The organism is Caballeronia eucalypticola (genome assembly GCF_047608185.1).
Lineage (GTDB): Bacteria > Pseudomonadota > Gammaproteobacteria > Burkholderiales > Burkholderiaceae > Caballeronia.
The window spans coordinates 56,939-287,624 of sequence record NZ_JBLKRU010000002.1; the positions used below are offsets into that span (position 1 = coordinate 56,939).

Genomic DNA, 230,686 nt, shown 5'->3' on the forward strand with positions numbered 1-230,686 from the left:
ACAAATACGGACTAAATAAATTTTGTAGATTTACTGCCAAATTTTGATATTTCGTCATTTTTTTCGGGAAATAGGGAAAAAATTCCCTTAAAAACAGGATGATAAGGTAACTATTTCCATATCTCACAGAAAGTTACAAGATGGATCGAGTCATCAATGATTAAAAACGTTTCTTTAATGTAACATTCCGCTCAGCATCGAGATTGCAGGTGCGAGCGCAAAAACCTTTTATTCAAGTAAGAAGTACTGACTAATTTGTCTGGTAAATAAAAGGACGAGCGCTCTGGTCCGCGCACGGCGAACTCCGTTCGTCTTGGCGAATTATCGCCGGCAGATCTGTAAGGCCGCGTGATCGATATGTAGCAGTCGTCCCGTTGTTCGCCTTCGTCGCACGCGACGTTCTGCGCAGGCTCCTTTGTGCATAAATCCCCGTCCGTCAGCCCGGTCACGGCACCCACGGACTATTCGACAACCGGATTTGTGTACGCCGTACTGGGCGCGTGACGCAAACCTCCGGGGTAAGGAAATTGAAATGATTTCCGCAACGGGGAGATTTGGTAGTACCCCTAATTAGATGGATTCGAAGCCGTATCGCATCGGCTGTGACCAAGATCCATGGCTGAGGGATGGAAGGGCTCGTGTTGGTCCGACCGCTAAGTAGTCGATCCGAGTGCTTTTTCACAAACATTTTCGTCGAGGTCCCTCGGCGATGGAGAAACTTGCGATGTTAGTACAACGAAAATTTAGAGCCGCATCCATCCTTTACCGTCGAGCAAACGATGAAGATGCCGGCCGTCTGACCTTCCAGGCGAGCACGAAGCTCGCTACTTCACTGCAGGCGCACAAAACCAGCCAGAACGGATAACGACCTGGCCGTTGAGGTGTCTCGTCTTTTTGATAAATTCTAAGGATTCCAAATGAACGATTTTAATGCGCGCCGCAAGGTTCTAGGTTGTCTTATCGCTGGCTGCATTGCGCCGCTCGTCAGTGCATGTGGCGGCGGTGGTACTGATAGCAGCGGCGCTGCTGTCGACGGCGCCGAAGCCAATGCTCAGAAGGCTGCAACGGGCAGTACGACTGCCTTCGCGGTCACATCGCCCGCGCAGAATGCCAGTGCAACGTCCACGTTCACCGTGAGCGGCACCGCAGGCACGCAATGGGTCAACGTCGCGGTCTATAGCGGCAGCACCAAGCTCAGCTCCGACGTGACGCCTTCTGGCGGGAAGTGGAGCGCGAGTGTCAAGATGGGCACGCTCACGGGCGCCCAGACGCTGACCGTGATGGCCTTCAGCGTCGCGGCAGGGAAATCAGGCGGTACGTCCACATCGGCCTCTTTGAGCGTGACGATCGGCGCTGCAGCGCCGGCGACTCCCGCTGCGGGCGTCTTGCCGTTCTACGGTATCAATGCCCATTACATCCAGGGCGGCCTGTATCAGTCAACTTCGCTGGCTCAGCAGGTTGCGTTGATGACGGCAAACGGGATGAAGACGTGCCGGCAGGACTGCTATGACCAGGCGGGCATGACCACGCTGGCCAACACGGTGATCCCGGGCATGAAGGGCATCACGGTGCTGCCGGTGGTCGCTGCGACGCCAACGGGTTCCTCGGTCTCCAGCGCCTATACCCAAGGCTACCAGTTGGGCGTTGCGGCCGCGAACACCTTTGCTGGCCTGGTGCCCGTGATCGAGATGGGCAATGAGATGGATATTGCCTGCGTGAACAACAACGTCGATGGCAATCTTCCGTCGCACTACAATTCCACCGCTCCGTTGTACATCGCCTTCCAGGCCGGCCTCTGCAATGGTTTCCGCAGTGTCGACACCACCGGCAAGACCAAGGTAATGCTGGGCGGCATCGCTTATATCCATTTCGGTTTCCTGCAAATGATCGTGAGCAACACCCAGCCGAATGGTTCGGCGATGTCCACGGCACCGGCAAACTTCGACATGATCGCGTGGCACTACTACTACACCGGCGGCAACATGGAATCGGTGTATGGAATTAGCGGCACGTACAACGTCTTCACGTCCATCGCGAAGATCAGCACGAAGCCTCTTTACTTCTCCGAGTGCGGTATCGGCCAGTCGTCGACTTCGGTTTCGGCAAGTACCGGCGTGGCATACGTCAATCAGGCAATGGCACAGATGGTCGCGCAGCCGCAAGTGGTCGGCTTTAACTTTTACGAGATGTACGACTTCACGGATGGCTACGGCCTCTACAACAACAGCGGCAAAGCCTATGGCTGGCAGTCGGCGCTGGCTTCGTTCATCGCAGCGAACCCCAAGGGTTAATCATCCAACCGCCTTCGGGCGGTTTTTTGTATTGAAGCGCTTTTCGCCCAGGCGACGCCATGGAGCTTCCATCCACGACCGGTCTGATCGGTGTGCTGGAAGCTCCGCCGGGCGGAGTGCGTGTGCTTTTGAATTCCCTGACCTGGCTTTGAGGCGACGGGAGACAGCCGATTCTCGGGGAATCGCGCTATGCCAATGGCTTGTAGCCGTCCTGAGACGTGCTGAGAATCCGCTCCACGTACCGCGCGATCAAATCGATCTCCAGATTGACCTTCGCGCCGGCCAACAAATGCCGCAACGTCGTGACTTCCACCGTATGCGGAATCAGGTTGATCGAAAACTCGCAGCCGTCGGGCCGATCGTTCACGGTGTTGACCGTCAGGCTCACGCCATTCACGGTCACAGAACCCTTATAAGCCAGATATTTACCGATATCGCGCGACGCGAGAATCCTCAGCTCATGTGACTCGCCAACCGGCGCGAAATGCGTCACTTCGCCAAGACCATCAACGTGCCCCGATACCAGATGCCCGCCCAGCCGGTCATGCGTACGCAGTGCCTTCTCCAGGTTCACATCGCCGGGTTCGGAAAGTCCTGCCGTCTTGTTGAGGCTCTCGCGCGATACATCGACGGCAAACGACGCCGCCGACTTCTCGATCACGGTCATGCACGCGCCTTGTATCGAGATGCTGTCGCCAAGCTGCACATCCGCGAGATCCAGCCCGCCGGAAGCGACTGTGAGACGCACGCCGGTATCGGCATCGGTAGCTGAACCCAACGGCGTAACTGCTTCGATGCGGCCGACCGCCGCGACAATTCCTGTGAACATCGTCGTGCTTCCTTAAATTGTGTGAGTTTTGCTGCGCGTCAGATGACCGGTTTTGCGTCCGTGGGCGCATCGGTTTTTACCACCGCGAAGCGCGCCAGAATCCGCAGGTCATCACCCAACCGGTCGATCCGATGAAACCGCAAATGCGGCCGGGCGTTGAGTGTATCGGGCGGGGCGAAATCGAACATGCCCGGCGCGTTGCCCAGCAAACTGGGCGCGAGATAGACCAGCAATTCGTCGACGCAGCCCTCTCGCAACAGCGAACCGTTGAGCTTGTGGCCCGCTTCCACATGCAATTCGTTAATCCCGCGATCCGCGAGAATACCCAGCATGGCGGGCAAATCGACCTTGCCGTGCTCGTTCGTCAACGACGTGAATTCGATACCCCGTTCACGCAGCGCATCGGCTTTCGCCGGGTCGGGCTCAGCGCCGCAAAACACCCACGGCGGCGTGCCTTCCAGAATCCGGGCGGTGAGCGGCACGTCCAGGCGGCTATCGATCAATACGCGTTGCGGCTGGCGCGGCGTTTCCACTGCCCGCACGGTCAGTTGCGGATCGTCCTCGCGCACCGTGCCAATGCCCGTCAGGATCGCGCACGCGCGAGCACGCCATGCGTGACCATCGGCACGCGCCGCTTCGCCTGTGATCCACTGGCTTTCGCCAGTCGGCAAACCCGTGCGGCCATCGAGGGTGGCCGCGACCTTCATGCGTACCCACGGACGGCGGCGCGTCATGCGCGACACAAAGCCGATGTTCATCTCGTACGCTTCATTGGCCAGCAGACCGCAGCGCACATCGATACCCGCATCGCGAAGAATCGCCAGTCCGCGTCCGGACACCGCCGGATTCGGATCTTCCATGGCGGCGATCACCTTCACGACCCGCGCGTCGATCAACGCATGCACGCACGGCGGCGTGCGGCCGAAATGGCTGCATGGTTCGAGCGTGACGTAAGCCGTTGCGCCGCGCGGATCGTAGCCCCGCGCCCGCGCGTCTTTCAACGCGCGAACTTCGGCATGATCTTGACCGGCGGGTTGCGTGAAACCTTCGCCGATCACATCGCCGTCTTTCACCAGCACGCAGCCGACGCGCGGATTCGGCGTCGTCGTGTACATGCCGCGCGCGGCCAGCGCCAGCGCGCGCTCCATGTGCGAGAAATCGGTCTGCGAGAACATGGCGGCGGCGCTTAGACGGCGACGCGGGCGAAGGCGCCGCGGGCGGCGTCGAGCGTCGCATCGATCACGGCGTCGTCATGGGCAATCGACACAAAACCCGCCTCATACGCCGATGGCGCGAAGTACACGCCGGCGTCGAGCATCTCGTGGAAAAACGCGTTGAAGCGCTTCGTGTCGCCCTGCGTGACTTCAGCGAAACTTCCCGGGATGGTTTCCGCGAAATACAAGCCGAACATGCCGCCGATAGCATCCGCCGAGAACGGAACCTTGGCTTTCTCGGCGACGGTAGCGAGGCCGTCGGCGAGACGGCGCGTTTGCTTTGTCAGCGTCTCGTAGAACCCCGGCGCCTGGATCAGTTGCAGCGTTTTCAAGCCGGCCGCGACCGCGATTGGATTCCCCGACAACGTGCCCGCCTGATACACGCCGCCGAGCGGCGCGAGATGCGCCATGATGTCCCGGCGTCCGCCGAACGCCGCCGCCGGCATGCCGCCGCCGATCACCTTGCCAAGACAGGTCAGGTCCGGCTTGATGCCATAGACTTCCTGCGCACCGCCGAGCGCCACGCGAAAACCGCACATGACTTCATCGAAAATCAGCACGGAGCCGTACTCGTCGCAACGCGCGCGCAGTGCTTGCAGGAACTCGGGCGTGGCTTTCACCAGATTCATGTTGCCGGCTACCGGCTCCACGATAATCGACGCGATTTCCGCGCCGAACGCGGCAAACGCTTCGTCAAGCTGTTCGACATTGTTGTATTCGAGCACGGTGGTGTGCTTGGCGATATCGGCGGGAACGCCTGCCGACGTCGGGTTACCGAACGTCAGCAAACCCGATCCCGCTTTCACGAGCAGACTGTCCGCGTGACCGTGATAGCACCCTTCAAACTTGATGATCCGGTCGCGCTTCGTGAAGCCGCGCGCGAGACGCAGCGCGCTCATGGTCGCCTCGGTGCCGCTCGACACCATGCGAACCTGTTCGATGGATGGCACCAGTTTGCAGATTTCTTCCGCGATCTCGATCTCGGATTCGGTCGGCGCGCCAAACGAAAACCCGTTCGCGAGCACGCGCTGCACGGCGTCGAGTACTTCGGGATGAACGTGACCGAGGATCATCGGTCCCCATGAACCAATGTAGTCGATGTACTGCTTGCCGTCGGCGTCCCAGAAATACGGACCTTGCGCGCGTTCGATGAACCGCGGCGTGCCGCCGACCGAGCGAAACGCGCGCACTGGCGAGTTCACACCGCCGGGAATGGTTTTTTGGGCGCGTTCGAAGAGAGCTTCATTTCTGGACATGACGGGGCCTGCGCTGAATGACGGGTTCGGCTGAAGAGGGCTGCGGCCGCTGGCTTCGTTTTCAAACCTGGATCAGCGCCGAAATCGCATTCGGCGGGGTCCGGCTGCGTTCGACGCCCGGCTCGCGGCAGCAGGAAATCAAGCTGAAATTGTACCGGAGTCGACTGCTTCGAGCCCGCGACGGTCCGCCCCGGCGCCGCATTCAAAAGAACAACCGTGAGGCCAACGAAAGCGGGGCGCGTACAATGCACTGTGTTTTAAGGCTTTGTTTAAGCTGTTCGACGGTACGCCGGACATGGCCTTTGCGAGGTTTTCGCACTCGTTTCGCCAGTCGTTGCTCATTGCTCGCCGGTTTCGAAAACCGCGCCTTTTCCTCAAGCTTCCTTTCGCCTCTCATGCCCGAAATCATTAAGCGCCGTTCCGACCGCCGATTGATCCTGTTGCTCGGCGCGCTGGCGGCGTGCGGACCGCTTTCCATCGATATGTATCTGCCGAGCCTGCCCGCGCTCGCCGCCTCGTTCGGTACGACCGCCGCCGCCGCGCAGATCACGCTGACCAGTTTCATGCTCGGCTTTTCGCTCGGCATGCTCGTGTACGGTCCGCTCTCCGATGCCTATGGCCGCCGGCCGGTGCTGCTCGGCGGCATCGTGCTGTACACGCTCGCGAGCGTCGGATGCGCGCTGTCGTTTTCCATCGATTCGCTGGTTTTCCTGCGCTTTCTGCAAGCGCTCGGTGCAGGTTCGGCCTCAGTCCTGGCGCGCGCGATTGCACGCGATGCACACGCGCCGTCGGATGCGGCCCGCGTGCTCTCGATGCTTGCCATCGTCACGTCGATTGGGCCGCTGCTTGCGCCGCTGATAGGCGGCCAGTTGCTGCTGCTGGGCGGATGGCGCGCGGTGTTCATCACATTGACGGTGTTCGGTACGCTGTGCGCGGTGACCACGTATTTGCGCGTGCCGGAAACGTGGCCGCGCGAGAAACGCGCGACGTCGGCGCTTGGCCGATCGTTCGCCGCTTACGGCCGTCTTCTCACCGATCCCGTCACGTGGGGCCACACGCTATGCGGCGGCATGGCGTTCGCGTCGATGTTCGCGTACATCACCGCCACGCCGTTTGTGTATATCGACTACTTTCATGTGAAGCCGCAGCACTACGGGTTTTTCTTCGGGCTGAACATCATTGGGATCATCAGCTGGAACGTGGTGAACACGCGGCTGGTCGGGCCGCTGGGATCGCTGAAACTGATTTCGATAGCGTCGTTTGTCAGCGTGATCGCAGCGCTCGCAACGGCGTTTGTTTGCATCACCGGTTTTGGGGGCCTGTGGTCGATCGTCATCTGTCTGTTCTTCGTGGTCGGCGTCGTCGGTTTGTTATCGGCTAACTGCACGACTGACCTGATGCATCGATACCCGCACAACGCGGGCGCCGCGGCCGCAGTATTTGGCGCGGTGCAATTGGCGCTGGGCGCGCTGGCGAGCGTCGCGGTCGGGATGTTCCACGACGGCACGCCGCAAGGAATGGGAATCGTTATCGGCGTGACGGGCGTGCTGACGTTCGTCGGCCGGACGCTGGTGTTGCGCTGGCACGGCACGCCGGTGAGGGCGAGCGGGGCGGGGTGATGAAACAGCCGCGCCCCCCTTGCTTCACGTTAGCGGTTGCCCACCATCTGCTGCAGGAACGTGAACGCGGTCGCTTCCACGCGGGCGATGCTTTCGGCCTCCACGCCCGCACCGTGACCGCCGTCGCGGTTCTCCAGATACCACACGCGGTCGTGCCCTTGCGCCTGCATCCTTGCCGCCATCTTGCGAGCGTGGCCGGGATGCACGCGGTCATCGGTCGCCGATGACGTGAACAACGCCGGCGGATAAACCGCATCGGCTTTTACGTTTTGATACGGCGAATAGGTCATCAGGAAGCGCAGATCGTCTGCTTCCTCAGGGTCGCCGTATTCATCTATCCACGATGCGCCTTGCAGCAGCAAATGAAACCGCGCCATGTCGAGCAAGGGCACTTCGGACAACACCGCGCCGAACAAATCCGGCCGCTGGACCAGCATGACGCCGGTGAGCAAGCCGCCATTGCTGCCGCCGCGAATGGCAAGTTGTTTCGATGTCGTCACGCCGGATGCCACCAGCGCTTCGGCAACTGCGATGAAGTCATCGAACGCGACCTGGCGCTTTTCACGCTGCGCCGCCTGATGCCATTCCGGCCCGAACTCGCCGCCGCCACGAATGTTCGCGACGGCGTACAGCCCACCGCTTTCGAGCCACGCAATGCCCGTGGTCGCGTCGTAATGCGGGTCGAGCGCGACTTCGAAACCGCCGTATCCGTAGAGCAGGCAGGGTGCCGACTGATCACCTTTCACGTTCGCTTCACGGCCGATCAGCCAATAGGGAATAGCGACGCCATCGGTTGATATCGCGTGACGACGCTTGGCAACCAGACCACTCGAGTCGAATTGAGCGGGAAGGCGGGCAAGCAATTGCCATTCGCTTTCCGGTTGCGCGAAATCGGCGAAGTACAGCGACGGCGGCGCGAGGAAATGTTCGACGTGAACGAGCACGGTGTCGTCGCGTTCGCTGTCGATGGAATCAACGTACGACTGGCTGGCGGCCGGCAACGCGAAATCGCGGCGCGTCCATTCGCCTTCGAGATCGGCCGGCGCCCCGAGTAATTCCACGCGCGGCGAACCATCGTCCATTAGCGACATCACCAGCCAGTGCTTCGTGAAGTCGATATCGGCGAGAACGTTGCGGCCCGAGGGCGCGAACAGCACGGTGAAATTGCGTGCGCCTTTCAGGAAGGCATCGCGGCGAATGACGAGCAGCGAACCGCTTGCGTAGGTCGTGGCGCCCGATGTTGTATCCGCTTCGTAGGACTCGCGCGGCGTGACGAACAACCAGCCGTTCCAATGCTCAAGTTCTGCGTGCAGCGGGACATCGTATTGCTCCCACTCGCCCGTGGTTTCATCGAGCCAGTATTGCAGCGTCTCGAAGAACGACGTCGCGCGCGAAGCCAGATGCAGCTTTTCGAGTTGATCGTAATCGACGCCTGCCGATACATCGCGACGCTTGCCTTCGAAGACGATGGGAGCATCGGCCAGCTTCGTGCCGCGCTTCCACTTGCGTGCCTGGCGCGGGAAACCGGAGGTGGTCAGCGCGGGTTTTTTGTTATGCGCGCTGTCGTCCCAGCCGACATACACCGTGTCGCGATCGATCCACGAGATGCCATGCTTGCCGACATCGGGAAGCGTGAAACCGTCTTCAACGAAGCGTTGTGTTTCGATGTCGAATTCACGGACCATGCACGCGTCTGAACCGCCGGGCGACAAGCTCACCAACGCCCGGTCCCAGGTCGGGTAGAGCATGTCGAAGTCGTGTAGCGCCCAACGGATGCCGTCTTTGGCGGCGCTCGTATTCAAGTCGATCTGGTCGACATCCAGAATGGTTTGCCATTCGGGCGTGCCTGCGAGCCATTTTTGCCAGGGTGTGCGCCTGACGATCCCGAGCGGATGAGTCTCGTCCTGCCACGTGTTGTAGCCCCAATCGTTGTAACGCGAGCACGACACGATCCGCTCCTGCGACGTGTACGCGGTTTTCAGGCGAGCGGTCAGTGCATCTGTTTGCGGCGTTTTACCGAACGCGGTTGTCGTGCGGGCGTTTTGCGCGTTGACCCAGGTGTCGACGTGGGCGTTATCGAGTGCTTCGAGTTCAATGAACGGATCCTCGGGGCTGGACTGTTTCTGCGTAGAGGTCCACGCAAGGTCGAGATGGCTGTCGAGGAAGCTTTGGGTCATGTCGGGAGAGTCTGCTGAACGGCAAAGCGCAGCATGGCGGCGCCGCCGATATTGTCGGTAAACAGCGATTGTGCCTGTTCGACGCATGGGCCGTGCGGCGATGTCGGTGAACCACGGCCGCAACCTGAACCTTGGCCGACGTCGAGCGCGCAGTTTTTCGAGATGATTTATTCGGCTAGGATGCCGTTCCGCTCTTTCCGTCAGGTATCAAAACGGATCGGGATCGGGCGCATGAAGGCCCGGCACGCAGGACCATGGATTTCACCGTTTCCGGAGCAACCTTGACTACCGATGTAAAAATCCCCGCCATGTATTTGTGGCCACACCCAGTTACGGTGGCGTAGTGACCACGAGCTACGTCCAGGGGCTGCTCGATCTGTACGACACATCTGACCGGCACGAATTCGGTCTTAGGATAAATTTCAACAGCTTCGACAGCCTGATCACACGTGCTCGCAACACGATGGTGGCGGAATATCTCGCGGACGAACGATTCACGCATCTGATGTGGATCGACGGCGATATCGGTTTCAAGGGTTCGGATGTCGTTCGCCTGCTTCTGGCGGATCGTCCATTGGTGGCGGGCGTCTATCCGTTGAAAACTGACGGCTGGCCGTCGGAGGGCTTACCTGAGGCCTTGCCAGCCGGCACGACGAAGGGCGATTTTCAAGCGCGCTTCGCCCGTTATCCAGCCTCCGCGATCGCGGGTGAACTGGAGCCGGATGAGAACGGTTTTCTCGATGTCATCGACGCACCAACGGGATTCATGCTTATCAAGCGCGAGGTGTTTTTGAAGCTCGCGAGCAGCTTTCCCGAGCTTCGCTACCACCCTGGCCTGGTCGGCCGGCCGGAACACAACGCCGGGAAAATGGCTGGGCTCCATTACGCGTTTTTCGACACCATGATCGACCCGCAATCCGGGCGCTATCTCTCGGAGGACTATGCGTTCTGCCGGCGGTGTGCGGCGATTGGCATTCCGCCTGCAATCGATACGAAGTCGAATTTGAGCCATCAAGGTTCGGCCATGTTCGAGGGTGATCTGGGCCGGAGTCTGGAGCGCCAGCGCGCTGAGCATCACGCACGCGAGGCAGGGCGGTAAGCAAGCAGTGGCAATAAGCAAGCAGTGGCAATAAGCAAGCGTGCCCGCTGAGCGCCCAAAACAAAAAGCCGCGCACTCCTTCGGGTGCGCGGCTTTCTAGTTCAGAACGCGTGACCTCAAGCCAACCGTTCTTCCGTCTTCGAATCGAACAACACTGCCTTCGATACATCGAACAACAGCGTCATGTTCGTCAGCGGTTGCGGATTGCTCGCCGGGTGCACGCGGCTCACCACGCGCTTGCCGTTCACTTGCGTGAACACCAGCGTATCCGGACCCGTCGGTTCGATCACATCGATCTTCACTTCAATCGGCTGCAGCCGTGCATCTTCAACGTTATGCGCACTGCGTGCGTCGGTGATCCGCTCCGGACGCAACCCAAGAATCACGTTCTGACCGATCTTGCCGCGGACCGCTGTTGCATCGAACGGCAGGTTCAACACGTTACGCGCCACGCCCGTGTCAATTTCCAGCCCGATGCCCGACCCGGCCTCGACCAGCTTGCCATCGATAAAATTCATCGGCGGCGCGCCAATGAAACCCGCCACGAACAAATTCGCCGGCGAATCATAGATGTCCTGCGGTGCGCCGAACTGCTGCACCACGCCGTCCTTCATCACGGCAATCCGGTCGCCCAGCGTCATGGCTTCGATCTGATCGTGCGTCACGTACACAATCGTCGTCCCAAGGCGCTGATGCAGCAGCTTGATTTCCGAGCGCATTTCGATCCGCAGCTTCGCGTCCAGATTCGACAACGGTTCGTCGAACAGGAACATGACCGGATCGCGCGCGAGCGCACGGCCCATGGCCACACGCTGACGCTGACCGCCCGACAACTGGCCGGGCTTGCGATCCAGCAAATGCTGGATCTGCAATGTGTCCGACACCCGCGTGACAATCGCCTTCTGCTCGTCCTTCGGGACCTTACGAATGTTCAGGCCGAACGAAATGTTCTCGCGCACGGTCATGGACGGATACAGCGCGTACGACTGGAACACCATCGCAATGTCGCGATCCTTCGGCGAGAGGTTGTTGACCGTCTTGCCGTCGATCATGATGTCGCCCTTGGTGACTGTTTCCAGCCCGGCGATCATATTGAGCAACGTCGATTTGCCGCAGCCCGAACCGCCCACGAGGATCAGGAACTGACCATCCTCGATGTCGATGTTCACGCCCTTCAGAACGGGGACGCCGTTCGCATAAGTCTTGTATACGTCGCGGATTGAAAGGCTTGCCATGCTATGAATCCTTTAATGTCTCTCGCGCTGAGACTCTTCGTCCGCGCTTCAGTTGATCTTCTGTCGCGAGCGCCGTTCAGCAACTGAAGGCACCCCGCGCAAATCAGCCTTTCACCGCGCCCGCTGTCAGGCCGCGCACGAAGAACCGGCCGGCGACCATGTAGACGAGCAGGGTAGGCAGGGCAGCAATGATCGCAGCAGCCATGTCGACGTTGTATTCCTTCACGCCCGTCGATGTATTGACCAGGTTGTTCAGGGCCACCGTGATCGGCATTGAATCGACGCCGGAGAACACGATACCGAACAGGAAGTCGTTCCAGATCTGCGTGAATTGCCAGATCAGGCACACCATGAAAATAGGCAGCGATACCGGCAGCAGGATCTTCGTGAAAATGGTGAAGAAACCCGCACCGTCAATCCGTGCCGCCTTCACCAGCTCCGCCGGAATGCTCACGTAGAAGTTGCGGAAGAACATGGTGGTGAACGCAATCCCGTAGACCACGTGCACGAGCACAAGACCGGTCGTGGTGTTAGCCAGTCCCAACATGCCTTGCAAACGCGCCATCGGCAAAAGGATGGCCTGGAAGGGGATGAAGCAACCCACCAGCAGCATGGTGAACACGGCGTCAGCACCACGGAAACGCCAGTGCGTGAGCACGTAACCGTTGAACGCGCCGACTATCGACGAGATCAGCACGGCCGGGATCACCATGCGCACGGAGTTCATGAAGAACGGTTCCATGCCGTCGCAACGCACGCCGGTACACGATTGCGACCAGGCCTTGACCCAGGGTGCGAACGTGAACGAGGTCGGCGGCGTGAGCAGGTTGCCGGTGCGCAACTGGTCGAGGTCCTTGAAGGACGTCGAGAGCATCACGTAGATCGGGAACAGGAAATACAGGGCAAACAGAATCAGCGCCGCATAGATGACGGCGCGGCTGATCGTCATCTTAGATTCCATTGCGCGTGCTCCTCGATTCCAGATACATGAGCGGCACCAGCACGGCGACGACGGTGGCGAGCATCATCATCGACGAAGCGGCGCCCAGGCCCAGTTGCCCGCGATTGAACGAAAACGTGTACATGAACATGGCTGGCAGCGACGACGACGTGCCCGGACCGCCCGCGGTCAACGCAACCACGAGGTCGAAGGTCTTGATGGTGATGTGGCAGAGAATCAGCAGCACGGAGAAGAACACCGGCCGCATGCTCGGGATCACGATACTGCGATAGATCCGCGGCAACGACGCGCCGTCCATCTGAGCGGCCTTGAAGATTTCCGCATCCACGCCGCGCAAACCGGCAAGGAACAACGCCATGACAAACCCCGTGGATTGCCACACGGCGGCGATCACCACGCAGAAGATCGCCTTGTCGGGGTTGCCGAGCCAGTCGAACGAAAAGCTCGTCCAGCCCCAGTCGTGGAAAATCTTTTCCAGCCCGAGGCCGGGATTCAAGATCCATTGCCACGCGGTGCCCGTCACGATGAACGACAGCGCCATCGGATAGAGAAAAATCGCGCGCAATGCACCTTCGTTGCGAATCTTCTGATCGAGCAGGATGGCCAGGAACAGCCCGAGCCCGACGCAGATCCCGATGAACGGAATGCCGAACCAGCCCAAGTTTGCGGCGGACGTCCACCAGACGTCGTTTGAGAACAACTCCGTATAGCGCTGGAAGCCGGTGAATTCGTAACGCGGCATCAATCGCGAATTCGTCAGCGAAAGCCAGCCGGTAATGAGGATAAAGCCGTACACGAACACCAGCGCGATCAGCACGCTCGGCGCGAGTACCAGCTTCGGAATATATGTGTCGGCAAGCGCCGCCAAAGGCGACGTGCGGCGGGGCGGGGTGCGCGATGTCTTGCTCGCGATACCGCTAGGGGAGGCAGCCACTTCTCGACTCCTGAAAATTTGCCGGCAAGAGTCTCAGGCCGGAACAGGGATACTGCCGTTTTTTACGCCAACTCATGCTTGGGATTAACCCGGGCGCGCGGCCGTTTGAAAGCCGCGCGCCCGGTGTTACTGAACCGAATGCTTACTTCGGCTTACTTCGTCTTCGCTGCATTCGCGAGAGCGGCAACTGCGCTCTTCGAATCCTGCGTCGAGTTCATGAACTTCGTCACGACGTCGGTGATCGCGCCTGCTGTTGCGTCACCTTGAGCCATGCCGTGAGCCAGCGACGGAACATATCCGCCTGCCTTGATGGCTGTTTGTTCATCAGCGTACGACTGCTTGCCGCAAGCATCAAACTTGGCCATCGAGACACCCAGACGAACCGGGATCGAGCCCTTGTACAAGCTGAACTGTTCCTGGAACGCCGGCGACATGATGGTCTTCGCGAGCGCCAGTTGACCCGGCGTTGCTTCCTTCGAGCCCTTCTGCTGGAAGAACACGAACGAGTCGACGTTGAACGTGTACTGCTTGGCGGTGCCCGGCACCGGTGCGCAGACATAGTCCGTACCGGCGGTCTTGTTCGCGCCTGCGAATTCGCCCTTGGCCCAGTCGCCCATGAACTGCATGCCGGCCTTACCGTTGATGACCATGGCGGTTGCCAGGTTCCAGTCGCGGCCGGTGCGGCCGTTATCGAAGTACGTTTCGATCTTGCGCACCGTGTCGAACACGCCAACCATCTGGTCCGACGTCAGCGTCTTCTGGTCCAGGTCGACAATCGCCTTCTTGTAGAAATCCGCGCCTTGCGACAGCACGACGTCTTCCCACAACGTCAGGTCTTGCCACGGCTGGCCGCCTGCTGCCACCGGAACGATGCCTTGTGCCTTCATCTTGTCAGCCAGTTCGAAGAATTCCGGCCACGTGGTCGGAACCTTGCCCCCTGCCTTGTCCAGTGCGGCCTTGTTGATCCACAGCCAGTTCACGCGGTGCACGGAGAACGGCGCGGCAACATAGTGACCGTCGGCGTGGATGACCTTGTCGATTTCCGGCGGCAGGTTCTTCTTCCAGTCACCCGCCACTGAATCGATCGGCACGAGCACGCCCTGTTCAGCCCATTCCTGGATCAGCGGACCCTTGATCTGTGCTGCCGACGGAGCGTTGCCCGAGATGACCTGGGTCTTGAGCGCCGTCATGGCCGCTGCACCCGCGCCGCCTGCAACGGCGAAGTCCTTCCAGGTGTAGCCTTGCTTGGTCATGTCGTCTTTCAACACGCCAACGGCCTTCGACTCACCACCGGAAGTCCACCAGTGCAGTACCGACAAGGATTCAGCTGCCTGAACCGCTTGCGCCGACACGCCGCACAACAGACCTGCGGCGCCGAGCGCGCCGATGAGCTTGCGAAATTTCATTGTTTATCTCCTCCGAACACCTGAACAAAAAACGATTGGCCCCTGATGCCGCCAGGAAGCGATGGCTGGAACATGAACAAACTGAAGTGGCCGGTTATCGGCGGTGTCGGCGGGAAAAGCCAAGCATTGTCCAGGGTAAGGAACCTTGGGCACGCCAGCCTGGCCGGCAGACCGAACCACGGCCGCACGGCTCTCAAGAGATGAGTGTGTCGAATCGCAACTGTGTCTCCTCTTTTGATTTTTGCCCGTTCACACTGGCGTTCGGCCAGCGCGGCGAGCGTCCGGGGTTTTGCATCAACGTGGTTTTTGCCCCTTGTCGTGCCGTTGCCTATCTGGCAAAAGCGTCATCGGCTCAGGTCTATTACCATGCAACTAGACATGAATCTCCGGGAAAACACGCATGTTCTGATTGACTAAGTGTTTTTTTCCGGGATCACGTTACCCCTTGATTTGAATTGTAGTTAAACTACAATTCAGTGTCAAAAAAAATTTTATCGGACTACGGTCCTCCAGAACCCCAGCGGAGACACATGCAAAACGACTCGAATTTCACCTTTGTTCTGTTTGGCGGAACTGGCGATCTTTCGATGCGCAAGATCCTGCCGGCGTTGTTCGAAGCGCACCGGGGCGGGATGCTCGCTGAAGGCGGCAAGATTGTCGCGGTGGCGCGCGCCGCCGAAGATCGCGAGGCGTATTTGAAGTGGGTCGACGAACACGTCAAGCCGCACGTGTCGAAGAATGGTGTCGACGAAACCGTGTGGAAGAGTTTTCTCGCGCGCTTCGTCTACGTTCGGCTCGACCTCGGCAAGCCGGAAGATTTCAAGCTGCTGCGCGATGCGGTGAACGAACACGACGGCACACGCGTGTTCTACCTGGCCACCGGCCCGTCGCTGTTCGTGCCGATCTGCCGAGCGCTCGCCGACGTCGGCCTGAACGAAAATGCGCGGATCGTGCTGGAAAAGCCGCTGGGCTACGACCTGAAGTCATCGCAGGCAATTAACGACGCGGTCGGCGAGATTTTTGCGGAAGAGCAGATCTACCGGATCGACCACTACCTCGGCAAGGAGCCGGTGCAGAACCTGCTCGCGCTGCGCTTCGGCAATGCGCTGTTCGAACCGTTGTGGCGCCGCGAGTGGGTGGAAAGCATCCAGATCACGATTGCGGAAGAACTGGGCGTAGAAGCGCGCGGCGATTTCTACGACAACACCGGCGCGTTGCGCGACATGGTGCAGAACCACTTGCTGCAACTGCTTTCCATCGTGACGATGGAACCGCCGCATTCCATGGATTCCGATTCCGTACGGGACGAAAAGCTGCGCGTCCTGCGCGCGCTTAAACCCGTCGATCCGCGCGACATCAGCAAGGTCGCTGTACGCGGCCAATATCATGCGGGCGTGATCAAGGGAACGTCGGTGCCGGGGTACGCTACTGAAAAGGGCGTGCGGCCGGACAGCAGTACCGAGACATTTGTTGCGTTGAAGGTGGAAATCGAAAACTGGCGCTGGGCCGGCGTGCCGTTTTTCCTGCGCACCGGCAAGCGGCTGGCGGATCGCACGGCTGAGATTGTCGTGAACTTCCGCCCGGTGCCGCATTCGGCTCTCGGTGCAAACGCGTTACGCGCGGGTGCGAACCGGTTGGTGATTCGCTTGCAGCCGAACGAAACCATTCGTCTGTACTGCCTTGCAAAGCAGCCTGGCGAGGGCATGAATCTCGCAAGCGTTCACCTGGATCTCGCGTTCGACAAGTTCTTCAAGGAAGGGCAGATGGAGGCATATCAGCGCCTGCTGCTCGACGTGATCAACGGACGTCTCGCGTTGTTCGTGCGGCGTGACGAGCAGGAAGCGGCGTGGCGTTACGTGGAGCCGATCCTGGACGAATGGGCGGCATCGACGAAACCGCCGAAGCCTTACGCTTCTGGCACCTGGGGCCCGGCGGCAGCAAGCGCGATGCTCGCGCAACATGGCACGTGCTGGCTGGAAGAAGAGAATTAAGATTGGTATTGAGACCGTAGTAATGGGTCGGTGGAACGTGTTCTAAGACGTACGTGCTGTAGACATGTTGCAATTAAAGCCGAGACAAATCCCGTCGCGCGACGCTGAAAGTGGTTCCAGCAATTGGTTTAGGCGTTACGCAACGGGCGAAATGAAACCAAAACAAGGCAGCATGGAGGAGCAGTGATCGAGCTTCATACTTTTGATGAGCCAGGCGCCCAATCCGACGCATTGGCAGAAGCGGTAGGCGACGCGCTTACTGCAACGCTCGCGGCTCGCGGAGCGGCATCGGCTGATGCTGCTGTGGCTGGAAATCCCACCCAACACGCAACGCTTGCCGTATCCGGCGGCACGAGCCCGAAGCCGTTCTTGCAAACGCTTTCGACGCGTGCGCTCGACTGGGCGCATATCGATGTCACCCTGGTCGATGACCGCTGGGTCCCGGAGACGGACGGCGCAAGCAATGCGCGCCTTGCGCGTGAAACGCTGCTGCAGAACGCAGCGAGCGGCGCGCATTTCCTGCCGCTGGTCGACACGAACCGGCCGCTGGATGCGCACATTGCGGATTTGAATGGCGATCCGCAGCGCCGGGTCCCTGACGTTGCAGTGCTGGGCATGGGCGAGGACGGCCATACGGCGTCCATTTTCGCCGATGCCCCCGAGTGGGCGTTTGCGATATCGACGACGGACCGGTTTGTCTCGGTCCATCCGGGCAGTGCGCCGCACGCGCGGGTGTCGTTGTCCATGTCGGCGCTCAAGGACGTCAAGCAGCTTTATCTGTTCATTAGTGGCCAGAAGAAGCTAGATGTACTAAACGCTGCGCTTGCCGCACCGCAAAAGAACGCCATCTCCACGTTGGCAAATGCTCAGGGAGTCAGGCTCGATGTCTACTGGTGTGCAAAGTAAGGCCGTAACGGTAGCGGCCGGAAGTCAGCACGCCGACGGACCCAGGCTTTTGGCCGATGTTGGCGGCACGAACGCGCGGTTTGCGCTCGAAAGCGCGCCGGGCGTGATTGGCGAAATACGTGTTTATCCCGGCCGCGACTATCCGGGTATTGCTGAGGCCATGCAGCAGTATCTGAAGGACATCAAGGTGAGCCGCGTCAACCACGCGGCCGTGGCGATTGCGAATCCGGTAGATGGCGATCACGTCTCCATGACGAATCACGACTGGAGCTTTTCGATCGAGGCTACGCGCCGCGCATTGGGCTTCGACACGTTGCTGGTCGTGAACGACTTCACCGCTCTAGCCATGGCGTTGCCGGGCTTGACCGATGCCCAGCGAGTGCAAGTGGGCGGCGGTTCGCGTCGGCAGAACAGTGTGATTGGCTTGCTTGGGCCGGGTACGGGCCTGGGCGTGTCCGGCCTGATTCCTGCCGATGACCGATGGATTGCGCTTGGCAGCGAAGGCGGCCATGCGACCTTTGCGCCGTCGAATGAAACTGAAGATCTGGTCATGCGTTTTGCGCGCACGAAATTCTCGCATGTGTCGTTTGAGCGCGTGGCGGCAGGACCGGGTTTGTTGCTGATTTATCAGGCACTTGCTGAACGTGATGGCGTGATTGTGCCGGACGATCTCGAGTCGGCGAGCATTACGCAGCGCGCACACGATGGCGAGGCGCTTGCGCTTGAAACCGTGAACTGTTTCTGCGGCATTCTTGGCACGTTCGCCGGGAATATTGCGGTGACGTTGGGTGCGCTGGGCGGGATTTTTATCGGCGGCGGGGTGGTGTTGAAGTTGGGCGAACTGTTCACGAAGTCGCCGTTTCGCGAGCGGTTCGAAGCGAAGGGGCGGTTTCAGCAGTATTTGTCGAGCGTGCCTACGTTCATCATCACCGCGGAATATCCGGCGTTTCTGGGGGTATCGGCGATCTTGTCGGAGCAACTGTCGAATCGTGCGAACGGCGGCTCGTCTGCGGTATTCGAGCGGATTCGCCAGATGCGCGATGCGTTGACGCCTGCAGAGCGCCGCGTGGCGGACCTTGCGCTGAACCATCCGCGTTCGATCATTAATGATCCGATCATTGATATTGCGCGCAAGGCTGACGTGAGCCAGCCTACCGTGATTCGCTTTTGCCGTTCGCTGGGATGTCAGGGCTTGTCCGATTTCAAGTTGAAGCTGGCGACGGGGTTGACCGGTACGATTCCGGTGAGTCACAGCCAGGTTCATCTGGGCGACACCGCTACTGATTTTGGTGCGAAGGTTCTGGACAACACCGTATCCGCGATCTTGCAGTTGCGTGAGCATTTGAATTTCGATCATGTGGAGCGCGCGATTGATATTTTGAATGGTGCGCGGCGGATTGAGTTTTACGGGCTGGGCAATTCGAACATCGTGGCGCAGGATGCGCACTATAAGTTTTTCCGTTTCGGCATCCCGACCATTGCTTATGGCGATTTGTACATGCAGGCTGCGTCGGCGGCGTTGTTGGGGAAGGGCGATGTGATTGTGGCGGTATCGAAGTCGGGGCGTGCGCCTGAGTTGTTGCGTGTGCTTGAGATAGCGATGCAGCAGGGCGCGACGGTGGTGGCGATCACGTCGAGCAACACGCCGTTGGCCAAGCGCGCGACGGTGGCGTTGGAGACGGATCACATTGAGATTCGTGAGTCGCAGATGTCGATGATCTCGCGCATTTTGCATCTCGTGATGATCGACATTTTAGCGGTAGGCGTGGCGATCCGCCGAGCGGTGCCGGCGAGTGCTGATGTGAGTGATGCGATGGCGAAGGTGCGGGAAGCTGGCGATGACGACACGGGCGCGGTGCTTGACTGGCTGAGCCACGGCGCGGCGGGCATAGCCCGCGACTAGGCGGGGCAGTACCCCTGGCGACGTGACGCGCCAGATTGAGTGCAGAAGTAAGAAGTAAAGAGTAAGAAATACAGAAGCCGCTGATGCGAGGTTTGCATTGGCGGCTTTTGCGTATGGGGGGAAGGAAATACGACGAGGGTGAGGGCGGTGCGGGTAGGTAGGGAATGTGTGCTTGCGCGAGAGCGTACGGGGCGAAGCGTGTTCGTGTCGGGATTCGCGAGAAGGAGGGGTTCAAACATCCGAAGCTCTGGCGAGCGCCGTGCTTTTGGGGCACCCATGAAATGGAACTGCACGCTGTGGACACTTAGGGTAGAGAGGTGAAAGCGTTTTCTTTGCTTCGTTTCTTTGTCGCTTTGGACAAAGAAATGACGCGCCGCCACGCGCAGTGGCTAATAGTGATAAAGAAAACATTGAACACCAAACGCGCGAAGACCTAAAAAGCAGCAACCCGGCATTGACTCAGACCGCTACCGCAGGAACCTAACGACACGGCCTAAAGACCTCAACCTTGAAACATCGAGAACAAAACCGAACCTACGCCAAAAACATCGCCAAATGACAAGCGATCCTAAACAAGAACCCAAAAGCATCAAACCCGAAAACCCGTCCACCGGTGCCAACAAAAATAAAAAACGGTGCGATGCCCTTCCGGACACCGCACCGATACGCGCCTCTCGCAGCAGCGTGAAAACCTTATGACTCTCTCTCTGTCGTCCTTGCTCCGGCTGATTCGTTCGGCTTAGAACGAGTGCTGGATGCCTGCATACACGCCGGTCTGGTTATGACCCGGCAGCGGGTTATCGGTCGAAACCGTGTTACCTGCGGCGTTCGCATTCAAACCAAAGTTAGCGTTCTTGCTGTTACGTGCCGATGCGACCTGGATGTCCAGCAACGTACGCTTCGACAGGTTGTACGAACCGCCGATCGTGTAGATGTTGGCGTTGCCCGCACCGTTGTTCGCATTGACGTGATATACCGCCGCGATCAAAGCTGCAGCCGGCGTAGCTTGCCACGTCACACCGCCCCATTCCTGATCAGTCGTCGTCGGCGTTCCGATAGGTACATTGGTTTCACCCGACGTACGCGACGCTTGATACACGGCCTGAATCTTGAACTGGCCGAGGAACACGTTGATGCCGGCGAAGTATTCGCGGCCGTAGTTGAACGGACCGTTCGGCGAACCTGCGGCCGTATCGCCCAGACCACCGTTCACGTTGTTGCGGATCTCGTCGTACAAGCCACGGATCTGGAACAGCGAGTTCGTGTAAGTCACTTGCAGACCGCCTTCACGACCTGTTCCCGGTGTTGCCGGGTTGCCGCCGCTACCGTTGAAGCCCGTCGTGTTCGAGAACGCGTACTGGCCGTAGACGTCAAAGCCAGCGATCTTCGGCGACTGGTACGACACGTTGTTGCTCGATTGCGGCCAGTTGCGGCCACGCACCAGCGACGCCGACGACCAGTTCGACTGACCGAACGGATCGAAGTCCCACACGCCGTTCGAGATGAACAGTTCACGACCCAGCAAGAAGGTACCGAACTGGTCGTTGGCGATACCCACTGTCGCCCAACGATTGAAGAGACCATTGTTGCCCGGGCCCTGGCCCGTCATGGTGTTGAAGCTGCCTTCCAACTGGAACACGGCCTTGTTGCCGCCACCCAGATCTTCAACGCCCTTCAAGCCCCACAGGCTGGTACCCCAGTCACCGCTTTCTGCACGGAAACGATTTGAGCTGCCAGTAGTAACGCCAGGACCAGCGGTACCATTACTTGTAGGCGCGCCCGACATGTATTCGAGACCGGCATCGAGCCGGCCGTAGAGCGTCACGCTACTTTGAGCGTGAGCCGCAACGCCGACCGTCAGCAGCGAAGCCGCGAGCAAAGCTTTCTTCATCATCTCCTCCAACCCTGTCAAAAATAGAAGCCCAAAAGCGGCGGTGTTGGTTCGGCGCCAGCGCACCGAACCGGAAACTATTTAGAGGGATGACACGCGAAGGACCGGTGTCCGTGACGTCCGGTGTGCCCGTTGATTGGCCCCTTGCGTCACAACCGATCCTTGGGATCGGTGTCTCCTCAGTTCTTTTTGAAGTAAAACTACTTTTAATGAACTTCGTTTCCGTACTTTGATTACTAATTTAGCAAATTACCTTTGTGCCGCCAAGAAAATTGTTATCAACCCATTTTCTGTCTCGAAAATGCAATGATTGGTGTGTTGCGCATTTGCGAAACGCGCTCAATATCGGACGTAAAGCTTTGATGGATAAGGCTGTAAGCGATATCGACCTGCAACGCTATGGATTGCCTCTATTGACGGGCGATGCATGTGGGGTTAATGCACCGGTGGCTTAAAAACGTCCATGTGTTTAGATTCGCCAACTAAAAAAGCGCCCCTCGGGGCGCTTTCAGATTTGTAGCGGGGAGCGTCTGTAGTTTTACTTCAGGCTGCCCGACAGAAATTGCCGGAGCCGCTCGCTGCGAGCGTTGCCGAAAACGTCGTCGGGATGTCCTTCTTCTTCTATCCGTCCCTGATGAAGGAATACGACGTGATTCGACACATTGCGTGCGAATGCCATTTCGTGCGTCACCACGATCATCGTGCGGCCTTCCTCGGCTAGCGTCTGCATCACCTTCAGTACTTCGCCGACCAGTTCGGGGTCGAGCGCCGAGGTGGGTTCATCGAAGAGCATGACGTCGGGGTGCATGGCCAGCGCCCGCGCGATCGCCACGCGCTGCTGCTGGCCGCCCGACAGATGCGACGGATATTGCTGTTCCAGCCGCGGCGCGAGCCCCACTTTCTCGAGATAAGTACGCGCACGCTCGAGCGCTTCCTGTTTCGATAACCCCAGCACCTTCAGCGGCGCCTCCATCACGTTTTCCAGCACGCTCAGGTGCGACCAGAGGTTGAAGTGCTGGAAGACCATGGAAAGGCGCGTGCGCATGCGCTGCAATTGTTTCGGTTCCGCCGACTTCAGTGCACCGAACTTGTCCTTGAGCGTGCGGATTTCCTCGCCATCGACAAAAATCCGGCCCTGATTCGGCTGCTCCAGGAAGTTGATGCAGCGGAGCATCGTGCTCTTGCCCGACCCTGACGAGCCGATGACGCTGATCACATCGCCGGCTTTCGCCCTTAGCGAGACGCCCTTGAGGACTTCGTTGTCGCCGTACTGCTTGTGCAGGTTATCGACGAAAAGCTTGCTTGCCGGTGTGTTCATGATGTGCCGTTCCCTGTTACTTATTTACCCTGCGGCCGCAAGTACGCAAGCCAGCGGTACTCGGCACGGCGAAACAACCACACGAGCGCGAACGAAATACACAGATAAAGCACGGCGGCAATGCCGAACGCCTGGAACGACTGATAAGTAGCGGAATTTACGTCGCGGGCAATCTTAAGGATGTCCGGCACGGTGGCGGTGAACGCGACGGTGGTCGCATGCAGCATCAGGATCACTTCGTTGCTGTAGTAGGGGAGCGCCCGGCGCAGCGCCGACGGCAGGATCACGCGCCGATAGAGCGTGAACGACGACATCCCGTAGGCGCGCGCGGCTTCAATCTCACCGTAAGGCGTCGCCCGGATCGCGCCGGCGAAAATTTCGGTGGTGTACGCGCAGGTATTCAAGGTGAACGCGAGCAGCGTGCAGTGCATGCCGTCGCGGAAAAACTGGTTGAGCAGGACGTGGTCGCGGACCACTTGCAGGCTGTAGAGCCCGGTGTAGCAAAGCAGCAATTGCACGTAGAGCGGCGTGCCGCGAAAGATGTAGGTGTAGACCCAGACGCCGCGCGACAAGAACTTGTTCTTCGATACCCGCGCGACCGACAACGGGATCGACAGACAGAAGCCGAGCACGATCGACACAACCAGCAGCCACATGGTGATGGCCAGGCCGGTGATGCGATAACCGTCGGTGAACAAATAGTTGCGCCAGTATTCCTGGATGATTTCGAGCATGGATTCCGCCGCGTGGGGTGACCTGGGTTGCCTGAGGTTGCCGGGTAGTGTCTGGGTTCGCCGTGATTGTCTTCAGGCGAGGGCGCTTGGCGCACGAATGTCGCGTGTTGCTTGCGACCGCTTTCGGCTTCTCATGTTCATCGTGGTGTCGATGGTTTTCATGGCTTAGAGATCGGCCTTGCGCACGCCCGACGAGTAACGCCGTTCAAGCCACAACAGCACGAGATTCGACACGGTCGTGATCACGAGATACACCGCGCCCGCGAGCAGCGTGAAGAAGAAAAAACGCAGTGTGCCCTTGCCGGCGTCCTGGGCGGCCTTGACGACGTCGGCCAGACCGATGATCGATACCAGCGCGGTCGCTTTCACCATCACCTGCCAGTTGTTGCCGATGCCCGGCAGCGCGAAACGCATCATTTGCGGAAACATGATTCGCGAGAAGGTCTGCCACGGCGTCATGCCGTATGCCGCGCCCGCCTCGAGCTGGCCGCGCGGCACGGAGAGGAAAGCGCCGCGGAAGGTCTCGGTGAAATACGCGCCATAGATGAACCCGAGCACGATGACACCCGCCACGAACGGATCGATATCGATCTGGTCCCAGCCGAGGAAATCCGTGAGGTGATTCAGCCAGATCTGGATGCTGTAGAACAGGAGCAGCATGAGCACGAGGTCGGGAACGCCGCGCACGAGCGTGGTGTAGACCGTGCCGACACCCGAAGAAATCCGGTTCCTCGACAGTTTCGCCGCCGCCCCGAGTAGGCCGATCACGAAGGCGAACACGAGCGACAAGACCGCCAGCTTGACGGTTTGCCATGTGCCCGAGAGGATAAGCGGCCCGTAGCCTTGCAGAAACATGGTGATTCCTTGATGACGTGCGCGCGTGCCGTGGCTTTCGCTTTTGTCGCTGTGGCCGGGTTAGCCGCGCTTTTTTTGCCTGAATTCGCATAACCGCTGTCTGGCGGCCTGCTTCGGGTGTTCGGTGAACCTGGCCTCTCGCGTTGCTTGGTTCGTGGCTTATCTACACCTTCTCTACACCCACCGTCAGTAGTCTCGCTGCCGGTTTGCTTCTATCCGTCTGTGTAGCTGAATGTGTTTCTCTTCATCGGCAAATCGCCGGTCGCGCGCTGCAATCGTGCCCCGACGCACCTCCCCAAACTTGGCCCCAGCCCCTCCAAAGCCCGTTAACCTATCGTCTCCGGCGGTGCTTATTCTAGGTGTCCAAAATTGGTGCGATTTGTCGACAAACGCCTTTCACCGAAAAATCGTGACCTGGGTTGAAATCCACCGAAACCTCATGCGGCTTTCCCGGTACGGCTTCCCCGGCGGGACGTAGATGCCTCCGGCGCCCGTTGACCCTTGAAAAGGCGGGTATTCTACCCGAAGCCGGCCTATGCGCCCGGGGTAGCGCCGGGGCTTTCCTTGCACCGATACATCGGGCAGAGCCCACCGGCCAAACCCCCGCATTGTCTCGATCGCATGCATTTTCAGAACGGTGTGGTGTTTGCGCGGGCGATTGTTTAGGGCGGCCTGCGCCCTTACATTCTCTCCATCGCAATATCACCGGGAGTTCGATATGTTTGAAATTCGACGCGCCAATGAACGTGGCCACGCTAACCATGGCTGGCTTGATTCGTATCACAGCTTTTCCTTCGCCGGCTACAACGACCCCAAGCATGTGCACTTTGGCGCGCTGCGGGTCATCAATGAGGACCGCGTGGCGGGTGGCCAGGGCTTCGGGACTCACGGCCATCGCGACATGGAAATCATCAGCTATGTGCTCGAAGGCGCGCTGTCGCATAAGGACAGTATGGGCAACGGCTCGACCATCCGTCCCGGCGATGTCCAGCGCATGAGCGCCGGCACCGGCGTGCGCCATAGCGAGTTCAATGGCTCGGACAGCGAAACCGCGCATTTCCTGCAGATCTGGATCATCCCGGACGCTGAGGGCAATGCGCCGGGCTACGAGGAAAAGCGTTTCGACGACGCTGAAAAGCGTGGCCGGCTGCGGGTGATCGCATCGCCGGAAGGACGCGACGGCGCGGTGAAGCTGGGCGCCGACGCCGAAGTCTACGCAGGTCTGTTCGACGGCGATGAACGCGCCGAATTCGACGTGCCGGCCGGGCGCCGCGTATATGTTCATGTGGCGCGGGGCGCGATTTCGGTGAACGGTGAAACGCTTGTAGCCGGCGACGCCGCAAAGCTGGAAGGGATGTCGAAGGTCACGCTGGAACAAGGCGCCGGCGCTGAAGTGATCCTGTTCGACTTGGCGTGAACGGCGGTAAAACCGTTATGAGCTGATCTTCCGGCTACGGCTGGAAGAACGATCGAGGCTCGACAAAAGGCCGCGGAAGCAATTTCCGCGGCCTTTTTCTTTGTTTGTGTGCCTTGGATTCCCGGTAGGCCTTTGATGACGCCGCGTGATATGTCCGCCGGACCGTCACAAAACCGGCGTGTATCGATCAATTGTGTCGGCCGCCGTTTCCGCGCTGACCGAAAACCCCCATTTCCCCAAACAAAAAAGCCGTTCCAGCGTCGACTGGAACGGCTTGTCCGGCAAGGGCGATTGAATCGGCGGCTACGCCACCTCAATCAACGCCCGGTTTCCGAGCTTAAGCAATGCTCACGGATTGACGGCAGACGCGCCGGCCGGCGCGCCGTGCGTTCCGCGATGCTGACTCCAGCGCTCATGCATCTTTTCGCGCATGGCTTCCATTCTTGCGAAGCGCTGCTTGAGCGCCGTGCTGACCGTGGTCTTCTGCTGGTCGTTCAGCGTGTTATAGAAGTTCAGCCACGCGGCGCTCGTCTGGTCGCGCAACTGGGCATTCTGCTGCTCGATCTTCTGATGCGTCGCGTACATGGCGTTCAGGTCGAGAATGGGCTGCTGCTTCATCGATGCCATTTGTGCGCGCAACTGCTTGTGGCTTTCGCGCATTGCCTCATGATTCTGCTTCATGGTGCTGAGCGCGGCTTGCCACGATTTTTCCTGGTCCGCGTTGAGATTGAGCTGGCCATGCAACTTATCCAGTTCTTTCTTCATCCGCATTCCGCCACGATGGCCGCCCGGGCCGCCATGACCGTCCATCATGGCCGGCCCGCCGGGCGGCGGCGCGTCGGGTGTGACAGCGCTGGCGGCATTGACCGCGCCGATCGACAGGGCGAGCGCGGCGGCGGTGATGGCGAGGAATCGGGACTGCTTCAACATGGTCTACTCCTTTTTGATTTCCAGAGCCGATCTGGCTGCGCCTTTCAGGTGGTCGCGCCTTCGGTAAGACACAGCGTAGACAGTCGCCGGGAAGCGCGTGTTACGAGCGGTGGCCGCGTTATTACGCGGGTTTACTTTCGCCTTTCGCGGTAACACCCAGTAAACGTTTCCGCTGTCTTCGCAACATGGAGGCCCCGCGCAGGCGTTAAACTGCGTCGCATGGCTACTCAAATACTTGTCGTCGACGACGACTCCGAACTGCGCGACCTGTTGCGCGACTATCTGGTCCGGCAAGGCATCGAGGTATCGGTGCTGCATGATGCAGGCACACTCGAACGGCGCCTCGAACGCGAGCGCCCGGACCTGATCGTGCTCGACCTGATGATGCCGGGTGTAGACGGACTGACCGCGTTGCGCAAGCTCCGCGCGTCGGGCGACGACATCCCGGTGATCATGCTGACGGCGCGAGCGGACGACGTGGATCGCATCGTCGGACTGGAACTCGGTGCTGATGACTATCTCGGCAAGCCGTTCAATCCGCGCGAGTTGCTGGCGCGTGTGCAGGCGGTGTTGCGCCGCCGCCGCACGATTCCGTCGGCGGCGCCCGAGCAGCGTGAACCGTTTTCATTCGGGCGTTTCCGGCTCGACTTCCAGTCGCGCACGCTGCATCAGGACGAAACGCCGCTCACGCTGTCGGGCAGCGAGTTCGCATTGCTGAAGATTTTCGTCAATCACCCCATGCGCACGCTGACGCGCGAGCGCTTGCTCGAACTGCTGCACGGCCCGGAATACGACGGCACCGACCGGGGTATCGACGTCCAGGTGTGGCGTCTGCGCCGGATTCTCGAAACCGATCCGTCCACGCCGCGCTTTATCCAGACTGTGCGCGGACGCGGTTATGTGTTCGTGCCGGACGGCGAGCAAAATGCGTCGGCCCATTGATTCACTGTTCGGCCGGCTGGTTGTCCTGGTCATTGGCGTGCTCGTGTTGTCGCACGTCGCCTGGTTCGCGGTCATCCGGCTCGAGCGGGATCAGACACAAACGCGCTATGCGGTAGAAGAGGCCGCGTTCCTGGTTGACGCCGTGCGCCAGCACATCGCGAATTCGCCCGATCAGCCGCTGCCATCGAGCGTGCGGGTGGTCGAGCCGAACAGTTCTGACGTTCCCCCACCTTTTACCGACGCCGATTCCAGCCGCGTGCCGCCGCCGTTCAGCCGGTTTATCGACGATTTGCGGGATCGGCTGCCGGATGGCACCGACGTTCGCATTGGTGAGCCGGGCGGTCCGCCGCGCCTCTGGGTGCGGGGCGCGAAAGACGCCAGCTGGATTGTCGTGCCGGTGCAGCCTTTGCGTCCGCCGCGTTCGCGCGACCGCATGTTGCTTTGGCTCGCGATTATTTTCTCCACCGCCGTGATGGCCGCGCTCTTTGCCGCGTGGCAATTGCAGACGCCGTTGCGCTCGCTGGCGCAGGCGGTCGGCCGCTTCGGCCGCGGTGAACCCACTCCACCCGTTCCGGAGCGCGGTCCGCGCGAATTGCGGCAGTTGACCCATGGGTTCAACCAGATGGTGCGCGAAGTGGAGCAGACGGAAAGCGATCGCGCGGTCATGCTGGCGGGAGTCGCTCACGATCTCAAGACGCCGCTGGCGCGTTTGCGCCTGCGCGCTGAAATGATGGATGAAGCCAAAGTGCGCGACGGCGTGGTGCGCGACGTGGATTCCATGGCGCATATCGTCGACCAGTTTCTTGTGTTCGCCCACGACGGCGCCGATCGAAGCGAGCCCGCTGAAGTCGATCAGCAGGCCGAGCGCATTGCACGCAGTTATCGCGCGGTGACCGTGGGGGCGCCGTCAGTGCAGACGCGTCTGATGGCGGGGCGGGATTTCGCTTTGCCTGCTGCAACACTTGACCGCTTGTTGTCGAACCTGCTCGATAACGCTCACGCGTACGGCGCACCGCCCGTTGTGATCGAAACGTCGCGTGGAACGAATGGCTGGATTTTGCGTGTCATGGACAGCGGTAACGGCATCGCGGCACACGATCTGGTTAAGGCAAGCCGGCCGTTCGTCAGGCTTGATCCGGCGCGCGGCGGTAGTGGCCACAGCGGGTTGGGGCTGGCAATCGTTGAGCGGCTGGTGCGGCGGGCGGGCGGCGAATGTGAAATTGGCAATCGCCCCGAAGGCGGCCTGCAGGTCGTGATGACCTTTCCTTTTGATGTAGTGGCGCGCTCGGCCGAGATGTTACATGGCGACGCGATGCATGAAGCCCGCGTGATGTGATTGTGTTTCTCCATCCCGAGGCTTAGCGTCCTCGGGTGGGGTGGTTCAAGGGCTTGGGCAAACTCCCGCAGCGCCAGCAAACCCAAGGCTGACGCCCAAGCGAAACCGCTAATCGAACAGGGTATTGAGCGCAGAAGCCGCTTCGCTGTCCACCGTGTTGTAGGTCACGGTCGCGGCTTCGAAAATATAGTGCGTGGTGTATTTGCCAAACCGCGTCAGGATTTCCTCCTGGATCACTTCAGGCGCGACATCGAGGCGCAAATACCAGGCAGTCGAAGAGAGTCGCGTCTGGAACGCGCCATACTCGGCCAGCAAGTGATCGAATGCTTCAGCGTCCTGATCGCGGCAGACAATGACCAGATTTCCCTTCATTCACCCCTCCTGATTCTTGATAACGGCAGATATCGAACTCGAAGATCGATAATACCTGCTGTCGTGCCGCCGCCGCACCCCGCCTTTCAGCCAACGTCGCGCCAAATTGCCGTTTTATCCATTGTTCAGTACGTGTCACGCCGTTTCAGACTGCCGTGGCATGGGCGGGCGCGTATCGGCCGGACGCACTTCGCTGCGGTCGCGTCCTCCCGATTTCGCCGCGTACAACGCCAGATCCGCGCGCTTGAGGAGATTTTCGGCGGTGTCGCCGTCGCTTAGTTCCGTGATGCCAATGCTGACGCTCAGCATGGTGTCGTCGGGGAGATAGGCGCAATGTTCCTGGTTGAAGCGCTTGCGCAGGCGTTCGAGAACCGTGTGGGCATCGGCGAGCGAGGTATGCGGAAGCAGCAGCCCAAATTCCTCACCGCCCAAGCGCCCGACGCCATCGCTCGCGCGCAATTGCTCCTCGCACATCCGCACGAAATGTTCGAGCGCACGGTCGCCGGTCGCGTGGCCGAAGCGGTCGTTCACCTGCTTGAAGTGGTCGAGATCGGCGATAGCAACCGACAGCGGCACGCCGCCCGAGCGGGCCAGACCGACTTCGCGGCGCAACGTATCGAGGAAATAACGTCGTGACAGCGCGCCGGTCAACGCGTCGTGGCGAGCTTCGGCCGACAGCAGCTCATTGGCCGACTGCAACTGGTTGGCCAGATGGCGCGTGGCCCGGTGCAAGCGCCGTTCGCGCAGATACGACACGGTGATCACGATCGCCAGCAGGCTCACGCCGAGCGCCGTCAGGAACACCAGCAGCCTGTCGCGACGCTGATTGCTCACGATTTCCGCCCAGTTCGGCAGCGGATGGACAATATGAGCGGCAAGCCCCGAGTTCAGGCCGGTGCGTTCATCGTAGAGAGAGGGTGAGCTGCTGTCCCCTGCGGAGAAAAACGAGCGCGCGAGCGAAGGCGGCAGCCAGGGCGCGTCTGCCCGCACGCGTTCTCCAATGTTCGTCAGCTGCAGCGTCCGGAAATCGACCCGCCGATACGCATCCAGCCGTTGCGCCCGCGACATCCGCAGCACGGGCGAATCCGGCAGTACGCGGTTTTCGAGCTGGCTTTCGTGAGCCATGACAATGACGCCGTTGCTGTCGGTGACGAACGTGCCCGGGCGCGATACCCAGTGGCGCAAGCGGTCCACACTGACTTTCGCGATCACCGCGCCCACCAGGAAGCCGTCGCGATACACCGGCGTGGCGATGAAAATGCCCGGATCGCCGCTCATTCTGCCGACCCCGTAAGTTTCGTTGAACGCGCCGAGCAGCGCTTTCTGGATATAGCCGCGCATGCGCATGTCGGTGCCAACGAAGCTGTTCGAGTCGAGGCCATTGCTCGACGCCACGCAAAACCCGTCGCTATTGACGACCCACACGTAGTCGAGACCCGTGAAGCCGCGGGCGTTGCGCAGGAAGTTGTCGAGTCTGGCGAGCGCCGGCGTGGCGAGCCACTTTGCTCGCCGCTCCGGTTCGGTTTGCTGGATTTCTTCGGCGGAACTGTGCGATTCGGCGAGCGCCAACTGGATCATGTCCATTTCGGCGATAGTGGCCGGAATCGCCCGGGACATGGCGAGGTCGCTGGCAATGATCTGCGCGGTATTGTCGACGATAGACGCTGCCATTTGCTGTTCCACGCGTACCGACGTGGTCACTTCTTGCTGTACCATTCGCTCCGACACCATCCCGGCGGCAACCCAGCACACGCATGCGAGCAACGCGAAGGCGAGCGTCGCGATGGCGCGGTGATAGGTTGTCTTGTTCATCGATCCTCTGGCCTGTCTGACTGTGGCGCGAGCCGGTGGCACAACCCGCGCAACGTGCATGTTATGAGTGTTTTACCGGCATGTGAGCATCTTACCGGGCGCAGCCGCGCGCACATCGGTAGTTCGCCCAAGTGTCGTGGCTGATGGCCGGGACCGGCATCAGCCGCACCTCATGCTTTTGTTCGTCCGTTCGTTGGTCCGGCGAGCATCCGCAGTCCCTTTTTTGGCCAGGTTCACGCCGGTTCTCTCATTCGGTCTGCGCCTCTGCGCCTCCAGGCCTCGATTGGACGACGTTTTCTCTCGGCCATCAAGTTGTTATCGGCGGGAGCGGGCGATTCTGAACAGCGTGTTTACCTCCGCCCTGGGGTCAGCCGTTTAGCTTATGCGCGGTGTTGAGGCCCGGGGCTTCAGAAACCACGCAACAGACCCGTCAACTGAGGTTGTGCGTGAAACAAAGGTTGGTGTAGTGTCGTGCGTTTCTGAAATGGTCAAGTTGTGTGTCGACGCGACGGTGGATGGGGCCGCAACCACGTCCGGTGGATGAGGGTAGGGTGGAGTATCCGCCCGGGAAATAACAACACAAGCAAGAACACAGGCAAGGACACAGCCGCCGGACGTTTGCCTCACGTGACGAAAAGCCTGCTGCAACGAGCCTCAACGGGAAAGGGCGTGGAATGGATTTTGGCTTTAACCTGACTCGAACGGCGAACGCATCGGCGTTGCGCCTGTTGCCTAATCGATGGGACTTCGTCGCGTTCCCGTTGATTATCTGCGTGCTCGCGCTCACCGTGGTCGGCTTCCACGAGACGATGGCGCCCATGTCGACGCTGCAAACCCAGGCCATCTCGCTCGACCCGGCGAACCTGCCCGAATACGCGCTTCGAACGACCTTGCGCATGCTGGCGGCCATGGTGGCGTCGCTGGTCTTCACGCTGATCTACGGCACGCTCGCGGCGAAGAGCCGGCGCGCGTCTGTCGTGCTCGTGCCGATACTGGACATTCTCCAGTCGGTGCCGGTGCTCGGTTATATCTCGTTCACGGTCACGTTTTTTCTCGCGTTGTTTCCGGGCCGCGTGTTCGGCGCCGAGCTGGCGGCAATCTTCGCCATTTTTACGAGTCAGGCGTGGAACATGACGTTCAGCTTCTATCAGTCGCTGCGCACCGTGCCGCGCGATCTCGATGAAGTCTCGCGCGGCTTTCACCTGACCAACTGGCAGCGCTTCTGGAAGCTCGAAGTACCGTTTTCGATGCCCGGCCTCATCTGGAACATGATGATGTCGATGTCGGGCGGCTGGTTCTTCGTGGTCGCGTCCGAAGCGATCGTGGTGGGTAACCGGACCATCGTGCTGCCGGGTATCGGCGCGTATCTGGCCACTGCCATTGGCGAGCGCAATCTCGGCGCGATCGGCTGGGTGATCCTGGCCATGACGGTCGTGATCCTGGCCTACGATCAGCTCATGTTCCGGCCGCTCGTTGCCTGGGCCGACAAATTTCGCATGGAAAACACGAGTTCGGGCAACGTGCCGGAGTCGTGGCTGCTCGACCTGATTCGCCGTACGCGCCTGATTCACCAGTTGCTGGTGCCGGCGGGCTGGATCATCGGCAAGATGGCGCGGGTGCCGCTGAAGCTGCCGTCGCTGCAAGGCCGCCTGCCGAAATTCCCGATGGGCGCGTTGGGCGGCTCAGCACCCGGCGCGCGCAGCAAGTCCCGCAATCCGTCCCGTGCCGGCGATATCGTGTGGGCGGTCATCGTCCTCGCGCTGACCGTGTTCCTGGTATGGAAGGTGACGCTGTTCGTGAGCAAGGGCGTCACGTGGGGCGAAGTCTGGCACGTCTTCTGGCTGGGCTTGATCACGTTGTTTCGCGTGATGGTGCTGATCGCGATTGCATCGGTGATCTGGGTTCCGGTTGGCGTCCTGATCGGCTTGCGGCCTGCCTTGGCCAGCAAGATCCAACCGCTCGCGCAGTTCCTGGCCGCGTTCCCGGCCAACCTGCTGTTCCCGGTGTTTGTCGTGGTGATCGTCAAGTTCAACCTGAACCCGGATATCTGGCTCTCGCCGCTGATCGTGCTCGGCACGCAGTGGTATATCCTTTTCAACGTGATTGCCGGAGCGACGTCGTATCCGAACGATTATCGTGAAGCGGCCACCAATTTCCAGATCAAAGGCTGGCAGTGGTGGCGCCAGGCCATCCTGCCGGGCATTTTCCCGTACTACGTGACGGGCGCGATCACCGCGTCGGGCGGGGCGTGGAATGCGAGCATCGTGGCGGAAGCGGTGTCGTGGGGAAATACGAAAATCGTGGCGCACGGGCTTGGCGCGTATATCGCGCAAAGCACGGCCGACGGCGATTATCCGAAAATCATTCTCGGTATTGCCGTGATGTCGCTGTTCGTCACACTCTTTAACCGGCTCTTGTGGCGGCCATTGTTCGCTTATTCCGAAGCGCGTTTGCGGCTGGACTGAAGCTGACGGCCGCACCATTAAATTCTTGTAATCAGCAACGCGCGAGCGCCTATGTCAACGCAGACGAATACGACACCCCAAACGCCGCCGATCCCGCCGCGCCGCGGCGAGGAAATCCTGCACGTCGAGAACGTGAGCCGCGGCTTCAACAAGACGCAGGGCGAACTGCTCGTGCTCGAAGATGTGAACCTGACGCTCAACGCAGGCGAGATCGTCGGATTGCTGGGCCGTTCGGGTTCCGGCAAGTCGACGCTGCTGCGGATCATCGCCGGATTGATCGAGCCAACCGGCGGCCAGGTCACCTATATGAACGAGCCGTTGCACGGCCCGGCAAAAGGCGTGGCCATGGTCTTCCAGACTTTCGCGCTGTTTCCGTGGCTAACGGTGTTGCAGAACGTGGAAGCGGGACTGGAGGCGCAAGGCGTGCCGGCGAAGGTGCGGCGTGAGCGCGCGCTGGCGGCAATCGACCTGATCGGCCTGGACGGTTTCGAGAACGCGTATCCGCGTGAGTTGTCGGGCGGCATGCGCCAGCGTGTGGGTTTTGCGCGCGCTTTGGTCGTCGACCCAACGTTGCTGCTCATGGACGAACCGTTCTCCGCACTCGACGTGCTGACCGCCGAAAACTTGCGTACCGACCTGCTAGACCTCTGGACGCAGGGGAAGATGCCGATCAAGTCGGTGCTGATCGTCACGCATAACATCGAGGAAGCGGTGTTCATGTGTGACCGGATCCTGGTGTTGTCGTCGAATCCGGGGCGCGTGATGGCCGAAATCCGCGTGCCGTTCAAACATCCTCGCAATCGGCTGGATCCGGCGTTCCGCCGCCTGGTCGACGATATCTACGCCAAGATGACCGCGCGTCAACTCGGCGAAGAGAAGAAGAAGGGCCTGGAACTGAGCAGTTGGCTGCCGCAGGTTTCGACCAACCTGATGGCGGGTTTGATCGAAACGCTTGCCGCCGATCCGTACCACGGCCGCGCCGACATGCCGGAAATCGCACGGTCGCTGCACCTGGAGGTCGACGATTTGTTTCCGGTGGCCGAAGTGCTGCAGCATCTGGGTTTCGCTGACGTGCGTGAAGGCGACATTTTCCTCACACCGCCGGCGCGCGTATTCGCCGAATTTGGAACGCAGGAACGCAAGATGATGTTCGCGGAGCATTTGCTGCGGCACGTGCCGCTCGCCGCGCGAATCAAGAAAGTGCTGAACGAGCGGCCGGGGCATCGTGCGCCACGCGTGCGCTTCGAACAGGAACTGGAAGATTTTCTCTCCGATAAAGCCGCCGAGGAAACGCTGGACGCGGTCATCAACTGGGGCCGTTACGGCGAGATTTTTTCGTACAACGACCAGACCGAGATTTTCAGCCTGGAAGACGTCGAGTCTTGATGCTCAGAGCATGAAGACAACTTGAAGCGCTGACTGGCGCAAAAAAACACGCAAAAAAAACGCGGCTGATCCGGAAACGGACACCGCGTTTTTTGCGTTCTGCGGGGCGTGTTTTAGTCATCGACGGGCGACTTCATTTTGCTTATCGGGCGTTTTCGCGGCGGCAAGAGCCGGATTGCCGACGGCCGTTAAAATGCTGGGCGCCGTTATTTCAAGCCACGCTGAAAGCCAGGCCCATTAAGGATCTTATCGATTCAATAAGGCCTTTTTGGAGCGTTTTCCGAAAGATTGCTTCAGCGTAAATCGTGCATTGCCCTTCGAGTCCCCTGCCTGGCCGTTCGCAAGCAGGCCGTCCCGCATGCGCTAAGCGCGAGCGGGCCAACGCTTCAGCCAACCTGAAACGTGGAGACAAGAAGATGCGCCGAACGCGCCTGTCGTTGCCGTCCTTACTGGCGTGCCGAACGCTCGGGCTATCTCGTTTGTCGATTGGCGTGGCGTGCCTGTTGCGCGCTCCGTCCGCGCTCGCCGTTTGCGACAACCTCGCGCCTGCGAGCGGGCAAACCGCCACGTGCAATGCCAATGCGCCGAATCCATCCACACAGCCCGTCGTGGCCGCCGGCGGCAGTACCGGTGTCACCGTTGTCGTGCTTCCGGGCGCGGGCATCAGCGTGAACAACAGCAGCGGTATCTCCATTCAGGATTCGAGCACCGTCCAGAACTTGGGCACGATTCAAACCACCGCCGACTCGTTCGATGGCATCACCTCCGAAGGAAGCGTATCCGGTTTCGGGCATAACTCAGTGACCAATGCCGGCTCGATTCATACATCTGGCGCGGCGTCGGAAGGCATCTATAACGGCTCGGCGGCGGTCACGATGGTGAATGCGGCGGGCGGGGTTATTGGCACGAGCGGGACGGGTTCGGCAGCCATGCTGGACTTCTCTGCAGCGGGCGGCGGCACGCTGACCAACCACGGCACGCTCACGACTTCCGGCGACGGTTCCTACGGCATGGCCGCCGAAACCTCCGGGGATGCGCTCGTCAACAACGGCACGATTACGACGTCCGGAGCAAGTTCTTATGGCCTTTTCGCGAACGGGAGCGGCGTTGGAACGACGGTGACCAACAACGGGTCCGTCGAGACATCCGGACCGAACGGGCACGGCATCGTCTCCCTTGATGCCACGCCAGGACTCATCACGAACAATGGTTCGATCGTGACGCATGGGCCGAGCGCGCTCGGCGCATATTTCGCGCATACGGTCAGCTTCGTCAACGCAGCCGGTGCGCGTATCGCCAGCGATCAAGACAACGGTATCGACGCCAACGGCGGTGGCACGTTCACCAACGCCGGGACGATCTCGGGCGGCAACGTGGGGATGTCGGCGGTTGGCGGCAACGCGCTGATCGTGAACAGCGGGGTGATCGAGGGCGGCGCGAATCCCGGCATCTCGACCACCGGCCCGTACGTCGTCACCATCACGAATACCGGCCAGATATCCGGCGGCGGCGTTGCTGTATGGACCGATACCGGCGTGAACACGTTCAACATGAACGGCGGCACGGTCACCGGACTGATCCGGCAAGGCACCGGCGTCAACACGTTTGTGATGCAGGCGGGGCAGGTCGATTCCGTCGATCAGGGCGGCCCGCAGCCGCGGTTTACGCTGAACGGCGGCCGCGTCACGGGCGGCCTGACGAACGGCGGCGCTGCCACGATTACCGGCGGGCGCATTGGCAGCGTGGCGCTGACGGCCGTCACCAATACCTTCACGATGTCCGGGGGGCAGGTCGATGCAAACGTGACGGCAGGCACCGGCGATACGGCGTTGACGCTATCGGGCGGGGCGATCGGCGGCGCGGTCACGCTCGGCAACGGCACGAACGCCATCACGGTCACGGGGGGATCGATTGCGCAGGGTCTTGCATCGGGCGACGGGGCCGCGACCTTCGGATGGCTGGGCGGCGGTGTAATCGGCGGGACGGTGTCATTCGGAGCGGGCGGCGTGGTGGCCACGTTGTCGAATTTGACCGACGCCAACCTCGCGGGGTTATCGGCGCTCGACGGGGGCACCGGGCAGAATTCCCTCACGTTCGACCATACTCAAATTAGCGGCCTAGGCCGTTTTACGAGTTGGGAAAGCATCGGCTTGACGAACGGCAGCCGGCTCTCACTCGATAATCGCGGCGTGTCGATGGGTGACGCGACCACGCAAACGGGCCTGTTCAATATCGATACGACCAGCACGCTGGGCTGGAACGGCGGAGGGCAATCTGCAATTGCGATGACTTTGCCGGGCGGTCTCGTGACCTTGAACAATGCGGGCACGATCGACCTGACCGGTGGCGCGGGTCCGGGCAACTCGCTGATGGTCAGCGGCAACTATGCCGGTCATGGAGGCCGATTGCTGCTGCAGAGCGTGCTCGGATCGGACAACTCGCCGAGCGGAAAACTGGTGATTTCGCAAGGTGCGGCGACGGGCAATACCGCGATCGGGATAACGAACGCGGGCGGCGCGGGCGCGCTGACGGTCGGCGCCGGGATCACGGTCGTTCAGACGGTTCAGGGCGGGACAACGGCGCCGACCGCGTTTTCACTGGCGAATCCGGTCAAGGCGGGAGCGTATTCGTACTTCCTGTTTCGAGGTGGAGTGGCGGCGGGGACGGAGGATAACTGGTATTTGCGGTCGAGCATCACGCCGCCGCCCGTCACGCCGCCGCCGGTGACGCCGCCGCCTGTTACGCCACCGCCTGTTACGCCACTGCCTGTTACGCCGCCGCCTGTTACGCCGCCACCCGTCACGCCACCGCCCGTGACGCCACCGCCCGTGACGCCGCCGCTTCTGGCCACCCCGACGCCGCTCTATCGAATCGAAGTACCGATCTATGCAGAAATTTCATCGCTTACGCGTGAACTTGGCGTGCAGCAGATCGGTACGTTCCACGACCGCGCGGGCGATCAATCGCAGTTGAACGAGACGGGCGCGCTGCCTGCAGCGTGGAGCCGTGTCTGGGGCAACCGGACGATTACCAGCAGCGGCACGGGCGTCGATCCGCATTTCAATGGTGCGATCGGGGGCATGCAAATCGGTCAGGATCTCTACGCCGATACCGCCGCGGACGGGCATCGGGACCACTATGGATTTCTGCTCGGCATGGCGCGTGCATCAGGCGATGTGAGCGGCTTCGCGCTCGGCGTGCCGGCCGTGCAGGCGGGCAGCCTGAGTATCGATGCCGGGAGCATCGGCGCTTACTGGACGCATATTGGCGCGGGAGGCTGGTACACCGATACCATCGTAATCGGCAGCGCGTTGACGATCAAGCCGTCGTCGAACGATGGCATCAGCCCGACCACGCATGGCCGGTCGATAGCGGGCTCCATCGAGGCCGGCTTGCCGTTTCCCTTGACCGCTGGCTTAAGTCTCGAACCGCAGGTGCAGGTGATCTGGCAACACGTGGCCATCGATGATCTCAACGACGGCATTTCGAACGTTACCTTCGCTGACCCCAACACCGTCGCGGCCCGCCTCGGCGTGCGGCTGACGGGGCGGATGCAAGCATTGGGCGCGACCTGGCAGCCGTATGCAGGCGTGAATCTCTGGCGCTACTTCAATGCCACGAGTCAGGTAACCTTCGACGGTACGACCGGCATCCCGGCGCAATCATCGTCGACGATTGCCGACATTGCAGCGGGGTTCGCCGTGAATCTGAGCGCACGCGGCAGCGTCTTCGTGAGCATGCATTACGCGATGAACGCCGGTGGCGCGCGCCGCGAGGCGGTAGGCGGGAACGCGGCCGTGCGCTGGCGCTGGTGAGCAACGGTGCGGAAATCGACCCGCCCCCCCGGCGGCTAACGACCTACTGCAGATTGCCCCAGCGCGCGACAGCCGGTTCCGCCGATGCCCACTTCCAGCCGCCGGTATCGTCATTACCCTTGCAGGCCTGCGCCAGGAACCAGTCCTCATGCGCGTCCGGCTTGTCGCCGTCCGCCACCGAGAACGCGAACTCGCGGCAGGTCGCCAGCGCGCTGGTGAACTCGCGCAACACGCGCACGTCGCCGTGGCCGTTCTCCACCGGCAGCGTGTGTTTCACTCGCCACGGTTTTGTATCGCCGATAGGAAGATCGCCCGCGGTCGTTGCAATGGCGATCTGCTGGTCACTGTGCAGGCGCTTCATCAGACGCTGGATGGCTTCGTCGGTGGCGGCCTGGACCGCAATACCCACGCCGAAACCGATGGCCGGATTGCTGGTCACCACGCCCGTGGACACGCCCGCCGCCGCGCCGGCTGCCGCACCGATCGACCCGCAGCCGCTGAGGAAGACGCAGCTCGCCGCCGCGCCGGCCGCAAGCATCAAACTGAGGCCGGGCTTCATTGCAGCGCACCCCAGCGCGGCGTAGCGGGTTCCGCCGACGCCCACTTCCAGATCTGACCATCACGACAGATCGACGCTACATAGAAACCGCTATCCGCCGGATGATCCTTGGTGGCATCGGTATCGACGGAGAATACGATTTCCTTGCAGTCGAGCGTCCCGGTACTGATGGTCCGGCTCACTGTCACGCGGCCTTTCTCGTCCGGCTCGATAGGCACGCTATGCACCGCGAACCACGGCGCCACGGCGCCAACGGCAAGCGGGCCGGCGGCCCCGGCGATCCTGTCTTGCGTATAGGTGTGCATCACGCGCTCGCTGTATTGCACGCCGGCTTTGGCGGCAGCAACGGCGCCAAGGCCAATGCCGGTTGCTACCGCTGCGTTGCGGGTCACGCTGCCCGCGATCGCGGCGCCTGCGACACCGGCGCCTGCGACGGCGCCTTCTCCGTACAGCGAGCTACAACCTGAAAGCGCGGAGCATGCGAGCGCTCCGACCAGAAGCGTTGCCAGTGCGACGACGTTGGGGGGACGCCGGTGAATCGATTTCTGCATGATGCTGTACCTTCCTCGCCTTTCTTTATTCTTTCGATAACGGCCACCGGCTTGCTTGTGCGGGCACTGAAGGAACACTAAGCAATCGGAGCGCCCGCGCATTTTGAAGTACGCAGCGAAATGAAGGGCAAAGAAATTTGCAAGAAATTGCAAATGCGGGGAACGTGGTGCAGTAAATGAAACTAACGCGTGACAATCGCAAGCTCGGATGGGGGGATGAAGGTTCGATGAAGTCGACGAGCTGCATGAGAGCTCATCGACTTACTCATCGACTTATTGAGGTAGGCAGAGCTAGCTGTCCGCGCCTGTGGAAGTTGACGAGTCGCCGTCGCCGCCTTCGTTCTCATACGTGCCGAGGCGGTTGTACAGCGTCTTGAGGCTCACGCCGAGCGCCTTGGCGGCGCGACGTTTATCGCCGCCACAATGCTTCAACGTACCGAGGATGATTTGCTTCTGGGCATCGGCGAGCGGCGTGCCGACCCACACGTTCATTGCATCACCTTGCGTGACTGGTTTTTTAACCCGCGATGCAAGATGCGGATGCGCGATCTCCACGGTCTTCTCAGCCAGGATGAACGCGCGATACACGGTGTTCTTCAACTCGCGTACATTGCCCGGCCACGAGTACGTGCGCAGCATGTCGAGCGCGCGCTTGCTGAAGGACTTGTTCGTCCCTTCTTGCGCATTCATCTCGGCGAGGAAGTGCTGCGCGAGAAATTCACGGTCGGTATCGCGTTCACGCAGAGGCGGCGCGCGCAGCGGAAACACAGCAAGCCGATACATCAAGTCCTCGCGCAAGCCGTTCTCCTTCACCGCCACGATCGGATCGCGATTGGTCGCTGCAATCACGCGGACATCGGAGTGAATCAGGTCATTGCCACCCACGCGAAAGAACGTGCCCGTCTCCAGCGCGCGGAGCAACTTGACTTGGCGAACCGGTGACATCTCGGTCACTTCATCGAGGAACAGCGTGCCGCCGTTGGCGTGCTCGAAGTATCCGAGGCGTCCCTGCACGGCACCCGTGAAGCTGCCTTTTTCGTGGCCGAAGAGTTCGGGTTCGATAAGGTTATCGGGGATCGCGCCGCAATTCACGGCGACGAACGGGGCTTCGCGGCGGGCGCTCTGATCGTGGATCGTGCGGGCAATCAGCTCCTTGCCCGTACCCGATTCGCCGATGATCAACGCGGTGGCATCGGTTGCGGCCACGCGTTCGATCTGCGAATAGAGTTCCATCATCACCGGCGATGAACCGTACAGAAGTCCGTACGATTTCAGCCCGGCAATTTCACCTGCGTTGCGTTTTTTCTGCGATGGCGTGTCGCCGGAGGCGACAGCCGGCGAGTCCAGATCGATTGACGCCATGAGTCTTTTGTCCTGCAAATGTTGTTCGGGCGACAGCACAGCCGCTGGGGAAAGACGAGGCGGCGCCGCAGGCCGGAGCGGTCACCGCCGATCGGTTGGCAGGCCCGTTGTGACTGCCGCTCAGGTGGGCGAAGCATCGTCGACAGGCATCTGTCCCGTCGTTTCGGCGCCAGCGCTTGCATGCGGGTTTATCTCATAAACCGTATTTAACCATCCGTGACGGCTTAGCGCCAATGTGCTTTGCATGGGCTTTGTCGTTTCGTGGTCCTTTATCCCGCAATCGGATGCGTGAATCTCCATATCAATTGGAAGCGCCACGGAAATAGCGCACCGTGAGCCGGAAAGCTTCACCGATAACGCTCAAATTACTGATGCCAACGTAATTGTTACGCGTTCGAATCGGGTCGAGGAATGGCGTGCTGACACGCTGTTCATGATCCTTGCCCCGACGCGATGCGCGTTGAGCGAGGTGGCATGAAATCTGCACATGGGGTGGCATCTGCAACACGAAAGGCCGGTTTCCGGCACGAAGCCATGGAAGATTCCCTTCATTTCGACATCCCAGTGCAATCGCGCGTGCGCCCTGTCCGGCGGGTTCGCGCGCCGCAGCGCGTGCCCGAGCGTCCGGAACTACTGGCGGCCGAACCAATCAACCTTTATCACTGGGCCGCCGTCGGACTGGTGACTGCGTTGATGTGCGTAGTCATGGCGTGTGCTGCCGGCACGCCGGCGCTTACGCGGGCCGCAAGTGTCACGAGTGTCGTGTTTGCCGCACTCAGTGGCGCACTTGTACTTGGCGCCATGCTTCGCGCGTTGCGGTTGCGACGTTTGGAGCATCTCGCGTCACTCACTTCGCGGGCTTCGTGATGGGGGCGCAAATGGAAACGGCAACGCAGATGCCAGGCCAGGCGGCTCATTTATCAGATGGTTCTGTCGTATCAGAGATCAATGGCACTAATGGCAAGGGGTTTCATAACATGAGTCAAACCACGGTCCAGATGTCCCTGGGCAAGCAAAAGATTATTGAAGACATCAAGGTCTTGCTGAACGATTCCGAAGAACTCGTGCGGCTCAGCGCATCATTGCCCGCAGAAGGTGTGGATGCGCTGCGTACGCGCTTGCGCGATCACGTCGATGCAGCGCGCAATGCGCTTGAATCAGCGCAATCCAGTGCGCAGGAGCGGTATCGCGCGAGTCTCGACGGCACAGTGCAATACACGCGCGACAACCCATGGCAGGCGCTGGGCATTGCTGCGGGCATCGGCTTTCTGGCAGGCATTCTGGTTTCGCGTTAATCGGCCAATCGGCCGAACATCGTCGACCGATTATCGCGATCAATTCATCGATAACCGCACATACCGCGAACTACCGCGGCAAACGGAGGAATCACAATGGCACGACCCAAACTCGGCCTGTTCAGTGCGTTATTCGCCTTAGGCGGCGTCCTCGCCTGGCGCTGGGCGCAAGCGCAACGCAATGCTTCAAGACGTGGTGCGCGTGAACTTCACCGCTGGGAAGGTGAGGGCGGCAAGGTCATCACGCCCGCAAGCGCCTCAACCGCTGCCCCTACGGCGCCGGTCAAGCCGTCGAACGGCGCGGGGAACGGCGTGCTCGGCGGCACCCCTGAAGCATGGCATTTTCCGCATAGCTGATTTTTTAGGCGCATCGGGACGGATTAGGTAGTTCATTGATCTATGTCAACGAGTGTGAACGCGTGACTGGAACATCAGGTCCCGGGCGCCTGAAACGGACTATTCGAAACGCACGCCCAGGCGTGCGTTTCATCTTGATAAAGCCTTATAATCGACTGAGCACAGTGATAAGTTCGCTATATGGCAATAATTGCGCGATGCAGTCAGGCGCCATTCGCGAAACCGGAAAGACTTTCATCTTTCGGCGTACTTGAGTTTCTCTCGGTGCCCATTCGGCCTGGCGGCGACTTGCTCTCATGCATCGTCCCAGAGACCCCCCGCGACGCTTTCTGCGCCGTGTGACCTTCAACGCTTTGGATAAATTCAAGACGCATGCCACATGTATTGATTGTCGATGACGATCCCAGTACCCGCGAGGCACTAGCCGCGATCATCGGCGAAGACGGACTGACAACAGCGACTGCGGGCGATTTGCGCGAAGCGCGGATTCAGCTTGTGCGCCAGACGCCGGACGTCGTATTCACTGACCTCAAGTTGCCCGATGGTTCGGGGGTCGACCTGTTCGAGGATCTCGATCCCCGATCCGGCGTGGAAATCATCGTCATCACCGGCCACGCGACGGTCGAGTCGGCCGTCAGCGCGCTCAAGATGGGCGCGACGGATTACCTCGTCAAGCCAATCAACATGCAGCGCGTCAAGGCGATCCTGAGCCGCCTGCCGCGTCCTGGCGATCTCAAGGCTGAGATTGGTACCTTGCGTGGCGAACTGCGCCGCATGGGCCGCTTTGGCCTGATGCTGGGCAATTCCCCCGCGATGCAAACTGTCTACGATCAGGTCGGCCGCGTGGCGCCTACGGCGGCGTCGGTATTGCTGATCGGTGAATCGGGTACGGGCAAGGAAGTCGCCGCGCAGACGCTTCACGAGTTGAGCCTGCGCCGCAAACATTCGTTTATTGCCGTGAACTGCGGGGCGATCTCGCCGAACCTGATCGAATCCGAAATGTTCGGACATGAACGTGGATCATTTACCGGGGCGGATCGTCAGCACAAGGGTTACTTCGAACGCGCGAACGGCGGCACGCTGTTCCTCGATGAAATCACCGAGATGCCGATCGAATTGCAGGTGAAACTCCTGCGCGTGCTCGAGACCGGCATGTTCATGCGGGTCGGCACAACGAAAGAACTCGAAACCGACGTGCGCCTGATTGCGGCGACCAATCGTGATCCGGAGCAGGCCGTGCTCGAAGGCAAGTTGCGGCTTGACCTGTATCACCGGCTCAACGTGTTCCCGATCAACCTGCCGCCCTTGCGCGACCGTGGCACGGACGTGGAGCTGCTCGGTCAGGCGTTCCTCGACGAACTCAATTTGCGCTACAACACGAAGAAGACGTTTCCGGCTGCCGTGCGCGACATGCTGGCGTCGTATCCGTGGCCGGGTAATGTGCGGGAGTTGAAAAACTACGTGCAGCGCGCGTACATCATGTCGGGCGCCGAGTCGGATAGCACGGCGACCGTGCCGCTGCAGATATCGCTGGCGAAGCCATCGGCGGGAACGGCTGTCACGATTCCATTCGGCACCTCGCTGGCCGAAGCGGACCGCCAGTTGATCCTCGCCACGCTCGAGCAATGCGGTGGGGTGAAGACGCGCGCAGCGGAGATTCTTGGCATCAGCCTGAAGACGCTTTACAACCGGCTGGTTGAATATGGCGATGACGCCGCGAGCAAAGCGGCGATCAGCGAAGCCAGCGAAGTAGGGGATGCCGACGCCGGCCGTCGCTAGGTTTTAGCGGTATTGCCGACGTAACTGCTCTTAGTGGCGACGTTACGCGCGCTGACCGAGTCAAACGCCCGTCTCATTGGGGCATCGAAAGATGTCCGCTTTGGACGGGCGATTTTCGTTGGAGCGCGCGAACTCAGCGCCGATAATGTCAGAAGGCCCGTAGGTTGGATGTGAAGGCGGTAAGCCCGGGGCATGGCCCTTGCTGCGACTGAATGGCTTGGCTCGTGGGCAGTTTGTTTCTTCGCCTGCGTTCAAGTTCGAGAGTCCTTGGCCGGATCGGCCGCTGCGCGCCATCCGAACGAGTGTCATCATGAAAAGATCCAGGGAGCCCGCCATGACCGATCTCGCCTCGCTTCAACGCCAATCCCGAAACCTGTTGCACGTGTGGCAAGTGTTGCGCGTTTCACGAACGCCGGGGTTGATGCCGGCGGATTCGATGCCGATTCAAGCTCAGACTCCGCAGCCGCCTGACCCGCCTTTTAATCCCGACACACCGAAGCCGCCGTCGCCGCAAGAACCCCCGGATACGATTCCCGATCCGACGCGCGAGCCGCCGTCCCCGCCGAGTCAACCAATCGGCGATCCGCCTCCGGGACCGAACGAGACGCCGCATGTCTCGGGCACGCTGCATTGAGCGCGCTGGTTTAGCTGGTTCACCAGGACAAGAGCGGGCTTTGAAGATATTTCATCGTCGCTGTAGGCATTACAACGCATTAGGCAAAAATGACCGGATTTGGCGCGTAACGTCTGGTCGTTCTTGCTGGATTTAGTTGGTAATCCGCCGCCGAACACTTCGCCGACGGCCTTCTTTCTGGAGGCACCCATGAGGCATCCCGCACTCCGCCGCTCAGCACGCCATTCATCGAAGCGTGAAGGGCGGCCTGATCCAGCCAAATTGATTCCACCCGAGGCCGCTGCCGTTCCCGCCGATCCGGCGAGTCCAGAAGCTGTGCAGTCTTCGCATGATCCTGCCTCGCAGAACCGTCCGGCGCCGGACGCTCCGCCGGACGGCGACCATAACCAGGGTGGAATTCGTAAAGAAGGGCTCGATTACCAGCGGGATCTCGGGTCGGAACAAGACGCCTGAATCTGGGCCGTGAGCGGCAGAAAAGCGGCCGAAAACCAGGCAGCAAGCCGTCGCATTGTGTTGCGCGCCAGCATGAAAATTTTCTGCACAGTGCATGCTGGCCGCGCGTTTTCGTTCGTCTGTCACATTTATACACAATTTTTATTTTCCAAATTGTAAAAAAGGCACGTGTCTTGCATTGCTATTCCGATCAATTCGAACGAGCAACGACAACTGATGAGGTGAAGCAGTAATGAGCAGATTGATCGTGGTATCGAATCGTGTCGCGCCGATCCAGGAAGGCAAACCCGCTGCGGGCGGTTTGGCCATCGGCGTTTTGGACGCGCTGAAGGAGACAGGCGGTGTGTGGTTTGGCTGGAGCGGAGAGATTGTGGGTGAGGCATCGGCGCCGGTCATCGAGAAGCGTGGCAACGTGACGTACGCAACCGTTGGGCTGACTCGCCGCGATTACGACCAGTACTATCGCGGCTTTTCCAACGCGACGCTGTGGCCGACATTTCACTACCGCAACGACCTGTCGCGATTTGACCGTGAGGAATATGCCGGTTACGCGCGGGTGAACGAGGCAATGGCTAAACAACTCAAGCCGCTGCTCGAACCCGACGACATCATCTGGGTGCATGACTATCACTTGCTGCCGTTCGCCCAGGAATGCCGGGCGGCGGGTATCAAGAATCCCATCGGGTTCTTCCTGCATATCCCGTTTCCCGTGCCCGAGATTTTGCGGACGGTGCCGCCGCACGAAGAGCTGATCAAGGCGATGTGCGCTTATGACATCGTCGGTTTCCAGACGGAGTCGGACAAGCAGTCGTTTGTCGATTACATCGAGCGTGGAAACCTGGGTCATCTCAGCGAAGACGGGATGCTGCAAGCGCACGGACGCATGCTGAAGGTCGGGGCTTATCCGATCGGCATTTATCCGGACGCCATTGCCAAGGTTGCCGAGCAATTTTCGAATCGAAAGCCGGTGAAAAGCCTGCGCGACAGCCTGCGCGGGCGCAAGCTGATCATGAGCGTTGACCGGCTCGATTATTCGAAAGGGCTTGCCGAACGCTTCCAGGCATTCGAACGTTTGTTGTTGCACGCGCCGGGATGGCATGGGCGGGTATCGATGGTGCAGATTGCCCCGCCAACGCGGTCGGACGTGCAGACATATCAGCGCATCCGCCAGAATCTCGAAGGCGAAGCGGGGCGCATCAACGGCCGTTTTGCGCAGCTCGACTGGACGCCGATCCAGTATCTCAATCGCAAATACGATCGCAGTTTGTTGATGGCGTTGTTCCGTTTGTCGCAGGTTGGGTACGTCACGCCATTGCGCGACGGGATGAATCTGGTGGCGAAGGAGTATGTGGCGTCGCAAGATCCGGCCGATCCGGGCGCGCTCGTGCTGTCGCAATTTGCCGGCGCAGCGGATCAGATGCCGGGCGCCCTGGTCGTCAATCCGTTCGACCTGTCGCAGATGTCCGAAGCGTTGGAGCGGGCGTTGTCGATGCCCCTCGCTGAGCGGCAGGCGCGTCATGCGGACATGATGGCGCCGTTGCGCGAGAACAATCTATCGGTGTGGCGCGATTCGTTCCTGAGCGATCTGCGCAGCGTGGCAACGGCTGCATCGGTCACGAAGAAGGCAGTGCGGCAAGTGAGCGAAGCGAAACGTCCGGCGCGCGTGGCGACATCGAGCTAAGACCGGTCAAAACCTTCAGATGAATCCAGCCCCGCGCCGAGACATTGGCGCGGGGTTTTTTTCTTTATCGGGTCAATGCAAGCGGAACAGGATTTGCGTGTTAGCACTCACGATCATCAGGAGGTAATCATGAGTGGAAGCACATTGGACCCGGATGAAGAAGGTGGTGTAGAAGTTGGCAAGGGGCATGGGACCGGCGCATTGGGTCCAAGCGATTCTTCGGATAGCGGCTCGGACGTGCAGGGTGAGAAGCGTTATCCAGGCGATATCGAAGACGAACTGGACGCGCACGCCGTCGGTCAGTCCGCAGCCGAACTGAATAGCGACACGGACCGGTATGGAACGGGCGAGATGGCGTCCGCCGATGGCGACAACAATCTGCAGGCCGACTCGGACATCTTGCCGGACGGGGTGGAAGACGAGACAAGGGCGATAGACGACGAAACCGCCGACCCGGCGAGCGACGAAGAGCCCGGCGACGAGGAGCTGTAGCCGTAGTATGTCCAGGCGCTGCAAAACGGCGCGCCCGTCAGGGCGCGCCGTTTTGCATTCAACGAGAATAATAAGAAATGCTAAGCAAGCAGGCGTCTAATACAGCGCCAATGCGCTTACCACGGCCAAACCTCAAATCCGCGCTACCATCGCAAAAAGCAAAACTTGCGGGAGCGCCCAGCCTTGAACACAGCAGCAAAGGACCAAAGACTGAAGTCTTTCTGGTCATGGATCCAGGACCCCATCGTCCGATGGTCGCAGGACCATGGACTGATGTTTTCGGCTGCGATCGCGTTTTTTGCGGCGTTCTCGCTGGCGCCGACACTGGTCATCATCATCGCGGTGGCGAGCGTCTTCTTCGGCGCGGATGCGGTCCAGGGGCGCCTGTTCGGCGAAATCGCCGGGATAGTGGGTGCCGACGCCGCGCACGGTCTTGAAGCCATTGTCGCCAACGCCTGGCATGCGGACATTGCGACGCGCACGGCGATCTTGTCAGGGGTGGGGGTGCTGGTTGGCGCGTCAGCAACTTTTTCGTCGCTATACACTGCGCTCAACGTGATCTGGCCCGCGCCCGTTGCAGGCACTCGGGCCAGCATCATTGCCATTCTGCGGGTCCGCGCGATTTCCTTTGCGTTCGTCCTAGGCGCGGCCTTGCTGATCGTTGCGTTGCTCGTACTCGATGCCCTCGTGGTCCTGGTCGGTCAATGGGTCTTGGGCACGAGCGGGCCGTCCTTCCTGATCGCGGCGCTGACGCAGCGAGCCATTTCCTTGCTCATGATGGTGCTCGCGTTTGCGGTGTTGCTCAAATTCTTGCCGAGCGCACGCATGCAATGGCGCGATGCCGCACTCGGTGCATTGACCGCCGCGGTGTTGTTCGAAGCAGGAAAACGGCTCTTTGCGTTCTATCTGCAGCACGCAGGCACAGCGAATACGTTCGGTGCGGCCGGGTCGCTCGCGATCATCCTGATGTGGCTGTACTACTCGGCGGCGGTGTTCCTGCTGGGCGCGGAAGTATCGGCAATGGTCGCGCGCAGACGTACGCAACGAGCCTCTGGCTGGCGATAAAAAACGCCCCCTGGAATATATCCAGGGGGCATTCTTCCAGCTTGTTTTCAGCCCGCAAGCCGAGCCGTTTGCTTTAACCGCGACGCAGCTCCGCCGGCGGCACCTTCATCAGATGGCGATATTTCGCCACCGTCCGGCGCGCGACGATCACACCTTGATCCGCTAGCATCTTGGCGAGGCTTACATCGGACAGCGGTTCGCTGCTGCTTTCCTTCGCGATCATTTCCTTTAGCAAGGCGCGCACTGCAGCAGCCGAGCACGTACCGCCGCTTTCAGTGCTGAGTTCGCGCGGGAAGAAGTGCTTGAACTCGAAGATGCCTCGCGGCGTTGACATGTACTTGTTGCCCGTCGCACGGGAGATGGTGGACTCGTGGAGTTCGAGTTCATCGGCGACGTCACGCAGCACCAGCGGCTTCAAGGCGATTTCCCCATAGTCGAAGAACGCCTTCTGGTGCGAGACGATGCATTCCGCCACGCGCTGGATCGTCGTGAAGCGTTGCTGTGCGTTGCGGATCAGCCAGCGCGCTTCCTGTAGTTGCTGAGCGAGCGGCGAGCGGCTTGCACCCGCGGACTGCGCGAACAGCTCGGCGTACATGCGATGAATACGCGCGCGAGGCAGCACGGCAGGGTTGATTGTTACTACCCAATTCTTCTTGACCTGACGCACGATGACGTCGGGCACGACATAGTTATCTTCCGCCGCGCCATAGTTCGCGCCCGGCTTGGGATCGAGCTTGCGCACGAGTGCGCATGCAACGCGCAGTTCGTCGGCGTTGCAGCCAATCTTCTTCTGCAGCTCCGCTTGCTCACGGCGCGCCAGGCGCTCCAGGTGATGCGTGACGATTTCAAGTGCGACTGCACGTCCTGGTGTGTCCGCATCGAGCGCATCGAGTTGCAAGGACAAACATTCGGACAAGTTACGCGCGCCCACGCCCGGCTTGTCGAGCGACTGCACGAGCTTCAAGGCAATATTGAGTTCATCTTCAGACAATGCCGGCTCGATATCGACAAGCTCCGACAGTTCTTGCAGATCCTGACGCAGATACCCGTCATCATCGAGCGCTTCAATGATCAATTGCGCCACCGCCCGGTCGCGATCGTTGATCGGATAGAGCCGGAGCGTGTCGTGCAGCGTCTCATGCAACGAAGGTTCGATGCGAACCCAGTCGGCGGGATCGGAGCCTTCACCATCGCCATTATTGCGCGTCGATGTCCGGCCAAACGGATCGGACGAGTACTCGCTCATCGAGTCGTCGTGCGACTGCGAGTCGTTGCTGTCCGATGTGTCGGAGCTACTCTCGGCGTTCATCGGCGTATCGACGGGCGTGTTCTGATCAACGGGCGCGGGCGTGTCGGCCATCGAGTTGCCGTTGTCGGTGGACAGCGCGTTGTCTTCGGCCTGCGTCTCGTCGTACTCCAGGAAGGGGTTCGTATCCAGCGCGTTGCGCAACTCCTGCTGAAACTCAAGCGATGAAAGTTGCAGCAAACGAACCGATTGCTGAAGGCGCGGCGTGAGCGCAAGACTTTGCTTGGTGCGTAGTTCGAGAGACGGCGGCATTGCGTGTTGTTCCTTAACGTTAGGACTTTCGTGCGTCGTTACGAGCAACAGTCGTGCCATGCGCGCTGCAGGGCGCGTCAGCGCTAGATTTCAAACCGGTTTTCACATGCTGCCAGTGGCTCCAGCAGTTCGATCAGATGGCAAATACGCGCACTTTTTACACGCGCCCGGGCAAAAGCACTCCGGGTACGAAGGGGCGCTTAACGTCTCATGGCGCGGCTAAACATCGCATGGACAAAACCGTGGGTGGGCATTGCCGCGCGCGGTCTCAAGACCCTTTTCGAGGATACATTTTCCGACTGCAGGGACGGTCCGGCACGCTCCTTGCGTCTGACGTATTACTACTCGTGGCGTCTTGATGCCGCTGGGTATGAAAACGAGCGGGGCTTTGCAGCAAAAAAGCTGCGGCCGTACGAGGCGGCCTGGCTCAAATAAGACAGCGGTAACGCCGCAGTTTTTTAAATCAACTAGAAGGAGCGTAAAGATGAAATCGACCCAAATCCTGAAGGCAGCCGGAAGTATCGCGTGTGTCGTGTTTGCGCTTAACGTCAGTGCACAAGCGGCCACGACGGCAACAGGCGCCTCCACGTCGATTGGTACAAAGGTCGATGACTCGGCAATCACGACGAAGGTCAAGGCCGAACTGCTGGGCGCAACGAATGTGAAGTCCACGCATATCCACGTGAAGACGCGTGCTGGCGTGGTGTCGCTGACGGGTACGGTGCCGACGGCTGAAGACAAGAGCGGCGCGGAAGACGTGGTTTCGAAGGTGGATGGCGTAGCATCGGTGCGCAACCATCTGAAGATCGTAGAGTAAGCATGAGTTAGTTGGTCCAGAATGGGCAGCGTGCTCGCTGTCCATTTTGTTTTTATCTCGTCGGTCGCGGTGTGGTTGTTTGGGGTATTTAATAAGAAGTCCGAATATATGCAGGTTGGTTGTAGTCCATTTTGTAGCCATCACTCAATAAGGACCTGGTCTTCGCTCGATTGTTGAACCAGGTCCCCCGGAAAGGAGATTTTAATGAATCAAACGAAAAAGTTCGCGTTGCTCGGTGCGCTGTCTCTGGTGCTCTCAGGTCCGGTACTGGCTCAGTCGGCCGGAGGTTCATCGGGCGGCCCGACGGCTGGCGCAGGTGCGAGTGAAGTGGGCGGACATGCTGGTGCTACCGCCGGGCCCACGGAAGGCGGCATGGCCGCTTCCGGAAGCATGGGTATGAGCAAGGGCGCGCACGGTACGACCCTGCACAAGCAGAACAAGGCGGCGCATCTTCGAGGCGCGTCGGCGGCGGCGGCGGCATCGGCACTGGGCACTAACGATAAAGGCTCGCCGCAATAAGACTGCGATGCCGTTTTTATAAAACGTGACAGGAACCCGCCGGCTGCGGCAGCAGCCGGCGGGTTTTTTCTTGCGTTTGTTGCAGGTTGACTGAAGACAAAAGCGTAGGATGCCGAAGGGTTGTAAACGCGAGTAAAAAAAGCCGGCGCGCTTTTCAGCGCGCCGGCTTGACTTCATCATGCAACCAGTAATGACAGTAATTACGACTTGGCAGCAGCGTACTGGTCCCGCAGATCGCGAATACGATCGTGGTTTTCGATTACGCCCTGATACTGGCGCTCAACCACGGCGCGCACGTCCGCTGGCAGTTCCTTATCCAACGCATCGCGATAGTTCTTCTTCGCAACATCTTCGCCACGCTCGCATTCCTCGAGGATCGCGTGATCGCTGCGATGGGTCACGGCTGACTTGAGATCCACCCAGCCGCGATGCAACGCGCCACCGACGGTTCCGCCAGTTTCCGGTTTGCCGCCCAGTCGCTGGACCACATCCTGCAGCTCGTGAGCACCGCGTGCGCAGTCTTCGGCGCGGCCCGTGAACAGTTGCTTCAGGGTTGCATCCTTCGTGTCTTCGGCGGCCTTGCGGAAGCCCTTTTCGCCGTCCTTCGACGTTTCAACCAGATCGTTCAGTACCGATACGACGTTTGTGCTCATATGAACCTCCTGTGAGTAATCGAAGATGGCCTGCGGTCCTTTGATCCCCGGATCGCAGTCTAATGATGAGTTGCAATGGCCGTGCCCGATACTCTGAAATTCGATGCTGAGGAGCCGTTGTTTTGCGATTTAAGAAACCGCGGAATAGCACCGGGAAATAGCGCCAATGCGTGGCACGTGCATTGCTCTGAGAACCGCCAAAAGTGAATCTCGGAGAAGCAATGACTGTTAGTACCTGCGAATGTCTTGTGTTCGTTGCGATCGTCACATCCGCAATCGTATTGCAGGTGCGTCAACATAGTCTGGACGAGAGCCTCGCAGACACGCCTGCGCGATCGACGCATGAAGGCCTCTGCAATCCGGCGCTGTCAGCAATGAGAACCGCTCCTTTGCGCGCGAGTTGCGAACCGGCGAACGATGTGCAAGGCAAAAGCGTTCCGCCAAGAACGAGTGTTCAACTGTGGGCGTAATTCGTAGTTTTCCGAAACATACAAAGTACATAAGGCCGGTCGATGAGCGGCCTTATGTACTCCAACCTTATCTTAAGCACGCGGTTCCGCAAATTCACGAACTGGTTCCGGCGGCTTGACCGGATCGAAATCGGCCCAACGGCCATTGCGCCACTGACCCGTTGCGCGTTCGACTTCCTTTCCGCCCGCGTCACGAAGAATCGACGCTGCTTGCGCCTGCATTTCCGGGCCGACGTGAACCGCGACGACGACGCCGGAATGCCTCGCATCAAGGGCGTTGGACGAACCGTGATTCTCCGCCGTGGTCGCATCGGCGGCGGGGCGCTTGCCGGATTTCGCATGCCCCATTGCACCGGCCAGCGATCCGACGTAAGCACCTGCGCCGGCGGCTAGCACCGCAGCCAGCCAGGGTGTCTTGAACAACACAAAAATGCCTGCACCGACGATCGCGCCGATCACCGCGCCGATCGTGGCACCTTTGCCCGCTCCCTTGCCTGCGTCTTTCGCACCTGCGTCGGCGTAGTGATCGCCGCCCGTCTCAAGCCGTGCGTGCTGGCCGCTCGGGGCGACATAAAAGAGCGTGACATCTTCTTCGAGAAAGCCGGCCGCGAACAGACGTTGCGCTGCGGCTTCGGCATTCGGAAAGGTTTGAAACCGTCCTGCAATGATCAGAGACATGAGGACCTCCGGGAAGCGTTTGTTTCAATCAATCGCGTTAATAAAACCGATGACGGTCGAAGCGTGCGATCACTCCGGTTCCATGCCCGCCACGCGGAACAATCCGCTACGTAATACGACGCTCTCTCCACCATTGCTGTCAAGCGCTTCGGCGCACACCGAGCGGATTCTCGCGCGGCCCCGTTCGAATGCCTGAAGCAAGTCGTCTTCCCGTGCGGAAGCGGCGTCGAAATGATCCTCGAGCGCTTCAGCGGAGATGGAACATACGACCGGCTCTGCATCGATCAGCGCGGTGAAATGGAGCGCGTAGTCGTCACCGTCGTAGGTAGGCGCGGCATCGGAAAACTGGATATGCATGGTCGAGTCCTCATAGGCCGGCCGTGGTTGCGGAAAGGATGAAAGCGCGTGCGAAGCCGAGGTGGCCGTCATAACGTTACGCCCTTGAGCTTGGCGAGCTGCTGCGCCATTGCATAGTGATGCTTGATGATTGGCAGCGCTTTAGCGGCCACATTTTTCAGGCGCGCATCGCCGCCGGACTCGCCGGACTGACGCTCCGCGCCGGCGCTAGCGTTGCGCCGAAATGATCGCGATTCAAATCACTCACACCGTGGCGAGCATTCGTCAGCATCGATTTCGTCATTGGGTTCTCCGTTGCCAATCAGAAACAATCGGGACGCCCGTAGCGGCACTCAAGCCGCTTTCTTCCGCTCGCTGAGCGCTTCGATGATGACTTTGTTGAACGCCGGCAGATCGTCGGGCTTGCGGCTGGAGATGAGATTGCGATCGCGATGCACTTCTTCATCGACCCAGGTGCCGCCCGCGTTGCGGATATCGTCTTGCAGTGTCGGCCAGCTCGTCATCGTTCGGCCGGAAACGATGCCCGCAGAGATCGGCAACCAGCCGCCATGGCAGATCACGGCGATGGGTTTGCCGTCTTTATCGAACTGCTTCACGATGGCTTGCGCTTTTGCATCGACGCGGATTGCATCGCCGTTGACCACGCCGCCCGGCAATACGACCGCGTCGTAATCGGAGACACGCGTCTGGTCGAAGGTGGCGTCGACGTTGACCTTGTCGCCCTTGTCGACGTGCTTGAAACCCTGGATCTGTCCCGGCTTTTGCGAGATCACAAGAACTTGCGCGCCGGCGGCCTTCAGCGCCTTTTGCGGTTCGATTAATTCGGCTTGTTCGAAGCCATCGACCGCGAGGATGGCGACCTTGTAACCCGTGAGTGAATCAGCCATGGAATAAGCTCCTTAGTGCATTGAACGAACCGGCTCCAGACTACAGAGCCACGTTCGTTCATTTCAGCAAAGGGTGTGCCTACAAAGCTTTAATACAGGGCGATATGACGAGAAGAAAGGCGCGGAGATCACGCCGCCGCGGGCGTTTTGCTGCGCGAAATGCGCATCAGGCTGACCATGGAGGCCGTGGCTGCAAAGCCCGCCGCGACGATCAGCGTAATGATCGTGCCGTGCTGCGGCGCAATGCCAAAGATTAGCGCGACGAGTGCCGCGCCGAGCGTCTGTCCGGACAGCCGCGCGGTGCCGAGCATGCCGCTGGCGCCGCCGCTTCTATGACGAGGCGCCGATGACAACATCTGGCGATTATTAGGCGACTGGAATAAACCGAAGCCCAGGCCGCACACCGCCATGCGCCACGCGATATCGACCGGCGCGGGGTGTGCTCCGGTCGTTGCGAGCAACAGCAAGCCGGCCGTCATGATGGCCAGCCCGATGCCGCCGAGTATGCCCGCCGAATACCGGTCGGACAGCATGCCGGCGATTGGCGCGATGAATACGATCACCAGCGGCCATGGCGTCATCAGGAAACCCGTCAAGACCTGGCTCATGCCGAACGTGTTCTGCAGCAGGAACGGCAGCGAAACGAAGGTCAACATCTGCGCGGTGAATGAGCAGAAAGACGTGATGATCGACAGTGCGAACACAGGGATCCGGAGCAAATCGATAGGCAAGAGCGGCGCCGCTTGTGTCAGTTGCCGCCGCACGAAAAAGTATCCAACGATACCGGCCACAAGGAACTCGGCCAGCACATACGAACGATGTTCGCCGTGACCGAGCCCGTCGATCGCCGTGATCGCGAGCCCGAACACCGCTGCGTTCATCAGCGCGCTGAGATAGTCGTAGGGTTGGCGGTGCCCGGGCGTGCGCGGCAGCGCTTTCCTGCCGAGCGCGTACGCGGCGATGCCGATCGGCACGTTGATCGCGAAGAGCCACGGCCACGTGGCGATGGCCAGAACGCCGGAAGCAATCGTGGGCCCTATGACCGACGAGATCGCCACCACGGAGGCGTTGATGCTGACGCCGCGGCCCAGATGCTCACTGGGATAGATCATGCGCACGAGGGCCGTGTTGACGCTCATGATGCCCGCCGCGCCGAATCCTTGAATCACCCGGGCAATGGCAAGCGAGGTCAGCGATCCGGACAGCGCGCAGCCGAAGGACGCGATGGTGAACAGCGCGAGCCCGGACATATACACGCGCCGGTAACCAATCCTGTCGCCGAGCGAGGCGAGCGGCAGCAGGGAGACCGTAATGGCGAGCTGATACGCGTTGACCACCCAGATCGAGTCGGCGGGACTGGCGTTCAGGTTGCGGGCGATGGTAGGAAGGGCGACGTTGGCGATGGCGCCGTCGAGCACTGCGAGGGTAATACCGAGGGCCACGACCAGAATGGCCCAATAGCGCTGAGGAAGAGGAAGACCTTGGTCTGCGTCCATCGATAGGGAAGAAGGGAAGCGGGGAGGGGAGCGCCGAAGTGTAAGGCCGGCGCCTTTCAGACGGGTTACTTGAACACGGGTAAACATCGCTGGAAGCGGCGCGGCGCCTGGCAAGCCAGGGCGCGCCGCGCCTTGATCCGGCGCGATTTCATCTCGCTTATTTCAACTGGTACAAGCCGGTATAAGTCGCCGAATCGATTTCATTCAGATGAAGCATGAAACGCGCGACGGCATTGGTCGCGGAGACGTCGAGCGACAGATGATCCGCCTTCAGCGCATGGATCCGGAAAATATATCGATGCGGTTTGTCGCCGCGCGGCGGCGCGGTGCCGCCGAAGCCGACCGTGCCGTAGTCGTTGCGCATTTGCAGCGCGCCGGCGGGCAGCAGGCTGCCGTCGGCCTTGCCGGCGTTCTGCGGCAGCGAGCGGGTGTCCACCGGAATGTTCACCACGACCCAATGCCAGAAGCCGCTGCCGGTGGGCGCGTCGGGGTCGTAGACGGTCAGCGCGAGGCTCTTGGCGTCAGGCGGCACGCCGTCCCATTGCAGCGCGGGCGAGAGATTTTCGCCGTCTACGCCGAATGCTTGCTGATCGAACTCATGATTTTTAGAGAGATATCCGTTGGCCGCGAATTCATCGGACCAAATGCGAAAGTCAGCCATGGCAACGTGTCTCCTTTGAGGGTTTAACAGGTTTTAATATCCCGGCAACAACTGACACTAGCCGGCGTTCAGCCATTTGTGCGGGCGGGTGATGGCCGCAACGCATGCGGCCGTTCATCGCCTTGGTGCAGCAACCATGCCTGAAGTCCTTCATTGTTGCTCAACGCCGCAGCGTTTTGCAGCCCATGGTTTTTTCCTTTCAGCTTTTTTCCGCCACGACTGCGCATAAAATGGCGGGACCGGATCATATCAAGCTCGATTAGCGGAAAAGGATGGACATGCCGAATAACCAGGGGCGCGTTGTTTTGCAGAGCGTGGCGACGACGGAAGCGACGACCGAAGCGACGACGGCACCCGCTGCGCTGGCGGACGATGCCGATATGTTCGACCTCGCGCCCGTCTCGCTATGGCTCGAGGATTTCAGCGCCGTGCGTGAGGTGTTTGAAAGCTGGCGCGCGCAGGGCGTTGTCGACCTGCGCGCTTTTCTGCTTGAAGACCTGGCGCGGATTGCCGAATGCTCGTCGCGCATCCGGGTGATCAAGGTCAACCGGCGCACGCTCACGCTGTTTGGCGCGAAGGATATTGACCATCTGGTCCTTAATCTGAGCGCTGTTTTCCGCGACGACATGTTGCTCACCCACGCCGACGAACTCGAACAACTGTGGTCCGGCAAGTCGATGTTCGTCAGCAAGACGGTGAACTACACGCTCGACGGCAAGCGGCTCGATGTCTTGCTGAAAGCGGTGATCCTGCCCGGCCACGAAGCGACCTGGGACCGCGTGCTGGTGACCGTGGAAGACATTACGGAACTGGAGAATGTGCGCCGCAAAGCCGCGCTGAGCGAGCTTTATGCGCGCGGCCTGTTCGAGCATTCGCCTGTTTCGCTGTGGGTCGAGGACTTCAGCAGCGTGAAGGCGCTGCTGGACGATATACGTGAACGCGGCATTGTCGACTTCCGGACATTTACGAATGTTCATCCGGAATTCATCGAGCGCTGCATGCAGGAAATTCATGTGCTCGATGTGAATCAGCACACGCTGACCATGTTCGGCGCAACCGATAAAGCGGAGTTGCTCGGGCGTCTGGGCGATGTTTTCCGCGACGAGATGGTGAGCCATTTCCAGGAGCAGCTCATCGATCTATGGGAAAACCGCCTGTTCCATCAGCGCGAGGTGGTCAACTATTCGCTGGAAGGGCAGCAGTTGCATGTGCATCTGCAGTTCTCGGTATTCCCTGGGCATGAAGTCAATTGGGACCTCGTCCTCGTCGCGCTCACCGACATCACCGCGCGCAAGAAAGCGGAAGCGTACCTGGAGTTCCTCGGCAAGCACGACGCGCTGACGAAGCTGAAGAACCGCTCGTTTTACATCGATGAAATGAACCGCCTGGAGCGCAAGGGCCCGTTCCCGGTGACCGCTGTGGCCGTCGACGTGAACGGTCTTAAAGCGGTCAACGATCAACTCGGTCACGCGGCCGGCGACGCGCTACTCCGGCGCGCGGGCGAAGTGCTCGGCAAGGCGGTGGAGAAGCCGAGCCACGCCGCGCGCATTGGCGGCGACGAGTTCGTGCTGCTCCTGCCGGGCATGGACGAGCGCGGTGGCGCTGCAGTGATCGACAGCATCCGGCAACTGCTCGAGGTCAACAACCAGTTTTACTCAGGCATGCCCTTGAGTTTCGCGATGGGCGCAGCCACCGCGCAGGACGGTGAGCGGCTTGAAGTCATGCTGCAACGTGCCGATGCCGCCATGTACGCCGAAAAGCGCGCCCACTACGGCGAGCCCGGTTAAGGGCATTTCAAACGGCTCTTCACTTCGTCACTTCATCTATACCTTGGGTTAGCGCCGGGCAAGCCTCGCCGGTCTCCTTCGCGTACTCGGTTGGGTTGTTCGTTTTCATCGCCGCGAAGCGATCGACGGTCGCTTGCGCTTCCTTGTAGCCGAGATTCCACTCGCCGTCGAAATCGGGCGCGGCGGGAAAACTCTTGCGCGTCATGACCTTGAACTTGTCGATTCTCACGCGATCGATGTGGCATATATCCGCGGCGCCGCGCGCAATGTTGGCGCTTGTGCGCACGCCTTCGGCCGCGAGACTTTGCGGTGAGGGTGCTTGCACCGCGGGATGGCCTGGCGGCAATGTTTGAGCGGGAAACGGCTGCGGGTCCGGCGCATTTTGTGCGTTGGCATTCAACGGCAGGACACATGCTCCGCCTGCAATAGCGCCCGCGATCAGGGTCGGCTTGAGCATTGAATTGAAGGCCGACGCAACGCGGGCCAGGGCTTGCTTGTGAGTCATTCGGTTCCTTGTGGGGGCGCGCAGCCGGGGTCTGCAAAATCTTGCGGAAGTATAGCGAAACCCGGACGAAACCCCTTGAAACAAGGGTTTTCGTGAGGAAGCTTCTTGCGATGAACGCCTGCTAAACTATTTGCTCACCTAAGGCGCGCTGCACGATAAACGATGAAAACGGCAAGCAAAGTCGGGGCGCCAGTTCGGTCGGTGAAGACAGCCAATATCAAGCGAAAATACGACCCGGAACAAACCCGACGCAATATTATCGACATCGCCACCGAGGAATTCGCGGCGATGGGTTTAAGCGGCGCACGGGTCGACGCCATCGCGGAGCGCACCAATACAACGAAGCGCATGTTGTATTACTACTTCGGCAGCAAGGAAGGTTTGTACGAGGCGGTTATCGAGGAGGCGTACGGCAAGATCCGAGCGCTTGAACAGTCGCTCCATCTCGATACCATGGACCCGCGTGAAGGCTTGCGCGAACTCGTTGAATTCACGTTCGACTTCCACGATAAACATCGTGATTTCGTGCGCCTTGTGACCATCGAAAATATTCATGGCGCGAAGCACGTCAGCCAGCTGAAAAACTTCCGGGCGCGTAATGCGAGTGCGGTGAAAACCATTGCGGACCTGATCACGCGCGGCGTGAAAGCGCGGCAGTTTCGCGACGATGTAGACCCCGTGGATCTGCATCTGTTTATCAGTTCATTGTGTTTTCATCGCATCGCGAACCGGCATACGTTCGCCGTTGCTTTCGGTCGCGATCCATCCGGCGCGAGATCGCGGGTTCGGCATCGCCAGATGATTGTCGACGCTGTCATGCGGTTCATGCAGCGGTAGTGCATCGCTTGAGTCGAGTACGGGAAACAAGCGGATTAAATCCACTGCGCATGCCCAATTCCGGGCGTTTGAACTATGCTTGAATCATGGCAGTCGACCGGAATGGAGGGCGCCATGGAGGGTTTAGCGAATATCCTCGTTGGGCTCGCAGCGCTTGCGGCGCTCGCGATAGCGGTGCTTGCGCACGACTGGCGTGACGAATTCCGCGGTCGCATGCTGCATCGCCGAAGTCCCGCCGGTTATGGCAGCTTGCGCGAATGGTGGCTTCGACATCGCCACTGAGCAACCGCGCGCCCGCTTTGACGTGCTTTGACGTGCTTTGACGTGTTTACGAGCGGTCTTTTCGGAACGGATTCGTCGGGGTCAGGTGCGGGACCATGCGGGGCATTGGATGTATCGACGACGTTCGGTCGGGCGTGAGTTCGGGCGCTGTGTCGAGCGTCCGGTTGCCGGCCTCGTAGGCGTCGATCTGCGCATACAGCCGATGAACCGTCTGAAGCTGCGTGTGCGAAAGATGCGAGCTTCGCGCGACGACCGCGAGCCGTTCGCGCCAGTAGGTGGGCGGCATGATGGGGCACAACGCGTCGTCGATCAGTGAACGCCGTAGCACCAGTTCGAGGTGCGTCAGTTCCTGGTCTGCCAACAGCGCGGAGGGCGCGCCCTGCTGTTTCACGTCAATGATTGAGTCCATCAATGCGTAACGGCATTAGCGAAACAATCTTTAGCGTATTTAGATCAGGATAAACCCTTATCTGTTTAATTAGCCCTTCAAGCAGTCCATTCGGTTTATTCGGCTCACTGAACCGGTCTCATCACTGCACGGTCCAGATCCGCGCGCGCCCGGTTCACCTTGCGTTCCCAAGCCGCTATATTCAATTGATCCGTGCCCTTTTTCCTGGCGCGGGCCAATTCCGCTTCCCAATCACGCAATCGATTTTTGGCCTCGGCGACAGCATTCTCGTGTCTTTTCAACGCATCCGCGCGTTTTTGCGCGATTGCGTCGGGCGTGCATTCGGCATTTGTCTTGTCGAGTTCCGCTTGCAGCGTGTCGAGTTGCGCCGCGTTGTCCTGGTTCAGCGCGGTAGCCATTTGCCTTTCGAGAGCCTGGCGATGGGCATCGCAAGCATCGGTTTCCTGCGAGGCGTGAGCAGTCGACAAACACAGGCTTAAGGTGAAAGCGGCGAGCAATTTCATAGCGGAATCCGTGACTGACGAGATTGGGCAGGGCAAACGGTATTAACTTGTACGAGATGCGCTCTCGTTTGGGCGGGACGGGGCGGAGTATTAAAGCGGTTGGCCTTCGCTTGCCTATTCGTTTGTCCGTTCGTCCGTCCAGGGTCGGCGTATTTTAACGAGTTTGTAGGGACCGATGGGGCCAATGCGACGGCCATTAATGCCTCGTTACGCGCTTATGCGGAACGCGTCTTGCGCGATCCTGCTTGAACCAGCCAACCGTTCAACTATTTGCGAGGAATAAGCCGATGCGTTTCGATTACAAGGGTTTTCACATCGACTGCCGCTCACGACACGATCAAGATGGCTTGTACTACGCGCAGGCTCGCATGATCCGCGTGCCGACAGCGGGCGATGCGCATTCGGAAAAGCACGAGTCAGGCGACATCGACGCGTTCGATAACGACGGCGATGCCATCGCATGCGCGCGAGCATGGGCGCTCGACTGGTGCGACGAGCACGAAGCCGCGGGGCGAGCCTGACGGCAAGCTTGGCAGCGAACCTCGGTGCGCCATCATGCTAGGATCGCGTCCTGCCAACGGGAGAAGCCATGCGTTATATGCACAATGAACATGTCATCGATGTGTTCGTCGAACAACGCGGCACCCGCTGGGACTGGTCCGTGCAGGCGGGCAGTTTGCCCCTGAAGACGAATGCGGGCGAGATGGCGCCGACCAGCAATGTCGCCGAAAACGAAGCGCTGCACTGGGCGAAACGTGAATTGAACCGACGCTTTCCGGTTGAGCCGGAGTGACAGTTGTGGGCTTGGGCTTGTTCACGCGCGTTGCCTGATATTGCCGTTCAACGCACGGATGATGCGGGCATAAAGTTCCTTGCATCGGCGCCGTTAGTGTTGGCATGGATACCAAAGAACCCACCCCCGAAGCCGCCCGCGACCTCATCCGTGCTGCGGGCGAAACGCTTGAACTTATCTGCCGCCTGCGCGGGGTCGATATAGAAGATCTCTCCGATGAAGAGCTCGGCGAGTATTTCTCCAATGCCCTCGGCGATAAGATCATCGGCCCTTGGTGATTGATTGTGCGGGCTGTGTTGTGGATTTTCCTCGGCGTTTTCTGATCCGGCTTGATCCGGTTTGATCCAGCGTGAGGCGGCTGGTCGAAAAAAATCGTGCAATCGGGCCTAAAGTTTCGTCAATAGAGGCCGCTAGGCGATACATGGACACGACCAACCCCACCGCCACCGCGTTTAGAAATCTCGTCATTGCTGCCGATGAGACGCTCCACGTGCTTTGCCGCCTGCGCGGTATTACGATCGACGATTTGTCCGAGGAAGCACTGGAAGCGTTTTTCTTCCAGGCACTCGATGACGAATTCTGGGTCGGCACGCGGTAAATCGCGGAGCATTGCCGTTTATCGCGGTAAGTAGCAGAGCGCATTGAAATCCGCCGGCATCGTACGGCGGCTTTTCCGTTTCCTTTCTCTGCCTTTTCCTTTTCTACGCCAGCAAGTCCGGCCGTCGTGTGAAACGCGGATCGGCTAGCCACGCCACGAAGTCGTCATGCCACTGCTCGAACGCGTTCTCGTCCAGGTCGAATACTTCATCGACACGGCCGGCGTCGCGCAAGTACGCGCCCACCACTTGACGCCCGTCCCAGTAAGCCACTGCAAAATCGGTCAAGTCCGCGGTCACGCCGCGCGGCTGATCGGTGAGCAGCATCTTGAGTTGTGCCCTGAAAACGGTGTAGGTCGTAGCCATGGTCGGATCCCGGAAAAAAATCGACACCCTGCGAGGCAAAACAGGGCTCGCTAAGAGTAGCGCTTTCCAGGGTGTTCGTGCACGGGGAAGAGTGGTGCAGGCCGCTTATGGGCGCGGGTTAGGGACGGCGGCGGCAGAGAAAAGCCCCGCAGCGCAAAGCTTACGGGGCTCGGAAATTCGGTAAGACGATGTGAGATAAACCGATGGTCCCCCCGGCAGGAATCGAACCTGCATCTAGCGCTTAGGAGGCACTTGTTCTATCCATTGAACTACGGGGAGATGGATATTTCAGCGGGCGCCAAGCCTCGTGGATACCGGCTGTGAACTTGCCCAAAGTACGTTTTCGGCTGGTTTGCTTCTTCCTAAACGAAGCGCCGTGACGCACTGCAAACCTAGGTATTTCTCGATCTTGCGGCTGCACTTTTGCAATGAGCCGCATATTTTTGGCAACTTACATCAATGCGTAGCAGCGCCAGATCTCGCTGCACAACGGTTTCCGATTCTAAGGCTTCGATTTTATCCGACGCCAAACGACGGCGAGATGGATCCGGTGCAGCGGGCAGAGTATATCAAAGACGTTTAAGGCAGACGGCGCGGCCTGGCGCCATGTGCGCGTGAAAAAAAGCGCTTTCGACGAGCGCCGGAATGTCGTCGACGTGGAAATAGTCGCCATTGGTCCGCTGGCAGAAATGCTGAGAAGTGTACGAAGAGCGAGGCAGCCGGTCCAGAAGACATGTAACGAGGCCTGCGTTCTGGGGCGGCTGCACACGCTTCCATCGCGTTCATTCAACATTGGTGATGTCGCCGATTCGCCCGGTCAATTCCGGAGTGGCAACAGTTCGTTGAGCATTCCATCATGTAAGGACAATTCCGAAGGGGAGAGGCCGGGAAAGTCTAGCGGCGCCGAAAATGACCAAACTGATCTGAAAGACCACAACCTTTCTTTGATTCGACACCATGCCGAAGAAGCCGCCCGTCGCTATAAATCCTTAATAAAAAACAGCCACATTGTGCAGACCGCAAAGGAGGACCCACAAATGAAGCGCACATGGACGATTATCGGAGTAGGCGATGTAGCAGCCAGCTTCAATTGGTACCAATCGCTCTTCGGCCAGCCTGCATCATCTCCCGCGCACAATTACTTCGGGCAAATCCTCGACTCGGACGGCACGGTCTTGCTTTGCCTTCATGAGTGGGGCGCCAACGAGCATCCTTCCTTGGCTGGTCCTGATCACGCGACGCCGGGCAACGGGCTCCTCTTGTTTTCCGTGTGGACGATCTCGCCATGGCTTTGACAAAGGCACGTGCGCTCGTCACTGGGCTCGAAGAGGAACCTCACCTCACCTCACCTCACCTCACCTCAATCCAAGCACTGGAATTATGGAGTTCTCGCTCCGAGACCTGGACGGTTACTACTTGACGATCAGCGCGCTTTAGCGGGCGAATGCATCGCTACGGACTACGGAGAAATCCACGCGGACGCTTGCGCAATAGATCGAACCGGCTTTACCTCACAATTGCCACAGAACGATGGTGTGCGTAGCTTTCCCCAACCGCAGCACGCCATCCCATCCCTGAACCAATCGACCGATTCAAGTCGATTGACGCTTTCAATTTCATCTGACGAGTCGAAATCACCAAAACCCCATCAAAACAACGCGAGTATTAATCTCTACAAGCCACATACGAGCGCTATAACTCAATAGATGTTCGACAAAAACCCGACGCGGCACGCAAGGTGCGTCGTTGTCTCTATCCCGGAGACCTTATGCCATCAAATGTGATCAAAGCAGCAGCTCATCCATGGATCAGGCGCAGTTTCAACCTCGACGGAATGCCGTTACGCCTCTTAGTGGTCGATGACAACCAGAATGCAGCCGCAGCAATGGCGAGCTACCTGTCGTTCGAGAGCATGGACTGTCGGGTCGCATTCGGCGGACTGGACGCCATCGAGATCGGCACAAATTGGGCACCCCACGTCATCCTCATGGACATCTCCATGCCCGAGTGCAACGGCTACGAGGCTACCTTTGCCTTGCGGCAGGATCGACGTACGAGTGGAACGGTCATCGTGGCTTTCACAGCGTTAAACGATGACGGTGACGTGCGCAAACATCTCGTTGATCACTCGTTTGACGGCTATAGCCAGAAAGGACAGCCGCCAAGCAAGTTGGTCGCTCTGGTCATGAGTTTCCTTCATTGACCGAGCCCAGGAGCGTCATGCTTGCGCCGCGGCAGACGCACAGTAAACACGGTTTCCGTCTCATCGGAACTCGCTGCAATCTCACCGCCGTGAGCCTTGGCAATCTCACGCGCAATGTACAAACCCAGCCCGAGGTTACCGTCGGTGTCGTACGTTTTTATTTGATTCAATCCACGGTGGAGAGGGTCAAAGATCCGGTCCAGACTCGATTCTTCAATAGCCGGCCCTCGGTTCCTGACTTCGAAACTAACATCCGTCTCTCCGCACGTCATCACCACTCGCACCGGTGCGTCCGGTGCTCCGTACTTGATCGCATTGGTCACCAGATTGCCGAGTAGCTGTTGCAATCGCCGGCCGTCCCAAACACCTCGGGCGTCGCCCACCACCTCCAGTTCTACCCGGCGTTCCGGATGGGCTGCTCGCAACTGGTCGAGTTCATCGGCTAATAGATTTGCAAGGTCTACATCGGTTGCAACGATATTGATGCCCAAACCCAAATTCGTCCGATTGAAATCCAGCATATCGCCCAGAAGCGCCTGCATGCGAGCGCCGCTTCTGATCAAACGCGAAGCAGCTCCCGATACCTTGTCCCCGGCATTCAAGTTCGCCAGATACATGGCTGTCATTTGAATGGTCTGAAGCGGACTGCGCAGGTCATGCCCAAGCATTCCAAGCAAAAGATTGCGAGCCTGGTCCACCTGGACACTGAAAAAGCTGATCGATTCCGCGAGCGCCTGATCAATGGCCTCGTTAAACCGGATGATGTCATCGGCATGAGGAGACTCAGGCTGACATGCATGTATCTACAGGCGAAGAACACTGGCACGAAGCGCACGATACTCGGCGGCGAGCTGGTTGATATCGAAGCCGCCTCGCGCTCGCAAAACGGCGCGCGTTTGCGCGGCTGTTTCCGGAACGCCAATCAGTCGAGGGGCTCGCCCCATCGATTTTTCGAGTTGGGCTTCCTTGGTCTGGGAAGTCGACAAATCCTTCGCGACAGCCTCCAGAATCTGCTGCGCGTGATCTCGCAACGCCAACGATTTCATGTCGGTTGCAAAGGGCAACAGGGTAATGGCGAACGCTTCCCACTGCCCGAGAATTGTTTCCATGTCACGCAAGATGAAGTCGGCCAATCGCATGTTGCCCCCGAGTATCGGAAAAAATCTTATAAGGTATTTTGTTGAGTCCGATGCCGCGCCTGGATCGTTGCGTATTCTACTGGCACCTTAAATGGCTACGCATTAAGGCAAGCGGCAGGCAATCGAACTATCTTCGCGAAACCGGAGTGCCAGTTCATCGAAAGAAGGGCGCTTGTGTGATTCCTCGAATGCCTTCTGCTGCGAAATGGCTATAGCGTGTGGCCAACCGGGTCGCATGAAGTCAACCTGCTTAGTTCGCAGCCCTGAGCGCCTTGGCTAGTTCAGCCAAGGAGTACGGCTTGACGACGAAGGCGAAATCATCAATGCGCCCGTACTGCTCGCGTAAAGCGGGAAGCGGAAACCCCGACGCCAGTATTACCTTGAGATCGGGACGAACGTCGCGTGCCTGGCGCGCCAATTGGATACCGGTCATGCCCTTTGGCATGACTACATCAGTGAACAGAATATCGATATCGAAACGGCGCTCAAGGATCGTCATTGCCTCAACGCCGTTAGTCGCTGTGACAACCTCGTAGCCTATGCTGCGGAAAAGCTGCGCCGCCGCGTCCAGCACATCGGGCTCATCTTCCACGATAAGAACCGTATCCACACGTTCGTCGGCCGTAGCACTCCGTTCATCCGGTTCGCCTTCAACCACGGGCAAGTACATGCTGATGGTCGTACCCGCGCCTTCTTCGCTATCTATCACGACGTCGCCGCCAGACTGCGCGATGAATCCATAGACCTGACTCAGCCCCAGCCCCGTGCCCTTGCCAATTTCCTTGGTCGTAAAGAACGGCTCGAACGCGCGGGCCACGACCGCCGGCGGCATACCGGCGCCCGTATCCGCGACTGAAACGCGGACGTAAGACCCGGCGCTCAGATTTCCGACTTGCCCTGCACCCAGATGAACGTTCTCGACCGCGACCTCCAGCTTTCCGCCCTCGGGCATTGCATCGCGAGCGTTGACAACCAGGTTCAGCAGCGCAGCTTCGAAGCGAGCGGCATCCAGCAAAACGGTTGCGGAGTCCGGTGCTGAGCGTATCTCCATCTCGATACTGGAATGTGCCGCGCGGCGCAGCACAGGTTCGAAACCGCTGATCACCGCATTCAGGTCGTAATTTTCCACCATGAGCGGTTGCTGACGGGCGAACGAAAGTAGTTGCTGAGTCATGAGCGCACCGCGCTCGACGGCGCGCCGCACGGCGTCGAGCACCTTCTTGTCGGCGTAATTCTGTATTCGCGTGGCCAGCACATCCACGCTGCTTGAGATGACCGACAGCAGGTTATTGAAGTCGTGGGCAACGCCTCCCGTGAGCTGGCCGATCGCTTCCATCTTCTGCGATTGGAACAGCGCCGCATTCGCACGTTCAAGGGCTTCCGCTGCCTGCTTACGCTCCGTTATATCCCGCGTGACCTTGGCGAACCCCAGCAGTGTGCCCGTCTCGTCGCGGATCGCATCGACCACGACATGCGCCCAAAAGCGCTTTCCGCCGCGGCGCACGCGCCAGCTCTCCTGTTCAAAACGGCCTTCGGCGGCGGCCGTCGCCAGCGTCTTGGCGGGCAGGCCTTTCGCCTGGTCTTCCTCGGTGTAAAAGACGGCGAAATTCGAACCGACAATTTCGTCTCGCTTGTAGCCCTTGATGCGTTCGGCGCCGGCGTTCCAGTTTGTAATCACGCCCGTCGGGGAGATCATGTAGATCGCGTAATCGGTCACGCTCTGAACGAGCAGGCGAAACCTGTCCTCGCTGTCACGCAACGCGTCCTCGGCCGCTTTGCGCTCGGTAATATCGCGCGTGATCTTGGCGAAGCCGATCAGTTCGCCCGAAGGGCCCCAGATCGGATCGACCACGACGCTCGCCCAGAACCGGGTGCCATCCCTTCGCACTCGCCAGCCTTCGTCTTCGAATTTTCCCTGTTCGCGGGCGGTTTGTAATGCCCTTGCAGGCTTGCCTGAGCGCCGGTCTTCTTCGCTGTAGAACATGGAAAAATGCTGGCCGATGATTTCATGCGCGGCATACCCCTTGAACCGTTCCGCGCCGGCGTTCCAGCTGCTGACATACCCGTCGGGGTCCAGCATGTAGATGGCGTAATCGGTGATACCCGAAACAAGCAATTGGAAGCGCTGTTCCTCGCTCAGATCCCGGATGTTTCTGCACTCTTCAGATTTCATTTTTTTAGATCCACGTGTGTTAGTGGAACTGTAATCAAAGGGTGCTGCGTCGCAAAAACGGCGCACGCTATCAGCCTTGAAGTCGGGGCAAGGCGACCGAATGCTTGATAGTAACCTTAAAGGCCCCGGTAGCTGCGCTGCTGCGAAACGTCTTGCTTCGTGAGCGTCCGATTTGCAACAATCTGCATGGCCGTCAAGTCGGTTCCGGTGCGTCCTTCGTGGCCCCGGCTGTTTCGTCACCGAAAGAGACCGCGGAGACGACGCGATTTCGTCCCATGGCCTTGGCTGAGTAGAGCGCTGCGTCGGCTCGTGCCATCAGGTTTGCGAGCATTTCATCCGCTTGATATTCATCCACACCGGCACTGAAGGTGCAGCTCAGTTCTCCCTGAGGCACGGGTACCGTGGACGCGGCCAGATGCAGACGCAAACTGTTCACCAGCGTCAGGGTGTCCGCCTTGGGCGTTTCAGGGAACAGGATGGCGAACTCTTCGCCGCCAAGCCGCCCAAAAATGTCTCCGCGCCGGATTCCCTGCGACACAATCGATGAAAAATGAGCAAGCGCGCGATCTCCGGCTGCGTGGCCGTGAGCCTCGTTGACTGCCTTGAAGTTATCGATGTCGAGGATCGCAACCGTGAGCCGGATTTTCGTGCGGTTGGCACGCTCCAACTGCGACTCAGCCTGGGCCATGAACTCGCGCCGCACGAGCGCACCGGTCAATTCATCGATAGCCGCCAGGCGTTCCATGCGCTCCGCCATGCGGTCATAGGCGAGCATGAGCGCGCCGATCGACAGACAGGGCAGGGTGACAATGCCGAGCGCGAGAAACGCAATGGTCATGGGCGTCGGCTCGAGAAACCGCGTGTGATGTTCCCAGCCGAGGCCGGCGGCAAGCCCGCGAGCAATATGGACGAAGCCGCCGAGCGCGGCGATTATCGCGACGAACTGGTAGCTGTATCCCGGTCGATGCGGCGGCCTCTTGGTATAGGTGATCCAGGCCACCATCAGGCGCACATAGGCGAGAAAGCCGGACATCACGACAATCCGGGCACCCGCATTCGGCGAAAAATAGGTCCAATGGACAATGCCGACCGCGAGCAGCACGAATGCCACAACCTCATAATGCCGCGAAGGTTGAAGGCCGAAGAACAATCGGCAACCTTGCAGCACAAGGAATGCGGAACCGGCGAACAGGGAACTTGCGGCTACGACTACGAGCGGTGGCGGTGAACTGTCGCTGAAAGCCAGTGCAACGAGCGCGGCCACGATCAGGAGGTTTGCACCTATCCAGCGAAACAATCCGGGTATCCGGGAGCGCAGGAGCGAGCCGAATACGACCGCGCTGATCACGCCGGACATGATTCCGACAACGTAAAGAGCGACAGGACTGAACATAGGTTTTCAGTGAGAAATGTGACTGAAAAGATTCGCGCGAGTCGAACAACTCGAATAGGCCGAATAGGTTGAGCGCCTGACCTCTCGTTTTCACGTTGCACGAAGGTGCTGAACGACGACGCCCGCGGCAGAGATAATACGCTCTGGCACTCAATCTTTATATAAATGTGTAGCGGTCCCGGACGTGCCCGAACAAGGCGGGGATGGCGTGCTTGACGTTAAGGGCCGTGAGCGGTAGAGCGCCAACCTGAAGCGGCAGCCTAAAGCGCCGACTTGTCGCCGCACACGCGAGTCGCGGTCACGGGATTGCTGCTGTGCGCAAAACCCGAGATCAACGTCACTGCCGTTCGCAATATGTCGTCCGACATCGTGCTGTCTTTTGGCCACGCGAAGGGGTTGATCGTCTTGTTCGTGCACTCGTTGCCCATGATGGGCTCACTTGGCGGCGCTGCGCTGCGGATGACGTTGTCGGCCGCGACGTTTGCGAACGTGCCCCCGCTGGCTGCCAAAGCAAAAGCAGCAGCCCAGTATTTCTTCTGTGTCATGTTTTAGCTCGGCGGCCAATTGACAAGCACAACTGCCGATCATGGTTGCCACTTCATGACACGGTCAACCTCGCGACGCCATATTCAGCCGCAATAACCCGCCTTAACCCATTCATCTGGAATAACCCGCCACTTCCTCCGATAATACGAACGTCTTCCGACCCTCGCCATGACCGAACTCGAAACCTCAGTCGTCGTGTTCTTTTGCCTGCTCGCGGCCTCGGGACTTGGCGCGTTCGTGGGCCCGTTGCTGCCCGAGGAGCACAAGGCGCATGAAACGGTGCAATTGCTCAAGCTGGTCGCCGGCATGCTGGTTACGTTTGCGGCGCTCGTGCTGGGTCTGCTGACGGCATCGTCGAAAACCGTATTCGACACCACCACTACCGACATTCGTACCTACGCCGCCGCGCTAATCCAGCTCGACGACAGCTTGCGCGAGTACGGCCCGGATGCCGACGCGGTCCGCCAGATCCTGCGTGCCTACACGGCGGCCGCGATCGCGTCGACCTGGGCACACGAAGCGCCGCCGCCCGGCGACTATTATCAAAAATGGTTAGCGCCGGGTTCCGGTACCGACAATCTCGATAGCCGCACGCTGGGCGCCATGCTTGAACAGGCGCAACAAGACGCCCGCGCGTTGAAGCCAGTCGATCAGTTTCACCAAGAGCTTGCCGATCAAGCGCTTGGCCAGTTCGACCGGCTGATCCAGCAACGCTGGAAGATCGTGGAGGAAGCGCGCGGTTCGGCTTCATCGCCGTTCGACAAGATTCTCGTCTTCTGGCTGCTCGTCATCTTTCTTTGCTTCGGACTGATCGCGCCACGTAACGCTTTGGCGCTGGTTTTGATCATGCTCGGGGCGTTATCGATAGCGTCCACGGTGCTCGTGATCCTTGATCTCGACACGCCGTTTACTGGCACCATCCTAGTGCCGAGCCAGTCCATGCGCGATGCGCTTGCTTACCTCAACCACTGAAGGCCTCAGGCTTAACCAAACCCGCCCAACATCTTCGATGCCATCCACCCTCTACACTGACCCGCGCCTCGTCGCGCTGTACGACACCCTGAACCCCTTCGCCGCCGATACCGACTTCTACCTCGCGCTGGCCGCGGGCAAGCAGCGCGTCATCGATCTCGGTTGCGGAACGGGTTTGCTTGCGTGTGAACTGGCGTCACGGGGGCATCGCGTGATTGCCATCGATCCCGCGCCCGAGATGCTGCGCGTAGCGCGGCATAGACCGAACGGTGACCAGGTTCAGTGGATTGAAGGCGATGCCCGGGCGTTCGCCTTGTTACCGCCCGCTGACCTGCTGGTGATGACGGGCCACGTCGCACAGGTTTTCCTCGACGACACCGCGTTCCTCAATACCCTCAAAGCAGCCCGCTATGCGCTGCGCGACGGCGGCACCCTGGCCTTCGAGAGCCGCAATCCGGCCACGCGGCCGTGGGAATCCTGGACGCCCGCGCAGCCGCACCGGCTGATCGACGCGGATGGAGTCGGCGAGGTGGAGGTGTGGCAGGACGATGTGAGCGTCAGCCCGGAGCCGGGCATTCGCTTCAGCACGGTTTATCGATTCAAGGCGACAGGCGAGACGTTGACGTCCGCGAGTGAACTGCGCTTTCGCACTCAGGACGAACTCGCCGCGCAGCTCGGGGCCGCGGGGTTCAGCGATCTCGCCTGGCAGGGCGACTGGGATGGGTCGGCGGTATCGGCCGAAAGTCGCGAACTGATTCTGGTCGCGCGCTGAAACAACTGAATGCAACCGACGAATGCAACCGGCCATTCGCCGCCGGATCAGAATTCCACAGCTACGAAATCGTCTTTGCCGACATCACACAACGGGCAGCGCCACGTGTCCGGGATCTCGGCGAAACGGGTTCCGGCGGCAATGCCTTCTTCCGGCAAACCGTCTTCTTCGTTGTATATCCAGCCACAAATCAGGCAAACCCAGCTTTTATATTCTAAAACTTCACTCACGACAGACTCTTTTTTCTCGTTCGACAAAACATCATTAAATATTCGACCCGGCGCTCAATGCCCAAAAGTTCGTCCTTCGGGCGGAGCCGCACACGGCCGCCAAAATAGTCGGCGACCCGAATAGTACCGGAATGTCAGAATGGGTTCATCGATGCCAGGCGGCCTCCGGGGCGGGCGCAAGCACGGATCTGAGTGAATTCTTATGCTCGGTGTATCCTCTCCCCGGCGGTTTTTGAGTCCCTTGCGTATTGGCTGGTATTGGCTGGTATAGGCCAGCCAGTCGCTGTGTCTATTCGGCATGGTTATCGGACGAGCGCACGAAAGCACGAAACCGTTTTGGCCTGTCCGGATAGTTGATCCGGCAGCCGCATTTCTCTGGGAGCAAAAAAAATGATGTTCAAGAAACTGTTGTCGGGAGCGGTGTTGTCGAGCGTTTTCCTTGTGGCCGTTGCGGTGCACGCGCAATCGGCCAAGGTATTTTTCATCGAGCCGAAAGATGGTGCAACCGTCACAAGCCCGGTGCATATGGTCTTCGGCCTGGAAGGCATGGGGCTCGCGCCGGCCGGCGATACCGATCCGCAGAAAGGCCACCACCATGTGCTGATCGACGCAGGCCCGATGCAAAAGGGCCTCGTGATCCCAATGAACGATAAATCGCTGCATTTCGGCAAGGCGCAGACGGAAGCGGACGTGAAGCTGCCGCCGGGCGATCACACGCTGACCCTGCAGTTCGGCGACGGCGCGCACCAGTCGTTTGGCCCGGAAATAAGTCAGACAATCAAGATCCACGTGAAATAACGGATTTCATCGTTCCACTGATTGGCGCCGGGCCGCTCTGGGCTTGGCGCTCATCTCAAAAGACGCGGCGTGGCCGCGTTTTTTTGGGTGCCTTTTTTGACGCCTTATCGGGCGCCTCGCCTTGTCCTGATGGCATAGGTCCTGTAAGTGGCGTCCAGGCGCGCCGGTCAAGACCGGTACAATGGCCGCTTCCAGTATTTGCACATTTCCGGCTGCCTCCCCATGTCGCTTTATTCCATTTCGAACGCGCAACTCGCGTTCGGCCACGTTGCGTTGCTCGATCACGCTGACTTTTCACTCGAAGCGGGGGAACGCGTCGGCCTGATCGGCCGTAACGGCGCGGGCAAGTCGTCGCTGCTGAAGATCATCGCCGGGCTGACCAAGCCGGACGATGGCCTTATCACGCGGCAAAACGAACTCACGATCGTCTACGTGCCGCAGGAACCCGAGTTTGACCTGGAGGCGTCGGTGTTTGACGTCGTCGCGTCCGGCTTGTCCCACGAGCGGGAGCTGCTCGACCAATATGACGTCGTGGCGCACAAACTCGCCGATACCCCCGAAGGTCCCGAGCACGACGAGCTGCTGCACAACATGAACGCGCTGCAATCCTCGCTCGACCTGCACGACGCCTGGAGTTGGCAAACCCGCGTGGCGACCACGCTGCAACAGATTGGGCTGGACGGCGACATCCGTTCGGGCGCGCTCTCGGGCGGCATGAAAAAGCGCGTGGCGCTGGCGCGCGCGCTGGTGGTGCAACCGGACGTGCTGCTGCTGGACGAACCGACCAACCACCTCGACTTCGACGGCATTCGCTGGCTGGAAGAAATGCTGGTCACGCTGCGCACCGGTTTGCTGTTCATCACCCATGACCGGGCTTTCCTTGACAAGGTCGCTACCCGCATCGTGGATCTGGATCGTGGGCGCTTGCTGTCCTATCCGGGCAACTACACTGCGTACCAGACCCGCAAGGCGCAGCAGCTTGAGATCGAACAGGTCGAAGCGGCCAAGTTCGACAAACTGCTGGCGCAGGAAGAAGTGTGGATTCGCAAGGGCGTGGAGGCGCGGCGTACGCGCAGCGTCGGGCGTATCGCGCGGCTGGTGGAAATGCGTAACGAGCGCGCCGAACGCCGCAACGTGCAAGGCAACGTGAAGCTTGATGTGGGCCAAGGCGAGCGCTCGGGCAAGATCGTTTCGGAACTGACCGACGTGACGAAGAAATACGGCGATCGAACGATTGTCGATAACTTCAGCGCCACCGTCATGCGCGGCGACAAGTTTGGCTTCATCGGTCCGAACGGCGCGGGCAAGACCACGCTGCTCAAGATGATCCTGGGCGAACTCGCGCCGGACGAAGGCACGGTGCGCACTGGCACGAACACGCAGGTAGCGTATTTCGACCAGATGCGCGCGCAGCTTGATCTGGACAAGACACTCGCCGACACCATCAGCCCGGGTAGCGAATGGGTCGAAGTGAACGGCGTGAAGAAACACGTCATGAGTTATCTCGGCGACTTCCTGTTCGCACCGGAGCGCGCGCGTTCGCCGGTGCGCTCATTGTCGGGCGGGGAACGCAACCGGCTGCTGCTCGCACGCCTGTTCGCGCGGCCCGCGAACGTGCTGGTGCTGGATGAGCCGACCAACGACCTGGATATCCAGACGCTCGAATTGCTCGAAGAACTGCTGACTGACTACGACGGCACCGTGCTGCTGGTGAGCCACGACCGTCAGTTCCTGGACAACGTCGTGACGTCGGTGTTTGCGTCGGAAGGTGAAGGCAAGTGGCGCGAGTACGTCGGCGGCTTCACCGACTGGCAGATCCAGCGCGAACGTTCGGAGAGAATGGCTCTGGATGCCGCCCGTGACACGGCCAAGCAGGCGAAGAAGGAAGACGGCCCGAAAGACAGCGGCGCCGGTCGAAATGCGCAGCGCTCGACCAAACTGCCCTACAAGGAAGTGCGCGAGCTGGAAGCGCTGCCTGCGCAAATCGCCGCGCTTGAAGCCGAGCAAAAGTCGATTGCGGCCAAGCTCGAAGACGGTTCGGTGTACGCGACAGATCCGAAAGAAGGCGCGCGGCTGAGCGCCCGGCATGCGGCTATCGACGAGGAATTGCTGGTCGCGCTCGAACGCTGGGAAGAGCTGGAAGCGAAGCGCAAATAAGGCGCAAACAGGTCGCGAGTAAGCGGCCTTTGGGCCCGGCGTCTTGTCCATATCGAAAAATTTGTCGGAAACAGTAAAATACGTCGCGTTTTCGGGCGCACGGCCGAGCGAGCAAGGTGTCATCGCGGTTACACGGGGGTGACACCGTGTAGTGGAACGCTATAGTCAGGCGAGAGGCCGTCGCGGTTTCGAGTTAGTAACGCGCAATCCGGCGCGGCCGGGTTGGCCCGCTATGTTCACGCATTCGCCGGTTGTCCGGCGTGGCCGCTTGCTGAATTCCGCTATCGAATTCAAGCTTGGGCCACCCGGACCGCCGGACCCACGTCCAGACATGTCCACGAAAAAACCCAGCGCCGACAGCGGCAAGAACAGCGGATACAGCGAAGCATCGATCAAGGTGCTTAAGGGTCTCGAGCCGGTCAAGCAACGGCCCGGCATGTACACCCGCACTGAAAATCCGCTGCACATCATTCAGGAAGTCATCGACAACGCCTCCGACGAGGCGCTCGGCGGCTACGGCAAGCAGATCACGGTCACGCTGCATGCCGATCATTCGGTGTCTGTCGAAGACGATGGACGCGGCATTCCGTTCGGCATGCATCCGGAAGAAGGCGTGCCGGTCGTCGAGATCGTGTTCACGCGCCTGCACGCGGGCGGCAAGTTCGATAAAGCCGCCGGCGGCGCGTACACGTTTTCGGGCGGCCTGCACGGCGTGGGTGTGTCGGTGACGAACGCGTTATCCACGCGCATGGACGTGACCGTGTGGCGCGACGGCAGGGTCGCCGATCTCGGTTTTTCGAATGGCGACGTAGTGAAGCCGCTCGAAACCCGTGCCATGAATCGCGGCGAGAAAAAGTCAGGCACGCGTGTCACCGCCTGGGCCAATCCGAAATATTTCGATTCGCCCAACTTGCCGGTTGGCGAGTTGCAGCGGCTCTTGCGCTCGAAGGCAGTCTTGCTGCCGGGCGTGGAAGTTGTGCTCATCAACGAAAAAACCGGCGAACGCCAAACCTGGAAATACGAAGATGGGTTACGCGGTTACCTGCTCGAAGGCATGGGCGGCAGCGACTTGCTGATCCCGTTGTTCGAAGGCGAGCGGTTCGCGGGCAATGCGAAGTTGAGTGAAGAAACCTTCGCCGAAGGCGAGGGCGCAACGTGGGTTGTTGCGTGGAGCGAAGAAGGTCCGTTGTTGCGCGAGTCGTACGTCAACCTGATCCCAACGCCCGCTGGCGGCACGCATGAATCGGGCTTGCGCGACGGACTGTTCCAGGCGGTCAAGAGCTTTGTCGAATTGCATAACCTGCAGCCCAAGGGCGTGAAACTGCTCGCGGAAGACGTGTTCGCCCGCGTGTCGTTTGTGTTGTCCGCGAAGGTGCTGGATCCGCAGTTTCAAGGGCAGATCAAGGAGCGCCTCAATAGCCGCGACGCGGTGAAACTCGTGTCGTCGTTTACACGTCCCGCGCTCGAACTGTGGTTGAACCAGCACGTGGAATACGGCAAGAAACTCGCGGAACTGGTGATCCGGCAAGCCCAGGCGCGTACGCGCGCCGGGCAGAAGATCGAAAAGCGCAAGAGCTCGGGCGTGGCTGTGCTGCCTGGCAAGCTGACCGATTGCGAATCGACGGATGTCTCGCGTAACGAACTCTTCCTGGTCGAGGGCGATTCGGCCGGCGGCTCGGCAAAGATGGGCCGCGACAAGGAGTTCCAGGCCATTTTGCCGTTGCGCGGCAAGGTGTTGAACACGTGGGAAACCGAGCGCGACCGGCTGTTCGCGAACAACGAAGTGCACGACATCGCAGTGGCGATCGGCGTGGATCCGCATGGTCCGGACAGCCTCGACCAGAAGGCCGATCTCTCGAATCTGCGTTACGGCAAGATCTGCATCCTGTCGGACGCGGACGTGGACGGCTCGCACATCCAGGTCCTGCTGCTCACGCTGTTCTTCAAGCACTTCCCGCAACTGATCGAGCAGGGCAATGTATGTATCGCGCGGCCGCCGCTGTTTCGTGTCGATGCCCCCGCGCGCGGCAAGAAGCCGGCGCAAAAGCTCTACGCACTCGACGAAGGTGAGCTCGAGGCGATTCTGGACAAGCTGAGGAAGGATGGCGTGCGCGAGACGCAATGGTCGATCAGCCGTTTCAAAGGGCTGGGCGAAATGAGCGCGGAGCAGTTGTGGGACACCACGATGAACCCGGACACGCGCCGCCTGCTGCCGGTTCAAGTCGGCGATCTCGGGTTTGACGACACGGTCACACGCATGACGATGCTGATGGGCAAGGGCGAAGCGGCGTCACGGCGCAGCTGGCTTGAGGAGAAGGGCAACGAAGTCGAAGCCGACATTTGATGGCATTTGACGACACTCGACGCCGCATGCACCCCTTGAACTTCGTCAACGCATAACACTGGAAATCTGATGGACGATCTCTTCGCGGACCAAGAAGCCGCGCCCGAAGGCGAAAAACTGACCCTTGGCGATTACGCCGAGCGCGCGTATCTCGACTATGCGGTGAGCGTGGTCAAAGGCCGGGCGCTGCCCGACGTTTCCGACGGCCAGAAACCCGTGCAACGACGCATCCTGTTCGCGATGAACGAGATGGGCCTGGCCAACACCGCGAAGCCGGTCAAGTCGGCGCGCGTGGTGGGTGACGTGCTGGGTAAATATCATCCGCATGGCGACCAGTCGGCCTACGACGCACTCGTGCGTCTCGCGCAGGCGTTTTCGATGCGCTATCCGTTGATCGACGGACAGGGCAACTTCGGCTCGCGCGACGGCGACGGCGCGGCGGCCATGCGGTACACGGAAGCGCGCCTCACCCCGATCGCGAAATTGCTGCTGGATGAAATCGACATGGGCACCGTCGATTTCATGCCGAACTACGACGGTTCGTTCCAGGAGCCGAAGCTTTTACCCGCGCGCCTGCCGTTCGTGCTGCTGAACGGCGCGTCGGGCATTGCCGTGGGGATGGCGACCGAGGTTCCTTCGCACAATCTGCGCGAAGTCGCGGCGGCCGCGGTTGCAATGATCCGCGATCCTAAGATCGATCACGCGCGGCTGGTCGAGCTGATTCCCGGTCCGGATTTCCCGGGCGGCGGGCAGATCATTTCGAGCCAGGCTGAGATCGCGGCGGCTTATGAAACCGGTCGCGGCAGCCTGAAAGTGCGGGCGCGCTGGAAGATCGAAGAAATGGCGCGCGGTCAGTGGCAACTGGTCATCACGGAATTGCCGCCGAGCACGTCGGGCCAGAGGGTGCTCGAGGAAATCGAGGAACTGACGAACCCGAAGATCAAACTCGGCAAGAAGGCGCTCAGTCCCGATCAGTTGCAGACGAAGCAGACACTGCTTGCCTTGCTCGACACGGTCCGCGACGAATCCGGCCGCGACGCGCCGGTGCGGCTGGTGTTCGAGCCGAAGTCTAGCCGTATCGACCAGACTGAGTTCGTGAATTCGTTGCTCGCGCACACCAGCCTGGAGTCGAACGCATCGATCAACCTGGTGATGATCGGCGCGGACGGCCGGCCGTGTCAGAAAAGTATCGGCGAGATCCTGCACGAGTGGGTCGGCTTCCGGTTCACGACGGTCACGCGCCGCACGCAGCATCGGTTGGGGAAAGTGAACGACCGGATTCATATTCTTGAAGGGCGGATGATCGTCTTCCTGAATATCGATGAAGTGATCCGTGTTATCCGCGAAGCCGATGATCCGAAGCAGGCGCTAATGGACAGGTTCAGCCTCAGCGAGCGTCAGGCCGACGACATTCTTGAAATCCGTTTGCGGCAACTGGCGCGGCTTGAAGCAATCAAGATCGAGCAGGAACTGAAGGAATTGCGCGGCGAAAAGGAAAAGCTCGAAGAGTTGCTCAACAGCGATGCCGCCATGAAACGGCTGCTGATCAAGGAGATCGAAGCCGACGCCAAGCAATATGGCGACGACCGCCGCACGTTGATCCAGCCGGAAAAGCGGGCGACGTTCGAGGCGCGCGTGGTCGACGATCCGGTGACGGTGGTGGTGTCGCAGAAGGGCTGGGTGCGGGCGTTGAAGGGGCACGGCCTCGATCCGGCCAGCTTCCAGTTCAAGGCCGGTGACGGCATCTACGCGGCGTTCCAGGCACGCACGCCGGACATGCTGATCGCGTGGGGCAGCAACGGCCGCGTGTATTCCGTGCCCGTTGCAATCCTACCGGGCGGCCGGGGCGACGGTGTGCCGGTCACGTCGCTGATCGAGCTCGAGTCGGGGTCGCATCTGTTGCATTATTTTGCTGCTTCGGTTGACCAGCCGTTGCTGCTGGCATCGAGTAACGGCTTTGGTTTCATGGCCAAGCTCGGCGACATGGTAAGCCGCGTGAAGGCGGGCAAGTCGTTCATGACCATCGACGAAGGCGCGGCACCGCTTACGCCCATGCCGGTCCTGCCGGGCGCCACGCGAGTTGTGTGCTTGTCGAGTAACGGGCGCTTGCTGGTATTTGATGTCGACGAAATGAAGACCCTGTCGGGTGGCGGCCGCGGTGTCATCTTGATGGCGCTCGATCCGAAGGAGACGTTGCGGCAAGCGCTGGCTATCGACGCACGTGGTCTGGTGCTGATCGGCACGGGCCGCGGCGGCAAGGTGCGTGACGAGAAGCTCGCGGGTGCAGCCCTGGAAGCGCACGTAGGCAAGCGGGCGCGCAAGGGCCGCGCGCCGGAGTCCACAATCAAGGTGACAGAGTTGCGGCCCGTGTTCGAAGGCTGATAACCGAAGCGCACTCACGTGTGCTTATGCGGTATTAACGCGCCCCGGGCCGGCTTCGCCGGCCCGGGGCGTTTGTTTATCTCGAAAATACTTGAACTGGTTTCGTCCGCATGAGTCGAACGCCCGAACTATGTACAAATTTGAAACGAAGGTGGCGGATAAGTGCTGGGGTGAGTAAGTGCTTGGCTCGGCAGTGGAAACCGGTGATTCACGCGCATTTAGGGACGTTAATGAATAAAGCGATTGAAGTGGCGCTGTTCCTGCATTTGTTGGGCGTAGCGGTCTGGATTGGCGGGATGATTTTTGCTCACTTCTGTCTGCGGCCAGCCATAGCGGATTTATCGCCGCAATTGAGGTTGCCGTTATGGGAGTCGGTATTCACTCGATTTTTCAACTGGGTGGCCGCATCAGTGCTGGTGATATTGCTGACTGGCGGCTTCTTGCTGACGCAATTCGGCGGCGCTCGCGCGGCATTGCCGTTACATGCCATGGCGGGTCTCGGCATTGTGATGATGCTGATTTTCGGTCATATCCGCTTTGGCGTATTCCCGAAAATCCGCCGCGCTGTCCAATCGCAAAACTGGCCCGATGGCGCGAGAGCGGTGGGTACGATCAGACGGCTCGTGCTGGTCAATATCGTGCTGGGTGTGGTGACGGTGGGCGCAGCGGTTTTGTCGCGGGGAATGTAGCGCGTTATTGCACAATCCGTCGCCGAAACGAATGACGGGTTGCAGCGGTCAGTCCCAGCGTTTCATTCCATGTTTGAAGGTATTCCGGTCATGGTCAATACCTTTCCGACGGTCTAGAGTGCTGGGATTTAATCGTCTGGGATACAGGCAATGCGTGCTTCGATCGTGTCAGCAAAGGGATGCCCCGGTTCTTCTTCATTGGGGTCCAACGCGTGGCACGGCTGGCTGCGCATTCCAATCCTTCGAATAAGCATTTCGATCCTTGTCAGTTGCATTGCCGGGAAAGCGCAGGCAACCGATCTCGACAGTTCTCAGACCGGCTATATATTGACTCCGGCGGGTATCCGTACACCGTCATAGCCGGTGCGGACATCGATACAACTGCGCAGGGCAGCGTCGGGATTGAAGGGGAAACCAATAAGTCAGCCACATGGGCGCTGACCAATAACGGGGCTGTTAACGGTGGTTATTTTGCGGTCCAGTTCAATAGCCCTGTTGTTATCGTTAATAACGGATCATCAATCAGCCAAGCGACAACCGCCGTAGCCTTGTATGACGGCGGTAACGTGACTAATTCCGCTGGCGCCTTGATCGTGGGCCGGTTAGACGGTGTGTTTGCCGATAGCGCAAGCAGTTCGGTCACTAATGCAGGCGATATCGGCGGCTCGGCACCGGATCTGACTAAAGCTCAATCAGGGATTCATTTGCCGTATGGCGGGACTGTCACGAATCTTTCCAGCGGAAAAATTGCTGCCTACGGTCCCGGCGTGATAGGCGACTCGGCCACTATCGTTCAGAACGCCGGGCTCATTATTTCGATCAACGGGACGGCAATCGATCTGACTGCGGGAACAACGGGCGTAGGCAGCGTGGTTTCCAACAGCGGCACCATCACAGGACAAGGGGGCACGGCGATACTCTTCGGCCCGGAGGACAACACCTTGTTTCTGGCGGGGACCTCGTCGATTGCCGGAATTGTCGATGCGAGTGCGCATGGCGTATCCACAACCAATACGCTGATTCTTGGCGGGACCAGTGCGGGAACATTCGATGTGTCGAGCCTTGGCGCGGCCGGACAATATCGCGGCTTCGACATCCTGCAAAAGAGCGATCCGGGCATCTGGACTTTCACCGGCACCAATGGCGCCCCGCAGACATGGCTCGTGAGCGGCGGCGGCATTACGATGGCGGGACGCTTGAGCGGCAGTCTCATGGCAATGCCGGGAGCAACGGGGATTGATATCGACGTATTGTCCGGCGGCGCGATTGTCGCTTCGTCGGGAAGCGCCGTGTCGGTGAATGATTCAAGCCGTATAGTGAATAGCGGATTAATAAGCAGCACTGCAGATGGCGTCGCCACGGTGATTGCGACCGGTGCAGGGACAAGCGTCGTCAACACGGGGTCTATTACAGCGACCGGTGGACATGCAGCCGGGATTACGATCGATGCGCCAACGGGCGCGGCGAGCTTGACGAATGCGCAAGGCGGATCCATTTCGAGCGCGGCGGGCGTTGCCATTCAGGCTGGGTCGAACGTATCGATTATCAACGCAGGGTCAATTGCGGCGACGGGCGGAAACGGAGCCGGGTTGACGATCAATGCGGCCACGGGCTTTACCACGCTTCTGAACGAACAAGGCGGATCGATCACAAGCGCAGGCGCCGCCGCGGTACAGGCGGGTTCGAACGTCTCGATCACAAACGCGGGTTCCATCGCAACGACGGCATTGAACGCAGCCGGGATTGCTATCGATGCGCCCACGCTGCCCACGACCCTTCTGAACAAACAAAGTGGTTCGATCAAGAGCGCGGCGGGCGATGCCGTACAGGTTGGATCGAATGTCTCGATCACCAACGCGGGGTCGATCGCGGCACAAGGACAAAACGGGATTGGTGTTGTGATCGACGCGTCATCCGGTGCCGCGAGCTTGACGAACGAGCAGGGCGCATCCATTTCGAGCGCGGCGGGCGTGGCCGTTCGGGGTAGCTCAAATGTCTCAATAGTCAACGCAGGGACAATTGTAGCGACGGGCGGGATCGGAGCCGGCATGACGTTGGATGCACCAACGGGCCTTACGACGCTGTCGAACAACCAAGGCGGTTCGATCAAGAGCGTGGCGGGCGATGCCGTGCAGGCTGGATCGAATGTCTCGATCACCAACGCGGGGTCGATCGCGGCGGGAGGTGCAAACGGAATGGGCGTCGAGATTGATGCGTTAGCAGGCTCAGCCAGTCTGACGAATGCGCAAGGCGGATCGATTTTAAGCGCAGGAGATGCAGCCATACAAGCCGGATCGAACGTCTCGATCTACAACGCCGGAACCTTGATCGGAAATGGCGCCGCGGTTCGTTTTACAGGGTCGGGTAATCGCCTGACGCTCGACACCGGCAGTCAGGTATCTGGCGACCTTGATGGCGGAACCGGTTCGGCGAATGCATTGGTCTTGCAAGGATCCGGAACACTGTCCAGCCGCACCTACGGTTTTTCCACGCTCGCGATGCGGGGCATTGACTGGACCCTGTCCAGTTCCATCCAGGTCGCTTCTTCCAGCGCAATTGAAAGTGGCACGTTGAGGCTGACAGGCACAGGCATCTTGACCAGCCCGCTGATTACTGTCGCTCCGGGCGCCACCTTGACCGGAACAGGAAACTTGAACGGTGCGCTCACGTTGCAAGGCGTCATTGCACCGGGCGTGACGAGTACCGCAGCAACATCGGGTCCTCAACCTTTGGCGATCGGCACGCTGTCAGTCGCCGGTTCATACACGCAAACGGCCGGCAGCCGCTACGAGGCTAACGTCTCGCCGCAAGGAATCGACCTCATCAGCGTCGACGGCACCGCAACGCTGCAAGGCGGCACAGTACAAGCGCGAATGCGCACCGGATTGTTCACGCCAAGCGACACGTACAAGATAGTTAGTACAACTTCTGGCCTAAACGGGGAATTCTCGGGTGTCACGGCGTCCAACCCATTCGTCTTGCCGACGTTAGTCTACGACGCGAACAATGCATACATCCACGTACAACGCGGCTTCCAGTTCGCCGGCGGTACACCGAACCAGATAGCGGTCGAGGCGGCGCTCGATCACGGCGTTGCAGGCATGGGCGCGGACGCTCTGCCTACTCGCGATTTCCTGTCCGTCGCAGGCGACCTGCTCAACCTCGAAGGTGCATCGGCTTACGCGGCACTCGACCAACTGAGTGCGGAAGCCTATACGGCTTTCCCGAACGCGCATGTCGAAGCTGCACGGCTGGGCATGGACGCAATCGATTCAAGATTGACCGTGGCGCGTACCACGGGCGCATGTGCTGCAGGCGAGGCGGCAGCGTTGTCTGCCAGTGGAGCGCGGGCCTGTTCGTGGATCAGCGTGCTCGGCAGCACTGGCAGGACAGCGGGATACGACACGTGGCTTGGCCAGCAAACAAGTCTTGCTGGCGTGATATCCGGTGTCGATTATCGTATCGCGCCGCAGTTTACAGTGGGCGCTGCCTTGGTTGCTCTCCACGGTAATACGTCAACGGACACGCTGCCTGTTCACGGCCAATTCGATAGCTACCAAGCCGCGCTTTACGGCAGTTACGTGCCGGGTGCGTATTGGCTTCAGGCCACGATTGGCTACGCACGCAATGACGATAAAATGCAACGCTCGCTCTTTTTCACCGATGCCCCGCGCACGGCAATTGGAAGCGTCGATGGAAACCAATACTTCGCATCGTTACGTAACGGCGTGGATCTGCCAATAGCGAAACTCGGCGTTCTTACACCGTTTGTGGCGCTTGAAATGCAGAGCGTGGAGAGTCCGGGATTCACTGAAACCGGAGCAGATTCTGTGAATCTTGCAGTCTCCGGCAATACGACGACTTCAATGCGGTCGCTGCTGGGTGCGCAATGGCGTAAAGAGGTCGACTGGCTCGGCCGCGCCTTTAGCTTGAATGGGCAGTTGGCCTGGGCTCATCAATATGGCACGCAGACTCAAGCCGCTAACGCGCGCTTCGAAGGCGCAGCAGAAAGTGATTTTACGGTGCACGGCAGCGGACCAGCACGAGATATGGCGCAAGTCGGTGTTGGCGCCCGAGTGGAATTAGGCCGTCAAACCCACGCGTTTTTGCGCTACGACGGTGAATTCGGCGGTGGTGGTCACACGCATACGGGAAGCGCCGGTGTCGATTACCGGTGGTGACGGCGGGAATCTGATTCAACGCGCTCGAGCGCGCTTTGCGCCGCGCACACTTGAAATGATTTCGACTCCAAACGCGGCCCGGCCCATCTTTGCGAGCTAACTAATCGACCTGCGGGATCAGTCAACGGCATTGGACGGCGCTTCCCCTAGCGGCAGCGCCGCTACGTCAGCCATGAGCGCCAGGCCGCACACCCCAAAGCGGTCGAGTAACGCCTGCACACCGTCCGCCGGAACCGCACGAGAAAAGAGAAACCCCTGCGCCTCGACCGGTCCAAGCCGCGATAACCATGCCACTTGCTCCTCGGTTTCGGTTCCTTCAACCACGACGGTCAAACCCAGCGACCGGGCGAGATTAACAATGGCGGAGACCATCACGCAGACGCTGCGATCGTGTGGAATAGCCTGGATAAATGATCGGTCGACCTTGAGGGTATCGACGGCAAAGCGGTTCAGATAAGACAGTGACGAATATCCGGTGCCGAAATCGTCCAGCGCGATCCTGACGCCAAGCCGCTTCAACGCAGAAATTTTCTCCGCGACAATGTCCGGAAACTCCATCATCACGGTTTCAGTAATTTCGAGTTCGAGTTTCCCCGGCGCAATACCGCTTTCACGAATGGCAGCCGCTACGGTCTCAAGCAAATCCCCGCGCCAGAACTGCACCGCCGAGATATTGACCGCTAGCGATAACCCGTCATACCCGTGACGTTGCCATACGGCTAATTGCCGGCACGCCGTATGAATCACGAAGTCGCCAATAGGCACGATCAGTCCAGTCGATTCCGCAACCGGAATGAACTCATTAGCCGGAATCAGACCGTGCTGAGGATGATTCCATCGCGCCAACGCTTCAAAGCCGGTGATACATCGCCGAGTCAGATCGATCTTCGGCTGATAAGCGAGGAACAATTGATCCTGGGCCAGCGCGACCCGTAATTGCTGTTCCCATTTCATCAAATGATCGGCGCGATGGGACAACTGCGGCGAATAAAACTGATAGCAGTTCTTGCCCGCGTCCTTCGCGCTGTACATGGCGAGATCGGCCTTCTTCAGCAAGTCGATTTCGCTTTCGCTCGACACGGAATACAACGCAATGCCAATGCTCGCGTGCAACACGAAGGCGCTGCCGCGCACATCGAAAGGCGTCGCGAACATATGCGAAACCGCTTCCGCCAGTTCAACCGCTTGCCGTTCGACGTCGGCGCCCTTGACCACCACCACGAATTCATCGCCACCAATGCGCGACAGCATGCCGTTGTCGCTGATCGTTTCCGCCAGCCGCGACGCCGTCATTTGCAGCACGATGTCGCCGGCGTTGTGGCCGAGGGTATCGTTCACGGTCTTGAAGTTGTCGAGATCGATGAACAGCAGCGCAAGATGGCCTACGTTCTCCGGTTTGGCAACATCGTGACGAAGCATTTGCAGCGTGGAATAGCGGTTTCGCAAACCGGTCAGCAAATCGTATTCAACCAGATGCGTCATCTCGCGCTCACGCCCGAGCAGTTTGCCGATCAGCCCGGTCGCTACCGCGAAGAAGCCGAGCATGGCGAGCGAGATGAACGTCGCCATCAGCAGATAAACCCGCCGCGTGTGATTGAAGTCGGTGAATTCCTCCGCCTGCGACAGGCCGACGAGCACGCCGAGCGGATAACCATCTATGTGCCGATACGAAACTATGCGCGTGACGTTGTCGATGGGATCGACATAGATGCCGGATGCGTGCTCGGAGGTTGGGTACACACCGCTCGCTGTGAACCCACCGCGCGCGTCGCCGTTACCGGTACCGTCCACCTTTTTCGTCAAGCGGCCGTCCGGATGGACGGATGTCGTGCCTGCGCCTACACCGGTGCTGCGGGCGAGCACTGAACCGTTGTCGGAAATCACGGCGACCACGCCGTCGCGTCCGATCGACGCCACGTTGTAGAAGTCGCTCGTGAAGTAGCTGGGATCCTCCGATACCACCACGACGCCCGCGAACGAACCGTCGGGATGATTCAGGCGGCGCGTGATCTGCAGCGTCCATTGCCGGGATACCCGGCCGAGGACCGGCTTACTGATATAGAGCAGGTCGTCGTTGGAAAGCTGGTGAATCCGGAAATGTTCCCGGTCGGAAAGATCGACAGGTTTGGGGATGGCGCCGGAGGTGGACCCGATCAGCATGCCGTGTTCATCGATCAGCGAGACTTGCACCAGCGTGTCGCTCTGGACCACGCCTTTTTCAACCGTGCTGGCAAGGTTGAACTGCCCCGGTGTTTTCTCGAACTCGTATTTGACGAACCGGGTGATCTGGTCGACCTGATGGATTGCCTTGATCGTGTGCTGCTCGAGCGCGGACGAGAGAATGGCCGCTGAGGCCATTGACGCGTGCGTGGCGGCATCGCGTTCGACCGACAGGCGTGCAAAGATCACCGTCCACAGCAGGACGAGCACGAGCCCGCCTAGCGCCGGAATGGCGAACAATGCGCGGCGCCGTCGCGGAAAATCCGCTTGTTTCATGTCGCGTGGCGCTTTGGGCCGTGATCGATTCATGGGTTTGGTCAGTCCATGGACCCTGTGACGGGTTGCGCCGATACTGCGTCCGGAACAACAAAAATGAATGTCGGCATTGCTGCAGCGCGTCCAATGCCGGTGAGTCGGGTGTTATTGCCGTTTTTCCGATGAATCCGGACCTTTTATGCGAATCTTCTCGACGAGGACCCGCGTGCGCGTTAAGCGCGCTTGCATTTTGCTTACGATGATTTTGGCAATACTGTATTTTAGAACTCCGTCCAACGTTGACGTGGGTTGACCGATAGCCGCTGGTTATCCGGTCTCTCCCGCGTGAGACTGATTTCCCTAAAGGCAGCTAAGTCGAATAATACCAATGACAACAGGCTTAGATATTACTGAAGGCAACTCATTTAAGGAAGCGCGGCGGCGAAGCGAAGTATCGAGGTATACACGGATAGGCTGAAACGCTTATCTGAAAGGGCTTTGAGTGAGGCGATGCGCGTTTCGCCAATGTGAATTTAAGCAAACGAAGTGCGGTAATTTGAATCCCGATGCCGGGCGGCATCGGGATTAAGAACAATACTAAAATTCGTTGCAGCGATTTATGCTTCTTAAGCGTTTAAAGCAGGGCTTTCAGCCGACTTCGGCAATCAATTCGATTTCGACGCACGCGCCCAGCGGAATCTGCGCTACGCCAAATGCCGAGCGCGCATGTTTGCCGGCCTCGCCGAAGATATCGGCGATCAATTCGGACGCGCCGTTGGTCACCAGATGCTGCTCGGTGAACTCGAACGTGGAGTTGACGAGGCTCATCACCTTTACGATCCGCGTTACCTTGTTCAGGTCGCCGACGTGCGCGTGCAGCGTGGCGATCAGGTCGATGGCGATGGAGCGCGCAGCCGCACGGCCTTCCTCGGTTGTGAGCGTAGCGCCCAGCTTGCCCGCCCATACCTTGCCGTCCTTCTTCGCAATGTGCCCGGACAGATAAACCAGGTTGCCGCTTTGTGCGCTCATCACGTAGGCGGCGGCGGGGGCGCCGGCCGTCGGCAGCTCGATGCCGAGTTCCTTCAGCTTGTCGTATACGTTCAGTTGGGCCATGGGGTACTCCCTGAAAATGGAAAGGATGAAGCGGGAGCGTGCCCAGGCGGTCGTCCCGCCGCGGCACGCTTGAAATGCAATGCAATGCAATGCAATGCGATCAGACCAGCGCGCGAATCAGTGCACCGAGTTTGGCGACACCTTCGTCGATCTTCGCCGGGGGCACGGTCACGAACGACAGCCGTAGCGTGTTGTGCTCTGCTTCGTTCGCGAAGAACGGGCCACCGGGCACGAACGCGACGTGCTGCTCGATTGCCTGCTCGAGCAGTTTCATTGTATCGATGTGCTTACCGCCGTGTTTCGGCAGCGTCACCCACACGAACATGCCGCCTTCCGGACGATTCCATTCAACGCCTGGCGGCATGTGCTGTTCGAGCGACGCCAGCATCGCCGCGCATTGGTCGCGATACAAGGCGCGGATCTTCGGGATATGCGTCTCGAGGAAACCGTCCTTCACGACTTCATGCACGATGCGCTGCGTGAGGCTCGGTGTATGCAAGTCGGTTGCCTGCTTCGCTTGCACCAGCTTGAAGTGCAATTCTTCCGGCGCAATGATGTACCCCACGCGCATGCCGGGCGACAGGACCTTCGAGAACGAACCCAGATGCACGATGTGATCGGGCGCCATCGACAGCATGGTCGGAAGCGGCGCGCCCGCGTAGTCGAGTGCACCGTACGGATCGTCCTCGATCACCGGAAAGCCGGCGCGTTGCGCAAACGCAGCCAGCGCGGTGCGGCGTTCCAGCGACAGGCGGCGGCCGGTCGGGTTCTGGAAATTCGGCTGCGCGTACAGGAGGCGCGCACCCGCCGTCAGCGTGGCGTCGAGCGAGGACGGGATCAAGCCGTGTTCGTCGGTCGGGACTTGCACGTATTTCGGCTCATACATGGAAAACGACTGCAGCGCGCCGAGATACGTCGGTGTTTCGACGAGTACGCGGCTGGCGGGGTCGATCAACACCTTGCCGAGCAGGTCGAGCGCTTGTTGCGAGCCAGTTGTGATCAGCACTTGCGAAGGACGGATCGACGCGCCGTTCACCGAGTAGCGTTGCGCGACCCATTCGCGCAGCGGCAGATAGCCTTCGGTGGCGCTGTATTGCAGCGCGGCGGCGGGGCTGTCGCTCAGGATGCGGTCGCACGCCACGCGCATTTCCTCGACCGGAAACGTAGCCGGCGACGGCAATCCGCCCGCGAATGAAATTACCTCAGGCCGCTCAGTGACCTTCAGGATTTCGCGAATCGCCGAACTGGTGAGCTTTCTCGCACGTTCGGAAAGTTGCCACGGCTGGGCTTGAAGGTCGGCTTGATTCATGGGGTCCTCAGTTGGTCTCGGTGAGCGGTTCTAATGCGCATGCGGGTTAGTGGAATGCTGCACGGTGCTTCGAATAAGGTCTTGCGTACTGCATTCAGCGCGGTCGGCTAACGACGGTGGACGCTCATTATGGCGTGCCCGGTGCGCGGACGGTCGGGGTTGATATTCATCAAAACCCAATACGACTACGAACCGCGCCGGCGTTCTATTGTTCGTCTTCCTGCACCGGATCTGCCGTGTCTTCGGGCGTGTCCGCGTCGTTAACCTCTTCTGCGTCCTCGGTCTTCCTGCTCTTGGCACGCTTGCGGACCGTCTTGGCCGGCGCGGCCTCTGCCCGCTTTGCCGCTTCAATCGATTCGGCCGATTCCCCCAGCGTAACGATAGAGCCATCCACCAACTCGAATTCCGCGACGAGTACAGGCGTACCTGCTGTCACCTCGACCTGCAGTAACTGCGATACGCCAAGCCATGCCAGTTGCTCGGAGATCAGATGCGCCCGTGGATGGAAACCCGTCAGCGACTTCAATGCAATCCCCGTTTCCGGCAGCGTTTCGCTCGGATGCTGCGGCGTGTCCCACTGGATCAGCGACGGCAGGAGCCCGTCGCCGGCGCCTTGCCACGCTGGGAAAGTGCCATCGGAGGGAACGGTCAGATCCCAAGCGTTCCCGCCGCGAGTCAGCGGTACCACAGCCGGGATACGCTCCGGGTATTGCGCTTGCCAACGCGTCAGCCGCTTCGGCCGGTTCACCCGCGCGACCCAATGCACCAGTTGCGGGCCGGCCTCAAGGCGCTTGATCTGCGCCGGGTCGTCGAGTGCGAAGAGGCGAGGGCGCGGTGTTTGGACGGGCTCCGCGTTCGGGTCAACCGCGATCACTTCCAGATATGTACCGCCCCACAGGTTCAGCAGGCGGTTATGCGTGCGCATCAGCGGATGTGCACCGCCTCCGGTCATCTCGACGCCCAGTTTCGCGGCGATAAAGTCCGCGCCTTCTTCCAGCGTGCGGGCAGCGATAACGAGGTGGTCGAGTTGCAGCGGATGAGCGGTCATAGTGCGCGAATAGCTTGAAGGAAAATTGCCCGGACAACGCCGGCTGAACTCGTCAGCATACCCGTTCCGCCCGGCTGTGCCGCTGCAGCAATTCTGCGTTAGCCATCTGGCCGAGTGTTTGGCGCAACGCTCGAAGTAACTGAAAAGCGCACCAAATGCGTACAGAAACCGCCAAGTTTACCTATCGTCCCTGACTTAAATGTATCGGCAACGACCGTAACAGTAACGGTACAATCGATCCGATACTCTACGGTACAGTCATCGAACGCATTTAATCTCCGATGGAACCTGACATGTCAGTCCCGCTCGACCAGATTCCCGCGCCACACGGCGCGCCGCAGCTGACGCTCGTCGACCAGTTGGTCCAATGGGGCCGGCGCCGGATTGACGAGCGGGTGTTCCGTCCGGGCATGCGCATGCCGTCCATCCGCAAACTTGCCATCGACAAAGGCGTGTCGCGTTTCACGGTGGTCGAGGCATATGAACGGCTGGTCGCGCACGGTTATCTCGACTCGCGGCGCGGCTCCGGGTTTTTCGTGCGCGACCGGACCAGTTCCAACGATTCCCACGTCCACCCAACGCTGGCCACCGAGCGCGCGCCGGTGCCCAGCTCTATCGACGTGGTCTGGCTGCTGCGCAACATGCTGCACACGTCGAGTCCGGCGAAAGGGCCGGGCATCGGTTATCTGCCGTCCAGTTGGCTGAACGGCGAATTGCTGACCGGCGCGCTGCGCTCCATGAGCCGGCAAAGCGGCGCGCAAATGCTCGGTTTTGGCACGCCGCAAGGTTTCCTGCCGCTGCGCCAGCAAATCCAGACGCGGCTGGAAGAGCTGGAGATTGGCGCGTCGACGGAGCAGATCGTGATGGTGTCCGGCGTGACGCAGGCCATCGACTTGATCGCGCGGGTGTTCGTCAAACCTGGCGATACGGTCATAGTCGGCGACCCCGCCTGGTTCCAGATGTTCGGCCGCTTCGTCGCACAGGGCGCGCGGCTGGTCGGCATGCCGTACACCCCGGACGGGCCCGATCTCGACGCGCTCGAAGCCATGGTCCAGACCTGGCGCCCGAAGATGCTCGTGATCAATTCCGTGCTGCAAAATCCGACCGGCACGTCGTTGACCGCGGCGCATGCGTTTCGCATTTTGCAACTCGCGCAGACCTACGATTTCATCGTCGTGGAAGACGATATCTACGGCGACCTCTGCCCGACCAATTTCCCCGCAACGCGGCTTGCGAGCCTTGACCAGCTAAAGCGGGTGATTTTCCTCAACAGTTATTCGAAGACGCTCGCGCCGAACTTGCGGGTGGGGTATATCGCCGCGGCGCCTGAAGTGGCGAACGCTATTGCCGATCAGAAAATGCTGGTTGGCATGACGAGCCCCGAACTGAATGAGCGCGTGCTGTACAAAGTGCTCACCGACGGCCACTACCGGCGTCACGTCGAACGGCTGCGTGCAAAGCTGGACGGAGTCCGGGAGAAAACCGTCCGGATGTTCGAAAAAGTCGGCTACAAGCCGTATCTGGTGCCATCGGCGGGTATGTTTTTATGGGCCGATACCGGCGTGGATTCCGAGGGGCTCGCTGCGGCCGGACACGAAGCTGGCTTTTTGCTGACGCCCGGCAGCTTGTTTTCCCCGCATCAGCTGCCCAGCACGTGGATGCGCTTCAACATCGCGAATTGCGGCGATCCGGGCCTGCCCGCGATGCTTTCCGCCTATTCGGACCGTGTGGGATAAGGCCACTGAAGTTTCGGCTTGAGCCAGATCACGCGCCCACGACTTGCCCCTTGAAATTATCGCGGGGCGACCTCATTTGTCGCAGAATTCGCGCGATGCTTTTCCGGCAATGCGCCAAGGCATTTACCGTTATGTCCGGTATGCCCGGTCGCACTCAGCCAGCCGCTTCGCTTTTCGCTTTGAAAATCCGTCAACACCAGACACAACCAGAGGAGCCGACCATGGCACAAGAAACCATGAGCTTTCAGGCAGAAGTTAAACAACTTCTGCACCTGATGATCCATTCGCTTTACAGCAACAAGGAAATTTTCCTGCGCGAGCTGATTTCGAACGCATCGGACGCGGCGGACAAGCTGCGTTTTGAAGGTATCGAAAATAGTGCGCTGTATGAGAACGATCCGGATCTGCGCATCCGCATCTCGTACGACAAGGCTGCGCGGACCGTGACTATCGACGATAACGGCATTGGCATGAGCCGCGACGAAGCGATCTCGAATCTCGGTACGATCGCGCGCTCGGGTACGAAGGAGTTCTTCTCGAAACTCTCCGGCGATCAACAAAAGGATGCTGCGCTGATCGGCCAGTTTGGCGTGGGCTTTTACTCGGGTTTTATCGTCGCGGACAAGATCACGGTTGAAACGCGTCGCGCCGGATTGCCGGCAAGCGAAGGCGTGCGCTGGGAAAGCGCGGGCGAAGGCGATTTCGTCGTTGAGCAGATCGAGCGCGCGCAACGCGGTTCGAGCATCACGTTGCATCTGCGTCCGGAAGAAGACGAATTTCTCTCCACGCACAAGCTGAAGTCGATTATCCAGAAGTACTCGGATCACGTCGCATTGCCCATCCTGATGAAGAAGGAAGAGTGGGATGCAGAGAAGTCCGAGATGGTCACCAAGGACGAAGACGAGACGGTGAATCAGGCGAGTGCGCTCTGGACGCGTCCGAAGAGCGATATCACCGACGAGCAATACAAGCTGTTCTATCAGCATCTTTCCCACGATCACGACGATCCGCTCGCCTGGACTCACAACCGCGTTGAAGGCCGGAGCGAATACACGCAGTTGCTGTATGTGCCGAAGCACGCGCCGTTCGATATGTGGAACCGCGACCACAAAGGCGGATTGAAGCTGTATGTAAAGCGCGTGTTCATCATGGACGACGCGGAACAACTCGTTCCCACGTATTTGCGCTTCGTGAAGGGCGTGGTCGATTCGGCTGATTTGCCGCTGAATGTATCGCGTGAAATCCTGCAGGAAAGCCGCGATGTAAAGGCGATCCGTGAAGGCGTGACGAAGCGCGTTTTATCGATGCTGGAGGAAGTGGCATCGTCGTCGGCAGAAGCCACGGATGACGTCGAGAAAGCCAAGTACAACACCTTCTGGAAAGAGTTCGGACAGGTGTTCAAGGAAGGTATTGGCGAGGACTACGGCAATCGCGAACGTATTGCGAAGCTTGTTCGGTTTGCATCGACGCATACGGATTCGTCGGAGCAGACCGTGGCGCTCGCCGACTACGTGTCGCGCATGAAGCCCGAGCAGACGAAGATCTATTACGTCACGGCTGACACGTGGCAGGCCGCGAAGAACAGCCCGCATCTGGAAGTGTTCCGCAAGAAGGGCGTGGAAGTGCTGTTGCTGACGGATCGTGTCGATGAATGGATGCTGTCGTTCTTCAATGAATTCGATGGCAAGCCGCTGCAAAGCGTGGCGCGCGGCGACCTGGATCTCGGCGCGCTGAACGACGAGGAAAAGCAGGCGCAGGAGAAGGTCGGCGAAGAGTTGAAGCCGTTGGTCGAAAGCATGAAGGCTGCACTGGAAGGCAAGGCGAAGGACGTGCGCCTGACATTCCGCCTGACCGATTCGCCGACATGTCTGGTCGCCGATGACGGCGACATGAGCGGGTACTTGCAACGCATGTTGAAGCAGGCGGGTCAGGAAGCGCCGCAGATGCAGCCGATTCTTGAAGTGAATCCCGAGCATCCGCTGGTGAAGCAGCTTCACGCCGATGACGCTAACTTCAGCGACTGGTGTCATTTGCTTTTCGACCAGGCGATGCTGGCCGAAGGTGGATCGCTGGAAGATCCGGCAAGCTTTGTGAAGCGGACTAACGCGTTATTGCTGGCGCGTTGATTTAGCGCTCGCAAGGAGCGAGGAAAACGCGCTGCCGGGAAACTGGCAGCGCGTTTTTTCATGGCGGCGTGAGGGCTTACTTCGCCTTGCGTTCCTTGTTGGCCTGCGCGACGACCGACGCCGCGAGCGTCTTGGTGTCCTTCGAATATTTGTTGCTGTGAAGAACCTGCCCGGCTTTGTGTTCCATCTCAGCTCCCGTTTGATTCTTCGTATGCGATTGCGATAACGCTGAAGCCGCGAGGCTCTTGGCAATCACCGACGTCTTCGGGTCATGCAACGTATGCGACGCCAGCGTGGCAACGACCTTCGACGTTTGTTTTGTGTTGACCGACATGTCTTTCCTCTCATGCTTTATAGATGGATCGCAACACGATTGCCGCGAGCGCCGGACATCTCCCGACCGGTTCGCCAGTCTCCCGTGAGCGATCACCGACATCTATACGAATCCTCCTATATACGTGTCTGGTTTTATAATCTCGCGCATGCCAAAAGCTCCTCTTGCCGGTACTCATGCCTGGCGCGACCGTCCCCTTCCCACTTTCACCGCCGATCAGAAGGACTGGCTCACGCGCGGCGGTTCGCTGACCGCGCATTTGCGCAAACTGGGCGATGTCACCGTCGAGGTCACGCGTGAGACGGTCGGGCAGCCATGGCGGGACGAAGCCGCGGCGCTGGACATCGCGCCGCGCACGCCTGTATGGATCCGCGAAGTCGTGCTGCGCGTGAACCGCGTGCCGTTCGTCGCGGCGCATAGCGTTGTGCCGCTCTATGCCAGTTCGGGCGTGTGGCAAGCCATCCGTCGATTGAGGACGCGCCCGCTTGCAGAGTTGCTATATAGCGATAGCAGCGTGTGGCGCTCGCCGCTGACGAGCAAGCGGATCAATGCACGCGATCCGCTCTATAAGCTCGCCGCGAGACAAACGGCTCATGAAACACCGCATGCGTTCGTTGCCCGCCGTTCGGTATTTCTGCGCAAAGACGCGCCGTTGATGGTCACGGAATGCTTGCTGCCGGCGCTCTGGTCCTTCCTTGAGCATCGCGAAAAATGCTGAAAGGCTTCCCCCCCATCGCCGATGAAAACACGCATACGCTGATTCTCGGCAGCTTTCCCGGCGTGGCGTCGCTGGTGGCGACGCAGTATTACGCGCATCCGCGTAACCAGTTTTGGCGGCTGGTGGGAACAGTGATCGACGAGCCTTTGCACGAGCTTCCCTACGGTGAACGCGTGCTCAGGCTACTGAATCACGGCATCGGTTTATGGGATGTGCTTGCCGCCTGCGAGCGCGAAGGCAGTCTGGACACCGCGATCCGCAACGCCAACCCCAACGATTTCGCCTCATTCCGCGTTCACGCGCCGCAGCTGAAAAAGCTTTGCTTCAACGGTAAAACCTCCGGCCGTTTCGAGCCTGTGATCCGCGCGGCTGGCTTTGAAACCCTCGTCCTGCCTTCGTCGAGTCCGGCGAATGCTATTCTCTCGTTCGATCAAAAATTGCGCATCTGGCGCGACATCCTTAAATGACCCAATTAATCAAACGCGCGTCGGCGGAAGCTCGTGCGTTCGGCAGCAAGCGTCAAGACAAACTCGACAAGAAGCAGAACAAGCGCTCGAAGCGCGAGCGCGACGAGGATCTTGACGACGCGCCTCGCATCGATGTCCCGCGCAAACCGCGTTTCGCGCCCGTGACGTTCTCGGAAGAGGACGGTGTGCGTTTCCTGCATTTCGGCACCGAATGGGTGCAGGGCGCAATGCGCCTGAAGAAGCCGAATCACATCGAGCTTGAATACGCACAGCAGATGATGGCGTGGCTGTTGTTCATCGAAACGCCGAAGCGCATCGTGCAATTGGGACTTGGCTCGGCCGCGCTGACGAAGTTCGCGCATGCGTTCCTCAAGCGCGCGAAGGTGGAAGCGGTCGAGTTGAACCCGTCCGTCGTGATAGCAGCGCGCACGATGTTCGAACTGCCGAACGACGACGCACGCCTGACCGTCCACGAGCAGGACGCGTGGGACTTCGTCAATGACCGTGAGAATCACGGGACCATCGGCGCATTGCAGATCGATGTCTACGATGCCACCGCGCGCGGCCCCGTGCTCGACAGCACGTCGTTCTATCGTGCGTGCCGGGCTTGCCTGACGGCGCCGGCGGGCGTGGTCACGGTCAATTTGTTCGGCGATCATCCGAGCTTCGTGCGCAACATGAAGCGCCTGAACGAAGCTTTCGATGGCCGCGTGATCGCGCTGCCTGAAGTCCACGACGGCAATCGCATTGCGATTGCGTTTGCGGGCCCGGAAATCGATGTGCCGTACGCGCAGCTTGAAAAACGCGCGAAGCTCATCGAAAAGAAATTGAAGCTCCCGGCCCGTCAATGGGTAAAGGGGCTGGCGATCAGCGCCAGCGCGGACGACGCAACCCGCTTCTCCATCTGATCGCTTAGGTGCCCAGCTAAGGGACCCAAGCACCCAAGGCGCGACCCGCCGACGAACCCGCTACCTGAAAAAAATGAAGACAGCCAGACATTACAACTGGCTGTTCTTCGTTATTACGGTTCGGGTTCGCCCTGCTTGACCCGCTTTTCTGCGTCCATATACTCCACGTGTTATTTCGGGGCGCTATAAGACTGAAGGTTGACCGCGAGACCCGCGCAAAGCCTGCGGAAGACCCAGTCAAGCAGCATATTTCAAAAGAAAGAGGAGAGCGTCATGGCTCAAGAGGCGGTGACCGCCAGTGGTCAAGTCCGCAACAAGAAGTGGCTCTGGCTGCTGGTTCTTCCGTGGATCGGCGTGGTATGGGTGCCGTTCTACAACAAGATTGAGCCCGTGCTCATGGGCTTTCCATTTTTCTACTGGTACCAGTTGCTCTGGGTGCTGATCAGCGCGGTGATTACGGCATTGGTCTATGTGAAGACCAAGCCTATCCACGATGTTCCCAAGCTCACGCCGGGGAGCCCGCGATGATGAATTCCACCGCAACCTTCGTCTTCGTCCTGTTTTTTATCGGCGTGACGATCCTGGGTTTTGTCGCTGCTCACTGGCGCAAGGCCGATCTCGGACAACTCGATGAATGGGGCCTCGGCGGCCGTCGCTTCGGCACGATCGTCACGTGGTTCCTGCTTGGCGGCGACCTTTATACGGCGTACACGTTTGTCGCGGTTCCGGCGCTCGTGTTCGGCGCGGGCGCGACTGGCTTCTTCGCGTTGCCGTACACCATCCTGATCTATCCGTTCGCTTTCGTCGTGTTTCCGAAGCTCTGGGCGATCTCGAAGAAGTTCGGCTACGTCACCGCTGCCGACTTCGTGCACGCCCGCTACAACAGCCGGATGCTCGCGTTGGCCATTGCCGTGACGGGGATTATCGCGACGATGCCGTACATCGCGCTGCAGCTCGTGGGTATTGAAGTGGTGATCGGCGCGCTCGGTTTCGATACAACGGGCTTCGTCGGCGACCTGCCGCTGATCATCGCGTTCGCAATTTTGGCAGCCTACACGTACACGTCAGGCCTGCGCGCGCCGGCCATGATCGCGGTCGTGAAGGACGTGCTGATCTACATCACGATCATCGCGGCCATGATCATTATCCCGGCGCAACTAGGTGGTTTCGGCGCAATCTTCAGCCATGTCGATCCGGCGAAGATCCTGTTGAAGGCACCGGACGCGTCGAGCCTGAATGGTTATAGCGCGTATGCCACGCTGGCGGTCGGGTCGGCGCTTGCGCTGTTCCTGTATCCGCACTCGGTGACGGCGGTGTTGTCGTCGAAATCGGGCAACACGATCCGCCGCAACATGGCGCTGCTGCCGGCATACTCGCTGGTGCTCGGTTTGCTCGCGTTGCTGGGTTACATGGCGCTGGCGTCGGGCGTGAAGGACATGCCGGAATTCGCTCCGTACTTCAAGGCGTACGGTTCGAACTTCGCCGTCCCGGCACTGTTCCTGCACTTCTTCCCGTCGTGGTTCGTGGGCGTGGCGTTTGCAGCCATCGGTATTGGCGCGCTGGTTCCGGCGGCCATCATGTCGATCGCAGCGGCCAACCTGTACACGCGCAACGTGCATAAGGAGTTCGTGAACACCAACATGACGCCGGAGCAGGAGACGAATGTCGCCAAGCTGGTGTCGCTGCTGGTGAAGGTCGGCGCGGTCGTGTTTATTCTTGCGCTGCCGCTGACCTATGCCATCCAGTTGCAACTGCTCGGCGGGATCTGGATCATCCAGACGCTGCCGGCGCTGGTGCTCGGGCTGTACACGCGCGTCCTGGATCACCGTGGCCTGCTGCTCGGCTGGGCTGCCGGTATTGCAACGGGTACGTGGATGGCGATATCGCTGAAACTGGCGGGCTCGATCTTCACGATCCACCTGTTCGGTTATGCGATTCCTGGCTACGCCGCGGTGTGGGCGCTGGTCGTGAACCTGGTGGTATCGATCGTGGTGAGCATCGCGGTGCGCGTGATCGGCCTCAAGCGCTCGGATGACCGCACGAGTCCCGAGGATTATTACGACGTCGCGGAAACTTGATCCGTTTGAAGATGAGAAAAACGGGCTTCCAACCCCGTTCTGACTCGAAAGCTGGTAAAACGCCCGTAACGGATGTTGCGGGCGTTTTGTCTTGTGCGCCCGGTTTCATCAGCCTTTTGCCCCGCTCAATTCATCGGGAACCGCATGTCCTCGTCCGATACGACCAGGCCTCATCGCAGCCAGGCACGGCGTTTATTGCATGTGCTGGGTTCGCCGTATTTTCGTTATCGATACGCCAAATACCTGCATGCGGCGCGCGTGGCGCTGGCGCTGCTTGCATCGATTGCACTGACTTCAGGTATTGATATCCCGCACGGCGAATGGTCGTCGGTGACCTTGCTGGTGGTGATTGGCGGCTTGCAGCATCACGGCAATATCCGCAAGAAGGCCGCGGAACGCGCGCTGGGGACGTTGCTGGGCGCGTCGCTAGGATTGGGGCTGATCCTGCTGCAATCGGCCACCCACTCGACCATGATCACGTATGTACTGCTGGCAGCGATCTCCGGGGTCTGCGCGTATCACGCCATCGGCAAGCCGGGATACATCGCGTTGCTGACGGCGATTACGACGATCATCGTCGCGGGACACGGCGATTTGTCCATCGAAGTGGGGCTGTGGCGCACCCTGACGGTGCTGATCGGGATTGTGATCGCGCTCGCGTTTTCGTTCGTGCTGCCGCAATACGCGACGTATTCATGGCGCTACCGGCTCGCCGATAACATGCGCGAAAGCGCGCGGATCTACGGCGCAATCATGGAAGGCCAGCCGATGCCCGCCGACGTCCTGACCATGCATTTCCTCACGATGAATTCACGGCTGGTCACGTCGCGCTCCTTGCTGCCGTCGGTGGCGAAGGAGATCGGCGTGCCGGCCGCCGTGCTCGACGATATCCAGCGCCAGCATCGATCAATTCTCAGCGCGCTTGAAATGATGGCGACGGCGATGCCGGTTGCGTCGGCTGGTAAGCCGGGATTTGCCGAGAGCCCATATACGGACGAGCGCGCGGTGCGGCACACGTTGCTGCTGTTAGCCCGCGCGTTGCGCTTTGGGCGCGTGGGGTTGCTGCACGCCGCAACCGGGTCTGCCGCAGCGGCGGCGCGGCTGGAACAGACAGCAAATGTTGCTGCGTGCCTCGCGCCCGAATTGCAGGGACCGTACTGGCTCTCACAACGGCTGGCGGAACAGGTCGACCGGCTGCGCTTGCGGCTGATCGAGATCGAGCGGCAGTGGAACATCGAGGGAGCGCAGCCGTTTCATCGATGAAAACTGAAGAAGCGACGCAGACGACCCGCAGCGTCAGCCCTCCATGTCTTCCATCACGTTCACCATCCACGGCATGCCGAATTTATCGGAGACCATGCCAAAACCGCTGCTCCAGAAGGTGGGTTGCCAGGCCATCCGTACATCGCCGCCAACGCTCAATGCGTCAAACATTTTTTGGCCCGAAGCGGCGTCGTCGGCAACGATCGAGATACTGAAGCCCGAGAAAACCTGCGGAGCAGGGTTCACGCCATCCGACGCCATGATGACGCTTTGCCCTATCCTGAAAGTGGCATGCATGACCTTGTCCAGCCATTCGGGCGTGGCGGTCACGCCTTCGGGGGAATCCTTGAAATGCAGGACGGACAAGGTTTCGGCGCCGATCGCCTTTTGATAGAACTTAAGCGCTTCTTCCGTGCGGCCGTTGAAGAACAAGTAGGGTTCGAGACGCATTGGCAACTCCTGGATTTATCGGGCAGCCTCGCCGCCCGTGCCAAAAGTCTAGCCCACGCCCAAGGGCTAAAAACGCACTCCACAGGCTCGATACGCATAAAAAAAGGCGTCGGCGTAATAGCGCCGACGCCCGTTTTCAGACGCGAAATACAGCTGTTGCAACCGCGAAATTATTTCAGCGCTTCGATCAGTTTTTCGAGCTTGACTGCGTCAGCCGCGAACGCGCGGATGCCTTCGGCGAGCTTTTCAGTTGCCATGGCGTCGTCGTTGACGAGGAAGCGGAAGCTCGATTCATCGACTTCAATCTTGCTCACCACATCATTCGCGACCGCTTCCGGCGACAGCTTGCGTTCGACCTTTTCGGTGCTGTCGGCGAGCTTTTGCAGCAGGTCCGGGCTGATGGTCAGCAGGTCGCAGCCGGCCAGTTCGGTGATCTGGCTGACGGTACGGAAGCTCGCGCCCATCACTTCAGTCTTGTAGCCGAACTTCTTGTAGTACGCGTAAATCTTGCGCACCGACTGCACGCCCGGATCGTTTGCGCCGCCCATCTTGACCGGATCCCAATCCGCGCCTGCCGACTTCTTGTACCAGTCGTAGATACGGCCAACAAACGGCGAGATCAGTTGCGCGCCGGCGTCCGCCGCAGCCGCGGCTTGCGCGGTCGAGAAAAGCAGGGTCATGTTGCAGTGGATGCCATCCTTCTGCAGCGTTTCCATCGCGCGGATGCCTTCCCAAGTGGACGCCAGCTTGATCAGGATGCGCTTGCGGTCGATGCCCGAATCTTCGTACAGCTTGATGAGCTCGTGACCCTTGGCGATGGACCTCTTGATGTCGAACGACAGGCGGGCGTCGACTTCTGTCGACACACGGCCCGGGACGATCTTCAGAATTTCCTTGCCGAAAGCAATCAGCAACTGGTCGATGATCTGGCCCATCGGCTTGCTGGCGTGGTCCTTGACGGTCTTCTCGAGCAGCGGCTTGTAAGCGTCGTTCTGGACGGCCTTGAGGATCAGCGACGGGTTCGTGGTCGCGTCTTGCGGCTTGAATTCGCCGAGTTGCTGGAAGTTGCCGGTATCGGCGACAACGGTGGTGTATTGCTTAAGCTGATCGAGAGCGGTGGTCATGTCTGGTCTTCGGCGCGTTGTGCCGTTGTCAAAGATGCGGAATGCCCGCGGGTGAAAGGGTTTTGCGAGGCCGCTGGTGCTGATGTACTGCGCCACAAGCTGTTGGCGAGCGGCTCGCCCCAAATTGCTATTCAAATGCCATTCTATTCCTGCTGCGCCGTTTGGCGCAGAGAACACGGTAGTTGGCGGCCGTGCTTCCTGACTTGGGCCGCTGAGCTACGGAATTGCTTGCGATGCCCCACTCTTTTTTCGACGGCAGGTGGCTTCGAGAGTTCACGCGCTGAGATTGCTGACTGCGAGTCCGATTCGCGTTTTACGACGGGCACTTCAATGTGCTGCGCAATCGCGATGCCAGCGCTCCGCATCTGGGTCTCCACGCCCCATTACACGTGGTTCGCGTGAACATTTCGCGTCGAAACGATCAATCTACGCCCGCCGCGCGCTGAGCACAATCTGCGTGACGACACCCGCCACCAGGCCCCAGAACGCCGACCCGATCGACAGCAGCGTCAGTCCCGACGCGGTGACCATGAACGTGACGAGCGCGGCTTCGCGCTGGCGCGGGTCGCTCATCGCGTTGGTGAGGCCGCTCATGATCGAGCCGAACAGGGCCAGCGCGGCGACTGACACCACCAGCGCTTTGGGCATCGATGCGAATAACGCAGAAATGGTCGCGCCAAAAATGCCGGCCAGAAGGTAGAAAATCCCGCACCAGACGGCGGCCATGTAGCGCTTCGCCGGGTCCTGGTTAGCTTCGGGTCCGGTGCAGATGGCGGCGGTGATGGCGGCCAGGTTGATGCCGTGGGAGCCGAACGGCGCGAGAACGAGCGATGCCAGGCCGGTAGTCGCGATCAGCGGCGCGGACGGCGTGTCGTAGCCGTCCGCCCGCAGCACGGCGATGCCGGGCACGTTCTGGGAGGCCACCGCGACCACGAACAGCGGGATGCCGATACTGATGACCGACGCGAGCGAGAAGTGAGGCAAGGTGAAAACGGGGTGCGCGAGCGCGACGTGGAACTGGCTGAAGTCGAGCAGACCGAGCGACCCTGCGACGACGATGCCGACCACGAGCGTCGTGAGGATGGCGTAGCGGGGAGCGAGGCGTTTCACGACCAGATAGGTGAAGAACATCGCCAGGACGAGGGCGGTCTGGAACTGGGCGGCCTTGAATATCTCGATGCCGATCTCGAACAGGATGCCGGCCAGCAGCGCGGCGGCGATGCTGACGGGGATTTTCCGCATGAGCGTATCAAACCAGCCCGTGAGGCCCACGATAACGAGCAAAACTGCGCAGACGACGAAAGCGCCGATCGCGTCCGGATACGCCACGTTCGGAAGCGATGTCACGAGGAGCGCCGCGCCCGGCGTCGACCAGGCGATAACGATGGGCGCGCGGAACTTGAGCGAAAGGCCGATCGTGCATAGCGCCATGCCAATGGAGAGGGCCCAGATCCAGGAGGAAATCTGTGCGTCGGAGAGATGGGCGGCGCGTCCTGCCTGGAACATGAGGACGAGCGCGCTGGTATAGCCCGTCATCATCGCGACGAATCCCGCGACGAGCGCAGAAATGGAGGAATCGGCGAAAGGGCTGAAGGTCGTGGCGGGCGGATTCATGCGAAGCCTTGGGGAGACGATCGCAGATCGTACCGGCCAGAAGGGATTAAGGGCAGTGACAGTCCGGAAAAATTTTGCCGTGCCACTTTAAAAAGCGGCTTGCCGAACGCGGTTTATTTAGAAAGCGCGCGCATTGCGCTTTCAAGTCCGCCAAGCGTCAGGCCATACATTCGGCCGCCTAATATTTGCCGAATAATCGATACCGACTGCCGATATTCCCAAAGTCTTTCCGGCTCCGGATTGAGCCACGCAAAACGCGGGAATTGATCGGCAAGGCGTCTTAACCAGACTGCGCCGGCTTCGGCATTGTTGTACTCGACCGAACCGCCGGGTTGAACGACTTCATACGGGCTCATGGTTGCATCGCCGACAAAAATCAGCTTGGTGTCGGGCGAAAACTTGTGCAGTACATCAAACGTCGCGGTGCGCTCACCATGCCGTCTCCGGTTATTTTTCCAGAGATAGTCATACACGCAGTTGTGGAAGTAATAAAACTCCAGATGTTTAAACTCCGACTTCGCCGCCGAAAAGAGTTCTTCAACGCGCTTGATATGGTCGTCCATCGATCCGCCGACATCCAGCAGCATCAGGACTTTCACATTATTGTGGCGCTCCGGCACCATCTTCAGGTCGAGCCAGCCGGCATTCGCGGCAGTACTGCGAATGGTGTCGGGGAGATCGAGTTCATCGGCGGCGCCTTCGCGCGCGAACCGCCGCAAGCGCCGCAATGCCACCTTGATATTGCGCGTCCCGATTTCGACCTGATCGTCGTAATCCTTGTACGCGCGTTCATCCCAGACCTTGATGGCCGTTCGATTCCCTGCGGAATCCCCGCCAATCCGAATCCCTTCAGGGTTATATCCACCATTGCCGAATGGCGACGTCCCGCCCGAACCAATCCACTTGCTGCCGCCTTCGTGCCGTTCGTTCTGCTCTTCGAGAAGTTCTTTCAACCGTTCCATCAACTTGTCGATACCGCCAAGCGCTTCTATCTGGCGTTTTTCCTCGGGCGTGAAATCCCGTTCCAGGCGCTTCTTGAGCCAGTCGAGCGGGACATCGAATGCGTCTTCATCGAGTGCGGCAATACCCTTGAAATAGGTGCCGAACGCCTGGTCGAATTTATCGAAGTATTTCTCGTCCTTGATCAGCGTCATGCGCGCGAGAAAGTAAAACTCATCGATAGAAGGGCCAATGACCTGAGCCTTCAACGCTTCAAGCAAAGTCAGGTATTCCTTCACCGAAACCGGTAGCTTGGCGCCGCGCAGAGTATAGAAAAAGTCGATCAGCATGCCGGGCTCCTTGCCCCAATCTATCGCAGTACGGCTATGAATCGAGCTGCAAGTCGAGCCGCGTTTCCAGTTTGGCGCGCAGGTTTGCACGCACGGCCGGCCACTCGGACTCGATTATCGAAAATACCACCGTATCGCGGTAAATGCCGTCCCGGCCGATCTGGTGATTGCGCAGGATTCCGTCTTCCTTCGCACCCAACCGCGCAATTGCCGTGCGCGACTGACGGTTCATGAAATGCGTCCGGAACTCGACGGCGATCGTCTTCAGCGTATCGAACGCGTGCGAGAGCAGGAGCAGCTTGACTTCGGTGTTGATCGCCGTGCGCTGCACGCGTTTTGCGTACCACGTGCTGCCAATCTCAAGCCGCCGATGCGCCGCCTCAACGTTCATATACCGCGTGCTGCCCACTACGTCGCCTGTCCTCGCGTCGATCACGGTGAATGGTTGCGCGCCGTCCGAATCGCGCTGGGCGAGTGCCGCGTCCATCCACGTGGTGATTGTGCCGGGCGAGGGGACGCTCGTGTACCAGAGCTTCCACAACTCGCCGTCCGCCGTGGCGCTGGCGAGCGCGTCCTGATGCTCGCGCTCAAGCGGCACGAGTCTCACGAACTTGCCTTCCAGCGTAACCGGATCGATCCAGCGGCTCATGCGCGCAGCCCTTCAACGATTGTTGCGGTTCATGAACAACAGGCGCTCGAACAGGCTCAGGTCCTGTTCGTTCTTGAGCAATGCGCCATGCAACGGCGGGATGATCTGTTTCTGGTCGGTCGAGCGCAGCGCTTCCGGGCCAATGTCTTCAGCCAGCAGCAGCTTCAGCCAGTCGAGCAATTCCGATGTCGACGGTTTCTTCTTCAACCCGGATACATTGCGCAACTCGAAGAAACTTTGCATCGCGGCGGCGAGCAGTTCCTGCTTGATGCCGGGGAAATGTACCTCGACGATCTCTTTCATCGTCGTCGGTTCGGGGAACTTGATGTAGTGGAAAAAGCAGCGGCGCAGGAACGCGTCGGGCAGCTCTTTTTCGTTGTTCGACGTAATGATCACCAGCGGCCGGTGTTTCGCTTTCACCAGCTCGTGAGTCTCGTATACATAGAATTCCATCCGGTCGAGTTCGCGCAGCAGGTCGTTCGGGAATTCGATGTCCGCTTTATCGATTTCATCGATCAGCAGCACGCCGGGTTCGTCGGCATCGAATGCCTGCCACAGCACACCCTTGACGATGTAATTGCGGATGTCCTTCACGCGTTCGTCGCCAAGCTGAGAATCGCGCAGGCGCGACACCGCGTCGTACTCGTAAAGGCCTTGCTGGGCTTTGGTGGTCGACTTGATGTGCCATTGAAGGAGCGGCATGCCGAGCGCGGCGGCGACTTCCTCGGCCAGCATCGTCTTGCCGGTGCCGGGCTCGCCCTTGATCAAAAGCGGGCGCTGCAGGGTGATGGCGGCGTTGACGGCGAGCTTGAGATCGTCGGTGGCGACGTATTGCGATGAACCTTCAAAACGCATGACGCGTCCCTCGGAGAAGGAAAAATTGCAGTATAAGTCAGAAGGGTTTTGGGGGCGCCGCGCCCGGGACGTCCGGCCGGGCGCAGCCGGCGCCTGAAACGGGTCTCAAACGCCGCGTGACTTCCGAGCGAGAAGCAAATGTCCATCGGACAGATTGTCGCAGTCTCCCCGGACCCCAATCCCCACGGGCTTGCGCGACGGGGACGACCCCGCTGCGGCCGGTGGACGCAGGGTAGGTCGCGCGGTACAATTAGCGCGATTTTTTTGGCCCGCGTGGCTGGAAAAACGGAAATGCGCGGAAATTCGTGGAAATGCGCTTCAAGGCGCGATTGAATGCGGCCATTCAATGCCATCATTGCCGCGCGCGACCGTTTGACCAGTCCCGAGAAAGTCCCGGAACGCCAGGCGTCCAAGGTGCCGGATTTCCCCTCATGCCAGGTTAGAAGCTATGAATAAATTCGTCGGCAAATGTGCCGTGATCGCAGCGCTGTCGGGGCTTGCCGGCTTCGCGACACAGGCATCCGCCGATGTCGTGGGCAACGCGAAAGCAGCCCAGGGCAAAGTTGCGATGTGTATCGGGTGCCACGGCATTCCCGGTTATCGCACCGCGTATCCCGAGGTGTACCGGGTCCCCATGCTCGGCGGCCAGAGCGCCCGCTACATTGAGAACGCGCTGCATGCCTACAAGAAGGGCGATCGCCATTTTGAAACGATGCATGGCATAGCAACCACGCTCTCCGATCAGGATATAGCCGACATCGCTGCGTATTACGCCGCGCAAACCCCCTCTTCGAAGAACAATCCCGACAAGTGATCCGCGTTGCGTCCCTATCTGAAACGTCAGATCCAGGGCGCCCGTCACCCGGTAATCACTAATCGCGGACAGGAGAATTCATGAAGGCACTCGACACAGTGTTGAAAACAACATGCACGGCAGCCGCGCTGATCGGCGCGCTCGGCGCTCTTGCCATGCAGCCGGCGCATGCAGCCGATGCAAGCAATGGCAAGGTGCTCACCGAGGCCCACAATTGCGCGGCCTGCCACGGCCCGAACCTGAACAAGCCGGTGAGCGCGGAGTATCCGAAGCTCGCAGGTCAGCACGCCGACTATCTCTACTGGGCGCTGCGCCAGTACCAGATGGGCAACGGCAATCCGAACTTCGGGCGTAACAACCCGATCATGTCGGCGCAGGTTCAGAGCTTGTCGCAAAGCGATCTGAAAGACATCTCGGCGTATATCGAATCGCTGGATGGCGATCTGGTCGTGAAGAAGTAAGCGTCGCACGCGCGCTGTTGTTGTTCGCTGTTGTTGTTTTATCGGACGCAAAAAAACACCCCGCCGGTCAGTGACCCGCGGGGTGTTTTCGTTTTTGGTCCAGCGCTCGATTCTTCAGTCTCAGTCAGTCTCGCGACGCGCGCTGTTCGATCAGCGCAAGATACGCGTCGGTGTCCGGCGGCGTGTTGTTGCGCTGTGATTCCCAGATGATCTGCCCGAGGCATTCCATGATTGCGTGCTGAGCGTCGTGCGTCGAGCCCATCCGGCTGACGAGCCGCTCATGCGCGCGCCGGATGCCGGGCGGCTGATCGATCGACAGTTGCTCGGTGATCGCAAGGTGCATCGATAAATGCAGGAACGGGTTGCTCTTGCCCTGATCCGGAGAGTAGTCGGCGTGGGCCACGTCGGGATCGGCGAGTTCTTGCTGATATTCAGGATGTTCACCGATCCAGTCCGCAGCAATGCTCTCAAGCGGTGTCAGGACGCCACCTTCGCGCTGCTTGCGCCAGGTGTCGGTGAAAAATTGGCGAACTTCGTCGCGGCTGGGGTTGAACATGGTTGTGGGGCTGCTTGCGGGTATCGTTTTCAGAGGGTCATTTTAATCTGCATCACCGCCTTTCGCCCGCTTCGGGCCGCCGCGCTTATTCTGCTAACTTTGCTTACTCGACAGGCGCCGGCGTCTTCGGCCGGTATTCGCACAGCGGCTCGATCGCGCAATGCCAGCATTCCGGCACGCGCGCCCGGCATACATAACGACCGTGCAGGATAAGCCAGTGGTGGGCGTCCTGCTTGAATTCATCGGGGACGAATTTCTCAAGCGCCGCTTCGACCGCTTTCACGTCTTTGCCCGGCGCGAGCCCGGTCCGATTCGATACCCGGAAGATATGCGTATCAACCGCGATAGTCGGATGGCCGAACGCCGTGTTCAGGATCACGTTGGCCGTCTTGCGTCCGACACCCGGCAGTGCTTCGAGCGCCTCGCGATTATCCGGCACCTCGCCGCCGTATTGCTCGATCAGTATCTTGCACGTGGCGATCACGTTCTTCGCCTTCGTCCGATACAAGCCGATGGTCTTGATGTACTCCGTCACGCCTTCTTCGCCGAGCGCCAGCACCTTGGCCGGCGTGTTGGCGACCGGATACATGCGTCGCATTGCCTTGTTCACGGAGACGTCGGTGGCCTGCGCCGACAGCATCACCGAGATCAGCAATTCGAACGGCGACTCGTGCTCAAGTTCGGTGGTCGGATGCGGATTCAGGCTTTGCAGCGTTTCAAAGATCGCACGGCGTTTTGTGGGGTTCATCGCGTTCAGGTTTTATTGTCGCTGCTTGGGCTACCAGAATTGTCAGCGTCGATGGCGGGTGTCGAACTTTTGTCGTCGTCTGCGCGAATCATACCGAGCCGGCGACGCCGGGCTTCCGCTGCATCGATCTGCGCCTGAACCTCCGGGCTGACCGCATCGGTATTCTTCGGTCCCGCGCCGAGCCTGGCCATTTCTTCTTTCTTCTGGCGCGCACGGTCCATCGCCGCCTGGATGATGGCGCGCTTTTTCGCCTGCGCGTCATCGTCGGCAGTGGCGGTGGATTGCGCCTTTGTTGAATCGAGCGATGCATCCTGCTGGACATCGGATTGACCGTGTAACTCAACGTTCGGCTCGCTATGCGGTGCGATACCCGCTGCCCCGGCCATGCGTGCCGCCTTGCGCGCTTCGGCCGCGTCGCGTTCACGGGCGAGGCGTGCGAGCCGCTGATCGTGCCGCTCGCGTGCCGCGTCGGCTTCCTGCTGGCTCCATGCGTCCCAGCCAGTCTTCTCACCCGTGACCGGGACCATGGCGATGCAATCGACCGGGCAGGGCGGTACGCACAAGTCGCAACCCGTGCAGAGCTCGGGGATGATCGTGTGCATCTGCTTGGCAGCGCCGATGATTGCATCTACTGGACATGCCTGGAGGCATAGCGTGCATCCGATGCAAAGATTTTCATCGATGATCGCAAGCGGCCTTGGCCGTTCAATGCCGTTATCCAGATTCAACGCAATGACGGGCAGGCCGAGCAGGCTCGCGAGGCGGGCCACGCCTTCCTCGCCGCCCGGCGGGCACTGGTTGTATTTTGCTTCGCCAGCGGCAATCGCTTCAGCATACGGGCGGCACGCGGGATAACCGCATTTAGTGCATTGCGTCTGGGGCAGCCGGTCTTCGATCTGGTCGGCGAGGGTCTTGGAAGAGGTTGCAGTCACTACGGTCACATTAACGGCTTGCTACAGCGTGGGGAGGGCGGTGCGAACGGGCATGCTTTACGGCTTTCACCGGGCCTGTGGATCCGGCGAAACAGATGTTTGGCCATTCGCTCGACCTAACCAATCCGCAATCGGCGAGCTTCGGTAAAAAGGCGCGCTGGATATGACGACGGCTCGTCGACGGCTCAGGTCCGCGTTCATCCTTGACGTCACGGTCGAGCGTTTCCGGCCGTTGCATGGGAAGCCGCATTATCGCTGAATTTCAAGCGGTTCCCAATCATTCCCAATTGCCAACATGCCAACGATGTGCACATAATCAAATTGCTTTCGATTGACTGCAGGACGGTATTCCCCACTCACGTTGGCGTAGCCGATCCATCGCATGCTTCTTGTGGACACGGGAAGCGTAACGATATCCCGATAACGCGGTTTGTCGATCACAAAGCCACCATGAACCAGCCAAAAATCAAAAGAGATCCCGAGGGTACACGCCGTCGCATCCTGCTCGCCGCCGCAGAGGAATTCGCGGCCGGTGGCTTGTTCGGCGCGCGTGTCGACCAGATTGCACGCCGTGCCGAAACCAACGAGCGAATGCTCTACTACTATTTCGGCAGCAAGGAGCAGTTGTTCACGGCCGTGCTCGAACATGCATTCGCCGCACTCACCGACGCTGAAAAGACGCTGGATCTGGATGGAATCGCACCGGTCGAAGCCATCACGCAACTGGCGCATTTCATCTGGAATTATTATCGTGAGCATCCCGAACTCTTGCGGCTCATCAATAACGAAAATCTGCACGAAGCCCGCTATATAAAGGGCTCTACCCGGATTCGAGAATTGATATCGCCGGTGGTCGCCACGCTTGCGAAAATTCTCGAACGCGGTCAGCACGCGGGACTATTCCGCAATAACGTCGACCCTCTGCGCTTTTACGTGACCTTGTCGGGTCTGGGCTATTACATCGTATCGAATCGATTCACGCTCGAAGCCACGTTCGGACTCGACTTCAGCCGCGACGCCGAACGCGATGAAATCATCAAAATGAACACGGAGTTGTTGCTCGCGTATTTGCTGCGACGCTGACACATCGGCCTCATTGCCGCCTTCTCACCGAAGAGAGGCCGCAAAACAAAACACGCCGCGTAAAACGCAGCGTGTTTTGACATGCCAATTAATTTCAGACTGCTATCTGCATCGGACGTCGATCAAGCCGGGACAGCTTCCTTTTTCGGCGCCTTGTCGTGCGCGAGAATAAATTCGCGCAGTTGCGGATACACCATCGTGCGCCAGCGGCGTCCAGAGAAAATACCGTAATGGCCGGCTTTCTCTGCCATGTAATGGCGTTTGTTCTTCGCCGGAATGCCGGTGCACAAATCATGTGCCGCACGGGTCTGGCCGCTGCCGGAAATGTCGTCGAGTTCACCTTCGATGGTCAGCAATGCCGTGTTCTTGATGTCCTCCGGACGTACCAGCTCGCCATTGACATCCCACGTGCCTTCAGCGAGTCGATACTCCTGGAACACAATACGAATGGTGTCGAGATAGTAGTCGGCGTCCATGTCGAGCACGGCGTTGTATTCATCGTAGAAACGGCGATGTTGCTCCGCATCTTCGTCGTCACCACGCATCAGGTTCTGATAGAAATCCCAATGCGCCGTCACGTGCCGCTCCGGGTTCATCGCGACAAAACCGGCATGCTGCAGAAAGCCCGGATACACCTTGCGGCCCACACCCGGATAGTTCGCCGGCACCGTGTAGATCACGTTGTTCTCAAACCATTCGTATGAATGTTCGCTCGCCAGCGAGTTGACCGACGTGGGGCTGCGACGCGCGTCAATCGGGCCTCCCATCATGGTCATGGTGCGCGGCGTGTCTTCGCCGCGGCTGGCCATCAGCGAGATCGCGGCGAGCACCGGCACGGTCGGCTGACATACCGAAATCACATGCAGATCTTTCGCGCCAATGTGGCGGATGAATTCCTGGATGTATTCCACGTAGTCGTCGAGATGGAACGCGCCGTCTTCGAGTGGCACCATGCGGGCATCGAGCCAGTCGGTCAGGTAGACCTTATGATCCTGCAGCAGGGTCTTCACGGTGTCGCGCAACAGCGTGGAGTGGTGACCTGACAACGGAGCGCAGACCAGCACGATGGGCTCGGTCTTGAGTTCGGTGACGGTCGCGCTGTCGTCCGAGAAACGCTTGAAGCGGATCAGCCGGCAGAAGGGCTTTTCCATCACGATCTGCTCGACGATAGGAATGGCATGACCGTTCTTCTCGATCTGATGCAATTCGAACTCTGGCTTTTCGTAGTCCTTGCCCAGGCGATACAACAATTCGTAGCCGGCTGCGAGGCGCGTGGAACCGGGCACGTACGCGAGCGGGCTGGAAGGATTAGTGAACGACTTCGATGCCGCTTCCGCCCATGCCGTGAGGGGACTCAACATGGCCCGCTGAAATTCGTGCAATTGATAGAGCATGTCTGACCTGTAAAAAACCGGTTATGCCCGTGTTCGGGCGCATGTCCGGCGGTTGGCCTCTATCGGCGGTAGCGTCATGCCGGTCAGGTTTTCGCTGGTTCCGGCCCGGCGTGCAGTTCGCCGATTGCACCGTATTGCTGGCGCTGGCAGTTATTCAATGCTTCGTGGGTTGCTTCGTTTATTGCTTGTTTGCTCAACGAGGGATCGTGGGGGAAACGGGGCAGGGATCGGGGTAAGCCGGCGTTGCGCCTCTTCTGGGCTGAACTTGAAACAGCACACGAAACACATGCGGCTAAGCCGTCGAAAAGACCGCAATGGGACCCCAATAAACCTTTTCATTCGCCGAACGACCGGTCGGAAAGCCTCTTGGATAATAGCTAAGAACAGGCTTTTGTGCAATGCAACATACGTGCTCTTTACTGCTATTCAGCAGGAGTTTTGCGTCGAAGTCGTCAAATTTCGTCAATCATTCGAATAACATTACGATTCACTTTCTTTCTCGAGTGCTGCGTCCGAGGGTTTGTCCGGACGCGACGCAGGTTGGCCCGTCGCCTTCGCCATACCTTGCTCATAACGCATCAGGTTCATGCCGGTATGCACGAGCGCAACATGCGAAAACGCCTGTGGGAAGTTACCCACCTGACGTTTCGCGACCGTGTCGTATTCCTCGGCCAGAAGGCCAACGTCGTTGGTGAGACCAAGCAATCGCTCGAACATTGCGTACGCTTCATCGTGGCGGCCCTGCAGCGCCAGGTTGTCGACCAGCCAGAAACTACACGCCAGAAACGTGCCTTCCCCCGGCGGCAGGCCATCCTCCACTTCCGTGGTGTGATAGCGCTTGACCAGCCCGTCGTGGGTGAGATCGCGCTCGATGGCGTGGAGCGTGCCAATCACGCGAGGATCTTCCGGCGGGAGGAAACCGAGCAGCGGAATCAATAGCAAGCTGGCATCGAGCGTATCGCCGCCGTATGTCTGCACGAACGAGTTCATCGACGGATTCCAGCTTTTCTCGCACACGTCCGCGTGAATGGTGGCGCGCAGGTTGCGCCAATGGTCGAGCGGACCTTCCAGGCCGAACTGTTCCGCCGATTTGATCGCGCGGTCGTAAGCCACCCACGCCATGACCTTCGACAAGGTGAATTGCTGACGCCCGCCGCGCGTCTCCCAAATGCCTTCGTCGGGTTCCTGCCAAACCGTGTCGAGATGATTGAGCATTGCGCGCTGGATTGACCAGACGGTGTCATCGGCCTGCAGGCCGCCCACGCGCGCGAGATGCAGCGCGTTCATGACTTCGCCGTAGACATCGAGTTGCAACTGGTTGACCGCGCCGTTGCCAATGCGCACCGGCTTTGAGTTCTCATAACCCGGCAGCCAGTCGACCTCCCACTCAGGCAAGCGCCGCTCGCCCGCAATGCCGTACATGATCTGCACCTGATCCGGCGATCCGGCCATCACGCGGCCCAGCCATGCGCGCCAGGCGCGGGCTTCGTCGTAGTACCCGCTGCGCATCATCGCGAGGAGGGTGATGGTGGCGTCGCGTAGCCAGCAGTATCGATAATCCCAGTTGCGCGTGCCGCCCAGTTGCTCCGGCAACGACGTGGTCGGCGCCGCGACAATCCCGCCAGTCGGTTCGTAGGCCAGCGCCTTGAGCGTGATCAGCGAGCGGCGGATGGCAGGACCCCAGCGGCCATCGAGATTGCTGCGCCCGGACCATTCCAGCCAGAAATTTTCGGTGCGCGCGAACTGCGTATGGGGATCGAGCGCGCGCGGCAGGCGCAAGTGCGATTGCGAATAAACGAGCGAGAAGGGGACGCGCTCACCCTCGCTCACGGTGAATTCGCCGATCGTGCGCATGTTTTCGCCGCTGAGTTCGATGGGCGTGCGCAACACGCAGAGATCAGGGCCGGCGATCGCGCGAATGCCGCTTTCATCGGGGAGCTTGCTGACCCAGGGAATGGAGGAACCGTAATCGAAGCGCAGCACCAGTTCCATCTTCATCTTCACCGTGCCGCGCCGTCCCACGACGATGCGCACAAGGTCGGACGCGCCATCGCGGACCGGCATGAAGTCGATAAGCGAAACTTTCCCGTCAGACGTTTCGAAGTCGGTTTCCAGGATCAGCGTGTCGCCGCGATATCGGCGCGTGATGACTGGTGGCGGAGCGCCATCGGGCAGGTCGGGCGTGATCAGCCAGCGGCCGTTTTCCGGCGTGCCCAGCAGGGCTGCAAAGCACGCGCCGGAATCGAAGCGCGGCCAGCACAGCCAGTCGATGGAGCCTTCTTTTGAAATCAGGGCGGCGGTGTGACCGTCGCCGACCAGGGCGTAGTCCTCGATCAATGCGGGCATAGGCTAGGAGAATGAAGTCGATGCGGCCGCAGTTCAGGCGCCGCGTGGTTGGGGGAGGCAAGCTTCCAGCCTTTCGAGCGTTCGATTATGAAGCGCATGCGGATTTCGCGTCTTTCGTGCTTGCTTGTCTAAAGTCGTGCGTGAAGTCGTGCGTCAAGTGTCTCAGGCATTTGCTGCAAGTTTCGGTCCGCCGCTTCGCGTTCAATCGGCCTTGCAATGGCCTTGCAAAAACGCAAGCGCAGGAAGGTTGAAAAAACTTGTGACAAATGCCTAGAATGAATCTTTGCGTCTGACGGATCGGCCAAGATAGCCATGCAGGTCTGCAATACAGGACCTGTTGATGCACGTCACGCGCGTCCTGCTTGCTTAACGTTTCGAGGACATCGAAAGTGAAAGCCATGCTGAATCCGTCGAGAGCTGATTGCATCGCCATCCTGTCGGCTGCGAGCCGTATCGCCGATCAAAACACGCTCCTGGATCTCAATTACAAGAATCTCGGCCTGTCCCGCAACGGGATGGAAACCGCTGCGTCGTTCCTGATCGAACGCGCTTGCTTCACGAGGTATCGCGAGATCGACGGGCATACCGCGGTAGGCGGCTTGTCGCTGCAGGGCCGCATGCGGCTCGATCAGCTTGCCAACAACTAAACCCGATTGCGCTGCGATTGCCCTGTATTAAGCAGCGCTGGGGTTTGATTCCAGACCATTTTTCGGCGCGCGGGATCGCGAATTGCGACCCCGCGTTCAGCGTTTGCACGTCGCCAGGAACCACGTTTGGAACCTCGCTCCCATAACAGCGTCTTAAGGAGCGCGTCGCGGGTGGCATCGCTACGGCGATGTTCGGGATGCCGGCGTCAGAAGTGGGTCGCGCTTAGTCCGAACACGCCGATCAGTCCGATGATGATGAGGTAGATCGCGACGATGAAGTTAAGCAGGCGCGGCACGATCAAGATCAGAATGCCTGCGATCAGTGCAACCAGCGGTCCGAGGCTCAGATGGATATCCATGGTGACTCCTTGTTGATATTTTGATGGGAATGGGTGTGCATCAGGTCTACGTCAGGTCTGCATCATGCGCCGAAGCGATGACCGGTGACAATTGGGACAATCGGGCGCATTCCTTGGCTCGCGTACCTTGCAGCAAGCTTGATGCAAGTTTGAACAACCTGAAAACAAGCCGTAATAACGAACGATCAGGAGGCGGTATGCAATTGGCAGATTTCACTCACTTCACTTCTCATTTCAGCTACTTCAACTATTTCGCTCGTTTGACGGGTTTTAGCTTTCGGTTTCCTCATTTACCTTCCGCGTTCCATGTCCGGGGCTTCGCTTCCACGCAAAGTTCGTGCCGCAGCGTTGGGTCGACCGCTGTGTCCAAGTCTGAACGTCCGGCTGCGCGACTGCACTTGATGTCGAAAGGCGTCGCGGCGGGCGTGGCCGCTGTGTTGTCGGTTGCCGGGCCTCAAGCGTTTGCGCAAGGGGCGGGGACGACCGCCGGCACGTCGACAACTGCGTCCGGTACGTCCGGTATGTCGAGCAACGGCGTATTCGACCTGCTCGTGGGCACCTATACCGGCAGCGGCAAGAGCGAGGGTATCTATGTGTATCGCTTCGATACGGGCACCGGCGAGATCACGCGGCTCTCATCCGCGCAGGCGGTGAATCCGTCTTACCTTGTGGTGAGCAAGGATCGACAGCATGTCTACGCCGTGAATGAACTTCCTGGCGACAACGGACCCGCTTCGCAACGCGGCGGCATCAGCGCTTTCCGTTTCGATCCGCCGAGCGGGCAGCTCACCTTCGTGAACCGCGTCTCCTCCGATGGCAACGATCCCGCGTATCTCGCTTTATCGCCGGATGGCCGTTATTTGCTCACGGCCAACTACTCGGTGGCATCGAATCCGGGCGGCAGCTTTGCCGTGTTTCCGCTGCAAGGTGACCAGGTGGGTCCGTCCGTGCTGACCGTGCATCACGACGGCAGCGGTCCCGTGAAAGGGCGTCAGGACAATTCGCATGTGCATTCCACGGTGTTTTCGCCCGACGGCCGTTATCTGTTCGCGCAGGATTTGGGCGCCGACCAGGTCTATTCGTATCGATACACACCCGACGGCAGCCGCGGCTTGTTCGGCCCGACCGAGTCACGCTATACGCTTGTGAAACCAGGCTCCGGACCGCGGCACCTGATCTTCGATCAAGCCGGCAAACACGCGTACCTCACGACCGAAATGAATGCGTCGGTAATGGTGTACGACTATGACGACGGCAAGCTCACGTTGAAACAAACCTTGCCGATGACGCAGCCCGGCTTCAAGGGCAAGGTGGGCGGTGGCGCGATCCATATGTCGCCGGATGGCCGTTTTCTGTATGCCACCAATCGCGGCGATGCCAACGAAATACTGACCTACGCCGTGAATCCGTCCGATGGTCATCTCAAGCTGCTTGGCCGCAATTCGTCGCTCGGCAAAACGCCGCGCGAATTTGCTATCGATCCGACCGGACGCTGGTTGATCGTCGGTAATCAGGACAGCGACAGCGCGTACTTTTTCCGGCGCAATCCAGACACAGGCGAACTCGCGTCCGATCCGAAGCGCCTGGAGATTGGTTCGCCGGTCGATTTCAAGTTTGTTTCGCCATCCTGAAGATTGTTTTTTCATCTGTGCGGGTCGTCGTGCATTGTCCGTGCGTTGATACACGAACACGACTCGCGCAGTTTCTTGATTCTCAAGTAACAAGGTTTCGTTTAACCGGTAAGGCCGGGATTGTCCTGGTATTGAAGGAAGTCAACGTTGAATATTACGTCAGCAGTTAGCACCCAGTCTGGTTCCACCACCGGCGGCGCTTCACAAAACGCGCCGCCGGGTTTCATCTGCGCGTTCCGCTTTGCCGGCGCGGAGGCTTTGCGGCTGTCCTGGGACGAGGCGCGTCGCGAGATCGTGGGCGATGGCCCCACGTGGCTGCATTTGAGCGCGAACGACGACACCGTCGAAAGCTGGTTGACCGGCGTGACCGCGATGCCCGATGTCGCGCGTGAATTCCTGAACGGTGAAGACAAGCGCCCGCGCGTGCATATGGGCGGGACGTTCATGTACGGCGTGGTGGCTGATCTGGAGCGCGTCGCCGAAACGCCCGACGCCGATCCGAACGCGCAGGCCACGCGCCGGGCAACCGGCGCGCTGCGCTTTTACGTCGATAAGAACCGCATGATTACCGTGCGCGCACAGCCGTTGCAATCGACTGACCGGCTGCGTCATGCCGTGCTCGAAGGCGCCGTGTTCCGCGATACCGTCGATCTTTTCGCCGGGTTAATCCGGGCGTTGAACGAGACGTTCGCGGATCGTATCGATGAAATCGGCGACCGGCTCGACGACGTCGAGGAGGGCGTGTTAGATGGTCGTCACTCGAACTGGCGTGCGGAGCTGGGCTCGGTGCGCAGGCGGCTGGTGGAGGTGAAGCGGTTCGTGGATCCTGAGCGCAATGCATTGACGCAACTTGTTCTGCGCCGGCTCGAATGGGCGGAGCCCCGATCGATGGAAACGCTGATCCAGGCAATTCAGGTGCTTAACGGGCTGGCCGCCGGGCTCGAGGCGCAATACGAACGGGCAAAGCTTCTGCAGGATGAGATTGCTGCGTTGCTCTCGGAAGATATCAACCGCAAGCTGCTGTGGCTCGCGGTCATGTCTGCGTTGCTGATGCCTGCAACGCTTGTGTCCGGCATCTTCGGCATGAACGTGGCCGGGCTGCCCGGCACGCATGACCGTTATTCGTTCTTGATCGTGATGGGCGTGATGGCTGTCTGCGCCGCTTTCACGCTGTATTTGTTGCGGCGCTTGCGATTGTGGTGACCTGATTGTGTGTGGGCGGTGCCGGGCGCTAAAGCCGCTTGAGCACCGCCAGCCGCTAACCAGCAGCCGCTTATTCCGATGGTCCCGGTGCGAGCACTTCGCGGTTCCCGTTCGTGCCCATCGGCGATACCAGGCCCGCTGTTTCCATCTGTTCGACCAGCCGCGCTGCGCGGTTATAGCCAATGCGCAATTGCCGCTGCACCGAGGAAATCGATGCACGGCGCGTGCGCAATACGAACGATACGGCTTCGTCGTAGAGCGGATCGGCCTCGGCATCCGGTGTGTCGCCGAACAGGTCCGGCGTGCCGCCTTCGGGCGTCGGACCCGACAAGATCCCTTCCTCGTACTCCGGTTCGCCGAACTGCTTCAGGTACTCCACCACGCTATGCACTTCCTCGTCCGCGACAAACGCACCATGCACGCGCTGCGGATAACCGGTGCCGGGCGGCAGGAACAACATGTCGCCGGCGCCGAGCAGGGACTCCGCGCCCATCTGGTCAAGGATGGTCCGCGAGTCGATCTTCGATGACACCTGGAACGCCACCCGCGTCGGAATGTTCGCCTTGATCAGCCCGGTAATCACATCCACCGACGGCCGCTGCGTCGCCAAAATCAGGTGAATGCCGGCGGCGCGCGCCTTCTGCGCGAGTCGCGCGATCAACTGCTCGATCTGCTTGCCCGCGACCATCATCAAGTCCGCGAGCTCGTCGATGACGACCACGATCATCGGCAATTTGGCGAGCGGTTCGGGTGCGTCGGGCGTGAGTGAAAACGGGTTCGTCAGCTTCTTGCCCGCCGCTTCGGCATTGCGGATTTTCTGGTTGAAACCCTGCAGATTACGCACGCCCACCGCCGACATCAGCTTGTAGCGCTTCTCCATTTCCCCGACACACCAGTTCAGTGCGTTCGCGGCCAGCTTCATGTCGGTGACGACCGGCGCGAGCAGATGCGGAATGCCCTCGTAGACGGACAGTTCGAGCATCTTCGGGTCGATCATGATCAGGCGCACGTCTTCCGGTTTCGCCTTGTACAGCAGCGAGAGGATCATCGCGTTGATGGCGACCGACTTGCCCGAACCCGTTGTGCCCGCGACCAGCATGTGCGGCGCGCGCGCGAGATCGGTGACGACCGGATTGCCGACGATGTCCTTGCCCATCGCAATCGTGAGGAACGACTTCGAGTCGCGGTAGACATCGGCTTCCAGGATTTCGGAGAGCCGGATCATCTGCCGTTTGGCGTTCGGCAATTCGAGCCCCATGCATGTCTTGCCGGGAATGGTTTCGACCACGCGGATCGATGTCAGTCCGAGCCCGCGAGACAGGTCCTTCATCAGGCCGACAATCTGGCTGCCGCGTACGCCGAGCGCCGGTTCGACTTCGAAGCGCGTGATGACCGGTCCCGCCGATGCACCGACCACGGTCACCGGCACCTTGAATTCCTGCAGGCGCTGCTCGATCAGCTGGCCCGTTTCGGCGAGATGTTGCTCGGAGACGGGTTCGACTTCGTCGGATGCCGGTTCGAGGAGATCCAGGCCGGGGAGATCGACAGCCGATGCAGCCGGCGCGTGGAACTCGAATTCGGTGGCGATGAAACCGCGGACGGGCGGCCGGGATTCGGGTTGAGGCACGGCGATATCAGGCGATGGAGCCGGGGGCGTATTCGTGTTCGCTCGCGGGAAGTGGACGACGTTCGACGCGGGGTCCGTGTTCGGGTGTGTTTGTGCTTGTGTTTCGGACGCGCGTTGCCATTCTGTTTCGCTCGTGCGGTCGGTTGGCGTTTGCGTCGTGTAGCCGTTCGAGGTGAGATGCGCGGACGTAGCGTCCGTTTCGTCTGGCGCGGCGTGCGACGACTCGACGACGCTGAGCGGTGCGCGCGTTTCTACTTGCCACGGCGGTGTGTTGACTTGATCGGACCGCGCAGTTGCTGAGGTTTCCGATACCGGCGATATCGGTGTCGCCGGGACGATGTCACGCGTCGTCTGCACGGGATGCGTTTGCCCGGCGCGGACGGCCCACGGCGGGAGATCGGCGAGATGAGCCGGCGTGTATGCTGGCGTGGTCTTCGGCGCTGAAGGTTCCGGGCGCGGAAATGAACCCGAATCGTTCGGTGAATTGGGCGCGGAGTTGCCTGCAATACTGGATGAGATTGGGCGCGCGGTTGTATCGATATTGGCCGGCGCTGTCTGATTCAACGTCCGATGCGTGGTCTCGTCGATTTCAGTCCGATGCACGGGCGGGTTCGACAACGGATTCGAATGCGCGTCGATCGATTGCGTCGTGACCGGGGCGGTTGCCTGTGTCTGTTGGACACCGATGTCACGGGCTGTCGGCGATTCGGGATAGGGCAGGGCGCCGTTGGTATGGATTGCCCCGGCGTTCGTGCTGGTATCGGGCTGTGTCGGCTCGCGCACGATCGTCTGGGCGCCCGGAGTAAAGGTGTAGCCATCGCGTGGCGATGCGCTCGACGAATACGTGCCCGCTACATTCGATGCAACCATCGACGCAACGCCCTCCGCCATTGCTGGCTGGCTAGGCGTCATCGGTGTTGTCGGCGATGGAATATTCGTGCCTGACACCGGAGGCGAATCGGAAGCGATTGAGGCCTTCGCGAGATCCGTCGCATTCGGTGTCGGTGTGCTGGGCGTTGAGTGACCTGCACTTAGCGGCAATGCAGAAACGGCCGAGGGCATCGAAGGAACCGAACCCTCAGAACTAGCCGAAGCGGTCGGCGCATCGGGCGAACCCAAAGCGTGCAAAGCCGCGGCATCGCGTCCTTCATCTGCACGGCTCGCATCGGGCAACGCTTCCGCGTCCCGCGCGGCATCGGCGCTACCTGGGCGCGTCCATTGCGCCGTGCTTTGCTCGATAGAGCGCAGCGTTTCCTTGATACGTTCAGGCGCCGGCGGCGGCCCGGCGGGTCTGACGGGAGCGCCTGCGGATGCTGTTGTCGCAGCAAAAAAAGATTCGCTCGATACGACCGGAGGCATCGATTTGCCGCGCGCCGGGTTTATCGATGTATTGCGTGAAGCGGCGTGCGAAACGCTGGAGGAACCCGGCACGCTCCGATTCAGCGATGAACGCGAAACGTCCGCACGAGAAGGGTCGATTGCACGCGTTGTCGATGTCTGGGCGACCCTCGGCGGCACGGCACCCGGCGTTCCCCCCGAGGTCCTCACATCACCTGCCGCATTCGCGACCCGCGTGGCGCCAGCCGATGCCGCGCCTGTCGCCGCCGCGCTCGCGACGGCTCCCGTTGCCCGCGTCCCAGACGACGAACCCGACGACGTTCCCGCCGGCGCGTCCGTCTTCAACCAACCAGCCGGCGCGACAGGTTCGAGCGGCTCCCGCGCTCCCGCTCCACGACCGCTGTGCGCAGCGGCGGGGCGTGCATCGGGAAATCGGTCCGAATAGGCGTTGCTGTCCGTACCCGGCTCACGATGATTCGGCGACAACGGTTCGCTTGGACGCGCGGCTTCGGGTCCACGCAGCGGCCGCTCTGCGTCGCTACGCCGGGCCGGCTGCGGGCGCCAGACGGTTGGTCGCTGATAACGGCTGTTTGGACGTTGCGTCGCTGTCGGCAAGCCGAGGGCCGGCGCATCGTGTGAGGTTCTGCCCGACGTCGTGACGCCGCTTCCAACCGTGCCTCCGGCCTTGAAACTGCCGAGGCCCGGGCCCGTGCCCCGCGTTTCCGACTTGTCGCGCGATGCCCGCCCACGCGCCGGTCTCTCGCGGACTGTCCGTTCGCGCGGCGAGAACCACTCGGGTTTGAGCCCCAGGCCGAATGCGCCGTTTGCCCAGCCAAAAGTGTCGCGCCACTGGAATCCGCAGAGCCACGGCAAACTGATGAAAAACACGACGGCCGCACCGGCCCCCACGCTCAGCGCAGCCGGCGTGCTGACGACGCCGGCATGTCCGCCCAGGCCGAATAACAGCGCGTGGCCGAGATGGTTGACATCGGCGGCGAATGTGAACGAATGGAACAGCGCGGCTTCGAGCGCGCAGCTCGCGAGGAGCACGCAGAAGAAACCGAGCCAAAGCCGGATCGTGCCCGGACCGCGCAGACCGCCGCCGTTGGGCAGAACGGACTTGACGATGCGCCAGAGAAGGGGGATGAACCAGACGGCCGAAGCACCGAACCAGCCGAAAACTACCGTGTGCATGCAAGGAACCAGGAATGATGTAAGCGATGTGAGCAGCGAACCCAGGCTCGGACAAAGATGAATCGATACCGCCGAGTTTAACCGCCATGAACGCGGCGAGCGCGGGCGGTAGTCAAGCAATCAAGCAATCAAGCTTTCGGCCGCTCGTGACGATTGATGCATCGAAACGATGTTGGCCGGGTCGGAGGGGCGTTTATCGAGCGTTCAGAGATGAGCAGCCCAGGCGAAATCAAAACGTTCATCGCGGTCAAACGTCTGGACGCCGGTTGCCTTAAACCCCCACCTTCAAAAACCTTAACCCTGCAACCCGGCCTTCATCGACCTTGATTAAGGCTTTGCGACGCGTGTGAACGTCATCACGTCGCCGTTCTTGAGCGTGATCTGCAACTGTTGTGGCGGCTGCATTTGCACACCGGTCTTTTCGATATCCGCCAGGCCCCGGAGGAACGGTTGTTCGAGCGCGCTGCCGGGTCCCGACGCGCAGGCCATACGCGTGCTCGCAAGGGGCCCGAACGAAAGCGCGCCGCCGGCCAGATTGTAGGTGCCGGTGAAACTGTTGCATCCGGAAAAGCCGTTCGCTTTGCGTTGGCCGCTTAGCGTCGAAAAATTCAGGGTGATCGGTGCTGCGCCAGCGCTACTACTACCGCTAGCGGCATCGGCCGGAGCGGTCGGAACCGGGCGCGTTTTGCCGTCGGCATTGGCCCAACTGGTGAGTTGCCATTGGGTATCGTCGAGAAGCTGGGTCGCGGCCGGGTTGTAAGGATCGGTCGGCGGCGCGGCGCTGTCTGGATGCGTCGGCATCGTGCAGCCCGCCAGCGCGGCGCCGAAAACCACCGCGGCAATAGACGCCATGGCGGCAAATGATTGCCTGGAACGCGGGAACGCAGCATGGACCCGGCTGCGCGCCGAAACACGCGCAGGTTGCGAACGGGAAGGCTGCATCGACATGGAATTTCCTTGGGGCTGGCAAAACCGTAAGGGTATCGCACTCGTCCTAAGATTGACCAAGGCAGATTGCGGCAAAGTCATTGCAACATGTAAAGAAAAGTGAGCCGAAGCCTCTGTTCGATGAAGCGAAAGCCTTCACCCGGGCGGTTGCCGGCAAAGCTAATCGCCGTCCTGGATCTGACAAGTCCCGGCTGCAAACACAACACCGGTCGCGTGTGGAAAAGGGTCCGCGTGTTAACATCGCGGACTTAACAGGCCTCTTTTTCTGGAGCATCCATGCAGAGCGCGAAGTCCGCTGCGTCCGCCGTTTCTTCCCCTCAATCCGGCGTGCAGCCGACGAAAATCGGTACGCCGCTCACGCCCGGCGCGACGCGCGTGATGCTGCTCGGCGCGGGCGAACTCGGCAAGGAAGTGATCATCGCGTTGCAGCGGCTCGGCGTGGAGACGATCGCGGTCGACCGTTACGCCGATGCCCCCGGCCATCAGGTCGCGCATCGCTCGCACGTGATCGACATGACCGACGGCGCGGCGTTGCGGGCGTTGATCGAAGCCGAACGGCCGCATCTGATCGTGCCGGAGATCGAGGCCATAGCAACCGATACCCTCGCTGAAATCGAAGCTGAGCAACTCGCCGTCGTGATCCCGACGGCGCGCGCGACCCAGCTCACCATGAATCGCGAAGGCATCCGCCGACTCGCCGCTGAAACGCTCGGCCTGCCCACTTCTCCGTATGCGTTCGCCGAGTCGCTGGACGAGATGACGGCGGCTATCGGCAAGATCGGCTTTCCGTGCGTGGTGAAGCCGGTGATGTCGTCGTCGGGCAAGGGGCAGTCGGTGCTCAAGAGCGCGGCGGATATCGAACCCGCCTGGCAGCACGCGATGGCCGGCGGCCGCGTCAATCATGGGCGCGTGATCGTGGAAGGGTTTATCGATTTCGAGTACGAGATTACGCAGCTCACCGTGCGCGCAGTCAATCCGGAAACGGGCGATCTCCAGACGTATTTTTGCGAGCCGATCGGCCATGTCCAGGTGGCGGGCGACTACGTGGAATCGTGGCAACCGCAGGCAATGAGCGCCGTGGCGCTCGAAAAGTCACGCAATGTTGCCGCGAAGGTCACCACGGCGCTGGGCGGCCGTGGATTGTTCGGCGTCGAATTGTTCGTGCGCGGCGACGACGTCTGGTTCTCCGAAGTCAGTCCGCGACCGCATGACACGGGCCTGGTCACGCTCGCCACGCAGCGCTTCTCCGAATTCGACCTGCACGCGCGCGCGATCCTCGGTCTTCCCGTCGATACAACGTTGCGCGCGCCGGGTGCATCGGCGGTCATTTATGGCGGGCTGGACGAAGCAGGTGTCGCGTTCGAAGGCGTCGCCGAGGCGCTCGCGGTGCCGGATTCGGACCTGCGATTGTTCGGCAAACCGGAAAGTTTTGCGAAGCGCCGCATGGGCGTCGCGCTCGCCACCGGACGCGATACCGACGAAGCGCGGGAACGCGCGAAGCTGGCCGCGTCTAAGGTAAGACCCGTCTCCACTCGATGACGGCAACACGCCGCTCGTGGCGAGTTTTTCGCGAGCGGCACGGAGGTTTCAAGTGAAATGGTGTGCAATGGTCGCGCTGTGCGCGACGTTGGTGGGTTTGGCCGGGTGCGGCGTTGCGGCAGCGCCGTGCCGGGTGGCATCGGCGGGATTGAAGATGGTGCCGCTGGTCGGCCATGTCGCGGCGGCGCCGACCGACGCGTGCGCGGGCGTTATCGATCCGTGAGGAGCAGTGGCTTAGGGCATGCACGGCTGATTCACCGGGAAAGAAGTGACGAAAGGATGGAAAGATGAAGGATGGAATGAAGGGAATGAAGGGAATGTTGGTGGAAAGGATCGGACGAATCATCAGATCGACGGCAATGACCGCCGGTGCGCTGTGTCTGATTGTCGTGAGCCATTCGGCGACCGCGATGCCGCTGACCGTGCCGCAGATCCAGACGGCGACGGCCAACACGCTGCGTTACGCGTGCCGCGGTGGCAGCACGCTGACCGTGCAATACATGAACACGAAGAACAAGCAGAGTTTTGCGCTGCTGACCGTCGATGGCCGCAAGATGTTGTTTGTGAATGTCCTGTCGGGATCAGGGGCGAAATACGTTGCCGATCACTACACGTGGTGGACAAAAGGCCCTGAAGGCACGCTCACCGACGACACCGCCGATCCGAAATCCGCACCCATGCTTTCTGAGTGCAAGACACAAAGCTAGCGACTCGTTCGACCGCAAGATGAAAACAGAGCCCGTTCCGATTCGCGTCGGAACGGGCTCTTTGCATCCGATGCCCCCGCCGCCGTCCGCGACACCAAATGGCGATCCGGAGTAAGGTTGTATTCGCACGCGCAAACCGCGTGCGGTCGACTGACCATAAACGGACGGGCGGGTGCCGCGCGGCCTACGTGTAGCCTGCTTCAGTAGCACCCGGTCCATTGCATTCCCGTCTTTTGCACGGCATTCACCGTGCACGCCGTCCCCTAGCGAGACTCTCCATGAAAGCATCGGATCTGTTCGTCAAAGCGCTGGAAGCAGAAAGAGTCGAATACGTGTTTGGCATCCCCGGCGAGGAAAATCTCGATCTCCTCGAGTCGCTGCGCCGCTCCAAAATCAAGCTCGTCCTGACTCGCCACGAACAAGCGGCGGGTTTCATGGCCGCCACCTACGGCCGGCTGACGGGCAAGACCGGCGTGTGCCTGGCCACGCTCGGGCCCGGCGCGACCAATTTCGTGACCGCCGCCGCCTACGCGCAACTCGGCGGCATGCCCATGCTGATGGTCACCGGTCAGAAACCGATCAAATCGAGCAAGCAGGGCAGCTTCCAGATCGTCGATGTCGTGCGGATGATGGAACCGCTCACCAAATACACGCGTTCGATGGTGTCTATCGGCAATATTCCGGCGTCGGTGCGCGAGGCGTTCCGGCGCGCGGAAGAAGAGCGTCCGGGCGCGGTGCACCTCGAACTGCCGGAAGACGTCGCGCACGAAGAGGGCGACGGCGCGCCGATCCCGAAGAGTTACAGCCGTCGTCCGATCGCGGAGGACCGGGCGGTGGAGCATGCCGTCGAGGCGATCCGAGCGGCCAAATATCCGCTCTTGATGATTGGCGCCGGCGCCAATCGCAAGACCACGACGAAGATGCTGCGCGAATTCGTCGACCAGATCGGGATTCCGTTCTTCACCACGCAAATGGGCAAGGGTGTGATTGATGAATCGCATCCCATGTGGCTAGGCAACGCCACGTTGTCAGATGGCGATTTCGTGCATCGGGCGATCGATCACGCCGATTGCATCATCAACATTGGCCATGACGTGATCGAAAAGCCGCCGTTTTTCATGCGCAGCGGCGACGGCGACGAAAAGACGGTGATACACGTGAATTTCCTTGGCGCACAGGTCGACCCGGTGTATTTCCCGCAGATTGAAGTGGTTGGGGATATCGCGAACGCGGTCTGGCAGATGAAGGAATTGTTGAAGAAGAGCGAGCAGCATTGGGATTTTTCGCGCTTCAAGATGATCAAGGAACATTTCGACGCGCAACTGGCAAAGGGCCAGCGCGACGACCGGTTCCCGCTGTATCCGGTGCGGATCGTCAAGGACGTGTACGACACCATGCCGAAGGACGGCATCATTTGCCTCGATAACGGCATGTACAAGATCTGGTTCGCCCGCTATTACCGAGCCCACGAGCCGAATTCTATTCTGCTGGACAACGCGCTGGCATCGATGGGAGCAGGTCTGCCGTCTGCTATTGCAAGCAAGATCGTGCATCCCGACCGCAACGTGATGGCGGTCTGCGGGGACGGCGGTTTCATGATGAATTCGCAGGAAGTGGAGACGGCCGTGCGCCTGAAACTGGATCTGGTGATCCTCCTTCTGCGTGATGACGCGTTCGGCATGATCCGCTGGAAGCAGGAAAACATGAATTTCCCGGATTATGGGATGACGCTGCAGAACCCCGACTTTGTCGCGTATGCACAAAGTTACGGAGCGATCGGGCATCGGGTGGATTCCGCGGCGGCGCTCGCGCCTTTGCTACGCGAGTGTTTCACGACGCCGGGCGTGCATCTGATCGATGTGCCTATCGACTATTCGGACAACGAGCGCGTGTTGAACCGCGAAATCAAACGGCTGAGCGCGCAACTTTGAGCCTACTCGGAGAGTGAGATGCTGAAGAAAACGTACCCGTATTACTTGGCAAACGAACCCGTAGCGGCAAACACGGACCTGGAAGTCACCGATAAATTCAGCGGCGAAGTGGCGACCCGTGTGGCAATGGCGGACGCGAAGGCTATCGATGCCGCTATCGGCCACGCTGTTGCTGCGCAGCGCGCGATGCGTGAATTCAAGCCGTATCAGCGGCAAGCAGTGCTCGATCACTGTGTGAAGCGGTTCCGCGAGCGTTTCGACGAACTCGCCGAGGCGCTGTGCATCGAAGCAGGAAAGCCGATCAACGATTCGAAAGGTGAGGTCACCCGGCTTATCGATACCTTCCGGGTCGCGGCCGAGGAGTCGGTGCGTATCGATGGCGGCATGATCAACCTGGAGATTGCGCCGCGCGCGGCTGGTTACCACGGCTATTACAAACGCGTGCCCATTGGCCCGTGTTCGTTCATCTCGCCGTTCAATTTCCCGCTGAACCTGACCGCGCACAAGGTCGCGCCGGCGATTGCGGCCGGTTGCCCGTTCGTGCTGAAACCTGCGAGCCGCACGCCGGTCGGTGCACTGATCATGGGCGAAATTCTCGCCGAAACCGATCTGCCGAAAGGCGCGTTTTCGATTCTTCCGGCGCATCGCGATGGCGCGGATCTTTTCACCACCGACGAGCGTTTCCGGCTGCTGTCGTTCACGGGATCACCGGCGGTCGGTTGGGAACTGAAGAAAAAAGCGGGCAAGAAGAAGGTGATCCTGGAACTGGGCGGCAATGCGGCGGCGATAGTCGATCGCGATCAGGCAGACCGGCTGGATTACGTTGTCGACCGTTTGGCGTTTGGCGCCTTTTATCAGTCGGGGCAGAGTTGCATCGGCGTGCAGCGGATCCTGATTCACGCCGATATCTACGACGCCCTGCGCGAAAAACTCATCGCGAAAACGAAGTCGCTGAAAATGGGCGATCCGAAGGATGAAAAGACCTTCGTCGGCCCGATGATCTCGGAATCCGAGTCGAAGCGGCTGGCCGGATGGATGGAAAGCGCGGTGGCGAGCGGCGCGAAAATCATCGCGGGCGGCAAGGTCGAGGGCGCCATGTTCGAAGCAACATTGCTGGAAGGTGTGAAGCGCGACCAGGATTTGTATCGGAAGGAAGCATTCGGGCCGGTCGCGATCCTCGAAAAGTTCACGGACTTCGGCCAGGCGCTCGAAACGGTCAACGACAGCGACTTTGGCCTTCAGGCCGGCGTGTTCACGGACAGCCTCACGAACGTGAATCTGGCGTGGGACGAACTGGAAGTAGGCGGCGTGGTGGTCAACGACGTACCGTCATTTCGCGTTGATAACATGCCGTATGGCGGTGTCAAGGATTCCGGGCTGGGCCGGGAAGGCGTCAAATACGCGATCGAGGACATGACGGAGTTGCGTCTGATGGTCGTCAGGGATGCACCAAAACCGGCGCAGAAACCGAAATAGGCTGTTATGGCAATCGATGTCGCGGCATCGAGGCCCGTCTGGCCGGGTTTTCCGGCCGCGGCGGTGCCTGAAGGCGCGTCGCTGAACAACGTGTTGGCGGGCGGGGGAGTGCTACAATAGCGGGCTTTTCCCAAGTCCGAACGCCTCGCCCGGCTTGCTGTTGCGAGTAGGGCTGGAGGCCGGATTAAACGCTGGACTGGATGCGGGTCGTTGGATTGGCAAGTTGGCGTCATTTCTTGTTGATTGCCGGCTGACTGTCGGCCGATTGCCACCGACTTCGAATATTTTCCAGCCCGTGGCGGTTGCCGCCATGGTCACGTAGCACCAGCACTTGCACCAGCACTTGCACCAGCACTTGCCACTCGTAACTCGTACTTAGCCTTGTGCACTCGCTTTGTACCGTACTACGCCATCCGGTTGCGCCAGACCGGACCCAAGTGAAGATTCGCAGCGAACAAAACCCTGCGGATCCGAAGTCCGCGCGTTGATTGTCGTTTGCCGGTTGCATCGACGAAACACGCGGTTCTTCTTCATCCGATGTCCATGAGCGGTGGAATGACCGCTCGCGCGCCGCTCCGGCGCATTTTTAGCGAAAGCGAAAGCCACTAAAGTCACCATGTCCGATTCCGTCGCCACGAACCCGTCCGCCGCTTCACCCGACGCTGCTCCCGGGGCTGATTCCAGCGCCGCAGTTCAAGCGAATCCTGTCACGCCTGAGATACAGGCGAGTCCCGCCACGGCGGCGCCCGGTCCCGTGCTCGAGTTGGGCGCCACTGAATCTGCCGTGCCCGGCCCCGTGCCTACGTTCGACCAGTTCGGCCTGTCCGCTGACATCCTGCGAGCCGTGGTGGATTCCGGCTACACGATCCCCACGCCGATCCAGGCGCAAGCGATCCCCGTGGTGCTGGCCGGCCGCGACATGATGGGCGCCGCGCAAACGGGCACGGGCAAGACGGCGAGCTTTTCGCTGCCGATCATCCAGCGTTTGCTGCCGATGGCCAGCACGAGCGCATCGCCCGCACGCCACCCGGTTCGCGCGCTGATCCTCACGCCAACGCGTGAACTCGCCGACCAGGTCGCGGCCAACGTCCAGGCGTATTCCAAGCACACGCCATTGCGCAGCACGGTCGTGTTTGGTGGTGTCGACATGAATCCGCAGTCGGAAGCTTTGCGGCGCGGCGTCGAAATCCTGATCGCCACGCCCGGACGCTTGCTCGATCACGTTCAGCAAAAGACGCTGAATCTTGGTCAAGTGCAGATTCTCGTTCTCGACGAAGCCGACCGGATGCTCGACATGGGCTTCCTGCCGGACCTGCAGCGCATCTTGAATCTGCTGCCGAAGGAACGCCAGACGCTGCTGTTTTCGGCCACCTTCTCGGGCGAGATCAAGAAACTGGCAGCAACGTATCTGCGCAATCCGCAAACCATCGAAGTTGCTCGCAGCAATTCCACGAACGCGAATGTGCGTCAGATTGTTTTCGAAGTCGCGGAAAGCGATAAATCCGGCGCAGTGACGCAACTGATTCGTGAGCGCGGCCTGAAGCAGGTGCTGGTGTTTTGTAATAGCAAGATTGGCGCGAGCCGGCTGTCGCGCGTGCTGGAGAAGGACGGGATTATTGCGACGGCGATTCACGGCGATCGTACGCAGGGCGAGCGGATGCAGGCGCTTGAAGCATTCAAGAAGGGCGAGATCGAAGCACTGGTTGCAACCGATGTGGCCGCCCGCGGTCTCGACATCACCGACCTGCCTGCAGTGATCAACTTCGACCTGCCGTTCAGCGCGGAAGATTACGTTCACCGGATTGGTCGTACGGGCCGCGCGGGCGCGTCGGGGGATGCGTTGTCGTTGTGCAGCCCCAACGAGCGCAAGCAACTCGCCGATATCGAAAAGCTGATCAAGCGGCCGCTCGAAGTGATGGTGCTGAAGGTCGACGTGCCGGTGCGGCGCGAATCAGCTTCTGCTCCGCGTCGCGAAGAGCGCTCGGGCCGGCCGGAGCGTGGTGAACATCGCCATGCGCGTAGCGAGGAGCCGCGTCGCCGTTCGACGTCGTTCGAACGTTCGCGTACGCGCCAGCAACCAATTGACGATTTCTTCCTGAAACCGTACGAGCCGTCGGCGGCATCGACGAGAAAGACCCAGGACGATGCGGCGGCTGAAGCCGAACGCAAGAACACGCCGCGCCAGCCGCTGGCTGCATTGCTAGGTGGGCTGGGTATGCCGCGGAGAACGCCTTCGGGGTCTTGAGGTTATCTTGTCGTTATTGGAGCGGGGCCCAGTGAACAAACGATGAAGCGGCAGCGATGCCGCTTTTTTGTTTTTAACGGTCCGTTCGCAACGTTCTGGAATCAACGCCCTGCAACCAGGTCTTAAATCCCGAACCGTTTTGCCCACTGCGCGGTGACATCGGAGAAAAACGCTTCGAGTGACGCGGCCGGGGACGGGTGCAGACCAAGATGTTTTGCCGCTTGCGTCAACTCAACCAGCGGGCCTCCTGTATCGAGCGCCGTTGCACCCGTTTGCTTGCTGAGTTTCTCGCCGAGGTCATTCACTATGACGGGCACGTGCAAATACACGGGCGTTGCAACACCCAGACAACGCTGCAAATAAATCTGGCGTGCGGTCGAGTCCAACAGATCGGCGCCGCGCACGATATGCGTAATGCCAGCATCCGCGTCGTCGACGACCACCGCCAGTTGATACGCCCACTCGCCGTCGGCACGCTTGAGCACGAAGTCACCGACTTCGCTTGCCAGATCCTGCGTCTTCGTTCCTTGCCAGCGATCCTCGAAGCTCAAAATGGCGGCATCGCCATCTGGAACACGCATCCGCCACGCACGCGCTGGTTTGCCATGCAGCCCCTTGCGACATGTACCCGGATAAGCCAGCGTGGTGTGCCGAGTGTGATTGTGAGCGAGGGAATCGGCTATCTCGCGACGCGTGCAACCACACGGAAACACTAAGCCGGCGGCTAGCAATTGCTCAAAGGCCTGCTGGTATGCAGCTTCCCGCTGACTTTGCCAGACCGGCTGCTCGGCGGAAAACATGCCGAACTTGCCCAGCGTGCCCAGGATCTCCGCAGCCGCACCCGGCACGGTGCGTGGGCCATCGACATCTTCAATCCTGACCAGCCACGTTCCACCATGCGCCCGAGCATCGAGAAAACTCGCCAACGCGCTCACCAAAGAGCCGAAGTGCAACGGCCCCGTGGGTGAGGGCGCAAAACGGCCCCGATAGCCCGGTTCAGGGTTCATCCGACCCGCCGATCCGTCAACGCAAGCTGCAACGCGGCCATCCGATCAGCGCGCGGCGCGCGACGAAAGGTCGTGCGCCGCTGATGTTGACGTGCCGGGGGCTTCTGCCTGCGACGCGTGCTGGCCATGGCTCGGACCGGGGAACGACGCTTGGCCGTCTGCCGTAATCGCTGCGTGCGCCTCGTCGTTATCGGCTGCATCGTCTTCCGCGCCTGATGTGACAGCCGACGCTCGCTCCCCGCCGTTCTGCGCAATTGGCGCCGGCTCGAGCGCGGCGTTCAACGCCGTCCGGTGATCGAATACAAAACACTCGCCGTGGTAATGCGCGCCGCCCACTTCCTCGAAGTATTTGAGAATGCCGCCCTCGAGTTGATAGACATGGTCAATGCCCACTTCCTTCATGTGGATTGCCGCTTTCTCGCAGCGAATCCCGCCCGTGCAAAACGACACCACCGTTTTGCCTTCGAGATCCGCGCGATGCTCCTCGATCACACCCGGAAACTCGCTGAATTTCGCGATGCGGTAATCCAGCGCCTGATCGAACGTGCCGACATCGACTTCGAACGCATTGCGCGTGTCCAGCATGACGACGGGACGACCCTCGTCGTCATGTCCCCGATCCAGCCACGACTTCAGCGTGGCCGCGCCCACAGACGGCGCGCGGCCCAGTTCAGGCCGGATTGCCGGCTTTTTCATGGTGATGATTTCGCGCTTCAGCTTGACGAGCATCTTGCCGAACGGCTGGGTGGCCGACACGCTTTCCTTGAACTCGAGATCGGCGAATTTGCCTTCGAAAAGCGGATCCGTACGAAGGTATTCCATGAACGTGCCAATCCGCTCTGGCTCCCCCGCGACAAACAGGTTGATGCCCTCGGGTGCGAGAAGGATCGTGCCACGCAGGCCGAGTGCGGTACACCGGTCGACAATCAGCGGACGCCAGTCGGCGCCCCTCTCGATAGTCACAAACTTATAAGCAGAAAGGTTGACGATGCTCATGACGCAAATGCTCTTAAAGTGCTGGAAAACGGGCGTTGCCGGAGGAAAAAGCGGTTTCGACGAGTACTTGGGGCGTTCATCGGATCCGTATTATCCCGCAAACGGCGCGCGCTTCCGACTCGACTGATCGGCCGATGAGCCCGCGCCGATTCGGCACTTTTTTCGTCCCGCTTTTCATCCAGCTTATTGGTCGAATTAATTACCCCTGGCCGAACGGCTAACGCTGTCTTCGGGGCGAATTTCGCGAATAGGCGCATGTACAATATCGTTCATGTCAGATCCCCGCTTTGTCCATCTTCGTGTTCACTCCGAATTCTCGATTGCCGACGGCATCGTGCGCCTTGACGACGTCGTTAAAGCCGCTGCCAAGGACGGTCAGGGCGCGCTCGCGCTGACCGATCTCGGCAACGCTTTCGGCCTCGTCCGTTTCTACAAGGAAGCGCGCAGCAAGGGTGTCAAACCCATTGCCGGCTGCGACGTCTGGATCACCAATCCCGCAGATCGCGACAAACCCGCGCGTTTGCTGTTGCTGGTGAAGAACCAGCGCGGTTATTTGAATTTGTGCGAGCTGCTGTCGAAAGCCTGGCTGACCAATCAATATCGCGGTCGCGCCGAAGTCGAATACGAGTGGCTGGAGGGCGGATTGTCTGAAGGCTTGCTCGCCCTGTCGGGCGCGCAATATGGTGACATTGGCATGGCGTTCGCCGCCGGCAATGATCAGGCAGCCGTTCGTCACGCGGAACGCTGGGCCAAGCTCTTTCCGGGCGCGTTTTACATCGAATTGCAGCGTGCTGCGTTGCCCGGCGGCGAGACCTATATTCAGCAAGCCGTCGCGCTCGCCGCGAAGCTCCAGCTGCCGGTAGTCGCTACGCATCCCATGCAGTTCATGACCCCGGACGATTTCACGGCGCACGAAGCGCGCGTGTGTATTTCCGAGGGCGATATCCTCGCGAATCCGCGTCGTCAAAAGCGCTTCACGACCGAGCAATATTTCCGCACGCAAGAGGAAATGTGCGCGTTGTTCGCGGACATTCCGTCGGCGCTCGCCAATACGGTGGAGATTGCGAAACGCTGTAACCTGAAGCTCGAACTCGGCAAGCCGAAACTGCCGCTGTTCCCGACACCTGATGGCATGTCGCTCGACGACTACCTTGTGCATTTGTCGAAGGAAGGTCTCGAGAAACGGCTGATCCAGCTTTATCCTGACGAAGCCGCGCGCGAAGCGCAGCGCGAGACGTATTACGCGCGCCTGGAATTCGAGTGCAAGACCATTATTGGCATGGGCTTCCCGGGTTACTTCCTGATCGTCGCCGACTTCATCATGTGGGCGAAGAACAATGGCGTGCCGGTCGGTCCGGGCCGCGGCTCGGGTGCCGGTTCGCTGGTCGCGTACGCGCTGTTCATTACCGACCTCGACCCGCTCAAGTACAACCTGCTGTTCGAACGTTTCCTGAACCCGGACCGTGTGTCCATGCCTGACTTCGACATCGATTTCTGTCAGGAAGGGCGGGACCGCGTCATTCAGTACGTGAAGCAGAAGTACGGCGCGGACGCTGTATCGCAGATCGCGACCTTCGGCACGATGGCGGCGAAGGCGGCCGTGCGGGACATTGGCCGGGTGCTCGATCTTGGCTACATGTTCACCGATGGCATCGCGAAGCTGATCCCGTTCAAGCCGGGCAAGCACGTGACCATCGCGGACGCGCTAAAGGAAGAGCCTACGCTGCAGGAACGCTTCGACAACGAAGACGAAGTGCATCAGCTGATCGAACTTGCGCAGCGCGTGGAAGGGCTGACGCGTAACGTCGGCATGCACGCGGGCGGCGTGTTGATCGCGCCGGGCAAGCTGACGGATTTCTGCCCGCTTTATACGCAGGGCGAAGACGGCGGTGTGGTCAGCCAGTACGACAAGGACGACGTGGAAGCGGTCGGGCTGGTCAAGTTCGACTTCTTGGGTTTGACGACGCTTACCATTCTCGATTGGGCTGAACGGTATATCCGCAGGTTGGATCCATCGAAGGAAAGCTGGAACTTGTCGCAGGTTCCGCTCGACGACCCCGCCTCGTTTCAGATCCTCAAGAAAGCCAATACGGTGGCTGTGTTCCAGCTGGAAAGCCGCGGCATGCAGGGCATGCTGAAGGACGCACAGCCTGACCGCTTCGAAGACATCATCGCGCTGGTGGCGCTATACCGACCGGGTCCAATGGACCTGATCCCGAGCTTCTGCGCGCGTAAGCACGGCCGCGAGATCGTCGAGTATCCCGATCCGCGTGTGGAGTCTGTCCTGAAAGAGACCTACGGCATCATGGTCTATCAGGAGCAGGTGATGCAGATGGCGCAGATTATCGGCGGATACTCGCTCGGTGGCGCAGACTTGCTGCGCCGTGCAATGGGTAAGAAGAAGGCCGAGGAAATGGCCGAGCATCGCGAACTGTTCCGGCAGGGCGCAGCGAAGAATGGACTGACCGCAGCAAAAGCCGACGAAATCTTCGACTTGATGGAGAAGTTCGCGGGCTACGGTTTCAACAAGTCACACGCGGCCGCTTATGCGTTGCTCGCGTATTTCACAGCATGGCTCAAGGCGCATCATCCAGCCGAATTCATGGCGGCGAATATGTCGCTCGCCATGGACGACACGGACAAGGTCAAGATCCTGTTCGAGGATTGCATCGTCAACAAGATGGCCGTGTTGCCTCCGGACATCAACCAGTCGGCATACCGGTTCGAGCCGGTAGCCGAAGCCGACGGCAAGCGTTCGAAGACGATCCGATACGGCCTCGGCGCGGTGAAGGGCAGCGGGCAGAGCGCTATCGAAGAGATCTTGCGCGCGCGGGAAGAAGCGCCGTTCACCGATCTCTTCGACTTCTGTATGCGGGTCGATCGGCGCATGGTGAACCGCCGCACGGTAGAAGCGCTGATCCGCGCCGGCGCGTTCGATTCGCTGCACGACAACCGCGCGCAATTGATTGCATCGGTGGCGCTGGCAATGGAGGCGGCCGATCAAGCCGCGGCCAACGCCATGCAATCCGGTCTCTTCGACATGGGCGACGAGCCGCAACAAGGCCACGACCTTCTCGACGAACCCATGTGGTCGGACAAGAAGCGTTTGCAGGAAGAAAAGAGCGCGCTGGGCTTTTACCTGTCGGGCCATCTCTTCGATGCATACAAAACCGAAGTGCGGCGTTTTGTGCGCCAGAAGATCGGCGAATTGAAGGAAGGGCGTGACAAGCTTGTCGCGGGCGTGATCACCACCATGCGCACCCAGATGACCCAGCGCGGCAAGATGCTGATCGTGAATCTGGACGACGGCACCGGCCAGTGCGAAGTGACCGTGTACAACGAGCAGTTCGAAGCGAACAAGGCGCTCTACAAGGAAGACGAGTTGCTGGTCGTGCAGGGGCAGGCACGCAATGACGCGTTCACCGGCGGCATCCGTTTTACGGTGGAAGCGGCCATGGATCTCGAACGTTCACGCAGCCGCTATGCGCAGGCGGTGAAGGTGGAAATGAACGGCAACGCCGACGCACTGCGGCTCAAGAAAGTGCTGGAAGCGTATAGCGCGCCGCCTGAACAGGCGGCAGCACCGGCAGCGGTGCAGGCGCCGTCGCGTGGAGGTTCACGCGGAGGCGGTGATCGTGACGGCGGCCGCGGGCAACGGCAACCGGTGCATATCCCGAATGGCCTGAACGTGAGCATCGTGTATCGAAGCGAGCATGCGGAAGGTGAAGTACGGCTTGGCGATGCATGGCGTGTCAAGCCGACGGACGATCTCATCACGGCCCTGCGCGGCGAATTCGCGGGAAGCTCAATTGAAATCGTGTATTGATGCGCGCCGGGATAAAAGTCGCGATCTCCGCGAATGCGCTGAAACTCAGCGGCGGACTTGAACGTTACGCGCTGGACCTGGTTCGAGGGCTCAACGCGGCGGGGTTTACCGGCGAGCGCAAGCCGGTGTTTTTCGCACGCAAGATTGATCCGTCGCAGCCGGAAAGCCAGATGGTCGACGCGCGCCGGATCAACGTGTCGTTCCTGCCTTCCCGGCTGCGCGACACGTACTACAATTGGGCGCTCAAACGGGCGCGCAAGAACGCACGGGTCGATCTGCTGATTGGCTGCAATCGTGTGGAGTCATCCGAGATCGCGGTTTGCGGTGGTACGCACATCGGCTTTCTTGCTGCGACCGGCCGGCGCGAGCGGCGCTCGGACAGCCGCCAGATCGTGCTTGAGCGTTTGCAGTACCAGCAAGCCAGTGTGATCGTCGCTCACTCGGACATGATGCGCGACGAATTGCGCTCGCTCTACGGCGTGGCCGACTCGAAGATCCGCGTGCTTTATCCGCCAGTCGACGGCACGCGTTTTTCTCCCGTGCCGGGCCGGAAACGCAGTGCGTTGCGCAAGCAGTTTGGTTTCGCCGATAACGAGATCGTGTTGCTGTTTCCATCGAGTAGCCACGAACGCAAGGGCTTGCCGCTGATCGAGGCCGCGCTGCGTGACAGCGGACTTCCGGTGGTGGTCGCGGTCGCGGGGCGGCCACCCGCGCAGACTTCCGGGCAACTGCGCTATATCGGTTATGCGAAGAATATCGAGGACGCTTATCGGGCTGCGGATTTCACGGTGCTTGCCTCGAAGTACGAGCCGTTCGGGCTGGTCGGTATCGAATCCGTGATGTGCGGCACGCCCGTGATTTTCCCAACCAGCGTAGGCTGTTGCAGCGCGATTGCGGACGACGCGAAATTTACCTTCCAGCCGGGCGACGCAGCAGGCCTGCGGCACGCCATCCGGCGCGCACTGGATGCAAAAAATACCAACGTGACAGCGGCATCCATTCTCTACGACTCCAGCGTTGCCGCGCACATTTCAGCGTTGCTGGCGCTCGCCGAAGGCATAGTCGCCCACATGCCTGTCAGCGCATCCGGTTCAGTTCAGAAAGCTTGAGAAACCGGTAATACACGGTCTGTGCATTGAACACGGCAATCATGAAACCCGCGCGACCGTCGAGAAAACCGCGTCGCAGAAGGTAGGTGCGAATAAAGGCCCACATCCCGCGCAGAACTGCGGTTGCCAGGCTGCCGCGCTTGCCCGCTGCGTGCCGTTGACGCGCGCCGGCCGTGGAATAGCTATCCAGCTTGCGCAAGACAGTCTCGAAGTCCTCGTAGGAATAGTGCATCAGCTTGCCCTGCAGACGCGTGACCTTGGTTGCATCGGGGTTCGTCAGCACCAGCCGCTCGTGCACGAGGTCATTGGAGAAATGAGCTGTGCCTCGTTTGAACAAGCGCGGAATCCAGTCCGGATACCAGCCGCTATGCCGCACCCATTGCCCGCAAAAATTCGACAGCCGGTCGACCGAGTAGACCTCCGCTTGCGGCTTCGAGAGCGCCGCACGGATCGCCGCGCCCAATTCCGGCGAGACCACTTCGTCGGCGTCGATAGATAACACCCAGTCGGTCGTAAGCGCATCGAGCGCGCGATTTTTCTGCGGCCCGAACCCTGGCCAGTCGCGCGCCTCGATTACGCGCGCGCGATGCGCCTCCGCTATGCCGACGGTTGCGTCGGTACTGCCGCCATCGATTACGACGATTTCATCGGCGAAGGAAACCGCCTCCAGACACTGCGCGAGGCGTGCGGCTGCATTGAAGGTAATCAGGGCAATACCAAGCGTTGGACGAGTCATGGGAACGTAAGCGTGGGGTATGCGAATTGCTATAATTTGATGCGAAAAGTTTTAGCGGTGAATGCTGCGTTTATAGTCGCTGTCTCGTTGCTGGCCGGGTCCATAACAGGGCGTGGCAGTCTTGGCGAGGCCGGGTGAAATCACGCCATACGCGTTCCGCATCAATCCTGACCGCCCGGCCATCGTTATACCAGACCGGTGACTGCGTGCCGTGTGCGGCCGGCCACGCGTCCAAAAACCGCGGACGATCGCGAGACGGATTGCATCGCCGAAAAAGACGCAGCAGCGCCGGGAACACACGACGCGCAGGTCCGCAATCCGGCATCCGGTTTCGGCACCATTCGCGTTGAAACTACCCAGAGTCACTCGGAGTTCGCCATAGTAATGAAACCGCTGAGAATTCTGCACAGCGAATCGTCCAACGGATGGGGCGGTCAGGAACATCGGACGTTCAAGGAAATGCTCGCGCTGCGCGAGCGCGGTCATACGCTCGAACTCGTGTGCGTACCGGGTGCACGGCTCGGCGAGCGTCTTGCGGCTGAAGGCTTCACGGTCCACACCACGCCCATGCGTTCAGGCGCCGACATCAACGCGGTCGCGCACATGCGGCGCATTCTCAAGCAAGGCCGTTTCGACGTGCTAAACACCCATAGCGGCCGCGACAGCCTGCTCGGCGGCGCCGCCGCGCGGCTCTCGGGTACGCCGCTGATCGTGCGGACCCGGCATCTGGCGCTTGCCATCACGTCGCGGGCGACCTACACGTGGCTCCCGCACAAGGTCGTGGCGGTGAGCCAGTCGGTGATGCGTTACCTGGTCTCCGAGGGCGTGCCGCAGAAGAATATCGTCACGATCTATACGGGCATCGTCAAGTCGCAGCCGGTGAGCCGCGCCAGCTCCACGTTGCGCTCGGAACTGGGCCTTCGTGATGACGCCGTGATCGCGGGCACGGTGGCCATCATGCGCGACAAGAAGGGGCATCCCGACCTGATCCGCGTCGCGAAGCCGTTGATCGAACAGCGGCCGAACCTGCATTTTGTCTTTGCCGGCGACGGTCCGCTCTTCGACGAAGTCCGCGGGAACGTTCAAGCGCAAGGGCTTGCCGATCACATCCATTTGCTCGGCCTGCGCCGCGATATTCCCAGCGTATTGGCGGGCTTCGACCTGTTCGTGCTGCCGACTCATCAAGAGGCGCTGGGCACGTCGTTCATCGAGGCAATGGCGGCAGGCCTTCCGGTGATCGGGACGGCGGTCGATGGCGTGCCGGAAGTGATCGATGACGGCGTGAACGGGCTACTCGTGCCCGCGCACGACGACCCTGCATTGGCCGCCGCGCTGCTGCGCCTGGTCGATGCACCGGACGAACGCCGCCGCATGGGCGAAGCCGGTTTGCGGATCACGCAGACGCGCTTTTCCGTCGATACCATGGCAAACGAGACGGCGGCGTTTTATCGAAGCAGCTTGAGCGAGCGAGGCATTGCATGAGTACGACGCTGAGCACCGCGCGCGCCGTGCCCGTGCTGATGTATCACCACGTGAGTCCGGCGGCGGGCGCGGTGACAGTGTCGCCCGTGCATTTCGCGGACCAGATGGCCATGCTCGCGCGCGAGGGTTACACCACGCTCGGTGCGCAGGCGTTCAGCGCGTATCTGGCGGGCGAACCGGTGCCGGCGAAGTCGGTCGTGCTCACCTTCGACGACGGTTATCTCGACAACTGGGTTCACGCGCATCCAGTGCTCGCCGAATACGGTTTTACAGCGCTCGGATTCCTGGTGTCGGGCTGGGTGAACAGCGGGCCTGTGCGTCCGAACGCAACGCCCTCGACGTCCGCCGCGAACCTTCCGGGCCTGCTGGGTCACTCCGCCGCGAAAGCGGCAATCGAAGCCGGCGAGAGCGACCGGGCCATCATGCGCTGGTCGGAAATCGATGCAATGCGCCAAGCCGGGACCTTCGAGTTTCACAGCCACACGCACACCCATACGCGTTGGGATCGCGTGAGCGCGGATGCATCCACCAAACGCGCGAGCTTGCGCGACGATTTGCAACAGGCACGGGGGGCACTCGCGCATCACCTTGGGGATGTATCGGATCATCTTTGCTGGCCGCAAGGCTATTTCGATACCGACTACGTAGAAGAAGCGCACGCGGCGGGCTTTCGCCATCTATATACCGTTGAACCCGGCACGAACTCGCGTCACGGCGATCCAGCGCGCATCTTGCGACTCGATGTGCGCGACAAGCCGGCCGCGTGGCTGAAAAGCCGTTTGTGGGTGCATAGCCGGCCGCTTCTCAGCCGCCTTTACCTGAAAATCAAATGACGGGCTGCCAGCGCTTGGGCCAGCATCCTGGCCAGCATTTGCCCCAGCATTTGCCCCGCCCCGTGCCGACCTGCGCGGAGCGGCCTTCGGGCATCCCCGTCCTGACCATTACGAGTACCTATTGTTATGCATGATCGCCACGTCTCCGTCATTGGCCTGGGCTATGTGGGCTTGCCCGTCGCCATTGCATTCGGCCTGCAACGCCGCACAATCGGGTTCGATACAAGCCCGGCCCGGCTTGCCGAACTGCGCGCGGGCCTCGATCGCAACGGCGAAGTTCGCCAGGACGAACTGGCGGCGGCGCACCTCGATCTGACCGATAGCATCGACGTCCTCCGGCAAGCCAATTTCCATATTGTCGCGGTGCCTACGCCAATCAGCTCGGGCGCGCAGCCGGACCTGATGCCGGTGAAGCGGGCGTCCGAAACGGTCGGCCGGGCGCTCAAGCGTGGCGACGTGGTCGTGTATGAATCGACGGTCTATCCCGGCGTCACCGAGGAGATTTGCATCCCGATCCTCGAGCGTGAATCGGGCCTCACGCTGGGGACGGATTTCACGGTCGGCTACAGTCCGGAGCGCATCAATCCCGGTGACAAGCAGCATACGTTTTGCAATATCGTGAAGATCGTGTCCGGGTCGGATGCCGCCACGCTTGACCTGGTGGCGCAGGTCTATGGCTCCGTGGTGACGGCCGGCGTGTACCGTGCCGGTTCGATCAAGGTGGCCGAGGCCGCGAAGGTTATCGAGAACACGCAGCGTGACCTGAATATTGCGCTGATGAACGAGGCGGCCATCATCTTCGATTACCTCGATATCGACACACGCGAAGTCCTGGACGCCGCCGGCACCAAGTGGAACTTCCTGGATTTCACGCCGGGACTGGTGGGCGGACATTGCATTGGCGTGGACCCGTATTACCTGACGCACAAGGCGCAGATCTCGGGTTATACGCCCCAGCTGATCCTCGCCGGCCGGCGCGTGAACGACGGCATGGGCCGTTTCGTGGCCGATCGCGCCGTGAAGACGCTGATCGGGACCGGGCGCGCGCCGCTGCGTGCCAAGGCGGTGGTCCTTGGGCTGACATTCAAGGAAAATTGCCCGGATTTGCGCAATTCGAAAGTCATCGATATCGTCCATCACCTGCAGGATTACGGGCTCGAGGTTCAGCTTCACGATCCGCTCGCGGATGCCGTGGAAGCCTTCGATGAATACGGCGTGACGCTGACCGCTTTCGACGCGCTTGAACCGGCCGACCTGATTGTGCTGGCGGTTCCGCATCGCGATTTTCTGCAGAAGACCGAGGCTTTGCTGGCGCTGGCGAAACCCGGCGGCGTCTTCGCCGATGTGAAGTCGAGCCTGCCGCTCGATGTGATCAGCGCAGCAGGTCTCGTCGCATGGCGATTGTAAAACCCGGAAAACCTTAGCTCACCACCATCAACCGGCATAATCTCGATTTCACGTAGGAACGCCACCCGATGAGCCGACTTTCCGGACGCGTGCGCATCATCGCCCGCGCGTTGCCCCGGTTGGCGTTGAAGCCGCTGCGCCGTAAGCCTCAAGTCTTGAGGCGCATCCTGATCGCGCATCATTTGTTGCTCGGCGACACGCTATTGCTGACGCCGCTCGTCGCGAAACTTCGCGCGCAATATCCTGACGCGCAGATCGTGCTGACCTGTCCCAAACCGATCGTGCCGCTCTATGCGGGCCGGCCGTTTGGCATCGACGTCATTGCCTTCGATCCGCGCGACTTCCGCTCGGTGAATGCGGTGTTGCGTTCGGGACCGTACGATCTGGGCATCGTGGCCGGAGATAATCGACATGCATGGCTTGCATTGGCGGCCGGGTGCCGATGGATTGTCGGACACGCTGCGGACAAGCCGGCGTGGAAAAACATGCCGCTTGACGAAGCCGTGCTGTATCCGGATATACCGGCAGCATGGGCGGATCTTGCGGCTGAACTGGTGGCCGGGCCGCCGCCGCGGCCGTATCGAGTAAGTGACTGGCCGGCGCCCGCGCCTGCCGGGTTTTCAGAACCTGACGCGCGCGTGTTGCGAAGTCCTTACGTGGTCTTACATCCAGGCGCGAGCACCGAGGTCAAGCGCTGGCCCGACGATCGCTGGCGAGCGCTGGCGCAGTTCGTGGAAGCACGCGGATTCACGCCTGTGTGGAGTGGCGGACCGAGCGAGACGGCGCTGGTCGATGTGATTGATCCCGATGGCCGTTACCCGAATTTCGCGGGCCGGATCGATCTGGGACAGGTGTGGCATCTGTTCGCCGGCGCGCGCGCGATTGTCTGTCCCGATACGGGCGTGGCGCACCTCGGGCGCCTGACCGGCGTGCCGACGGTTACATTGTTCGGCCCTGGTAACGCGTTGATACATGGCGCGGGAAATTACTGGCGCGACGCACCGTTCATGCCGGTTACTATCGCGGACATGCCGTGCCGCAATGAACAAGATATCTTCAGACGGCACGTGGCCTGGGCTCGCCGCTGTGACCGCAACACGAAGACATGCGTCGCATGGCGTGGTGACCATGCGGACTGCATGGGATTTATTTCGCTTGAGGTCGTCTGCAACAGCTTGCAGGCGGTCCTTCCGGGAGTGCAATGACGAAGATGTGCAGGCAGTTGGAACGCGTTCTGTGGGTGGCGTGTCCAGTAATTATGTTTGTCGCGATGTTCGCCCATATGACCGCGCTGGAGAACATGGCGCTGGGACTGGTTGGTATCGGCACACTCGCCGCGGCTTTTTCTTCGGAGCGGCCGTCGCCGCTGCACTGGCCGCTGCTGTGGCCTATTGTTATCTGGAGTGCGTGGGCGCTGGCGTCGATTGCATGGTCGCCGTATCCGCGTGACAGCATGCACGCGTGGCTCGACGAAGTGTTGTATCCGCTGGTGTCGTTCTTCGCGTTCTGGCTGATCGGCACGCGCACGACGAAGCCCGAATGGATGGTGCTGATCAACTGGGTGGCCTGCCTGCTGCTGGCCGCCGGCAGCCTGTATTACTGGGGCCGTTTGCAGCCGCCCACGAATCCCGCCGACATCCTTCTCCACTATTACAACCGCGTCGGCCACACGAGCACACTCGTCATCTTTTCGATGACACTCTTCACCGGCCTGCTGCTGAATCGCCGCTGGTGGCCAATCGCCCTGAGCGGGCTGGTGCTGGCTCTTGTCATCGGGCTGGCGACGCTCAACCGGTTCTTCTGGCCTGCCGCGGCCGTGACGCTTGTTATCGCGTGCTACCCGCTGTACCGCAAGCACCTCGTGATCGCGGCCGTGTGCGTAGCGGTGATCGGCGTGGCTGCGGTGGGCACGCTCGAGATGAGCGCGCGGATGCGCTACGGCCACGCGATGCCGAAAGCCGCTGCGCGGGAGCTGAGAGTGGGCAAGGACCAGGTGTATGTCCCGGAGGCACTGGCGGGCATTGGAGATGTCATGTCTTCGGATACGCGTCCTAAACTCTGGGCGTTCTACGGCCGGGAAGGTGAGTCGCATACGTGGACCGGCGTGGGTTTCGGCAAGCCGTTGCCGGGCCGGGTATTTCAAAGCGAAATTCCGCCTGCGTTGCTGGAGACGGAACCACAGGCGCTGACGCATGCGCACAATCTATTTCTGAATACGTGGCTGGAGACGGGAATCGTGGGCGTGGTGCTGGAGGCGGCGCTGCTGCTTGCGTTGATCTGGCGTTTCTGGCGGCTGCGGCATGTGGTGCCCTGGCTGAGTTCGGCGGGCATGGCGCTGGTCATCGGAATGATTGCAAAGAATTTCACCGACGACTTCATGTGGCAGACCACCGCGCTCGCTTTCTGGTGTTTTTCCGGGTTCCTGCTCGGTCGCGGCGAGCGTCTCGCGGGGCGGGTTGCGCCTGCGCGAGGGGCTTTGTCGCAGCAGCAGTAGAGGGGGCAGCGGAGGCCGCGACTCGGCCTTGTTGCGGCATTCTCCCGGACAAGCCTCTTAATGAGACAAAGACTCACGGCGCATTACAATACCGGTTTGCCGTGTCGGCGCGGTTTGGCGCGCTTAAGCGTCGCCCGGGCGCAGGTTCAGTGCCGCTTCGCCCGCTGTCCGACGCACGGATTCACGATTAAGGACCTCTTTTGAGTCAAAAGCCAACCCTGAGCAAAACGATTGGCAGCGGGCAGACTACATCGCCGGCTGCCGTGATGCGCCGGCTCTGGCCGTACATCCGCCCCCTGATCTGGATTGTCGCGCTCGGCCTGATCGCCATGGGTTTCGTCGCTGCAAGCGAGGCCGGTATTCCCATGCTGCTCAAGCCGCTGCTCGATCACGGCTTCGGTGCGAAGGGCAGTGCCAGCGCCAAGTGGATCGTGCCGGGCGCGGTCGTCGGCCTCGCCGTGGTGCGAGGCGGCGCGCAATACGCGTCGGGCTACCTGCTCGCCTACGTCACCAACAAGATCCTGCTCGAACTGCGCCTGAAGATGTTCGACCGGATGATCCACACCAGTGCCGGTTTCTTCCAGCGGGAAACGGCGAGCACGATCATCAACGCCATCGTGTTCGAGGTGAATCAGATCCTCAACGTGCTCCAGAGCGTGGTCGTCACGCTCGTGCGCGATTCGCTCACCGTGGTTTTTCTGCTGGGATACCTGTTCATTCTCAACTGGCGGCTGACCTTGGTCATCGCGGTGATCCTGCCGGCTATCGGCTGGCTGGTGAGCAAGATCAATCGACGGTTGCGGCGGCTTAATCGTGAGTCGCAGTTGCTGACGAACGAGCTGTCGTACATCGTGGAAGAGACCGTTGGCGGTTATAAGGTCGTCAAGGTTCATAACGGCCAGCGCTACGAAAACGACCGCTTCACCGACATGAGCAATCGCCTGCGCGGCTACCAAATGCGCATGACAGTGTCCGGCGGTCTCGCACAGCCGCTCACGCAGTTTTTGGCGTCGATTGCACTCGCTATTGTCATCACCATTGCCGTGGTGCAGTCGGCGAATGACCAGACGACCGTTGGCGGGTTCGTGGCGTTTGTCACGTCCATGCTGCTGGTAATCTCGCCGCTCAAGCACCTGATCGATATCAACCAGCCGCTGCAGCGCGGCATGACGGCAGCGGAACTGATCTTCGGTCTTATCGATGAACCCGCCGAGCCCGAAGGCGGCGGCAGGCCGCTCGTGCGCGCCAGCGGCGAGGTGGAATTCCGCGAAGTGTCGTTCAGTTATGGATCGACTGGAACACCCACGCTCGACGCGATTTCGTTCAAGATCGCCCCGGGAGAAATGGTGGCGCTGGCCGGTGCGTCGGGCAGCGGCAAGACCACGCTGGTCAACCTGTTGCCGCGTTTCTTCGATCCCGCCAGCGGCGCAGTGCTGGTCGACGGCGTGCCGCTTCGGGAGTACAGCCTGCACGACCTGCGCGGACAAATGGCGATGGTGAGCCAGGACGTGGTGCTCTTCAACGACACGATCGCCGCCAACGTCGCGTATGGCCAGACGCCGGATCGCGATCGGGTGATGGCGGCGCTGGCTGCGGCGAATCTGGCCGATGTCGTCGCGGCCATGCCCGAAGGCGTGGACACGCGTGTCGGCGGCAATGGCATGCGCTTGTCGGGCGGGCAGCGGCAGCGGCTGGCTATTGCGCGGGCGATCTACAAGGACGCGCCCATTCTTATCCTCGATGAAGCGACGTCCGCGCTCGATTCCGAGTCCGAACGGCACGTGCAGGAAGCCCTGGAAACGCTGATGAAGGGGCGCACGACGCTGGTGATCGCGCACAGGTTGTCGACTATTGAGCGTGCCGACCGGATCCTGGTAATGGACGCAGGGAAAATCGCCGAGCAGGGCAGCCACGCCGAGTTGCTGCGCCACAACGGGCTATACGCGAACCTTCATCGGATCCAGTATCAGCAGCAGGCGGCTTGAAGCTTTTGAGGTTTTAATCGATGCGCGCCCCTGGCCAGAAACGACCAGGGGCGCGTTTTGCGTTGGGAGCGTGGATGAAACGCGGGCCTCGGGAGCCTGTGAACCCATCGGCGCATTCGGTAGCCTTGCAGACCGAGATTGCTCACTGCACTACGAAGGACCTACAGCCTCCGTAGGCGCGGCCGTACCACGCCGCTGAAGCTTCCTGCGATATATCAGCGTCCATGCCGTCAACGCGCCATAGATCGCATATCCGATGAACGGCGAGACAACAAGGAAGCGCTCGACCGGCCAGTGCCACGCCAGCCAGGCTCGAAGCGCATTCTCGCCGGCCAGGCCGAGCCCCCAAACAGCAGTCATCAGACGCACTGACCGACGCAGCGCGGGCCGTTCTTTCCAGAGCGCCTCGAATCTTTCCGCGCCGCCTTCTTCCTTGCGCGCGACGGTTGCCCGGGCGAGATAAAAGGTGAGCGGACGCCGCAGCACGAGCGAAACCAGGAACACAACGCCAATAGCGCCCGACGCCATCGACTCGCGCATCAGCAACAAGCGCGGACTGCCGCCAAGCGCCATCAGCACGATGGACAACACGATCCCGAGCAGGACCAGGATGCTGAGGGCATCGACGCGACGGGTTCTCGCGAACTCCACGAGGCTCCAGACAACCGGCGGCACCGCCGACGCGTACAGCGCGCCGAGTTCACCCCAATGCGGCAACGCGAGCCGATACGCAAGCCACGGCAGCAGGAGATTGACCACGAGTTCAACGACAGCGCCTGCTCGAATCTTCATGAGGGATGAGTGCCGGGGAAGGGAAGCGGCAATGAAAAACACGCAGCGCGCGCGACGCTCATTGCGTGAACACGGACACGACAATAGCCAGCCACAACGCGCCTACGCCACCCAAAAACGCATGACGCGCAATACGCACGCGCGATTCATCGTCGGGACGTTTGGTTGGAGACGTGGCCAGCCAGGGCACCAAACCCAGGCACGCGAAACCGGCGAGCGCCAGCAGCGCGACGGAGATATCGCCGGAGCGCCAATGCGAGCCCTCGTGAATGCCCCAGTAACCGAGGAACACGATGCCGATGGAAAACACCGTCGATGCGGCCGAACTGAGCGCCTGAACGGATCCTGCAGGAAACTGCATGACATGCCTCCCGATGCGCGAAAGTACGCGAGATTGCCATCATAGGGGAAACGCATCGGCGAAATTGGCCGGCTGCGCCACGTCGAACTATCCCTCTTGCGAACCTTGCACGTCGCGACGCGGCGCCTCGGACTCGACGGCGTTTGGCGTCACCTTCTCCCGGCTCATCGACTGCACGCGGCTTTGAATAAACCGCTGCCCCGATACAACGATATAAAACGCCAGCGGCGTGAACACCAGCCCGAGCACGGTCGCCGTAATGGCGCCGCCGAATACGCCGGTCCCGATCGATCGCCGGCTTTCCGCCCCGGCGCCCGTGGACACGAGCAACGGCACGACGCCCAGCAAGAACGCCGCCGATGTCATCACGATCGGCCGGAAGCGCGCACTCGCCGCGGCGACGATTGCGTCCTTCAATGGCGCGCCATCGGCGTAAAGCGTGCGCGCGAACTGCACGATCAGGATCGCGTTTTTCGCCGATAACCCGATCACCGTGATCATCCCGACCTTGAAATAGACATCGTTGGGCATGCCGCGCAGAAGCATCGCGATCACGGCGCCAATCACGCCCAGCGGCACGATCGTCAGCACCGCGAGCGGAATGGTCCAGCTCTCGTAAAGCGCCGCCAGCGCCATGAACACGGCCAGCAGCGACAAGCCAATCAGGATAGGCGTCAGGCGGGCGGCACGCGTTTCTTCAAGCGCGGTGTCGGTCCAGTCATAACCCACGCCCACCGGCAGCGCTTGCGCGAGCCGCTCCATTTCGGCCATTGCCGCGCCGGAACTGACGCCGTTGGCGGGACGGCCGCTGACATCGAGTGAAGGCGAACCGTTGTAGCGCGTCAGCACCGACGGCCCGGTCGTCCAGTGCAACGATGCCACGGAGGACATCGGCACCATCTGTCCCGCGGCGTTACGCACCGACAGGTTCATCAGACTCTCTTCGGTCATCCGCGATGGCGCGTCGGCGGCGACCATCACGCGACGCATACGGCCGCCTGACGGGAAGTCGTCGATATACGACGAGCCGAAGGTGTTCCCCAGTGCGTCGCCGATCTTGTCGAACGAAACGCCCAGCGCATAAGCCTTCGCGCGATCGACTTCCAGCACGATGCGCGGCGCGTCAGGCAACGCTTCCGAGTGGACATCGGCGAAAGCGGGACTGCGGCGGGCCTGGTCGAAGAGCTGTTCGCGTGCGGCAGTCAGCGCGGCAATGCCAATGCCGCCGCGATCTTCCAGCCGCATCACGAACCCTTCGGAATGACCCATGCCCGGAACCGACGGCGGCATCTGGGCAGTGACCTCGCCGTCCATGATCTTCGAGAACCCGCGATTCAGCGTGTCGCGCAGCGTGGCTGCGTCGGTCGTGCGCGCCGACCAGTCCTTCAAATCGACAAAACACATGGCCACGTTCTGGCCGCTGCCCTGGAAACTCCAGCCGACCACGGTCGTCACGTTGGCCACTGCCTGCTGGCGTTTCAGGATGGCTTCCGCCTGCTCGACGACCGCGAGCGTGCGCGCCTGCGTAGCGCCCGCCGGCAACTGCACCATCACCTGAAGCTGCGCCTGGTCTTCCTGAGGCAGGAAGCCGCCCGGCATATGCAGATAAAGCAACGCGCATGCGCCGGCCAGCACGAGATACACCACGAGCATGGAACCCGCGCGGCGCAGCACGCGCGCGACGAGCCCGCGATATTTGCGCGAGGTCCAGTCGAAGGCGGCCGTAAAGCCGAACGAACGGCCACTGGCCCCGTGCGATCCATGCAAGCCGTGAGCACCATGCCGCACAGCACTGCGCGGCGGTGCTTTCAGCAGGTTCGCGCACAACGCCGGCGTCAGTGAAAGTGCCGTGAACGCGGACACGAGAATCGATGCGATCATCGCGACCGTGAATTGCCGATAAATCCCGCCGACGCTGCCGGGGAAAAAGGCCATCGGCACGAACACGGCGGTCAGCACGGCGGTAATGCCGACAATCGCGCTGCCCATCTGCTGCATCGCCCGGCGCGTGGCCGCGCGAGGCGCCAGTCCCTCTTCGCGCATCACGCGATCGACGTTCTCGACCACGACGATGGCATCGTCGACCAGGATCCCGATCGCCAGCACCATCGCGAACATGGTGAACACGTTGATCGACATGCCGAGCACATACAGCGCAAGCAGCGCGCCGGTCAGCGCAACCGGAATCACCACTGTGGGCACCAGCGCATAACGCAGGTCGCGCAGGAAAAGCCACATGACCAGGAACACCAGCAGCACGGCTTCGAAGAGCGTCAACGCCACTTCGTGCAGCGCGACGCGGACGAACTTGGCGTTGTCGGACGGAATTTCGACCGCCGTGCCCGGTGGCAGGCTACGCGACAATTCAGCCAGCTTCGCGCGGATCGCGGCGGAGGTTTCCATCGCGTTGCCTTGAGGCGAAAGCCGGATACCGATCGTTGCCGCCGACTTGCCGTTCAGCCGAGAAAACGACGCGTAGCTGTCGCGTCCCACCTCGACCCGCGCCACGTCCTTCAGCCGGACGGCCGATCCGTCGGTGCGCGCTTTCAGCACGATCTCGCCGAATTCGCCTGGCGAGATCAATTGTCCCCTGACCGTGACCGACGCCGTCAATTGCTGACCGGCGACGAAGGGCACGTCGCCAAGCGTGCCGGCGGTGACCGTCGCGTTTTGCGCCGCGATGGCTTGGGTGACGTCGGCCGCGGCCAGGTTGTATTCGCGCAGTTTCATCGGATCGATCCAGACCCGCAACGCCTCTCCGGCGTCCCACAATTCGGCTGAGCCGACACCCGGCGCGCGCTTCAGGTCGCGCAGCATATAGCGATTGACGTAGTCGCTGAGTTCCACGGAATCGCGCTGGCCGTCGGTGGCAGTGAGCGCGACCAGCATCAGGAACGTGCCAGTCGACTTGAAGACGCTGATGCCTTGCTGCACGACTTGCTGCGGCAGGCGCGACTCGATCTGCTTCATCCGGTTCTGGACATCGACCATGGCGATGTCCGGGTTGGTACCCGCCGAAAACGTGGCCGCGATTTCGAGTTCGCCGAGGCTGTCGCTGGTCGTTTCGTAGTATTGCAAGCCCTCGGCGCCGTCGAGGCTTTCTTCGATCACGCTCGCCACGGTGTTGTCGACGCTTTCCGGCGCCGCGCCCGGATACATCGCGTCAATCACAATGCGCGGCGGCGTCAGCCGCGGATATTGCGCGACAGGCAGGAAGGGCGTGACCAGCGCGCCCGCCACGAAAATGGCCAGGGCAACAATCCACGCAAAAACCGGACGATCGATGAAAAAAGACGGCACGCGGGTCCTGACGATTCAATGAGGTTGATTGAAGGCTACCGGGATTTGCCGATCTTCATCGGAAGTCGTTGCATCCGCAATCCGCGCGATATTTCCGATTTTTCGCGATTCCCGCGACGACCGTCGGTGACAACTTGGCCGGCATTGCGCCGATCTTGAGTGGCGGAACGGTGCGTCAAGATTGTTGTTCAAGACTAGCGAGCTTGAAACCTGGCGACGGTGGGATTTCTTGTTGGCTTTTGTCCAAGCGTCAGCGGAGTGATATTAAAAACTTAAAATAATTGTGTCCAGTATTATTAAGCGGATAGCTATTCAGGGCGTTATTTCGATAATGAAAGGTGACGAGATTATGCTTTTAAAGCATGGGCTATTAATAGATGTGATATTCGAGAAAACCCGTTGCGGGCAGATGGGATTAAAAATGGGTCAGCGTGCGAGTAGACGTAGATAGGTGATCATCGACAGGCCGTTCGGACGGCCTGTCGATCGTTGCGTGCTTATTGGCAAGATGTCTTGCTCGACGCGGCTTGCTCAAGCGTCGCGATGATCGTTTCTATATGGGCTATACGCTTGCGTTGCGCCGGCATGAGGCGCATCGACAAAAAGGAATTAACGCGATTGCGCCAATAGGACAAAGACAGCCCGTGAATCGATGCAACCCGGTTGATTATCTTTTCAAGATGCACAAGATCAGTTTCTATTAGTCGGTGATTCATCATGTTTCCCCGGTAGCGCCGATATTTTTGCGGTCACTGGTTATTGCCATCCGGGGCAACGCTGTTTATATGCGCTGTAACAACGGCCCGAATGATGTGGTGCTTTATCGAAAATCCGGCCCGTCAGGATGAAGCGCCTGAAGAGCCGCATCACCGTCGCGTTGGTCAATGCGAGGCTTGAACCTTTTTCAGCATGAGCCGTGCCACGTTCCGCCATGCTCTGAAAAAAGACCCTCGGTCCCTTCACTGCCAACGCTCGACGCCGATAGGGCCTACCGAACGCAATCGAGGCAACCGTGCAAAACGCCGCTTGTTCCGCACGCTTGTTACATTTACGCCGTGGGACGTAACGTTCGTTGCCGGCGTGAACGGAGCGACGAGTTGAAGCAAACGATAAACCGACCGAACGTGCTAATTAAGACGTTGATTTGAGACGTGTAATCGTTGCGGATTTAAACAACCCAAGTATGGTTTCGATAAAACCTACCGACAATTTATGAATTGTGTTTCTCGAAAATAATCATTTGTACCGAAACTTCGTCACGATTTTTCGCAATGTTCAACAAATACCGCTACGAAAATTAAGCAATTGAATTAACCAATAATCTTTTCTCCGCAATGCCGAATAAGGATTAATTTCATTGAAATAAGCAGACGACGATAACGTCGTTATTACCTGTTTCTATCTCGCGAGGCGGAAGGACACCCGGCGCGGATGGCCCAGGAAGCAGACTTGCAAATCGCTTTTGCCCGGCCGGTTTGCAAGTGCTCGGAAGGAGCCTCCAATGACCATTAGAAAGCCGCCCGGTGCCCGGATCAGTTCGTCCGCCGAATCCTCATCTTCATCCGCAGTGTCGTCCAATCCTCGTTCAGTCGATTTCCCGATTGTTGGTATCGGTGCGTCCGCGGGCGGCATCCAGGCCCTGATGCGTTTGCTTCAGGGCATGCCGGCGGACGGCGGCATGGCGTTCGTCGCGGTGCTGCATATATCGCCGAACCACGCGAGCCATGTCGACGAAGTGCTGCAACGCTCAATCTCCATGCCGGTCGTGCAGGTCTTCGGCACCACGCCAATCGAAAAGAACACGGTCTACCTGATTTCGCCGTCGAACGATTTATCGCTGGCGGACGGCTGTCTGCATGTCGTCCCGAGCGATCCGGTGCGACGAAAACCGGTCGCAATCGACCTGTTCTTCCGGAGCCTGGCGGACGCGCACCGGGCCCGCTCGATCAGCATCATCCTGTCGGGGATGGGCAGCGACGGTTCGATGGGGATAGCACGGATCAAGGAGCAGAACGGTATCAACATCGTGCAGGACCCGACGGACGCGGAATTTGACGAGATGCCGCGCAATGCGCTGGCAACCGGGTTCGTCGATATCGTGCTGTCGGTCGAGCGGATGCCCGCCCGCCTTATCGAACTGCGCGACAACGCCCGCGCGATGAAGATGCTGTATGCCGTCGACGAGTTGCCCTCGAATGATCCCGATGTTGAACACGGTATTGAACAGCGGATCGAGCCGGCTGTTTCGACCATCGACGACGATTCTGACGTGCTCCAGGCATTGCTGACCATCCTGCGCATCCGCACCGGTCATGACTTCCGGCACTATAAACGCGGCACGGTCATGCGGCGCATTGAACGGCGGCTGCAGGTGAATGGTGTCGCCGATCTGGCTGGGTACAAGCGGTTTATCGAAACGCATCCTGAGGAAACGACCGCGCTCCTGAAGGATATGCTGATCGGCGTGACGAATTTCTTCCGTGACCGTAAATCGTTTGATGCCTTCGAGCAGCGCGTCGTGGCGAACCTGTTCACACGGCGCTCGCCCGACGATCCGGTGCGCGCGTGGTCGGCGGGGTGCTCGACGGGAGAGGAGCCGTATTCGCTCGCGATGCTGCTGATCGAACATGGGCCGGTCGAGGGCAAGTTTCCGTTGATCCAGGTTTTCGCGACCGATGTCGACGCAAGCGCGATCGATACAGCACGCGCGGGCATGTACGCGGGATCAATCGTGGCAGACGTATCGCCTGAGCGGTTGCGGCGGTTTTTCGTGAAGCCGGGCGGCAGTTTCCAGGTGAGCAAGGAACTGCGCCAGAAGGTTGTGTTCGCTGTCCATAACATCCTGAGCGATCCGCCGTTTTCGGGCATGGACCTGATCTCGTGCCGCAACTTGCTCATTTACCTCGACAGGACCGTGCAGCGCCAAGTGCTGGAGACGTTTCACTTTGCGCTGCGGCCGGGCGGGTTCTTGTTTCTCGGCGCGGCGGAATCCACCGACATTGCAAGCGACTTGTTCGAGCAAGTGGACAAGCGCAACCGTATTTATCAATCGAAGCGCATTGGCGCGCGTGCCATGCCGCCGCTGCCGCTCATTCGTCCCGCCGCGATCTTCGACGTCCCCAGACGGATGGGTCTCGGGCGCGAGACATCCGCGTCACTCACGGCGCTGCGTCGGCGCGTATTCGAGCGTTACGCGCCGCCGAACGTCACCGTGGATCGCGATGGCGCCATCCTGCATATGTCCGATCACGCCGGGCGTTTCCTTCAGTATGTTGGCGGCGAGCCCTCGCGCAATCTGCTCACGCTCGTCAATCCGGAGCTGCGCGCGGAATTGCGGAACACGCTGCATCGCGTATTGCGCGACGGGGACAGCGTCGTGTCGCAGCGCGTGTGCTTTTCGCGTGGCGAGACGTCATCGTTCGTCAAGCTATCGGCACGGCTGTTCAAGGACAATGAGAGTGGCGAAGACGTGGTTGTCGTGTTCTTCGACGAGACAGAGAATGAGAACGAGGCCGGGAACGAAGCCCATGCAGCAGTTCAACCGAATTCGCCCGCACACGACGTCTCCGCCGATGTCACCAAACTCGGCGATCTGGAACAGGACCCGTATCGTGCGCAGACGCAGATGGACACGTTGAGCGAGGACGCCAGCGTGTCGTCCGAGGAGTTGATGGCGTCGAATGAAGAATTGCAGGCGATCAACGAAGAGTTGCGCTCGACCAGTGAGGAACTCGAAGCGGGCAAGGAAGAGCTGCAGTCAGTCAATGAAGAACTGGTGACGGTGAATCTGGAACTCTCCGACACCGTCACCGAGACCTCCAAGGCGAACGATGACCTGCGCAACCTGATCTCGTCCACCGGCATTGCGACGGTATTCGTCGATCGGGAAATGCGTATCAAGCGATATACGGCGCCGGCGGTCGGGCTCTTCAAGCTGATTGCGTCGGACATCGGGCGGCCGCTGCTGGATCTCACGCATCGGCTCGACTATCCGGAGATGGCCACCGATGCACGCGCGGCCTTCGACACGCTCACGTTCACCGAGCGCGAGGTCCGCACGGACCGCGGCGAATGGTTCCTTGCGCGGGTGCTGCCGTATCGCACGGCGGACGATCAGATTGACGGGGCGGTCATCACGTTGATCGACATCACGGCGCGCCGCGCGGCCGAAGCGGCGGCGCGCAGCAGCGAGGAACGCTTGCGGCTGGCCGCCGTGACCACAAACGATTACGCGATCATCGTGTTGGACATGAACGGTTTGGTTGTCACGTGGAACGGCGGTGCGCAACGCATCTTTGGCTATGTGGAAAGCGAAGTGCGAGGCCAGCCGCTGGACCTTATTTTTCTCCCCGACGATCGTGCAGCGCGCGCGCCTTTGCGCGAGCGGCAGCGCGCCACTCAGGCTGGCCGTGTGGAAGACGAACGCTGGCACGTACGCGCCGACGGCACCGAAATCTATTGCAGCGGTGTGACTACGCCTATCGAATCCGATCAATTCCGCGGTTACGCGAAGATTGCCCGCGATGTCACCGACAAGACCGGTATCGAGAGCCAGAAGCAACTGGCGCTTACGCTCGAACGCGCGATTCGTGCGCAGTCCGAAGCGGCGAACCGGTTGAAGGACGAGTTCTTTTCGGTGTTGTCGCATGAGCTCAAGAACCCGCTCAACCTGATTCACGTGAAGGCGGAATTGCTCACGCGCATACCCGATGTGCGGGAGATTTCGAGCGTGCAGGACGCCGCCGATGCCATTCAGCGTGCGGTCGCCGGGCAGGCCAGGATCATCGACGACTTGCTCGACCTGTCGCGTGTGCGTACCGGCAAGCTCGCGCTCCGCTTCGCGCCGGTGGAGATCGCGTCCGTGCTGCACGCGGTCGTGGCCGCGAGCGTGGCGGATGCGCAGGCGGGTGGCATTGAGTTGTCGGCGGTGGGAACCGATGCCGCCGTGATGATTCATGCCGATGCCGAGCGCGTCGAGCAGATGGTCTGGAATCTCGTGCGCAATGCGCTTAAATTCACGCCGCGTGGCGGACGGGTGCGGATCGCTTTATCGCGGCATGAGGGGCTGGTTTGTATCGAGGTGGCGGATACGGGGCAGGGTATTGATCCCGGCTTCCTGCCGCGTATCTTCGAGATGTTCAGTCAGGCCGATGGCGGCGGACGGCGGGACCGAGGCGGCCTGGGGATTGGATTGTCGCTCGTGAAGCAACTTGCTGAGTTGCATGGCGGGCATATTGAAGCGGAGTCGGCGGGGAAGGGGCAAGGTGCGCGCTTTCGGCTGTGGCTGCCGGAAAACGCATCGTCGGTGCCGGTGGAAACGCCGCGTGAAATTGTTGATCCGGGCATCTTGCGGGGCTTGCGGGTGTTGCTCGTCGATGACTCCATCGAAGCGTTGGAGGCGTTTCGTACGCTGCTCGAAATGGAGGGTGCGCAGGTGCGCGCGGAGCCGAGCGCCGAGCGGGCGCTTGAAGCGGTGGCGCAGGAGGAATTCGATGTCGTGTTGTCGGATATCGGCATGCCGACCATGAACGGCTACGAGATGATCGAGCGGATGCGAAAGACGCCGCGGACCGCGCGGCTGCCTGCGCTGGCGCTTACCGGGTTTGGCCGTGAGCAAGATGTCATGCGGGCGCTCGATGCCGGGTTTAACGGGCATTTGAGCAAACCGGTTTCGCTTAAAGGATTGGTCGCGGCGATTGACCGGAGTTTGCGGCGGTGAGGGGGAGGGGGTGTTCCGAGATGGCGGTGTTTGCAATATGTTAGCATTATGCTAACGTTTGTTATGTACATAATCGAATACACCAAAGATGCCGCCAAGGTACTTAAGACAATGCCGCGTAACGTCGCTGCTACGATCCAAGCGAAGATAAAACTGCTTGCGAACGATCCGTATTCGGCTGCTAAGGAAACGCTGAACAAAGCAGCATCGTGCAACGCTGTGCGCACGATGCGGATTCCTTCGTGAACCGGCAGCGGATTTGCCTACCAGCCGCTGAGAATTTTCACTTCTGTGGGGCTTTCCCCCCCTTTTTGCGCGCTACGCCGCCTTGCAGACGGAGTTCTCCATTGATTGCAGCAACGCTTTCTTTGCAATCACCAAATTGCCCAGCGCAAACAACGCATCGTACTGCGCACCGTTTTTAGCCAGGCCCCGGTAGCGAGCCTTCTTCTGGTTGAACAGGTTCTTCACCACATGAAACGGATGTTCGACCCGCGCCCGGATTTGCGCTTTGACCTTCTCCAGGGCCTGCGTCAACTGCTTCAACGGCCCTTCGGCCATGCCCTTTAGCTTGGCACGCTTCATCGCCACCGACCATTGCACTTGCGTCTTGATGGCACCGTCGCCTTGCGCCTTCATTATCTCTTCGCGCTTTTGCACTCCCGTGTAACCCGCATCGAGAAACACGTGATCCTCTTGACCATGCAGCACCTCATGGGTGTGTGCCACATCAGACTCGTTGGCCGCCGTGTAGTGCGTGCTATGCACCAGGCCCGACTCAGCGTCAAGCCCACGTGCGCCTTCATCCCGTGGTACCACTGATTACGCTTTTTCGTTTGATGCATCTCAGGGTCGCGCGCCTTGTCGCGATTCTTCGTCGAGGTCGGTGCGTTGATCAAGGTGGCGTCCACCATCGTCCCCTCGCGCATCATCAGCCCGCGCTCGCGCAAGTGCGCGTTGATTTCCTCCAACAGCACAGCAGTCAACTTGTGCGCCTCCAGCAGCCGACGAAACTTCAGCACCGTGGTCGCGTCCGGCGCCTCCTCATGTCCCAGATCAATACCGACAAATTGCCGGATGGCCGCGCTGTCGCTCACCGCATCTTCCAGCCCCTCGTCGGACAATGCGTACCATTGCTGCACAAAGTACAGCCGCAGCATGCGCTCCAGCCCAATTGGCGGACGCCCCCTCGCGCCCTTCGGGTAGTGGGGCTCCAATGCCCCCAGCAAGCGCGACCACGGCACGACTTGCTCCATCTCGCCCAGGAATTTCTCGCGCCGCGTAACCCGCTTCTTGCCTTGGTGTTCTGCACTCGCAAAACTGATTTGTCGCATCCGTATCGCTCCGTCGTCGTTCCAGCTCTAACAACGCTTCACTACGTCACAGCGTTTACAAACGCGTCGATTAAATCAGCGTTTCCCTAACGTGAAGAAACTGACCCGACGTGATGGCTGTCGGTTACGTGTTGGTGACTGGCGTGTTTTGTTTGAAATCAACGATGGCAAACTAGTGGTCTTGGTGCTTGCCGTCAAACCTCGAGGAGGGCTTACGAATGACCACCATCCAATTTATCGAACGCGACGGTCGTGCTGAATTCGCAATCGTGCCTATCGAAATTTGGAACCGCGTCGCGCCGTTGATCGAGGATCTCGATGACGAAGCGCTTTTTGATCAAGCGAAAGCAGCCGATGACGGTTTCCATGTGCCCGCAGTTGTGCTGGATGCTGAATTAGCCGGCGTACACCCAATACGCGCCTGGCGTGAATATCGCAAGCTCACTCAAGAAGCTTTGAGCGAAGCATCTGGCATCAGTAAACCGTACTTGAGCCAGATTGAAAGTGGGAAGCGAAACGGCACCTTCAAGAAACTTGCCGCGATAGCCGGGGCGCTTTCTGTACCCGTGGATATCCTCGGGCAGCAATAGCGTTTTGCTCTCGCCGAGTTCTCACATCAAAACAATATCGTATTGTTCCTGACTCAGGTTCGACTCAACCTGCAGCGAAACCGGCTTGCCGATAAAGTCCATCAGCATGGCCAGATGCTGCGACTCTTCCTCAAGAAACAGATCAATCACTTGCTGCGACGCCACCACGCGAAACTCACGCGGATTGAACTGACGCGATTCACGCATGATCTCGCGCAGCACGTCGTAACACACGGTGCGCGGCGTCTTGACCTGGCCTTTGCCATCGCAGGTCGGACACGGTTCGCACAGCACATGCGCGAGCGATTCACGCGTACGCTTGCGTGTCATCTCAACCAGCCCCAACTGCGAAAACCCGTTCACCGTCACGCGCGTTCTATCTCGCGATAACGCTTTCTTCAACTCGCCAAGCACTTGATCGCGATGCTCGACGTTCTCCATATCGATGAAATCGATAATGATGATGCCGCCAAGATTCCTCAACCGCAGTTGCCGTGCAATGGTGTGCGCTGCTTCAAGATTGGTTTTAAAGATCGTATCGTCGAAATTACGGGCACCTACATAACCACCCGTATTTACGTCGATAGTAGTCATTGCCTCAGTCTGGTCGATCATCAGATAACCACCGGACTTCAGATCTACCCGACGCGACAACGCTTTCTGAATCTCCGCTTCAATGTTGTACAGGTCATAGAGCGGGCGCTCGCCGCCATAGTGATGCACGCGCGAAGCCACAGCGGGTGTGAACTCGATCGCGAAGTCGGCCAGCATTTGATACGTCTCGCGCGAATCCACTTGAATACGCGAAGTCTCGTCGTTGACGAAATCGCGTAACACGCGCTGTGCGAGATTAAGATCCTGATGCAACAGCGAGGTTGGCGCCACCCGCTGCGCCTGCGCGACAATTGTTTGCCACGTCTTGCGCAAATAAGCGACATCAGCCGCGAGTTCTTCACTCGACGCATCTTCCGCGATCGTCCGGACGATATACCCGCCTTTTTCATCGACAGGAAGAACGGCCGTGAGCCGTGCCCGAATGGCCTCGCGCTCGGCCTCGCTCGCAATCTTTTGCGAGATCCCAATATGCGGTTCCTGCGGCAGATAAACCAGCGTCCGCCCCGCGATACTCACCTGCGTGGAAAGCCGCGCGCCCTTGGTGCCGATAGGATCCTTCACCACCTGCACCATCAGCGCCTGACCTTCGAATACGATCTTCTCGATCGGCGTATGCGGCGTGTTCGAATGCGTTTCGCCAGCAATACGGGGATGCCAGATATCCGCTACGTGCAGGAACGCCGCGCGCTCAAGCCCGATATCGATAAAAGCCGACTGCATGCCCGGCAGCACACGCACGACCTTGCCGAGATACACATTGCCAACGCGCCCGCGCGACAACGTGCGCTCGACGTGAAGTTCTTGCACCGCGCCTTGCTGAACGAGGGCAACACGGGTTTCCTGCGGTGTGACGTTGATCAGGATTTCTTCGTTCATGGACTGTTTAGAAGTCGACGCGCGCCACGCGCAGGAGTGCTGCTGTTTCGAAAAGAGGCAGGCCCATGATACCCGAATAGGACCCTTCGATCCGTTCGATAAACGCTGCCGCGCGTCCCTGAACGCCATACGCACCGGCCTTTCCGAGCGGTTCGCCCGTGGCCGCGTAACGCTGCAGTGCAGCACGTTCGACAGCGGCGAAGCGCACGAGCGAACGCGATAGAACAGGCGTGAGCAGAACGCCGTCGGCACCGACCACGGCAAGCGCTGTCAGCACCTCGTGATCGCGCCCGGATAGCCGTTCGAGCATGTCGACGGCATGGTCGGCGCTGTCTGGCTTGCCCATGATCGAGCCATCGAGCGTGACGGTTGTATCGGCAACCAGGATGGGCGCCACGCGATGATCGCCGTGAAGGCGGCGGGCATAGGCGGCTTGCGCCTTTGCCGCGCAAACGCGCAGCACATAGGCGTCAGCAGCCTCGCCGGGCAACTCGGCTTCGAGCGCTTCGGCGTCCTCATCGGGACGCGGCAGCAGCAACTCGAAGCGCACGCCGAGTTGCTGAAGTAGTTCTTTCCGCCGGGGACTTTGTGACGCGAGATAGACGAAAGGGAAGGTGGTTAATGGCATGTTCGCGGATAAATTGAAGGTCAGGCGCCGTAGCCTCAGGCGTAGTCGTTCAACGCTCCGATGCCACGCCTCAAGCGCGATGATAGGGATGATTCTGCGTGATGCTCCACGCGCGATAAAGCTGTTCGGCCAGCAGCACGCGGACCATGCCGTGCGGCAGCGTGAGACTTGAAACTCGCAGCAAGACTTCGGCACGCGCCTTGATTTGCGGGTCCAGACCGTCGGCGCCGCCGATCACGAACGCTACATCGCGTCCTTCCTGCTGCCAGTCCGGCAATGCGCCGGCAAGTTGCATGGTGGTCCAGTCGCGGCCGCGTTCGTCGAGTGCGACAAGCCGCGCATTCTTGGGCAGCGCCGCCTCGATCCGCACGCGTTCGGCGGCCATCACGCTCTCGGCGTTACGTCCCGATGAACGTTGTTCGGGTTTGATCTCGCGCAACTCGACGCGCAGCTCGGGCGGCATGCGTTTCGCATACTCGTCGAAGCCGGTCGCGATCCAGTCGGGCATCTTGTGGCCGACCGCAAGGATGTGAAGTTTCATGGCGGCATTGCGAAGCGCTACGCCCGCGCTATCTCCGCGCTTCTATGGCGACGGACAGCGCGACGTTCGCGTTCGGCCAGTGTTCAGTGTTAGCGCCGCGTAGTCTTGCGAGCCGGCTTGGCGGCGGGCTCGTCGTCCTCGTCTTCGTCCGACACGCTGACCTGGGCGCCGCTGAAGCCACCCGAGCTTTGCAGCTTGACGCGCACGGGTTTGTCGCCCCAGACCTCTTCGAGGTTGTAGTACTGGCGCAGCGCCGGTTGCAGGATGTGGACGACTGCGTCGCCGCAATCCACCAGCACCCATTCGCCAATCTCCTCGCCTTCGGTGCTGAGGACGTCGCCGCCCAGCTCCTTGACCTTGTCGCGCACGCTGTTGGCTAGCGCCTTGGTCTGACGATTCGATGTGCCGCTCGCGACGATGACACGGTCGAAGAGGGCGGTCAGGTGAGTGGTGTTGAACACCTTGATGTCCTGCGCCTTGACGTCTTCGAGACCGTCGATGATCGCGCGTTGAAGCTTTTGAATTTCCATATTTTTACCGATGGTTTTTACCGATGATACAAGTGGTGTTGAACAATATAGTCCCATACGGCGGACGGTACATGACTCTCGGCGTCTATCTCGCCCGCCGCGTGCGCCCGCAGGCGTTCTCCCAGCTGCTCGCGGATTTCGGTCGCCGACACTTCCAGCTCCAGTGCGGAATCAATCAGCAGATGGCCGTGCGGCGTGGATTGCAGCACCTCAGCCGGCGCGCTGCGCGCGGCAATTTCCTCAGCGACAGCAGGAGAAACCGTTGAGACGTCAAATCCAGCGCGGGTTTCCACGCACACGTGCGCAAATTCGAACAGGCGTTTCCAGTCGCGCCATGAATCCAGGTGGACAAGCTGGTCGGCGCCGATCAAAAGCGACAGCGACGCGTCCGCACCTTCTCGCGCGCGCCAGCGAGCCAGCGTCTCCACGGTATAGGTTGGGCCGTCGTGGTCGATTTCATCGGTGGCGACAATAACCTGCAAACCTTCCACATGCAGCGAATCCGCTGCTGCGCGGGTCATGGCAAGCCGATGATGCGCCTCGGTGACATCCTTTTTTTGCCACGGCTGACCCGCCGGCAACAGCACAAGTTCGGTCAGGTCGAGCAACTCGGCGAAACGGCGCGCGAGGGCCAGATGAGCGTCGTGAATCGGGTCGAACGTGCCGCCCAGCAAACCGACACGTCGAGCACAAGGGAGGTTCGGTTTCAGTGGACGATCCTCTTCGGGGACAGATTGCAACAAGTGCAACGCTCAGGTCTCATAGTCTGCAGCTAGTCTGCGGCTTCTTTCGTGATTCTTGGTTCGTCGTTCTTTATAGCCACTCTCGCGCCACCAGGAAATCGGAGTAAAGCCGGGCTTCGGGCGTACCCGGCTCCGGTTTCCAGTTGTAGCGCCACGTGACAGCCGGCGGCATCGACATCAGGATGGATTCCGTACGGCCGCCGCTTTGCAGCCCAAATAGCGTGCCACGGTCGAAGACAAGATTGAATTCCACGTACCGGCCACGCCGGTACGTCTGGAACTCACGCTGCGCTTCGCTGTAAGGCGTGTCGCGCCGGCGTTCGATGATCGGTAGATACGCGGCCAGGAAACTGTCGCCGACGCTGCGCATCATGGCGAACGATTCGTCGAAACCGGGTTCCGAGACGTCGTCGAAGAAAATTCCGCCGATCCCACGCGATTCATTCCGATGCTTGAGATAAAAATACTCGTCGCACCATTTCTTGAAACGCGGGTACAGATCCGTGCCGAAAGGTGTCAGCGCATTCCGGCAGACGCCGTGAAAATGCTGCGCGTCTTCCTCGTAGCCATAGTACGGCGTGAGGTCCATGCCGCCGCCAAACCAGAACAGCGGTGGCTCACCCGCTTTCGTCGCGATCAGCAGGCGCACGTTCATGTGCACGGTAGGGCAGTGCGGATTGCGCGGATGCATGACGAGCGACACGCCCATGGCCTCAAAACCACGCCCGGCCAGTTGCGGACGCGCGGCGCTCGCCGAGGCTGGCAAAGCGTCGCCGGCTACATCGGAGAAACCAATGCCACCGCGTTCAAAAAACTGACCGCCTTCAAGGATGCGTGTGCTGCCGCCTCCACGCAATCGTTCTTCCGGGCCGCGCTGCCAGGAATCGATAAGGAATTCGTTGCCATCGAACGCGCCAAGCGTCTGCGCGATCTGCTCTTGCAAACCGGTCAAATAAGTGCGGACAGCTTGTACGTCGTAGGTTGGAGCGGTCATCGTGAACGGTTGTACGGCTTGCGGGCAAATAGCACGGAGTGCGGAAACCCTGGTTCGGTCCAGAGTTGCCTGGCCTCGTGCGCGTTCCTTCTAAAACACGCTGCCGGACGCGAAGGTCCGGCAGTGCGTTGCTCAATGTGCTGCGATCTTGCGGTTTTGGAGATTTCCCGCGATGGCATCGCGACATTAGCCGGCCACGTAGCCAGCATCTCCGCGCTTCAGCCGTGCCGGTCTGTCGCTTTACGATTCAGAGCGCGATAACCAATGTCCCGCCGATACTGCATGCCGTCGAACGCGATCTGATTGATCGTATCGTAGACCACGGACTGCGCGCCGCGTACCGAGTCCGACAAACCCACGACGCACAACACGCGTCCGCCCGATGTGCTGAGCTTGCCGTTTTCCAGCGTAGTGCCGGCATGGAACGTCACGGCTTCCGGCGTCTCCGGAGGAATGCCATTGATCCGGTCACCCTTGCGCGGCGTGTCCGGATAGTTGTGCGCAGCCAGCACGACGCCCAGCGCCGTACGCCGGTCCCATTCGATCTCCGCGGTCGCCAGCGTCCCGGCAATCGCCAGTTCCACCACTCTCGAGAAATCGCCCTTCAGGCGAGCCATGATGGGTTGCGTTTCCGGGTCACCCATCCGGCAATTGAATTCGAGCGTTTTCGGATTGCCATGTGCGTCGATCATCAGGCCCGCATACAGGAAACCGGTGTAGCGGATGCCTTCCTGTTCCATGCCACGCACCGTCGGCAGGATAATTTCGCGCATGACGCGGGCGTGCAGTTGCGGCGTGACGATAGGCGCGGGCGAATAGGCACCCATTCCGCCGGTGTTCGGGCCCTTGTCGCCGTCGAGCAGACGTTTGTGGTCCTGACTCGACGCCAGTGCAAGCACGTGCTTACCGTCCACCATCACGATAAAGCTCGCTTCCTCGCCGTCCAGGAATTCCTCGATCACCACGCGCGCACCGGCGTCGCCCAGTTTGTTGTCGGCGAGCATGGAATCCACGGCCGCATGCGCTTCTTCAAGCGTCGTTGCCACGACTACGCCCTTACCGGCAGCCAGACCGTCGGCCTTGATGACGATGGGCGCGCCTTTCGTGTCCAGATACGCGTGGGCAGCGGCGATGTCCGTGAACGTTTCGTATTCCGCCGTCGGGATAGCGTGGCGCTTCATAAACGCCTTCGCGAAGTCCTTCGAGCTTTCGAGTTGCGCGGCTTCCTTGGTCGGGCCGAAGATCTTCAGGCCGCGCGAGCGGAACAGGTTGACAATACCCGCCGCGAGCGGGCCTTCGGGGCCGACCACGGTCAGCGCAATCTGCTCTTTCTCGGCGAAATCGGCGAGTGCGGCAGGATCGGTGATGTCGACATTGAGCAGACGTTCGTCCTGAGCCGTGCCGCCGTTACCCGGCGCGACATAAACCATCTGCACGCGCGGCGACTGCGCGAGTTTCCAAGCGAGCGCATGTTCGCGACCGCCGGAACCGACGACGAGTAACTTCATTTAAATCCTCGAAGATCTTAAGAAATTCATGGCGGCAGGAGGGCGGACCGGTTTGAATCGATTGGTACCGATTCAAGCTCATTTAAACGGGTCCACCGCGCCTGATCCGCGGATATCTGCTTTTGCGATGCGCCGGATCTCGGCCGGTCGTCTGCCGAATTGCCGTCGGGTGTTTTGACCCGGAGAAGTGGTTCGCGCCATCACGCGGCTGCGTCACTCGACTTCCCGGCTGTCAAACACAACTTCCGGCCAGGTTCGGCTCACTTCAATAAATACTAACTGGCCTGTATTTCGGGAGCATGCTCGGCGCAGTTCGCCGGCTTGCCTTTCACATAACGCGCCAGCCGATCCGTTTATTCACCCATGACGGCGCTATTCGTCTACCCGCGCCCGGCACCGCTGATTAATCAAATAAACGACTGAAACGCATCGGCTACCCATGCAGCAATCGAGCCAGAAACGGGCAAGGGCGCGTTCCATGTCCTGCCGGTCAAAACCTTGCTGCACGGCCGTTCACGTAAGTGGAGCGGCGCGGCTTGATGGCCGCCCGACTCACCGACTTACTTACCCAGCAATCATTCCAGGTCGATGGCCGCGTTGGTATACACCTCTTGCACGTCGTCCAGATTTTCCAGCGCGTCGAGCAATTTCTGCATTTTCGCCGCTTCCTCGCCGGTGAACTCGACTTCAGTCTGCGGCTTCATGACGACTTCCGCCACTTCGGCCTTGAAACCCGCGGCTTCCAGTGCGTCTTTCACCTTCTGGAAGTCGTTGGCCGGGCAAACCACTTCCATGCTGCCGTCGTCATTCGTTACCACGTCGTCCGCGCCCGCTTCGAGCGCCGCTTCCATCAGCTTGTCCTCGGACGTGCCGGGAGCGAACAGGAACTGGCCGACGTGATCGAACATGAACGCCACCGAGCCGTCCGTGCCCATGTTGCCGCCGAACTTCGAGAACGCGTGGCGCACTTCCGCAACGGTCCGGGTACGGTTGTCCGTCATGGTGTCCACGATGATCGCCGCGCCGCCGATACCGTAGCCTTCGTAGCGGATTTCTTCGTACGTCGCGCCATCGACACCACCCACGCCGCGCTGGATCGCGCGGTTGATGTTGTCCTTGGGCATGTTGGCGTCGTAGGCCTTTTCGACGGAGAGCCGCAGTCGCGGGTTCGTGTCCATTTCTCCGCCGCCCATGCGTGCCGCGACCTGAATTTCCTTGATAAGACGCGTCCAGACCTTGCCACGCTTGGCATCGGTCGCCGCTTTCTTATGCTTGATGTTGGCCCATTTTGAATGACCCGCCATACCTTTCTCCATCGCGCGCGAGTTGCTCTCGCACGCTTGTGTGTCAATGATGCCGCCCTATCCCGAAAAGGCGCTTTTCGCCGGCCGGCATTTTATGTTCGCGCCGCATAATGCAGGGCTTGAGTGCCACACGCACACCCGGTTCCAGGGTTCTGCGGGGCCGGACAGGTTGCTGAAAATCTGCAAATTCACGCAAATTTACGATTCCCGCGAATTGTCACTCTCGCCGACAACCTGCAACCAACCGAATGACGCCAGGAAGTCCCGTCATTTGATTCTTCAGCCGGCCAAGCGCGGCCACTTATTTGGCGGACCCGAATTTTATCATGGCGCGCCGCTTCGGCAGGCGTTGGCCTTGCTCCGACGGTGCGCACGCCCTTGCTTGTTCCCGCGTTGGCGCTCGATTCTGCGCTTGTTACTGCTCGATTAAATGCGCTAGTTTTTCGTGCCGAATAGCCGGTCGCCGGCGTCCCCCAGGCCCGGCACGATATACGCGTGCTCGTTCAGATGCGAGTCGAGCGAGGCCACGTACAGCTTCACGTCCGGGTGGGCGTCCGAGAAAACCTTCACGCCTTCAGGCGCTGCAACCAGCGCCACAAAAATGATGTTCTCACCCAGCACCTTGCGCCGTTTCATGACGTCCACGGCATGAACCGCCGAATAGCCGGTCGCCAGCATGGGATCGCACAGGATGAACACGCGCTCTTCCAGATCGGGTGGCAGGCGCACGAGATATTCGACCGGCCGGTGATCCTCCGCGCGATACACGCCGATATGGCCGACCCGCGCCGATGGAATCAGGTCGAGCAACCCATCCGACATGCCGATACCGGCCCGCAGAACCGGCACGATTGCCAGCTTCTTGCCGGCAATCACGGGTGAGTCGATGGTGACCAGCGGTGTTTCGACACGCTTCGTAGTCAGCGGCAGATTGCGCGTGATTTCATAACCCATCAGCAGCGTGATCTCGCGCAGCAACTCGCGAAACGTCCGCGTGGACGTGTCCTTGTCCCGCATGTGCGTCAGCTTGTGCTGAATCAGCGGGTGACTGAGGATGAAGAGATTGGGAAAGCGGCTGTCCTGTTTCATGGAATTCGCGCGGTTGCCGCGGCATTAAGTGTGGATTCGGGTGAATCGGGTGTTTCGTTCAGCTCTGACACCGCGTAGGTCTTGCGTGGCTGTGCTCAAGCAATGACGCCAGTTTACCCAAATTAGGCGCGCCTAAAGTGGAGATTGGCGGAGATTGCGGGCGATAGGTCGTCCGGTCTATTGCGCGGCCGACGTCCGATCCCTCATTCTTCTAGAATTGCATCACGCGGTCCGCACAGAGGGCGGCGAACCAGGATTCGGCACCAGACTTCATTACCCCGGGCGGCGACCGTTTCCAGCGGTTTTAACTCGGGCAACCAGAAAGGGACAGCAAATGGACATGGGAATCAAGGGGCGCACCGCGCTCGTTTGCGCGGCCAGCAAGGGCCTGGGACGCGGTTGCGCCGAGGCGCTGGCAGCCGAGGGTGTCAACTTAGTGATCCTGGCGCGTACGCCCGGTCCGCTTGAGGCCACGGCCGAGCACATTCGTACAAACTTTGGCGTGACTGTGACGGCCATAGCGTGCGACATCACCACGGCGGAAGGCCACGCCGCGGCGCTGGCCGCGTGTCCTGCGCCGGACATCCTCGTGAACAACGCCGGCGGCCCGCCGCCCGGGGATTTCCGCCAATTCTCGCGCGACGACTGGATCAAGGCGCTTGATTCGAACATGCTCACGCCAATCGAACTTATCAAGAAGACGCTCGACGGCATGATCGAGCGTGGCTTTGGACGTGTCGTGAATATCACGAGCTCGTCGGTGAAAGCGCCTATCGACGTGCTGGGTCTGTCGAACGGCGCGCGCTCAGGCTTGACGGGTTTTGTTGCAGGGTTGTCGCGCAAGGTCGCGGCGACGGGTGTCACCATCAACAACCTGCTGCCGGGTTCTTTCGATACCGATCGGCTCGTCAGCACGTTCGAGGCGGACGCGAGGGCGACCAATATTTCGTTTGAAGAAGCCAAGAAACGCCGCATGAGCCGGCTGCCGGCGGGCCGCTTCGGTACGTCGGAGGAGTTCGGGAAGGCGTGTGCGTATTTGTGCAGCGTCCACGCCGGCTACATCACGGGGCAAAACCTGCTGATCGACGGCGGCGCTTATCCAGGCACATATTGATCGTCGATCGCTACAAAACATTACAACCAGGAGGCATTCGATGACCCCACGCGTCGCGCTGATCGCGCACGACATGAAGAAAGATGACATCGTGGCGCTGGCCGGCGAATTTGCGGCCACGCTGGCGCAGTGCCGGTTGGTGGCAACCGGTACGACCGGTGCGAGGATTGCGGCGGCCCATGGTCTGGAAGTGGAGCGCAAGCTCTCCGGACCGTTCGGCGGCGATCTGCAAATTGGTGCTGAACTGGCCGAGGGGCGGGTTGATGTCGTGGTTTTCCTGCGCGACCCCATGACGCCGCAACCGCATGAGCCGGATATCAATGCGCTGGTGCGCGCATGCGACGTCCACAACGTCGCGTGCGCGACGAATCTGGCGACAGCACGCATGATTCTCGATGATCTGAAGCTACGCCTGGACCGGGTTTAGGCATCGCTACATAGCGGCCGGCACTCGCCGGCAAAAGGAGACAAGGGTGACAAAGGCAATTCGATTCGATAAAACCGGTGGCCCGGAAGTGATGAAATGGGTCGACGTCGAAGTGGGCGAACCCGGCAAGGGCGAGATTCGCGTGAAACATCATGCGGTCGGCTTGAACTTCATCGACGTGTACTTTCGTACCGGGCTATATCCCATTCCGCTGCCCGCTGGACTCGGCATGGAAGCGGCGGGTGAGGTAACTGCGGTCGGTGAAGGCGTGACAGGGTTCAATGTGGGTGACCGCGTGGCTTACGCGTCGCGGCCGCCGGGTGCTTATGCGCAGGAACGGGTCATGTCGGCGCAGTATGTCGTGCGTCTTCCCGACGCCATAGCGTACGAAGACGCGGCGTCGGTGATGTTGCAGGGCCTGACTGCGCAGTATCTGTTGCGACGGACGTATCGCGTGAAAGCCGGCGACACGATCCTGATTCACGCGGCGGCGGGTGGCGTAGGCATGCTGGCGTGCCAGTGGGCGAAGGCGCTCGGCGCGACGGTGATCGGCACGGTTGGGTCGGACGAGAAGGCTGAACTCGCGAAGGCGCACGGCTGCGATCATCCGATCGTCTATACCCGCGAGGATTTCACGAAGCGGGTGCGCGAGATCACGAACGGCGCGGGCGTGCCGGTGGTCTACGATTCAATCGGCAAGGACACCTACACGGCATCGCTCGACTGCCTTGCGCCGTTGGGGATGTTCGTGAGTTTCGGCAATACATCCGGGCCGTTGCCACCCATCGATTCGTCCGAGTTCGCGGGACGCGGTTCGCTGTATTTCACGCGTCCCACGTTGTTCAGCTATATCGCTAAACGCAGCGATCTGGAGGAGATGACGGGTGAACTGTTCAATGTGTTGAGTACAGGCCAGGTCAAGACCAGCGTACGGCAGCGTTATCCGCTGGCCGACGCGGCAAAGGCGCACGAGGATCTGGAGGCGCGCCGGACCACGGGATCGACAATCTTCCTGCCTTGACACGAGCGTGAAGCGGGGCGGACGCGGCTTTCGTCCACGCCGCGCCGTCCAAAGCGGAAGGCGAAATGCGTTGAGCTCTGCGGAGAGACCGCCGCGATCCGCGTTCCTCAAATCCCCTCAAACGCCCGCTATAAGGCCGCAGCACCAAGAGCCGCAGCACCAAGAGCCGCAGCACCAAGAGCCGCTGCGAAGGTCTCCCACAACTTCATTTACACATTCTTTACGTCCGTATCCTGATCTTTGATCCGCCTTTTATGTCGGCGCGCTTAATGTTCGGGCCATCGTTCAATACTTAGGGAATATGCCTAGCTCGTCCTACCGGGAAAGCCGCGTGTCAGTATGTCGATGTTGAAACACAGAAACCGAACCTCGCCTCGGACGCGATTGCTCCGCAAAGCTAAAAAATGAACCGCCCCAACCCAGACGAGCTGCTCGGCAAATTGCAGAGAGAGGAAGAGAAGCGTCATCGCGGACGGCTGAAGATATTCTTTGGTGCGTCCGCGGGAGTGGGCAAGACCTACGCCATGCTGCTGGCGGCGCGCAGCAGGAAGCAACAGGGCGACGATGTAGTCATCGGCATAGTGGAAACGCATGGCAGAAGTGAAACAGCCGCGTTGCTGGAAGGCATTGAACAACTGCCGCTGGCGAACATGCTGTATCGCGGCCATGCGCTCCAGGAGTTCGATCTCGATTCCGCGCTTCAGCGTCACCCGCAGCTTCTCCTCGTCGATGAACTCGCTCATTCCAACGTCCCCGGCGCGCGTCATCTGAAACGCTGGCAGGACGTGCATGAACTGCTGGAGGCGGGCATTGACGTCTACACCACGGTGAATGTCCAGCATCTGGAGAGCCTGAACGATATCGTGGGCCAGATCACGCAGATCCGCGTGTTCGAGACGGTTCCGGATCGCGTGCTGGATCAGGCCGATGAAGTCACGCTCGTCGATCTTCCACCCGAGGAGCTGCTTGAACGGCTGCGGCACGGCAAGGTCTACATGCCGCAGCAGGCGGAACACGCGGTCCGCAATTTCTTTCGCAAGGGCAACCTGATCGCGCTGCGCGAACTGGCGTTGCGGCGCACGGCGGATCGCGTCGATGCCCAGATGCGCGAATATCGCGCGGATCGTTCTATCGAGAGAATCTGGCAGGCGCGCGACCGGCTAGTGGTGTGTATCGGGCCGGGACCGGAAGCCCCCACGCTCGCGCGCGCGGCGGCAAGGCTCGCGGCAAGCCTGCGCTCGGACTGGATCGCGGTGTACGTCGAAACCCCGCGACTGCAAAAACTCCCCGATGCCCGCCGTGAGCGCACGCTCGCCGCGCTCAAGCTCGCCGCCGAACTGGGCGCCGAGACGGTAACGCTGGCCGGTGACGATGCCGTCGCGACGTTGATCGGCTATGCGCAAGCGCGCAATGCATCGAAGCTGGTGGCGGGTGCATCGAAACATCGCGGTCTCGCACGATGGATAAAACGGTCGTTTGGCGAGCGGCTGGCGGAACACGCGGGCGATCTCGATCTCACGCTGATTCGAGCGCGGGAAAGCGACCTGAGTGAAGCAAGCCGCGGGGGTGTTCAAAGCGGATCGTCGCCGGAAGAGGCGGGGATCGCGCCCGACTGGCACGACGCGTTGAGCGCCGCGCGCGAGCAACGCTCGGCGCCGCGCGGCTACGCGTACGCCATTGCGATCTGCGCGGTCATCACGTTGCTCGCGAGCCAGATCCGCAATCATTTCGACCTCACGAACCTCGTGATGTTTTATCTGATCGGCGTGATTTACGCAGCGGCACGGATTGGCCGTGGCCCGGGCGTACTGCTGTCGTTCCTGAGCGTCGCGGCCTTCGACTTCTTCTTCGTGCCGCCGCGCATGTCGCTGACTGTCTCCGATACCCAATACCTGCTGACCTTCGCCGGCATGCTGCTGACGTCGCTGGTGATCAGCCACCTCACATCGAGCTTGCGGCGCGAGGCGCGCGTGGCGTCCAAGCGCGAGCGGCGGACGGGCGCGATGTATGCAATGGCCGGCGAACTCGGCGCGGCGCTTGGCGTCGAGCAGATCGTGGGTATCGGCATGCGGCACGTGAGCGAAGTGTTCCGGGCGAAAGTCGCGATGCTCCTGCCCGATTCCAGCGACAAAGTCCGCCAGAAACTCGATCCATCGGATACGTCCGCTGCTGCATTGCTGCTCGATGCAAGCGCGCTGGATATCGATGTCGGCCAATGGGTCTACGACCATCAGCAGCCAGCCGGTCATGGCACGGACACGCTACCCGCCACGGCCGCGCTTTATCTGCCGCTCAAGGCGCCGATGCGCACGCGCGGCGTGCTCGCGGTCGTTACGCGCAACGCCGGAGAGCTCGAGGTCCCCGAGCAAAAGCGCATGCTCGATGCCTTCGCCGCGCAGATCGCGCTGGCGCTTGAACGGGTGCACTACGTGGAAATTGCGCGCGACGCGCTCGTGAGCATGGAGTCCGAACGCTTGCGCAATTCGCTGCTGTCCGCCATCTCGCACGATTTGCGCACGCCGCTGACGACCATCGTTGGTTTTGCATCCATGCTGGCGGAAGCGCGCGGTGACGCCCGCTCACCGGCCAATGCCGAATTGATCGCGGCGATCCATGATGAATCGCTGCGCATGACCAGCATTGTCACGAACCTGCTGGACATGGCGCGCTTGCAGGCGGGTGGTCTGCGGCTGAACCGGCAGTGGTCGCTGCTTGAAGAGACGGTCGGCGCGGCGTTGCGGGCGTGCCGGCGCGTTCTGAGCGGCCGTCCGGTCGAGGTGCGTCTGCCCGCCGACCTGCCGTTCCTGCAACTCGATGCCGTGCTGATGGAACGCCTCTTCTCCAACCTGCTGGAGAACGCCGCGAAATATACGCCGCCGGGCTCGAAGCTCGTGATTGGCGCGGAGAGTGTGAATGTGAATGGCAAGCCGTTCGTGCGTGTTTATATCGATGACAATGGTCCGGGTCTGCCCGCGAACATGGGCGACCGTGTGTTCGAGAAATTCACGCGCGGCGAGAAGGAATCGGCGAAGCCGGGCATCGGGTTGGGGCTCTCGATTTGCCGCGCGATCGTGCAGGCGCACGGCGGTACAATCGGCGCGAATAACCGGCTGGACGATATCCTCCCGCACCCGCAGGTCCAGGGCGCCCGCTTCTGGTTCACCTTGCCCGTGGATGCAGCGCCCCCAGTACCCAGTTTCTCCGATGAAGCCGAACAGGACTTCGTCGATCTTTCTCCGCCGGACCCAAGCCTTCATAAAACCTCATGAGCGAACCTAACCTCACTGTCGTGTTGATCGAGGACGAGAAGCAGATTCGCCGTTTTGTGCGCGCGTCGCTCGAGGCCGAGGGCATTACCGTGCACGAGGCGGAAACGGGTAAACAGGGGCTGGTCGAGGCGGCCACGCGCAAGCCGGATCTGGTCATCGTCGATCTCGGCCTGCCCGATACCGACGGTCTCGATGTGATCCGCGAACTGCGAAGCTGGACCGAGTTGCCGGTGATCGTGTTGTCGGCGCGTACGCAGGAAGAGGAGAAGGTCGCCGCGCTCGATGCAGGCGCCGATGATTACCTGACCAAGCCGTTCGGCGTATCGGAACTGATGGCGCGGATTCGCGCGCACTTGCGGCGTCGCAATCAGGCGGCATCGAGTGAATCGCCTTTGGTGAAATTCGGCGACGTTTCCATCGATCTCGGCCTGCGCCAGGTCACGCGTGCTGGCGTGCTCGTGCACCTGACGCCGATCGAATACCGGCTGCTTTCCACCTTGGTTCGACACGCCGGCCGCGTGTTGACGCATCGCCAGTTACTGCGGGAAGTGTGGGGGCCGTCGCATGTGGAAAGCCACCACTACCTGCGCATTTACATGGCGCATCTGCGGCAGAAACTTGAACGGGACGCCGCGCAGCCGGAACATATCGTCACTGAAACCGGCGTGGGTTATCGGTTGATCGGGGCTGTCTGAACGGTATCGAGCACATCGTCTATTGGCACATCGCCGCCGATAAAACCAATCACCTCGTCACGCACATCGCGTTTGATGCATCCCACCGCGACGCGTGCAACATCCTCGCGTGAAACGGGCGCCGCATCCGCGCTGCGTTGCGTGGAGAGCACGATCGTGCCACGGCCGATTTCATCGGAGAGCGGTCCCGGCCGCAAGATCACGTACGGGACGCCGCTTGCCTGGACGTAGTCGTCGGCTTCGCGCTTCATTTTCGAGTAGTGCTTGAGGGCAAGCGGGCTCGATTTAGGCCAGTAGGCGGAGATTGCGCTGATGACCACGAGTTGTTTTGTGCGGCGGCGTTTCGCGTAGTCGGCGGTACGTTGGACCGCGTCGCGGTCAATCGCCCGTTCCTCATTCACACCTTCGCTTTCCGCCGATCCTGCGGCGTAGATGACATGCGTGACGTCGTCGAAGGTGTGGGAGAAATCGTGTGTCAGATCGCCAAGCACGATCTCGGCGCCGAGCGCGGCGAACTCACCGCGTTGCGCGGATTTGCGCAGCAAGACTTTGAAGGGAAGGGATGCAGCGCGTAGTTGCCGGGCAATGTGGCGACCGGTCCGGCCGCTCGCGCCGATAAGCAGGACTTTCATTGCTGATTCGCTCCTTCTGTGTGGGCAGGAGCTAAAACGGTAAGCGATTTTCGGGATTAATGCACGGAGAAGGGCGTTGACGCCTGAGTTTTACGGCTTACAGCCATCCGCGCCAATCCCGATCGCAATCCCAATTCCTCACTCAACGACTCGAGCCGGCCCTCTCCGGTCCCTTCGCGCCCGCCGTTCCTCAGACCAAATCCGGATCCGGTCCATATAAAGATAAACCACCGGCGTTGTATAGAGCGTCAGCAGCTGGCTCACGATCAAGCCGCCCACAATCGCGATCCCCAGCGGCGCGCGCATTTCCGATCCTTCGCCCGTCCCGAATGCCAACGGTAACGCACCTAACAAAGCCGCAGCGGTGGTCATCATGATCGGGCGGAAACGCAGCAAACACGCCTGCTCAATCGCCTCGCGCGATGTTGCAGCGCCATGCCGCTGCGCCTGAATAGCAAAGTCGACCATCATGATGGCGTTCTTCTTCACAATGCCGATCAGCAAGATCACCCCGATCAACGCAATGATGCTGAACTCCGTCTGGAACAGCAGCAGCGCGAGTAACGCACCAATGCCCGCCGAGGGCAAGGTCGAGAGAATCGTGATGGGATGGATGTAACTCTCGTACAAAATCCCAAGCACGATATACACCGCAGCCAGCGCGGCGAGGATCAGGATCGGCTGGTCTTTGGTCGAATCCTGGAACTGCTGCGCGGTGCCCGCGAAACTGCCGTGAATCGTGCTGGGCATGCCAATGGTCGCCATGGTTTCGTAGATGGCGGCGGTGGCATCGGAGAGCGACTTGCCGGGCGGCAGGTTGAACGAGATCGTCGACGCCACGAACTGGCTCTGGTGATTCACCGATAACGGCGTGTTGCCCGGTCCGAACTTGGCAATGGTCGAGAGCGGGATCATGGTTTCCTTCGACGTCGACACCGCCGCGCCCGCCGACGAACTGGACTTTCCGCTCGCGGCAATCGCGTTGGTCGCGGCGTTGCGGATGGACGCCAGCGCGAGCGAACTGGTGGTGTCGGTTGAGGACGTGCCGCTGCTCGAACTCGTGGACGTCGATGCTGACGTTGAGGTGGAAGCCGAGGTCGACGTCGTCGTGGTCGCATTCGTCGATGCCGCGCCGCTCGCGGTTCCACCCGACGTACTCACGTAGATCTGCTTGAGCATCTCCGGGTCTTGCCAGTATTTCGGCGCGACTTCCATGATCACGTGGTACTGGCTCAACTCGTTGTAGATGGTGGATACCTGGCGCTGGCCGAACGCGTCGTAGAGCGTGTTGTCGATCTGCGCTGGCTGGATACCCAGGCGCGCCGACGTCGCCCGGTCGATGGTTACAAACGATTCGAGACCGCCTTGCTGCTGGTCGGAATTGACATCGGTGAGTTCGGGGCGGGTGAGCAGGGCGTCGGTGAGCTTTGGCCCCCACGTGTAGAGATCGGTGGTGGAGTCAGCCAGCAGCGTGAACTGATATTGCGCATTCGATTGCCGTCCGCCCGCGCGAATGTCCTGCACGGCTTGCAGGAACGTCCGCACGCCCGCGACATCGGACAGCGGCGCGCGCAACCGCTGGATCACCTGTTCAGCCGATACCTTGCGCTCCCTCTTGGGTTTCAGCGAAATGAACATGAAGCCCGAGTTGGTCTGCCGCCCGCCGGTGAATCCGGCGACGCTTTCCACAGCCGGATCAGCTTGCACGATCCGCATCATCTCGGAAAACTTGCCTTTCATCGCCTGGAACGAGGTGCTCTGGTCAGCCTGAATGCCGCCGACGAGCCGCCCCGTATCCTGCTGCGGGAAAAATCCCTTCGGCACGATGATGTACAGATACACATTCAAGCCGATGGTCGCGAGCAACACCAGCAATACAATTCTCGGATGCGCGAGCGCCACGCCGAGCGTGCGCGCGTACCCGTTCTGCATCCACACGAACTGCCGTTCGAGCCAGCGAGAAAACCGGCCGGGCGGCTTCTGTTCGTGCGGTTCATGCAGCAAACGGGCGCACATCATGGGCGTGACGGTCAGCGAGACGACCAGCGAAACGGCAATCGCCAGCGACAGCGTCAACGCGAATTCGCGGAACAAGCGGCCGACAATGCCGCCCATCAACAAGATAGGAATAAACACGGCGACCAGCGAGATACTCATCGACAGCACCGTGAAGCCCACTTCCTGCGCGCCAAGAATGGCGGCTTTCATGCGCGGGACGCCGTTCTCTATATGCCGCGAGATGTTTTCAAGCACGACGATGGCGTCGTCGACCACGAACCCCGTCGCGATGGTCAAGGCCATCAGCGAGAGGTTATCGAGCGAGAAGCCGAGCAGGTACATGGCGGCGAACGTGCCGATGATCGAGATCGGCACGGCCACGCTCGGAATCAGCGTTGCGCGCCAGTTTCGCAGGAACAGGAACACGACCATCACGACCAGCGCCACCGCCACAATCAGCGTGAATTCCGTATCGTGCAGCGACGCGCGGATCGTGGTCGAGCGATCGGAGGTTGGCGTGATCTCGACATCGGCGGGGAGCGCGGCCTGGAGTTGCGGCACCATCGCTTTCACGCGGTCGATGGTGTCAATAATGTTCGCGCCCGGTTGCCGGTAGAGAATCACGAGCACGGCGCGCTTGTTGTTGATGAGACCCAGGTTGCGCAGGTCCTCGACTGAATCGACTACTTCACCCACGTCGCGCAGATGCACCGCCGAGCCGTTCCGGTAAGCCACTACCAGGTCGCGATACTGATCGGCCTTGCTCGCCTGGTCGTTCGTATAAAGCTGGAAGTGGGTGCCATTGAATTCGATAGCACCCTTCGGGCTGTTCGCATTCGCCGATGCCAGCGCCGCGCGGACATCTTCCAGGCCAATGCCATAGTGGAACAGCGCGTTCGGTTCCAGTTCCACCCGCACGGCCGGATTCGCCGAGCCGCTCACGTCCACTTCGCCGACACCGGGCACGGTGGAAAGCGTTTGCTGCAGCACGGTCGCGGCGGAATCGTAGAGCGAACCGGCGGTACGCGTGGGGGAGGAGAGCGCGAGGATCAGGATCGGCGCGTCGGCGGGATTAACCTTGTGATACGTAGGATTGCTTTTGAGCGCCGTGGGAAGATCGGCGCGCGCTGCGTTGATGGCCGCCTGCACGTCGCGCGCGGCGCCATCGATGTCGCGGTTCAAACCAAACTGCAACGTGATGCGCGCCGACCCGACCGAGCTTTGCGACGTCATCTCGGTGACATCGGCGATTGAACCAAGATGGCGCTCAAGCGGACTCGCCACGCTGGTCGCGACGGTTTCCGGACTCGCGCCGGGCAAGCTCGCCTGGACCGAAATGGTCGGGAAGTCGACTTGCGGCAACGGCGCGACCGGCAGCTTCGTGAACGCGAACAGGCCGGCGAGCGCAATGCCGATTGCCAGCAGCGTAGTGGCGACCGGGCGCGCGATAAACGGTTGCGACAGGTTCATGCGCTTACTCCTGGTCGCTCACCGGGCTCGCCGGACGGGGCGGAGCGTTCCGGTAAAAACGCGCCCGCGCGCGACGGGCGAGCGAATCGAAACCGAGATAGATCACCGGCGTGGTGAACAGCGTCAGCGCTTGCGACACGATCAACCCGCCAACAATCGCGATCCCGAGCGGACGACGCAATTCAGAACCGGCGCCCCAGCCGAGCATCAGCGGCAAGGCGCCAAGAAGCGCGGCCATGGTGGTCATCAGGATCGGCCGGAAGCGCAGCAAACACGCCTGGTAGATCGCGTCGCGCGGACTTTTGCCTTGCTCGCGTTCGGCTTCGAGCGCGAAGTCGATCATCATGATGGCGTTCTTTTTCACAATGCCGATCAGCAACACGATGCCGATAATCCCGATGATGTCGAGATCGTGTCCGGTGATCATCAGCGAAAGCAGTGCACCGACGCCCGCCGAGGGCAGCGTGGACAGGATCGTGATCGGATGGATAAAGCTCTCATACAGCACGCCGAGCACGATATACATGGTGACGATCGCGGCCAGGATCAGGAACAATTCGTTCGAGAGCGACGCCTGGAACGCCAGCGCCGCGCCCTGGAAACGGATCTGGAACGAGGCGGGCAAGCCGATGTCCTTCTGCGCCTGATCGATCGCTTTCACGGCCGCGCCCAGCGACGCGCCCGGCGCGAGGTTGAACGAGACGGTGGTCGCGGGGAATTGCCCGAGGTGCGTGACCAGCAGCGGTGCCGCGCGTTCATGGAAGGTCGCGATGGCCGATAGCGGCACTTGCCCCGAGCTTGCCGTGGACGAAGGCAGGTAAATGCCGTTGAGCGTCTCGCTGTAGTGCGCCTCGGTTGGCTGGGATTCCAGGATCACGCGATACTGGTTCGACTGCGTGAAGATGGTCGAGATGATGCGTTGGCCGAATGCGTCGTAGAGGGCGTTATCGACGGTAGCGGGCGTAATGCCGAAGCGCGCAGCCGTCGACCGGTCGATTTCCACATACACGGATTGCCCATTCTGCTGCAGATCGGTCGCCACATCCGCCAGTTCGGGCGCTTGCTGAAGCCGCGCTGTCAGCTTCGGCACCCATTCCGCGAATTCCGCCGAATTCGGGTCGGTCAGCATGAACTGGTATTGGGTCGGGCTGACGGTGGAATCGATCGTCAGATCCTGCACCGGCTGCATGTAGAGCCGGATCCCGGGAATGTTCGCCACGTCTTTCTGCAGCGCGCGGATCACGTCGCTCGACGTATTGCTGCGGTCGTCGCGCGGTTTGAGGTTGATCAGCATCCGGCCGCTGTTCAACGTGATATTGGTCCCATCCACGCCAATGAACGAGGTGAGGCTTTCAACGTCCGGGTTCTTCAGGACTTGCGCTGCGAGCGCTTGCTGCTGTTCGGCCACTGCCTGATAAGACGCGGCTTGCGGCGCTTGCGTAATCGCCTGGATCACGCCGGTATCCTGGATCGGGAAGAAACCCTTCGGAATCCAGATATAGAGCAGGGCGGTCAGCACGAGCGTAAGAAGCGCCACCACCAGCGTCGAGCGCTGCCGGTCGAGCACCCAGGTCAGCGCGACGCCGTATCGCCCGATCACATAATCGATGAACTGATGCGCCCGGGCTTCGAAGCGATGACTCTCCTTCGGCGGCGTATGACGCAACAGCTTGGCGCACAACATGGGCACGAGCGTGAGCGAGACGATTGCCGAAATCACGATGGTCACCGCCAGCGTGATCGCGAATTCGTGGAACAGACGGCCGACCACGTCGCCCATGAACAGGAGCGGAATCAGCACTGCAATCAGCGAGACAGTCAGCGAAATAATGGTGAAGCCGATCTGCTTCGAGCCCTTCAACGCTGCTTCGAGCGGCGGCTCACCTTCTTCCACGTAACGCGCGATATTCTCGATCATCACGATCGCGTCATCGACGACAAAACCCGTCGCAATGGTCAATGCCATCAACGAGAGATTGTCGAGCGAGAAGCCGCACAAATACATGACGGCCAGCGTACCGATCAGCGAGACCGGCACGGACAAACTCGGAATCAGCGTGGCCCAGACGTTCGCGAGGAACAGGTAGATCACGAGCACGACCAGCACCACGGAGAGCGCGAGTTCGAACTGCACGTCACGCACCGAGGCGCGAATGGTCGTGGTCCGGTCGGTGACGATGCGCACGTCGAGCGCGGCCGGCAACGCCGCCTGCAACTGCGGCAGGATCTTCTTGATGCCGTCGACAACCGCAATCACGTTCGCGCCCGGCTGGCGCTGCACGTTCAGGATGATGGCCGGCGTGTTGTCCACCCACGCGCCAAGCTTGGTGTTTTCCGGACCGGAGACGACCGTCGCCACATCCGTCAGCATTACCGGCCGGCCGTTCTTATACGCGATAACCGCGCTCTGGTAAGCGCTGGCATCGGTCAACTGGTCATTCGCGTTGATCGTATAGGCCCGCGAGGGGCCGTCGAAATTGCCCTTCGGCGTATTGACGTTCAGGTTCGAAATAGTGGTGCGCAAGTCGTCGATGTTCAGTCCATACGACGCCAGCGCACGCGTGTTCGCCTGGATCCGGACAGCCGGCCGATTGCCGCCGCTGACCGACACCAGCCCAACGCCGCCGACTTGCGAGATCTTCTGCGCGAGACGGGTATCGGCGAGATCCTGGACCTGCGTGAGCGGCAAGGTCTTCGAACTGATCGCGAGCGTGATGATGGGCGCGTCGGCGGGGTTCACCTTCGCGTAGATCGGCGGAGCGGGCAGGTCGGACGGCAGCAGGTTGCCCGCTGCATTGATAGCCGCCTGGACTTCCTGCTCGGCGATATCGAGCGGCAGGTCGAGACTGAATTGCAGTGTGATGACGGACGCGCCCGCCGAGCTTTGCGACGACATCTGGTTCAGGCTCGCCATCTGCCCGAACTGCTTCTCGAGGGGGGCTGTGACCGACGTGGTCATCACATCCGGCGACGCGCCCGGATAGAACGTCTGCACCTGGATAGTCGGATAGTCGACGGCGGGCAACGCGGACAGCGGCAAGAAACGCAGCGCGACGAGGCCGACCAGCATGATTGCCGCCATCAGCAGCGCCGTGCCGACCGGACGCAGAATAAAAGGACGTGATGGATTCATGCGGGTGCAGTGCGGTTATGGATCATGAGCGCTTCACTGCGACTGTTTGCGATGATGGCCGCGATGCGCGCCCGATGCCGCCGATGCCGCAGCCGATCCTGACGCTCCGGAAGCGGCTTTAGGCTTGTCTGCCGGGATCGTGATTTTCGCGCCTTCCTTGAGGCGGTCGGAACCGTCGATCACCACGCGTTCGCCCACTTGCAGACCCGTCTTGATGCTGGTGCGTTCACCATCGACCGGACCGATCTTCACATTGCGCACGGTCACCGTATTGTCCTGCGTCACCACGTAGACAAACGCGCCCGACGACCCGTTGAGCACCGCGGGCGTGGGCACGATGACCGCGTCCTTGATGACATCGACGAGTAGTTTCGTGTTCACAAACTGGTTCGGAAACAGCATGCTTTCGTTGTTATCGAAGGTCGCGCGCAGCTTGACGGTGCCCGTGGTGGTGTCGATCTGGTTGTCGATCGTTTCGAGATAACCGCTTTCGAGCGACTTGGTGTTGGCCCGGTCATAAGCGGTCACCGACATCTTCGTCCCCGCATGCAACGGCTTCAGGATGGCAGTGAGATTGTCCTCGGACGTCGTGAAAATCACGCTGATGGGCTGCAGTTGGGTAATGACCACGACGCCGTTCGTGTCGCCGGTCGTCACGTAGTTGCCCGGATCGACCTGCCGCAAGCCGACACGCCCCGACACCGGCGCCGTGATACGCGCGTAGGTCAGGTCGAGTTTGTACGTATCCACATTTGCCTGGTCCGACTTGACCGTGCCCTCGTACTGCTGCACGAGCGACGCCTGCGTGTCTACTTGCTGGCTCGCGATCGAGTCCTGCGAGAGCAGCATCTGATAGCGCTTCAGGTCAATGCGGGCAGTCTGCAGCAGCGCCTGGTCTTTCGCGAGCGTGCCTTGTGCGTTACGCAACGAGATTTCGTAGGGGCGAGGGTCGATCTGAGCCAGTACATCGCCCTTCTTGACCATCTGGCCTTCCTGGAACGCGACGTTCTGCAGCGTACCGTTGAGCTGCGTCTTGACCGTCACCGACGCCAGCGGCGTCACCGTCCCGAGCGAGTTGATCACTACCGGCATTTCACCTTGTGTGACCGTTGCGACATGCACGGGTTGCGGCGGAGCCGCCGTACCAGGACCGCCGCCACCATGCCGGCCGCCGCCTTGGCGCGCGTGCTGCGAATTATCAGCGCCACCACGATTCCACGGATGCCATGTAAACAGGCCCGCCACGATCAGGATAACGACAACGATCCATACAAGCCGGCGCCGGCGGGGCTGGACGGCGGACGGAACGGGAGTCGAGGCTTGGGAGGTGGGCGAACGGCTTTCAGAGTAAGGCGGTGGTGCTGGGTGTTTTTTTTGTTCGTCCATCGTTTCAGTGGCTCGGTGAGTCGGTGGGCTTGCAAACTGTCTTAGGGTGCTGGCGGATTAACATGGCCGGCGTTCGTGCCGATGGTTCTGAAGCGTGCCGGGAACGCGGTCGATATATAGGTCACGCGCGTCATTCGCGTCACGCACTTTACGCGACGCAGTGGTCAGTCACGTGGCGAGCACGCCATTAGATTGAAAGAATCGAAAGGTGGCCCGGGCGCGCGAAGCATGATGCTACGTCCCGTGCTTCGTTGCAGTCCAGCTATCTTTCTTTCGATTGATTACGATCGTTACGATTGCTAGCGGGGACAGAAGGCAATTCGAAACCATCGCCCCGGAGGGACGGGAAGGTCGACCGACATCGTATCGTCTAGTGTATTTGCGGGGTCTGGCGGTGGGCTGAAAAGGCGCGCTCAATGATTTTTGCGCCGGAAGCGCAACGATACATAGCGAAACACCGGATGTGCCGATGCAAGCACATCCGGTGTTTTACCGTCGTCCAAGCGTTACACGCTTTCATTGACGCGTTAATGGACGCGTTATTCGCTCAAGCGCGCGGACGGTGTTCCGCCGATCTCGTGCGTGATTTTCGCGACGCATTCCAGCAACGCGGGTGCAACCTCGCTCAGCAGTACGTCTCGTGGCGCCTGATATTCAGCACCGCCGCAATTCACCGCGTAGCGCTGCCCCGACGGGCCGACAAAGCCCGCCGCTACGGCATTGAGTCCGTGATGCCACTCGCCGGTCGAGATCGCGAAGCCACGGCGCATTGCGTCTTCCAGGCCCGGCTTCAGGCTGCCGTCGATACTCGGCCAGTCATCGCCCGAAGCGATCCGCAGGCTGTCGAGCAGGCCGGCCCTGTCGGGCTCGCCGAGCGCCGCCAGATACGCGCGGCCGACCGCCGTGCGTCCCAGGTCCATCCGCGAGCCGACTTCGAGCCGCGATACGAGCACGGCCGAACGCGGCCGGATGGTATCGATGACGACCATGTCCAGCCTGTCGCGTACGGCCAGATGGACGCTCAGCGTGGTCCGGTCCGCCAGGTCGATAAGAAACGGCCGCGCTCGCGCCCGGATGTCGAAGTTGCGCAGGAAACCGTTGCTCAATTCCAGCACTGAAGCGGTCAGTACAAACCGCTCACTGTCGGGTAATTGAAACAGCAAATTGGCGCTGACCAAAGTCGCTGTCAACCGCGAAACGGTCGGTTTTGGAATGCCCGTCCATTCGGCTAACTCGCGATTGCTGACGGGCGCGTCAGCGGCAGCGATACGACGGAGTACATCAAGCCCTCGCGATAATGCGACGACTTCTTCTCCATCACGCCCTTTTTCCTTTTCCCGGCTCGTAGGCCGGCTCTCAGTTGTTTGCATTATTTTTCGGAACTTGGTTTCGTTGGAAAGGCCGGAGACGCCGTTTGTCAATACTGACTAGCAGGCGCACCGCAGCTCTCCGGAATCGTACTATCCAGCAATGAAAACGTGCATCTGCCGGCCCCCTTTTTGTCATCGAACCCACGTACCATATTGTCTGATAGTCGCTCAATCCTCGAAATTTCGCTTGACTCGGTTTCGCATAACGTAAAAAATGGAACCCGATTTCGAAAGCACTCCGGAAGCGCTAGGTATGTGCGTCGAATTGCGATCGATAACCAGCTCTCAGGTTCTAGCACGGCCCTCGGAATGGCTAGAACTTTTAAGGCGCTACGGCAACGTAGCGCCTTTTTTTTGCCTGCACGAAGTGCGGGATACGCGCGCGCAAAGGCGGTGTTGCCTGGTGCAGGTGGTGATGAACGTAGGACAGTAGTGCGGGCGACTCAGGACCTTACGCTACCTTATCTCAGGTTTCTCAATTGATTCCCCGCGCATGTTTAGTATTTTCGGGTGAACTAAAAGAATTTAATGCGCTCGCCAATACGTCGACACGTTAATACGGCGATGCCCTTCCGAAACGAAAGGGCATCGTGAGAAGCGTTGGTATGCGCAGGACCGTGCAGGGCTGTTATGCCGCTGAAAGGCTCCTGCCGATCAAACCGCTTAGCGGTGCGCAGCAAACATCCTGCCGGGCTTCAGCAAGCGCCGACCGCGCAGCGCCCAATAAATGCCTGCCATAGCCAACACTGCCGCGCTGCCGAACACGAGCACAGGTGAAACCTGCTGCGGCGCGGGATTGCTGGTCGCGACAATCATGGCAGCGAGCAGCGCCACGCCTGCCTGCACAAAGGCACGCATGGCCTGGTTGCGATGGTCGGAAAATCGCGTTGAACGCGACATGGGCGTGCGCGTGAAGGGCTCGAAAAGGATCAGGCCGGCAACGAGGGCAATTAGCAGGTTCATCTGGATCATGACAACACTTCAATATCGAATTCAGGGATGGCCGCACTATAAGAAACGGCGTCGACGAAATGAATCAGAAGCGTCTTAAAGCGGATCGAATTTCAACTGTTCGCGGAAGCTGCAGAGGGTGTTATTGCGATTTATGCGGGATACGCCTGAAACCAGGCCGAACGGCCAGCATCGCGCGGTTGGAGGTAGTGGGCTGGCGTGCACGGTTATCATGGGGTTCGAGATAGCTTTTGAAGTGCCGTTGAAGCGGTGAATGTAACAACCGGGTGGCTGCACCTTGCTCGCCCAAGAGGACAATCAATGACGATGCAAAAGAAATGGATGAATCGGCTGGCCGGCGCCGCGGTTGCACTTGGGCTTCTTGCCGCGTGTGAGAAGCATGACGCCGCTGCAGGGCAGGCCGCCGGTGCGTTTAACAACGTAGCCAGCCAGGCGGGCCAGAAATTCGATCAGGCGGCGAACTATGTCAACCAGCAGGTTGACTCGGTCAAGCAGTCCGCGCAGCAGAACCTACAGGGAGCCGGCACGTTGCCCGATATGTCGGCGAGCGGTGTGGCGGCCGCTGCCCGAGCCAATCTGGAGGGCGCGGCAAGCGCAACGAATGCGGCTATCGTCAATGCTGCAAGCGACACCGGCGCGGGTCTGCAGTCCGCCGGCCACAAATTGCAGGACTGGTCGGCAAGCTCTGCCGGTCAAAGCGGCGCATCGGGAACCAGCTTGGGTAGTTCATCGAGCGGTTCGTCCGCCACGACAGCCGACCCTGGAAACGCGCGCACCGATATGGACAAATAGGTGGCGGCTCGCCGGAGTTCCGCGACCTGCCGCGCTTCTCAGCGCGGAAAATACGGCGTTCGCGGGCTAACATCTCGTTACCGGCGTGACCGTTTTGTCTAAAGATTATTCCGGCGCAGCGGCTAAACTGGCGGTCTTTTACCTTTTTGTCTTTTGCGCACCGCCATGAAACCAAGCCGCATCCGGGCGCTCGCTGGCGCGCTGGTATTCGCCGCGTTGGTCAGCTCGGCGCTCACGATCTTTGCCCTGAACGCCAACGCAGCGCCTCCGGCGCTCACGTTGCCGTCATTTCAGGAACTCATCAACAAACCGGCAGCATCCGACCCCGCCTCGGCATCGGCCGCGGTTTCCGGCTCGGCGGATGCCACGGCCACCTCGGCCAGCGAAGCAGATCTGACGCGCTCGCTCGACACGGTCATCTCCACGCTGGACAATGACCGTGAACGCACGGCGCTAGTCGCGCAGTTGAAAAAGCTTCGCGATGCCAAGCATGACGCCGAGGCCGCCACGCAACCGGCCGGCTCATCGGCTGCATCCGACGGTTCCGGCGCGGCAGTGTTACCGGAGGTGGCTGCGGCCTCGTCGGCGAGCTCGACGACGACTACGACATCAACGGCGACGTCGGCCGCGTCCTCGGTCGTTGCCGCCATCACGCCCAAAACGGGGTTGCTCGGGGCGATCGCATCGGGCCTGTCGAGCGTGGAAGCGGACTTCAGCCGTGGCCGTACGCCGTTCAACTATTGGGGCGGCCGCTTCAACGCTGCGGGCAACGAGCTGTTCACCATTGTCTCGGGCCAAAGCCGCGAGAGTTTTGGCCACACGGTGTTCAACTATTGCCTGATGCTGGCCGGCTGGGGCGTTTGCGCTTTTCTGCTGGTTTATCTCCAGCGGTATCTGCATAAGCGTTACAACGTTCATTTCGGCCTGCGTGCCAACCCGACCACCAGCGAGCTTCTGATCTTCGCGCTGCGGCGGGTCGGGCCGTACCTGTTCGCGTTTGTCGCGGCGCTGACCTTTGTGCGAATGATGCCGGTCTCGCTCGGCCGCACGCTCGCGATGGTGACCGCGTACGCGATTGTCGCGGGCGCCGTATTTTCATCGATATGCCTGATCATGTTCTCGCTGTTCGGCTCCGCGCATCGACGGGTGGCGGTGCATCTGCTGATCCTGCATGCGCGTCGCCTGATCTTTCTTATCGGCGCGCTCGGCGCACTCGGCGACGCCGCATCGAACTACGATGTGGCGCAACAGCTCGGCACGAATCTGGCGGGGCTTCTCTCAACGGTCGCGAACATGGGCGCGGCGATCCTGACCGGCTATTTCACGCTCGCGTTCAGGCGGCCGGTGTCCCATCTGATCCGCAGCCGTTCGTATGAGCAGCGCAGCCAGCACAAGGCGGCGACCGAAACGTTCGAGGTGGTCGGCTCGCTCTGGCAAGTGCCAATGCTGCTGCTGGCATCGGCTTCGGTGATCGCGACGCTTGCGGGTATCGGCACGTCCGAGAACGTCCTGCAAATGGCGATTGCAACGGCCGGCCTGCTGGTGGTCGGGCTGTTTCTGAGCGCCGTCGTTCTGCGGGTTACGCGACTGCCGCAACGCAAGACACGCCGGCAATCGGCGTATGTGCGGCGGCTTTTCAAGTTCTTCGGCCGCATGGTCGTGCTGGCGATCTGGCTGGCTTTCCTCGAACTTGCATCGCGTTTCTGGGGGTTTTCGCTCACCAAACTGGCTGAGGAAAGCGTAGCGGCACGCGGCATCACGCATGCGGTGAGCGCAATCCTGCTGACTATTCTTATCGCCTGGCTGGTGTGGATTCTTATTGATACCGGGATTCAAGAGGCGCTCAATCCCAACACGCCGCGCGGCAAAGGCCGCGGTCCGAGCATGCGCGCGCGCACCATGCTGCCGCTGATCCGCAACGTGGTGTTCGTGGGACTGCTGACCGTTGCCGCCATCATTACCGCGGCAAATCTTGGGCTGAACGTGACGCCGTTGCTTGCCGGCGCCGGTGTGATCGGCCTGGCGGTGGGCTTTGGCGCGCAGTCGCTGGTGGCCGATCTCATCACGGGACTTTTCATCATCGTCGAGGACACCATTTCGGTCGGTGATTCGATTGAGGTCGATGGCGGTCACGCGGGCGTGGTCGAAACGCTGACCATCCGTACCGTGAGACTGCGTGACGGACAGGGCGCAATTCACGCCATTCCGTTTTCGCAAATCAAGGTGGTGAAGAACCTGTCGCGCGATTTTGCTTATGCGGTGTTCGAAGTGCGGGTGCCGTTCTCCGCCGATGTCGACCAGATCACGCAAATGATTCGTGAAGTCGGTGCGGAACTGATGGCCGATTTTCGATACCGGCGCGAGATGCTTGGGCCTATCGAAGTGTGGGGGCTGGATCGTTTCGATCCCAACTGGATGGTTGTGAAAGGACAGATCAAGACGCAGCCGCTGAAGCAATGGAGTGTCGCGCGGGCGTTCAACGTCAGGGTCAAGCGCAAGATGGACGAGATCGGCATGGACGTGCCGGTGCCGCAGATGCAACTTCGGATGTCGCGGGAATCCGTGGGCATGGAGTCGGATTTGAACGATCTGGAGGAGTTGACGGAACCGGCTCCGTTGTCGCCGGTGGAACGCAGCGCGGCAGCCATGGCGCGCGATGTTTCACACAAGTCACAGCCCGCACCGCCGCCGACGGATCAATCCGCGCAAGTGCCGCCGCAGATTCCTACGGCGTCCGAGCCAGGGAAAGCATAGGCAAGGGTAGGACCGTTGCATGAGCCTGCCGACCTTGCCGACGACGCGCGTTAAGCGGCAGCCGCGACGAGATCGTTGACGTGCGTCGAAATATGCGCGCCGGGCACGCCATAAACGTGAAGCGAGAGCGCGGTGCGGCCCGTGGCCGATACATTGCCCAACTGGTGAATTGCGCCGCGCCCCGCGCCGACAAACGACACCGCGCCGCGCGCCCGGTCGTGGCGGCGCGTCTGAACTGCTCGATGCGTGTCGGCATCCCACGCGAAGAGCGTTTCGGACAACGTTCCTTCGATGACCGTATAAGCGCACCAGGTGTGATGACCGTGCACCGGGCTTGCCTGGCCGGGTTGCCAGACGAGCGTGGCGACGGCGTATCGGCCGAGCGGATCGGCAACCAGCAAATGCCGTCGATAACAATCCAGGCCGCCTTCGCGCTGGGCATCGGTCAAAAAGCCGGCTTGCGCGGAGACTTCTTTGAGAGCCGACCGCACGCCAAGCGCGAATTCCGCCGAAGATGGATCGAGACAACAGGCTTGATCGAGGGCATGGGATAGTCGCGAGAGCGGCGACTTTGTATCAAGGGCAGAGGTCATGGCAAGGCTCGTCAGACAGGTGAAATCAGGCGGAAAGGAGTGGAAAGCTGAGCTTCTTTTATACCGGTTTGCAGGCGGAAAAAGTTTCCATATAATTTCGTCAAGACGCGTAAAAGTAGAATAATTTCCTACAAGGGGCGGGCTGTGGGCATGGACCTTATCGATCGCAAGTTGCTGGAGCTGCTGCAGGAAGACGTGACAATGCCGATTGCCGAGCTGGCGACGCGCGTCAATCTCTCGCAGACGCCATGCTGGAAGCGCGTGCAACGGCTGAAGGAAACCGGCGTGATCCGCGCTCAGGTCGCGCTGTGCGATCCGCGCAAGCTGGGGGTCGGGACAACGGTATTTGTCGCGGTGAAGACCAATCAGCACACGCAGACCTGGGCGGAGGATTTCACGCGCGCGGTGCGCGACATTCCCGAAGTCGTCGAGGTGTATCGAATGAGCGGGGAAACGGACTATCTGATGCGCGTGGTGGTGTCGGATATCGACGATTACGATCGAGTCTACAAATCGCTGATTCGCGCTGTCCCGCTTTACGACGTGAGTTCGAGTTTCGCGATGGAACAGATCAAATATTCCACCGCGCTGCCGGTACGCGCGCCGCTCGGAGTCACCGGGAATTGATATTTGCGATCGAGGTGGAACGCGTTCTGCGGGTTGGAAGGAAAGGTCGCCGCAACCCTTCTGAAATCCATGTCGGGTAAGATCGTGCGCTTCGTCCAATCCCACTAGAGCTTCAATTTCATGACCGATGACCGCCGCAAAAAGGCCCCGACGCGGAAGAACCCCACCTTCGCGATCAGTATTCTTATCGTGGTCGTGGTGCTGCTGGTAATCGGCACGTTGTTCTTCAACGCGATCCGCGACAGGCGCGAGTACGAACGAGAAAATCCGCCGGAAGCAGCGAGCGCTACCTTACCCGCTGCCCCTGCTGCGGGTGCTTCACAGTAACGTTTTCCGGCATGCCGCTTGCGCACTGCATTGTGCGAAGCGGCGGCTGCCACGCCGTCACTCCGGCAGATTGATCAGGCTCGCGTCCTTGCGAATCAAGAGCGACGCCGTCAGCATTTGCTTGCACTGATGCGCAAGCAGCTTCAGATCCTGAACGGCATCGACCGGAATATCTTCGGCGCGCTCAGCGCCAACCACCATTGAATCCAGTTCGCGCGTGAGCAGCTTCGACTGCTCGGCTTGATCTTCCGGTGCGGGCACACCGTCCTGCGCCTGCGTTAGATTGTCGCGGATAACAGTCAGCGCGCGCTGCACGGGCTGCGCCGCGTGTCCCGCGCCAGATTTTCCAACCGATTGCAGCAACGGCCCCGCCGCGGTGATCTGCGACGCTAGCACGTGGCTGCGGATCAGCAGGTCATTGAGTTCAGGCACGAACTTTTGCTGCGCTTTCGGTTCGAGCATCATGCGTTGGAACGCTTGGCCGAGATTCGCAAACGCTATATGCACATTCTTGCGCGCGAGGCGATAGCGGAAGTCGCTGTCAAGCGCTTCTGCTGCAATGGCAGCTGCGGCGGAAGCGCCTGAAATAGCGGTTGCAGTTGCGCTTTCGCCGGCTGCGGTTTTTTTCTTCGATGCCACGGCGGGACGGGTGCTGCTGGTCTCGGCGATGGTTGGCTGGCCTGAAGTGTTCACCGTGGCGCCCGCGGGCGTCCTGTCTGGCCCGTCCACGGGCTTCGCCGACGCCGGCGGCTGCGCTTCGCCGGAAGTATCCATGGCTGAAGCGGCGGCAGCTTGTGTATTGAGGTTGGCGGCTATTTCGTTGTTCGCGACCCCTGCTGCGTTGCTTCCGTTCGACACCACGGTCTCCGCCGACGCAATTACGTGCTCGTTGACAATGGCTGAAAGCCCGTCCCCATTTCCACGCGCCGAGCCAGGAGCCGTATTCCCCGCTGTCGCGAGTTCTGTTGCGCCGGCTTCCACCCGCGCAAGCGCAGCCGTTGCTGCTTGCGCTGTTCCGGCGTTGGCGTCGGCGAAAAGATTGGCGTCCGCCGGGCTCTTCGCTTCAGCCTGAGCGGACGGCTTGCCAGTCCACCACCAGCTAGCCTCGAGATAGCTTCGCATCGCGCCGATCATGTCGCGTACTTGCTTGCCCATCAGCCGGTATTCCCAGTACGGGAACAGGTGGCTGGCGGCAATGGCGATGGCGCATCCGACGGCTGTGTCGATGGCACGTTCGCCGATCAGCCGCATGCCGCCCGGCGCAAGCAGGTGCAGCATCAGCAAGACATAAGCCGATGTGAACACCACGCTTGCCGTGTAGTTAAATAGCAGCAAGCTGTAACTCATGACCATGCAGGCGAACATGGCAACCAGCAAGACGTGCGGGTCCTTTACCACCAGGATTAGCCCGACGCACGCCGTGCAACCGATAGCGGTGCCGATAATCCGCTGCACGTTGCGTTGTTTGGTGAGCGAATAGCCGGGCTTGAGAATGATGACGGTTGTCATCACGATCCAGTAAGCATTGGTGAGCGGCAGCAGACGTCCGAGCCAGAACCCGACGCCCACTGCAATGGTCACGCGCAGCGCATGCCGGAAGCTCGGCGAGGCCATGGTCAGGTTCGAGAAAATCTGCATGAACGGCACGCGCCGGCTTGACACAAAACGCGACAAAGTTGGATCAACGCGAATCACCGTTTCCGTGATGCTCGGATCATGCCGCGTCTGGCGACGCATTTTGTCGATCAGCCGTGTCGCGCTCCACAGCCTCCTGAACGCGGCGGACACGGCCGAATACGCTTCCGGATTTTTCTGCGGCACGTCGTGGCGGCGCATCTGGTCGAGTTCGTATTCGATCGCGCGCAACTCGGCTTTCACGTTGATTCGCGCTCGCGCCGGCCGGTTTTGCAGCACGGCCAGGCCGATGTCCTCGAGATCGAGCGCGGTTTTTCTCATCAGGTCGCGATAGAAAATGAGGATGTCCTGCCCGCCGAAAGTGTTGCGCACGAGCGGGTAATCGGTGTGCGCTCCCACGAACATCTCGTGCAGGTCGACTACGTTGATGAAGAGGTTGAAGAGCATGACTCGGCGGGCATCGAGCTTGCCGCTTCGCAGTTTCGGCAGGTTGCGCAGCACGATGTCGCGCGCCGCATCCTGACGCTCGACCGCCGCGATCTGGTTTTCGATCAGCTTTCGGTAACACTCGTCGAGATTGGCGTCCAGATCGTAAAAAGCTGAACGCGCGATCAGGTATTCGGCGCATCTGAACACGCTCTCAGCCAGCGCCTGGCGCTCGATGCGATAGACGAGCAACCGGCTGACAAAGGTCGCCCAGTAGGTGTACCAAAGGCCGCCAAGCAAGATCCATGAAGCGTTGACGAGCGCCTGCATGGGCGTGAAGTGCTCCTCCAGCGTCACGATCATCATGAAGAGCGTGGCGAAGCTGATCTGCGGCCAGCGGTTGCCGTACACCACCACAAGCGACAGCACGAAGGTGAGCGGCACGACGGTCAGCCATAGCGTCACTGCGTTCGCGCTCGCGATGCCGGTAGCCAGCGCCGACAGGAAGCCGATGACCGTACACGCCAGCATCTCGTTGTGCTTGTACTTCAACGGCCCCGGCATGTCGACAACGCTCGCGCCCAGCGCACCGGTCGCAATGGTGAAGCCGAGTTCACGATTGTGAAACACGGTCAACATCAGGATGGCGGGCAGCGACACGCCGAGCGCGATCCGCAAGCCACCGAAGAAGTACTGGCTATAAATGAATTTTCTGATTTCTAGCGAGTAACGCATCGACTTCCTAATTTGCTGCCCGGGTCTTCGAATGTCTCAGGTCCCGGCATGGCCCTGGAGTGCCTTATCGACATCCGGACTTGACTTAATGTGGCTTCGAGTCTAACCCAACTCGACGGCATCTAAACCTAGGCCGTTCGGACGAATGCCGGTTAAGAACGGCCTTTGCTATCCTGTCGTTTCACTCGGCGACATGTCCGTTGTCTTAGTCGAACGAGCCGTTGCCTTCAATGCCCACCTAGCAGGATCCATGCTCGAACTTTTCTATTCGAATCGCCATGAAACGCTGTCGCAGGCGCTGCTCGACGACGTCGCCGCGTTCGCGCTAAATGGCGGCGATCCGTTCGCGCGCCAGACGATCATCGTGCCAAGTGCCGCGGTGCGCCGCCGGCTAGAGCTGGACATGGCCGCGCGCTTTGGCATCTGTGCAAACGTGGACCTGTGTTATCTCGCACAGTGGTTGTGGGCCAGGATAGGTGACGTTTTGACCGTGCCCGAGCAATCGCCGTTTGCACCCGACCGGCTGGTGTGGCGCTGCTTCCGCTTGCTCGGTGCAATGACGGATGCGGCGCCCGAGAGTTCGTCGCGGCTGCGTGCCTACCTTGACGCCGCCGACGACTCCATGCGTTACGAGCTCGCGCGCCGTATTGCAACGGTGTTCGATCACTATCTGACGTATCGGCCGGAATGGCTGCTGCAATGGCAGGCCGGCGGGTCGATCCTGGCGTCGGCTGGCGGGGCAATCGACGCGAACGGTCCGCGCCTGCCGAACGCCACGGAAATCCAGCGCGAGGACGAACGCTGGCAGGCTTCGCTATGGCGCGCGCTGCTAGCCGATCTCGCCGAGAATTCCGGCGCTCACGATCCCACGCCGCCCGCTTACCGGTTCTTGACCGAATCGCCGAAACTCGATCTCGACGCCGTGATGAAGGCCGAATGGCCAGAGCGCGTGAGTGTGTTCGCGCTGCCCACCATGCCACCGTTGCATATTGCGCTGTTGCGCGAGTTGTCGCGATGGATCGACGTGCGCATCTATGCCATCGATCCGTGCCGCGAGTTCTGGTTCGACATCGTGAGTGAGGCGCGGGTGGAGCAGCTTGAACTCGCGGGGAAGCTGGATTTTCAGGAGGTGGGCCATCCGCTGCTCGCCGAATGGGGACGCCAGACGCAGGCGCAACTGCATATGCTGCGCGAGTTGACGGAGAGCGCCGCGTCGCGGGAAGCCAGTCATTTTGAGGAGAATCCCGCGCCCACATGGCTTGCCCGCGTGCAGAACGCGATCCTCAATTTGAACGAGGTTGAAGCGCCTGACGAAGCGCTCGAACCCGGTATCGAAATCCATGTGTGCCATAGCCTGTCGCGGCAGCTTGAAGTGTTGCACGACCGGTTGCTCGGCTGGTTCGACGAGATCGATGGGCTGCAGCCCTCAGATGTGCTCGTGGCGTTTCCGGATCTCGCGGCGGCGGGTCCGCTTGTCGACGGCGTGTTTGGCACCGCGCCCGCTGGTGTGGCCGGCGAGCGCAGGCGCATTCCATATCGGATTACCGGTTTGCCGCCTTCGCAGGCAAACCCGGTTGCGCGCGTGTTGCTCGACTGGCTGGCGTTGCCTGAACGCAGCGTGGGCGCGCCCGATTTGATCGAGTGGTTGCGGGTCGACGCGGTTGCGGCGCGTTATGGCATAGACGCCGTCGCGCTGGAAACTGCGCAGACGTGGCTTGCGGCGGCCGGTGCACGGCGCGGGCTCACGCCCGCGGCCGTCACTGCCGCGGACGTGCCGGCGGCGCGTCACACGTTCTCCGACGCCCTCACACGGCTTTTCCTTGGTTATGCGCTACCCGACGGCGGTGCGCCGGTCGACGAATGGCTGCCGGTTGGCGGCGCGCAGGGATCGGATGCGGAATTGCTCGGGCGGCTGACGCGGTTTATCGACGACATTGATGCGTTCGGCGAACGGATAGCCACACCGCGTACGCCGCAGGCCTGGACCCAATTGCTGCTCGATGCGCTCACGCAGTTCTTCGATGCCGGCCTGCCGTTTGCGGACTCAATTGCCGACGTCCGGTCGACACTCGATTCACTAATGCTGTCCATGAGCGAAGGTGCTGTCGACGCTGAAATTGCCGCCGACGTTCTGCGCTCGGCGCTTACCGACGCCCTCGACGACGCCGCGCGTGGCGGCGTCCCGTGGGGCGGCGTAACGTTCTCGTCGTTGACGAGTTTGCGAGGATTGCCGTATCGCGTGGTCTGCCTGCTCGGCATGGACGACGGCATGTTGCCGAGCCTCGCACGCGCCGACGAATTCGACCTGATGGCGAGCTTCGGCAAACTCGGTGACCGGCAGCGCCGCGACGACGAACGCAACCTGTTCCTCGACTTGCTGTTGTCGGCGCGGGACCGTTTGATGATCGCCTACACGGGCCGCAGCATTCGCGACAACGCCGCGCTGCCGCCCGCCGCGCTGATCGACGAATTGCTCGACTATCTGGAACAAATGGTGGCGGGCGAGGGGGCATCGCCGGACGAGCTTGCGAGCGCGCGCGCCCGCTTCGTGTTCGAGCATCCATTGCAGCCGTTCGCGCCCGAGTACTTCAGCGCGCCGCTGTTCACCTACGAGCCGGAGCGTGCGGAACTGGCGCAGGCGCTCGCGCTTGGAAAGATCGAGCCGGCAATGAAGTTCTTCAGTGAACCGTTACCGGCAGAAGAAGTGGAACCCGTTGCATTCGATGACTTCGAGCGTTTCTGGCGACATCCGGCGCGCGCCATCTTGCGTGATCGGCTCGGCATTTCGCTCTTCGACGCCGAGACCGAACTCGGCGATACAGAACCGTTCGAGCTCGAATATCCGGGCCGTGCAGCGCTGGCCGATCGGGTACTCCCCGCGCTGCTTGCGCTCAACGCGGACAATGAAGCGCACGGGCTCGATCGTGCGAGGCGGGTCGCGCGTGCGAGTCCCGAAATGCCAGGCGGCGCGACGGGCGGCGTGTGGCAATCGCGGGAAATTGGCGCGTTGCATTCGCTTGCCAACCGGGTGCGGGTCGCGACGGGAGAAGGCGCGGCGCGCTTGCCGTTCACGCTGGATATCAAGCCACATTGGCCGGATGCCGAGTTGTTCGGCCACTATAACGCCGCGTTGCAAGCCGACGCTTTACAGCCTATGCAGTTTCACGGCACGTTGAATTTGCTAACCGACGAAGGCCAGATCATTTACCGATATGACGTGCCGCGCGCTCGCGACTATCTCTCTGCATGGCTTGCACATCTGGCCTATTGCGCCGCGTTGCCCGATGGCCCGCGACGCACTGTGTGGCACGGTCGCGGTGCGCAATCGAGTGGTTTCGAATTGACGCCAGTCGACGATCCTCACGCGCACTTGGCGACACTCGCCGCGTTATATCGCGCCGGGCGGCGCTTACCGTTGCGCTTCTTTCCAAAGAGCGCCTGGACATGGGTCAAGGAGAGTGAATCCAAGGCGCAGGGCGTGTGGATATCGGACAGGACGCGGGGTGAATCCGACGACCCCGCGTTGCGCATCGCGTTTCGCGGTGCTGAACTGAGACTCGATGACACCTTTGTTACGTTGGCGAAGATCGTCTTCGAACCGTTGATCCAGCATATGCGGAGCGACGCATGACGCGCACTGAATCAACCACACTAACGACCGACACGGCCGACGAACTCGACGTCTTCGAATGTTCGCTCGACGGCGTGAACCAGATCGAAGCGTCAGCGGGAACGGGCAAGACGTGGAACATCTGCGCGCTGTACGTTCGGCTCCTGCTCGAAAAGAAGCTCGCTGCCGACGCAATCCTGGTGGTGACGTTCACGAAAGCGGCCACGGCTGAACTGCATGAACGCATCCGTTCGCGGCTCGTACAGATCGCGCACGCGATGGAAACCGGCGACACCGCGGGCGACGCGTTCCTCGATCGCTTGTTCGAGACTACGCTTGAACGCGTTGATCCTGACGAAGCGCTCAAGCGCATCAGGATTGCCCTGCATACCTTCGATCAGGCTGCCATCCACACGATCCACGCGTTTTGCCAGCGTGCATTGCAAGAGGCGCCGTTCGCTGCAACCATGCCGTTCGCGTTCGAACTGGAAGCTGACGACAGCGCATTGCGCTTCGAGATGGCAGCGGACTTCTGGCGTGAACGGGTCGAGCCGGCGGCAGGGCGGGATACATCGTTTGCGGCCTGGCTTGTGAGCAAGGGCGCCGGACCGGCATCGCTTGATGGACAGCTGTCGCGCCGGCTTAAAAAGCCGCTTGCCACGTTGCGCTGGGGTGAGTCCGAGCTTGCCGGCCGTGAGGACGCGCAGGCGTTGTTCAATACAGCGTGCGCGGTGTGGCATGCCGAGCGCGACGCCATCGTGCAGTTGCTGATCGACGCCGAAGCGAAGCTCAGCAAGACCACGCACAAACGCACGCTGATCGATGCAGCAATTGGTGCATGGTCCGACTATTTCGCCGACAACGATTGTCATGCCGCTCCGCCGAAAGAAGCGCTGAAGCTCACGGCGAGCGCGTTGAAGAAAGGCACGAAGGTGAAGAACGAGCCGCCGCTGCATCCGTTCTTCGATCACGCCGAGACGCTGGCTGCCGCTGCTGCCGCCGCGGAAGCGGCGCAGCGCGCGGCATGGCTTGGCATCGTGCGCGAGTGGCTCGACTACGCGCCGCTGGAACTGGCGGTGCGCAAGCGGACGAGGCGCGTGGTGTCGTTCGACGACTTGCTGTCGAATCTGTATCAGGCGCTGGATGCCAATCCGTGGCTCGCGGATGCACTTCGGGCACGTTATCCGGCTGCATTGATCGATGAGTTCCAGGACACGGACCCGCTGCAATTTGCGATCTTCAACAGCATCTTCGCGCCGCAAGGGCCGTTGTTCCTGGTCGGCGATCCGAAGCAGGCCATCTACAGCTTTCGTGCCGCCGACCTGCATACGTATTTGACGGCGCGCAAGCAGGCATCGGCGAGATACACGCTTGCGGTGAACCAGCGTTCGACTGAGCCGATCATCGATGCCTGCAACCGGATTTTCGGTGCGAACCCTGCGGCGTTCATTCTCGATGGACTGACGTACTCGCCGGTGCGTGCAGGCACGCGCGAGCGCAAGCCATTCAATGACAACACCGTGTCCGCCGCATATTCCGATACCGCTGATTTCTGCTTATGGATGTTGCCGCAAGGCGATTCGGCGCTGTCGAAAACGAATGCCAACCGCCAGGCGGCGGAGGCCTGCGCGGCAGAGATCGTGCGTTTGCTGCGCGGCGCTCAGAACGGCGAAGTGACGATAGGCGAGAAGCCCCTGTCGCCCGGCCAGATTGCTGTGCTTGTGCAGACGCATCGGCAGGGCAGTCTCGTGAAACGGGTTCTCGCAACCTGGGGCGTGGGCAGCGTGGAACTGGCGCAGGCATCGGTGTTTGGTACGTTCGATGCAGAGCAGATCGAGCGCTTGCTGGCTGCTATCGATACCCCCGGCGACTTGCGCCGCCTGCGCGCGGCGCTCGCAACGGACTGGCTCGGGCTCGATGCAGCCGCGTTGTGGAACATGGAGCATAGCGAAGCCGTTGAAGGCTCCGCCGCAATCGATGCCATGAGCTGGGTCGAACGTTTCTCGCGTTACAGGATGCTGTGGCACGAACGTGGTTTTGCGGTGATGTGGCGCACGCTCGCGCGTGAGCTGCTGCTCGCGCAACGGCTGGTTGCCGGGCCGGACGGCGAGCGCCGCCTGACCAACGTCAATCATCTGGCCGAGTTGATCCAGGCGCGCGGCGCGGTTCAACCTGGCATTGCGCCCACGCTGCGCTGGCTGGCGGCGCAGCGCGCGGAGCAGGGCGGCGGAGAAGACGCGCAATTGCGCCTTGAGTCCGACCGCAATCTCGTGCAGATCGTCACGGTGCACAAATCGAAGGGCCTGGAATACGCGGTCGTGTTCTGCCCATTCCTGAACGATGGGGCGTTGCGCGACCCGCCGTCTACAGGCTTGCCCGATGCACGTGAATATCACGACGACGGCACGGCCATATTGCATTACGGCTATACCGACGAAGAGGGTGAACGCGCGTCCGCGCTCGCCACGCGCGAGCAGGCGGCCGAACGCGCGCGGCTCGTGTATGTGGCGCTCACGCGCGCTGTATACAAGTGTTATCTGGTCGGAGGCGTTTATTTGATCGGGAAATCGGCGAAGGAATCGCGGCGCAGCGTGCTGAACTGGCTGATCTCGGGCGCTGGCCGTGAGTTCAACGACTGGCTTGGTGAGCCGCCCGAAGAAGACGACGTAATCGGAAGTTGGCAAGCGCTTGCGACGGGTTCCATCTCCGTCGAGCCCTTGCCTGTGATCGACGTGCGCGAGCCGCTCGTGGTGATTCGCGATGCGGGCTTCACGCCGCAGCCGCGAACCAGCCGTCGCGTGTTGCGTGACAGTTGGCGGACCGCCAGCTTCAGCTCCATGATCGCGGCCGGTGCGCGCGAGGAATCGAATCAGGCGCAGCCTACCGATGAGCGTCCTGACCACGACGAGCGTATCGATGCAATTGCGGCGCATACACAAATTGAAACTCCATTGCCTCCGATCCAGCTCGGCACCGACGATATCCTCTTGTTTCCGCGCGGCCCGTCGGCGGGTGAATGCCTGCATCGAATGTACGAACTCGCGGATTTCACAGACTCTGAAACGTGGTCTGAAGCGATCAAGAATGCGTTACGTGAACATCCCATTCCCACTTCCGCGTTTGACTCTTTAGCCGCGAACCTGCCCGCGATGATGTTGCGTCTGCTCGCCGATACAGTGGCAACCGAACTTGTACCCGGCATGCGCCTCGACTCAATTCCCACCAAGCGGCGCATGAATGAACTGGAGTTCCTGTTCCCGGCGGAATCGCTGGATTTCACGGCGTTGCGGCGCGTGCTCGTCGCGCACGGCTTCTCCGACGTCGCGCTGGAAGCCGGAACCTTGCGCGGTTACGTGAAGGGGTTCATCGACTTGATTGTCGAACATGAAGGGCGTTTCTGGATCGTCGACTGGAAGTCGAATCACCTTGGGCTGACGCCCGCCGATTACGGCGACAAGGCTCTCCACGCCGCCATGGCCTCGCATGCCTATCACTTGCAGGCGCTGTTTTACACGGTCGCGCTGCATCGTTATTTGCGATTGCGGTTGCGTGACTACGCGTTTGAGCGGCACATCGGCGGATATTTGTATTTGTTCGTGCGCGGCGTACGACCGGATTGGCGCGACGGTGACAGGCCTGCGGGCGTGCATGTTGGCAAGCCATCGCTGGAACTGATCGAGGCGATCGATCGACTGATGCAAGGAGTTGCCGCATGAACGCGCCCGACCTGACTCTTGTCTCCGACGACAACATTGCGCTCGCCGACGGATTCGCGCGGCGGATAGGCGGGTTATCGAAGCGCCTTCAGGGAAACGCCGGCAATGTACGCTGGGCTCAGCGCGCGGCGTTTGCAGTCAGCCGCGCGACGACCCAAGGGCACGTATGTATCGCGCTCGATGCGCTCGCGCAGCGATATGGCGAAACCAGCTCTACGGTACATGCGGCGTTGCTTGCAAGCGGCGTGGTATGCGATGGAAATAAAGCCGCTGCGGATCTGCTTCCTCTCGTTATCGATTCCAGCCGGCGCATCTATCTCGCCCGCTATTTCGACTACGAACGGCGGCTCGCGCGAGCGCTGGTCGAGCGTGCCCAGGTGTCGGCCAATCCACCCGATCCTGCTGAGCTAAAAGCGCGCGTAGGGCGCTATTTCGCAGCGTCAGAGAACGACGATGACAACATCGACTGGCAACGCGTGGCCGCGCTCGTGGCGTTGTCCGGGCGCCTCACGATCGTGAGCGGCGGTCCGGGAACGGGCAAGACAACGACGGTTGTCGGCGTGCTCGCGTGTCTGCTCGACGAAAACCCGGCTTTGCGCATCGCGCTCGCGGCGCCTACCGGTAAAGCGGCGCAGCGCATGCAGGAGGCACTGGCCGAACGCGCCAGTGTGTTGCCGCCAGAACTGGCCGAGCGTTTGCCGCGCACGTCGTTCACGCTGCAGCGTTTGCTTGGCACACAGGCGAACGGGCGCTTCCGGCATCATCGCGACAATCCGCTGCCGTTCGATGTGATCGTGATCGACGAGGCGTCGATGATCGATGTCGCGCTCGCCGCGCATCTTCTCGAAGCGGTCGCGCCCGGCGCGCGGCTGGTGATGCTCGGCGACAAGGATCAGCTTGCCGCGGTGGAAGCGGGCGCTGTGTTCGCGGAACTGAGCGCGAGGCCGGTTTTCAGCGATTCAGGCTCGGCACGAATCGCTGCGGCGCTGTCGATGCCGGCAGAGCAGTTCATCGCCGCGTTGCCGAGTGCTCGCGAAACTGATGCGGATATTCAGGTGGCGCTGCTTGAAACGGAGCCCATGTGGATCGACGAACCCGGTTATCTGATCCCCGACGATGGCAACGAGGCTTACGAGGTGTTCGCCGGCTTGCCCGAAGTCGACTGGCATCCGGCGGCGCCCGTTGCACTCGACCAAACCGTGATAAGTCCGTTGACCGATTGCGTTGTTTGGTTGCAGCGTAATTATCGGTTCGGTCTGGATTCGGATATAGGCAGATTGTCAGTCGCGATCCGTCGCGGTTCTGTCGATGACGCGCTGAGCGCCTTGACGCTTGACAACCTGGACAACCCTGCCAGGGCAGCATTGCTTATCGACGATACGGGACCTCATCTCTCCGAGCGCACGCTGGCGCTCCTGAACGCCGGTTTCGAACAGTACGCGCGAACGCTCGCCAAAACGCTCAACGCGGGAACCGGGGCAGCACCGCTTTTCGATGCGCTCAATCGCTTTCGTATTCTCGCTGCTACGCGTCACGGGCCGCGTGGCGTCGATGAAATCAACGCGCGCGTATCGGCGTGGGTCCGGGCGGCTGCTTCCGTCACGCTGAGCGCAGGCGCTCAATGGTTCGCGGGGCGGCCGGTGATCGTGACGCGCAACGACTACGCGCTGGGCGTGTTCAATGGCGATATCGGCATCGCGCTACCGGCGGCCAGTGGCGCGATGCAGGTCTGCTTCCGGATGGCCGACGGCACGTTACGGATGCTCTCGCCCGCTGCGTTGCCGCCGCACGACACGGCCTTTGCGCTGACGGTCCACAAATCGCAGGGCTCGGAATTCGATCACGCCGCGCTGGTCTTGCCGAGCGCGTTTGGCCGCATGTTGTCGCGGGAACTGGTTTATACGGCGATCACGCGGGCGCGTAGCCGCATCGATGTGATCGGCTCGACGGACGTCTTCGCACAGGCCGTCCGGACACCCACTCGGCGTGACTCGGGTCTCGCCGCGCGCATCGCGGAGGCGGCATTGTGAATCATTCGATCGAGTATGTAATCCAGCCGAACGAGGTCGAGCTGAGCGCCGTGCGTGCACAGGGGGCGGGCGGGCAGAACGTCAACAAGGTGTCGAGCGCCATTCACCTTCGTTTCGACATCCAGGCGTCGTCGCTTCCGGAAACGATCAAGATGCGTCTGCTCGCATTACGCGACAGTCGCATCACGCGTGAAGGCGTGATCATCATCAAGTCGCAGGAACACCGCACGCAGGACATGAATCGCGCGGCGGCGCTGGCGCGCCTCGACGAAATGATCCAGCGCGTCAGCGTGACACGCCGTACGCGCGTGGCGACAAAACCTACGCGGGCGTCGCAGTTACGAAGAGTCGATGGAAAAGTGCGGCGAGGCGCGGTGAAGGCAACGCGGGGAAGGGTGGTGGGAGAGTGAGTGCAGGCGGGATGTCTCGTACGGTATTCGGCTTTTGGCCCGCTCGACGCTTACCGACTCCATCGCCGTGCTCGCATCAGAAGCCCAAGCCCCGCCACTCGCATACACGAGCGGCGGGGCTATCGAAGATCAAAACAACCTCGCGAAGTTCAGGAAGCTCGCCCGCTTTCTCCTCAATGCGGAATCATCCACGTCAGCACATTCTGCTGCAGCCAGACCAGCACGCCGAGCAGCACGGTCAACAGGATGGAGTGCTTGAAGGTCTTCGCGAAAACCACGCCTTCCTTGCCTTTAAGTTCGGTGGTGGCTACACCCGTCGAGATGTTTTGCGGCGAGATCATTTTCCCCATCACGCCGCCGGATGAATTCGTCGCGGCCATCAGGATTGGGTTCAGATTGAGCTGCCGTGCCGCGACCACTTGCAGATTGCCGAACAGGGCATTGCCGGAGGTATCGCTACCGGACAGGAACACCGCCACCCAGCCGAGGAACGCCGACACCAGCGGAAAGAACGCTCCCACCGACGCTACGCCCAGTCCCAGCGTGTAGTTCATGCCGGAGTAGTTCATCAGGTACGCGAGTCCGACAATGGTCGCCACCGTCAGAATGGCGATGCGCGTCTGGATCCACGTATCCACGATAGACGCACCGAACTCGCTCGCGGGCAACCGCACGATCAGGGCAGTGATGATCGACGCCAACAAGATCGCAGTACCCGTCGCGAGCGGCTGGAAGTCCCAGATCGCACCGTAAGGCTGGTTATAAAGCGTGATAAAGACGGCGTTGTGGAGACCCGGCCATGGCACTTTGACATCGCCGATCAGGAAGATCTTTGCGATCGTCCACACGATCACCACCACCGATACCACGATCCATGGCACCCAGCCGTGGCCACCGGAAAGCTTGCCGCGCACCTGATTGGCCCGGTCCACGTTGACGGCAAAACGTTCGTCCGGTGCCGGTTTCCATACGCGCAGGAATGCAATGGTGAGGATCAGCGACACCATCGACGACAGCACGTCAGTCAGCGAATAGTTGACGTAGTTCGACGTGATGAATTGCGTGAGCGAAAACGCTCCGCCAGAGACCAGCAGCACCGGCCAGATCTTGAGCATGTTGCGAAAGCCCGCGTACACGCCGATCACATAAAACGGCAGCAGCAGGGCGAAGAACGGCAACTGGCGGCCGACCATCTTGGCGAGCAGGTCAGGCGACAGATGGGTCACGGCGCCAAGCACGGTGATCGGCACGCCGAGCGCGCCGAACGCGACCGGCGCAGTGTTGAAGATCAGCGTGAAGGTAAGCGCTTCGAGCGTCGGAAAGCCGAGCAGGATCAGCAGCGAACTCGTAATGGCGATTGGCGTACCGAATCCGGAGATGCCTTCCAGCAGCGCGCCGAAGGAGAAGCCGATCACCACCAGAACGATGCGCCTATCGTTCGGGAGATTGTCGATCATCCATACCCGGAACGCTTCGAAGCGGCCGGAGCGTTGCGCGATGTTATAGAGCAGGATCGCAGTGAAGACGATCCACATGACCGGCCAGACGGCGAACACAGCGCCCGCCGCGACAGAATCGATCGCGAGGCCCACGGGGAAATGCCACACGGCGATGGCGATGACTATACCAACGACCAAGCCGGCGAGCGACGCTTGCCAGGCGGGCCGGCGCGCCCAACCGAGCAGCACCAGCACGACCGCGATAGGCAGCACCGCGACGAGAAAGGACAAGCCGAGCGAGCCGCCGACCGGCGTCAGAATCTGATGAAACATATCGTCTCCTGGTTTTATTTTGATGATTATTTTGTTGAACGCGTGGCGTTCTCCAGTCATGGCGACCGGTACTGGTAGCCCCGTGAGCTTCGTTCGCCTTGCAAAAAGCGCGCCGACGCCCGACGCACGGCTGTAACTAAGCGCTTGCCTAACGCGTCTGGACTAAGGATAGGGCGAGGATGGCGCGCGTCAAGGAAGGATTAACCATACCTTGGGTCCTTCGAACGTCCATCGAAGCTTCAGCGTGTAGCGGGTTCATGCATCTCTGATGCATCGGCCCCGGTCTTAGGGGAGTCGAACGAAACCGAGCGCAATACCCAGACGGAGATTACGCCGAGGCAGGCGGCAAGCCAGAGTAGGACCAGCGCGAAGACCAGCATGATGAGGATTCCTGCGGCGGCAGCGTCCGGAGTGGCGCTGCTAACAGGGATCACAGCGAAAATCGTGCCACATCACGGGGACTGCCGTGGAGCCGCCCGTGGCCCACTACTGGCGCGATTGGACGTCGTAATCAACTAGGACGTGTAAACACAAACCGCGCTATGACAGCGCGGTTTGTGTGAAAGGGTTACATCGAACGGGTAAGGCTCGCCCAAGGGGAAACGCGGAGGGTGTGCGCTCAGTGATACCGCTCAGTCATGCCTTCAGCGCCGATAATAATGTCCGCGCCCACCGCCGCCCCAGCCAAAGCCGATCGACAGGGAAGACCCATAGCCATATGCGGGATATCCGTAGCCGCCGTAGTAGGCTGGGTAGGCCGGATAGGGCGCATAGACCGGATAGCTCGGGTAATAAGCGGGATACGGCGCATAGACTACTGGCGGGGCCGCGGCGTATTGCTGCGGCGGTTGCATGGTTGAGGCATACGCGGACGCCGGGGTGTTATCGGCGCCTTGATAATTCTGCTGCACATAGCCGGTGCCGGGCGCGCCCGCTGGCTCAACGGGAATTTCTTGTTGCGTTTGCGCTGTGCTGACTACCGGCGTGCCCGGATAGGTCGGATACGCCGGGTAATAACCATACGAGCCGTACGGCACGACGTAACAAGCGCTCAAGCTCAAAGCGCCCACAAGGGCGGATAGTGCGAGCTTTGGGCTCATGGTGCGACTCCTCATTGCGTCGAAACGCGACCGTTCGAATGAACGGGATGCCAGGAGCCTAGCGCATCGCCGAAATGCGGGAAAGTGCAGGGCGGTTACCCAATGTTTCGATCGGTTCCACTTGCCCTGGTTGTGGACGGCTCAAACATTGAGATTCGTTGCTACCCGATCGCCGCAGTGTATTAGCACGGCGACCGGACAAAGCAGTTCGAACAAAACGTATCAATTCACCGCCAACTTACTTGCCGACCTGATTACCAATCAAGCCGCCTGCGGCCGCGCCGCCCACTGTCGACAACGCGCTGCCACCGAGTGCTGCGCCCGCTACGCCGCCGACGCCCGCGCCGACCGCCGTATCGCGTTGACGGGTACTCATTTGGTCGCATGCAGACAGGCCGCCGAGAAGTGCGGCGATGAGAGCAGCAGCGCCAACCTGTTTGACCTTGTCCATTTCAACTCTCCAAAAACGATAAATCGCGGGTTGCTGTTAGACCGGCGGGGTATATTTCCTGCCGATTCTTTCAATCAAGAAGCAGAAACAGTGCCCGATCATCGTATTCGGCAGACAAATTTGTCTGAGCTTCTCAAACGAAAAGCGGCCTGTCGCATATGGCATGCGACAGGCCGCTTTTAATCATCACTGGATCTCGCGCCCTTGCAGGCGCCGGGCCGTTTTTTAAGTGCGCTGGTAAATCTCAGAGCCCTTCTTCACGAACTCGATCGCCTTCGTTTCCATGCCTTGCTTAAGCGCCTCGATATGCGATACCCCTTGTTTCGCCGCATATTCACGGACGTCCTGGGTGATCTTCATCGAACAGAAGTGCGGACCGCACATCGAGCAGAAATGCGCGACCTTGGCTGAGTCCTTCGGCAGGGTTTCATCGTGGAATTCCCGTGCCTTGTCCGGGTCCAGTCCGAGATTGAACTGGTCGTCCCAGCGGAATTCGAAGCGCGCCTTCGACAAAGCGTTGTCCCGCACCTGAGCACCCGGATGACCCTTCGCCAGATCGGCCGCGTGTGCCGCGAGCTTGTACGTGATGATGCCGGTCTTCACGTCGTCCTTGTTCGGCAGGCCCAAGTGTTCCTTCGGCGTGACGTAGCAGAGCATGGCCGTGCCGAACCAGCCGATCATCGCGGCGCCAATTCCCGACGTGATGTGGTCGTAACCCGGCGCGATATCCGTGGTGAGCGGCCCAAGCGTGTAGAACGGCGCTTCGTCGCACCAGTCCAGTTGCAGGTCCATGTTCTCCTTGATGAGCTGCATCGGCACGTGGCCCGGACCTTCGATCATCACCTGCACGTCATGCTTCCACGCGATCTGCGTCAGCTCGCCGAGCGTTTTCAGTTCGCCGAGCTGGGCTTCGTCGTTGGCATCGTAGATCGAGCCGGGACGCAGGCCATCGCCGAGCGAAAAGCTCACGTCGTAGGCCTTCATGATTTCGCAGATGTCCTCGAAATGCTCATACAGGAAGCTTTCCTTGTGATGAGCCAGACACCATTTAGCCATGATCGAGCCGCCGCGCGAGACGATGCCCGTCATGCGGTTTGCGGTCATCGGCACGTAGCGCAGCAGCACGCCGGCGTGGATCGTGAAGTAATCCACACCTTGTTCAGCCTGTTCAATCAGCGTGTCGCGGAAAATTTCCCAGGTCAGGTCTTCGGCCTTGCCGTTGACCTTTTCGAGCGCCTGATAAATCGGCACCGTGCCAATCGGCACCGGGCTGTTGCGGATAATCCATTCGCGCGTTTCGTGGATATGCTTGCCGGTCGAGAGATCCATGACCGTGTCGCCGCCCCAGCGGATCGCCCAGGTCATCTTGTCGACTTCTTCGCCGATCGACGACGTCACCGCCGAGTTGCCGATGTTCGCGTTGATCTTCACCAGGAAATTGCGGCCGATGATCATCGGCTCGCTTTCCGGGTGGTTGATGTTCGCCGGGATGATCGCCCGGCCACGGGCCACTTCGTCGCGCACGAACTCAGCCGTGATTTCCTTGGGCGCGTTGGCACCGAAAGCCTGTGCGCCGAACGCTTGACCGGGGTGCTGGCGGCCCATCATCGCGGCGAGTTTTTCGCCGTTCGGGCCGCTCGTGCGCAGCGATTCCAGATATTCAGCGCGGCGCTGGTTTTCGCGGATCGCGATGTATTCCATTTCCGGCGTGATGATGCCCTGGCGCGCGTAGTGCATCTGCGAGACGTTTTTGCCCCGTACGGCGCGACGCGGCGTGCGATGCAAACCCTTGAAACGCAGGTCGGCGGTGGCCGGATCGGCGGCGCGCTCGCGACCGAAATTGCTCGAGAGGCCGCCGAGAGACTCGGTGTCGCCACGTTCTTCAATCCATCCCTGGCGCACGGCCGGCAGACCCGAGCGGATATCGATCTTGGCGTCCGGATCCGAATACGGGCCGGAGCAATCGTAGACAAAAACCGGCGGATTTTTTTCGCTGCCGAAACTTTCGTTGGTGTCGGACTGCGTGATTTCGCGCATCGGCACGCGGATGTCGGGACGCGAGCCCGTCACGTAGATCTTGCGTGAATTGGGCAGCGGCGCGATGGCGGCAGCGTCGACGACGGCGTCGTCAGACAGGAATTTCGGGTTGGCATTCATGCGGCTCTCCTGTGTCGACCGGAGTTAGCGTGTCGGCCGGAGTTAGCCATTGAGTGCCTGCTCCGGTCCCTTGCGCTTCTTCCGGTCCCATGCAGTTGGTTGCTGTGGGGACGGATGTTTCCCAGCCGGCCGGCGATAAACGCCACGCGCACGAAATTGCACCCAATGGCACGAGACCGCACGAGAAACGGCTGAGTCAAACGCTAGCGCTGGGAGACTGGAGAAAAGCAGAGGGGAGACGAGCGGACTTGGCGGGGATGCGCGAGGAAGAGATAGACCCTGAAGACCCCAAGCGCTGCGAAATCCGAACGCTTCCCTGCGCTGGCATTATCCAGATCAGGTTCAAAGGGTATTTCTCACCCGCGACACACCGGCAATCCAGCGATGGATGCCGATATGCAGCGCAGGACCCCCGCGTTAGCAGCCGCAACAATACACCTCGCCGTAGCGTGTTGGCAACCATCTGTAACACTCACGCGTGCGTGTGCATTGCTTACTGCATAATGGCGACCACCGTGTTTTCCCGGATGCGCTTCGACATTTTTTACCGAAACGCACCAGACTCGCGGCGGCTCATGCCGGCTTTCAAGCCGTTATCGAGCTTCGGCACGTTGTTGCCCGACCCTTTTTTCTGCTTCCGACATGTTGTCCTGCCTTGCCCGTTTTGCCGCGATGCTCAAGCGGCATACGCGCCGTTCTTCACTTCCCCTGGTTTCGGGCGAAGCGAAACCGGTGTTTTTCAGCTTGCCTGTCAAGTTGACTGCGAGCTTGGTCATCCGGCCGGCTGGCGTTGCAATCATCTTCGCCGCGGAGTAACGGATGTCTACACCGCTGCCGCCGCGATTGCCGGATTCCGATTCGCCACCCCACCCCTTCGTGCCACCGCAGTCACAGCCTTTGGCTGACGTGCTGCCGTTTCCGCAGGCAGCAGCCGACGCTGCGTCGCCGTCGCCGGACGTGCTGCCGGACGTGACGAGTACACAATCTGTCGCCGATACCCCCGCGCGTCGGCCATTCAATCTTCCCAACCATTTCCCCTTCCGGCTTCCCGCGACTCGCAGCGGCCGCGTGGCGCTTGCCCTCTGCGTGGTGTACATCGTATGGGGTTCGACCTACATGGCGGTGCATCTGTCGCTGGAATCGTTCCCTCCGCTGATGCTGTCCGGGTTGCGCAACCTGTTCGCCGGCATTGGTTTGTTCATCTTCGCTGCGCGCCGTGATCCGGTCTGGCCGACTTTCGCCGAAGTGCGAAACGCTGCGGCTGTCGGAACGTTGCTCGTGGGTTTGTCGAGCGGGATGCTTGCGTTCGGTATGCGCACGGTCGAGACCGGCACGGCTGCCGTCATGGTGGCGACCGTGCCGCTGTTCGCCACGGTTATTGCCGCCATTGCAGGCCGCAAAGTGGCGAAGGGCGAGTGGGTCGCCGTCGGGCTGGGGCTGGTCGGAATTGCGTTGCTGAATCACGGTGATCCGTCGTCGGGGTCGACTGCAGGCAGTCTTGCGATTCTTTGCGGCGCGCTCTTTTGGGCGGGCGGTTCGTTTCTCGCGGGGCGTCTGAAGCTGCCGTCTGATTTGTTGGTATCGACGGCATTGCAGATCAGCCTTGGAGGCGCGATGGCGACTATCGTTGCGTGGGTGTCCGGTGAACGTATCGTGAGCATGGGCTTCACGCCGTTCATGGCTTACCTGTACCTGATGCTCGTCGGCTCGATGGCCGCGTACGTCGCGTATGCGTACCTGATTCGCCACACGAGTCCGATTATCGCGAGCAGCTGCATGTACGTGAATCCGGTGGTGGCCGTGGTGATAGGCGCGCTGTTTCTCGGCGAGGTGATCACGAAGTGGACCGTGATGGCGACCCTCATCATCCTGGCGAGCGTGGCTTTGTCGTTCTGGTTCGATTACAAGAGGCGCGGTCTGGTTTGAGGACGGCGGGACGAAACAACCGGCACTTCAAAAACGGCGGACCGTTCGGAGCAAATCCGGAGAAACGGGCCGCTGTTTTTTTGAGTTGCGCAAGTCGTAGGGCGAAGATGGAAATTCAGGGCTTGGCCGGCAGCATGATTTCTCATCAATCAAACAAGAAAAGGACCGGGCATGACATCATTTTGCGCATGAAAGCGTTAGCCTTAAAATTGGCTGTGAGCCCTTTCAGCATTGGCTTTAGCCAAATTTTGCGCACAACCGCGCGCTGAAAAAAGCACAAAACTCTGGATATGGTGCAGCACAAAACTCTAGTTATGGTCTTAGGTCTCGGGAGTTCACTTTGTGGCCCCGTCCAATAAAAGACTGGATGCTTCACTGCCAACTGATGCAATTTCGCATGTCTTTCGCTAAGACGCAAAAAAAGAACCTCCGCAAAGGGAGGTTCTTTTGATCGTCATCCTGGCGAATTCCGCGGCCGGTTCGGCTTCGGGTGGGCAACAAATTGCCGGCGGTCACTGACCGCTAAGCCTTTGTCGCTGGCTTTCTCACTTACTCGGCGTTGTGCTTATCGGCCGAATTCGTGATGGCGTTGCCGCCCTTTGACAGGTCCTGGCCGGCGCCGGCCACTGTGTTGCAAGCTGCGAGTGCGGCGGATCCAACGATCAACAGCAAAGCGATAATTCGAGTCATGAGCAATTCCCCTTGAGTTTGATGCAGGTACGCTGGCGGTTCGGCCTTGAACGCGTACCCGATGTTCGAATCCTGGCCACTCGATGTCCAGCAGCGAAAGCGAATAACGAAAGCGGCTGCAAAAGCAAATACCGGACACATTGTGGCCTTGGCTAAGACCGATCGCGGAAGCGGCCGCCGGGATCAACTCACGTGATCAAACCAGCACCAAAAACCCGCGGCTACCACTTCTTTAATCGGCCACACCGGTCCGATGAATCATAAAAAACTGCGCGATCGCAAGCTGTAGGCGCGGATGTTTTTATCGTGTAGGTGCAGTCTGCAACTGATGTCGGCACCGTCCTACAAACTAAGTGCGAGCGCCCGCCAATAAAAGCCAACAGGCCGTCCACTTTCCATCCTCATGCGTCGAAGTTACGCGCGCGGGGCATGGTGACACGAATATCGGTTCCGTGCGGAACACGCCGTTCGATTTCAATACGCCCGCCGCGCGCGCTGACCCTCTGGCGCATCCCCAGCAGGCCATGCGTGTGCGTGCGCTGCAGGTCCTGCGGGCGAATGCCGACGCCGTCATCGGCTATATGCATCGATACCCTCACGTCATCAAGCGCCAGCGCGATCGACACACTCGATGCCCGCGCGTATTTGGCCGCGTTCGTCAGCGATTCCTGCGCGACCCGGAACAACGCGATTTCGACTTCTTCGCCGAGCTTGATGTCGTCATCGGGGAGCGCGAGTTCGAGCGTCCAGCCGGTGCGTTGCGCGGTTTCATCGGCGAGGGTTCGCAGCGCCGTGACCAGTCCGAAACTGGCAAGAACGGTTGGCCGCATGTCTTCGATAATCCGCCGCTTCAGCGCAATCCCCTGATCGAGATTCGCCAGCGCACGGCCCAGTTTTTCGGCCATCGCGGGCTCGGCGCCCTTTAGCTTGTTGTTGACCCAGGCCACATCCATCTTGCTGGCCGTCAGGATTGAACCGAGTTCATCGTGCAGTTCGCGGGCAAGCTGGGTCTTCTCGTTTTCACTCACCGATTGCAAATGCCACGCAAGGGCTTCAAGTTGCCGCGTGCGATCAAATACGAGCTGGTCGAGCTCTTCCTGTTGCGTAATCAGTTTTTGCTGCACCCGGTCTTGCTTGTCCAACTGGATACCGAGATTGCGAAACAACAGCAGGAACAACACGATATTCAACGCGCACAACGCGCCCACGCAGAACGTGGAAATGCGCTGGTCGGCGCGGCTCGCGTCGAGCGCGGACTGCGCCCGCCGTTCTTCATTTAGACGCAGCAGGGCGAGCGCGCTGTCGAGGATATCGGTACTCGATGCGCTGTCTGAACCCGAGCGGGCAGCGAGTCCCGAGTTGATTCGCGCGTCGAGGATCGTGCTGACCTGGTTGAAACTGGCGAGCGCGGTGTCGTCCGCTTTGCGCCGATAGTACGCATCGAGCGACGCAACCGTTTGTTTGATCCGCGCTGCCGCCGCGTTGTAGTGGTCGGTGTAGGTGTTGTCGGGCGCGAGACGGAACGCGCGTTCATCGGCAGTCAGGGACGCGATATCCGCCGCCAGCGCGGTCAACTGGGTGGTGGCACCTTTCGCGTCGAGCGCGGTCTCGTATTCCGCGGCAATCCGCATGCGGCCGGATTCGAGTATCACCAGGCCGCCAACGGTAATCACAATAGCGACGGTCATCGCGACGGCCCAACTCCAGCGGCGCATCCAGCCATTCAGACGCGCGCTGAACCGGGTTGCGCGCCGCGTGACGCCCGCCGCCGGATTCGTCGCGCCGCCTTCGTGTAAAGAGGAAGTCATAGGGAGCTGCCGGGTTTTCTGTGCGGCCAGTGTAACTTTTCACGCCGTATAGGGCTGATCGAATTGCGCTGACTTACGTTAATCAGCGCTGATTGGCGCCAAGCCGCATTAGCCGGAAGTGAATTGAAGTTGAAAGCGTTTGTCGGTGAAGTCCTACACGAAAAACGGCGTGCATCCAGATGCCGCCTCATGACCGCCTCGCTAACATCCTGTTACTAGTCATCCTTATTGGGGAACGGATCATGTTGAAGTGGGCATTGTTTTTCGCCATCGTCGCAGTTATCGCTGGTTTGCTCGGCTTCACCGGCGTGGCAGCGGGCGCGGCCAGTATCGCGAAGTTCCTGTTCGTGCTGTTCCTGATCTTGTGCGTCGTGTTCCTTGTGCTCGGCTTTATCGTGACGAAGAAAATTGTCGATTAGCGGTCTTAACCACCGTTATTTAAAGCGACTCGACTCATCCCGAAAGCCGGATTCAATGCTTGATCCGAAGCCTATAAGAACTCACAGGAGGGAAGATCGCCATGCTTCATTACGCCGTTGTTTTCTTCATCATTGCGATTATCGCGGCTGTGTTCGGCTTTACCGGCATTGCAGCAGGCGCTGCAGAGATTGCGAAGATCCTGTTCTACATCTTTCTCGTGGTTTTCGTTGTTACGTTGCTGCTGGGTGTGTTCCGAACGTGATGTTCGCGAGCAGGCACGCCGTATGCGAGCGGTACTGAAAGTGACTGTGGATGGCGGTCCATGTGTTTGTCCAGCGAGGCTGCCTCCTCGAACCCGTCCAACCGCCGAACAAAAGATCCATTCTCTTTCTGGAGCACATCAATGTCGAAATCCTCTGCTGTAAAAGCTGCACCCGCACAACCGAAAGAAGCCGGTAGCAAGTCCGATCCTTTCGTACTGGACATGGAAAAAATCCGCGCCAACGCGCGTCAGCATATGGACGATGGCTCAGTTACGTCGACATACGGCGCTGACAAGGAAGTCGTGCTGAAGCTATTGAACGATTCACTTGCCACGGAGATCGTTTGCACGCTGCGTTATAAACGCCATTACTTCATGGCGAAGGGCATCCATTCGGAAGCCGTTGCATCGGAATTCGCGCAGCACGCGACCGAAGAGCAGGAACACGCCGATACCATTGCCGAGCGCATCGTCCAATTGGGCGGCGAGCCGAATTTCGCACCCGATAGCCTCGCGTCGCGCGCGCATTCCGAGTACAAGGAAGGCGCCAATCTGATCGATATGATTCGCGAGAATCTCATCGCGGAACGCATTGCGATCGACACGTATGCCGAAATCATTCGCTACCTCGGCGAAAAAGATGTCACCACGCGCCGGCTTTTCGAAACGATCCTCGCGGTCGAAGAAGAGCACGCCGATGACATGGCCGACCTGCTCGACGGCCTCGACGGTTGATTGCGCGTTAGCTGTAAAAGCGCGCGAAAGCGAATACTGAAGCTCCAGGACGACGCGCGGCGGGTTCATCCCGCCGCGCGGCGGCGGGACAATGATTAACTGTAAAAAGGCCGCGGGGAGCGCAGATGATTCGAGTGTTGATAGCGGACGATCACGCCATTGTGCGAAGCGGGTTCCGGCAATTTGTCGCCGATGAACCCGACATGGAAGTCGCCGCCGAAGCGTCCACCGGCGATGAAACCATCGCGCGCGTGCGTGAAAGCGCGTTCGACGTCGTGTTGCTGGACATCGCGATGCCGGACAAGAACGGTATCGACACCTTGCGCGTGATCAAGCAGATCCGCCCGGAGCAGGGCGTGCTGATGCTGTCGGGGTATCCGGAAAGCCAGTACGCGATCAATCTGCTGCGCGCCGGCGCCAACGGATATCTGAACAAGGATGCGGCGCCCGACGAAATCGTGCGGGCCATCCGGACGGTGGCGCGGGGCCATCGTTACTTGTCTGAATTCATCGCCGACGCACTCGCTGACAAGCTGGAAAAACCCGCTACCGAGCGCCCGCACGAAGCCTTGTCCGAGCGTGAGTTCCAGATTTTTTGCAAGCTCGCGGGCGGCCAGATTCCGACCGAAATAGCGGAGGAACTGCATTTGTCGGTGAAGACGATCAGCACGTATCGCGCACGCGTTCTTGAAAAAATGCGGCTCGCGAACAATGCCGATCTTACGTATTACGCGATCAAGAACGGTTTGATCGAGTAAGGAGGATGCCCGCCGTGGGCCAACAACCGATCGTCGATAAAACCGGTCTCGCGCATAAGCGGCCACTGCGCGTGCTGTTGATCGAAGACTCGCCGTTGATCCGGCGCAGCCTGGTGGAGGCGATCGATGCGTCCGGCGAACTGCGGGTCACCGCTTGGGCGGATACGCCGGAGACGGCGATCGCGTTGCTGGACGCGCAGAGCTTCGACGCGATCATCGTCGATCTGCAGCTCAAGCAGGGCTCGGGCGTTGAGGTGCTGGCATATTTGCAACGCACCGGAATGATCGATTCGACTTTCGCCGCCGTGCTGACGAACCATGCACTGCCGGCCTACCGCGAGCGCTGCCTGCAATACGGCGTGCGCCATTTCTTCGATAAATCCCTGGAATTCGATCGCGTTCTCGACGCGTTGCATCACTACGCCCGCGCGCGGAATTAATCGCACGGGCGCGGCCGCCTTTCAGACCTCCGGCACGGCGCTCTTTGAACGGCTTCGCGAATGGCTCAGGCCGGCAAGCGCAGTCGCCGCGAGTCCCGCGACGCACACGCCGACCCAACCGAACGCGTGCCACCCCAACGATGCAACCGCCGATCCCACCGCGCCGCCAATGAAATAAACCACCATGTACACCGTATTCACGCGGCTGCGTGCTTCCGGCTTGAGCGCGTAGATTCTCGATTGATTCGATATCTGCGCGGCCTGCACGCCGATATCGAGCACGATCACGCCGATCACCAGACCCACGAGGCTGCTTCCCGACATCGCGAACACGACGAACGAGACGGCCACGAGCACGATGCACAGCGACACCACCGCTCGCGGCCCGCGCGTGTCCGCCGACTTGCCGGCGAGCGGCGCGGCCAGCGCACCCGCTGCACCGACAATGCCGAACAAACCGGCTGCCTGCGGCCCGAGATGGAACGGCTCGCCCGCGAGCAGCAACGTGAGCACCGACCAGAATATGCTGAACGCCGCGAACAACGCACCGCCGGTCATCGATGCCTCGCGCAGCGCGGGCGATTCGACCACGAGATGCCACATCGACGCGAGGAGCTTCCCGTAGGGCAGCGTCGAAGTCGGCTTGCTGCGCGGCAGGCGCATCACCACGAGTACGGCAAGCGCGATGGTCGCGGCCACCGAGGCGCCGTACACCGCTCGCCACCCGAAATACTCCGCGACGAAGCCCGAGACCGTGCGTGCAAGCAGGATGCCGATCAGCAAGCCGCTCATGACCGTACCGACTGCGTGACCGCGTTGCGCCGGCGGCGCGAGTTCGGCGGCGAACGGCACGGCTTGTTGCGCGATGGTCGCCACGATGCCGAGCGCCAGGCTCGCCGCGATCAGCACGCCGAGCGTGGGCGCGGCGGTTGCCGCGACGAGCGCGATGCCAAGTGCGGCCAGTTGCAGAAGGATGATCAGGCGGCGGTCGAAGCGATCGCCGAGCGGCGCGAGCAATAACATGCCGATCGCGTAGCCGAGCTGCGTGACGGCCGGCACCGCGCCGATCAGCTCGGCGCTTTCCGGGAACGACGCACGAAACGCCGCGAGCAGCGGCTGATTCGTATAAATATTAGCGACGGATACGCCTGCGATCGTCGCCAGGACGAGCAGCGTTGTCCGCGAGTAATGCTGGTGGGGCTGGTGGGGCTGGTGTTCCGGCTGATGCGGGGTGTGGGAATTTGAATCGGTGGCGGCAGCGGACATGGGCGAGGGCTCGAGGATTCAACGCATGAAGCGAGCCGCTGATGATACTAAAGACGACGGACGTCCGCTGACGGTGGATCGGTTCGGCGTCGGCCGGTGCGCGAGTCGCTGGGTTCATTGACGCGTCGGCTTGACCATGTCTTCCGACGTTGCGGAATACCGTTACTCCGTGGCAGAGGCGTCCGGTTTCGGCGGGTACTTTTCAGCGAGATCCGCCGGTGTCAGCCACTGGAATGTCTTGATCTGATCGCCTTCAAACGTGCATTCGACGGCTGCCTGTACCTGCGTCGATGTTACTTTGATAGGGGTCACGCCCACGGGCGGAATCTGTTTGGTGTAGCTGCCTTCGACCACCACGCGCGCACCCTGGTATGCGACCCGAGGTATTTCATACGTCAGTTTGGGCTTGGAGTCCGGGTAGGTTTCCACCATCTTGGCCTTGCACTCCTGGCCGTTGCGGTACGGGGTCGTGCAGCCTGCGGTGCAGGTAAGGACGGCAGCAGCGGCCACCGCATAAAAGGTTCGATGTTTCATGATGGCTCGCGCTAGGTGGGACGCGCAGTCTACTTCAGTCGGTTAAGCGAAGACAGGATGACTGGCGGTTTCAGTATCGATAAAACGGATCTGCAGTGCGCGACCGGTGCTTCTTTCGTTCGCTTTCTCGTTTCCTTCGTTCCTTTCAGCCAGGCCAAATGAAATCCGGAAGTGCGCAACGGCGTTGAGCCGCTTCTGTATGAACATACAGTAATTATTGCGTTGAGCTTCGGGGACGTTCAATCAATCTGACGCTGGTAGCGGGGACCGGACTTGAACCGGCAAGCCGTTAGGCGGCGGATTTTAAGTCCGCTATGTTTACCAATTTCATCACCCCGCCAAGCGGACGGGATTCTACCATCGGACGGCCGACGGGCCAATCCAGAGCGGCGCGAACGTCTCGCTTCTGGCTGCCTTTCGGTGATTGTGCGGCCGGTTTTCATCGGGCGCATAAATTCTCTTCGGCAGCTTTCGACGTGTTCCGCGGGATGGAAATTAATAGATAGCCTCCCGTTCTGCATCCATTCGGACCTGAGCACGCGTATTTAGGTAGATGAAAATCCGCCACGGCGGGATCAACAAGTCGGTCCATCGATGTCAGGAGGCGAGAATGAAAGAAATTTCTATTGGCGCATGGCGTGAACGGACGCGTCTGGGCCTCGGGCTGGCAATTCTCGCGGCGGGGGCAGGGTTACAACTGCTGCAATGGCTCCATTCCTCCGTTCCTGGATAAAACCCGGCGCTCCTTTCTCTCGTTCAGGCTAAATCGACAGCGCCAGGTTGCTCGCGCATAATTTGTTGCGCGCGCGGGGCGCTGACAACAAAGCCAAAAGCACGAGAGAGGAAGAGGATGGGCACGAATCGGATCGAGGCATTCAGCGACGGCGTGATCGCCATCATCATCACGATCATGGTGCTGGAACTCAAGGTGCCGCACGGCGCCGATCTGGCGTCTCTCAGCGCCCTCGGTCCCGTGTTTTGCGCCTACGTGCTCAGTTTCGTGTACGTCGGTATCTACTGGAACAACCACCATCACCTGATGCACGCAGCCCAGCGCGTTAACGGCAGCGTGCTATGGGCGAACCTCCACGTACTGTTCTGGCTTTCGCTGCTCCCGTTCACCACCAACTGGATGGGCGAGAACCACATGGCGTCATTGCCCACTGCGCTCTACGGCTTCGATCTCTTCATGACGGCCGTCGCGTGGTACCTCCTCACGCGCGCGCTGATCGGGCTGCATGGCGCCAACTCGATGCTGGAGCGCGCCATTGGCGCCGATCGCAAGGGCAAGATCTCGGTGGTGCTGTATCTCGTTGCCATTGCTGCCTCGTTCTGGGAGCCGTGGGTCGCCGCGGCCTTATATACGGTTGTGGCGATCGTATGGCTTGTCCCGGACCGGCGCGTGGAGAAAGTCCTGCTGACGCAAGAGTAACGACCTGCGCCAAGGTGATTTCATCGACATGAACAGTGCTACGCTCGGGCCATAAAGTCCTGCGAGCGAAGCCCATGTCATCTGTTATCCGCATCGGCATCATCTCCGATACCCACAACCTCGTGCGCCCCGAGGCGCTCGCGGCGCTGCGCGGCTGCGAGCACATCATTCACGCCGGCGATATCTGCAATCCCGCTGTCCTTGATACGCTCAACGAACTCGCGCCCGTCACAGCGGTTCGCGGCAATAACGACTCGGGCGCGCGGATCGATGACCTGCCGGAAGCGCTGACATTTCATATCGACGGAACGGCGATTCATCTCGTCCACGACATAGCCGACGTTCCGAAGCAGCTGAATGGCATTGACGTGGTCGTCACCGGACATTCGCACAAACCTTTGATCGAACGCCGCGGCGCGACGCTGTTCGTCAATCCGGGAAGTGCCGGGCCGCGTCGATTCAAACTGCCCGTGACGCTCGGCATCATGCTGATCGACAACGGCGAGGTACAAGTCGAGATCGTGCAGCTGATCGAATGAATGGCGGCCGAGTTCCGCTTTTGAGCGACAAGAAAAGAGGCCATCAAGCGAACGCTTGATGGCCTCTTTTTTAACAATCAGATCGACGGCTGTTTTGCGTGTGCGGTCGCCTCGGGCATCCGGTCGTCCATTTCGGCTGCTTGCCGAACACCGCGCAGCACGGCATGCGCTTCCGAGCGCGAACCCACGCACGGCGGCGAACCCTTCAGCGGTTTCCTGGCCGTTTCATGAAGCGCCAGCACCGAAACAATGCCGATTACCGATGCTCCCATCAGGTAGTACGCCGGCATCATCAGGTTTCCCGTCGATGAAACCAGCCACGCGGTGACCAGCGGCGTCGTGCCTCCGAACAGCGAAACCGACACGTTGAAGCCGATTGCGAGCGCGCCATAGCGAATCTTGGTGGGGAAGAGCGCGGGCAATGCCGACGGCATGGCGCCCGTGAAACACGACAACAACACGCCGAGGATCAGCATGCCGCTGAAAATAGGCAGCAGGGTGCCCATGCGGATCAGGTTCAGCGCGGGTATCGACAGCAGCAGCAAGCCGACGCATCCGAACAGCATCACCGGTTTGCGTCCGACCTTGTCCGACAGATGGCCGGCGCCCAGCGTCATCGGCATCATCAGGACCATCACGAGCAGTACGATGAAGAGCCCGTGCGTTTCGTTGAATTTCAGCGTAGCGGAGAGATAACTCGGCAGATACGACAGCGCCATGTAATCCGTCACGTTGAAGATCAATACCAGCCCGACGCATTGCAGCATCGGCCGCCATTGCTTGACCAACATGTCGCGGAATTGCTCTTTGGGCGTGCTGTGCGCTTCGCTTTCGCGCTTGTCTGCTTCGCGTTGGAACGCAGGCGTTTCTTCAAGCTTCAGCCGGATATACAAGCCGATTATCCCCATCGGCCCGGCGATCAGGAACGGAATGCGCCAGCCCCAGGAGAGCAGCGATTGCTCGGACATCGTCGCGGTCAGCACTGCAACACATCCGGCGCCCAATACGTAGCCAACCAGCGTACCGAACTCGAGAAAGCTGCCCATAAAACCGCGCTTCTTGTCGGTCGCAAATTCCGCGATGAACGTCGCCGCGCCGCCGTATTCGCCGCCCGTCGAAAAGCCCTGGACCAGACGCGCGACGAGCAGCAGGGTCGGCGCAAAAATGCCGATGCTTCCGTACGCCGGAATCAGGCCGATGCAAAACGTGCCGATCGCCATCATGATCATGGTCATCGCGAGCACGCGCTTGCGGCCAATGCGGTCTCCCAGCGGTCCGAACACCATGCCGCCCAGCGGGCGCACGAGAAATGCCGCCGCGAAGGTCCCGAACGTGGCAATCAGCTGCGCGCCCGGATTCGCCGACGGGAAGAACACTTTGCCGAGCGTCACGGCGATGTAGCTGTACACGCCGAAATCGAACCATTCCATCGCATTGCCGATCGCCATGGCGCCGACCGCGCGTTTGAGCAGCGATTTATCCACGATGGTGATGTCGTCGAGCGTCAGGTCTTTTTCGGGTTGGGGTTGTCGCCAGAGGCCGTCGTTCGGTGTTGCCATGAAGAGAAGCTCCAGGTTTGTTGCCGGGCCGCCCATGGGGCGGTTCGGCGTGCGCGCAAGCGCACATTGCCGGGAAAGTGCGGTTTCGCGACGAGGCGAGTGTCAGTGCACGGACGTCAGTGCATCCTCGGAAGGCGATTGCCCGCACGCGGAGCGCAAAAAGATGCGCTGACGGCGCCTCGATGCCTCGATGCATAAAGCCAATGCTGACGCCTCGCGGCGATGTCGCGAAATGGCACTTCGTGGATGGTCACAGGTGCACGGGTACTCGGTGCTACGGGGATAGATGGCTGGACGCAGCTAAATTGAGCAACGGAGGCGCGAGGAGCGCTTGCGAGGAGTGCATGAAACGCGATGCAGTCCGGTTGCGTGCTGTGTCACGGATTGAGAAGGCTTGAGAGCAACTTGTCCACGGGCAAATCCAGACCTGTGGAAGCCTCCACAACCACTCGCCGATATCTCGAATTAGCGCTTGAACGAAAGCTTCAGGCGCGTCATTGCTAAGAAGTTGACTTTGAATTGCAGTTGGAAAGACGAAGATGATAGCAGAATGCAAGACGATGCGCAAACCGGGCCCTTGAGAAGGATGCTCTCGCCCGACCGTGCCGCACTCTCAAAAAGAAAAAGCCGGCCCAGAAAGGCCGGCTTCTTATCGCCAGAAAATGGCTCGTCCGATCAGCTTGGTGTCGGCGGCACGTAGCCTTGCGCGGTATCGGCGCCTTCGCCGAAAAAGTATTTTTCCGTCTGCTTGAGCAGATACTGACGCGCGCGCGGATCGGCCATGTTCAGGCGATTTTCGTTGATCAGCATGGTTTGCTGCTTGAGCCAGCCCTGCCACGCTTCCTTCGAGATCGTTTCGTAGATCCGCTTGCCGAGTTCTCCCGGCAGGGGCGGAAAGTCGAGTCCTTCGGCTTCCTTGCCGAGTTTCGCGCATTGAATCGTTCGGGCCATCTGTATTTCTCCTGTAGCGGGGTAACCGGACGCCTCGCTGGGCCAAGCGACCCGCGTCAATCGATCGCGCTCGCAGCCGGACGGACGTCTCGAAATAAGCTTAAAGCTGCTTCATCAACACAAGCGATTTACGTTGCCAGTTGTAGAGCCGGCGGCGATCTTCGGGCAGGTCGTCGACCGTGACCTTGACGAATCCGCGTTTGAGAAACCAGTGCTCGGTGCGCGTGGTCAGCACAAAAATATGCGTGAGGCCGCGAGCCCGCGCACGCTGCTCGACGCGCTTGAGCAGGCGTTCGCCGTCGCCGGAACCTTGCGCTTCGGGCGAGACCGTCAGGCAGGCCATTTCGCCAATGCGTTCCTGCGTGTACGGATACAGCGCCACGCAGCCGAACAGCACGCCATCGTGCTCGATCACCGAGAAATGGTCGATATCGCGTTCAATCTGGTGTCGGCCGCGCCGCACGAGCGTGCCGTCCATTTCCAGCGGTTCGATCAGCGTCAGGATCCCGCCGACGTCATCCGGCGTCGCTTCGCGCAGGCTTTCGAGGTTCTCGTACGAGATCATCGTGCCGACGCCGTCGTGCAGGAACAATTCGAGCAGGATGCTGCCGTCGAGTGCGTAGGGAATGATGTGCGCCCGCGCCACGCCGCCGCGGCACGCGCGAATGGTGTGCTTCAGGTAGAACGCGGCGTCGCCTTGCAGCTCGCCGCTTTCGTGCAGCCGGTACGCGTCGTCGAGCGACATTTCGCGCACCAACTCGCCGTTTTCATCGACGAGACCGGGTGTTTCGGTCAGGAAAATGATCTTGTCGGCGCGCAACGCGATCGCTGCTGCCGACGCGACATCTTCCATCGACAAATTAAACGCTTCACCCGTCGGCGAAAAACCGAGCGGCGAAAGCAGCACGAGTTTGCTGCTGGTCAGCGAATGGCGAATGGAGTCGCCGTCGATCTTGCGCACCACGCCGGTGTGCTGGAAATCGACGCCGTCGAGAATGCCGACCGGCCGCGCTGTCACAAAATTGCCCGATACCACGCTGATGTGCGCATGCGCCATCGGCGTGTTCGGCAAGCCCTGGCTGATCGCCGCTTCGATGTCGAGGCGCACTTCGCCGGCGGCTTCTTTCGCGGATTCGAGCGCGCGGGCATCGGTAATGCGCAGGCCGTGCGAAAACTCCGATTCCACGCCGTGCAGGTTCAGCTGTTCTTCCACCTGGGGTCGCGAACCGTGCACGAGCACGACGTGAATACCCATGGCATGCAACAGGCCGACGTCCTGAACGAGCGCGTTCAGACGTCCTTCCTGCACCAGTTCGCCGCCGAACGCGACCACGAAGGTCTTGTTTCGGAACGCGTGAATATAGGGTGCGACGGAGCGCATCCATTCCACGAACTGGCCGTGTTCATCAGGCGCTTCAGGCTCGGCGATAACCGGCGGAGGCGCGGCGGGGAGGTCGGTTTGAGAATTCATGCCGGGATTATAATGCCGTGCTATGCCGAATGTTTCCAAACGTCCCGCCGATGCGGACAAGCTTGACCCTCAGGAGCAGTTGAAAAAGCTGCGTGAAGCGCTGCTGCGCGATGCAGCGGCGCGCGAAAGCGATGGGGAAAACGAGGGGGAGGAATCCGCCGATAACGCCGTCAATCGCAAGAAGGAAGCGGCTGCGCGGCGGTTTGCGGGTGCCTCGGGTGAGTCTGCCGCCGGGGCTTCGAAAGCGGCGGCGGGTGGTGCGGGCGGGAGTTCGTCTTCCTCGCAGACCGCGAAGAAAAATGTTCAGAAGGGCGCGGGAGTTTCATCCTCGGCTTCGCCTTCGCCGTTGTCTTCCCGCAATCAATCGACTGGGTCTTCTAGTGCAGCTCCGCCTCCCCGGGAGCCCGCGCGGCGAAAAGACGAGCGCGGCGGTCTGGACTTGTTATCGACTTTGTTGTCCGAAAAGGCGGTCGGTCCCGTTGTTTCATCGGACCAGAGTGCGGATGCACGGGTTTCGAGCCAGCGCGATTTATCGGTGGCGAAACGGGCGGGCGTCAAGGTTCCAGTAACGTCCCCGGCAGCCAATACGTCCAGGCCCACAGTTCACCCTGTTGATGCCGCTACTGACGCATCGAAACAACAGCGGGCCCCAGGAAAGCGTCCGGCACATGCCAAAGAGGTTCGGCGCGAACCAGCGTCTGGCATCGATAGCCGCGGCGCTACCGGACAAGCATCAACGAGCAATCGCGCGCAGGAACATTGGGGGCTTGGCGGAAAAGCCGCGCCGGTTCATAACCGGGCTCCGGATCAAAAACACACGGTTCACGACGCACGCACGCACGCACGTCCGGACGTGGTGAACAAGGCCGTGGCTGATCGAGATTCAGCGCGCGACGGTGTTCAATCCGCCGTTCATCCTAAAACGGTCACTGCCGATGCGCGCCCGGAACGCCACGAACGTGGCCCGAAGGCGGGACGTAATCCTGAAGCGCAGCGACCGCGGGAAGCAAACCGTTCGCGCAACCCGCCTGTGGCGGCAGTGGCCGAAGCTTTGGCTGCACCCGATTCGGCGCCGGCGCACCCCTCACGGGAAAAGGCGGAACACGCCGGGCCGAGCGGCGAGCAGCGCGTGCGTCGCGGTCCACCAGACGGCGGGACCGGATCGGCCGGCACCGCTGCCCGTTCAGTCGTTCAAGAAGCACGACCGCCTAAAGAAGCACGTGCGTCCCAAAACACTCAGCAACGCTCGAACGCGCCAACCAACGCTCCAAGCGCGCCGCGTCCGCGCCGAGTGGTCGAGCCGAATCCCATTCCGCCGATTCGTTTTCCTGAAACGCTTCCTGTTTCCGCTCGACGCGATGAAATCGCTGCCGCGATCCAGGCAAATCAGGTCGTGATTGTCAGCGGCGAAACGGGTTCTGGAAAAACAACGCAGCTACCCAAGATCTGCCTGGCCCTCGGTCGTGGTCTTGGCGCAGGCGGCTCAGGACTGATCGGTCATACGCAGCCACGACGTATCGCGGCATCGGCGACAGGACGGCGGATCGCTGAAGAACTCGGCACGCCGTTCGGCGAAGTCGTCGGCTACAAGGTTCGTTTCACGGACAACTTGTCGCCGGGGGCATCGGTGAAACTGATGACCGACGGTATTTTGCTGGCTGAAACGCAGACCGATCCGCTGCTCGCCGCCTATGACACGATCATCATCGACGAAGCGCACGAGCGCAGCCTGAACATCGACTTCCTGCTCGGCTATCTGCGTGAAATCCTGCCGCGGCGTCCGGATTTGAAGGTGATCGTGACATCGGCGACGATCGATGCTGATCGGTTCGCCCGTCATTTCGGCAGCGATGAAAAACCCGCGCCGGTCATTGAAGTGAGTGGGCGGCTGTATCCGGTCGAGGTGCGATATCGGCCCGTTGAAGAGGACAGTCCGGCGGTGAAAGCCGCGCAAGGAACCACGCCCGGCACGCAGCAAAAAGAGCGGCCTGATCGTCCGAGAAATCAGCGTGAAAACGACCGCGATCTGATGGAAGCGATCGTTGACGCCGTCGATGAACTCTGCCGGGAAGGTCCCGGCGACGTCCTCGTGTTCCTCCCCGGCGAACGCGAAATCCGCGACGCCGCCGAAGCGTTGCGCAAACACCATCCGCCGCACACGGAAATCCTGCCGTTGTTCGCACGTCTGTCCGCGACCGAGCAGGAGCGCGTGTTCAAGACATCGAATGCCCGGCGCATCGTGCTGTCGACGAACGTCGCGGAAACCTCGCTGACGGTGCCGGGAATTCGTTACGTCGTCGATACCGGTTTGGCGCGCGTGAAACGCTACTCGTATCGGAACAAAGTTGAGCAGTTGCAGATCGAACCAATTTCGCAAAGCTCGGCGAACCAGCGCGCGGGCCGTTGCGGACGCGTGGCCGACGGCGTGTGCATTCGTCTATACGAAGAAGAAGATTACAACCTTCGCGTGCGTTTCACCGATCCGGAAATCCTGCGGTCATCGCTGGCCGCAGTGATCTTGAGGATGAAGTCGCTGCACCTGACGGCCATCGAAACGTTTCCGTTTCTCGAACCACCGCCGGGTCGTGCAATCGCCGATGGTTATCAACTGCTGAACGAACTCGGCGCCGTCGATGACGACAACGCGCTCACGCCGCTCGGCCGCGAACTTGCGCGTTTGCCGCTCGATCCGCGCGTCGGCCGGATGATTCTCGCTGCGCGCCATCATCAGTCGTTGCGTGAAGTGTTGATCATCGCCAGCGCGTTGTCCGTTCAGGATCCGCGCGATAGGCCGATCGAAGCGCAGGAACAAGCGGATCTGGCGCACAAGAAATTTGCCGATGAGCGCTCCGAATTCCTGCAGTGGACAAAAATCTGGGCGTGGTTCGAGGATGCGATCACGCACAAGAAGTCGAACAAGCAGCTCACCGATGCCTGTCGCGCGAACTTCTTGAACCACGTGCGCCTGCGTGAATGGCGCGACGTGCATTCGCAATTGCTGACCGTCGTGCGTGAACATGGCTGGCGTCTGAACGAATCCGAGGCAACGTTTGAGCAGATTCACCTCGCGTTGCTGACCGGTTTGCTCGGAAACGTGGGCCTCAAGGCCGATGACGAGCCGTATTACCTTGGCGCACGGGGGATCAAGTTTTATCTGTGGCCGGGTTCGGCTTTGTTGAAGAAGGCAGGGCGCTGGGTTGTAGCGGGCGAACTCGTGGAAACGAGCCGACTTTACGCGCGCTGTATTGCGAAGATCGAGCCTGAATGGCTTGAGCAAGTCGGTGCGCATTTGCTGCGCAAATCGATTTCCGAGCCGCATTGGGAAAAGAAAGCCGCGCAGGTTGCGGCGTTCGAACGCGCAACGTTGCATGGTCTGACTGTCTACGCACGTCGGCGGGTGAGTTTTGGGAAACAGGATCCGGTGCGGGCGCGCGAGTTGTTCATTCGCGGCGCGCTTGTAGATGGTGAGTTCGAGACCAAGCTGCCGTTTTTCGCGCATAACCGCAAGCTGCTCGCGGATATCGAACAACTGGAGCACAAGTCGCGTCGGCAGGATGTGTTGGTTGACGACGAATTGATCTTCGGTTTCTACGATTCGCTGGTGCCGAAGGGCATCTATTCGGGCGCCGCGTTTGAGCGCTGGTATCGCGATGAGGAAAAGAAAGAGGGCGCGTCGCGCCTGTTGTTCCTCTCCCGCGATGACCTGATGCGCCACGAAGCCGCCGGCATCACGACCGACCTGTTTCCGAAGCGGATGACGATGGCCGGCATCGAAATGACGCTGACCTATCATTTCGAACCGGGTTCTCCTCGCGATGGCGTGACGCTAACCGTGCCGCTGTTCGGCTTGAATCAAGTCGATGCCCGGCGCTCGGAATGGCTGGTTCGCGGCATGCTGAAAGAGAAAATTCAGTTACTGCTGAAGTCGTTGCCGCAGAAATTGCGGCGGCATCTCGTGCCGCTGCCCGAGTTTTCGGCGGGCGTGGTCGAGCGGCACAGCGGCAAGACGTTCGGCGCGGGCGGTTTGCTTGAAGCGCTGATTGCCGACATTCGCGAGCAGACGCAAATCGCGATGAAATCGTCGGACTTCAAGCTCGAAACGCTGCCGGCGCATTTGTTCATGAACTTCAAGGTCATCGACGAACACGGCCGGCAACTCGCGATGGGCCGTAACCTTGCCCAGTTGCGGACTGAACTGGGCGCTCAGGCACAGCAGCATTTCCAGAAGCTCGCTGCGGGCGCGACGCTGGATATCGGCAATGACGCGTCGGCTCCTGTCACTCGAAGCGCTCCGGCATCAGATTCTTCGAGTACCGCGCTCTACGAAAACCTCAGCACGTGGGATTTCGGTAAGTTACCCGAATTGCTTGAAATCCGGCGGCGTGGTCAGACGCTGTTCGGATATCCCGCGTTGGTGGATCGGGGAACGCATTGCGACGTTGAAGTATTCGATTCGCCGGAAGAAGCGGCGCGGATTCATCGGGCCGGTTTGCGTCGGTTGTTTGCATTGCAACTGCGTGAGCCCATCCGGTATCTCGAGCGCAATCTGAGCGGATTGCGTGAGATGTCCTTGCAGTACATGGCGCTGGGTTCACAGGAAGAGTTGGGTAGCCAGATCATAGAAACGGCCTTGGATCGTGCGTGCTTGCAAGATCCGCTTCCCGATAACGACCGCGATTTCTATGCGCGTCGCGATTCCGGCAAGAGCCGCTTGACGCTGTTGGCTCAGGAAATTGCTCGGTTGGCCGGACAGGTTCTGGCGGATTACGCGGTGGTGTCGAAGAAATTGGCGCAGGCTAAATCGTTCGGTGCCCCGTACGCGGATATGGCCGGTCAGTTGAACGCGCTGATCGGCAAGCGTTTTATTATTGATACGCCTTACGCGCAGTTGTCTCACTTTCCGCGTTATCTGAACGCAATGGTGTTGCGTATCGACAAGTTGAAGGCGGATGCGGTGCGGGACGCGCGGTTGTCGGCGGAGATTGCGCCGCTAGTGCAAAACTATCAGCGGGCGATTGCGCAACGAGGCGGGGTGGCGGACGCGCGATTGAGCGAATACCGATGGCTATTGGAAGAGTTGCGTGTGTCGTTATTTGCCCAAGAGCTTCGGACGCCTATGCCAATTTCGGTCAAGCGTTTGTACAAAGTATGGGAATCAATGCAGCGATAACGGACGTAAAAAAGCGCGAGACGCGGCGGGTAGCCGGCTCGCGCTTTACAGGTTCTACAGCGTTACTTTGTTGTTTCGCCTGAGGCCTGTATGACTTCGAGACTCAGTGGCGCAGCTGTTAAAACGCTGGGCTCAGTGCCAGTGTTTACCGAACCGCTGGCCTGCGTGCTGACCGGCGTCACCGTATACTTTTGCCATTTTCCGTCGGCCAACGTTTCCACGCTATCGCCGCACTTGCGATAAAAATTGCGCGCTTCGTCCGTTGAAGTGAACACTGCTTTCAACTGGCAAACCATTTGCGGCGCACCAGCCTCGTTCGTGACGTTCAAAACATAGTCCCATTCGCGGACGCCGAAGAATCCTTCCTGGAATTGCGGACGGCCCAGGAGAGCCGCAATCTGGTTCTTGTTCATGCCGGGCTTGAGTTTGCGCAGGGCCTCAGTCAACGGGGTAGCTACCGCCGTGGCTCGATGCCGAGTCGACTGCCGGAAATACCAGTTGGTCCTGGCTGCCATTGCTGGACAACCGGCTGCCCGTACCGCAGCCCGACAACAGAAGGGCCGCGACGAGCGACGCAGCGAAAGGAAGTGCACGCGATGGCTTGCGGAGGGTGAAGTTCATCTCTTGATCGGATCCGTTGTTTTCATTGACTCGATGTCGCGGGCTTTTTGCAGCTCGCCCGCGACACTACCTCTACCTGACTGCGCTGAATTACCAGTGCATGCCCGCGCCGACGGAAACGCCGAACTGACCGCGCGTGCTCGTCGTGCCGCTGACCTTGTAGGCCCAGATGCCGTTCTCGGACAGTTGCGAAATCCCGATAGCAACAGCCGACTGTCCGCCGTAAGTGCCGCCGCCCAAGGCCACCATGCCACGGCCTGGCAATACCGCTTGTGGCAAGCCTGCGACTGCCAATGCTGCCGCCGTGCCGGCGTATGCGTCACGACGAGCACCTTCGGTCTGCGAGTCGGTGTAGTCGTTGGCCGACTTGAGCGTACTGCCCGCGCTTTGGTTCAACTGATTCACGTTGACCGCGTCGGTGCCTTGCGTGCCGGCTGCGACGTTCGTGATTTGACGCTCGCTCCCTGCCGCAC

186 protein-coding genes, 2 tRNA genes, 2 pseudogenes and 1 riboswitch (1 of these 191 only partly in view) are annotated in these 230,686 nt (G+C 60.3%); of the genes and pseudogenes, 94 read left to right on the forward strand and 96 right to left on the reverse strand.

The features are described 5' to 3' along the window. Nucleotides 1-917 precede the first annotated feature (917 nt). Nucleotides 918-2,291 (forward strand): hypothetical protein, encoded by a 1,374-nt coding sequence (locus ACMX25_RS02540; RefSeq protein WP_414947993.1) that lies wholly within the window; start codon nt 918-920, stop codon nt 2,289-2,291. 187 nt (nt 2,292-2,478) lie between these two features. On the opposite strand, the gene ACMX25_RS02545 is transcribed toward ACMX25_RS02540, so the two are convergent. From ACMX25_RS02545 to hemL, 3 genes are read right to left on the reverse strand one after another with little or no spacing between them, the layout of a single operon-like run. Next, nucleotides 2,479-3,120 carry a riboflavin synthase gene (locus ACMX25_RS02545; protein ID WP_414947994.1) on the reverse strand — a complete coding sequence of 214 codons (642 nt, stop codon included), beginning with the start codon at nt 3,118-3,120 and terminating at the stop codon, nt 2,479-2,481. 38 nt (nt 3,121-3,158) lie between these two features. Further along, entirely contained in the window at nt 3,159-4,295 is a 1,137-nt protein-coding gene (ribD, locus tag ACMX25_RS02550; RefSeq protein ID WP_414947995.1) for a bifunctional diaminohydroxyphosphoribosylaminopyrimidine deaminase/5-amino-6-(5-phosphoribosylamino)uracil reductase RibD, read from the reverse strand. An 11-nt stretch (nt 4,296-4,306) separates the two neighbouring features. After that, nucleotides 4,307-5,590, reverse strand: coding sequence for a glutamate-1-semialdehyde 2,1-aminomutase (gene hemL, locus ACMX25_RS02555; protein ID WP_414947996.1), 1,284 nt, complete (start codon nt 5,588-5,590; stop codon nt 4,307-4,309). Between the two features lie 395 nt (nt 5,591-5,985). Here hemL and ACMX25_RS02560 point away from each other — a divergent pair, with 395 nt between their 5' ends. Further along, complete coding sequence (locus tag ACMX25_RS02560) at nt 5,986-7,209, forward strand: Bcr/CflA family multidrug efflux MFS transporter (protein WP_414947997.1); 1,224 nt, start codon at nt 5,986-5,988, stop codon at nt 7,207-7,209. 29 nt (nt 7,210-7,238) lie between these two features. On the opposite strand, the gene ACMX25_RS02565 is transcribed toward ACMX25_RS02560, so the two are convergent. Next, nucleotides 7,239-9,386, reverse strand: coding sequence for a prolyl oligopeptidase family serine peptidase (locus ACMX25_RS02565; protein WP_414947998.1), 2,148 nt, complete (start codon nt 9,384-9,386; stop codon nt 7,239-7,241). 343 nt (nt 9,387-9,729) lie between these two features. On the opposite strand from ACMX25_RS02565, the gene ACMX25_RS02570 reads away from it, so the two are divergent. Continuing rightward, the gene (locus ACMX25_RS02570) at nt 9,730-10,485 is read left to right on the forward strand and encodes a hypothetical protein (RefSeq protein WP_414947999.1); all 756 of its coding nucleotides are present in this window, start codon (nt 9,730-9,732) and stop codon (nt 10,483-10,485) included. A 116-nt stretch (nt 10,486-10,601) separates the two neighbouring features. Here the strand turns inward: ACMX25_RS02570 and ACMX25_RS02575 are convergent, their stop codons facing one another. The 4 genes from ACMX25_RS02575 to ACMX25_RS02590 all read right to left on the reverse strand — a co-directional run bounded on the left by ACMX25_RS02575 (nt 10,602) and on the right by ACMX25_RS02590 (nt 15,021). Then, nucleotides 10,602-11,720, reverse strand: coding sequence for an ABC transporter ATP-binding protein (locus tag ACMX25_RS02575; RefSeq protein WP_414948000.1), 1,119 nt, complete (start codon nt 11,718-11,720; stop codon nt 10,602-10,604). A gap of 103 nt (nt 11,721-11,823) precedes the next feature. Further along, nucleotides 11,824-12,681, reverse strand: a complete 858-nt coding sequence (locus tag ACMX25_RS02580; RefSeq protein ID WP_031359215.1) for a carbohydrate ABC transporter permease — start codon at nt 12,679-12,681, stop codon at nt 11,824-11,826. Continuing rightward, nucleotides 12,671-13,594, reverse strand: a complete 924-nt coding sequence (locus tag ACMX25_RS02585; RefSeq protein WP_366144582.1) for a carbohydrate ABC transporter permease — start codon at nt 13,592-13,594, stop codon at nt 12,671-12,673. Before ACMX25_RS02585 ends, ACMX25_RS02580 begins: the two co-directional genes overlap by 11 nt. Before the next feature lie 173 nt (nt 13,595-13,767). After that, nucleotides 13,768-15,021, reverse strand: coding sequence for an ABC transporter substrate-binding protein (locus ACMX25_RS02590; RefSeq protein WP_414948001.1), 1,254 nt, complete (start codon nt 15,019-15,021; stop codon nt 13,768-13,770). Nucleotides 15,022-15,551: 530 nt separating this feature from the next. On the opposite strand from ACMX25_RS02590, the gene zwf reads away from it, so the two are divergent. The 3 genes from zwf to ACMX25_RS02605 all read left to right on the forward strand — a co-directional run bounded on the left by zwf (nt 15,552) and on the right by ACMX25_RS02605 (nt 19,821). Beyond that, nucleotides 15,552-17,012 (forward strand): glucose-6-phosphate dehydrogenase, encoded by a 1,461-nt coding sequence (zwf, locus tag ACMX25_RS02595; RefSeq protein ID WP_414948002.1) that lies wholly within the window; start codon nt 15,552-15,554, stop codon nt 17,010-17,012. A 183-nt stretch (nt 17,013-17,195) separates the two neighbouring features. Next, nucleotides 17,196-17,918 (forward strand): 6-phosphogluconolactonase, encoded by a 723-nt coding sequence (gene pgl, locus ACMX25_RS02600; protein WP_414948003.1) that lies wholly within the window; start codon nt 17,196-17,198, stop codon nt 17,916-17,918. Further along, entirely contained in the window at nt 17,896-19,821 is a 1,926-nt protein-coding gene (locus ACMX25_RS02605) for a bifunctional transcriptional regulator/glucokinase (protein WP_414948004.1), read from the forward strand. Before pgl ends, ACMX25_RS02605 begins: the two co-directional genes overlap by 23 nt. A 739-nt stretch (nt 19,822-20,560) precedes the next feature. Here the strand turns inward: ACMX25_RS02605 and ACMX25_RS02610 are convergent. From ACMX25_RS02610 to ACMX25_RS02625, 4 genes are all read right to left on the reverse strand, one after another. Further along, nucleotides 20,561-21,712, reverse strand: coding sequence for a porin (locus tag ACMX25_RS02610; protein WP_414948297.1), 1,152 nt, complete (start codon nt 21,710-21,712; stop codon nt 20,561-20,563). 538 nt (nt 21,713-22,250) lie between these two features. After that, nucleotides 22,251-23,030 carry an ABC transporter ATP-binding protein gene (locus tag ACMX25_RS02615; RefSeq protein WP_414948005.1) on the reverse strand — a complete coding sequence of 260 codons (780 nt, stop codon included), beginning with the start codon at nt 23,028-23,030 and terminating at the stop codon, nt 22,251-22,253. Between the two features lie 20 nt (nt 23,031-23,050). Beyond that, nucleotides 23,051-23,764, reverse strand: a complete 714-nt coding sequence (locus ACMX25_RS02620) for an ABC transporter permease (RefSeq protein ID WP_158936503.1) — start codon at nt 23,762-23,764, stop codon at nt 23,051-23,053. A 165-nt stretch (nt 23,765-23,929) separates the two neighbouring features. Beyond that, on the reverse strand, nt 23,930-24,619 hold the full coding sequence (locus ACMX25_RS02625) for an ABC transporter permease (protein WP_414948006.1): 690 nt from the start codon (nt 24,617-24,619) through the stop codon (nt 23,930-23,932). A 718-nt stretch (nt 24,620-25,337) separates the two neighbouring features. Between ACMX25_RS02625 and ACMX25_RS02630 the strand changes: the two genes are divergently transcribed. Then, nucleotides 25,338-26,036, forward strand: a complete 699-nt coding sequence (locus ACMX25_RS02630; protein ID WP_414948007.1) for a pirin family protein — start codon at nt 25,338-25,340, stop codon at nt 26,034-26,036. Between the two features lie 348 nt (nt 26,037-26,384). Here the strand turns inward: ACMX25_RS02630 and ACMX25_RS02635 are convergent, their stop codons facing one another. Continuing rightward, nucleotides 26,385-26,966, reverse strand: a complete 582-nt coding sequence (locus tag ACMX25_RS02635; RefSeq protein ID WP_414948008.1) for a periplasmic heavy metal sensor — start codon at nt 26,964-26,966, stop codon at nt 26,385-26,387. Between the two features lie 219 nt (nt 26,967-27,185). On the opposite strand from ACMX25_RS02635, the gene ACMX25_RS02640 reads away from it, so the two are divergent. Together ACMX25_RS02640 and ACMX25_RS02645 are read left to right on the forward strand one after the other, a co-directional pair. Continuing rightward, a complete protein-coding gene (locus ACMX25_RS02640; RefSeq protein WP_031362548.1) occupies nt 27,186-27,908 on the forward strand; it encodes a response regulator in 723 nt (240 codons plus the stop codon). Further along, nucleotides 27,892-29,244, forward strand: a complete 1,353-nt coding sequence (locus ACMX25_RS02645; protein WP_414948009.1) for an ATP-binding protein — start codon at nt 27,892-27,894, stop codon at nt 29,242-29,244. Before ACMX25_RS02640 ends, ACMX25_RS02645 begins: the two co-directional genes overlap by 17 nt. Nucleotides 29,245-29,352: 108 nt before the next feature. On the opposite strand, the gene ACMX25_RS02650 is transcribed toward ACMX25_RS02645, so the two are convergent. After that, nucleotides 29,353-29,616 (reverse strand): double-stranded DNA-specific endonuclease, encoded by a 264-nt coding sequence (locus ACMX25_RS02650; RefSeq protein ID WP_414948010.1) that lies wholly within the window; start codon nt 29,614-29,616, stop codon nt 29,353-29,355. A gap of 135 nt (nt 29,617-29,751) precedes the next feature. Then, on the reverse strand, nt 29,752-31,428 hold the full coding sequence (locus tag ACMX25_RS02655) for a sensor domain-containing diguanylate cyclase (protein WP_414948011.1): 1,677 nt from the start codon (nt 31,426-31,428) through the stop codon (nt 29,752-29,754). A 674-nt stretch (nt 31,429-32,102) separates the two neighbouring features. Here ACMX25_RS02655 and ACMX25_RS02660 point away from each other — a divergent pair. From ACMX25_RS02660 to ACMX25_RS02670, 3 genes are all read left to right on the forward strand, one after another. Then, the gene (locus ACMX25_RS02660; RefSeq protein WP_414948012.1) at nt 32,103-33,893 is read left to right on the forward strand and encodes an ABC transporter permease; all 1,791 of its coding nucleotides are present in this window, start codon (nt 32,103-32,105) and stop codon (nt 33,891-33,893) included. A 51-nt stretch (nt 33,894-33,944) separates the two neighbouring features. Then, entirely contained in the window at nt 33,945-35,279 is a 1,335-nt protein-coding gene (locus ACMX25_RS02665; RefSeq protein ID WP_414948013.1) for an ABC transporter ATP-binding protein, read from the forward strand. Nucleotides 35,280-35,695: 416 nt separating this feature from the next. Continuing rightward, nucleotides 35,696-39,094 carry an autotransporter domain-containing protein gene (locus ACMX25_RS02670; protein WP_414948014.1) on the forward strand — a complete coding sequence of 1,133 codons (3,399 nt, stop codon included), beginning with the start codon at nt 35,696-35,698 and terminating at the stop codon, nt 39,092-39,094. A gap of 43 nt (nt 39,095-39,137) precedes the next feature. Here ACMX25_RS02670 and ACMX25_RS02675 read toward each other — a convergent pair whose 3' ends face one another. The 3 genes from ACMX25_RS02675 to ACMX25_RS02685 form a co-directional block, all read right to left on the reverse strand. Continuing rightward, on the reverse strand, nt 39,138-39,653 hold the full coding sequence (locus tag ACMX25_RS02675) for a hypothetical protein (protein ID WP_414948015.1): 516 nt from the start codon (nt 39,651-39,653) through the stop codon (nt 39,138-39,140). Next, a complete protein-coding gene (locus ACMX25_RS02680) occupies nt 39,650-40,204 on the reverse strand; it encodes a hypothetical protein (protein ID WP_414948016.1) in 555 nt (184 codons plus the stop codon). Before ACMX25_RS02680 ends, ACMX25_RS02675 begins: the two co-directional genes overlap by 4 nt. Before the next feature lie 291 nt (nt 40,205-40,495). After that, complete coding sequence (locus ACMX25_RS02685; protein WP_299709579.1) at nt 40,496-41,566, reverse strand: sigma-54 interaction domain-containing protein; 1,071 nt, start codon at nt 41,564-41,566, stop codon at nt 40,496-40,498. A gap of 474 nt (nt 41,567-42,040) precedes the next feature. On the opposite strand from ACMX25_RS02685, the gene ACMX25_RS02690 reads away from it, so the two are divergent. From ACMX25_RS02690 to ACMX25_RS02730, 9 genes are all read left to right on the forward strand, one after another. Then, nucleotides 42,041-42,433 (forward strand): hypothetical protein, encoded by a 393-nt coding sequence (locus ACMX25_RS02690; protein ID WP_414948017.1) that lies wholly within the window; start codon nt 42,041-42,043, stop codon nt 42,431-42,433. A gap of 110 nt (nt 42,434-42,543) precedes the next feature. After that, nucleotides 42,544-42,861, forward strand: coding sequence for an ElaB/YgaM/YqjD family protein (locus ACMX25_RS02695; protein ID WP_414948018.1), 318 nt, complete (start codon nt 42,544-42,546; stop codon nt 42,859-42,861). Nucleotides 42,862-42,957: 96 nt separating this feature from the next. After that, entirely contained in the window at nt 42,958-43,218 is a 261-nt protein-coding gene (locus tag ACMX25_RS02700; protein ID WP_414948019.1) for a hypothetical protein, read from the forward strand. A 372-nt stretch (nt 43,219-43,590) separates the two neighbouring features. Next, nucleotides 43,591-44,997, forward strand: a complete 1,407-nt coding sequence (locus ACMX25_RS02705; RefSeq protein WP_414948020.1) for a sigma-54-dependent transcriptional regulator — start codon at nt 43,591-43,593, stop codon at nt 44,995-44,997. Nucleotides 44,998-45,307: 310 nt separating this feature from the next. Further along, the gene (locus ACMX25_RS02710; RefSeq protein WP_414948021.1) at nt 45,308-45,631 is read left to right on the forward strand and encodes a hypothetical protein; all 324 of its coding nucleotides are present in this window, start codon (nt 45,308-45,310) and stop codon (nt 45,629-45,631) included. A gap of 189 nt (nt 45,632-45,820) precedes the next feature. After that, nucleotides 45,821-46,084 (forward strand): hypothetical protein, encoded by a 264-nt coding sequence (locus tag ACMX25_RS02715; RefSeq protein ID WP_414948022.1) that lies wholly within the window; start codon nt 45,821-45,823, stop codon nt 46,082-46,084. Between the two features lie 232 nt (nt 46,085-46,316). Beyond that, nucleotides 46,317-47,765, forward strand: coding sequence for an alpha,alpha-trehalose-phosphate synthase (UDP-forming) (gene otsA, locus ACMX25_RS02720; protein ID WP_414948023.1), 1,449 nt, complete (start codon nt 46,317-46,319; stop codon nt 47,763-47,765). A 126-nt stretch (nt 47,766-47,891) separates the two neighbouring features. After that, nucleotides 47,892-48,257: a chemotaxis protein gene (locus ACMX25_RS02725; protein WP_414948298.1), complete on the forward strand. Its 366-nt coding sequence runs from the start codon at nt 47,892-47,894 to the stop codon at nt 48,255-48,257. Between the two features lie 183 nt (nt 48,258-48,440). Then, complete coding sequence (locus ACMX25_RS02730; protein WP_414948024.1) at nt 48,441-49,322, forward strand: YihY/virulence factor BrkB family protein; 882 nt, start codon at nt 48,441-48,443, stop codon at nt 49,320-49,322. Nucleotides 49,323-49,395: 73 nt separating this feature from the next. Here the strand turns inward: ACMX25_RS02730 and ACMX25_RS02735 are convergent, their stop codons facing one another. Next, entirely contained in the window at nt 49,396-50,880 is a 1,485-nt protein-coding gene (locus ACMX25_RS02735; protein WP_414948025.1) for an RNA polymerase factor sigma-54, read from the reverse strand. A gap of 484 nt (nt 50,881-51,364) precedes the next feature. On the opposite strand from ACMX25_RS02735, the gene ACMX25_RS02740 reads away from it, so the two are divergent. Then, complete coding sequence (locus ACMX25_RS02740; protein WP_414948026.1) at nt 51,365-51,697, forward strand: BON domain-containing protein; 333 nt, start codon at nt 51,365-51,367, stop codon at nt 51,695-51,697. Between the two features lie 204 nt (nt 51,698-51,901). Further along, entirely contained in the window at nt 51,902-52,216 is a 315-nt protein-coding gene (locus tag ACMX25_RS02745) for a hypothetical protein (RefSeq protein WP_414948027.1), read from the forward strand. Between the two features lie 200 nt (nt 52,217-52,416). Here ACMX25_RS02745 and ACMX25_RS02750 read toward each other — a convergent pair whose 3' ends face one another. The 7 genes from ACMX25_RS02750 to ACMX25_RS02780 form a co-directional block, all read right to left on the reverse strand. After that, complete coding sequence (locus ACMX25_RS02750; protein ID WP_414948028.1) at nt 52,417-52,869, reverse strand: PA2169 family four-helix-bundle protein; 453 nt, start codon at nt 52,867-52,869, stop codon at nt 52,417-52,419. Nucleotides 52,870-53,411: 542 nt separating this feature from the next. Continuing rightward, entirely contained in the window at nt 53,412-54,017 is a 606-nt protein-coding gene (locus tag ACMX25_RS02755) for a hypothetical protein (RefSeq protein WP_414948029.1), read from the reverse strand. Nucleotides 54,018-54,086: 69 nt separating this feature from the next. Beyond that, complete coding sequence (locus ACMX25_RS02760) at nt 54,087-54,374, reverse strand: DUF1488 family protein (RefSeq protein ID WP_414948030.1); 288 nt, start codon at nt 54,372-54,374, stop codon at nt 54,087-54,089. A gap of 157 nt (nt 54,375-54,531) precedes the next feature. Continuing rightward, nucleotides 54,532-54,657 (reverse strand): hypothetical protein, encoded by a 126-nt coding sequence (locus ACMX25_RS02765; protein ID WP_414948031.1) that lies wholly within the window; start codon nt 54,655-54,657, stop codon nt 54,532-54,534. A 49-nt stretch (nt 54,658-54,706) separates the two neighbouring features. Next, the gene (locus tag ACMX25_RS02770; RefSeq protein WP_414948032.1) at nt 54,707-55,261 is read right to left on the reverse strand and encodes a type 1 glutamine amidotransferase domain-containing protein; all 555 of its coding nucleotides are present in this window, start codon (nt 55,259-55,261) and stop codon (nt 54,707-54,709) included. A 128-nt stretch (nt 55,262-55,389) separates the two neighbouring features. Next, on the reverse strand, nt 55,390-56,757 hold the full coding sequence (locus tag ACMX25_RS02775) for an MFS transporter (RefSeq protein WP_414948033.1): 1,368 nt from the start codon (nt 56,755-56,757) through the stop codon (nt 55,390-55,392). Nucleotides 56,758-56,914: 157 nt separating this feature from the next. Then, nucleotides 56,915-57,418, reverse strand: a complete 504-nt coding sequence (locus ACMX25_RS02780; RefSeq protein WP_414948034.1) for a YbhB/YbcL family Raf kinase inhibitor-like protein — start codon at nt 57,416-57,418, stop codon at nt 56,915-56,917. Nucleotides 57,419-57,798: 380 nt separating this feature from the next. Between ACMX25_RS02780 and ACMX25_RS02785 the strand changes: the two genes are divergently transcribed. Then, the gene (locus tag ACMX25_RS02785) at nt 57,799-59,205 is read left to right on the forward strand and encodes a sensor domain-containing diguanylate cyclase (protein ID WP_414948299.1); all 1,407 of its coding nucleotides are present in this window, start codon (nt 57,799-57,801) and stop codon (nt 59,203-59,205) included. Nucleotides 59,206-59,224: 19 nt separating this feature from the next. On the opposite strand, the gene ACMX25_RS02790 is transcribed toward ACMX25_RS02785, so the two are convergent. Continuing rightward, the gene (locus ACMX25_RS02790) at nt 59,225-59,710 is read right to left on the reverse strand and encodes a hypothetical protein (protein ID WP_414948035.1); all 486 of its coding nucleotides are present in this window, start codon (nt 59,708-59,710) and stop codon (nt 59,225-59,227) included. 162 nt (nt 59,711-59,872) lie between these two features. Here ACMX25_RS02790 and ACMX25_RS02795 point away from each other — a divergent pair, with 162 nt between their 5' ends. Both ACMX25_RS02795 and ACMX25_RS02800 read left to right on the forward strand, forming a co-directional pair. Beyond that, nucleotides 59,873-60,547, forward strand: a complete 675-nt coding sequence (locus ACMX25_RS02795; RefSeq protein WP_414948036.1) for a TetR/AcrR family transcriptional regulator — start codon at nt 59,873-59,875, stop codon at nt 60,545-60,547. A gap of 114 nt (nt 60,548-60,661) precedes the next feature. Continuing rightward, nucleotides 60,662-60,829: a hypothetical protein gene (locus tag ACMX25_RS02800; RefSeq protein ID WP_414948037.1), complete on the forward strand. Its 168-nt coding sequence runs from the start codon at nt 60,662-60,664 to the stop codon at nt 60,827-60,829. A 46-nt stretch (nt 60,830-60,875) separates the two neighbouring features. On the opposite strand, the gene ACMX25_RS02805 is transcribed toward ACMX25_RS02800, so the two are convergent. Continuing rightward, nucleotides 60,876-61,238: a hypothetical protein gene (locus tag ACMX25_RS02805; protein WP_414948038.1), complete on the reverse strand. Its 363-nt coding sequence runs from the start codon at nt 61,236-61,238 to the stop codon at nt 60,876-60,878. Between the two features lie 104 nt (nt 61,239-61,342). Beyond that, nucleotides 61,343-61,741: a DUF1090 family protein gene (locus ACMX25_RS02810; protein WP_414948039.1), complete on the reverse strand. Its 399-nt coding sequence runs from the start codon at nt 61,739-61,741 to the stop codon at nt 61,343-61,345. A gap of 287 nt (nt 61,742-62,028) precedes the next feature. Here ACMX25_RS02810 and ACMX25_RS02815 point away from each other — a divergent pair, with 287 nt between their 5' ends. The 4 genes from ACMX25_RS02815 to ACMX25_RS02830 all read left to right on the forward strand — a co-directional run bounded on the left by ACMX25_RS02815 (nt 62,029) and on the right by ACMX25_RS02830 (nt 63,132). Then, complete coding sequence (locus tag ACMX25_RS02815; protein WP_414948040.1) at nt 62,029-62,262, forward strand: hypothetical protein; 234 nt, start codon at nt 62,029-62,031, stop codon at nt 62,260-62,262. Nucleotides 62,263-62,330: 68 nt separating this feature from the next. Beyond that, on the forward strand, nt 62,331-62,534 hold the full coding sequence (locus ACMX25_RS02820) for a hypothetical protein (RefSeq protein WP_031361269.1): 204 nt from the start codon (nt 62,331-62,333) through the stop codon (nt 62,532-62,534). Nucleotides 62,535-62,638: 104 nt separating this feature from the next. Next, nucleotides 62,639-62,812, forward strand: a complete 174-nt coding sequence (locus tag ACMX25_RS02825) for a hypothetical protein (protein WP_414948041.1) — start codon at nt 62,639-62,641, stop codon at nt 62,810-62,812. 143 nt (nt 62,813-62,955) lie between these two features. Beyond that, nucleotides 62,956-63,132 carry a hypothetical protein gene (locus ACMX25_RS02830; protein ID WP_299708681.1) on the forward strand — a complete coding sequence of 59 codons (177 nt, stop codon included), beginning with the start codon at nt 62,956-62,958 and terminating at the stop codon, nt 63,130-63,132. Between the two features lie 103 nt (nt 63,133-63,235). Here ACMX25_RS02830 and ACMX25_RS02835 read toward each other — a convergent pair whose 3' ends face one another. Together ACMX25_RS02835 and ACMX25_RS02840 are read right to left on the reverse strand one after the other, a co-directional pair. After that, the gene (locus ACMX25_RS02835; protein WP_414948042.1) at nt 63,236-63,496 is read right to left on the reverse strand and encodes a hypothetical protein; all 261 of its coding nucleotides are present in this window, start codon (nt 63,494-63,496) and stop codon (nt 63,236-63,238) included. Nucleotides 63,497-63,700: 204 nt separating this feature from the next. After that, nucleotides 63,701-63,775 (reverse strand) — tRNA-Arg (locus ACMX25_RS02840). A 335-nt stretch (nt 63,776-64,110) separates the two neighbouring features. Here ACMX25_RS02840 and ACMX25_RS02845 point away from each other — a divergent pair. Both ACMX25_RS02845 and ACMX25_RS02850 read left to right on the forward strand, forming a co-directional pair. Next, nucleotides 64,111-64,791, forward strand: coding sequence for a VOC family protein (locus ACMX25_RS02845; RefSeq protein WP_414948043.1), 681 nt, complete (start codon nt 64,111-64,113; stop codon nt 64,789-64,791). A gap of 473 nt (nt 64,792-65,264) precedes the next feature. Beyond that, a complete protein-coding gene (locus ACMX25_RS02850) occupies nt 65,265-65,699 on the forward strand; it encodes a response regulator (protein ID WP_414948044.1) in 435 nt (144 codons plus the stop codon). Here the strand turns inward: ACMX25_RS02850 and ACMX25_RS02855 are convergent. The 4 genes and pseudogenes from ACMX25_RS02855 to ACMX25_RS02870 all read right to left on the reverse strand — a co-directional run bounded on the left by ACMX25_RS02855 (nt 65,693) and on the right by ACMX25_RS02870 (nt 70,949). Continuing rightward, a pseudogene (locus ACMX25_RS02855) lies at nt 65,693-66,838 on the reverse strand (ATP-binding protein). The gene ACMX25_RS02850 and the pseudogene ACMX25_RS02855 overlap by 7 nt on opposite strands. A gap of 250 nt (nt 66,839-67,088) precedes the next feature. Further along, nucleotides 67,089-69,011 carry a hybrid sensor histidine kinase/response regulator gene (locus tag ACMX25_RS02860; protein ID WP_414948045.1) on the reverse strand — a complete coding sequence of 641 codons (1,923 nt, stop codon included), beginning with the start codon at nt 69,009-69,011 and terminating at the stop codon, nt 67,089-67,091. Nucleotides 69,012-69,204: 193 nt separating this feature from the next. After that, nucleotides 69,205-70,404 (reverse strand): GGDEF domain-containing protein, encoded by a 1,200-nt coding sequence (locus tag ACMX25_RS02865; protein WP_414948046.1) that lies wholly within the window; start codon nt 70,402-70,404, stop codon nt 69,205-69,207. Between the two features lie 260 nt (nt 70,405-70,664). Continuing rightward, nucleotides 70,665-70,949: a hypothetical protein gene (locus ACMX25_RS02870; RefSeq protein WP_414948047.1), complete on the reverse strand. Its 285-nt coding sequence runs from the start codon at nt 70,947-70,949 to the stop codon at nt 70,665-70,667. Between the two features lie 169 nt (nt 70,950-71,118). On the opposite strand from ACMX25_RS02870, the gene ACMX25_RS02875 reads away from it, so the two are divergent. Then, nucleotides 71,119-71,922: a bestrophin-like domain gene (locus ACMX25_RS02875; RefSeq protein ID WP_414948048.1), complete on the forward strand. Its 804-nt coding sequence runs from the start codon at nt 71,119-71,121 to the stop codon at nt 71,920-71,922. A gap of 37 nt (nt 71,923-71,959) precedes the next feature. Further along, the gene (locus ACMX25_RS02880; RefSeq protein ID WP_414948049.1) at nt 71,960-72,694 is read left to right on the forward strand and encodes a class I SAM-dependent methyltransferase; all 735 of its coding nucleotides are present in this window, start codon (nt 71,960-71,962) and stop codon (nt 72,692-72,694) included. Between the two features lie 47 nt (nt 72,695-72,741). Here the strand turns inward: ACMX25_RS02880 and ACMX25_RS02885 are convergent, their stop codons facing one another. Then, nucleotides 72,742-72,924: a rubredoxin gene (locus ACMX25_RS02885; RefSeq protein ID WP_031361281.1), complete on the reverse strand. Its 183-nt coding sequence runs from the start codon at nt 72,922-72,924 to the stop codon at nt 72,742-72,744. 390 nt (nt 72,925-73,314) lie between these two features. Between ACMX25_RS02885 and ACMX25_RS02890 the strand changes: the two genes are divergently transcribed. The 6 genes from ACMX25_RS02890 to ACMX25_RS02915 all read left to right on the forward strand — a co-directional run bounded on the left by ACMX25_RS02890 (nt 73,315) and on the right by ACMX25_RS02915 (nt 85,475). Further along, nucleotides 73,315-73,722 carry a DUF4399 domain-containing protein gene (locus tag ACMX25_RS02890; protein WP_414948050.1) on the forward strand — a complete coding sequence of 136 codons (408 nt, stop codon included), beginning with the start codon at nt 73,315-73,317 and terminating at the stop codon, nt 73,720-73,722. A 222-nt stretch (nt 73,723-73,944) separates the two neighbouring features. Next, on the forward strand, nt 73,945-75,879 hold the full coding sequence (locus ACMX25_RS02895) for an ATP-binding cassette domain-containing protein (protein ID WP_414948051.1): 1,935 nt from the start codon (nt 73,945-73,947) through the stop codon (nt 75,877-75,879). Between the two features lie 331 nt (nt 75,880-76,210). Beyond that, nucleotides 76,211-78,223 carry a DNA topoisomerase IV subunit B gene (locus tag ACMX25_RS02900; protein WP_414948052.1) on the forward strand — a complete coding sequence of 671 codons (2,013 nt, stop codon included), beginning with the start codon at nt 76,211-76,213 and terminating at the stop codon, nt 78,221-78,223. 69 nt (nt 78,224-78,292) lie between these two features. Next, complete coding sequence (parC, locus tag ACMX25_RS02905; protein ID WP_414948053.1) at nt 78,293-80,605, forward strand: DNA topoisomerase IV subunit A; 2,313 nt, start codon at nt 78,293-78,295, stop codon at nt 80,603-80,605. Nucleotides 80,606-80,835: 230 nt separating this feature from the next. Further along, entirely contained in the window at nt 80,836-81,294 is a 459-nt protein-coding gene (locus ACMX25_RS02910; RefSeq protein WP_414948054.1) for a CopD family protein, read from the forward strand. 566 nt (nt 81,295-81,860) lie between these two features. Then, nucleotides 81,861-85,475, forward strand: coding sequence for an autotransporter domain-containing protein (locus tag ACMX25_RS02915; RefSeq protein WP_414948055.1), 3,615 nt, complete (start codon nt 81,861-81,863; stop codon nt 85,473-85,475). Between the two features lie 117 nt (nt 85,476-85,592). On the opposite strand, the gene ACMX25_RS02920 is transcribed toward ACMX25_RS02915, so the two are convergent. The 4 genes from ACMX25_RS02920 to ACMX25_RS02935 form a co-directional block, all read right to left on the reverse strand. After that, nucleotides 85,593-88,004, reverse strand: a complete 2,412-nt coding sequence (locus ACMX25_RS02920; protein WP_414948056.1) for a bifunctional diguanylate cyclase/phosphodiesterase — start codon at nt 88,002-88,004, stop codon at nt 85,593-85,595. A gap of 594 nt (nt 88,005-88,598) precedes the next feature. After that, the gene (locus ACMX25_RS02925) at nt 88,599-89,063 is read right to left on the reverse strand and encodes a RidA family protein (RefSeq protein WP_414948057.1); all 465 of its coding nucleotides are present in this window, start codon (nt 89,061-89,063) and stop codon (nt 88,599-88,601) included. A gap of 100 nt (nt 89,064-89,163) precedes the next feature. Continuing rightward, the gene (locus tag ACMX25_RS02930) at nt 89,164-90,372 is read right to left on the reverse strand and encodes an aminotransferase-like domain-containing protein (protein WP_414948058.1); all 1,209 of its coding nucleotides are present in this window, start codon (nt 90,370-90,372) and stop codon (nt 89,164-89,166) included. Between the two features lie 205 nt (nt 90,373-90,577). Further along, a complete protein-coding gene (locus ACMX25_RS02935; RefSeq protein ID WP_414948059.1) occupies nt 90,578-91,420 on the reverse strand; it encodes a VOC family protein in 843 nt (280 codons plus the stop codon). Between the two features lie 293 nt (nt 91,421-91,713). Between ACMX25_RS02935 and ACMX25_RS02940 the strand changes: the two genes are divergently transcribed. Together ACMX25_RS02940 and htpG are read left to right on the forward strand one after the other, a co-directional pair. Then, nucleotides 91,714-93,156, forward strand: coding sequence for an aminotransferase-like domain-containing protein (locus tag ACMX25_RS02940; RefSeq protein WP_414948060.1), 1,443 nt, complete (start codon nt 91,714-91,716; stop codon nt 93,154-93,156). A gap of 221 nt (nt 93,157-93,377) precedes the next feature. Beyond that, complete coding sequence (htpG, locus tag ACMX25_RS02945) at nt 93,378-95,282, forward strand: molecular chaperone HtpG (protein WP_414948061.1); 1,905 nt, start codon at nt 93,378-93,380, stop codon at nt 95,280-95,282. A gap of 76 nt (nt 95,283-95,358) precedes the next feature. Here htpG and ACMX25_RS02950 read toward each other — a convergent pair whose 3' ends face one another. Further along, nucleotides 95,359-95,616 carry a hypothetical protein gene (locus ACMX25_RS02950; protein WP_414948062.1) on the reverse strand — a complete coding sequence of 86 codons (258 nt, stop codon included), beginning with the start codon at nt 95,614-95,616 and terminating at the stop codon, nt 95,359-95,361. A gap of 148 nt (nt 95,617-95,764) precedes the next feature. On the opposite strand from ACMX25_RS02950, the pseudogene ACMX25_RS02955 reads away from it, so the two are divergent. The 6 genes and pseudogenes from ACMX25_RS02955 to ACMX25_RS02980 form a co-directional block, all read left to right on the forward strand. Beyond that, a pseudogene (locus tag ACMX25_RS02955) lies at nt 95,765-96,313 on the forward strand (chorismate--pyruvate lyase family protein); the annotation flags it as partial. Nucleotides 96,314-96,327: 14 nt separating this feature from the next. Then, a complete protein-coding gene (locus ACMX25_RS02960) occupies nt 96,328-96,801 on the forward strand; it encodes a DNA-deoxyinosine glycosylase (protein ID WP_414948063.1) in 474 nt (157 codons plus the stop codon). Next, nucleotides 96,798-97,709 carry a class I SAM-dependent methyltransferase gene (locus tag ACMX25_RS02965; protein WP_414948064.1) on the forward strand — a complete coding sequence of 304 codons (912 nt, stop codon included), beginning with the start codon at nt 96,798-96,800 and terminating at the stop codon, nt 97,707-97,709. The genes ACMX25_RS02960 and ACMX25_RS02965 overlap by 4 nt, the downstream gene beginning before the upstream one ends. 273 nt (nt 97,710-97,982) lie before the next feature. After that, nucleotides 97,983-98,237 carry a DUF3311 domain-containing protein gene (locus ACMX25_RS02970; protein WP_414948065.1) on the forward strand — a complete coding sequence of 85 codons (255 nt, stop codon included), beginning with the start codon at nt 97,983-97,985 and terminating at the stop codon, nt 98,235-98,237. After that, complete coding sequence (gene mctP / locus ACMX25_RS02975; protein ID WP_414948300.1) at nt 98,237-99,787, forward strand: monocarboxylate uptake permease MctP; 1,551 nt, start codon at nt 98,237-98,239, stop codon at nt 99,785-99,787. The genes ACMX25_RS02970 and mctP overlap by 1 nt, the downstream gene beginning before the upstream one ends. 144 nt (nt 99,788-99,931) lie before the next feature. After that, the gene (locus tag ACMX25_RS02980) at nt 99,932-101,050 is read left to right on the forward strand and encodes an FUSC family protein (RefSeq protein ID WP_414948066.1); all 1,119 of its coding nucleotides are present in this window, start codon (nt 99,932-99,934) and stop codon (nt 101,048-101,050) included. 33 nt (nt 101,051-101,083) lie between these two features. On the opposite strand, the gene ACMX25_RS02985 is transcribed toward ACMX25_RS02980, so the two are convergent. The 6 genes from ACMX25_RS02985 to ACMX25_RS03010 form a co-directional block, all read right to left on the reverse strand. Next, a complete protein-coding gene (locus ACMX25_RS02985) occupies nt 101,084-101,500 on the reverse strand; it encodes a VOC family protein (RefSeq protein ID WP_414948067.1) in 417 nt (138 codons plus the stop codon). A gap of 170 nt (nt 101,501-101,670) precedes the next feature. Next, nucleotides 101,671-102,624 (reverse strand): transaldolase, encoded by a 954-nt coding sequence (gene tal / locus ACMX25_RS02990; protein WP_414948068.1) that lies wholly within the window; start codon nt 102,622-102,624, stop codon nt 101,671-101,673. 426 nt (nt 102,625-103,050) lie between these two features. Continuing rightward, nucleotides 103,051-104,238: a benzoate/H(+) symporter BenE family transporter gene (locus ACMX25_RS02995; protein ID WP_414948069.1), complete on the reverse strand. Its 1,188-nt coding sequence runs from the start codon at nt 104,236-104,238 to the stop codon at nt 103,051-103,053. 113 nt (nt 104,239-104,351) lie between these two features. Then, a complete protein-coding gene (locus ACMX25_RS03000) occupies nt 104,352-105,527 on the reverse strand; it encodes a vWA domain-containing protein (RefSeq protein WP_414948070.1) in 1,176 nt (391 codons plus the stop codon). Between the two features lie 34 nt (nt 105,528-105,561). Next, entirely contained in the window at nt 105,562-106,176 is a 615-nt protein-coding gene (locus tag ACMX25_RS03005) for a GNAT family N-acetyltransferase (protein ID WP_414948071.1), read from the reverse strand. A 12-nt stretch (nt 106,177-106,188) separates the two neighbouring features. Beyond that, nucleotides 106,189-107,031 (reverse strand): AAA family ATPase, encoded by an 843-nt coding sequence (locus ACMX25_RS03010; protein ID WP_301780162.1) that lies wholly within the window; start codon nt 107,029-107,031, stop codon nt 106,189-106,191. A gap of 448 nt (nt 107,032-107,479) precedes the next feature. Here ACMX25_RS03010 and ACMX25_RS03015 point away from each other — a divergent pair, with 448 nt between their 5' ends. Then, nucleotides 107,480-107,845, forward strand: coding sequence for a c-type cytochrome (locus ACMX25_RS03015; RefSeq protein ID WP_097261818.1), 366 nt, complete (start codon nt 107,480-107,482; stop codon nt 107,843-107,845). Nucleotides 107,846-107,925: 80 nt separating this feature from the next. After that, nucleotides 107,926-108,306, forward strand: a complete 381-nt coding sequence (locus tag ACMX25_RS03020) for a c-type cytochrome (protein ID WP_414948072.1) — start codon at nt 107,926-107,928, stop codon at nt 108,304-108,306. Nucleotides 108,307-108,430: 124 nt separating this feature from the next. Here ACMX25_RS03020 and ACMX25_RS03025 read toward each other — a convergent pair whose 3' ends face one another. The 3 genes from ACMX25_RS03025 to rsxB form a co-directional block, all read right to left on the reverse strand. Further along, nucleotides 108,431-108,862, reverse strand: coding sequence for a DUF1841 family protein (locus ACMX25_RS03025; RefSeq protein ID WP_414948073.1), 432 nt, complete (start codon nt 108,860-108,862; stop codon nt 108,431-108,433). A 103-nt stretch (nt 108,863-108,965) separates the two neighbouring features. Then, nucleotides 108,966-109,610, reverse strand: a complete 645-nt coding sequence (nth, locus tag ACMX25_RS03030; RefSeq protein WP_414948074.1) for an endonuclease III — start codon at nt 109,608-109,610, stop codon at nt 108,966-108,968. A gap of 5 nt (nt 109,611-109,615) precedes the next feature. Then, a complete protein-coding gene (gene rsxB / locus ACMX25_RS03035; RefSeq protein ID WP_414948075.1) occupies nt 109,616-110,542 on the reverse strand; it encodes an electron transport complex subunit RsxB in 927 nt (308 codons plus the stop codon). A gap of 450 nt (nt 110,543-110,992) precedes the next feature. On the opposite strand from rsxB, the gene ACMX25_RS03040 reads away from it, so the two are divergent. Continuing rightward, complete coding sequence (locus ACMX25_RS03040; protein WP_089160752.1) at nt 110,993-111,625, forward strand: TetR/AcrR family transcriptional regulator; 633 nt, start codon at nt 110,993-110,995, stop codon at nt 111,623-111,625. A 122-nt stretch (nt 111,626-111,747) separates the two neighbouring features. Here ACMX25_RS03040 and ACMX25_RS03045 read toward each other — a convergent pair whose 3' ends face one another. Both ACMX25_RS03045 and ACMX25_RS03050 read right to left on the reverse strand, forming a co-directional pair. Next, on the reverse strand, nt 111,748-113,019 hold the full coding sequence (locus tag ACMX25_RS03045; protein ID WP_414948076.1) for a polyhydroxyalkanoate depolymerase: 1,272 nt from the start codon (nt 113,017-113,019) through the stop codon (nt 111,748-111,750). 480 nt (nt 113,020-113,499) lie between these two features. After that, the gene (locus ACMX25_RS03050; RefSeq protein WP_414948077.1) at nt 113,500-115,365 is read right to left on the reverse strand and encodes a glycoside hydrolase family 15 protein; all 1,866 of its coding nucleotides are present in this window, start codon (nt 115,363-115,365) and stop codon (nt 113,500-113,502) included. A 398-nt stretch (nt 115,366-115,763) separates the two neighbouring features. Here ACMX25_RS03050 and ACMX25_RS03055 point away from each other — a divergent pair, with 398 nt between their 5' ends. Next, complete coding sequence (locus tag ACMX25_RS03055) at nt 115,764-116,012, forward strand: hypothetical protein (protein ID WP_414948301.1); 249 nt, start codon at nt 115,764-115,766, stop codon at nt 116,010-116,012. A 206-nt stretch (nt 116,013-116,218) separates the two neighbouring features. Here the strand turns inward: ACMX25_RS03055 and ACMX25_RS03060 are convergent, their stop codons facing one another. Continuing rightward, entirely contained in the window at nt 116,219-116,371 is a 153-nt protein-coding gene (locus ACMX25_RS03060) for a DUF3096 domain-containing protein (RefSeq protein WP_158936575.1), read from the reverse strand. 401 nt (nt 116,372-116,772) lie between these two features. Here ACMX25_RS03060 and ACMX25_RS03065 point away from each other — a divergent pair, with 401 nt between their 5' ends. Further along, complete coding sequence (locus ACMX25_RS03065; protein ID WP_414948078.1) at nt 116,773-118,002, forward strand: lactonase family protein; 1,230 nt, start codon at nt 116,773-116,775, stop codon at nt 118,000-118,002. 147 nt (nt 118,003-118,149) lie between these two features. Beyond that, nucleotides 118,150-119,205, forward strand: coding sequence for a transporter (locus ACMX25_RS03070; protein WP_414948079.1), 1,056 nt, complete (start codon nt 118,150-118,152; stop codon nt 119,203-119,205). A gap of 70 nt (nt 119,206-119,275) precedes the next feature. On the opposite strand, the gene ACMX25_RS03075 is transcribed toward ACMX25_RS03070, so the two are convergent. Further along, nucleotides 119,276-123,364 (reverse strand): DNA translocase FtsK, encoded by a 4,089-nt coding sequence (locus ACMX25_RS03075; protein ID WP_414948080.1) that lies wholly within the window; start codon nt 123,362-123,364, stop codon nt 119,276-119,278. Nucleotides 123,365-123,691: 327 nt separating this feature from the next. After that, a complete protein-coding gene (locus tag ACMX25_RS03080; protein ID WP_414948302.1) occupies nt 123,692-124,216 on the reverse strand; it encodes an META domain-containing protein in 525 nt (174 codons plus the stop codon). A gap of 372 nt (nt 124,217-124,588) precedes the next feature. On the opposite strand from ACMX25_RS03080, the gene purT reads away from it, so the two are divergent. The 5 genes from purT (at nt 124,589) to ACMX25_RS03105 (ending at nt 129,965) form a co-directional block, all read left to right on the forward strand. Then, nucleotides 124,589-125,851, forward strand: a complete 1,263-nt coding sequence (gene purT, locus ACMX25_RS03085) for a formate-dependent phosphoribosylglycinamide formyltransferase (protein ID WP_414948081.1) — start codon at nt 124,589-124,591, stop codon at nt 125,849-125,851. 67 nt (nt 125,852-125,918) lie between these two features. Next, nucleotides 125,919-126,074: a DUF6726 family protein gene (locus ACMX25_RS03090; RefSeq protein WP_346730470.1), complete on the forward strand. Its 156-nt coding sequence runs from the start codon at nt 125,919-125,921 to the stop codon at nt 126,072-126,074. 64 nt (nt 126,075-126,138) lie between these two features. Further along, entirely contained in the window at nt 126,139-126,558 is a 420-nt protein-coding gene (locus ACMX25_RS03095; RefSeq protein ID WP_414948082.1) for an MliC family protein, read from the forward strand. A gap of 278 nt (nt 126,559-126,836) precedes the next feature. Beyond that, nucleotides 126,837-128,489 (forward strand): acetolactate synthase large subunit, encoded by a 1,653-nt coding sequence (locus ACMX25_RS03100; protein ID WP_414948083.1) that lies wholly within the window; start codon nt 126,837-126,839, stop codon nt 128,487-128,489. Between the two features lie 18 nt (nt 128,490-128,507). Then, the gene (locus ACMX25_RS03105; protein WP_414948084.1) at nt 128,508-129,965 is read left to right on the forward strand and encodes an aldehyde dehydrogenase family protein; all 1,458 of its coding nucleotides are present in this window, start codon (nt 128,508-128,510) and stop codon (nt 129,963-129,965) included. A gap of 229 nt (nt 129,966-130,194) precedes the next feature. Here the strand turns inward: ACMX25_RS03105 and ACMX25_RS03110 are convergent, their stop codons facing one another. Beyond that, complete coding sequence (locus ACMX25_RS03110; RefSeq protein ID WP_414948085.1) at nt 130,195-130,320, reverse strand: hypothetical protein; 126 nt, start codon at nt 130,318-130,320, stop codon at nt 130,195-130,197. A 261-nt stretch (nt 130,321-130,581) separates the two neighbouring features. Here ACMX25_RS03110 and ACMX25_RS03115 point away from each other — a divergent pair, with 261 nt between their 5' ends. Beyond that, nucleotides 130,582-132,210, forward strand: coding sequence for a DEAD/DEAH box helicase (locus ACMX25_RS03115; protein WP_414948086.1), 1,629 nt, complete (start codon nt 130,582-130,584; stop codon nt 132,208-132,210). 122 nt (nt 132,211-132,332) lie between these two features. Here ACMX25_RS03115 and gluQRS read toward each other — a convergent pair whose 3' ends face one another. Both gluQRS and ACMX25_RS03125 read right to left on the reverse strand, forming a co-directional pair. Beyond that, complete coding sequence (gene gluQRS, locus ACMX25_RS03120) at nt 132,333-133,217, reverse strand: tRNA glutamyl-Q(34) synthetase GluQRS (protein WP_414948087.1); 885 nt, start codon at nt 133,215-133,217, stop codon at nt 132,333-132,335. A 45-nt stretch (nt 133,218-133,262) separates the two neighbouring features. Further along, on the reverse strand, nt 133,263-134,213 hold the full coding sequence (locus tag ACMX25_RS03125) for a sulfurtransferase (protein ID WP_414948088.1): 951 nt from the start codon (nt 134,211-134,213) through the stop codon (nt 133,263-133,265). Between the two features lie 262 nt (nt 134,214-134,475). Here ACMX25_RS03125 and dnaE point away from each other — a divergent pair, with 262 nt between their 5' ends. Both dnaE and ACMX25_RS03135 read left to right on the forward strand, forming a co-directional pair. Beyond that, a complete protein-coding gene (dnaE, locus tag ACMX25_RS03130; RefSeq protein WP_414948303.1) occupies nt 134,476-138,039 on the forward strand; it encodes a DNA polymerase III subunit alpha in 3,564 nt (1,187 codons plus the stop codon). Nucleotides 138,040-138,050: 11 nt separating this feature from the next. Continuing rightward, entirely contained in the window at nt 138,051-139,148 is a 1,098-nt protein-coding gene (locus tag ACMX25_RS03135; RefSeq protein WP_414948304.1) for a glycosyltransferase family 4 protein, read from the forward strand. On the opposite strand, the gene ACMX25_RS03140 is transcribed toward ACMX25_RS03135, so the two are convergent. Beyond that, on the reverse strand, nt 139,117-139,884 hold the full coding sequence (locus tag ACMX25_RS03140) for a glycosyltransferase family 2 protein (RefSeq protein WP_414948089.1): 768 nt from the start codon (nt 139,882-139,884) through the stop codon (nt 139,117-139,119). The two genes, ACMX25_RS03135 and ACMX25_RS03140, sit on opposite strands and share 32 nt — an antisense overlap. 384 nt (nt 139,885-140,268) lie before the next feature. Between ACMX25_RS03140 and ACMX25_RS03145 the strand changes: the two genes are divergently transcribed. From ACMX25_RS03145 to msbA, 6 genes are all read left to right on the forward strand, one after another. After that, nucleotides 140,269-141,366 carry a glycosyltransferase gene (locus ACMX25_RS03145; protein WP_414948090.1) on the forward strand — a complete coding sequence of 366 codons (1,098 nt, stop codon included), beginning with the start codon at nt 140,269-140,271 and terminating at the stop codon, nt 141,364-141,366. After that, nucleotides 141,363-142,199, forward strand: coding sequence for a polysaccharide deacetylase family protein (locus ACMX25_RS03150; RefSeq protein ID WP_414948091.1), 837 nt, complete (start codon nt 141,363-141,365; stop codon nt 142,197-142,199). Before ACMX25_RS03145 ends, ACMX25_RS03150 begins: the two co-directional genes overlap by 4 nt. A gap of 126 nt (nt 142,200-142,325) precedes the next feature. Further along, nucleotides 142,326-143,606 (forward strand): nucleotide sugar dehydrogenase, encoded by a 1,281-nt coding sequence (locus tag ACMX25_RS03155; protein WP_414948092.1) that lies wholly within the window; start codon nt 142,326-142,328, stop codon nt 143,604-143,606. Nucleotides 143,607-143,674: 68 nt separating this feature from the next. Next, complete coding sequence (locus ACMX25_RS03160; protein WP_414948093.1) at nt 143,675-144,811, forward strand: glycosyltransferase family 9 protein; 1,137 nt, start codon at nt 143,675-143,677, stop codon at nt 144,809-144,811. After that, a complete protein-coding gene (locus tag ACMX25_RS03165) occupies nt 144,808-146,100 on the forward strand; it encodes an O-antigen ligase family protein (protein ID WP_414948094.1) in 1,293 nt (430 codons plus the stop codon). The genes ACMX25_RS03160 and ACMX25_RS03165 overlap by 4 nt, the downstream gene beginning before the upstream one ends. 266 nt (nt 146,101-146,366) lie before the next feature. Continuing rightward, nucleotides 146,367-148,085 carry a lipid A export permease/ATP-binding protein MsbA gene (msbA, locus tag ACMX25_RS03170; RefSeq protein WP_414948305.1) on the forward strand — a complete coding sequence of 573 codons (1,719 nt, stop codon included), beginning with the start codon at nt 146,367-146,369 and terminating at the stop codon, nt 148,083-148,085. Between the two features lie 150 nt (nt 148,086-148,235). On the opposite strand, the gene ACMX25_RS03175 is transcribed toward msbA, so the two are convergent. The 3 genes from ACMX25_RS03175 to ACMX25_RS03185 all read right to left on the reverse strand — a co-directional run bounded on the left by ACMX25_RS03175 (nt 148,236) and on the right by ACMX25_RS03185 (nt 152,538). After that, the gene (locus ACMX25_RS03175) at nt 148,236-148,877 is read right to left on the reverse strand and encodes a VC0807 family protein (protein WP_414948095.1); all 642 of its coding nucleotides are present in this window, start codon (nt 148,875-148,877) and stop codon (nt 148,236-148,238) included. Between the two features lie 58 nt (nt 148,878-148,935). Then, entirely contained in the window at nt 148,936-149,238 is a 303-nt protein-coding gene (locus tag ACMX25_RS03180; protein ID WP_414948096.1) for a hypothetical protein, read from the reverse strand. Between the two features lie 87 nt (nt 149,239-149,325). Beyond that, complete coding sequence (locus tag ACMX25_RS03185; protein ID WP_414948097.1) at nt 149,326-152,538, reverse strand: multidrug efflux RND transporter permease subunit; 3,213 nt, start codon at nt 152,536-152,538, stop codon at nt 149,326-149,328. A gap of 1,501 nt (nt 152,539-154,039) precedes the next feature. On the opposite strand from ACMX25_RS03185, the gene ACMX25_RS03190 reads away from it, so the two are divergent. Further along, nucleotides 154,040-158,257, forward strand: a complete 4,218-nt coding sequence (locus ACMX25_RS03190) for a CheR family methyltransferase (protein ID WP_414948098.1) — start codon at nt 154,040-154,042, stop codon at nt 158,255-158,257. A 318-nt stretch (nt 158,258-158,575) separates the two neighbouring features. Here the strand turns inward: ACMX25_RS03190 and ACMX25_RS03195 are convergent. Beyond that, nucleotides 158,576-159,591 (reverse strand): IS5 family transposase gene (locus ACMX25_RS03195; RefSeq protein ID WP_414948099.1). Its coding sequence is split into 2 segments (ribosomal slippage): nt 158,576-159,045 and nt 159,045-159,591, totalling 1,017 coding nucleotides; the frame shifts between segments, so codons are not numbered across the junction. 91 nt (nt 159,592-159,682) lie between these two features. On the opposite strand from ACMX25_RS03195, the gene ACMX25_RS03200 reads away from it, so the two are divergent. Together ACMX25_RS03200 and ACMX25_RS03205 are read left to right on the forward strand one after the other, a co-directional pair. Next, nucleotides 159,683-159,850: a type II toxin-antitoxin system RelE family toxin gene (locus ACMX25_RS03200; RefSeq protein WP_414948100.1), complete on the forward strand. Its 168-nt coding sequence runs from the start codon at nt 159,683-159,685 to the stop codon at nt 159,848-159,850. After that, nucleotides 159,810-160,181, forward strand: a complete 372-nt coding sequence (locus tag ACMX25_RS03205; protein ID WP_414948101.1) for a helix-turn-helix domain-containing protein — start codon at nt 159,810-159,812, stop codon at nt 160,179-160,181. The genes ACMX25_RS03200 and ACMX25_RS03205 overlap by 41 nt, the downstream gene beginning before the upstream one ends. A gap of 21 nt (nt 160,182-160,202) precedes the next feature. Here ACMX25_RS03205 and rng read toward each other — a convergent pair whose 3' ends face one another. The 9 genes from rng to upp form a co-directional block, all read right to left on the reverse strand. Further along, entirely contained in the window at nt 160,203-161,672 is a 1,470-nt protein-coding gene (gene rng, locus ACMX25_RS03210) for a ribonuclease G (protein WP_414948102.1), read from the reverse strand. A 7-nt stretch (nt 161,673-161,679) separates the two neighbouring features. After that, complete coding sequence (locus ACMX25_RS03215) at nt 161,680-162,300, reverse strand: Maf family protein (protein ID WP_414948103.1); 621 nt, start codon at nt 162,298-162,300, stop codon at nt 161,680-161,682. Nucleotides 162,301-162,370: 70 nt separating this feature from the next. Continuing rightward, nucleotides 162,371-162,841, reverse strand: coding sequence for a 23S rRNA (pseudouridine(1915)-N(3))-methyltransferase RlmH (gene rlmH / locus ACMX25_RS03220; protein WP_414948104.1), 471 nt, complete (start codon nt 162,839-162,841; stop codon nt 162,371-162,373). A gap of 89 nt (nt 162,842-162,930) precedes the next feature. Then, a complete protein-coding gene (gene rsfS / locus ACMX25_RS03225) occupies nt 162,931-163,371 on the reverse strand; it encodes a ribosome silencing factor (protein WP_414948105.1) in 441 nt (146 codons plus the stop codon). A 17-nt stretch (nt 163,372-163,388) separates the two neighbouring features. Next, the gene (locus ACMX25_RS03230; RefSeq protein WP_414948106.1) at nt 163,389-164,114 is read right to left on the reverse strand and encodes a nicotinate-nucleotide adenylyltransferase; all 726 of its coding nucleotides are present in this window, start codon (nt 164,112-164,114) and stop codon (nt 163,389-163,391) included. 70 nt (nt 164,115-164,184) lie between these two features. Continuing rightward, nucleotides 164,185-165,108 carry an oxygen-dependent coproporphyrinogen oxidase gene (hemF, locus tag ACMX25_RS03235; protein WP_414948107.1) on the reverse strand — a complete coding sequence of 308 codons (924 nt, stop codon included), beginning with the start codon at nt 165,106-165,108 and terminating at the stop codon, nt 164,185-164,187. A gap of 218 nt (nt 165,109-165,326) precedes the next feature. After that, nucleotides 165,327-166,616 carry a phosphoribosylamine--glycine ligase gene (gene purD / locus ACMX25_RS03240; RefSeq protein WP_414948108.1) on the reverse strand — a complete coding sequence of 430 codons (1,290 nt, stop codon included), beginning with the start codon at nt 166,614-166,616 and terminating at the stop codon, nt 165,327-165,329. A 575-nt stretch (nt 166,617-167,191) separates the two neighbouring features. Beyond that, nucleotides 167,192-167,920 (reverse strand): YebC/PmpR family DNA-binding transcriptional regulator, encoded by a 729-nt coding sequence (locus tag ACMX25_RS03245; RefSeq protein ID WP_414948109.1) that lies wholly within the window; start codon nt 167,918-167,920, stop codon nt 167,192-167,194. Between the two features lie 435 nt (nt 167,921-168,355). Then, nucleotides 168,356-169,009, reverse strand: coding sequence for a uracil phosphoribosyltransferase (gene upp, locus ACMX25_RS03250; RefSeq protein WP_158936602.1), 654 nt, complete (start codon nt 169,007-169,009; stop codon nt 168,356-168,358). A 334-nt stretch (nt 169,010-169,343) separates the two neighbouring features. Here upp and ACMX25_RS03255 point away from each other — a divergent pair, with 334 nt between their 5' ends. From ACMX25_RS03255 to kdpE, 5 genes are all read left to right on the forward strand, one after another. Further along, complete coding sequence (locus ACMX25_RS03255) at nt 169,344-170,123, forward strand: SDR family oxidoreductase (RefSeq protein ID WP_414948110.1); 780 nt, start codon at nt 169,344-169,346, stop codon at nt 170,121-170,123. Between the two features lie 40 nt (nt 170,124-170,163). After that, nucleotides 170,164-170,550, forward strand: coding sequence for a methylglyoxal synthase (locus ACMX25_RS03260; RefSeq protein ID WP_299712802.1), 387 nt, complete (start codon nt 170,164-170,166; stop codon nt 170,548-170,550). 46 nt (nt 170,551-170,596) lie between these two features. Then, nucleotides 170,597-171,571, forward strand: a complete 975-nt coding sequence (locus ACMX25_RS03265; RefSeq protein ID WP_414948111.1) for a quinone oxidoreductase family protein — start codon at nt 170,597-170,599, stop codon at nt 171,569-171,571. A 404-nt stretch (nt 171,572-171,975) separates the two neighbouring features. Then, complete coding sequence (locus ACMX25_RS03270; protein WP_414948112.1) at nt 171,976-174,840, forward strand: DUF4118 domain-containing protein; 2,865 nt, start codon at nt 171,976-171,978, stop codon at nt 174,838-174,840. Continuing rightward, nucleotides 174,837-175,535: a two-component system response regulator KdpE gene (gene kdpE, locus ACMX25_RS03275; protein ID WP_414948113.1), complete on the forward strand. Its 699-nt coding sequence runs from the start codon at nt 174,837-174,839 to the stop codon at nt 175,533-175,535. Before ACMX25_RS03270 ends, kdpE begins: the two co-directional genes overlap by 4 nt. Here the strand turns inward: kdpE and ACMX25_RS03280 are convergent. The 6 genes from ACMX25_RS03280 to ACMX25_RS03305 form a co-directional block, all read right to left on the reverse strand. Further along, nucleotides 175,511-176,167 carry an SDR family oxidoreductase gene (locus ACMX25_RS03280; RefSeq protein WP_414948114.1) on the reverse strand — a complete coding sequence of 219 codons (657 nt, stop codon included), beginning with the start codon at nt 176,165-176,167 and terminating at the stop codon, nt 175,511-175,513. The genes kdpE and ACMX25_RS03280 overlap by 25 nt on opposite strands. Nucleotides 176,168-176,305: 138 nt before the next feature. Then, nucleotides 176,306-179,635, reverse strand: a complete 3,330-nt coding sequence (locus tag ACMX25_RS03285) for an efflux RND transporter permease subunit (RefSeq protein WP_414948115.1) — start codon at nt 179,633-179,635, stop codon at nt 176,306-176,308. 4 nt (nt 179,636-179,639) lie between these two features. Beyond that, nucleotides 179,640-182,768, reverse strand: a complete 3,129-nt coding sequence (locus tag ACMX25_RS03290; RefSeq protein WP_414948116.1) for an MdtB/MuxB family multidrug efflux RND transporter permease subunit — start codon at nt 182,766-182,768, stop codon at nt 179,640-179,642. Between the two features lie 33 nt (nt 182,769-182,801). Next, nucleotides 182,802-184,154: an MdtA/MuxA family multidrug efflux RND transporter periplasmic adaptor subunit gene (locus ACMX25_RS03295; protein ID WP_414948117.1), complete on the reverse strand. Its 1,353-nt coding sequence runs from the start codon at nt 184,152-184,154 to the stop codon at nt 182,802-182,804. Nucleotides 184,155-184,693: 539 nt separating this feature from the next. Further along, complete coding sequence (locus ACMX25_RS03300) at nt 184,694-185,524, reverse strand: IclR family transcriptional regulator (protein WP_414948118.1); 831 nt, start codon at nt 185,522-185,524, stop codon at nt 184,694-184,696. A gap of 663 nt (nt 185,525-186,187) precedes the next feature. Continuing rightward, nucleotides 186,188-186,496: a hypothetical protein gene (locus ACMX25_RS03305; RefSeq protein WP_414948119.1), complete on the reverse strand. Its 309-nt coding sequence runs from the start codon at nt 186,494-186,496 to the stop codon at nt 186,188-186,190. Nucleotides 186,497-186,796: 300 nt separating this feature from the next. On the opposite strand from ACMX25_RS03305, the gene ACMX25_RS03310 reads away from it, so the two are divergent. Both ACMX25_RS03310 and ACMX25_RS03315 read left to right on the forward strand, forming a co-directional pair. After that, complete coding sequence (locus ACMX25_RS03310) at nt 186,797-187,288, forward strand: hypothetical protein (protein WP_414948120.1); 492 nt, start codon at nt 186,797-186,799, stop codon at nt 187,286-187,288. A gap of 165 nt (nt 187,289-187,453) precedes the next feature. Next, on the forward strand, nt 187,454-190,042 hold the full coding sequence (locus ACMX25_RS03315; protein WP_414948121.1) for a mechanosensitive ion channel family protein: 2,589 nt from the start codon (nt 187,454-187,456) through the stop codon (nt 190,040-190,042). A 50-nt stretch (nt 190,043-190,092) separates the two neighbouring features. Here ACMX25_RS03315 and ACMX25_RS03320 read toward each other — a convergent pair whose 3' ends face one another. Then, the gene (locus tag ACMX25_RS03320) at nt 190,093-190,635 is read right to left on the reverse strand and encodes a cysteine dioxygenase family protein (protein WP_414948122.1); all 543 of its coding nucleotides are present in this window, start codon (nt 190,633-190,635) and stop codon (nt 190,093-190,095) included. A 150-nt stretch (nt 190,636-190,785) separates the two neighbouring features. On the opposite strand from ACMX25_RS03320, the gene ACMX25_RS03325 reads away from it, so the two are divergent. After that, a complete protein-coding gene (locus ACMX25_RS03325) occupies nt 190,786-191,262 on the forward strand; it encodes an Lrp/AsnC family transcriptional regulator (protein ID WP_462686291.1) in 477 nt (158 codons plus the stop codon). A gap of 120 nt (nt 191,263-191,382) precedes the next feature. Further along, nucleotides 191,383-191,589 carry a hypothetical protein gene (locus tag ACMX25_RS03330; protein WP_414948124.1) on the forward strand — a complete coding sequence of 69 codons (207 nt, stop codon included), beginning with the start codon at nt 191,383-191,385 and terminating at the stop codon, nt 191,587-191,589. Between the two features lie 57 nt (nt 191,590-191,646). On the opposite strand, the gene ACMX25_RS03335 is transcribed toward ACMX25_RS03330, so the two are convergent. Then, on the reverse strand, nt 191,647-194,385 hold the full coding sequence (locus ACMX25_RS03335) for an FUSC family protein (RefSeq protein ID WP_414948125.1): 2,739 nt from the start codon (nt 194,383-194,385) through the stop codon (nt 191,647-191,649). A gap of 250 nt (nt 194,386-194,635) precedes the next feature. On the opposite strand from ACMX25_RS03335, the gene recC reads away from it, so the two are divergent. From recC to arfB, 4 genes are read left to right on the forward strand one after another with little or no spacing between them, the layout of a single operon-like run. Further along, nucleotides 194,636-198,016 (forward strand): exodeoxyribonuclease V subunit gamma, encoded by a 3,381-nt coding sequence (gene recC / locus ACMX25_RS03340; protein ID WP_414948126.1) that lies wholly within the window; start codon nt 194,636-194,638, stop codon nt 198,014-198,016. Further along, nucleotides 198,013-201,711, forward strand: a complete 3,699-nt coding sequence (recB, locus tag ACMX25_RS03345) for an exodeoxyribonuclease V subunit beta (protein ID WP_414948127.1) — start codon at nt 198,013-198,015, stop codon at nt 201,709-201,711. Before recC ends, recB begins: the two co-directional genes overlap by 4 nt. Next, the gene (locus tag ACMX25_RS03350) at nt 201,708-203,741 is read left to right on the forward strand and encodes an AAA family ATPase (RefSeq protein ID WP_414948128.1); all 2,034 of its coding nucleotides are present in this window, start codon (nt 201,708-201,710) and stop codon (nt 203,739-203,741) included. The genes recB and ACMX25_RS03350 overlap by 4 nt, the downstream gene beginning before the upstream one ends. Further along, the gene (arfB, locus tag ACMX25_RS03355) at nt 203,738-204,151 is read left to right on the forward strand and encodes an alternative ribosome rescue aminoacyl-tRNA hydrolase ArfB (RefSeq protein ID WP_414948129.1); all 414 of its coding nucleotides are present in this window, start codon (nt 203,738-203,740) and stop codon (nt 204,149-204,151) included. The genes ACMX25_RS03350 and arfB overlap by 4 nt, the downstream gene beginning before the upstream one ends. Nucleotides 204,152-204,324: 173 nt before the next feature. On the opposite strand, the gene ACMX25_RS03360 is transcribed toward arfB, so the two are convergent. The 5 genes from ACMX25_RS03360 to ACMX25_RS03380 all read right to left on the reverse strand — a co-directional run bounded on the left by ACMX25_RS03360 (nt 204,325) and on the right by ACMX25_RS03380 (nt 210,407). After that, nucleotides 204,325-205,923, reverse strand: a complete 1,599-nt coding sequence (locus ACMX25_RS03360) for an L-lactate permease (protein WP_414948130.1) — start codon at nt 205,921-205,923, stop codon at nt 204,325-204,327. Nucleotides 205,924-206,567: 644 nt separating this feature from the next. After that, nucleotides 206,568-207,023: a hypothetical protein gene (locus ACMX25_RS03365; protein WP_414948131.1), complete on the reverse strand. Its 456-nt coding sequence runs from the start codon at nt 207,021-207,023 to the stop codon at nt 206,568-206,570. A gap of 238 nt (nt 207,024-207,261) precedes the next feature. After that, nucleotides 207,262-207,474: a glycine zipper 2TM domain-containing protein gene (locus ACMX25_RS03370; RefSeq protein WP_414948132.1), complete on the reverse strand. Its 213-nt coding sequence runs from the start codon at nt 207,472-207,474 to the stop codon at nt 207,262-207,264. A 225-nt stretch (nt 207,475-207,699) separates the two neighbouring features. After that, nucleotides 207,700-209,631, reverse strand: coding sequence for a phosphomethylpyrimidine synthase ThiC (thiC, locus tag ACMX25_RS03375; protein ID WP_414948133.1), 1,932 nt, complete (start codon nt 209,629-209,631; stop codon nt 207,700-207,702). A 295-nt stretch (nt 209,632-209,926) separates the two neighbouring features. Then, a riboswitch (TPP riboswitch) is annotated at nt 209,927-210,055 on the reverse strand. Between the two features lie 169 nt (nt 210,056-210,224). Continuing rightward, the gene (locus tag ACMX25_RS03380) at nt 210,225-210,407 is read right to left on the reverse strand and encodes a hypothetical protein (RefSeq protein WP_414948134.1); all 183 of its coding nucleotides are present in this window, start codon (nt 210,405-210,407) and stop codon (nt 210,225-210,227) included. Nucleotides 210,408-210,450: 43 nt separating this feature from the next. Here ACMX25_RS03380 and ACMX25_RS03385 point away from each other — a divergent pair, with 43 nt between their 5' ends. Then, nucleotides 210,451-211,557: an EamA family transporter gene (locus ACMX25_RS03385; protein WP_414948135.1), complete on the forward strand. Its 1,107-nt coding sequence runs from the start codon at nt 210,451-210,453 to the stop codon at nt 211,555-211,557. Between the two features lie 549 nt (nt 211,558-212,106). Here ACMX25_RS03385 and ACMX25_RS03390 read toward each other — a convergent pair. Together ACMX25_RS03390 and ACMX25_RS03395 are read right to left on the reverse strand one after the other, a co-directional pair. Further along, entirely contained in the window at nt 212,107-212,247 is a 141-nt protein-coding gene (locus ACMX25_RS03390; protein ID WP_414948136.1) for an entericidin A/B family lipoprotein, read from the reverse strand. Between the two features lie 401 nt (nt 212,248-212,648). After that, nucleotides 212,649-214,055, reverse strand: coding sequence for a sensor histidine kinase (locus ACMX25_RS03395; protein WP_414948137.1), 1,407 nt, complete (start codon nt 214,053-214,055; stop codon nt 212,649-212,651). Nucleotides 214,056-214,297: 242 nt separating this feature from the next. Between ACMX25_RS03395 and ACMX25_RS03400 the strand changes: the two genes are divergently transcribed. The 5 genes from ACMX25_RS03400 to ACMX25_RS03420 all read left to right on the forward strand — a co-directional run bounded on the left by ACMX25_RS03400 (nt 214,298) and on the right by ACMX25_RS03420 (nt 216,670). Beyond that, nucleotides 214,298-214,474: a DUF1328 domain-containing protein gene (locus ACMX25_RS03400; protein WP_165088345.1), complete on the forward strand. Its 177-nt coding sequence runs from the start codon at nt 214,298-214,300 to the stop codon at nt 214,472-214,474. Between the two features lie 101 nt (nt 214,475-214,575). Continuing rightward, entirely contained in the window at nt 214,576-214,737 is a 162-nt protein-coding gene (locus ACMX25_RS03405) for a DUF1328 domain-containing protein (protein WP_074264073.1), read from the forward strand. 141 nt (nt 214,738-214,878) lie between these two features. Beyond that, nucleotides 214,879-215,472, forward strand: coding sequence for a ferritin-like domain-containing protein (locus ACMX25_RS03410; protein WP_414948138.1), 594 nt, complete (start codon nt 214,879-214,881; stop codon nt 215,470-215,472). 125 nt (nt 215,473-215,597) lie between these two features. Beyond that, entirely contained in the window at nt 215,598-216,230 is a 633-nt protein-coding gene (locus tag ACMX25_RS03415) for a response regulator (protein WP_414948139.1), read from the forward strand. A gap of 14 nt (nt 216,231-216,244) precedes the next feature. Further along, nucleotides 216,245-216,670, forward strand: coding sequence for a response regulator (locus ACMX25_RS03420; protein ID WP_414948140.1), 426 nt, complete (start codon nt 216,245-216,247; stop codon nt 216,668-216,670). A gap of 21 nt (nt 216,671-216,691) precedes the next feature. Here ACMX25_RS03420 and ACMX25_RS03425 read toward each other — a convergent pair whose 3' ends face one another. From ACMX25_RS03425 to ACMX25_RS03435, 3 genes are all read right to left on the reverse strand, one after another. Continuing rightward, nucleotides 216,692-217,936: an MFS transporter gene (locus ACMX25_RS03425; protein WP_414948141.1), complete on the reverse strand. Its 1,245-nt coding sequence runs from the start codon at nt 217,934-217,936 to the stop codon at nt 216,692-216,694. Between the two features lie 162 nt (nt 217,937-218,098). Continuing rightward, entirely contained in the window at nt 218,099-218,470 is a 372-nt protein-coding gene (locus ACMX25_RS03430) for a hypothetical protein (protein WP_414948142.1), read from the reverse strand. 255 nt (nt 218,471-218,725) lie between these two features. Next, nucleotides 218,726-218,810, reverse strand: a tRNA-Leu gene (locus ACMX25_RS03435). A gap of 270 nt (nt 218,811-219,080) precedes the next feature. Here ACMX25_RS03435 and ACMX25_RS03440 point away from each other — a divergent pair. The 3 genes from ACMX25_RS03440 (at nt 219,081) to ACMX25_RS03450 (ending at nt 220,441) form a co-directional block, all read left to right on the forward strand. Further along, nucleotides 219,081-219,203, forward strand: coding sequence for a hypothetical protein (locus tag ACMX25_RS03440; RefSeq protein ID WP_414948143.1), 123 nt, complete (start codon nt 219,081-219,083; stop codon nt 219,201-219,203). A 117-nt stretch (nt 219,204-219,320) separates the two neighbouring features. Further along, nucleotides 219,321-219,902: a TMEM175 family protein gene (locus ACMX25_RS03445; RefSeq protein WP_414948144.1), complete on the forward strand. Its 582-nt coding sequence runs from the start codon at nt 219,321-219,323 to the stop codon at nt 219,900-219,902. A 74-nt stretch (nt 219,903-219,976) separates the two neighbouring features. Then, nucleotides 219,977-220,441 carry a metallophosphoesterase family protein gene (locus ACMX25_RS03450; protein ID WP_414948145.1) on the forward strand — a complete coding sequence of 155 codons (465 nt, stop codon included), beginning with the start codon at nt 219,977-219,979 and terminating at the stop codon, nt 220,439-220,441. 77 nt (nt 220,442-220,518) lie between these two features. Here the strand turns inward: ACMX25_RS03450 and proP are convergent, their stop codons facing one another. From proP to argA, 3 genes are all read right to left on the reverse strand, one after another. After that, nucleotides 220,519-222,000, reverse strand: a complete 1,482-nt coding sequence (proP, locus tag ACMX25_RS03455) for a glycine betaine/L-proline transporter ProP (protein ID WP_414948146.1) — start codon at nt 221,998-222,000, stop codon at nt 220,519-220,521. 675 nt (nt 222,001-222,675) lie between these two features. Further along, nucleotides 222,676-222,951, reverse strand: a complete 276-nt coding sequence (locus tag ACMX25_RS03460; protein WP_031363859.1) for an oxidative damage protection protein — start codon at nt 222,949-222,951, stop codon at nt 222,676-222,678. Nucleotides 222,952-223,051: 100 nt separating this feature from the next. Beyond that, nucleotides 223,052-224,422, reverse strand: coding sequence for an amino-acid N-acetyltransferase (gene argA / locus ACMX25_RS03465; protein ID WP_414948147.1), 1,371 nt, complete (start codon nt 224,420-224,422; stop codon nt 223,052-223,054). A 22-nt stretch (nt 224,423-224,444) separates the two neighbouring features. On the opposite strand from argA, the gene hrpA reads away from it, so the two are divergent. Then, entirely contained in the window at nt 224,445-229,592 is a 5,148-nt protein-coding gene (gene hrpA, locus ACMX25_RS03470; protein WP_414948148.1) for an ATP-dependent RNA helicase HrpA, read from the forward strand. A 62-nt stretch (nt 229,593-229,654) separates the two neighbouring features. Here the strand turns inward: hrpA and bamE are convergent, their stop codons facing one another. From bamE to ACMX25_RS03485, 3 genes are all read right to left on the reverse strand, one after another. Next, entirely contained in the window at nt 229,655-230,005 is a 351-nt protein-coding gene (gene bamE, locus ACMX25_RS03475; RefSeq protein WP_414948149.1) for an outer membrane protein assembly factor BamE domain-containing protein, read from the reverse strand. 25 nt (nt 230,006-230,030) lie between these two features. Then, on the reverse strand, nt 230,031-230,213 hold the full coding sequence (locus ACMX25_RS03480; protein ID WP_414948150.1) for a hypothetical protein: 183 nt from the start codon (nt 230,211-230,213) through the stop codon (nt 230,031-230,033). A 90-nt stretch (nt 230,214-230,303) separates the two neighbouring features. After that, on the reverse strand, nt 230,304-230,686 hold the 3' portion of the coding sequence (locus tag ACMX25_RS03485; protein ID WP_414948151.1) for a YadA family autotransporter adhesin. Its footprint extends 2,071 nt past the window's final position; only the last 383 of its 2,454 coding nucleotides appear in the window; the start codon falls outside the window, past its right edge — the gene reads right to left on this strand; its stop codon occupies nt 230,304-230,306.

Coding starts and splice junctions, on each gene's coding strand:
- ACMX25_RS03075 (WP_414948080.1), bottom strand. CDS start 123,364: ATGCACACGGTAGTTTTCGGCTGGTTCGGTGCTTCGGCCGTCTGGTTC.
- ACMX25_RS03015 (WP_097261818.1), top strand. CDS start 107,480: ATGAATAAATTCGTCGGCAAATGTGCCGTGATCGCAGCGCTGTCGGGG.
- ACMX25_RS02970 (WP_414948065.1), top strand. CDS start 97,983: ATGGCTCAAGAGGCGGTGACCGCCAGTGGTCAAGTCCGCAACAAGAAG.
- ACMX25_RS03295 (WP_414948117.1), bottom strand. CDS start 184,154: ATGGACGAACAAAAAAAACACCCAGCACCACCGCCTTACTCTGAAAGC.
- ACMX25_RS02875 (WP_414948048.1), top strand. CDS start 71,119: ATGACCGAACTCGAAACCTCAGTCGTCGTGTTCTTTTGCCTGCTCGCG.
- ACMX25_RS02815 (WP_414948040.1), top strand. CDS start 62,029: ATGCGTTTCGATTACAAGGGTTTTCACATCGACTGCCGCTCACGACAC.
- ACMX25_RS02940 (WP_414948060.1), top strand. CDS start 91,714: ATGTCAGTCCCGCTCGACCAGATTCCCGCGCCACACGGCGCGCCGCAG.
- ACMX25_RS03020 (WP_414948072.1), top strand. CDS start 107,926: ATGAAGGCACTCGACACAGTGTTGAAAACAACATGCACGGCAGCCGCG.
- ACMX25_RS02790 (WP_414948035.1), bottom strand. CDS start 59,710: ATGACTCACAAGCAAGCCCTGGCCCGCGTTGCGTCGGCCTTCAATTCA.
- ACMX25_RS03165 (WP_414948094.1), top strand. CDS start 144,808: ATGACGAAGATGTGCAGGCAGTTGGAACGCGTTCTGTGGGTGGCGTGT.
- ACMX25_RS03305 (WP_414948119.1), bottom strand. CDS start 186,496: ATGATCCAGATGAACCTGCTAATTGCCCTCGTTGCCGGCCTGATCCTT.
- ACMX25_RS03440 (WP_414948143.1), top strand. CDS start 219,081: ATGAAAGAAATTTCTATTGGCGCATGGCGTGAACGGACGCGTCTGGGC.
- ACMX25_RS02965 (WP_414948064.1), top strand. CDS start 96,798: ATGACCCAATTAATCAAACGCGCGTCGGCGGAAGCTCGTGCGTTCGGC.
- hemF (WP_414948107.1), bottom strand. CDS start 165,108: ATGACCGCTCCAACCTACGACGTACAAGCTGTCCGCACTTATTTGACC.
- ACMX25_RS02540 (WP_414947993.1), top strand. CDS start 918: ATGAACGATTTTAATGCGCGCCGCAAGGTTCTAGGTTGTCTTATCGCT.
- hrpA (WP_414948148.1), top strand. CDS start 224,445: ATGCCGAATGTTTCCAAACGTCCCGCCGATGCGGACAAGCTTGACCCT.
- ACMX25_RS02715 (WP_414948022.1), top strand. CDS start 45,821: ATGAGGCATCCCGCACTCCGCCGCTCAGCACGCCATTCATCGAAGCGT.
- ACMX25_RS03330 (WP_414948124.1), top strand. CDS start 191,383: ATGACCGATGACCGCCGCAAAAAGGCCCCGACGCGGAAGAACCCCACC.
- ACMX25_RS03180 (WP_414948096.1), bottom strand. CDS start 149,238: ATGCAGTTTCCTGCAGGATCCGTTCAGGCGCTCAGTTCGGCCGCATCG.
- ACMX25_RS03010 (WP_301780162.1), bottom strand. CDS start 107,031: ATGCGTTTTGAAGGTTCATCGCAATACGTCGCCACCGACGATCTCAAG.
- ACMX25_RS02930 (WP_414948058.1), bottom strand. CDS start 90,372: ATGAATCAAGCCGACCTTCAAGCCCAGCCGTGGCAACTTTCCGAACGT.
- ACMX25_RS02980 (WP_414948066.1), top strand. CDS start 99,932: ATGTCCTCGTCCGATACGACCAGGCCTCATCGCAGCCAGGCACGGCGT.
- ACMX25_RS03000 (WP_414948070.1), bottom strand. CDS start 105,527: ATGCTGATCGACTTTTTCTATACTCTGCGCGGCGCCAAGCTACCGGTT.
- ACMX25_RS02685 (WP_299709579.1), bottom strand. CDS start 41,566: ATGGCGTCAATCGATCTGGACTCGCCGGCTGTCGCCTCCGGCGACACG.
- ACMX25_RS03155 (WP_414948092.1), top strand. CDS start 142,326: ATGCATGATCGCCACGTCTCCGTCATTGGCCTGGGCTATGTGGGCTTG.
- ACMX25_RS03095 (WP_414948082.1), top strand. CDS start 126,139: ATGAAGGATGGAATGAAGGGAATGAAGGGAATGTTGGTGGAAAGGATC.
- ACMX25_RS02770 (WP_414948032.1), bottom strand. CDS start 55,261: ATGGCTGATTCACTCACGGGTTACAAGGTCGCCATCCTCGCGGTCGAT.
- ACMX25_RS02700 (WP_414948019.1), top strand. CDS start 42,958: ATGGCACGACCCAAACTCGGCCTGTTCAGTGCGTTATTCGCCTTAGGC.
- ACMX25_RS02560 (WP_414947997.1), top strand. CDS start 5,986: ATGCCCGAAATCATTAAGCGCCGTTCCGACCGCCGATTGATCCTGTTG.
- htpG (WP_414948061.1), top strand. CDS start 93,378: ATGGCACAAGAAACCATGAGCTTTCAGGCAGAAGTTAAACAACTTCTG.
- ACMX25_RS02740 (WP_414948026.1), top strand. CDS start 51,365: ATGAAATCGACCCAAATCCTGAAGGCAGCCGGAAGTATCGCGTGTGTC.
- bamE (WP_414948149.1), bottom strand. CDS start 230,005: ATGAACAAGAACCAGATTGCGGCTCTCCTGGGCCGTCCGCAATTCCAG.
- ACMX25_RS02690 (WP_414948017.1), top strand. CDS start 42,041: ATGAAATCTGCACATGGGGTGGCATCTGCAACACGAAAGGCCGGTTTC.
- ACMX25_RS03175 (WP_414948095.1), bottom strand. CDS start 148,877: ATGAAGATTCGAGCAGGCGCTGTCGTTGAACTCGTGGTCAATCTCCTG.
- ACMX25_RS02660 (WP_414948012.1), top strand. CDS start 32,103: ATGGATTTTGGCTTTAACCTGACTCGAACGGCGAACGCATCGGCGTTG.
- rlmH (WP_414948104.1), bottom strand. CDS start 162,841: ATGAAACTTCACATCCTTGCGGTCGGCCACAAGATGCCCGACTGGATC.
- msbA (WP_414948305.1), top strand. CDS start 146,367: ATGCGCCGGCTCTGGCCGTACATCCGCCCCCTGATCTGGATTGTCGCG.
- ACMX25_RS02575 (WP_414948000.1), bottom strand. CDS start 11,720: ATGGCAAGCCTTTCAATCCGCGACGTATACAAGACTTATGCGAACGGC.
- argA (WP_414948147.1), bottom strand. CDS start 224,422: ATGAATTCTCAAACCGACCTCCCCGCCGCGCCTCCGCCGGTTATCGCC.
- ACMX25_RS02680 (WP_414948016.1), bottom strand. CDS start 40,204: ATGCAGAAATCGATTCACCGGCGTCCCCCCAACGTCGTCGCACTGGCA.
- ACMX25_RS02670 (WP_414948014.1), top strand. CDS start 35,696: ATGCGCCGAACGCGCCTGTCGTTGCCGTCCTTACTGGCGTGCCGAACG.
- ACMX25_RS03320 (WP_414948122.1), bottom strand. CDS start 190,635: ATGACCTCTGCCCTTGATACAAAGTCGCCGCTCTCGCGACTATCCCAT.
- ACMX25_RS02765 (WP_414948031.1), bottom strand. CDS start 54,657: ATGACGAAATCGATGCTGACGAATGCTCGCCACGGTGTGAGTGATTTG.
- ACMX25_RS03425 (WP_414948141.1), bottom strand. CDS start 217,936: ATGTCCGCTGCCGCCACCGATTCAAATTCCCACACCCCGCATCAGCCG.
- ACMX25_RS03445 (WP_414948144.1), top strand. CDS start 219,321: ATGGGCACGAATCGGATCGAGGCATTCAGCGACGGCGTGATCGCCATC.
- ACMX25_RS02620 (WP_158936503.1), bottom strand. CDS start 23,764: ATGCTCGAAATCATCCAGGAATACTGGCGCAACTATTTGTTCACCGAC.
- ACMX25_RS03215 (WP_414948103.1), bottom strand. CDS start 162,300: ATGCCATTAACCACCTTCCCTTTCGTCTATCTCGCGTCACAAAGTCCC.
- ACMX25_RS02745 (WP_414948027.1), top strand. CDS start 51,902: ATGAATCAAACGAAAAAGTTCGCGTTGCTCGGTGCGCTGTCTCTGGTG.
- ACMX25_RS03115 (WP_414948086.1), top strand. CDS start 130,582: ATGTCCGATTCCGTCGCCACGAACCCGTCCGCCGCTTCACCCGACGCT.
- ACMX25_RS02695 (WP_414948018.1), top strand. CDS start 42,544: ATGAGTCAAACCACGGTCCAGATGTCCCTGGGCAAGCAAAAGATTATT.
- ACMX25_RS03350 (WP_414948128.1), top strand. CDS start 201,708: ATGAACGCGCCCGACCTGACTCTTGTCTCCGACGACAACATTGCGCTC.
- ACMX25_RS02785 (WP_414948299.1), top strand. CDS start 57,799: ATGTTCGACCTCGCGCCCGTCTCGCTATGGCTCGAGGATTTCAGCGCC.
- recC (WP_414948126.1), top strand. CDS start 194,636: ATGCTCGAACTTTTCTATTCGAATCGCCATGAAACGCTGTCGCAGGCG.
- tal (WP_414948068.1), bottom strand. CDS start 102,624: ATGACCACCGCTCTCGATCAGCTTAAGCAATACACCACCGTTGTCGCC.
- ACMX25_RS03385 (WP_414948135.1), top strand. CDS start 210,451: ATGTCTACACCGCTGCCGCCGCGATTGCCGGATTCCGATTCGCCACCC.
- ACMX25_RS02735 (WP_414948025.1), bottom strand. CDS start 50,880: ATGCCGCCGTCTCTCGAACTACGCACCAAGCAAAGTCTTGCGCTCACG.
- ACMX25_RS03460 (WP_031363859.1), bottom strand. CDS start 222,951: ATGGCCCGAACGATTCAATGCGCGAAACTCGGCAAGGAAGCCGAAGGA.
- ACMX25_RS03280 (WP_414948114.1), bottom strand. CDS start 176,167: ATGAAAGTCCTGCTTATCGGCGCGAGCGGCCGGACCGGTCGCCACATT.
- ACMX25_RS02860 (WP_414948045.1), bottom strand. CDS start 69,011: ATGAAATCTGAAGAGTGCAGAAACATCCGGGATCTGAGCGAGGAACAG.
- ACMX25_RS03190 (WP_414948098.1), top strand. CDS start 154,040: ATGACCATTAGAAAGCCGCCCGGTGCCCGGATCAGTTCGTCCGCCGAA.
- ACMX25_RS02710 (WP_414948021.1), top strand. CDS start 45,308: ATGAAAAGATCCAGGGAGCCCGCCATGACCGATCTCGCCTCGCTTCAA.
- ACMX25_RS02830 (WP_299708681.1), top strand. CDS start 62,956: ATGGACACGACCAACCCCACCGCCACCGCGTTTAGAAATCTCGTCATT.
- ACMX25_RS02675 (WP_414948015.1), bottom strand. CDS start 39,653: ATGAAGCCCGGCCTCAGTTTGATGCTTGCGGCCGGCGCGGCGGCGAGC.
- ACMX25_RS03205 (WP_414948101.1), top strand. CDS start 159,810: ATGACCACCATCCAATTTATCGAACGCGACGGTCGTGCTGAATTCGCA.
- ACMX25_RS03390 (WP_414948136.1), bottom strand. CDS start 212,247: ATGACTCGAATTATCGCTTTGCTGTTGATCGTTGGATCCGCCGCACTC.
- ACMX25_RS03145 (WP_414948090.1), top strand. CDS start 140,269: ATGAAACCGCTGAGAATTCTGCACAGCGAATCGTCCAACGGATGGGGC.
- ACMX25_RS02635 (WP_414948008.1), bottom strand. CDS start 26,966: ATGTTGAAGCAGTCCCGATTCCTCGCCATCACCGCCGCCGCGCTCGCC.
- ACMX25_RS02850 (WP_414948044.1), top strand. CDS start 65,265: ATGCCATCAAATGTGATCAAAGCAGCAGCTCATCCATGGATCAGGCGC.
- ACMX25_RS03160 (WP_414948093.1), top strand. CDS start 143,675: ATGAGCCGACTTTCCGGACGCGTGCGCATCATCGCCCGCGCGTTGCCC.
- ACMX25_RS03395 (WP_414948137.1), bottom strand. CDS start 214,055: ATGACTTCCTCTTTACACGAAGGCGGCGCGACGAATCCGGCGGCGGGC.
- ACMX25_RS02985 (WP_414948067.1), bottom strand. CDS start 101,500: ATGCGTCTCGAACCCTACTTGTTCTTCAACGGCCGCACGGAAGAAGCG.
- purT (WP_414948081.1), top strand. CDS start 124,589: ATGCAGAGCGCGAAGTCCGCTGCGTCCGCCGTTTCTTCCCCTCAATCC.
- ACMX25_RS03415 (WP_414948139.1), top strand. CDS start 215,598: ATGATTCGAGTGTTGATAGCGGACGATCACGCCATTGTGCGAAGCGGG.
- ACMX25_RS03060 (WP_158936575.1), bottom strand. CDS start 116,371: ATGGATATCCATCTGAGCCTCGGACCGCTGGTTGCACTGATCGCAGGC.
- hemL (WP_414947996.1), bottom strand. CDS start 5,590: ATGTCCAGAAATGAAGCTCTCTTCGAACGCGCCCAAAAAACCATTCCC.
- ACMX25_RS03025 (WP_414948073.1), bottom strand. CDS start 108,862: ATGTTCAACCCCAGCCGCGACGAAGTTCGCCAATTTTTCACCGACACC.
- ACMX25_RS02865 (WP_414948046.1), bottom strand. CDS start 70,404: ATGTTCAGTCCTGTCGCTCTTTACGTTGTCGGAATCATGTCCGGCGTG.
- ACMX25_RS03090 (WP_346730470.1), top strand. CDS start 125,919: ATGGTCGCGCTGTGCGCGACGTTGGTGGGTTTGGCCGGGTGCGGCGTT.
- ribD (WP_414947995.1), bottom strand. CDS start 4,295: ATGTTCTCGCAGACCGATTTCTCGCACATGGAGCGCGCGCTGGCGCTG.
- ACMX25_RS02890 (WP_414948050.1), top strand. CDS start 73,315: ATGATGTTCAAGAAACTGTTGTCGGGAGCGGTGTTGTCGAGCGTTTTC.
- ACMX25_RS03300 (WP_414948118.1), bottom strand. CDS start 185,524: ATGCAAACAACTGAGAGCCGGCCTACGAGCCGGGAAAAGGAAAAAGGG.
- ACMX25_RS02605 (WP_414948004.1), top strand. CDS start 17,896: ATGTCTACTGGTGTGCAAAGTAAGGCCGTAACGGTAGCGGCCGGAAGT.
- ACMX25_RS03125 (WP_414948088.1), bottom strand. CDS start 134,213: ATGAGCATCGTCAACCTTTCTGCTTATAAGTTTGTGACTATCGAGAGG.
- ACMX25_RS03065 (WP_414948078.1), top strand. CDS start 116,773: ATGTCGAAAGGCGTCGCGGCGGGCGTGGCCGCTGTGTTGTCGGTTGCC.
- rsfS (WP_414948105.1), bottom strand. CDS start 163,371: ATGGAAATTCAAAAGCTTCAACGCGCGATCATCGACGGTCTCGAAGAC.
- zwf (WP_414948002.1), top strand. CDS start 15,552: ATGCAAAACGACTCGAATTTCACCTTTGTTCTGTTTGGCGGAACTGGC.
- ACMX25_RS03290 (WP_414948116.1), bottom strand. CDS start 182,768: ATGAATCCATCACGTCCTTTTATTCTGCGTCCGGTCGGCACGGCGCTG.
- ACMX25_RS03400 (WP_165088345.1), top strand. CDS start 214,298: ATGTTGAAGTGGGCATTGTTTTTCGCCATCGTCGCAGTTATCGCTGGT.
- ACMX25_RS02545 (WP_414947994.1), bottom strand. CDS start 3,120: ATGTTCACAGGAATTGTCGCGGCGGTCGGCCGCATCGAAGCAGTTACG.
- ACMX25_RS03100 (WP_414948083.1), top strand. CDS start 126,837: ATGAAAGCATCGGATCTGTTCGTCAAAGCGCTGGAAGCAGAAAGAGTC.
- ACMX25_RS02580 (WP_031359215.1), bottom strand. CDS start 12,681: ATGGAATCTAAGATGACGATCAGCCGCGCCGTCATCTATGCGGCGCTG.
- ACMX25_RS02805 (WP_414948038.1), bottom strand. CDS start 61,238: ATGGACTCAATCATTGACGTGAAACAGCAGGGCGCGCCCTCCGCGCTG.
- ACMX25_RS03335 (WP_414948125.1), bottom strand. CDS start 194,385: ATGCGTTACTCGCTAGAAATCAGAAAATTCATTTATAGCCAGTACTTC.
- ACMX25_RS02935 (WP_414948059.1), bottom strand. CDS start 91,420: ATGACCGCTCATCCGCTGCAACTCGACCACCTCGTTATCGCTGCCCGC.
- proP (WP_414948146.1), bottom strand. CDS start 222,000: ATGGCAACACCGAACGACGGCCTCTGGCGACAACCCCAACCCGAAAAA.
- otsA (WP_414948023.1), top strand. CDS start 46,317: ATGAGCAGATTGATCGTGGTATCGAATCGTGTCGCGCCGATCCAGGAA.
- ACMX25_RS02625 (WP_414948006.1), bottom strand. CDS start 24,619: ATGTTTCTGCAAGGCTACGGGCCGCTTATCCTCTCGGGCACATGGCAA.
- ACMX25_RS02590 (WP_414948001.1), bottom strand. CDS start 15,021: ATGAAATTTCGCAAGCTCATCGGCGCGCTCGGCGCCGCAGGTCTGTTG.
- ACMX25_RS03310 (WP_414948120.1), top strand. CDS start 186,797: ATGACGATGCAAAAGAAATGGATGAATCGGCTGGCCGGCGCCGCGGTT.
- ACMX25_RS03285 (WP_414948115.1), bottom strand. CDS start 179,635: ATGAACCTGTCGCAACCGTTTATCGCGCGCCCGGTCGCCACTACGCTG.
- ACMX25_RS02565 (WP_414947998.1), bottom strand. CDS start 9,386: ATGACCCAAAGCTTCCTCGACAGCCATCTCGACCTTGCGTGGACCTCT.
- gluQRS (WP_414948087.1), bottom strand. CDS start 133,217: ATGAACCCTGAACCGGGCTATCGGGGCCGTTTTGCGCCCTCACCCACG.
- ACMX25_RS03050 (WP_414948077.1), bottom strand. CDS start 115,365: ATGCCCGCATTGATCGAGGACTACGCCCTGGTCGGCGACGGTCACACC.
- ACMX25_RS02775 (WP_414948033.1), bottom strand. CDS start 56,757: ATGGACGCAGACCAAGGTCTTCCTCTTCCTCAGCGCTATTGGGCCATT.
- ACMX25_RS02820 (WP_031361269.1), top strand. CDS start 62,331: ATGCGTTATATGCACAATGAACATGTCATCGATGTGTTCGTCGAACAA.
- ACMX25_RS02665 (WP_414948013.1), top strand. CDS start 33,945: ATGTCAACGCAGACGAATACGACACCCCAAACGCCGCCGATCCCGCCG.
- ACMX25_RS03410 (WP_414948138.1), top strand. CDS start 214,879: ATGTCGAAATCCTCTGCTGTAAAAGCTGCACCCGCACAACCGAAAGAA.
- ACMX25_RS02995 (WP_414948069.1), bottom strand. CDS start 104,238: ATGAATCCGCCCGCCACGACCTTCAGCCCTTTCGCCGATTCCTCCATT.
- ACMX25_RS03480 (WP_414948150.1), bottom strand. CDS start 230,213: ATGAACTTCACCCTCCGCAAGCCATCGCGTGCACTTCCTTTCGCTGCG.
- ACMX25_RS03260 (WP_299712802.1), top strand. CDS start 170,164: ATGACCCCACGCGTCGCGCTGATCGCGCACGACATGAAGAAAGATGAC.
- ACMX25_RS03365 (WP_414948131.1), bottom strand. CDS start 207,023: ATGAGCCCAAAGCTCGCACTATCCGCCCTTGTGGGCGCTTTGAGCTTG.
- ACMX25_RS02880 (WP_414948049.1), top strand. CDS start 71,960: ATGCCATCCACCCTCTACACTGACCCGCGCCTCGTCGCGCTGTACGAC.
- ACMX25_RS03040 (WP_089160752.1), top strand. CDS start 110,993: ATGAACCAGCCAAAAATCAAAAGAGATCCCGAGGGTACACGCCGTCGC.
- ACMX25_RS03245 (WP_414948109.1), bottom strand. CDS start 167,920: ATGGCGGGTCATTCAAAATGGGCCAACATCAAGCATAAGAAAGCGGCG.
- ACMX25_RS02800 (WP_414948037.1), top strand. CDS start 60,662: ATGGAGGGTTTAGCGAATATCCTCGTTGGGCTCGCAGCGCTTGCGGCG.
- ACMX25_RS02810 (WP_414948039.1), bottom strand. CDS start 61,741: ATGAAATTGCTCGCCGCTTTCACCTTAAGCCTGTGTTTGTCGACTGCT.
- ACMX25_RS02750 (WP_414948028.1), bottom strand. CDS start 52,869: ATGAGCACAAACGTCGTATCGGTACTGAACGATCTGGTTGAAACGTCG.
- ACMX25_RS02645 (WP_414948009.1), top strand. CDS start 27,892: ATGCGTCGGCCCATTGATTCACTGTTCGGCCGGCTGGTTGTCCTGGTC.
- ACMX25_RS02755 (WP_414948029.1), bottom strand. CDS start 54,017: ATGTCTCTGATCATTGCAGGACGGTTTCAAACCTTTCCGAATGCCGAA.
- ACMX25_RS03255 (WP_414948110.1), top strand. CDS start 169,344: ATGGACATGGGAATCAAGGGGCGCACCGCGCTCGTTTGCGCGGCCAGC.
- ACMX25_RS02825 (WP_414948041.1), top strand. CDS start 62,639: ATGGATACCAAAGAACCCACCCCCGAAGCCGCCCGCGACCTCATCCGT.
- ACMX25_RS03380 (WP_414948134.1), bottom strand. CDS start 210,407: ATGACCAAGCTCGCAGTCAACTTGACAGGCAAGCTGAAAAACACCGGT.
- ACMX25_RS02655 (WP_414948011.1), bottom strand. CDS start 31,428: ATGAACAAGACAACCTATCACCGCGCCATCGCGACGCTCGCCTTCGCG.
- rng (WP_414948102.1), bottom strand. CDS start 161,672: ATGAACGAAGAAATCCTGATCAACGTCACACCGCAGGAAACCCGTGTT.
- ACMX25_RS03005 (WP_414948071.1), bottom strand. CDS start 106,176: ATGAGCCGCTGGATCGATCCGGTTACGCTGGAAGGCAAGTTCGTGAGA.
- ACMX25_RS02960 (WP_414948063.1), top strand. CDS start 96,328: ATGCTGAAAGGCTTCCCCCCCATCGCCGATGAAAACACGCATACGCTG.
- recB (WP_414948127.1), top strand. CDS start 198,013: ATGACGCGCACTGAATCAACCACACTAACGACCGACACGGCCGACGAA.
- ACMX25_RS02640 (WP_031362548.1), top strand. CDS start 27,186: ATGGCTACTCAAATACTTGTCGTCGACGACGACTCCGAACTGCGCGAC.
- ACMX25_RS02950 (WP_414948062.1), bottom strand. CDS start 95,616: ATGTCGGTCAACACAAAACAAACGTCGAAGGTCGTTGCCACGCTGGCG.
- ACMX25_RS03450 (WP_414948145.1), top strand. CDS start 219,977: ATGTCATCTGTTATCCGCATCGGCATCATCTCCGATACCCACAACCTC.
- thiC (WP_414948133.1), bottom strand. CDS start 209,631: ATGAATGCCAACCCGAAATTCCTGTCTGACGACGCCGTCGTCGACGCT.
- ACMX25_RS03405 (WP_074264073.1), top strand. CDS start 214,576: ATGCTTCATTACGCCGTTGTTTTCTTCATCATTGCGATTATCGCGGCT.
- ACMX25_RS02650 (WP_414948010.1), bottom strand. CDS start 29,616: ATGAAGGGAAATCTGGTCATTGTCTGCCGCGATCAGGACGCTGAAGCA.
- ACMX25_RS02705 (WP_414948020.1), top strand. CDS start 43,591: ATGCCACATGTATTGATTGTCGATGACGATCCCAGTACCCGCGAGGCA.
- ACMX25_RS03325 (WP_462686291.1), top strand. CDS start 190,786: ATGGACCTTATCGATCGCAAGTTGCTGGAGCTGCTGCAGGAAGACGTG.
- ACMX25_RS02630 (WP_414948007.1), top strand. CDS start 25,338: ATGTTTGAAATTCGACGCGCCAATGAACGTGGCCACGCTAACCATGGC.
- nth (WP_414948074.1), bottom strand. CDS start 109,610: ATGAACCCCACAAAACGCCGTGCGATCTTTGAAACGCTGCAAAGCCTG.
- ACMX25_RS02920 (WP_414948056.1), bottom strand. CDS start 88,004: ATGAATCGATCACGGCCCAAAGCGCCACGCGACATGAAACAAGCGGAT.
- ACMX25_RS02760 (WP_414948030.1), bottom strand. CDS start 54,374: ATGCATATCCAGTTTTCCGATGCCGCGCCTACCTACGACGGTGACGAC.
- ACMX25_RS03045 (WP_414948076.1), bottom strand. CDS start 113,019: ATGCTCTATCAATTGCACGAATTTCAGCGGGCCATGTTGAGTCCCCTC.
- ACMX25_RS02835 (WP_414948042.1), bottom strand. CDS start 63,496: ATGGCTACGACCTACACCGTTTTCAGGGCACAACTCAAGATGCTGCTC.
- ACMX25_RS02870 (WP_414948047.1), bottom strand. CDS start 70,949: ATGACACAGAAGAAATACTGGGCTGCTGCTTTTGCTTTGGCAGCCAGC.
- ACMX25_RS02895 (WP_414948051.1), top strand. CDS start 73,945: ATGTCGCTTTATTCCATTTCGAACGCGCAACTCGCGTTCGGCCACGTT.
- ACMX25_RS03360 (WP_414948130.1), bottom strand. CDS start 205,923: ATGTTTCATCAGATTCTGACGCCGGTCGGCGGCTCGCTCGGCTTGTCC.
- ACMX25_RS02910 (WP_414948054.1), top strand. CDS start 80,836: ATGAATAAAGCGATTGAAGTGGCGCTGTTCCTGCATTTGTTGGGCGTA.
- purD (WP_414948108.1), bottom strand. CDS start 166,616: ATGAAGTTACTCGTCGTCGGTTCCGGCGGTCGCGAACATGCGCTCGCT.
- ACMX25_RS03430 (WP_414948142.1), bottom strand. CDS start 218,470: ATGAAACATCGAACCTTTTATGCGGTGGCCGCTGCTGCCGTCCTTACC.
- mctP (WP_414948300.1), top strand. CDS start 98,237: ATGAATTCCACCGCAACCTTCGTCTTCGTCCTGTTTTTTATCGGCGTG.
- ACMX25_RS03315 (WP_414948121.1), top strand. CDS start 187,454: ATGAAACCAAGCCGCATCCGGGCGCTCGCTGGCGCGCTGGTATTCGCC.
- ACMX25_RS02900 (WP_414948052.1), top strand. CDS start 76,211: ATGTCCACGAAAAAACCCAGCGCCGACAGCGGCAAGAACAGCGGATAC.
- kdpE (WP_414948113.1), top strand. CDS start 174,837: ATGAGCGAACCTAACCTCACTGTCGTGTTGATCGAGGACGAGAAGCAG.
- ACMX25_RS03270 (WP_414948112.1), top strand. CDS start 171,976: ATGAACCGCCCCAACCCAGACGAGCTGCTCGGCAAATTGCAGAGAGAG.
- ACMX25_RS03105 (WP_414948084.1), top strand. CDS start 128,508: ATGCTGAAGAAAACGTACCCGTATTACTTGGCAAACGAACCCGTAGCG.
- upp (WP_158936602.1), bottom strand. CDS start 169,009: ATGAAACAGGACAGCCGCTTTCCCAATCTCTTCATCCTCAGTCACCCG.
- parC (WP_414948053.1), top strand. CDS start 78,293: ATGGACGATCTCTTCGCGGACCAAGAAGCCGCGCCCGAAGGCGAAAAA.
- ACMX25_RS02795 (WP_414948036.1), top strand. CDS start 59,873: ATGAAAACGGCAAGCAAAGTCGGGGCGCCAGTTCGGTCGGTGAAGACA.
- ACMX25_RS02610 (WP_414948297.1), bottom strand. CDS start 21,712: ATGAAGAAAGCTTTGCTCGCGGCTTCGCTGCTGACGGTCGGCGTTGCG.
- ACMX25_RS02780 (WP_414948034.1), bottom strand. CDS start 57,418: ATGGCTGACTTTCGCATTTGGTCCGATGAATTCGCGGCCAACGGATAT.
- ACMX25_RS03055 (WP_414948301.1), top strand. CDS start 115,764: ATGCTGAATCCGTCGAGAGCTGATTGCATCGCCATCCTGTCGGCTGCG.
- ACMX25_RS02925 (WP_414948057.1), bottom strand. CDS start 89,063: ATGGCCCAACTGAACGTATACGACAAGCTGAAGGAACTCGGCATCGAG.
- ACMX25_RS03370 (WP_414948132.1), bottom strand. CDS start 207,474: ATGGACAAGGTCAAACAGGTTGGCGCTGCTGCTCTCATCGCCGCACTT.
- ACMX25_RS03150 (WP_414948091.1), top strand. CDS start 141,363: ATGAGTACGACGCTGAGCACCGCGCGCGCCGTGCCCGTGCTGATGTAT.
- ACMX25_RS02615 (WP_414948005.1), bottom strand. CDS start 23,030: ATGAACACACCGGCAAGCAAGCTTTTCGTCGATAACCTGCACAAGCAG.
- ACMX25_RS03140 (WP_414948089.1), bottom strand. CDS start 139,884: ATGACTCGTCCAACGCTTGGTATTGCCCTGATTACCTTCAATGCAGCC.
- ACMX25_RS03080 (WP_414948302.1), bottom strand. CDS start 124,216: ATGGCGTCTATTGCCGCGGTGGTTTTCGGCGCCGCGCTGGCGGGCTGC.